Source organism: Dictyobacter halimunensis, from assembly GCF_036245075.1.
On sequence record NZ_BSRI01000001.1, the window covers coordinates 3,055,155 to 3,285,840 of the forward strand.

General features: G+C 52.4%; 190 protein-coding genes and 7 pseudogenes (2 of these 197 only partly in view). 110 read left to right on the top strand and 87 right to left on the bottom strand.

Translation table 11 applies throughout. The features are described from left to right. On the top strand, window positions 1–13 hold the end of the coding sequence (locus tag AABA21_RS12480; protein ID WP_338250352.1) for a chitinase. The gene continues 1,490 nt to the left of window position 1, outside the view; 13 of the gene's 1,503 nt are visible here — the last part of the coding sequence; its start codon lies off the left edge, out of view; it ends in the stop codon at window positions 11–13. Between the two features lie 34 nt (window positions 14–47). Here AABA21_RS12480 and AABA21_RS12485 read toward each other — a convergent pair whose 3' ends face one another. Both AABA21_RS12485 and AABA21_RS12490 read right to left on the bottom strand, forming a co-directional pair. Next, a complete protein-coding gene (locus AABA21_RS12485) occupies window positions 48–923 on the bottom strand; it encodes an SDR family NAD(P)-dependent oxidoreductase (protein WP_338250354.1) in 876 nt (291 codons plus the stop codon). Then, window positions 920–1,303: a MerR family transcriptional regulator gene (locus AABA21_RS12490; RefSeq protein ID WP_338250356.1), complete on the bottom strand. Its 384-nt coding sequence runs from the start codon at window positions 1,301–1,303 to the stop codon at window positions 920–922. Before AABA21_RS12490 ends, AABA21_RS12485 begins: the two co-directional genes overlap by 4 nt. Window positions 1,304–1,430: 127 nt before the next feature. Between AABA21_RS12490 and AABA21_RS12495 the strand changes: the two genes are divergently transcribed. Both AABA21_RS12495 and AABA21_RS12500 read left to right on the top strand, forming a co-directional pair. Then, on the top strand, window positions 1,431–2,888 hold the full coding sequence (locus AABA21_RS12495) for an MFS transporter (protein ID WP_338250358.1): 1,458 nt from the start codon (window positions 1,431–1,433) through the stop codon (window positions 2,886–2,888). A 262-nt stretch (window positions 2,889–3,150) separates the two neighbouring features. After that, window positions 3,151–3,726: a cysteine hydrolase family protein gene (locus tag AABA21_RS12500; RefSeq protein WP_338250360.1), complete on the top strand. Its 576-nt coding sequence runs from the start codon at window positions 3,151–3,153 to the stop codon at window positions 3,724–3,726. A gap of 91 nt (window positions 3,727–3,817) precedes the next feature. On the opposite strand, the gene AABA21_RS12505 is transcribed toward AABA21_RS12500, so the two are convergent. Continuing rightward, window positions 3,818–4,387 carry a DUF1326 domain-containing protein gene (locus AABA21_RS12505; protein ID WP_338250362.1) on the bottom strand — a complete coding sequence of 190 codons (570 nt, stop codon included), beginning with the start codon at window positions 4,385–4,387 and terminating at the stop codon, window positions 3,818–3,820. A gap of 460 nt (window positions 4,388–4,847) precedes the next feature. Between AABA21_RS12505 and AABA21_RS12510 the strand changes: the two genes are divergently transcribed. The 6 genes from AABA21_RS12510 to AABA21_RS12535 all read left to right on the top strand — a co-directional run bounded on the left by AABA21_RS12510 (window position 4,848) and on the right by AABA21_RS12535 (window position 9,235). Then, window positions 4,848–5,084 carry a heavy-metal-associated domain-containing protein gene (locus AABA21_RS12510; RefSeq protein WP_338250364.1) on the top strand — a complete coding sequence of 79 codons (237 nt, stop codon included), beginning with the start codon at window positions 4,848–4,850 and terminating at the stop codon, window positions 5,082–5,084. A 130-nt stretch (window positions 5,085–5,214) separates the two neighbouring features. After that, window positions 5,215–6,012, top strand: coding sequence for an aminoglycoside adenylyltransferase domain-containing protein (locus tag AABA21_RS12515; RefSeq protein WP_338250366.1), 798 nt, complete (start codon window positions 5,215–5,217; stop codon window positions 6,010–6,012). A gap of 239 nt (window positions 6,013–6,251) precedes the next feature. After that, window positions 6,252–6,665 (top strand): DoxX family protein, encoded by a 414-nt coding sequence (locus tag AABA21_RS12520; RefSeq protein WP_338250367.1) that lies wholly within the window; start codon window positions 6,252–6,254, stop codon window positions 6,663–6,665. A 12-nt stretch (window positions 6,666–6,677) separates the two neighbouring features. After that, the gene (tsaA, locus tag AABA21_RS12525; RefSeq protein WP_338250369.1) at window positions 6,678–7,094 is read left to right on the top strand and encodes a tRNA (N6-threonylcarbamoyladenosine(37)-N6)-methyltransferase TrmO; all 417 of its coding nucleotides are present in this window, start codon (window positions 6,678–6,680) and stop codon (window positions 7,092–7,094) included. A 373-nt stretch (window positions 7,095–7,467) separates the two neighbouring features. Next, on the top strand, window positions 7,468–8,424 hold the full coding sequence (locus AABA21_RS12530; RefSeq protein WP_338250371.1) for an ABC transporter ATP-binding protein: 957 nt from the start codon (window positions 7,468–7,470) through the stop codon (window positions 8,422–8,424). After that, window positions 8,390–9,235 (top strand): hypothetical protein, encoded by an 846-nt coding sequence (locus AABA21_RS12535; RefSeq protein WP_338250373.1) that lies wholly within the window; start codon window positions 8,390–8,392, stop codon window positions 9,233–9,235. The genes AABA21_RS12530 and AABA21_RS12535 overlap by 35 nt, the downstream gene beginning before the upstream one ends. A 363-nt stretch (window positions 9,236–9,598) precedes the next feature. On the opposite strand, the gene AABA21_RS12540 is transcribed toward AABA21_RS12535, so the two are convergent. The 4 genes from AABA21_RS12540 to AABA21_RS12555 form a co-directional block, all read right to left on the bottom strand. Beyond that, a complete protein-coding gene (locus AABA21_RS12540; RefSeq protein WP_338250375.1) occupies window positions 9,599–10,831 on the bottom strand; it encodes an MFS transporter in 1,233 nt (410 codons plus the stop codon). A 223-nt stretch (window positions 10,832–11,054) separates the two neighbouring features. Further along, the gene (locus tag AABA21_RS12545) at window positions 11,055–11,822 is read right to left on the bottom strand and encodes an MBL fold metallo-hydrolase (RefSeq protein ID WP_338250378.1); all 768 of its coding nucleotides are present in this window, start codon (window positions 11,820–11,822) and stop codon (window positions 11,055–11,057) included. Between the two features lie 51 nt (window positions 11,823–11,873). Beyond that, complete coding sequence (locus tag AABA21_RS12550; protein WP_338250380.1) at window positions 11,874–13,193, bottom strand: MFS transporter; 1,320 nt, start codon at window positions 13,191–13,193, stop codon at window positions 11,874–11,876. A 583-nt stretch (window positions 13,194–13,776) separates the two neighbouring features. After that, a complete protein-coding gene (locus tag AABA21_RS12555; protein ID WP_338250382.1) occupies window positions 13,777–14,853 on the bottom strand; it encodes an enolase C-terminal domain-like protein in 1,077 nt (358 codons plus the stop codon). Between the two features lie 256 nt (window positions 14,854–15,109). Here AABA21_RS12555 and AABA21_RS12560 point away from each other — a divergent pair, with 256 nt between their 5' ends. The 3 genes from AABA21_RS12560 to AABA21_RS12570 all read left to right on the top strand — a co-directional run bounded on the left by AABA21_RS12560 (window position 15,110) and on the right by AABA21_RS12570 (window position 18,247). Then, the gene (locus AABA21_RS12560; protein WP_338250383.1) at window positions 15,110–16,141 is read left to right on the top strand and encodes an alcohol dehydrogenase catalytic domain-containing protein; all 1,032 of its coding nucleotides are present in this window, start codon (window positions 15,110–15,112) and stop codon (window positions 16,139–16,141) included. Further along, window positions 16,134–17,126, top strand: coding sequence for a Gfo/Idh/MocA family protein (locus AABA21_RS12565; protein WP_338250385.1), 993 nt, complete (start codon window positions 16,134–16,136; stop codon window positions 17,124–17,126). Before AABA21_RS12560 ends, AABA21_RS12565 begins: the two co-directional genes overlap by 8 nt. An 80-nt stretch (window positions 17,127–17,206) precedes the next feature. Next, window positions 17,207–18,247, top strand: a complete 1,041-nt coding sequence (locus AABA21_RS12570) for a zinc-dependent alcohol dehydrogenase family protein (protein WP_338250388.1) — start codon at window positions 17,207–17,209, stop codon at window positions 18,245–18,247. A gap of 243 nt (window positions 18,248–18,490) precedes the next feature. Here the strand turns inward: AABA21_RS12570 and AABA21_RS12575 are convergent, their stop codons facing one another. From AABA21_RS12575 to AABA21_RS12590, 4 genes are all read right to left on the bottom strand, one after another. Beyond that, window positions 18,491–19,240, bottom strand: coding sequence for a sugar phosphate isomerase/epimerase family protein (locus tag AABA21_RS12575; RefSeq protein WP_338250392.1), 750 nt, complete (start codon window positions 19,238–19,240; stop codon window positions 18,491–18,493). Beyond that, window positions 19,237–20,244, bottom strand: a complete 1,008-nt coding sequence (locus AABA21_RS12580) for a Gfo/Idh/MocA family protein (RefSeq protein WP_338250394.1) — start codon at window positions 20,242–20,244, stop codon at window positions 19,237–19,239. The genes AABA21_RS12575 and AABA21_RS12580 overlap by 4 nt, the downstream gene beginning before the upstream one ends. A gap of 64 nt (window positions 20,245–20,308) precedes the next feature. Further along, window positions 20,309–20,689: a cupin domain-containing protein gene (locus AABA21_RS12585; RefSeq protein ID WP_338250396.1), complete on the bottom strand. Its 381-nt coding sequence runs from the start codon at window positions 20,687–20,689 to the stop codon at window positions 20,309–20,311. A gap of 118 nt (window positions 20,690–20,807) precedes the next feature. Beyond that, the gene (locus AABA21_RS12590) at window positions 20,808–21,503 is read right to left on the bottom strand and encodes a GntR family transcriptional regulator (RefSeq protein WP_338250399.1); all 696 of its coding nucleotides are present in this window, start codon (window positions 21,501–21,503) and stop codon (window positions 20,808–20,810) included. Window positions 21,504–21,626: 123 nt separating this feature from the next. On the opposite strand from AABA21_RS12590, the gene AABA21_RS12595 reads away from it, so the two are divergent. From AABA21_RS12595 to AABA21_RS12625, 7 genes are all read left to right on the top strand, one after another. Continuing rightward, window positions 21,627–22,607 carry an N-acetylglucosamine kinase gene (locus AABA21_RS12595; RefSeq protein ID WP_338250401.1) on the top strand — a complete coding sequence of 327 codons (981 nt, stop codon included), beginning with the start codon at window positions 21,627–21,629 and terminating at the stop codon, window positions 22,605–22,607. A 211-nt stretch (window positions 22,608–22,818) separates the two neighbouring features. Further along, window positions 22,819–23,055 carry a hypothetical protein gene (locus AABA21_RS12600; protein ID WP_338250403.1) on the top strand — a complete coding sequence of 79 codons (237 nt, stop codon included), beginning with the start codon at window positions 22,819–22,821 and terminating at the stop codon, window positions 23,053–23,055. Window positions 23,056–23,085: 30 nt separating this feature from the next. Next, the gene (locus AABA21_RS12605) at window positions 23,086–24,066 is read left to right on the top strand and encodes a trypsin-like serine peptidase (protein ID WP_338250405.1); all 981 of its coding nucleotides are present in this window, start codon (window positions 23,086–23,088) and stop codon (window positions 24,064–24,066) included. 118 nt (window positions 24,067–24,184) lie between these two features. After that, on the top strand, window positions 24,185–25,546 hold the full coding sequence (locus AABA21_RS12610; RefSeq protein ID WP_338250408.1) for an RNA-guided endonuclease InsQ/TnpB family protein: 1,362 nt from the start codon (window positions 24,185–24,187) through the stop codon (window positions 25,544–25,546). Between the two features lie 306 nt (window positions 25,547–25,852). After that, complete coding sequence (locus tag AABA21_RS12615) at window positions 25,853–26,596, top strand: (Fe-S)-binding protein (protein WP_338250410.1); 744 nt, start codon at window positions 25,853–25,855, stop codon at window positions 26,594–26,596. Continuing rightward, window positions 26,593–28,017 (top strand): LutB/LldF family L-lactate oxidation iron-sulfur protein, encoded by a 1,425-nt coding sequence (locus AABA21_RS12620; RefSeq protein WP_338250412.1) that lies wholly within the window; start codon window positions 26,593–26,595, stop codon window positions 28,015–28,017. The genes AABA21_RS12615 and AABA21_RS12620 overlap by 4 nt, the downstream gene beginning before the upstream one ends. Further along, the gene (locus tag AABA21_RS12625) at window positions 28,014–28,646 is read left to right on the top strand and encodes a LutC/YkgG family protein (RefSeq protein WP_338250414.1); all 633 of its coding nucleotides are present in this window, start codon (window positions 28,014–28,016) and stop codon (window positions 28,644–28,646) included. Before AABA21_RS12620 ends, AABA21_RS12625 begins: the two co-directional genes overlap by 4 nt. Window positions 28,647–28,710: 64 nt before the next feature. On the opposite strand, the gene AABA21_RS12630 is transcribed toward AABA21_RS12625, so the two are convergent. Beyond that, window positions 28,711–29,208: a GtrA family protein gene (locus AABA21_RS12630; protein ID WP_338250417.1), complete on the bottom strand. Its 498-nt coding sequence runs from the start codon at window positions 29,206–29,208 to the stop codon at window positions 28,711–28,713. Between the two features lie 133 nt (window positions 29,209–29,341). Here AABA21_RS12630 and AABA21_RS12635 point away from each other — a divergent pair, with 133 nt between their 5' ends. From AABA21_RS12635 to AABA21_RS12650, 4 genes are all read left to right on the top strand, one after another. Further along, the gene (locus AABA21_RS12635) at window positions 29,342–29,779 is read left to right on the top strand and encodes a class I SAM-dependent methyltransferase (RefSeq protein WP_338250419.1); all 438 of its coding nucleotides are present in this window, start codon (window positions 29,342–29,344) and stop codon (window positions 29,777–29,779) included. A gap of 138 nt (window positions 29,780–29,917) precedes the next feature. Then, window positions 29,918–30,811 carry a VOC family protein gene (locus AABA21_RS12640; protein ID WP_338250420.1) on the top strand — a complete coding sequence of 298 codons (894 nt, stop codon included), beginning with the start codon at window positions 29,918–29,920 and terminating at the stop codon, window positions 30,809–30,811. Between the two features lie 3 nt (window positions 30,812–30,814). Then, entirely contained in the window at window positions 30,815–31,762 is a 948-nt protein-coding gene (locus AABA21_RS12645) for an NAD(P)-dependent oxidoreductase (protein WP_338251027.1), read from the top strand. 485 nt (window positions 31,763–32,247) lie between these two features. Beyond that, complete coding sequence (locus tag AABA21_RS12650) at window positions 32,248–33,552, top strand: MFS transporter (protein WP_338250423.1); 1,305 nt, start codon at window positions 32,248–32,250, stop codon at window positions 33,550–33,552. Window positions 33,553–33,753: 201 nt separating this feature from the next. On the opposite strand, the gene pepF is transcribed toward AABA21_RS12650, so the two are convergent. The 4 genes from pepF to AABA21_RS12670 form a co-directional block, all read right to left on the bottom strand. Beyond that, on the bottom strand, window positions 33,754–35,559 hold the full coding sequence (gene pepF / locus AABA21_RS12655; protein ID WP_338250425.1) for an oligoendopeptidase F: 1,806 nt from the start codon (window positions 35,557–35,559) through the stop codon (window positions 33,754–33,756). Between the two features lie 118 nt (window positions 35,560–35,677). Further along, complete coding sequence (locus AABA21_RS12660) at window positions 35,678–36,568, bottom strand: hypothetical protein (protein ID WP_338250429.1); 891 nt, start codon at window positions 36,566–36,568, stop codon at window positions 35,678–35,680. 25 nt (window positions 36,569–36,593) lie between these two features. Further along, window positions 36,594–37,796, bottom strand: coding sequence for a radical SAM protein (locus AABA21_RS12665; protein WP_338250432.1), 1,203 nt, complete (start codon window positions 37,794–37,796; stop codon window positions 36,594–36,596). A 318-nt stretch (window positions 37,797–38,114) separates the two neighbouring features. Beyond that, window positions 38,115–38,348 (bottom strand): hypothetical protein, encoded by a 234-nt coding sequence (locus AABA21_RS12670; protein WP_338250434.1) that lies wholly within the window; start codon window positions 38,346–38,348, stop codon window positions 38,115–38,117. Between the two features lie 555 nt (window positions 38,349–38,903). On the opposite strand from AABA21_RS12670, the gene AABA21_RS12675 reads away from it, so the two are divergent. The 3 genes from AABA21_RS12675 (at window position 38,904) to AABA21_RS12685 (ending at window position 43,470) form a co-directional block, all read left to right on the top strand. Further along, window positions 38,904–40,790, top strand: coding sequence for a RiPP maturation radical SAM C-methyltransferase (locus AABA21_RS12675; protein WP_338250437.1), 1,887 nt, complete (start codon window positions 38,904–38,906; stop codon window positions 40,788–40,790). Between the two features lie 58 nt (window positions 40,791–40,848). After that, window positions 40,849–42,021 (top strand): aKG-HExxH-type peptide beta-hydroxylase, encoded by a 1,173-nt coding sequence (locus tag AABA21_RS12680; protein WP_338250438.1) that lies wholly within the window; start codon window positions 40,849–40,851, stop codon window positions 42,019–42,021. A 102-nt stretch (window positions 42,022–42,123) separates the two neighbouring features. Further along, on the top strand, window positions 42,124–43,470 hold the full coding sequence (locus AABA21_RS12685) for a hypothetical protein (protein ID WP_338250441.1): 1,347 nt from the start codon (window positions 42,124–42,126) through the stop codon (window positions 43,468–43,470). Between the two features lie 204 nt (window positions 43,471–43,674). Here AABA21_RS12685 and AABA21_RS12690 read toward each other — a convergent pair whose 3' ends face one another. Continuing rightward, complete coding sequence (locus tag AABA21_RS12690) at window positions 43,675–44,742, bottom strand: alpha/beta hydrolase (RefSeq protein WP_338250443.1); 1,068 nt, start codon at window positions 44,740–44,742, stop codon at window positions 43,675–43,677. An 842-nt stretch (window positions 44,743–45,584) separates the two neighbouring features. Between AABA21_RS12690 and AABA21_RS12695 the strand changes: the two genes are divergently transcribed. Beyond that, entirely contained in the window at window positions 45,585–46,736 is a 1,152-nt protein-coding gene (locus tag AABA21_RS12695; RefSeq protein WP_338250445.1) for a glycoside hydrolase family 3 protein, read from the top strand. Between the two features lie 28 nt (window positions 46,737–46,764). Here AABA21_RS12695 and AABA21_RS12700 read toward each other — a convergent pair whose 3' ends face one another. After that, window positions 46,765–48,087 (bottom strand): MFS transporter, encoded by a 1,323-nt coding sequence (locus tag AABA21_RS12700; protein ID WP_338250447.1) that lies wholly within the window; start codon window positions 48,085–48,087, stop codon window positions 46,765–46,767. A 481-nt stretch (window positions 48,088–48,568) separates the two neighbouring features. Between AABA21_RS12700 and AABA21_RS12705 the strand changes: the two genes are divergently transcribed. The 5 genes from AABA21_RS12705 to AABA21_RS12725 all read left to right on the top strand — a co-directional run bounded on the left by AABA21_RS12705 (window position 48,569) and on the right by AABA21_RS12725 (window position 54,823). Next, a complete protein-coding gene (locus AABA21_RS12705) occupies window positions 48,569–50,170 on the top strand; it encodes an alpha-amylase family glycosyl hydrolase (protein WP_338250450.1) in 1,602 nt (533 codons plus the stop codon). 255 nt (window positions 50,171–50,425) lie between these two features. Continuing rightward, window positions 50,426–51,469: a zinc-binding dehydrogenase gene (locus AABA21_RS12710; protein WP_338250452.1), complete on the top strand. Its 1,044-nt coding sequence runs from the start codon at window positions 50,426–50,428 to the stop codon at window positions 51,467–51,469. 394 nt (window positions 51,470–51,863) lie between these two features. Beyond that, the gene (locus tag AABA21_RS12715; RefSeq protein ID WP_338250454.1) at window positions 51,864–53,048 is read left to right on the top strand and encodes an RNA-guided endonuclease InsQ/TnpB family protein; all 1,185 of its coding nucleotides are present in this window, start codon (window positions 51,864–51,866) and stop codon (window positions 53,046–53,048) included. A gap of 164 nt (window positions 53,049–53,212) precedes the next feature. Further along, window positions 53,213–54,172: a GlxA family transcriptional regulator gene (locus AABA21_RS12720; RefSeq protein ID WP_338250456.1), complete on the top strand. Its 960-nt coding sequence runs from the start codon at window positions 53,213–53,215 to the stop codon at window positions 54,170–54,172. An 84-nt stretch (window positions 54,173–54,256) separates the two neighbouring features. Then, entirely contained in the window at window positions 54,257–54,823 is a 567-nt protein-coding gene (locus AABA21_RS12725) for a cysteine hydrolase family protein (protein WP_338250458.1), read from the top strand. Between the two features lie 66 nt (window positions 54,824–54,889). Here AABA21_RS12725 and AABA21_RS12730 read toward each other — a convergent pair whose 3' ends face one another. From AABA21_RS12730 to AABA21_RS12750, 5 genes are all read right to left on the bottom strand, one after another. Then, window positions 54,890–55,912 carry a hydroxyacid dehydrogenase gene (locus AABA21_RS12730; protein ID WP_338250460.1) on the bottom strand — a complete coding sequence of 341 codons (1,023 nt, stop codon included), beginning with the start codon at window positions 55,910–55,912 and terminating at the stop codon, window positions 54,890–54,892. A gap of 12 nt (window positions 55,913–55,924) precedes the next feature. Beyond that, on the bottom strand, window positions 55,925–56,659 hold the full coding sequence (locus tag AABA21_RS12735; RefSeq protein ID WP_338250462.1) for an SDR family oxidoreductase: 735 nt from the start codon (window positions 56,657–56,659) through the stop codon (window positions 55,925–55,927). A gap of 2 nt (window positions 56,660–56,661) precedes the next feature. Further along, window positions 56,662–57,423 carry an SDR family NAD(P)-dependent oxidoreductase gene (locus AABA21_RS12740; protein ID WP_338250464.1) on the bottom strand — a complete coding sequence of 254 codons (762 nt, stop codon included), beginning with the start codon at window positions 57,421–57,423 and terminating at the stop codon, window positions 56,662–56,664. Between the two features lie 125 nt (window positions 57,424–57,548). After that, window positions 57,549–58,538: a Gfo/Idh/MocA family protein gene (locus tag AABA21_RS12745; protein ID WP_338250466.1), complete on the bottom strand. Its 990-nt coding sequence runs from the start codon at window positions 58,536–58,538 to the stop codon at window positions 57,549–57,551. A gap of 84 nt (window positions 58,539–58,622) precedes the next feature. Beyond that, window positions 58,623–59,414: a sugar phosphate isomerase/epimerase family protein gene (locus AABA21_RS12750; RefSeq protein ID WP_338250467.1), complete on the bottom strand. Its 792-nt coding sequence runs from the start codon at window positions 59,412–59,414 to the stop codon at window positions 58,623–58,625. A gap of 252 nt (window positions 59,415–59,666) precedes the next feature. Here AABA21_RS12750 and AABA21_RS12755 point away from each other — a divergent pair, with 252 nt between their 5' ends. Both AABA21_RS12755 and AABA21_RS12760 read left to right on the top strand, forming a co-directional pair. Then, complete coding sequence (locus AABA21_RS12755; RefSeq protein ID WP_338250470.1) at window positions 59,667–60,743, top strand: LacI family DNA-binding transcriptional regulator; 1,077 nt, start codon at window positions 59,667–59,669, stop codon at window positions 60,741–60,743. Between the two features lie 83 nt (window positions 60,744–60,826). Further along, window positions 60,827–61,555, top strand: coding sequence for a hypothetical protein (locus AABA21_RS12760; protein WP_338250473.1), 729 nt, complete (start codon window positions 60,827–60,829; stop codon window positions 61,553–61,555). 37 nt (window positions 61,556–61,592) lie between these two features. Here AABA21_RS12760 and AABA21_RS12765 read toward each other — a convergent pair whose 3' ends face one another. From AABA21_RS12765 to AABA21_RS12785, 5 genes are all read right to left on the bottom strand, one after another. Beyond that, window positions 61,593–63,326 carry a hypothetical protein gene (locus AABA21_RS12765; RefSeq protein WP_338250476.1) on the bottom strand — a complete coding sequence of 578 codons (1,734 nt, stop codon included), beginning with the start codon at window positions 63,324–63,326 and terminating at the stop codon, window positions 61,593–61,595. A gap of 57 nt (window positions 63,327–63,383) precedes the next feature. Then, complete coding sequence (locus AABA21_RS12770; protein WP_338250479.1) at window positions 63,384–64,334, bottom strand: carbohydrate ABC transporter permease; 951 nt, start codon at window positions 64,332–64,334, stop codon at window positions 63,384–63,386. Between the two features lie 19 nt (window positions 64,335–64,353). After that, window positions 64,354–65,352, bottom strand: coding sequence for a carbohydrate ABC transporter permease (locus AABA21_RS12775; protein ID WP_338250481.1), 999 nt, complete (start codon window positions 65,350–65,352; stop codon window positions 64,354–64,356). A gap of 105 nt (window positions 65,353–65,457) precedes the next feature. Then, window positions 65,458–66,714 (bottom strand): ABC transporter substrate-binding protein, encoded by a 1,257-nt coding sequence (locus AABA21_RS12780; protein WP_338250483.1) that lies wholly within the window; start codon window positions 66,712–66,714, stop codon window positions 65,458–65,460. Between the two features lie 717 nt (window positions 66,715–67,431). After that, window positions 67,432–68,232: a cyclase family protein gene (locus tag AABA21_RS12785; protein WP_338250486.1), complete on the bottom strand. Its 801-nt coding sequence runs from the start codon at window positions 68,230–68,232 to the stop codon at window positions 67,432–67,434. Window positions 68,233–68,409: 177 nt separating this feature from the next. Here AABA21_RS12785 and AABA21_RS12790 point away from each other — a divergent pair, with 177 nt between their 5' ends. The 7 genes from AABA21_RS12790 (at window position 68,410) to AABA21_RS12820 (ending at window position 76,023) form a co-directional block, all read left to right on the top strand. Further along, a complete protein-coding gene (locus AABA21_RS12790) occupies window positions 68,410–70,023 on the top strand; it encodes an ISL3 family transposase (protein WP_338246816.1) in 1,614 nt (537 codons plus the stop codon). A gap of 334 nt (window positions 70,024–70,357) precedes the next feature. Continuing rightward, entirely contained in the window at window positions 70,358–71,677 is a 1,320-nt protein-coding gene (locus AABA21_RS12795; protein ID WP_420917150.1) for a sulfatase family protein, read from the top strand. A gap of 426 nt (window positions 71,678–72,103) precedes the next feature. Next, window positions 72,104–72,898 (top strand): 5-formyltetrahydrofolate cyclo-ligase, encoded by a 795-nt coding sequence (locus AABA21_RS12800; protein WP_338250491.1) that lies wholly within the window; start codon window positions 72,104–72,106, stop codon window positions 72,896–72,898. Then, window positions 72,898–74,334, top strand: a complete 1,437-nt coding sequence (locus AABA21_RS12805; protein ID WP_338250493.1) for a purine-cytosine permease family protein — start codon at window positions 72,898–72,900, stop codon at window positions 74,332–74,334. The genes AABA21_RS12800 and AABA21_RS12805 overlap by 1 nt, the downstream gene beginning before the upstream one ends. A 303-nt stretch (window positions 74,335–74,637) precedes the next feature. After that, complete coding sequence (locus tag AABA21_RS12810) at window positions 74,638–74,868, top strand: hypothetical protein (protein ID WP_338250496.1); 231 nt, start codon at window positions 74,638–74,640, stop codon at window positions 74,866–74,868. Between the two features lie 91 nt (window positions 74,869–74,959). Beyond that, window positions 74,960–75,397 (top strand): hypothetical protein, encoded by a 438-nt coding sequence (locus AABA21_RS12815; RefSeq protein ID WP_338250498.1) that lies wholly within the window; start codon window positions 74,960–74,962, stop codon window positions 75,395–75,397. A gap of 167 nt (window positions 75,398–75,564) precedes the next feature. Next, window positions 75,565–76,023 carry a hypothetical protein gene (locus AABA21_RS12820; protein ID WP_338250501.1) on the top strand — a complete coding sequence of 153 codons (459 nt, stop codon included), beginning with the start codon at window positions 75,565–75,567 and terminating at the stop codon, window positions 76,021–76,023. Window positions 76,024–77,085: 1,062 nt separating this feature from the next. Here AABA21_RS12820 and AABA21_RS12825 read toward each other — a convergent pair. The 5 genes from AABA21_RS12825 to AABA21_RS12850 all read right to left on the bottom strand — a co-directional run bounded on the left by AABA21_RS12825 (window position 77,086) and on the right by AABA21_RS12850 (window position 85,667). Next, window positions 77,086–78,273, bottom strand: a complete 1,188-nt coding sequence (locus AABA21_RS12825; RefSeq protein ID WP_338250504.1) for an IS256 family transposase — start codon at window positions 78,271–78,273, stop codon at window positions 77,086–77,088. Window positions 78,274–78,774: 501 nt separating this feature from the next. Beyond that, a complete protein-coding gene (locus AABA21_RS12830; RefSeq protein ID WP_338250506.1) occupies window positions 78,775–80,007 on the bottom strand; it encodes a tyrosinase family protein in 1,233 nt (410 codons plus the stop codon). 52 nt (window positions 80,008–80,059) lie between these two features. After that, entirely contained in the window at window positions 80,060–80,311 is a 252-nt protein-coding gene (locus tag AABA21_RS12835; RefSeq protein ID WP_338250508.1) for a tyrosinase family oxidase copper chaperone, read from the bottom strand. A 1,014-nt stretch (window positions 80,312–81,325) separates the two neighbouring features. Then, complete coding sequence (fxsT, locus tag AABA21_RS12845; protein ID WP_338250510.1) at window positions 81,326–84,274, bottom strand: FxSxx-COOH system tetratricopeptide repeat protein; 2,949 nt, start codon at window positions 84,272–84,274, stop codon at window positions 81,326–81,328. Between the two features lie 418 nt (window positions 84,275–84,692). Continuing rightward, window positions 84,693–85,667: an MmyB family transcriptional regulator gene (locus AABA21_RS12850; RefSeq protein ID WP_338250512.1), complete on the bottom strand. Its 975-nt coding sequence runs from the start codon at window positions 85,665–85,667 to the stop codon at window positions 84,693–84,695. A gap of 324 nt (window positions 85,668–85,991) precedes the next feature. Here AABA21_RS12850 and AABA21_RS12855 point away from each other — a divergent pair, with 324 nt between their 5' ends. The 10 genes and pseudogenes from AABA21_RS12855 (at window position 85,992) to AABA21_RS12905 (ending at window position 101,185) form a co-directional block, all read left to right on the top strand. After that, window positions 85,992–86,867: an alpha/beta hydrolase gene (locus AABA21_RS12855; protein ID WP_338250514.1), complete on the top strand. Its 876-nt coding sequence runs from the start codon at window positions 85,992–85,994 to the stop codon at window positions 86,865–86,867. 20 nt (window positions 86,868–86,887) lie between these two features. Further along, entirely contained in the window at window positions 86,888–87,622 is a 735-nt protein-coding gene (locus AABA21_RS12860; RefSeq protein ID WP_338250517.1) for an alpha/beta fold hydrolase, read from the top strand. A 992-nt stretch (window positions 87,623–88,614) separates the two neighbouring features. Next, the gene (locus tag AABA21_RS12865; RefSeq protein ID WP_338250519.1) at window positions 88,615–90,441 is read left to right on the top strand and encodes a PAS domain-containing sensor histidine kinase; all 1,827 of its coding nucleotides are present in this window, start codon (window positions 88,615–88,617) and stop codon (window positions 90,439–90,441) included. 411 nt (window positions 90,442–90,852) lie between these two features. Further along, window positions 90,853–91,317 (top strand): hypothetical protein, encoded by a 465-nt coding sequence (locus AABA21_RS12870; protein WP_338250521.1) that lies wholly within the window; start codon window positions 90,853–90,855, stop codon window positions 91,315–91,317. Between the two features lie 1,779 nt (window positions 91,318–93,096). Next, a pseudogene (gene ltrA / locus AABA21_RS12875) lies at window positions 93,097–94,883 on the top strand (group II intron reverse transcriptase/maturase). A gap of 134 nt (window positions 94,884–95,017) precedes the next feature. After that, the gene (gene iscB / locus AABA21_RS12885) at window positions 95,018–96,346 is read left to right on the top strand and encodes an RNA-guided endonuclease IscB (RefSeq protein WP_338250526.1); all 1,329 of its coding nucleotides are present in this window, start codon (window positions 95,018–95,020) and stop codon (window positions 96,344–96,346) included. A gap of 161 nt (window positions 96,347–96,507) precedes the next feature. Next, the gene (locus AABA21_RS12890) at window positions 96,508–97,002 is read left to right on the top strand and encodes an LLM class flavin-dependent oxidoreductase (protein ID WP_338250528.1); all 495 of its coding nucleotides are present in this window, start codon (window positions 96,508–96,510) and stop codon (window positions 97,000–97,002) included. Between the two features lie 11 nt (window positions 97,003–97,013). Further along, the gene (locus tag AABA21_RS12895; RefSeq protein ID WP_338250529.1) at window positions 97,014–97,523 is read left to right on the top strand and encodes an LLM class flavin-dependent oxidoreductase; all 510 of its coding nucleotides are present in this window, start codon (window positions 97,014–97,016) and stop codon (window positions 97,521–97,523) included. Window positions 97,524–97,599: 76 nt separating this feature from the next. Continuing rightward, the gene (locus AABA21_RS12900; protein ID WP_338250531.1) at window positions 97,600–98,628 is read left to right on the top strand and encodes a zinc-dependent alcohol dehydrogenase; all 1,029 of its coding nucleotides are present in this window, start codon (window positions 97,600–97,602) and stop codon (window positions 98,626–98,628) included. 769 nt (window positions 98,629–99,397) lie between these two features. Then, a complete protein-coding gene (locus AABA21_RS12905; RefSeq protein WP_338250534.1) occupies window positions 99,398–101,185 on the top strand; it encodes a Rieske (2Fe-2S) protein in 1,788 nt (595 codons plus the stop codon). Between the two features lie 214 nt (window positions 101,186–101,399). Here AABA21_RS12905 and AABA21_RS12910 read toward each other — a convergent pair whose 3' ends face one another. Further along, on the bottom strand, window positions 101,400–102,263 hold the full coding sequence (locus AABA21_RS12910; RefSeq protein ID WP_338250536.1) for an enoyl-CoA hydratase/isomerase family protein: 864 nt from the start codon (window positions 102,261–102,263) through the stop codon (window positions 101,400–101,402). 657 nt (window positions 102,264–102,920) lie between these two features. On the opposite strand from AABA21_RS12910, the gene AABA21_RS12915 reads away from it, so the two are divergent. Then, window positions 102,921–103,049: a hypothetical protein gene (locus AABA21_RS12915; protein WP_338250538.1), complete on the top strand. Its 129-nt coding sequence runs from the start codon at window positions 102,921–102,923 to the stop codon at window positions 103,047–103,049. Between the two features lie 68 nt (window positions 103,050–103,117). Here the strand turns inward: AABA21_RS12915 and AABA21_RS12920 are convergent, their stop codons facing one another. Together AABA21_RS12920 and AABA21_RS39350 are read right to left on the bottom strand one after the other, a co-directional pair. Next, the gene (locus AABA21_RS12920; protein ID WP_338250540.1) at window positions 103,118–103,978 is read right to left on the bottom strand and encodes a polysaccharide deacetylase family protein; all 861 of its coding nucleotides are present in this window, start codon (window positions 103,976–103,978) and stop codon (window positions 103,118–103,120) included. 498 nt (window positions 103,979–104,476) lie between these two features. Then, complete coding sequence (locus tag AABA21_RS39350; RefSeq protein ID WP_420917151.1) at window positions 104,477–104,731, bottom strand: transposase; 255 nt, start codon at window positions 104,729–104,731, stop codon at window positions 104,477–104,479. Here AABA21_RS39350 and AABA21_RS12925 point away from each other — a divergent pair. The 3 genes and pseudogenes from AABA21_RS12925 to AABA21_RS12935 all read left to right on the top strand — a co-directional run. After that, complete coding sequence (locus AABA21_RS12925) at window positions 104,723–105,739, top strand: ISL3 family transposase (protein ID WP_338250542.1); 1,017 nt, start codon at window positions 104,723–104,725, stop codon at window positions 105,737–105,739. The two genes, AABA21_RS39350 and AABA21_RS12925, sit on opposite strands and share 9 nt — an antisense overlap. A 57-nt stretch (window positions 105,740–105,796) precedes the next feature. Beyond that, window positions 105,797–106,504 carry a transposase gene (locus AABA21_RS12930; RefSeq protein WP_338250544.1) on the top strand — a complete coding sequence of 236 codons (708 nt, stop codon included), beginning with the start codon at window positions 105,797–105,799 and terminating at the stop codon, window positions 106,502–106,504. Between the two features lie 93 nt (window positions 106,505–106,597). Then, window positions 106,598–106,795 (top strand): annotated as a pseudogene (locus AABA21_RS12935) (ISL3 family transposase); the annotation flags it as partial. 54 nt (window positions 106,796–106,849) lie between these two features. Here AABA21_RS12935 and AABA21_RS12940 read toward each other — a convergent pair. After that, window positions 106,850–107,419, bottom strand: coding sequence for a GNAT family N-acetyltransferase (locus AABA21_RS12940; protein ID WP_338250548.1), 570 nt, complete (start codon window positions 107,417–107,419; stop codon window positions 106,850–106,852). Between the two features lie 854 nt (window positions 107,420–108,273). Between AABA21_RS12940 and AABA21_RS12945 the strand changes: the two genes are divergently transcribed. From AABA21_RS12945 to istB, 6 genes and pseudogenes are all read left to right on the top strand, one after another. Next, complete coding sequence (locus AABA21_RS12945) at window positions 108,274–109,104, top strand: alpha/beta fold hydrolase (RefSeq protein WP_338250550.1); 831 nt, start codon at window positions 108,274–108,276, stop codon at window positions 109,102–109,104. Between the two features lie 231 nt (window positions 109,105–109,335). Next, window positions 109,336–109,477 (top strand): annotated as a pseudogene (locus AABA21_RS39355) (RRXRR domain-containing protein); the annotation flags it as partial. Beyond that, window positions 109,458–109,955 carry a hypothetical protein gene (locus tag AABA21_RS12950; RefSeq protein WP_338250552.1) on the top strand — a complete coding sequence of 166 codons (498 nt, stop codon included), beginning with the start codon at window positions 109,458–109,460 and terminating at the stop codon, window positions 109,953–109,955. The pseudogene AABA21_RS39355 and the gene AABA21_RS12950, both read left to right, overlap by 20 nt. A gap of 63 nt (window positions 109,956–110,018) precedes the next feature. After that, a complete protein-coding gene (locus tag AABA21_RS12955) occupies window positions 110,019–111,257 on the top strand; it encodes an FAD-dependent oxidoreductase (RefSeq protein WP_338250554.1) in 1,239 nt (412 codons plus the stop codon). Between the two features lie 337 nt (window positions 111,258–111,594). After that, window positions 111,595–112,128 carry a Mu transposase domain-containing protein gene (locus AABA21_RS12960; RefSeq protein ID WP_338250556.1) on the top strand — a complete coding sequence of 178 codons (534 nt, stop codon included), beginning with the start codon at window positions 111,595–111,597 and terminating at the stop codon, window positions 112,126–112,128. After that, complete coding sequence (gene istB, locus AABA21_RS12965) at window positions 112,059–112,802, top strand: IS21-like element helper ATPase IstB (protein ID WP_338250559.1); 744 nt, start codon at window positions 112,059–112,061, stop codon at window positions 112,800–112,802. Before AABA21_RS12960 ends, istB begins: the two co-directional genes overlap by 70 nt. A 179-nt stretch (window positions 112,803–112,981) precedes the next feature. Here the strand turns inward: istB and AABA21_RS12970 are convergent, their stop codons facing one another. The 9 genes from AABA21_RS12970 to AABA21_RS13010 form a co-directional block, all read right to left on the bottom strand. Then, window positions 112,982–113,239, bottom strand: coding sequence for a hypothetical protein (locus AABA21_RS12970; RefSeq protein WP_338250562.1), 258 nt, complete (start codon window positions 113,237–113,239; stop codon window positions 112,982–112,984). Between the two features lie 76 nt (window positions 113,240–113,315). Next, window positions 113,316–113,600 (bottom strand): hypothetical protein, encoded by a 285-nt coding sequence (locus tag AABA21_RS12975; protein ID WP_338250565.1) that lies wholly within the window; start codon window positions 113,598–113,600, stop codon window positions 113,316–113,318. 167 nt (window positions 113,601–113,767) lie between these two features. Further along, on the bottom strand, window positions 113,768–115,066 hold the full coding sequence (locus tag AABA21_RS12980; RefSeq protein ID WP_338250567.1) for an RNA-guided endonuclease InsQ/TnpB family protein: 1,299 nt from the start codon (window positions 115,064–115,066) through the stop codon (window positions 113,768–113,770). Beyond that, the gene (locus AABA21_RS12985; RefSeq protein WP_338250569.1) at window positions 115,053–115,640 is read right to left on the bottom strand and encodes an IS607 family transposase; all 588 of its coding nucleotides are present in this window, start codon (window positions 115,638–115,640) and stop codon (window positions 115,053–115,055) included. Before AABA21_RS12985 ends, AABA21_RS12980 begins: the two co-directional genes overlap by 14 nt. Before the next feature lie 63 nt (window positions 115,641–115,703). Beyond that, a complete protein-coding gene (locus AABA21_RS12990) occupies window positions 115,704–116,009 on the bottom strand; it encodes a hypothetical protein (RefSeq protein ID WP_338250571.1) in 306 nt (101 codons plus the stop codon). A 254-nt stretch (window positions 116,010–116,263) separates the two neighbouring features. Next, window positions 116,264–116,632, bottom strand: a complete 369-nt coding sequence (locus AABA21_RS12995) for a tyrosine-type recombinase/integrase (RefSeq protein ID WP_338251029.1) — start codon at window positions 116,630–116,632, stop codon at window positions 116,264–116,266. 33 nt (window positions 116,633–116,665) lie between these two features. Next, window positions 116,666–116,836, bottom strand: coding sequence for a site-specific integrase (locus tag AABA21_RS13000; RefSeq protein WP_338250572.1), 171 nt, complete (start codon window positions 116,834–116,836; stop codon window positions 116,666–116,668). A 6-nt stretch (window positions 116,837–116,842) separates the two neighbouring features. Then, window positions 116,843–117,235 (bottom strand): phage integrase N-terminal SAM-like domain-containing protein, encoded by a 393-nt coding sequence (locus tag AABA21_RS13005; protein WP_338250574.1) that lies wholly within the window; start codon window positions 117,233–117,235, stop codon window positions 116,843–116,845. Between the two features lie 117 nt (window positions 117,236–117,352). Then, complete coding sequence (locus AABA21_RS13010; RefSeq protein WP_338250576.1) at window positions 117,353–118,168, bottom strand: IS5 family transposase; 816 nt, start codon at window positions 118,166–118,168, stop codon at window positions 117,353–117,355. Between the two features lie 137 nt (window positions 118,169–118,305). Here AABA21_RS13010 and AABA21_RS13015 point away from each other — a divergent pair, with 137 nt between their 5' ends. Then, on the top strand, window positions 118,306–118,431 hold the full coding sequence (locus tag AABA21_RS13015) for a DUF4158 domain-containing protein (protein ID WP_338250578.1): 126 nt from the start codon (window positions 118,306–118,308) through the stop codon (window positions 118,429–118,431). 33 nt (window positions 118,432–118,464) lie between these two features. Here AABA21_RS13015 and AABA21_RS13020 read toward each other — a convergent pair whose 3' ends face one another. Continuing rightward, window positions 118,465–118,956, bottom strand: coding sequence for a DinB family protein (locus AABA21_RS13020; RefSeq protein ID WP_338250580.1), 492 nt, complete (start codon window positions 118,954–118,956; stop codon window positions 118,465–118,467). Window positions 118,957–119,265: 309 nt separating this feature from the next. Between AABA21_RS13020 and AABA21_RS13025 the strand changes: the two genes are divergently transcribed. Continuing rightward, window positions 119,266–119,544 carry a hypothetical protein gene (locus AABA21_RS13025; protein ID WP_338250582.1) on the top strand — a complete coding sequence of 93 codons (279 nt, stop codon included), beginning with the start codon at window positions 119,266–119,268 and terminating at the stop codon, window positions 119,542–119,544. On the opposite strand, the gene AABA21_RS13030 is transcribed toward AABA21_RS13025, so the two are convergent. Then, window positions 119,541–119,840, bottom strand: coding sequence for a response regulator (locus AABA21_RS13030; protein ID WP_338250585.1), 300 nt, complete (start codon window positions 119,838–119,840; stop codon window positions 119,541–119,543). The genes AABA21_RS13025 and AABA21_RS13030 overlap by 4 nt on opposite strands. Between AABA21_RS13030 and AABA21_RS13035 the strand changes: the two genes are divergently transcribed. Then, window positions 119,817–120,059 carry a hypothetical protein gene (locus tag AABA21_RS13035; RefSeq protein WP_338250588.1) on the top strand — a complete coding sequence of 81 codons (243 nt, stop codon included), beginning with the start codon at window positions 119,817–119,819 and terminating at the stop codon, window positions 120,057–120,059. The genes AABA21_RS13030 and AABA21_RS13035 overlap by 24 nt on opposite strands. A 136-nt stretch (window positions 120,060–120,195) precedes the next feature. Here the strand turns inward: AABA21_RS13035 and AABA21_RS13040 are convergent, their stop codons facing one another. Both AABA21_RS13040 and AABA21_RS13045 read right to left on the bottom strand, forming a co-directional pair. After that, window positions 120,196–121,410, bottom strand: coding sequence for an ATP-binding response regulator (locus tag AABA21_RS13040; RefSeq protein WP_338250590.1), 1,215 nt, complete (start codon window positions 121,408–121,410; stop codon window positions 120,196–120,198). A gap of 291 nt (window positions 121,411–121,701) precedes the next feature. After that, on the bottom strand, window positions 121,702–122,304 hold the full coding sequence (locus tag AABA21_RS13045) for an FAD-dependent oxidoreductase (protein ID WP_338250592.1): 603 nt from the start codon (window positions 122,302–122,304) through the stop codon (window positions 121,702–121,704). A 387-nt stretch (window positions 122,305–122,691) separates the two neighbouring features. Here AABA21_RS13045 and AABA21_RS13050 point away from each other — a divergent pair, with 387 nt between their 5' ends. The 3 genes from AABA21_RS13050 to AABA21_RS13060 all read left to right on the top strand — a co-directional run bounded on the left by AABA21_RS13050 (window position 122,692) and on the right by AABA21_RS13060 (window position 127,460). Then, complete coding sequence (locus AABA21_RS13050; RefSeq protein ID WP_338250595.1) at window positions 122,692–123,822, top strand: hypothetical protein; 1,131 nt, start codon at window positions 122,692–122,694, stop codon at window positions 123,820–123,822. Window positions 123,823–123,890: 68 nt separating this feature from the next. Further along, entirely contained in the window at window positions 123,891–125,888 is a 1,998-nt protein-coding gene (locus AABA21_RS13055) for a glycoside hydrolase family 15 protein (protein ID WP_338250599.1), read from the top strand. 267 nt (window positions 125,889–126,155) lie between these two features. Beyond that, window positions 126,156–127,460 (top strand): vanadium-dependent haloperoxidase, encoded by a 1,305-nt coding sequence (locus AABA21_RS13060; RefSeq protein WP_338250601.1) that lies wholly within the window; start codon window positions 126,156–126,158, stop codon window positions 127,458–127,460. 701 nt (window positions 127,461–128,161) lie between these two features. On the opposite strand, the gene AABA21_RS13065 is transcribed toward AABA21_RS13060, so the two are convergent. From AABA21_RS13065 to AABA21_RS13090, 7 genes are all read right to left on the bottom strand, one after another. Then, complete coding sequence (locus tag AABA21_RS13065; RefSeq protein WP_338250604.1) at window positions 128,162–129,190, bottom strand: ABC transporter permease; 1,029 nt, start codon at window positions 129,188–129,190, stop codon at window positions 128,162–128,164. A gap of 17 nt (window positions 129,191–129,207) precedes the next feature. Then, window positions 129,208–130,731, bottom strand: coding sequence for a sugar ABC transporter ATP-binding protein (locus tag AABA21_RS13070; RefSeq protein ID WP_338250606.1), 1,524 nt, complete (start codon window positions 130,729–130,731; stop codon window positions 129,208–129,210). Window position 130,732: 1 nt separating this feature from the next. Continuing rightward, window positions 130,733–131,773, bottom strand: coding sequence for an ABC transporter substrate-binding protein (locus AABA21_RS13075; RefSeq protein ID WP_338250609.1), 1,041 nt, complete (start codon window positions 131,771–131,773; stop codon window positions 130,733–130,735). Between the two features lie 177 nt (window positions 131,774–131,950). Further along, on the bottom strand, window positions 131,951–132,301 hold the full coding sequence (locus tag AABA21_RS39360; RefSeq protein WP_420917111.1) for a PfkB family carbohydrate kinase: 351 nt from the start codon (window positions 132,299–132,301) through the stop codon (window positions 131,951–131,953). Continuing rightward, window positions 132,231–132,965, bottom strand: coding sequence for a carbohydrate kinase family protein (locus AABA21_RS13080; RefSeq protein WP_338250612.1), 735 nt, complete (start codon window positions 132,963–132,965; stop codon window positions 132,231–132,233). The genes AABA21_RS39360 and AABA21_RS13080 overlap by 71 nt, the downstream gene beginning before the upstream one ends. A gap of 240 nt (window positions 132,966–133,205) precedes the next feature. Next, window positions 133,206–134,576, bottom strand: a complete 1,371-nt coding sequence (locus AABA21_RS13085; RefSeq protein WP_338250614.1) for an ISKra4 family transposase — start codon at window positions 134,574–134,576, stop codon at window positions 133,206–133,208. After that, window positions 134,524–134,883, bottom strand: coding sequence for a hypothetical protein (locus tag AABA21_RS13090; RefSeq protein WP_338250616.1), 360 nt, complete (start codon window positions 134,881–134,883; stop codon window positions 134,524–134,526). Before AABA21_RS13090 ends, AABA21_RS13085 begins: the two co-directional genes overlap by 53 nt. Window positions 134,884–135,644: 761 nt before the next feature. Here AABA21_RS13090 and AABA21_RS13095 point away from each other — a divergent pair. Next, window positions 135,645–139,241 (top strand): LamG-like jellyroll fold domain-containing protein, encoded by a 3,597-nt coding sequence (locus AABA21_RS13095; RefSeq protein WP_338250618.1) that lies wholly within the window; start codon window positions 135,645–135,647, stop codon window positions 139,239–139,241. Window positions 139,242–139,496: 255 nt separating this feature from the next. After that, window positions 139,497–139,784 (top strand): hypothetical protein, encoded by a 288-nt coding sequence (locus tag AABA21_RS13100; protein ID WP_338250620.1) that lies wholly within the window; start codon window positions 139,497–139,499, stop codon window positions 139,782–139,784. Between the two features lie 478 nt (window positions 139,785–140,262). Here AABA21_RS13100 and AABA21_RS13105 read toward each other — a convergent pair whose 3' ends face one another. Then, window positions 140,263–140,436, bottom strand: coding sequence for a hypothetical protein (locus tag AABA21_RS13105; RefSeq protein ID WP_338250622.1), 174 nt, complete (start codon window positions 140,434–140,436; stop codon window positions 140,263–140,265). Here AABA21_RS13105 and AABA21_RS13110 point away from each other — a divergent pair. The 9 genes from AABA21_RS13110 to AABA21_RS13140 all read left to right on the top strand — a co-directional run bounded on the left by AABA21_RS13110 (window position 140,435) and on the right by AABA21_RS13140 (window position 146,498). After that, complete coding sequence (locus AABA21_RS13110; protein WP_338250624.1) at window positions 140,435–140,611, top strand: hypothetical protein; 177 nt, start codon at window positions 140,435–140,437, stop codon at window positions 140,609–140,611. The genes AABA21_RS13105 and AABA21_RS13110 overlap by 2 nt on opposite strands. Window positions 140,612–140,633: 22 nt before the next feature. Next, window positions 140,634–141,056, top strand: a complete 423-nt coding sequence (locus AABA21_RS13115) for a cupin domain-containing protein (RefSeq protein ID WP_338250626.1) — start codon at window positions 140,634–140,636, stop codon at window positions 141,054–141,056. A 15-nt stretch (window positions 141,057–141,071) separates the two neighbouring features. Continuing rightward, window positions 141,072–141,230: a hypothetical protein gene (locus AABA21_RS13120; protein WP_338250628.1), complete on the top strand. Its 159-nt coding sequence runs from the start codon at window positions 141,072–141,074 to the stop codon at window positions 141,228–141,230. Beyond that, window positions 141,214–141,390 carry a DoxX family protein gene (locus AABA21_RS39365; protein ID WP_420917112.1) on the top strand — a complete coding sequence of 59 codons (177 nt, stop codon included), beginning with the start codon at window positions 141,214–141,216 and terminating at the stop codon, window positions 141,388–141,390. Before AABA21_RS13120 ends, AABA21_RS39365 begins: the two co-directional genes overlap by 17 nt. Before the next feature lie 135 nt (window positions 141,391–141,525). Next, on the top strand, window positions 141,526–141,738 hold the full coding sequence (locus tag AABA21_RS13125) for a hypothetical protein (protein WP_338250630.1): 213 nt from the start codon (window positions 141,526–141,528) through the stop codon (window positions 141,736–141,738). A gap of 20 nt (window positions 141,739–141,758) precedes the next feature. Then, window positions 141,759–141,848, top strand: coding sequence for a hypothetical protein (locus AABA21_RS39370; protein WP_420917152.1), 90 nt, complete (start codon window positions 141,759–141,761; stop codon window positions 141,846–141,848). 239 nt (window positions 141,849–142,087) lie between these two features. Next, window positions 142,088–144,490, top strand: coding sequence for a DUF6788 family protein (locus AABA21_RS13130; protein ID WP_338250631.1), 2,403 nt, complete (start codon window positions 142,088–142,090; stop codon window positions 144,488–144,490). Continuing rightward, complete coding sequence (locus AABA21_RS13135; protein ID WP_338250634.1) at window positions 144,457–145,296, top strand: helix-turn-helix transcriptional regulator; 840 nt, start codon at window positions 144,457–144,459, stop codon at window positions 145,294–145,296. Before AABA21_RS13130 ends, AABA21_RS13135 begins: the two co-directional genes overlap by 34 nt. Window positions 145,297–145,457: 161 nt before the next feature. Next, on the top strand, window positions 145,458–146,498 hold the full coding sequence (locus tag AABA21_RS13140) for an alpha/beta fold hydrolase (protein ID WP_338250636.1): 1,041 nt from the start codon (window positions 145,458–145,460) through the stop codon (window positions 146,496–146,498). Between the two features lie 748 nt (window positions 146,499–147,246). Here the strand turns inward: AABA21_RS13140 and AABA21_RS13145 are convergent. Continuing rightward, the gene (locus AABA21_RS13145; RefSeq protein WP_338250638.1) at window positions 147,247–147,639 is read right to left on the bottom strand and encodes a hypothetical protein; all 393 of its coding nucleotides are present in this window, start codon (window positions 147,637–147,639) and stop codon (window positions 147,247–147,249) included. Window positions 147,640–147,943: 304 nt separating this feature from the next. Continuing rightward, the gene (locus AABA21_RS13150; RefSeq protein WP_338250640.1) at window positions 147,944–149,791 is read right to left on the bottom strand and encodes a PLL family lectin; all 1,848 of its coding nucleotides are present in this window, start codon (window positions 149,789–149,791) and stop codon (window positions 147,944–147,946) included. 1,595 nt (window positions 149,792–151,386) lie between these two features. Between AABA21_RS13150 and AABA21_RS13155 the strand changes: the two genes are divergently transcribed. The 5 genes from AABA21_RS13155 to AABA21_RS13175 all read left to right on the top strand — a co-directional run bounded on the left by AABA21_RS13155 (window position 151,387) and on the right by AABA21_RS13175 (window position 154,946). After that, on the top strand, window positions 151,387–151,788 hold the full coding sequence (locus AABA21_RS13155; protein WP_338250643.1) for a hypothetical protein: 402 nt from the start codon (window positions 151,387–151,389) through the stop codon (window positions 151,786–151,788). Between the two features lie 248 nt (window positions 151,789–152,036). Then, window positions 152,037–152,438 (top strand): hypothetical protein, encoded by a 402-nt coding sequence (locus AABA21_RS13160; protein ID WP_338250645.1) that lies wholly within the window; start codon window positions 152,037–152,039, stop codon window positions 152,436–152,438. 494 nt (window positions 152,439–152,932) lie between these two features. After that, the gene (locus tag AABA21_RS13165; protein ID WP_338250647.1) at window positions 152,933–153,658 is read left to right on the top strand and encodes a cytochrome P450; all 726 of its coding nucleotides are present in this window, start codon (window positions 152,933–152,935) and stop codon (window positions 153,656–153,658) included. Beyond that, window positions 153,621–154,139: a cytochrome P450 gene (locus AABA21_RS13170; RefSeq protein ID WP_338250649.1), complete on the top strand. Its 519-nt coding sequence runs from the start codon at window positions 153,621–153,623 to the stop codon at window positions 154,137–154,139. The genes AABA21_RS13165 and AABA21_RS13170 overlap by 38 nt, the downstream gene beginning before the upstream one ends. 18 nt (window positions 154,140–154,157) lie before the next feature. Further along, entirely contained in the window at window positions 154,158–154,946 is a 789-nt protein-coding gene (locus tag AABA21_RS13175) for an alpha/beta fold hydrolase (RefSeq protein WP_338250652.1), read from the top strand. 466 nt (window positions 154,947–155,412) lie between these two features. Here the strand turns inward: AABA21_RS13175 and AABA21_RS13180 are convergent, their stop codons facing one another. The 3 genes from AABA21_RS13180 to AABA21_RS13190 all read right to left on the bottom strand — a co-directional run bounded on the left by AABA21_RS13180 (window position 155,413) and on the right by AABA21_RS13190 (window position 158,243). Then, window positions 155,413–156,003 (bottom strand): dihydrofolate reductase family protein, encoded by a 591-nt coding sequence (locus AABA21_RS13180; RefSeq protein ID WP_338250654.1) that lies wholly within the window; start codon window positions 156,001–156,003, stop codon window positions 155,413–155,415. Between the two features lie 136 nt (window positions 156,004–156,139). Further along, the gene (locus tag AABA21_RS13185; protein WP_338250656.1) at window positions 156,140–156,820 is read right to left on the bottom strand and encodes a helix-turn-helix domain-containing protein; all 681 of its coding nucleotides are present in this window, start codon (window positions 156,818–156,820) and stop codon (window positions 156,140–156,142) included. Window positions 156,821–156,974: 154 nt separating this feature from the next. Next, complete coding sequence (locus AABA21_RS13190; RefSeq protein ID WP_338250658.1) at window positions 156,975–158,243, bottom strand: ATP-binding protein; 1,269 nt, start codon at window positions 158,241–158,243, stop codon at window positions 156,975–156,977. Between the two features lie 283 nt (window positions 158,244–158,526). Here AABA21_RS13190 and AABA21_RS13195 point away from each other — a divergent pair, with 283 nt between their 5' ends. Further along, window positions 158,527–159,018, top strand: a complete 492-nt coding sequence (locus tag AABA21_RS13195) for a DinB family protein (protein ID WP_338250661.1) — start codon at window positions 158,527–158,529, stop codon at window positions 159,016–159,018. A gap of 472 nt (window positions 159,019–159,490) precedes the next feature. Here AABA21_RS13195 and AABA21_RS13200 read toward each other — a convergent pair whose 3' ends face one another. Genes AABA21_RS13200 through AABA21_RS13210 form a run of 3 tightly spaced genes read right to left on the bottom strand, consistent with a single transcriptional unit; the run spans window position 159,491 to window position 162,024 of the window. Next, a complete protein-coding gene (locus AABA21_RS13200) occupies window positions 159,491–160,273 on the bottom strand; it encodes an ABC transporter permease (protein ID WP_338250664.1) in 783 nt (260 codons plus the stop codon). A 3-nt stretch (window positions 160,274–160,276) separates the two neighbouring features. Next, window positions 160,277–161,047, bottom strand: coding sequence for an ABC-2 family transporter protein (locus tag AABA21_RS13205; RefSeq protein ID WP_338250667.1), 771 nt, complete (start codon window positions 161,045–161,047; stop codon window positions 160,277–160,279). Continuing rightward, window positions 161,044–162,024: an ABC transporter ATP-binding protein gene (locus AABA21_RS13210; protein WP_338250669.1), complete on the bottom strand. Its 981-nt coding sequence runs from the start codon at window positions 162,022–162,024 to the stop codon at window positions 161,044–161,046. Before AABA21_RS13210 ends, AABA21_RS13205 begins: the two co-directional genes overlap by 4 nt. Window positions 162,025–162,583: 559 nt before the next feature. On the opposite strand from AABA21_RS13210, the gene AABA21_RS13215 reads away from it, so the two are divergent. Further along, window positions 162,584–163,933 carry an IS701 family transposase gene (locus tag AABA21_RS13215; RefSeq protein ID WP_420917153.1) on the top strand — a complete coding sequence of 450 codons (1,350 nt, stop codon included), beginning with the start codon at window positions 162,584–162,586 and terminating at the stop codon, window positions 163,931–163,933. A gap of 152 nt (window positions 163,934–164,085) precedes the next feature. Then, the gene (locus tag AABA21_RS13220; RefSeq protein WP_338250673.1) at window positions 164,086–164,967 is read left to right on the top strand and encodes a hypothetical protein; all 882 of its coding nucleotides are present in this window, start codon (window positions 164,086–164,088) and stop codon (window positions 164,965–164,967) included. Window positions 164,968–166,355: 1,388 nt separating this feature from the next. Here AABA21_RS13220 and AABA21_RS13225 read toward each other — a convergent pair. Next, a complete protein-coding gene (locus tag AABA21_RS13225; protein ID WP_338250676.1) occupies window positions 166,356–166,895 on the bottom strand; it encodes a hypothetical protein in 540 nt (179 codons plus the stop codon). Between the two features lie 66 nt (window positions 166,896–166,961). Next, a complete protein-coding gene (locus tag AABA21_RS13230) occupies window positions 166,962–167,567 on the bottom strand; it encodes a hypothetical protein (protein WP_338250678.1) in 606 nt (201 codons plus the stop codon). A gap of 647 nt (window positions 167,568–168,214) precedes the next feature. Between AABA21_RS13230 and AABA21_RS13235 the strand changes: the two genes are divergently transcribed. From AABA21_RS13235 to AABA21_RS13265, 8 genes are all read left to right on the top strand, one after another. After that, window positions 168,215–168,580 carry a hypothetical protein gene (locus tag AABA21_RS13235; RefSeq protein WP_338250680.1) on the top strand — a complete coding sequence of 122 codons (366 nt, stop codon included), beginning with the start codon at window positions 168,215–168,217 and terminating at the stop codon, window positions 168,578–168,580. Between the two features lie 407 nt (window positions 168,581–168,987). Beyond that, window positions 168,988–169,059: a DUF4113 domain-containing protein gene (locus tag AABA21_RS39375; RefSeq protein WP_420917154.1), complete on the top strand. Its 72-nt coding sequence runs from the start codon at window positions 168,988–168,990 to the stop codon at window positions 169,057–169,059. A 134-nt stretch (window positions 169,060–169,193) separates the two neighbouring features. Beyond that, a complete protein-coding gene (locus AABA21_RS13240) occupies window positions 169,194–170,726 on the top strand; it encodes an SEC-C metal-binding domain-containing protein (protein ID WP_338250682.1) in 1,533 nt (510 codons plus the stop codon). Window positions 170,727–170,908: 182 nt separating this feature from the next. Further along, window positions 170,909–172,255, top strand: coding sequence for a TRADD-N-associated membrane domain-containing protein (locus tag AABA21_RS13245; RefSeq protein ID WP_338250684.1), 1,347 nt, complete (start codon window positions 170,909–170,911; stop codon window positions 172,253–172,255). A 541-nt stretch (window positions 172,256–172,796) separates the two neighbouring features. After that, window positions 172,797–174,080 carry a pentapeptide repeat-containing protein gene (locus AABA21_RS13250; RefSeq protein WP_338250687.1) on the top strand — a complete coding sequence of 428 codons (1,284 nt, stop codon included), beginning with the start codon at window positions 172,797–172,799 and terminating at the stop codon, window positions 174,078–174,080. A 426-nt stretch (window positions 174,081–174,506) separates the two neighbouring features. Continuing rightward, window positions 174,507–175,478, top strand: a complete 972-nt coding sequence (locus tag AABA21_RS13255) for a P1 family peptidase (protein ID WP_338250689.1) — start codon at window positions 174,507–174,509, stop codon at window positions 175,476–175,478. A gap of 169 nt (window positions 175,479–175,647) precedes the next feature. Further along, entirely contained in the window at window positions 175,648–176,925 is a 1,278-nt protein-coding gene (locus AABA21_RS13260) for an MFS transporter (RefSeq protein ID WP_338250692.1), read from the top strand. 157 nt (window positions 176,926–177,082) lie between these two features. After that, entirely contained in the window at window positions 177,083–177,544 is a 462-nt protein-coding gene (locus tag AABA21_RS13265) for a GNAT family N-acetyltransferase (RefSeq protein ID WP_338250694.1), read from the top strand. A 196-nt stretch (window positions 177,545–177,740) separates the two neighbouring features. Here the strand turns inward: AABA21_RS13265 and AABA21_RS39380 are convergent. After that, window positions 177,741–177,860: pseudogene (locus tag AABA21_RS39380) on the bottom strand (transposase); the annotation flags it as partial. A 2-nt stretch (window positions 177,861–177,862) separates the two neighbouring features. Further along, window positions 177,863–178,258: a hypothetical protein gene (locus AABA21_RS13270; protein ID WP_338250697.1), complete on the bottom strand. Its 396-nt coding sequence runs from the start codon at window positions 178,256–178,258 to the stop codon at window positions 177,863–177,865. A gap of 291 nt (window positions 178,259–178,549) precedes the next feature. Here AABA21_RS13270 and AABA21_RS13275 point away from each other — a divergent pair. Further along, window positions 178,550–179,730, top strand: a pseudogene (locus tag AABA21_RS13275) (IS3 family transposase). On the opposite strand, the gene AABA21_RS13280 reads toward AABA21_RS13275, so the two are convergent. Next, window positions 179,708–181,597, bottom strand: coding sequence for a tyrosine-type recombinase/integrase (locus AABA21_RS13280; protein ID WP_338250699.1), 1,890 nt, complete (start codon window positions 181,595–181,597; stop codon window positions 179,708–179,710). The pseudogene AABA21_RS13275 and the gene AABA21_RS13280 sit on opposite strands and share 23 nt — an antisense overlap. A gap of 41 nt (window positions 181,598–181,638) precedes the next feature. Then, the gene (locus tag AABA21_RS13285) at window positions 181,639–182,709 is read right to left on the bottom strand and encodes a tyrosine-type recombinase/integrase (protein WP_338250701.1); all 1,071 of its coding nucleotides are present in this window, start codon (window positions 182,707–182,709) and stop codon (window positions 181,639–181,641) included. A gap of 163 nt (window positions 182,710–182,872) precedes the next feature. Between AABA21_RS13285 and AABA21_RS13290 the strand changes: the two genes are divergently transcribed. Further along, window positions 182,873–183,265: a hypothetical protein gene (locus AABA21_RS13290; RefSeq protein ID WP_338250703.1), complete on the top strand. Its 393-nt coding sequence runs from the start codon at window positions 182,873–182,875 to the stop codon at window positions 183,263–183,265. 337 nt (window positions 183,266–183,602) lie between these two features. After that, window positions 183,603–184,100, top strand: a complete 498-nt coding sequence (locus AABA21_RS13295; protein ID WP_338250704.1) for a hypothetical protein — start codon at window positions 183,603–183,605, stop codon at window positions 184,098–184,100. A 379-nt stretch (window positions 184,101–184,479) separates the two neighbouring features. Here AABA21_RS13295 and AABA21_RS13300 read toward each other — a convergent pair whose 3' ends face one another. The 7 genes from AABA21_RS13300 to AABA21_RS39385 form a co-directional block, all read right to left on the bottom strand. Next, window positions 184,480–185,148 (bottom strand): hypothetical protein, encoded by a 669-nt coding sequence (locus AABA21_RS13300; RefSeq protein ID WP_338250706.1) that lies wholly within the window; start codon window positions 185,146–185,148, stop codon window positions 184,480–184,482. Between the two features lie 141 nt (window positions 185,149–185,289). After that, window positions 185,290–185,949, bottom strand: coding sequence for a hypothetical protein (locus AABA21_RS13305; protein ID WP_338250708.1), 660 nt, complete (start codon window positions 185,947–185,949; stop codon window positions 185,290–185,292). 180 nt (window positions 185,950–186,129) lie between these two features. Continuing rightward, a complete protein-coding gene (locus AABA21_RS13310) occupies window positions 186,130–186,780 on the bottom strand; it encodes a hypothetical protein (protein WP_338250710.1) in 651 nt (216 codons plus the stop codon). 164 nt (window positions 186,781–186,944) lie between these two features. Further along, window positions 186,945–187,379 carry a hypothetical protein gene (locus tag AABA21_RS13315; RefSeq protein WP_338250712.1) on the bottom strand — a complete coding sequence of 145 codons (435 nt, stop codon included), beginning with the start codon at window positions 187,377–187,379 and terminating at the stop codon, window positions 186,945–186,947. Between the two features lie 438 nt (window positions 187,380–187,817). Next, complete coding sequence (locus AABA21_RS13320) at window positions 187,818–197,840, bottom strand: Tc toxin subunit A-related protein (protein WP_338250714.1); 10,023 nt, start codon at window positions 197,838–197,840, stop codon at window positions 187,818–187,820. Window positions 197,841–197,891: 51 nt separating this feature from the next. Continuing rightward, window positions 197,892–204,980, bottom strand: a complete 7,089-nt coding sequence (locus tag AABA21_RS13325) for a SpvB/TcaC N-terminal domain-containing protein (RefSeq protein WP_338250716.1) — start codon at window positions 204,978–204,980, stop codon at window positions 197,892–197,894. Continuing rightward, entirely contained in the window at window positions 204,907–205,449 is a 543-nt protein-coding gene (locus AABA21_RS39385) for a TIR domain-containing protein (RefSeq protein WP_420917155.1), read from the bottom strand. Before AABA21_RS39385 ends, AABA21_RS13325 begins: the two co-directional genes overlap by 74 nt. Window positions 205,450–207,225: 1,776 nt before the next feature. Between AABA21_RS39385 and AABA21_RS13330 the strand changes: the two genes are divergently transcribed. The 4 genes and pseudogenes from AABA21_RS13330 to AABA21_RS39390 all read left to right on the top strand — a co-directional run bounded on the left by AABA21_RS13330 (window position 207,226) and on the right by AABA21_RS39390 (window position 212,988). Beyond that, on the top strand, window positions 207,226–208,353 hold the full coding sequence (locus tag AABA21_RS13330) for a S53 family peptidase (RefSeq protein WP_420917156.1): 1,128 nt from the start codon (window positions 207,226–207,228) through the stop codon (window positions 208,351–208,353). Window positions 208,354–208,467: 114 nt separating this feature from the next. Beyond that, window positions 208,468–209,586 (top strand): glycoside hydrolase family 18 protein, encoded by a 1,119-nt coding sequence (locus AABA21_RS13335; RefSeq protein WP_338250720.1) that lies wholly within the window; start codon window positions 208,468–208,470, stop codon window positions 209,584–209,586. 183 nt (window positions 209,587–209,769) lie between these two features. Beyond that, window positions 209,770–211,713: a glycoside hydrolase family 3 protein gene (locus AABA21_RS13340; protein WP_338250722.1), complete on the top strand. Its 1,944-nt coding sequence runs from the start codon at window positions 209,770–209,772 to the stop codon at window positions 211,711–211,713. A 338-nt stretch (window positions 211,714–212,051) separates the two neighbouring features. Continuing rightward, a pseudogene (locus AABA21_RS39390) lies at window positions 212,052–212,988 on the top strand (AraC family transcriptional regulator). 93 nt (window positions 212,989–213,081) lie between these two features. Here AABA21_RS39390 and AABA21_RS13355 read toward each other — a convergent pair. After that, window positions 213,082–213,902 (bottom strand): annotated as a pseudogene (locus AABA21_RS13355) (IS6 family transposase). A 289-nt stretch (window positions 213,903–214,191) separates the two neighbouring features. Here AABA21_RS13355 and AABA21_RS13360 point away from each other — a divergent pair. The 6 genes from AABA21_RS13360 to AABA21_RS13385 all read left to right on the top strand — a co-directional run bounded on the left by AABA21_RS13360 (window position 214,192) and on the right by AABA21_RS13385 (window position 220,770). Continuing rightward, window positions 214,192–215,286 carry an ABC transporter substrate-binding protein gene (locus AABA21_RS13360; RefSeq protein WP_338250728.1) on the top strand — a complete coding sequence of 365 codons (1,095 nt, stop codon included), beginning with the start codon at window positions 214,192–214,194 and terminating at the stop codon, window positions 215,284–215,286. Window positions 215,287–215,516: 230 nt separating this feature from the next. Continuing rightward, window positions 215,517–216,227: an IS6 family transposase gene (locus tag AABA21_RS13365; protein ID WP_338250731.1), complete on the top strand. Its 711-nt coding sequence runs from the start codon at window positions 215,517–215,519 to the stop codon at window positions 216,225–216,227. A 232-nt stretch (window positions 216,228–216,459) separates the two neighbouring features. Then, window positions 216,460–217,116, top strand: a complete 657-nt coding sequence (locus tag AABA21_RS13370; protein ID WP_338250732.1) for an adenosylcobinamide amidohydrolase — start codon at window positions 216,460–216,462, stop codon at window positions 217,114–217,116. Next, on the top strand, window positions 217,113–218,117 hold the full coding sequence (gene cbiB, locus AABA21_RS13375) for an adenosylcobinamide-phosphate synthase CbiB (RefSeq protein WP_338250734.1): 1,005 nt from the start codon (window positions 217,113–217,115) through the stop codon (window positions 218,115–218,117). The genes AABA21_RS13370 and cbiB overlap by 4 nt, the downstream gene beginning before the upstream one ends. Then, entirely contained in the window at window positions 218,114–219,208 is a 1,095-nt protein-coding gene (locus tag AABA21_RS13380; RefSeq protein WP_338250736.1) for a pyridoxal phosphate-dependent aminotransferase, read from the top strand. Before cbiB ends, AABA21_RS13380 begins: the two co-directional genes overlap by 4 nt. After that, window positions 219,205–220,770 carry a cobyric acid synthase gene (locus AABA21_RS13385; RefSeq protein WP_338250738.1) on the top strand — a complete coding sequence of 522 codons (1,566 nt, stop codon included), beginning with the start codon at window positions 219,205–219,207 and terminating at the stop codon, window positions 220,768–220,770. The genes AABA21_RS13380 and AABA21_RS13385 overlap by 4 nt, the downstream gene beginning before the upstream one ends. A 287-nt stretch (window positions 220,771–221,057) precedes the next feature. Here AABA21_RS13385 and merB read toward each other — a convergent pair whose 3' ends face one another. Genes merB through AABA21_RS13395 form a run of 3 tightly spaced genes read right to left on the bottom strand, consistent with a single transcriptional unit; the run spans window position 221,058 to window position 222,544 of the window. Continuing rightward, entirely contained in the window at window positions 221,058–221,852 is a 795-nt protein-coding gene (gene merB / locus AABA21_RS13390; protein ID WP_338250740.1) for an organomercurial lyase, read from the bottom strand. Window positions 221,853–221,870: 18 nt separating this feature from the next. Next, window positions 221,871–222,128: a GDCCVxC domain-containing (seleno)protein gene (locus tag AABA21_RS39395; RefSeq protein WP_420917113.1), complete on the bottom strand. Its 258-nt coding sequence runs from the start codon at window positions 222,126–222,128 to the stop codon at window positions 221,871–221,873. After that, complete coding sequence (locus AABA21_RS13395) at window positions 222,125–222,544, bottom strand: MerR family transcriptional regulator (RefSeq protein ID WP_338250742.1); 420 nt, start codon at window positions 222,542–222,544, stop codon at window positions 222,125–222,127. Before AABA21_RS13395 ends, AABA21_RS39395 begins: the two co-directional genes overlap by 4 nt. 342 nt (window positions 222,545–222,886) lie before the next feature. On the opposite strand from AABA21_RS13395, the gene AABA21_RS13400 reads away from it, so the two are divergent. Then, window positions 222,887–223,072 (top strand): hypothetical protein, encoded by a 186-nt coding sequence (locus AABA21_RS13400; protein ID WP_338250744.1) that lies wholly within the window; start codon window positions 222,887–222,889, stop codon window positions 223,070–223,072. A gap of 734 nt (window positions 223,073–223,806) precedes the next feature. Next, a complete protein-coding gene (locus tag AABA21_RS13405) occupies window positions 223,807–224,028 on the top strand; it encodes a hypothetical protein (protein ID WP_338250745.1) in 222 nt (73 codons plus the stop codon). A 618-nt stretch (window positions 224,029–224,646) separates the two neighbouring features. On the opposite strand, the gene AABA21_RS13410 is transcribed toward AABA21_RS13405, so the two are convergent. From AABA21_RS13410 to AABA21_RS39400, 3 genes are all read right to left on the bottom strand, one after another. After that, on the bottom strand, window positions 224,647–226,341 hold the full coding sequence (locus tag AABA21_RS13410) for a sensor histidine kinase (RefSeq protein ID WP_338250747.1): 1,695 nt from the start codon (window positions 226,339–226,341) through the stop codon (window positions 224,647–224,649). 430 nt (window positions 226,342–226,771) lie between these two features. Beyond that, on the bottom strand, window positions 226,772–227,293 hold the full coding sequence (locus AABA21_RS13415; RefSeq protein WP_338250749.1) for an ATP-binding protein: 522 nt from the start codon (window positions 227,291–227,293) through the stop codon (window positions 226,772–226,774). 30 nt (window positions 227,294–227,323) lie between these two features. Continuing rightward, on the bottom strand, window positions 227,324–227,545 hold the full coding sequence (locus AABA21_RS39400) for an HNH endonuclease (protein WP_420917114.1): 222 nt from the start codon (window positions 227,543–227,545) through the stop codon (window positions 227,324–227,326). A 462-nt stretch (window positions 227,546–228,007) separates the two neighbouring features. Here AABA21_RS39400 and AABA21_RS13420 point away from each other — a divergent pair, with 462 nt between their 5' ends. Beyond that, on the top strand, window positions 228,008–228,283 hold the full coding sequence (locus tag AABA21_RS13420) for an HNH endonuclease (RefSeq protein WP_338251031.1): 276 nt from the start codon (window positions 228,008–228,010) through the stop codon (window positions 228,281–228,283). A gap of 186 nt (window positions 228,284–228,469) precedes the next feature. On the opposite strand, the gene AABA21_RS13425 is transcribed toward AABA21_RS13420, so the two are convergent. Beyond that, window positions 228,470–230,686: the 3' portion of a protease pro-enzyme activation domain-containing protein gene (locus AABA21_RS13425; RefSeq protein WP_338250751.1), read on the bottom strand. The gene runs 132 nt beyond the window's last position; the window shows 2,217 of its 2,349 coding nt (coding positions 133–2,349); its start codon lies off the right edge, out of view — the gene reads right to left on this strand; it ends in the stop codon at window positions 228,470–228,472.

Consider the following 230,686-nt stretch of genomic DNA (forward strand, 5'->3'; position numbering starts at 1 on the left):
GACCCTGCCGTAACCTTTCATCGAAGATGGTCCATAGGTGGCGACTGTTACAACATGCGATGGCCGCCTCCTACGTATAGGATCTGGCCGGTGAGCCAGCGGGCCTGCTGCGAGGCGAGGAAGACGATCACATCGGCCAAGTCCTCTGGTTGACCAACGCGCCGCAAGGGGGCCTGCTCAGACAGCGCCTGCTCCATGGCAGGAGTGATCCAGCCTGTCTGAGTGGGTCCTGGCGACACGATATTGACGGTAATGCCATATGGACCCAGTTCATGGGCGGCCGCTCGCGTATAGGATTCCATAGCGAACTTACTGGCCCCGTAGGATGTATTCTGCCCAAAGCCCGAGGCAGCATCGGTACTGAGATTGATGATGCGCCCATCACGCAGATCTCTGGTGATGCGTCGCCGGGCGAACTCCGCCATCATCAGCGCTATAGCCCGGCTATTGATCGCAAAGTGGCGATCATGGCTATCGGCGCTCAATGCAGACAGGGGATAGCCGCCTGGAGTAAGGTCAGCCGAACCCGGATAGCCTCCAGGGATGAACGTATCGGCCTGGCAATAATCCGCGTTATTAACCAACACATCAACGGGTCCAAACAAAGATTCGGCCTGCTCAAAAAGCCAGGGGATGGTGGCGGGATTAGACAGGTCTGCCTCTATCGCCTCCGCGCGTCCCCCTTGATCACGAATAGCCGTAATAACCTCGTCCGCGGTTTGCCTGCGCCGGCTATTGTAGAAGGCGAGTCCGGGTGATGATGCATCATCAGATGGCGTGGATGATCCCAATGAGGGCATACGGAGATAGTTGATCAGCACGGACGCACCCTCGCGGGCCAGTGCCGTGGCCGTGGCGGCGCCAATGCCGTGATTGCCACCGGTAATTAAGGCAACTTTGCCCTCTAATCCTGTATCAATCATGATTGATTGCCTGCTTTCTGCCGTTCCTTCTCTCGTGCCGACAAGAAGCGTGCATGCAACTGGTTAAGCTCAATTTGTATGGAGCGCAATTCTGTTTGCTTCCTATCGATCTCTTCCATTTTTCTACAAAGAAGCTCCAGTTTCCTGGGTTGATCTTGAGTCTCTCTTGCCTGGAGGAGTTCTCTAAGTTCGGCGAGCGTAAATCCTGCTGATTGAAGCCGCCTGATCATGAGGAGGTGCGCTATGACGCTCTCATCATAGAAGCGATAGTTATTGGCCTCTCGTCGAATGTGGCGTGCATCGATGAGTCCTTCCTTCTCATAAAAGCGAATGGTGGGAGCCGTCAATCCTGTTATCTGGGCGAGTTCGTGAATCTTCATAATTTCTCCCGGGAAAAGACTTGACCTTAAAGTATACTTTAGAGTTTATACTCTAAACGTCAGCTGGTCTCCTGTCAAGAGTGGCAAAGCCCAGGGCATAAACAAGGAATGAACGGAAATTATCAAAATGGCAAAGACACGTACACAATTTCTCCGACCCCTTCATCGAGAGCATAGTAAAAGCTCTGACGATTTTGACCGCAAACTTATCACGCCGATGATCGTCGGAGCTATTCTGAACCCGGTGAACTCATCGATCATTGCGGTCTCACTAGTGCCTATTGGGGCTGCCTTTAGAGTCTCACCATCAAGCACAGCCTGGCTGGTATCGGGATTGTACCTGGCGACCGCCCTTGGCCAACCGGTGGTTGGTAAACTGGTGGATGCTTATGGGCCAAAACGATTGTATGTGGCTGGTGCGATCTTCACCGGCATTGCGGGGATCCTAGGTGCCTTTGCACCGAGCTTATGGGTGCTGATTATTGCCAGGGTTATTCTGGGGTTTGGCACGTGTGTTGGGTATCCATCGGCGATGTACCTGATACGTAGCGAAGCCAGACGTACCGGCCATGAGAGTCCGGCTGGCGTGCTAACGGCGCTGGCCGTATCTGCCCAGACGATCGCTGTGATAGGTCCGGCGCTTGGCGGCCTGTTAATCACCATTGGTGGTTGGCGTTCCATGTTCGCTATAAACATACTGCTCGCCATTGTGTGCCTCTATTACGGTTTTCGCTATCTTCCCGCAATGTCTTCTTTGCAAGAAGCGTCGGAAAACAAAAGTGATAACCGCTTAGATTATCCTGGCATGTTTCTTTTCGCTGTCACGCTTATTGCGCTTCTCTTCTTCCTGATGAGCCCGCAGTTCTCGCATCTCTTTTTGATAGGGCTATCCGCTCTAGCGGCTATCGCCTTTGGGTGGAGAGAGCTACATTGCTCCGCACCGTTTCTTGATCTGCGTGTATTTGGGGGAAATAGGCCGCTGCTGATAACATTCGTACGGAATTTCCTGGCGATGACGGTCGGATATGCATTTCTGTACGGTTTTTCGCAATGGCTGCAAGACGGCCGAGGGTTGAATGTGACAACCGCTGGCTTGTTGTTGTTGCCACTATCGTTTGTTGCCATCGGGGTATCAAGTATTACCGGGAGAAGCAGAGAGATACGTATGAAACTCATTGCAGCCGCCGTTGCCCAGATAGTCTTCTGCCTGCTCCTGCTTGTGTTTAATTCCGCGAGTCCTCTCTGGTTGCTTATCCTGGTGATTGCTATCGCGGGCATTCCGCAAGGTCTGGCCAGTTTAGCTAACCAGAATGCCGTGTACTACCAGGCCGATCAGGAGCGCATAGGTGCTTCTGCTGGCTTGCTACGGACCTTTACCTATCTGGGTGCATTGCTCGCATCGGCAGCCAACGGGCTATTTTTGCAGAAGGCTGCTGATACGACCGGACTGCATCACCTGACAATTTTTATGCTCATCATTGCTGCCTTGTTTGCTCTCCTCACAATTGTTGATCGATCGCTGGGCAGGATTGGCGTTGTGACTTCCGCTCCAACAGAAGAGCAAGTAAAGACAGTTAAACAGTAATATAATGAAAGGAGTTTTTCTTACGCCATTGACCATCATCGGTAAGGATGGGTTTGACTTTCGTCATGTTGGGGTGCCTGTGCGGCCCCGTACTCGCGTCCGCTGCGCGGCCGCACTGTTATTTTGTGTTGGTGCATAGGGGGTGCGCATCCGCGCACCCCCTATGCACCAACACAAAACGGACTCGTGAGCCACGTATAAGAAAGCTATACATGTTGCATATAACTAATTTCAAGAGAAGCAGAAAGGAAACTATCAATCAATGTCTGATATGCAAGCAAACACAGCCCTGTTAGTCATGGATATGCAGGCGGGGATTGTCAATCGCTACGCACAATCAAGCGATATTCTTGAGCGTACAAATACAGCCATTGCGGCGGCCCGTGCCGCATCGATTCCCGTCATCTATGTAGTCGTGGGTTTTCGGCCGGGGTATCCCGAGGTCAGTCCTAGAAATAAAATGTTCTCTGGCCGCAGTCAAGCTTCCTCGTCAACGGCTGCCTTTTCGATTGAGCTTCCCCAGGCCATCGCTCCGCAGCCGATGGATGTAGTGATCACCAAGCGTCGTGTCAGCGCGTTTAGTGGAAGTGATTTAGAGATGGTGTTGAGGGCGCAGAACATCTCGCACCTGGTGCTATGCGGCATCGCAACCAGCGGGGTCGTCTTATCGACGCTCAGGGAAGCGGCGGATAAAGATTACCAGTTGACCGTCCTGGCCGACTGCTGCCTGGATAACGACGAAGAGGTTCATCGCGTCCTGCTATCCAAAGTCTTTCCACGCCAGGCGGAGGTCATACAGTCTGAAGACTGGGTGGCAACGCTGGCCGTTGAGAAATAAAGGAACTGGCGTACAGCCGTACTTCATTTATAGATTGATGCATGGGTGCGCATTGGCGCGCCCATGCATCAATCTATAAATGACTCTAGAGCTAGTCTTTCTGGTACGTGAATGTGTCGCGCAGGGCCATCAATCCTTGATAGTTCCAGGCCCTCGCCTGTTTGCTGGTCTGTTCATCGGGACCGCAGATCAGGGATTGTGCATCGGGGCTGAAGGTCGCGTCCAGTGTTAGTTTGTTGTCGGGGGACATGTGATAGGATAGGTGGGCGCGATACACCGCGCGAGCGGTTTGTGGAAGCGGCGCGACCTCGGCCGGAACGCTATCCAATTGATGTTCAAAAACGTTGAGCAGGGCAACAACTTGTAGCATCGAGGCGGTGCTATCCACCAGGATGACCTCCTGCCAACGATCATTTTCTCCTTCAACGACCGGTTGGGTCAGACTTAAAATGGTGAGATGCGATACATCGATGCCCTGGATAATACCGGCCTCGATGTGAAATCCGCTCACGCGCCAGAAGGGATAATTCGGCTGGTTGTCCCTGACACCATCACCACACCTACATGGGTTGCAATCGCAGGGATCACACGTACAGGAATCGCCGCGTGCCCCGAAGATAGCACCCTTCACGAGATAGCTTTTTTGCATCACTGGAGCCATGATAACTCTCCTTAAATAAGGTCTCGCCTATTGTGCTGGCAAGCAGGTTCATATCCAATGTACTGTCAGAATGGGCTGACGTTCCTCTGTCCGGGAGCTTGAGCGCCCCCGCACGAGCGTCCGCATGCGCGGCCGCACTGGTTTTGAGTTGGTGCGACAGGGACGCATTGGCGCCCCTGTCGCACCAACTCATCATTGCACTTAGTATAACATAAAAAGTTTGAAAAGAATTTAGATATTTAACGTTGAATATTGTATTAAATGATTTATGGTTTATCTTGTTTCAGGTTTTTACTCGGTCGAAATTGGCTGTCATGATTTTATAGGGATAAGTATGTATTTTTTTTCTTAAGGTTTTATCTTGTGCCTGGAACGTGTAAAGTATGTTTTGTGAAATATGTCTGTGATGCTCATGAAGAGCTAACAGTTGTTCGGGTTATGTCGTGTAAGGAGGTTTAGGATGAAACAGGATACTTGCTTAAAGATGGGGCGTATGAATTGTAGCGGGTGCGTGAGTAAGATCACGAAGGTTCTTCAATCTTTCCCTGGTCTGGAAGTAGTGCAGGTTGATCTTCCGGCTAAAACGGTTACGGTACGCTATGAGTCTGATCGGCTCAACTTTGAAGAGGTTGAACAGGCTCTGGCGCAGGCAAAATATCCTATCGCGGAGATTTTGCAGGAGCATGGTGCAAGGTAGCATTTGACAGAGGGTATGTGCCACGTGTTATAAACTGTATATTCAAGCATTAAATATGAGGGTGAAGATAACGGCGATGCGGGGCTTCTGTCCCGGCAGGCTGAATATGAAGCTGTCAGGGAGGTGATGTATGGCAGGCAGACACGATACACGTCTGCAAGCGCTGCCACTGGATGTACAGTCCTATGTTTCGCGGGTGGTACAGATGCTGCATGACTATTTGCGGGAGGACTTATTGGGTGTCTATCTGGTTGGGTCTGCCGCGTTAGGAGGATTTATTCCCGGCAGGAGTGATATCGATATTCAGGGGGTATGCGCGCGGCACCTGCGGCAGGAAGAGAAGGAACAACTCGCCACCCTGCTGGCGCATCCCGCGCTCCCGTGTCCGACGCGTGGATGCGAGCTTGTCATTTATCAGAAGGACGCGATCGCGGCCTCCGCTTCTACGGCTGGCTTTGAGCTTAATCTCAACTCTGGTCCGCAGATGTCTTTGCATATCACCTATGATGCGAAGGATGAATCGCCCCACTGGTTTTTCTTCGATCGGGCGATCGCGCGCGAGCATGGCATCACGCTTTTTGGTCCTCCGCCACAGGATCTGTTTGGGGTTATTCCCCGAACCTGGCTCATTGAAGCGGTCCTGACATCGCTGCGCTGGTATACAGATTATGAAGAAGCCAACTATGCGAGCGTCCTCAACGCCTGTCGGGGGTGGTGCTTTGTGGAGGAGAATCAGATACGATCAAAAAAGGATGCGGTAGCATGGGCTACAACACATGTGGACGGGGGCGATCTACTTCGGCAAGCTCTGGCCTTACACGCCGGGACCACCGATGAAAAGCTGGACCCAGCCAGGGCCAGGCGGTTTCTGGATATGGTCCAAAGGCGTGTAGAGCAGGTGTGGCAAGAGGAGATGCGGAAAAAATAAAGTAGCCGTGTAGTTTTCCAGGTGAATGCGCGGTGGGTAAACCCTGTAGGGAAAAGCGGAATAGAAGGCTATTTTATTTCCGCTTTTTTGTGCGCGAAACAGAATAGAAATACAGAGAGAGAGACAAACAATAGCTAAAAGTGTATCGCGAACGTTGCCCTGAACTTCTTGCTCCACGGTCATGGAGCTTTTAACCACCTGTTATCGCATCTCATCCAGATTCCTTGAAGGAGAAAAACATGCAAGTGGCTACCCGAACGACTTCGATTTCAAAGGCTCCCCTATGGATTGGTCGTGTTTTGACCGCGCTGGCGGCGCTGTTTTTGCTCTTTGATGGCATTATTCACGTGATGCAGATCTCCCCCGTCGTAGACTCGCTAAACCAGCTTGGATATCCGGTGAACCTCGCACTTGCCCTCGGCGTTATTGAGCTTGTATGCCTGGCCGCCTATGTATTTCCAGCTACCTCTGTTGTGGGAGCGGTTCTGTTGACGGGCTATCTGGGCGGAGCGATTTCAGCTCACCTGCGCCTTGGAGATCCCCTGTTTAGTACCACGCTTTTTCCTGTCTACATTGGTATATTGATCTGGTGTGGGCTTTACCTGCGCGACGAGCGTATACGCGCGCTTTTCACTGTGCGCCGAGAGCGATAAGAGAAGGAAATTATGGCAGAGATTGATTATATACTGCATCCCATTGGTTTCCTGCAGTCATCGCTGAAGCGGCGTGAAGACGCGCCCAAGCAGGGTCGGGAAGGAGCACCAGACGCCTGGCTGATCGTCAACGACGAGTTCGCTGAAGGACTGGATAGGGTCGCAGTGGGTGATGAATTAATTATCATCAGCTGGTTTCATCGATCCCAACGCGACACACTCAAGGTTCATCCGCGCGGTGATCCTGCGATACCCCTGACTGGCGTCTTTGCCACACGGTCGCCCGACAGGCCAAATCCGCTGGGTCTGCACCGGGTAACGGTGCGCGAGATAGCCGGCAGCAGGTTGAAGATCGGACCTATCGAGGCCATCGATGGCACACCGGTTGTAGATATCAAGCCGGTGCTGCCACACACAATAGACGCATAGCAACCGCGACCCTCCTGGGTCGCGGTTCTTTTTTTATCTGCTAGAGCGTTGAGCGCGAGGCGCGAACATATGGAGAACCTCTTCCGTAAAGGAGGAAGATAAGGCTTTGTATTTAGTGCGCCGGGTTACGTTTGCATTATAGAAGGCTATATTGCTTTGTGGGTCTGCTAACTATGGGCATGCAGCATAGAGGTATGGTAGATGAATTTTGTTGTGTAATATCTACTAATAATTAGTAGACCTAAAGTGCGCTCAATATGTAAATCAATGGATGTTAGAAACAAGATGCTTCGACGTTTATAAATATGCTGAGTAAATCTTATAAAAGCAGTGATAGAGCCAGAAGAGAGCTATTAATTATAAGGAGAAAAATTTGGGCAGCGATGTCGTCATAAACGTTTCACATGCGAAGAAGTATTATCGCACAGTGCATGCTGTCGAAGACATTTCCTTGCAGGTGAGAAGCGGTGAGATTTATGGTTTTCTGGGTCCCAATGGGTCAGGAAAAACGACCACTATCGGCATGATGCTGGGTCTGATCTATCCGACCGCCGGGAGCATTGAAATTTTTGGCGAGCAGATTACCCCGATGCACAACACTGGTCTGCGGCGTGTAGGAACCTTGATGGGCTCTCCGTCCATGATGATGGCATATTCGGCACGGCGCAATCTGCAGATGCTGCACCGGCTGTATCCAGAGGTTCCAGAGCAGCGCATTGACCAGGTACTGGCGATGGTGGGGCTTGGTGATATCAACAACCGCCCCGTCAAGCAATTCTCAACGGGCATGAAACAGCGGTTGGGGCTGGCCCTGGCGCTACTCGGGCAGCCTGATCTGCTGATCCTCGACGAGCCGACCAATGGCATGGATCCCGTTGGCATGCATGAGATACGCCTGCTGCTACAGAGCCTGGCCAGGCAAGGAGTAACTATCTTTATTAGCAGCCACCTGCTGCACGAGATGCAACTGATCTGCAACCGGGTCGCGATCGTGCGCAAGGGTCTGGTGGTGGCTGAAGGGAGGGTCGAAGATCTGCTGAAGACCGAGCAGATTACGCGTGTCAAAACCAGTGATTCAGAAAAAGCTGTGCGATTGCTAGGGGAGCTGGTCGATGGTCAGCGCTACCTGCATATAAATGGACCATATGTCGATGTGCAATCGGTGACGGCCGAAAAGATTATCGAGCACCTGGTTGCCCATAGCCTGACGCCATCAGAGGTATTCCCGATCCAGAACAACCTGGAAAATGTGTTTTTACAATTCGCGCAAGAGGCGGAAAAAGGAGCTGAGACGCATGCTGTGGAGAACGCTGCAGTTAGAGAAAGATAAGGTCTTCGGTCGACCGATCTTATGGATCGAGCTGGGAATTTTAACGCTGATTATCGCACTTATCGATTGTGGTCAATACATTATCGCGCAATTGTTGCCTCCCAATAGTGGGAGTAGCGTCGCGTTAACCCACTCCCTGAGCTGGCCAATGGGCCTGGTCCAATCGCCACAATTCGCCGCCTCTCATTCACTGGGTGGTATCTTATTGACGATTATCGTGGCCGTCATTACCGCCAGAGAATATTCCTGGCGCACCTTTCATCTCTGGTTAAGCCGTGGTGTATCGCGCCTGGTTCTGATCGAGGCGAAGTGCATCATCAACGTCCTGCTGGTACTCACGATGGTCATCACATCGATTCTGGTGTCTGGCATCCTCACCGCGATCCTGACGCTACTATTGCATGGCTCATTAGCGGTAGACGGGGAGAATTTGAAGACACTGGTACTTAACTTCCTGATTACCGATTATTCCCTGCTGCCATATGTTGCTCTGGCTTTTATGCTGACTATCATCAGCCGCTCATCGATCCTTGCGATTGGCGTTGGCCTGGCCTTCATACTCCTGGTTGAGTCGGTTCTCTATACAACGCTCACACTGGCAGGTGGCGTCTGGATGCATGTCGCGCAGTATCTGCCGATGGGATTGGAGGCATCTCTACAGGAGGCCACGGTGTCGAATGCGGCCCCCCCGTCCTCTTTGCAGATTCCCTACCTATCACCCGCGCTGGCCTGTGGAATGATCGCGCTCTATATCGTTGCCTTTGCGGGCATCGCCGTCTGGCGCTTTCTGCGGCAGAACTTCACGGACTAAAATGTGTCAGACACACTTTTACAGGAGATGTGCGTGAGTGCCCCCGCACGGGCGTCCGCATGCGCGGCCGCTCCTGTTTTTTGATGTTAGTGAGGCAGGGGCGCATGCGCGCCCCTGCCTCACTAACATGTAATGGACTGTTAAGTAACGCAGGTGTGCATGCGCGTCCCGAGCAGGCAGCTACATTGATTTTATGAGTTGGGGCAGCGGGGCGGATGCGTTCCTGTCTTATTAACATGTAATGGACTGTTGAGTAGCGCAGGTGCGCATGCGCGTCCCGAGCAGGTGGCTGCATTGATTTTATGAGTTGGTGGGATAGGGGCGGATGCGCCCCTGTCCCACCAACTCATTTTTTCTTTCAAATTACCTGGGCTTCACTGTGGGAGAGAGGTGGGCGCGGAGAATGGGGGTGCTGAACATGGCCACGGCCGCTAGCAGGATCTGGCCGGCCGCTGCTAGCAGCACAGTGGTGGCTGCTCCATAGTATTGGAGCAGCCACCCGGTGAGGGTGAGTCCCAGAGGAGCGAGGCCGTTGCTGATCAGGCGTGAGATGCTGTTGACGCGGCCGCGCATCTCATCTGGTGTTAGCGCGAAGCGATAGCTCATATTGACGATATTATAGATTGGGCTGACCAGGAAGATGGCGGCAAGAATGCAGCCGAGCCAGAATGGAGATGGCAGGGGAACCATGAGTAGCCACAGCAGGGCATCCAGCCAGAGCGTTCCCAGGATGATAAATGCAAAGCGCAGACGTCGCTGAATTTTATTGGCCAGCATAGATCCGAGAATGCCCCCGACTCCACCAATACTCAGAATCAGGCCGATGATGCCACTGGATGCATGGCTGTGTTGCGCGATGATAATAATGACGAGGGTCAGACCGGCGCCAAAGAAGACGTTGCCGGAGGTCACGAGCGCCATCGCGCGTAGAAGTGGCTGTTTCCATAGCCAGAACAAACCTTCAGCGATCTCTTTGAAGAGATTGTGGGCGATGGCCTCGCGCTGCTCCTGAAAGCGGGCGCGCATCAGAGACAGCGAAAAGATCGAGATCAGGTAGGAAAGCGCATCAATCAGGAAAGGCAGGAACATCTGCAGGGTAAAGAGTACGCCCCCAAGAGGGGCGCCGAGCAGATTCATAATGCCCATCGACGCCTGCGCACGCCCCATGGCGGCGGGCAGTTGTTCCTGAGAGACCACCTGGGGCAGGCACGTAACTTCCGCGATGCTAAAGAAGGTTCCCAACAGTACGTCCACAAAGCCTACGATATACAACAGTTCTATGCTGAGCCTGCCCAGCATACCCATCACAAACAGGCCGCCCATGGTTAGCAGGCGGCCCGCGTCACAGATCAGCATCACCCGCTTACGGTCCCAGCGATCAACCAGCGCGCCAGCGGGCAACACAAACACCAGATAGGTCAGTGAACGCATCGCGCTGATCAAACCAGCCTGCGCGGGCGAGTGCGTCACCGCCAGGATTAGCAATGGAAAGGCCAGTAATGATACTGCTGTACCAACATTTGATAACGTTTGTCCACTCCACAACAATATAAAGTCGCGATTACGCCAGAGGGAAGCGCCTGGTGATGCTCGCATAAGAGTGTATCTCCTCGGATAAGTAGACAGTGGTGCTAAAAACGCAGAACGTACCTGACGGTAAAGAGGAAGAGGCAAAAATAGGCGGCCCACAATGTATTTTAAATTATCGATGTGGGCCGCGCGATACCGGTGATACCGGAGGGAAAATCATCCCTTCTGAAGAACGATTTCGCCGATAGATGGTAACAGGATGAAGTATGGAGAAGGCTTCTGGCCTGGATTAGAATGAGAGTTGTGCTCCATCATCAGGGATCAATACTCGCCGCGTCAAATCCTCATCTGCCAGGCTTGCTTTCAGGGCGCTCCTGGTCAGGCGGCAATGATTGATGGTCTCCATGTGGACTGCGACTACGCGGGTGCCCGGTGCGTGGCGACAGACCTGGCGCACGTCTTCCTCATCCATCGTGATCGGTCCTCCTCCGGTGGTGTATGTGGCCGCGCCCGCGTTGAGGATGGTCACTGCAGGAGAAAAGTGGTTCAGGGCCTGTTCAACATCCGAGCACCAGACCGTATCGCCAGCGATGTAGAGAGAAGGGGATTGTTGTGATCGCAGGACAAATCCCGAGACTGGTCCCATCTTTTTGCCGAGCTCGCCCCGACCGTGTTGTCCACCGGTGCGAGAGATCTGGAGTCCGCGCCACTCCATCTGCTGCCGAACCGGGAGCACAGAGGTGAAGCCTGCCTGCTCAAAGACGGACTGATCTTCTGGCTGGCACAGGATGGGAATGTGTTTTGGCAAGAGTTCCTGGGCCGCCGCATCCCAATGATCGCGGTGCGTATGGGTGACCAGTACCCCATCAATGTGGTGCAGTAAAGCCTCTAGCTCTGCTTCAGAGAGTGGCAGTTCCACCATTGGGATGCGCCAATCGTTGCCTGCGTTGGCGATCGGCTCCATCGCCCGTGCTGGGCTGAGCATCGGATCAACAAGAAGCGTAAGGTTGTCGTACTGGACGGTAAGGGTCGCGTGGCGCAAAAAATGTATCTGCATAATATTATTTCCTTTTATAAGCGAGCCCGAAAGTCGGGGCAAGCCCGACACCTACGACGACGACGATGATGATATTGCGCGTTGTTTGAGCGTGATGGCGGCGAAAAGGGCGATAAAGAGGGCCAGGACGCCTCCGATGGCGAACGAGATCTGTGGCGTAATCACGTGGCTGACGGCCGCCTGGGTGAGCGGCGCAAGCAAGACTGCCAGAGATATTGCTGATCCACGGATACCCATCACCTGCGAACGATTTTGATCGGTCGTCGCGCTCAGGTAGGCTGTACCCAGCGCCGGAGCCAGCAGCGCGCTTCCCAATCCGGTAATGACGGCGGCGGCGATCAGGAGCGCATACTGGTGTAGAAAGAGCATGCCCAGGTTCAAAGCGGCCCCCAGGACGCATCCCAGCACGATGAGCGTCTTCTTTGGCAATAGTTCGCTGATGCGTCCCAGCAGCAGCGGGAAGATAGCTAGCGATAGACCATAGGCACTGACTATCACGCCATACTCAGCCGCATTATAGTGGAGAACCTTCTCGAAGAAGAAGGGATACTGAGGCAGGGTAAATGGATAAGTAAAGGTGATGCCGAAATCAATCAGCACAAAGGCGGCGAAGAGCCACAGTAACTTCAGCATACTCCGGGTACCTGCATCCAGGGCAGCCTTGCCCTGGCTCTGACCGTTCTTCTGTTGAGCAATGATGCTGGCGCGCACCTCCTGTGGCAGTGTCTCGGGCAGCATAAACAGGGCCAGGAGCACGGCAATCAGCGCCAGGCCAGACGTTAGCAAGAACGGGGTTGTAAAACCCCAGGACTGGTAGAGAAAGCCACCAATGCCGGGACCAAGGGCGATACCGGAGGCCTGAGCGGTCGTCATGATACCGATCCAGCGTCCCTGGCGCTCTACCGGCAGGATATCGCCGACCATAGCCATCGACGCGGGCATTAAGCCGGCGGCCAGCGCACCTTCTAAGAAGCGTACTACGATGAAGAGTGGTGGCAGATTGACAAAGGCCAGGAAGACATTGGTAAGCACAAAGCCGGCTAATGACAGCAAAACCACCGGCTTACGACCGATGCGCCCGGCCAAGGTTCCCATCGGTGTGCTGAACAAAAACATGCCCAGCCCGAATCCAGCCTCCATGAGCGCCAGTGTCTCCGCGCCCAATCCCAGCGCCTGCAAACGCTGAGGGTAGACCGGGATAATGATGCCGAAGCCGGTCATCAACAAAGCGATGCAACCCGAGAGAAAAGACAGCGTCGTCGTGACCTGTCTCTTCGGGCGCGCGGGCGGTATGAATGCTGGCGTGCTATCTAACTGTGACTCGCCGGGTGATAGATCGAGATTGCCTGTATTGATTGGGGTTCCTTGCATAAACTGCTAATCCTTTTATTACTCAACAGCGCTTTACATAATACATAGCTGTAGTGATAGCTGAAGAAGGGCACTAAAATTTAGATGGGCACAAGCATATCGTGTCATGATCATGCATGCAGACAGGACGGTGCTGAAGTGACCAGATGTACATCTATTGATGAGAGCCAGAGACATGTGTTGATGGTGGGCTCTGTGTAATTAAGAAGATATCAATTGGTAGTCCTATAACAGGAAGTGGGTTTTAAGCAAGCGTAAAAATGCTACCCGGCGATAGACACAAAGACACAGGCCACAAGCAATAGAAGAGCTACGTCATCACCACAAAGAAACGATATTCCTTGCGATCAGTACAATGGCGACGATTCTAGTGCCCGATGTTCCAGGTCATTGCCTTATTCTCCTTGATGCAAATATAACACTTGATTTCCTGTTCAGTATACCCATTTATTGGATGAGATGTCAACGGTGGCAACGCCTGTACGTGAAGGTATTCTAGCCCGCATGTTGTGATGCGGGATGGTTCGACAAAAAACCATCCCGCATCATAGGTGCATGCTCTATAGCAATAAAATTTTCATGGTTACACGCGGAGGGCGTCATCTTCCCAGGGACGTGTTCCCCAGAGGGCTTCGGAGCCGATGCCAGGCGCTGTTGGCGCGTGTACGAGGCCATGTTCATCCACATCTGGCTCGCGTACAACCGGGTTGGTCATGACGAGCGACTCATAGTAGGTGGTATTGGGGATAGCCATGCAGAGATGCTGATGGACAAGTCCACCGCCATGGACCTCCGCGCGCATCTGGAACGAGTCTGCCAGGTGGGCGATACGCATGGCCCCTGTTACACCACCCTTGAGCCCGGCGCTGGTACGCACAAAGGTGGAGCAGCCGGAGGCAATGAAATCAGCGGTATTCATGTGGGCGCCATCTGACGTTTCCGCGACGAGCAGGGGGATGCGTACTGCCACTGACAGTTGCTTATATGAGGTGATGCTGAACTCGCGCATCGGCTCCTCATACCAGAGATAGCCCGCCTCGGTCAGGGCGTGGCCAAGATAGATCGCGTCGGGCAGGTCGAAGCCGGCGGATCCATCGTACATGAGGGGAATGGCATCCCCGACATGCTTGCGCAGGGCAAGGCAGAGCTCCGCGTCTTTGCGGGCATCGCCCCAGGCATGCAGCTTGATCGCCGGATAGCCCAGCGCGAGGCATTGATCGGCCACATCGAGATATTCCTCAACCGAAGCAAAGGTGACAGTGCTGGCATAGGCCGGGATCGCGCTGCGATAGCCACCGAGAAGCTGATAGAGCGGCAGGCCCGCCACCTTGCCAGTCAGGTCCCAGAGCGCCACATCAACCACGCCCAGGAGATAGAGGGGGAGCTCCTCAATACGATCGATCTCCCAGATGCGATGCCACAACCATTCCTTCTGCAGCGGATCCTGGCCGATGAGCTCATCGCGCAAGCGACGCTCAACGATATCGTCGAGGATCTTCCCACGATTGCTTATGGCGATTCCTTCGATGCCCTCATCGGTGATCAGGCGCAGTATCCCACTGATGCCAGCTGGCTCCGATCCAGGCAGGCCAGCCCTCCAGCGAAAAGTGGGCGCGGCCGGCTGTTTGATAAGATGGACTTTCACGTCAACGATACGCATAAATACTCCTGAACTTTCTTACTATGAACTTTCTTACTATACTGACGTCGATGGTTCCTTGTATCTATAATTCCACTTGTAGCGATTTTTCTTCCATGAAAAATCGTGCTTATTGGGTGTGCTTGTTGTGGTCACAGGCGTTCATGATCTCGTCCGCTCATTGTCAGAGAAGGAGGTATAATCTGAGGTTGACGGCTGCAAATGTTGCAACCAGCAACCTCAGATTATACAATCGTACTTAAAAAGGACTTGGATCATGAATAATATTGAGGGAACAATGCGTGTTCCTTACTTCGAGGGACGAGGCATTATCAGTTTCAGGGAGAAAGCTGTGCCGGAGGTGGGACCGGGACAGCTATTGATCGCCGCTAAAGCCAATGCTATCTGTGGGTCAGAGCGTGGAGCTTTTTATGACGGTTCTACCTGTACTCCTGGACATGAGGCTGCGGGCATCGTAGTCGCCGCGGGTCCTGGTACCCATACCGAAGTAGGGACGCCCGGAGTGATCTTCCTCATGGACTACTGTAGTACCTGCCGCTCCTGTCGCCAGGGTTATACCAATCAATGTTTAATGAAACGTGGTGATATGGGGTTCAATCGCGATGGTGGCTACGGGACGTACGAGCTTGTTCATGAAGATATCTTCTTCCCCATTGATGCTGATATTCCCCTGGTAGAGGCGACGCTGCTGCTGGATATTATGGGGACGGGAGGGCATGCCATACAGCGCAGCAAGCTGGTCCACAAGGACATCGAGTCCATCGTGATTACCGGCGCGGGCCCCATTGGTCTGGCCCTGCTGGCGATGGCGAAAATTACCTTTGGCAATGAGATACCGGTGCTCATCTCCGATGTCAGCACGTATCGGCTGGCACTGGCTGAGCAATTGGGCGGGATGCCTGTGCAACTCAAAGAGAAGACGCTGCTGGAGGGGGCGAAGATGCACGGTCTGAGTTCGGTGGATGTCGCTTTTGATACCAGTGGTCGCAAGGCGGCGCGGCAAGAGGGATTGCGGTTGCTGGCGCAGCGTGGCGTACTGGTTTGCGTCGGTCATGGTGAAGATCTGCACTTACAGGTTTCATCTGACCTGATTGCCGCCGAGCGTGCCGTCATGGGGAGCGAATATTTTATCTACAAGGAATTTGCCGCCAATCTGGAGCTTTTACGCCAGCATCGTCTCTATCTGCGCCAGATTATTACGCATACCTATGATGTCGCTGAGATACAGAGTGCATTTGAACTTTTCTTTCAGGGCCAGACAGGAAAGGTTGTGGTGACGCATGAATAAGAGCGGAAAGGTCAAGGTCGCGTTGATTGGGACTGGAGGCTGGGGGAGACAGCATGCACGTATCCTTCAGGCGCATCCAGAGGTAGATTTCTGCGCGGTCGTGGGAAGAACGGCGGAAAAAGTGCAGGCGCGTGCGGCGCAGTTTGGGACTCGTGCCTATCTTGATATTCAAGAGATGTTAGATGCAGAGCAGCCGGACCTGGTGAATGTATGCTTGCCAAATCAGGAGCACTTCCAGCCGACGTTGCAGGTTATTGAGGCTGGTTATCCTCTCTTCGTTGAGAAGCCGCTGACATTCGATCTGCATGAGGCGGACACGTTGTTGGAGGAAGCGGCTAAACGCTCCCTCTTTTTCGCCATCAACTTCAACCATCGGTATGCCAGGCCGGTGCAGATGGCTGCTGAGGCAATTCGCAGCGGTCGTACTGGTGAGATAAATTTTGCCTCCTGGCGTTTTGGTGGTGAAGGGAGAAGCAATCATCCACACGCGAATTTGATCGAGACACAATGCCATGGCTTCGATATGCTCGAGTTTCTGTGTGGACCGATCGAGTCTATTATGGCCGAGATGACAGATAAGACGGGGGGCGGCTACCGTACGCTGGTGCTCGCATTGCGTTTCACCAATGGCGCGGTCGGTAGCCTGATCGGCTCCTATGATACTTCTTATGCATATCCCGATACCCATCGAGTAGAGATCAATGGAAGCCAGGGGCGTATCCTGATTGAGGATACGGTTCATCGCTATACCTATCATCGGACCGGCGACGAGCTCGGCGAGGTCTGGCAGGCGGGCTACTTCAATGATTATGAGCGTGAATTTCATCGCACCTTTGATACGCACTTTGACGCGGTAATAAAGGCTTTGAAGCAGAATGAAGCTCCTCCTGTGCACGCGGTCGCGGGACGTCGCGCGCTCCTGCTGGCTGAAGCCGCCATCACATCTTTTGAAGAAGGAAAGCGCGTGACCGTGCCATCGGTATAGAGACGAATCGTGTGGTTGAGAGCCACACTACGCATTCATGCGCCACTTGATTGTTGTAACTGAAGATAGAGAGGTTGAATATGCGAGCTGTAATCATCGACACACCTGGCAACGTTCGTGTTGGAGAGGTGCCAGATCCCATTCCATTGCCAGATGAACTGCTGATACGGGTAGGGGCCTGTGGTCTCTGTGGGACCGATCTGCATCTGATTGATGGCGATTCTCCCCTGGCTCGTTACCCGCTTGTGCCCGGTCACGAGTTCGCCGGTGAGGTCGTGGCGCTTGGAAGCAATGTGGCGCAGATGAACGAGAATGGGGAGACGCCGGGGGTGAAGGTCGGAAGCAGGGTAGCGATCGAGCCGAATCTCCCCTGTGGTCACTGCGAGCAGTGCCGTACAGGTCATGAAAATCTGTGCCTGCACTACCAGGCCTTAGGGGTCACGCGCAACGGGGCCCTGGCCGAATATGTGACTGTGCCGGTTTCGAAAGCATACCCATTACCCGATACGCTTTCGTTGCGCGAGGCGGCGCTGATCGAGCCAGTCTCCTGTGCCGTGCATGGAATGCATAGTCTTCAACCCAGGTCAGGCGATACATTTCTGATCGTGGGCGCGGGCACGATGGGATTACTGCTCTTGCAACTGGCACGGCGAGGAGGCGCCTCGCGGATCACGGTGGTGGATACCAATGAGAAGCGCCTGGCTCGGGCGGAGCAACTGGGGGCGACGCGCACGTATACCAGTATTCAGCAGGCCATAAAGGAGGAGCCAGGCGGATTCCACTGTGTCATTGACGCAACCGGGGTGGCGGCGGCGATCGAGCAGGCATTTATGGCGGTCAAGCGTGGCGGCAAATTTATGATGTTCGGGGTGGCGCCACACGAGGCCCGCGTCTCCCTTTCACCATTCCGCATCTATAACGAGGAGATCACCATCGTGGGTTCGATGGCGGTTCTGTTCTCGTTTCAAGCGGCGCTTGATCTCATCAACGCGGGTGTGATCGATACTCAGGCCATGTTGACGGCATCCCTGCAGCTAACTGACATTGAGCAGGCGCTCAGCCTGGTCCGGCGCGGTGAAGGCGTCAAAACGTTGATCCTGCCCAATGGTCAGGAGGGTTAGCGTTTTGCATCAGGAAAACCTTTCGACTCCTGCTTCCCATAGGAAGCAGGAGTCGAAAGGTTTTCTTTTCTGGCAGATGGGCTGTAAGGTTTAATACGCTCAACTCCAGGTGGACGCGTCTGTGGTGAGACGTGCGCGCCCGGGTACGGAGCCGCTTCGCGGCAAAGCCGGGGCAAGCCCAGCACCTACGATGTATATTACGATGTGTATGCGTTTATTCCGGGTGTGGCCCATGCCGGTGCTTTATCCGGCGTGGGAGGCAAGAAACGATGCGCAGGTGTCCATGGATGCGAGGAGGTCGTCCCCGCTTTCTTCATCGGCGCAGAGCCATCCCTGGTAGCCGATATCATGCAGCGCGGTGAAGACGGGGGCAAAGTCAATAGTCCCTTTTCCAAGCACTTTGAACTCATTGCTGGCAATATCCTTGATATGCATGTTATCGAGGACCGTGCGGTTCTCTCGAATGACGCCTGCGATATCATCGATACCGGACTTGACAAGGTGTGCGGTATCGATGGTTAGCCTGATTGCCTGGTCGCGTACGGCGTCGAAAAAGATGGCGAAGTCCTGGCGATACATCACCGGTTGATGGTAGTGATGGTGCAGCGATAAGATTAATCCATGCTGTTGCGCTTCTTTCCCCAGGTCTGAAAGCGTGCGCGCAAAGCCCTGAATATCGGCATGTGATAGCCCCTGCCTGGGTTGCGCATGGCAAAAGACGATTCGTTCTGATCCCACGGTCTGGGCGAAAGTGAAGAGCCTACGCAGTTCGGCGATGCCCGCTTCATCGAGCAAGCCCCCTGTAATCAAGCCAGAGGCAAGGGCGCTGGCTTTCTCTCCCCATTGATCGAGGAAGCGCTGCGGTTGGGCGATGTAGGCATGGTACTGTCCGGCTTTGAGCTGGAGACCAGCGTAGCCAACTGATTGGAAGCGCGTAAATAGTAACTGCTGCTCATCTGCATTGTTGGTAGGTTTTGAAAAAGCTTTCTTCATAGCGGTGTGCCCTCGCGGAACGTTACGGGATGCTGTGTCTCTGCTGAGCGGTAGGCGCCATCCAGGAGCGCCACCGTCTTCAGGTTATCGCGTCCGCTGTTGGCTGGTTCAGCATCCTGTTCTATCGCCGTCAACAACTGGTCCAGGCCGAGAAAGGAGGCTACTGGCTTGTTGGTGCCACGGTAGGGATTCTCCCATTGTTCACGCGGCGTCTTGCGATGGTCGCGGTCAAACAACTGCATCTGTTCATAGGTGAGGACCAGTTCACCGGTGTCTCCAATCAGAATTGTTTCCGTTCGATCCCTGGGAGAGGAAAAGCTTTCGACATAGGAGGTCAAGGTACCCCGTGAAAACTGGATCGTAATCGCTGCTTCGGTCTCTCCGGTGCATTGAATGGCCTTTGATGTATTGAGCGCGCAGGTCAACGTGGTCGCTTCATCACCCAGTATCCAGCGAAACCCATCGAACCAGTGGATGCCCATAATGGCCAGCGCGTGCCGTGGCTGCTGGATGCGCCATCCAGCGTCCTGACGCAACATCAGGTCCTGGTGTACGATAGCCGCGACATGGCCGATCTTGCCCTGCGCGACTTGCTGGCGGGCCATCTCAAAGGGATAGTGATAGCGGAAGTTCTGGTTGACCGCGAGCTTCACATGCGCCTGCTGACATGTGTCGACCATATGTTGAGCGTCCTGATAGCTATCGGCGAAGGGTTTTTCGACAAAGATATGTTTGCCGGCGGCAGCAAGCGTATCGACGACCTGCTTACGAACATGGGTCGGCGTACATACCACTGCTACATCCCATGCTGCGCCCTGGATCATCTCTTCGAGAGAAGAGAATCCCTGAGGCACGCCATACTGCTGCTGTATTTCCTGTACGTGTTCGGGAACCGTATCACAGACCGCGACGATTTGAATCCGGTCGGGATGGGGGACGTAGGCATCGAAATGCATCCGTGAAATATTTCCACAGCCAACAATGGCGATACGAAATTGCTTCATCCTTGATGTGCTCCTTTTCCCGTGTCGTTGAAACTCCTGTAACTCGCTGTCCTGGCCTCTGCTCTTACGCGATGTCATCCCCTTCGAGGCTCTGCGCCTGTCGATCAGGCGAGGAGAAGGAGACGACGGCGACGAGTGGTTCTGTGCTGGTGCATCTGGCCCAGTGGGGGATTCCACGCGGAATGCGAATGACTGAGCCGGGGGTCAGTTCGAATAGCTCATCTCCCAGCTTATGTTCACATGTGCCTGAGATAACGTAGAGTAGTTCCTCACAATTGGGGTGCAGATGCAAGGGATTGCGCTTGCCGGGCTGGATCGTGACAATGCCGAATGTCTGCTCTGCCCCCGGCATTTGCGACGCGCCGACCAGCCATGAGAGGCTTCCCCAGCCAAGCCGATCGGTGTTCTCATCCTGTACCTGTCGAATTACATCATGTTTGTCCAATGGTGACTCCTTTCGTACTGTGGATACCTGAACATAGAAATTTAATGGTAGCAGTAAAGGTTTTCTTTCCTGGCCGCAGGACATCTTATATGCTGCCATCAGGATAAAGGCAAATGGATCAAGATCGCTTCTCATCGGATGTCGCTGATGACTGGAGTAGCGCGATCATTGAGTCGCGTACGCCATCGATGTGCTCCTCCATCAGGCGAGCCGCCTGATCGGCATCGCGTGCTTCCAGCGCGGCCAGAATCTGTGGCCGTTCCAGCGCCGTACGCGCGACGACCTGGGGGTCCTGATTGGCGCCCAGACGCACAATCTGGATCTGACGTTTGAGGCGATCGAGTGACGCGATCAGCACCTCATTGTTTGACAACCGGGCGATTGTATCGTGGAAACGCGCATCGGCAGTGCTGTATGCCGCCAGATCTCCCTGGTCCCGTGCCTGCTGGGCTTCATCCAGGATCGCGCGAATCCTGTGCAGGTCCTCCTCCGTGAGTGAAAGGACGGCCAGGCGCGTAGCCAGTCCCTCCAGGACTTTGCGTACCATGTACAGGTCGTTTACCTGTTTGGCCGTGAACATACGCACAAAGTTGCCGCGATAGGGGCGACGTTCGACCAGTCCCTCTTCGACGAGCGTCGCGATCGCCTCGCGCAGGGGCGTCCGGCTGACTGCCAGGTCCTGTGCCAGTGAGCGTTCATCGAGTTGTGCCCCGGGTGGGATACGGCCCGATGCGATCAGGTCGCGCACTTTATAGTAGATGCGTCGGTTGAGGGTATGATGCTCCTGTTCGTTCACCATGGTGCCTTCATCCATCGTGTACCTCCCGTACGGAACCATGTGTCTGGTATATTGTATATTGTATATTATATATTCTAACATGAAGTTATGTGCATGACCACCTTCATTGGAACTGATCGCGATTTAGAAAGGTTTCGTATGTTTCCTCCACAGAACCAGATCTCTGGCAAAGAAATAGCGCACGATTTTTTCCTTGGCCTGGATAGCGGTGGCAGCAAAACGTATGCCACGATTGTTGATGCCGAAGGGAAGGAGGTCGGACATGGCCTGGCCGAAGGTTCCAATTTTACGCAGGTGGGACTGGAGGTGGCGACGCAGCGTATGCGCGAAGCGATCGAAGCGGCGGCGCGGGCGGCTGGCTGTTCGCTGCCGGTCGGAAAAGCCTGGTTAGGCGTGGCCGGTGTGGCGCGGCAGGAACATATTGATGCGCTGCTGCCCAAGCTGAGTTCGTGCGCTGAGGTGATACACATCACGAATGATGCGGAACTGGGTCTATGCGCACTGGAGCAGCGGGTTGGTGTGGCCGTCATTGCCGGAACCGGCTCGATCGTGCTGGGACGTAACGCGGAGGGGCGCAAGGCGCGGGCCGGTGGTTGGGGGTATCTATTGGGGAATGAGGGCAGTGGTTATACCATCGGGCAGAACGCGTTGGTTGCCGCGCTGCAATTCGCCGATGGCCGTGGTCAGCCGACAGCTCTGCTGGATCTTATTTTGCGCGAGTGGCACTTAAGCAGAGTTGGAGAGGTTATCAGCCAGGTGTACGCGCAGGCGGGAAGAGCTACCGTCGCGCGCCTCTCGCGTATCGTGTTTGAGGCGGCCCGAGCCGGGGACCAGATTGCGCAGGATATTATAGAGCGCAACGCTTATGAACTGGCGCGCACCTGCAACGCGGTCTGCTCGCGCCTGGACTTTTCTCGCTCGGGTGTGCCGCTGGCGCTTGTTGGCGGCCTGTTTGTTCACGAGATTCCTTATCGTGAACGCGTGCTGGATCACATCCGCGAACGCACTCCATTAGCCAGGATAGAGATTGTGTCCGCGCCATCTCTATGGGCGGCCCGTGCCGCGCGCGCTTTGCCGCTGGTTGAGCACCTTGCCGATGCACAGAGCCAGCCCTCTTGAGCAGATCTCTCTGATGGCCAGCGAGGCGCTTCCAGCCAGAGCATGATTTTTGGCTGGAGGGCTTCTGTAAATCAGCAAATGTTGGTATACTTATATGTAATGACTCATATTCCTATTCTCGAGCAAAACGCTTTTCCTGGAAGTCGTTGTCGGGATCGCCTGCATGCGCAGGCGATTCATAAGGACTTTCTTTTTGAAAGAAGGAAGCATCATGTCTCGGTTTATCCGGGTGTCCTTACTTGGCACCATTCTTCTTGGCGTGCTGGTCGCCTGGAGGCGCCTGACGAAATCAGGCAAAATGACGACACGGCATTCTATATCGACTTCTCCTGATAAGGTTTTGGACTATTGGAGTGCGGACAAAATGCGCCAGGCGCAACCTGCCACAATGCCGAAGGTCGATGCTCTCGACCAGGATAAACATCATCCAAAGACGCCTCGTTCGTAGCGGGCGTGATGAAAGAGAGAACAAGGTATCATGTCGCAACAGCCCAGGCGCATCCATCCATTGCTGGTTGAGCGGAGCTTTCTGAGCGTTCTTGCCTGTGCCTACGTGGTGTATCTGGTGGTATTTGGACCTAATCTCTATTCCTGGGTATTCCCTTCCTCCGACTCAATCGTTGACCACCACGTCGATACGACGTCCAGCGCGGCTGTCCAGCACTGGACCGTAGCGGCCATGCGCAACGCCACGGAAGATGATGTCCAAAACGGCACGGTTTTCAGTCAGATCCTGGAAAAAAGTTCGGTCACACGCCAGAGCAAAGCAACTCTCAAGCAAGGCCAACCTCCACGTGATGGGGGCCTTTCGTATCCTCTCTCAACTGTTGGCAAGGTCTTTTTTACGAACGATGCCGGCATGAACATGTCGTGCAGTGGTACCGCCGTCACAAGCCGCAACCGTAGCGTTGTCGACACGGCCGGTCACTGCCTCTATCAGTATGGCGAGTGGATGCAAAATGTCATCTTCTGCCCTCAGTATGATAACGGCGATACGCCGTATGGTTGCTGGGCCGCGCACGATCTGGAGGTCCCTTCTGAATGGATCGACGCGAAGCCAAATAATTTTCATCATGACTTTGGTATGGCCATCGTAGCCGCGAATAATCAAGGTCTGCTGACCGATGTTGTAGGTGGTGCTGGTTGGGCGTATAATCAGCCCGTCGACCAGGCCTTCTACGCGTATGGATATCCCGCCATGCTTCCATTCGATGGTCAGACCAGGCAATCATGCGAAGGCGCGTCTGGCACAAGCTGGAAGTTCGGTGAGGGCAATGTGGTCTCTATCCCTTGTAATATGAACGGCGGTTCCAGTGGAGGTCCCTGGTTCATCAAGATCGGCGACGCATGGTATCTCAACGGCCATAACGACTTCATCAGCAGCCGTATGCCGGGACACATGTTCTCGCCCTACTATGACGATACCTGGTACACCCTGTATAGCAAGGCGAGTGCATAGTTTCACGTCGTTTGTTTGTTCATGAACGGGCCGCCGGATACCCCTACGATTCATCTAGGGGTAAGGCGGCCCAACCAGGAATTTTACAAGAGTTAGAACATCTGTTATACTGACGTGTATGAAACAAATCATCACCGCAAAGCTCAAGCTCATCACGACGCCAGTGCAGTTTGCCGCTTTATGCCAAATGCAACTGGTGTATCGTGATGCGCTCAACGCGGTGAGTCTGTACGCCTTCGCACATGGCAAAACCAGCAATGTCACGAAGTTGCACAAAGGTATGTACGCAGAACTCCGTGCTCGCTTCGGTCTTCCCTCGCAACTGGCCTGTAGCGTCGAGCGGCAGGTCTCGGCAACCTACAAAGGACTCTGGACCAAACTCAAGAAGAATGGAGAACATCGCCGTGCGAAGATCACGAAAAAACGCTTCAAGGGTCTGGATCAGCCACCGCACTACAGTTCCCCAACCGTCCAGTACACCTATGAGCGTGATTACACCATGAAGACGGAGCGTCGGGTCAGCGTCGGAACACTCAACGGACGCATCAGCGTCCCTTATCAGGGCTACGAGAAACACCTTGCTCTTATTCGGCAGGGAGCCACCATCGGAGATGCGAAACTCTGGTATGATCGGCACAAGAAAACGTTCTATGTCCTCGTTTCCCTCTCCATCGACCTATCAGAGCCAACAGAAGAACACGTCACTGAAGTCGTCGGGGTCGATGTCGGCATTCGTTATCTGGCGGTGACGTCCACCTCGACAGGCACAGCCAGTTTTCACCCTGGAAAATGGATCAGACACAGAGCCAACCATGACGCACGCTTACGCAAACGCTTGCAGCAAAAAGGCACTCGTGGTTCCAAACGTCGCTTGAGACGCATCGAGCAACGAGAGAGACGGTTAAAAGCGCAAGCCAACCATTGCATCGCCAAACAGATCATCCGTGATCACCCACACGCGCTTATTGGGCTAGAGAACCTCACCGATATCAGGGAACGCACAAAGCGCAAGCGCCGCCGTCGCAAGAAGAATGGCAAGGGGCATGAGCCAGTCTCACCAAAGGCGCGTAAAGCCAATCGTGTGTACTCACAATGGTCCTTTGCTGAACTTCAGGCACTCATCAGTTACAAGGCGGCGCTTATGGGTTCCCTGGTGATCAAGGTGGATGCGGATTACACCTCAAAGGCATGTCCCATGTGTGGGCACACGGAGGATGCGAACCGCCCCCGCAAGGGATTGCTCTTTGCGTGCCAGAACAAGAGGTGCAGATATACGTTGCATGCTGATCTGATTGGCGCTCGCAATGTCACGATGAGAACGCTCCTGGTCCGGCAAGACTGGATCAGGACGGGATGTTTGTCAGCCATCCCTGATGCCTCGGACAAAGAAGCCAAAGCGGCACGTCTTCGAAGATATGTTGAGTTGCGGTGGAGTCCAGAGGTAACCACAAGCCTCCGGTCTCAGACCGGAGGTCGTTGACAATGTTTATGCGCAGGCAAAATCTGCGCACCTGATAGAACATTTGCCATCTAGCCATCTAAAAAATAAGGAATTGACTGCCATTTTTATCAGTCGATTCCTATTTTTCTGTCTTCACGCCTGTTTTCTCTGGCATGGCTACGGTATGATATAAGCGTACGAACTGCGCCGCCATTATTTATGGCTCGGCTGCGCCGGTGTCTCGCGGGAATGCTTAGCGGCTTCGCCCCAATGCCTTCAGGTTTTTTCCTGTGCTATTTATTTCATGTTCACGATGTTGTGATTTTACAAGAGGAAGGTTGATTCATGCGGATTGCCCTCTTTATTACCTGTTTCAATGATACGTTGTTTCCCCGGGTGGGTATCGCCACGACCCGTTTGCTGGAGCGTCTTGGATATGAGGTAGATTTTCCGGAGGCCCAGACTTGTTGTGGACAGATGCACTTCAATACTGGTTATCAACGCGAGGCGATACCGCTGGTTCGTCATTTCGTTGATGTGTTCCAACATGCCGATGTGGTGGTTGCCCCTTCAGCTTCATGCGTGGGGATGGTACGTGAGCTCTATCCAGCGGTGGCGAAACTTTCTGGCGACCAGGCACTGATCGCTGATGTTGAGCAACTGATCCCCCATGTGTATGAGCTCTCTGAATTTCTGGTACGACACGAGGGGCTGACTGATGTGGGTGCCTACTATCCACACCGGGTGACATATCATCCAACGTGCCATAGCTTGCGCGTCTTGCATGCCGGCGAGGCACCTCTGCAATTATTGCGGGCAGTAAAAGGGATCGACCTGGTGGAGCTACCCGATGCACGTGAGTGCTGTGGATTTGGGGGAACGTTTGCCGTCAAGAATGCCGATACCTCGCTGGCCATGCTGGGTGACAAGATACGGTGCGTGCTCGATACAAAGGCCGAGGTTGTCTGCTCCGCCGATACCTCCTGCCTGCTGCATATCGGGGGCGGGCTATCGCGGCAGAGAGCGGGTGTAGGAACGATCCACCTGGCGGAGATTTTGATGGAAACGGAAAGCGAGGCTATAAAATGAGTGCGCGTCCTCAACCATTACCCTTTTTTCCACGTATGGCCAGATCCGCACTGGCAAATCCCCAGCTGCGGCGCAATATGGGCAAGGCGACCAGTACGATTCGTCAGAAGAGAGCCGCGGTGGTCGGAGAGTTGCCTGACTGGGAAGCATTACGCAGCGCGGGATCGGCGATTAAAGCACAGGTGATGCACCACCTAGATGATTATCTGCTCCAGTTGGAGGAGGCGGTACAACGAGCGGGTGGACAGGTTCACTGGGCCAGGGACGCGCAGGAGGCCAACCGGATCGTCACCGAGATTGTACAGGGAGTTGGGGCGGATCGCGTGGTCAAAGTGAAATCGATGACCACCGATGAGATCCACCTGAACGATGCACTGGCGCAAGCGGGGATTCAGGCCGTAGAGACGGACCTGGCGGAGTTGATTATTCAACTGGCACAGGAAAAATCTTCCCATATTCTGGTCCCGGCCATTCATAAGAACCGCAGCGAGATTCGCGACCTCTTTCAGCGTACGATTGCGCAGGGGCAAGAGCTCTCGGACGAGCCCAATGAGATCGCGGCGGCCGCCCGGCGCTATCTGCGTACACAGTTCCTCACGACACCGGTGGCGATTAGCGGCGCCAATTTCGCGATCGCGGAGACGGGAACCATCGGGGTGGTTGAGAGCGAGGGGAATGGCCGCATGTGTCTGACATTGCCGCAGACGCTGATTACCGTGATGGGAATCGAGAAGCTTCTCCCCAGGTTCCAGGATCTCGAAGTCTTTTTGCAGCTGCTCCCACGTAGTTCAACAGGCGAGCGCATGAATCCCTATACCAGTTTGTGGACCGGGGTTACCGCCGGAGATGGTCCGCAATCGTTCCACCTGGTCTTGCTGGATAATGGACGGACACAGGTGCTGGCGGATGACATCGGCCGCCAGACGTTGCACTGCATTCGTTGCAGCGCCTGCCTGAATATCTGTCCCGTCTATTCGCGTACCGGTGGTCATGCCTATGGCTCCGTGTACCCAGGGCCGATCGGGGCCATCCTGACTCCCCAGCTTGTAGGCATCGAGCAGGCGAAGTCGCTTCCCTATGCCTCCAGCCTCTGTGGAGCGTGCTATGAAGTCTGCCCGGTCAGCATTAATATTCCCCAGGTACTCTTGCATCTGCGCGGAGAAGTGGTTCGCAAGACATCTCCCTTGAATCCGGAAGCGTTGGCGATGAGGCAGCTGGCACGTATTTTTGCCAGTCCCAAGAAATATGCCCGGGCACAACAACTGGCCCGGCGTGGGCAGGGTCTCTTTATGCATAACGGCGTGATCGATCACCTGCCAGGTCAGCTCTCTGGCTGGACAGTGGCGCGCGACCTGGTCCCGGTGCCAAAGCAGAGTTTTCGCGATTGGTGGCAAGAACATCAGAAAGGGGAGCAGGCATGAGCAATCCAGCCAAAGAGGAGATGTTGCTGCGTATCCGGAGGGCCCTGGCAAATGCCCCTGAGCCGGACCCTCATCAGCCCGCGTTTCGGGTGCATGATGACCGGGAGAGATCTGCTCTGCTGCAAGATTTTACCGAGCGACTGACCGATTACAAGGCTCAGGTGACGATGACCAGTATGGAAGCGTTGCCGCAAGCTTTAGTCGACGTCTGCCAGCAGCGTGGTATTCAGAGTCTTGCCGTTCCTGCTGATCTCCCTGAAGCATTGCATCCTGCTCACCTAATGGTAGTGCGTGATGAACCGCTGCTCACTTTATCGGAATTAGACGGGGTAGACGCGGTCATTACCGGTTGTGCCCTGGCGATCTCTCAGACCGGCACCATTATATTAGATGGCGGCAGGTGGCAGGGGCGGCGCGCCCTGTCATTGGTGCCTGATCGCCACCTCTGTATTGTGCGCGCCGAACAGGTAGTAGGGTTGGTACCGGAGGCCATCAAGCACTTACAAACGAGCGCCACGCAGCCGCTTACCTTTATTTCAGGCCCCTCGGCGACAAGCGATATAGAATTGAGCCGTGTCGAAGGCGTCCATGGACCACGTTATCTACACATTTTTCTTATCGATGCGTAGTACGGTCTCAGCAAAGATTATGCTTCGGTAGAAGCGTACCAGCGGTGCCCAGTTTGAGGCGGGATCACTCCATCTCGTTGACGGCAAGGATCGCGTCCTCAACTGGCTCTACCGATTTTTGTTCGATGGCGCGGAAGACCAACTTGTTTGAGATAAAGAAGTTGTAGAAGAACTGCGCGACCATGCCGATGAAACTGGCTATATACGGGTCGATGTGCAGGGTAAAGTATAGGACCCAGGAAACCGCGAGAGAGATGAGCATGGCTGAGATGCTGGCTAACTGGCCTTTAAAGGCGCGCCGCACCCATTCCCAGCCATGAATATCTTTAACCTGCTCGCTATAGGTGAAAAACTGGTTCAGAGTGAAATTCGTGAGGTTGCTGATCTCAAAGGCGCAGAACCAGGATATAGGGTAGAGGAAGACGCTCTTTGTAGAGAGCCCCAGAGCCAGCAGATGCATAAAGCAGAATAGCGCGCCTTCATTGATAAGGATGCCGACGCCACCGACCAGGGCATAGCGAACAATGCGGATTTTTAAAAGACGTTTTAGTAATGCGATCATATGAAATATATTCCTTGCGTGGTGAATACAGATACCTCTTTCATATCCTATACTGTCTCTTTCTTTCGTGCAAGCATCTGCCCCATTTGGGTCTATCTTCTTTTAAAACATGGAAAAGGGAGGGGTCACTGCCATGTCTATCACTTGGGAAGATCAATTGAATGCACAACTCTATGAAGAATACGCCCAACAGTTTTCAATGTACCGGCAACTTGGTCAAACACTAGTGGCCCTGGCAGAACCGCTCAGAGCGGGGATAACAGTGCTGGATCTCGCTTGCGGAACAGGCATCGTTACTACACAATTCGCGGAAAGATTGGGGACAGAGGGCGCCATAATAGGGATAGACTTTTCAGAAGCCATGCTTGCTCTGGCGCGGCGTAAGTTACCAGGCAGGCTATTCTACTATTCTCGTGATGAACACGTGGCTTCAGTGCTGCCAGAGGAATCAGTTGATATCGCTGTATGTAGCTCTGCATTCTGGCAAATGCAAGCGCGTCCTGTTCTTGCGACGGACTACTGGCGCTATTATGTGATGGAAAAGGACAATACGCAACTGGATCAAGCTTGACGAACGTGTTTTCTTTTCTTATACTTCCTGGTGTCTATTATTTTTTGTTTCGTTGGTGTAGCATTTTGCTTCTCCAAAAGAGGCAAACGGTGCTCCGTAAAATAGATGTATTGAGATGCAGTCAAAGGAGACGGTATTATGGTACACGTTGCAAAGATCGGTCATGCTGCGTTTCACACGACGAATCTTGACAGGCTGCTGGCGTACTATACAGACATTTTAGGACTGACACTCACGGCGCGAGGCAGTGACGGCACCGCCTACCTGAGCTGCGGTATTGATCACCACAGTGTTATCCTCACGCCCGCAACAGAAAACCGCCTGCACCACGTCGCGTTTCAACTCGATCAGAGTGTTTCATTGAGTGACGCCGCCAGGCAACTCCATGAGGCGGGAATTGAGAGTGAGCTCATGAGCGACGCACAGCCGGGCATCCCAGAGCTCCTACAGATCTCCGATCCCGATAGCAATCTCATACAACTCTATGCCAATACCGAACATGTGAGCAGTGGATTTGGGGGGACGGGGATTGTGCCGGTGAAACTGGGACATGTGGCCATGTACGTGAGCGATGTGAAGAAAGTCGTCGCTTTTTACCAGCAGGCGTTGGGATTCCGTGTCTCCGACTGGCTCGAAGATTTCTTTGTCTTCATGCGTTGCACTATCGATCACCATACCATGAACTTTTTGCAGTCCAAACGCAAGAACGAGATGTTCCACGTTGCCTTTGAATTACGTGACTGGGCGCAAGTGCAGAGCGCCTGTGACTGGCTGAACAAGCATCATCTCCCATTAGCCTGGGGACCTGGGCGCCATGGCATAGGCCACAACATCTTCACGTATCACTATGACCCCGACCATAACCTGGTAGAGCTCTTCACGGAAATCGATATCCTCAGCAACGAGGATGTTGGCTATTTTGAGCCACGTCCCTGGCATGAAGACTTTCCCCAAGAACCTAAAGTGTGGAAGGACAGTCCCGAGGCAGTCAACAAGTGGGGTGTGCTCCCTCCCGCCGGGCTGATGGGCTAAGTTATCCGCCCCCGAAGCTCTTTACAGAGACGCGTTGAGTTTTCTGAAGCAGGTAAGAAGAAGGGAAAAGGTATGAACGTTGGCATTATTGGGCTTGGCAGAATGGGGCTTCCGATCGCAAAAAATGTAATCGAAGCCGGATTGCCTGTGATGGGCTACCGCCGTGGAAACATGGACACCCTCACTGACTCAGGAGGCGTGGCCGCGGGCTCATGCCGAGAGGTAGCAGAGCGCTCCGATGTTGTCATCACCTGTTTACACGAAGAAGACTTCTCCGATGCCTTTTCAGGTCCAGCGGGACTCATTCATGGCGTGCATAAGAACCTGGTTGTCATCGATTTGAGCACAGCAACCATTGAAGTAAAGGAACAGAAGCGTCAGGAACTCCAATCCAGGCAAGCTCAAATGTTGGATTGCCCCATCAGCGGGAGTCCTATGATGGCCGGGGCCAAACAGGCTGTCATTTTTGCCAGCGGGGAAAAAGCGGTGTACGAACAATGTTTTCCTGTGCTTGAGGCCATTGCCAGCAATAGCTTCTATCTGGGTCCCTTTGGGGCGGGTATGAAGATGAAATACATCGCAAATTTACTCCTGGCGGTGCACAATGTGGCTGCGGCAGAAGCGATGGTCCTGGGTGCCAAAGCGAACCTTGATCCAGAACTGATGTTGAAGGTCATCAGTCCCAGCATTGCAGGTTCGACCGCCTTTACAACCAGGGCTCTCATGATGGCGCGAGGGAATTATCTACCTCCAGCCCCTGGACCGATTCAGACCATGCATGAAGTCATCGAACTGATCGGCGCTTTTGCCAGGAACAATAGCTGTCCAACGCCGCTCTTCTCCCTGGCAACCCGGTACTATGAGCAGGCTATGGAAGAAGGGAGGGGTGAGCAAGATATAGCAGCCATCTATGCCCTCCTGGGCAGAGAGGCTGGACTTGACATGCTCTGAGGTATGATTCTTATAGCCAAAAAGACGAGAGGTTGCTCTACCCATGAAGATGTATAATTGTGACGCATGAAAAAAGACATTTGTAGATACTCCACGTAACAATGTATTACTTCGTACACATAAGTATTGCATTTATTATAGGCACATTATCCATTGTGTTCGCTTTAGTATTATGCTTAAAATAAAAGGAGAAAACCTTTTCTTTATAAATTCACGTTTTGTATTTCTCATAGTATCTGATGGAACATGGGTTGAGAGGTTGGTTCTGGACAAGGCTGTTCAGTGACGCTTTTCATTTTCTAGTGAACTCTTATAGCAATGTCTGCTTTTTTATGTATATGGATCCTTCGCGCATTGTGAGCGCGCATCCTTCCCACCATCATACGCGCATGTGCTGCCTCCGGGTTGTTCTGTGCCTCCATTGAGTTATACAGAACACACTTTTTATTCTCTGCTTTTTACTATATGGGAAGGACCTCTTTACTGTGAATGCGCTGATGGTGAAACGCCACCTTCAAACACCCTCTTTTTTTCGTCTTCTTACTGATAAAACATTTGGTATCTTTCTCTTTGGCTCATTTCTCTCCAGCATGGGATTCTGGATTCAATCGGTGGGGCAGGGCTGGCAGGTATTGCAGATGACCAACTCTGCACTGTTGCTCGGCCTGGTTGTATTCGCCGCGACGGCCCCAAACATTCTCTTCTCATTATTTGGTGGAGTCATTGTCGATCGCATGAACCGCCGCTGGCTGATCACTGTGGTGCAAATTGTGTATATGGTAACGGCACTGTTACTGGGAGTGTTGACCACGCTGCACCTGATTACTGTCTGGCAGATCATTGCACTGGCGTTACTCAATGGCATCTTCAGCTGTATTGGTTTTCCAGCGTGGCAGGCTTTCATCGGCGATCTGGTGCCCGCGGAAGATTTGAAGCAGGGGATCGCCTTAAACTCGGTCCAGTTTAATCTATCACGGGTCATTGGTCCTGCTGTGGGGGGCATCTCAATCGGACTGGTTGGCATTGCCGGTGCGTACTATCTGAACGCATTGAGTTATGTGTTTGTTATTGTGCCCTTACTGGTCATGAAATTTGGGGTGCAGAGCAGCCGGACGAGTGGTAAACAACGCGTCTTGAAGGATCTGAGTGAAGGTTTAAGATATACGGTGCAGCATAAAGTGCTCAGAATGATCCTGTTGCTGCAACTGGTGATCGCTTTCCTGGTATATCCTTTCGCGGCACTGCTCCCGCTTTTCGCGCGCGACGTTTTTCACACAAATGCCATTGGTCTCGGTGAACTGAACTCAGCAGTTGGTATGGGAGCCCTGGTAGGTTCATTACTGGTCGTCATGTTAACCCGTCGCATGGCAAACGGCTCGCGCATGCTCGTCTGGACCTGTGCGATCGGTGGACTGGCCTGCGTCGCATTTTCGATGATGCACAATATACAGGTTGCATGTAGTGTATTGGTCCTGGTGGGCGTGTGTATGGTGATGTCTTCTACCATAGCCAATACGGCAGTGCAGACATTAGTGCCTGAAGAGATGAGGGGCCGCGTGCTGAGTATTCTGGCATTGATCATCTTTGGCCTTGCTCCATTTGGAAATCTGGCATCTGGCTGGGTCTCAGGAATCATTGGTGCCCAACGAACGCTAGCCATAGGTGGAGTATTGTGTTTCGTTTTAGCGCTCGTAATATTCGTGAGCCAGGTCAAATTTACACCCGGTGTACCTGGTGATGAAGACCCCTTAAGTCAGGTCGGTACCTCCAGCGTTGTTTCGATTAAATAGAGACGCCCTATTGCGAAGCGAGAGAAGGCGGAACCTCGTACACTTTATTGTACAGGTTCCGCCTTTTTGTATGAGCTCATCCCCACCGTTTGCCTACCATACAAATCCTGGCGATTGCTGTTCTTTATGGCCCACTTGAATAGGAATGTTCATCCACAAACTCTGTAAAGATGTTCACGACCTCTGCATCTCTTTTACCAGCTACGGAATGAGTTGTTCCAATTGTGACAAATGTGCCTCGCAGAGGGTTAACGCTCCGCGCATGGTCTCCTGTAACGTTATATCTACCCCCGCGTTCTTCAAGAGATCAATGCTGTAATCACTACTGCCTGAGCAGAGTAGCTCAATGTAGCGCGTAGCGGCTGGCTTTCCGTCTCGGAGGAGTTGTTGGGCCAGAGCAGAAGCTGCAGAGAAGCCCGTGGCATATTGGTAGACATAGAAGGTACGATAGAAATGAGGAATGCGTGCCCACTCAATATCGATCAATTCATCGACAATGACCTCTTCTCCATAGTACTTCTCGTTGAGTGTGTGGTACAAAGAACAGAGCATATCTGCTGTCAAGCGTTCACCCTGCTCTGCATGACTATGAATCTGTTGCTCAAACTCCGCGAACATGGTTTGCCTGAAAAGTATTCCTCGAAACCTTTCTAGTGAATGGTTCAGGACTGCCAGACGCCTGGTAGGATCAGAAGTTGTTTTGAGTAGATGCTCGGTTAGCAAGTATTCATTCAATGTCGATGCTACTTCCGCCAGGAAAGTGGTAGGCGCACTATAGACATAGGGCTGGTGGGCGCAACTATAAAAGGCATGTAGAGCATGTCCGAGTTCGTGTGCCAGGGTGTACATACTATCATAATCATTCTGGAAATTTAAGAAGACAAACGGATGAGACCTATATGCTCCGCTAGTATATGCTCCGCTGCTTTTGCCAGCCGTCTCATAGACATCGATCCAGCACCCCTTGATTGCTGACTTGAGATTGCTAATATAATGCTCTCCTAGCGGTGCTAATGCTACAAGGATCGTATCACAAGCCTGCTGGTAGCTGATCTCTTGCTGATGAAGAGGTGTAATAATAGGGACATATAAATCATACATGTGTAATGTATCGAGTGCCAACAGACGCTTCCGCAATTTCATATACCGATTAAGTAATGGAATATGTTTATTGACAGTATCGATCAGATTATCGTAGACGCAAAGAGGAATATTATAGCGCGCAAGAGCATGCTGACAGCAAGAATCATAACCCCGCTGTCTAGCATAAAAGATATTGCTCTTTACTTTAGATGCCAATACAGCGGCCATAGCATGCCGATGGTTGTAAAATGCGCTATGCATTTTCTCAAACGCCTGTCGCCGGATACGAGAGTCGGCACTTTGTCGGTAGATCTGGTAGTTTCCTTTCGTTAAGAGGATCTGTCTACCAGCCTCATCTGAAAGCGTGGGTAGGTGTAAATCGCTGGTACCCATGATAGTGAAAATGGTTTCCGAAGCATCGGTAGTTTTGCCGAATTCAGCGAGGATAGCCTCTACCTCAGATGAGCGTACATGGAGACGCCTTCGATCCAAATCGTGCAGTTGATGGGCATAGATTTGCAGACCCGGCGTCTCCATTATAAAATGATGAATTGTTGTTTGTGGTAACGCTAATATTTCTGGCTCAATAGAAGAAGCAATAGTAGTAATGCGAACGTATAGTTGCATAGAACGATCAACCATCTGGGGATACTGACGCCGTGTATTGTTCTCATCCCTGCGCATAGAAGCATAGACGAGGAGGCGTTCGACTTCAGCAATCAACTCATCACGTTCATGTAAAACCGCTAACAACATCTGTCCACTCTGAGTAAGCATCCCATTGAGGATCTCGAATTCGGGAATACGCTTCTCAAGTGCCTGAAAATCGCGCTCCCAATCATCATCACATGAAAAGATGCCTTCAAGATCCCATGTATATTCTCTGGAGACCTCACTTCGTTTTGGAACAGGGGTTGGAATCAAACTGCTTCTCCCTCTGATGTTACTACTTCGCTAACTCACCGTAAGCTTAAGCAGCTGCGGAAAACTTTTGAGCAATGCTGACTGCTTCGCCTCCCCATGGGTAATGTAGAAAGTCGAGCTAAGAACCTGTCACTGTAGTCGTCCCCGGAGTTGCTAACGGGAACGGGTTATCATTTTTTAGTTTGGCTGGAGTCCCTACAGGGAAGTAAGCTTGCAGAAGGTCCTTAAATTGCTGAAAAACATCATCCGATGCTGTTAAATTGGCCCGCGATTTTATCAGGTTCTGGTAGGTTTGTGTGAGTGTCGAGGCTCCCGCCTGAATGATCTCCTTCCAGGTGAATTCTAGTTGGTAGCGCAAATAATTCAGGAATAAGACTGAACACCCAATTGAGATTGGATGCCTATCTGTAGTATCGTTCACATTAACAAAATCTGGACGTGATGGTGTATTCAGCCATACATTAGCGGTGGCGAAGATACCCAGTTCTGCCGGATAAAGTTCGGTTGCCAGAACCCGCGAAAGCCCCTCACCAGCACTCGTTTCACAATCCCAGCCACTGGCATGTGCAGCCGAGAACACTTCGATGACTTCAGCAGCAAGCGCGAAGGGAGTAGCATCAATATCCAGACCAGGTTTGGTTATCGCCTGACAGTAAATATCTGTGGCTTTACAATCAGCATGCCATGCTCCTGTGATTTCCGAGGCAACGATAACGTTGCAAGGGAAACCTGGTGGAGTGAGGCTCCCAAAGTAGTCTGAGATAGTTTGATAATCCTTCTCGCATGTTGCCAGGACCCTATTGGCAAGTGTCTCACCAGCAGAATCCAGATTCGGATTGTAATACACCTGGAAGTTTGGGGTATTACCACACAATGTTGCAGGATAGCGGAATGGGCCAGCCAGTCCTGCCCCGTCGGGCTCTGGATCAATGAGTTCTCCCCAGGGGTCCAAAGGAACATCACCGAAGCGGTCATCTGTCTGATCGGAAGGCAGAGGCTCAATATCCATGTTCAGGTTATCCTTTCTTCGATGCTTAGATTAGATTCAGTGCCTTCTCACGTAGCACTTGACGACGCAATTGTGTTTCTTCGATTGAAACTCCCATGCGAGAGCGTATATGGGCAAATAGCCGCAGCAGATCAGCACACCAGATACTTGAATTATCGAAGCCTCGCTGTTTTGAATAACGGTGAGGAAGATACCCTCCACTACAAGTGTCCCGTTCTGGACAGGAAGAGCAAGCCTCAGGCAGAGGCATTCCCGTGAATATCGCACGTGTATGGAGCGCACTTACCTGCGCAATATCTCGAAAATCAGCGTACTGCACATTTAACGTTGTATTGGTCATACCCTCTGAACACACGCGCAAAACGTCAAGCCCCTCGATTTTACCGTCCGTCTCCACAAAAATGAAATGGAAGGGATTATTTCCCAGAGAGTCAGTTAAGCTATCGCCTCCCATAATGAGTCTGGCAACATTCCAAAAATCTCTTATTCGCACTTCTAGAGTTCCGTTGAACCACCAATCATCGAAAATAGGAATGAGAAAATCAGCACAAGGAGTCGGACCATAACGCTCGCGAATCGGCAAGATAGTATCATGCGTAAAATCAGGGAGAATATAGCTGATGCTCTTGCACCCCAATGATAGGAAATGATGATGAATGACAAGTGGGTCGGCTCCGAGTTGAATGACCGATAAGATGCCAAACGGCACATTCTCCTCTCGCAGCACATTCAAGCCTCGCACCACATTCTCGTAGGAACCTTGCCCTTTGTGATCTACTCGATAGGTGTTATGTAACTCTTCAGGACCGTCCATACTGACACCAACCCGCACCTGATGTTTCAATAACACCTTTGCCCATGCCCGGTTAAGCAGTGTCCCATTGGTCTGAATCATGAAGTGAACTTCTACTATCTCCTCCAATGATTGACGCGCTTTAGTACACCAGGCATCGAAACGTTTCACTCCAACCAGGGAAGGTTCCCCTCCATGAAACAGGAGTGTGATCGATTTTTGTCCAGAAAATAAGCAGTGCCGACGGATACGCTCCAACGAAGCCTCAAAAACAGATTCAGACATAATAGCAGGGCGCTGCTTCCAGGTTGCGTCCGCTTTGTTGTATACATAACAATAAGAGCAATTGAGGTTGCATCGTGACGCGACCTTCAGAACAACCACATTGAGGATACTTCCAGACGGATCCATTGTGTATGACCTCCCCGGTAGCATAGACGTATATGTTCAGCTCACCTATGAAGGAAATATCTTTAGCAGCAAAACGATTGGCCAACGCGAAGAAGAGTGCTAATGTACTACAGTGACATCGAGAGATCATGCCCGCGAACTTTTTCTTATTCTCTTTCTAGAGAATGTTTGCCTGCCGACTTATCGGCAGGCAAACATTCTCCGAGCAAAAATTACCGTATTAGAGAGAATTGAACTATATATACGGTAAGAAGATCAATTATGAGTTTATATTGCATCCCATAGCAGTGCATATATCACCGCTAGCTGGCGTGTCGATTGGCGTGAGAAAAAGTTATCATCTTACAATTCAGGTGCTGAAGTAAATGATACTTCTCCCTTGCCGAAGACGCTACTTAACCCGGCACCTTGAGGCTGCGCAGCAAGCTCCTTATCCAACGCGGACTTCAAAGCTTGCTGAACACGTTCTATGGCATCCTGATCAAGACCAATACCCTGGAGATTGACCTGGATCGCTGAAGCATCGTCTGGCCCTTGCGATGGAGTGTTCCCTTGCTGAGGATCTTGAGTAGACATACTGGTTCTCCCTTCCTTTTTTGGAGCAAAAAGACCCCTATATACAAAGTGAATGGAAATGCTGACAAGTATGGATCTAGTTAATCGATTACGACGCTTAAGAGAAATGGTTTAGTGCCACATGGAAAGAGTTTTATCCCTTCTATGCGTCTTATCTTGTATACGTCTGCTTACAAGTTTCCAATGCCAGGGAGCAACATATTGAACTCAATGCATATTTGATAACATAAAAATTATATTGTGTCAAGGTCCTGATATAGTCAAAACATCGCTTGACAAAACTGAATATGTATGTATAATTTTAAACTATGATATGATTCCAACCTTACTAGAAACCATTGAAGTGCTTCCGTTACAATAGTGAAGTTTTTCCTCTCTCCGTGGTATAGATATATTTTTATATAGTGAACCACTGCAAAGTTCAAAGATGAAGTACAAAATGGTTTTTTGCCTTTTTTGTGATATGGTAGCTTCTCTTGATCTCGTTCGCAGCGTGGTAGCATTAGCCTCAGTAATTTATGCTGTTCTACTTAGTACTGTTACAATGAGGGAACCATGCAAGTAGAAATATCGAACTTCCAGTCCTCCAATCCTATTCCTGGATTCCGTGTCGCCCTTGTCTGTATGCCATTTCTCACTTTTCAGCGACCCTCTATCCAGATTGGCCTGCTCACATCCATTGCAGAGCAAGCCGGGTTTTCCACCGATGCTCTTCATTTCAATCTGGACCTGGCCGTTCGGATAGATCCTGAAGTTTATGAGGGCCTTTGTGATCATCGCGGCTGCCTGACCAGTGAATGGCTCTTCTCGATTGCAGCCTTTGGGCAGGATGTATCTGCAGATGATGCTGCATACTTCAGGGCATTTCCGAAAGAAACCGAGTGGCTTAAGGGCGTTGGCAAGGATACTAGCTATCTCAGTACCCTGCGTCACGAAATCCTGCCGCGCTATATTGAGGACTGTCTGGCAAGTGTGGATTGGGGACGTTACCAGGTTGTAGGCTTCAGTTCTACCCATCAACAACATGTAGCTTGCCTGGCCCTTGCTCGTCGCATCAAAGAATGCTATCCGGAGGTACAGATCCTCTTTGGAGGCGCTAATATGGAGGGTGAGATGGGTCCGGAGTATGTGCGGGCGTTTCCATTTATTGACTATGCAGTAGTAGGTGAGGGCGACATTGCCTTTCCTGCTCTTCTGCGTTGTCTGGCAGCTCATGAACAGCCGAAGGATCTTCCCGGCCTCGTGAGAAGAGTAAACGAAGAAGTGCAGTTCAATGGTCAAGCGCCACCAGTGCGCAATATGGATATACTACCTGTGCCAAATTACGACGAGTATTTCGAGCGCACCAAACGTCTTGGCCTAAAACCTTATGGGATTATTCCATTTGAAACTTCTCGCGGCTGCTGGTGGGGACAAAAGCACCATTGTACTTTTTGTGGCCTCAATGGACTCGGCATAACCTATCGATCTAAAAGCCCCGAGCATGTCCTGACTGAACTCTCAGAACTCACCCGCAAGCACCATATCAGCCTTTTTGGGGCGACCGATAATATTCTCGACATGAAGTATGTGAAGAATTTTTTCACTGTAATTTCAGAAGCAAAGACCGATTACCAGTTTTTCTATGAGGTCAAAGCCAATCTTTCTCGCGAACAACTTCAGACGCTCTACCGTGGCGGCCTTCGATGGATTCAGCCTGGTATCGAGAGTATGAGCAGCCATGTACTCCAATTAATGCGAAAGGGGAGTACCATGCTTCAAAACGTTCGTTTGCTCAAGTGGTGTTGCTACTACCAGATTCGCGTCAGCTGGAATCTCATCTGGGGCTTCCCCGGTGAGACAGAGGAAGACTATCGGCGAGAACTAGAGGTACTGAAGCTGATTCCTCACTTGCAGCCTCCGGGAGGTACCAGCCGTGTCTGGCTAGAACGGTTCTCTCCATATTTCACTGAGCAGGGCGCGTTTCCAATTCATGACGTGCGACCGGAGGCAAGTTATAACTACGTCTACCCTGCATATGTGGAAATTGACAAGATAGCTTACTTTTTCGACTATCAGATGGATAATACCACCAATGACGATGTGCACTATGAAACGTGCGAATGGGTGAAAGAGTGGCGACGGCGATGGGAAGCAGGCTCATCTTATACCCTGACCTATAGGCGAACCAATGATGCCTTGTTTATCGATGATAATCGTGGGATAGACAAGATGATACCATTTGTTTTTGAAGGTCCACTGGCTCTCATGTATGAGTATTGTAGTGAGACCATGCGTACCGTTCCACAAGTAGTAGAATATTTAGAAGGCTTACCGCGTGGGCAACGTTTCCCGCAGGATGAGATACGAGGTGCCCTGGATGTATTTTGCCAGGCAGGTCTCATGTTGAGTGAAGATGGTAAGTATTTCAGCCTCGCCATACCTGCTAACCCTAATTGGTAGATAACCTGAGATGAAGTGATTTTCCGCCTGGAAGAAGTCGGCCAACAGGAGTGATCATATGAGTTGGGAGGATCGTCTGTACCAGGGCTTTTCGTGTCCCCAGGAAAACTTTTCCAACGACTTTTTAGAAATAATAACGGTCACTTACGCGCAAGAACTCTGTAGGCGCTTTCTTGCGCGGTTTGGAGCAGATCTGCAACGCAGAAGTAGCGGGCTACTTGCCTTTTTTGAAGCATGGCTTGAGCACGAAAAGGCCACGTTCGATACCGTTTGGAATCTTGCCTTCGGGGAGGTGAAGCAGGCACTTATATCCGGTAGCCAAAACGACTATGTGCGCACTGCAGCCGCACTTGCTTTGCAACTACAGTATTCTTCTAATAACCAATTAACGAATGAATGGAGCTTACAGCTTACTACGCCCACACGACTAAAGTGGGGGAGATGGCTCTTGCCAACTGCGGACTGGCTCACTGTCTCAAGTAAGAGCAGGCAGGTAACTATTCGATTACGTTATCAAGGTGAAGAAAAGCAAGTGACATTTCGGCGAGACAACGAAGGTTGGAATGGCGAAGACGCCGAACAGCTTCCACAGATTAACACCGGCCAGCGGCGTATAGACGTACTACATCTCAATGCACTCAACTATTCGACATTTGATGATATTATCTGCAACTTAGCACAAAATCCTACGCCAGATGAGGTGCCAGACAGGTGTCAGGCTGCTATTATGCTGCTCCGCGATCACGCCGACATCTATTTGCCCTGGGTAGAGTGTGTCGTCCGTTACATTATTCCACTGCAGAGTAAGAACGATTTCGTTTTTAGCGGTAGCTATGCAGATCGGCCAGGTGTAGTAACAATCTCTTTCCCCGCCCCGCTTGCAGCCCTGGCAGAAATGCTGGTACATGAGGCGACTCACCAGTATTTTCACTTGCTTTCTTGCGTTGGCGACGTTGACGATGGCTCGGACTCCACACTGTATTATTCCCCTATAAAACAGCGAGGGCGGCCCATTAGAGCTATCCTTCTTGCCTATCATGCCTTTGCAAACGTTCTGCTATTCTACCGTCTTTGTCAAGAAAAAGGTCTTTCTGATGATGGATATTGCTATCAACAAGAAAAGAACTTACTTCCTCAATTGAAGCAGCTGGAGGACTCATTGCATACAACGCGAGCGCTTACTCCGCTGGGACTTGCACTATGGAAACCATTGGCAGAACGAGTGCATTAAATAGCACTCCTGGGGGCTCAGCAGGATATAAAAAAAGTGAGTCCCCAGGAATGTATATGAAGACGATGTAGATTGCAGTTTGCAGGAAGCAGGAGGTTACAGGTGGCAGAGCAACAAGTTCCTATACCTCAACAACCCGGCGCTACATCTCAAAAGCCTGGAGAGGGTGGGGGAAGAACGAAAAAAAAGAACTTGTATCCCGCCGCGTTAGTACTCACTGGAAGCACCATTCCAGTCACTATCGCAGCGGCGATACTCACCGCAATCCTCTACTTCTCACCGATACCGCAACCGTTATACAGCTTGATACCCTGGGCACCTCATAGCTGGATAGCTATTCTCGCTGGCTTTGCAATCACTCTTCTTCTGTGGTTGTTATTCTCTATACCTTTCATGCGCATCACTACATTCGATAATGTAAATGCATTGAGTAGTCATCACATCAAGAGCCATGAGCGTGCCTTGCGAGCCAGTTACGCTGCATTAAAAGAGGCTCAAGGTAACCGCCCCTCTCAATGTAAGAGTAGTTTTATAAAGGTAAGTGATAGTCTTGATGCTATTCGTGAAGAACTGGATCACCATGATTTGCGCTGGGTAGTGGGAACGGGATATCTCAATGCATGGAATCTCATTCATCGTGCTGAGGAAGCCATGATTGATATCGCGCCGCGCCTTGAGGTGATCAGGGAAGCTTACCATGATGAGCTAAGTCTCGAGGGCTCCTCTATTGACTCACGAAACGCTACCCTCACGAAACTCAGACTGGCTGTCAAGAATCTGAGCCCATTGGCGATACAATATATGGATACCATTGCTCAAGATGATGGCGGTAGCAATGGTGGAGCTACAGAGCCTGTAAAAGTACATGATATGGAAATGGATCATGAGGCTCGGAATGCAATACATAATGTCAAACAGACTATCAATGAATTTCGTGATGGCCTATGGGAAGGGCTAGTTCGTATGCGCAATCAGCTCACAGGGATAACGCTCTATACCGGGCTACTTACATACGCGCTGCTCTGTGCTGCTATTGTCGCGGGGGCAGTACCGTCCTCGATCGAGGCGGCAACCATCTATTATCTGGTGGGGGCGATGGTTGGACTTTTTGGCCGGCTGTATACCGAAGCGCAAGCAGATCAAGCTATCAGCGACTATGGTCTTACCTTAGCGCGCATCGTCGTTACGCCTATCCTTTCCGGTATGGCTGCTGTTGGTGGGGTTTTGGTTGTTGCGATATTTTCTTTCACGCTTACCAAAGCATCAACGGTTCCAAGCTCCTTTATACTGAGTGAGATTTATAATCTCAATAGTAATTTACAGGGCATCATCGTAGCAGCGATTTTCGGCCTGACACCCAACTTGCTCATCAGTGTACTCCAGCAGAAAGCTGATGATTTCCAGACCCAACTCAAAAATAGCAGCGCTACAGATCAAGCAAAAAAATAAAAATACAATGCAGAAATTGCAGCAGTTCGATGCCCATGTGCATTCCGATTCCATCGCGGAAACAGCATTACACACGTTCGCGAGCACATCGGCGAAGTATGGGCTCCCGCAACAGATCACGCTGGATCGGGAGCCCAGCGACGAGGATAGTTGGAAGCGTGGAAGGATTACTCAGAACTTCCCAGGCTTTAGCCGGAAGAGTTTTCAAGAATGCTCATCCACGAACGCTGTAAAGATGTTTATGACCTCTGCTTGCTTTTCGATGTGCGGCGAGTGTCCGCAATCAGGCAAAGCAACTTCTCTATAGTGACCGCCATTGGCGCTGTAACGATCCAGAACGGTGCGCACCTGCGTCTTCATTGGTTGTGGTGGATATAGCTCAGCACCGGGCCAACCCGGGACCGCCCCAATCTGCCCAAGAAAGCCTATGTCGAAGAAGGAGGTATCGGAGACAATCTGGTCATCCGCACCGTGGAGCCAGAGCACCGCTGGCTTGACCTGACACTGAGCGAAGTTGTCCTGGTGGAGATATTTGGGTGAGAGGGCATTATTGACCCCCTGTGTGCCTGGTGCCATGTTGGGCCAGTGAGGAGATGGGGTGAAATCGCCCGGATAATTACCGGGGGTAACGCGGGTCGAATTGATGGAACTGACAAAGATCTCTTCACGTTCAGGAGCTACTCGAAATGGCGGTTTGAAATAAAAGGTATTCATCGTCGTGCGGGGTGAAACGTCATCACTGCCACGATCGGCCTGTTGCAGTCGCTGCACGAAACCTGGATTGGCGGTACCACCACCGCTGCCGGCGTAATCTGGCCATACAGGAATACCATCGGCCTCTTTCGTACCCCCAAAGCCAAAGGGAGAACCGGGCGCTTCCAGTGTCAATGAGCGCAGGGTTCCCGGATAATCGATGGCATATTGCATTGCGACATTCCCGCCCAGCGACCATCCCAGGAGATGAAATGGAGGCAGCTTCAATGCGCGCACAAACGCATCCAGGTCATCGGAAAAATCCTGAATACCGCGTGTCGCATCGAGTGGAAGAACCTCGCTATCGCCATACCCGCGCATGTCAGGAGCATAGATGGTATAGCGATTGGTTGCCGCCAGTTCGAGCATGAAATCCTGGAAGAAGAGAGAGGAAGAGCAGTTCCCGTGTACCAGCACGATCGGGTTGGGTCCTGTGCCAGTTTCAAGATAGGCGACGGTTAACCGGTCTGTTTTGACTGTGTGCTGCGCAATACCGGGAATGATGAGGTTGGTTGTCATGGCTCGTTTCTCCTGCTGTATATACTGGATGATATATGAGTCATGTGTCATGTTTAGATGATTTTATCTGATCCAATGGGCAATGTCAAGTGTGTGTGAATGAGAAAGTAGATACGCGGCAGTGACGAGGGGAAAGCGCTGTTCGGAGGAAGGTGGGGAGTTGCTCGGCAAGAAAGAGTGCTGTCAACAGTAGTGACACTGTACCTATGGTTATGATATTATGGTGGGAAACGCAGCCTGCTTGTAATGAGAAATGTCGTTAGCGGGCTCTTGATATACTATCGTCAACCTGGCTGTAATGCGGCTAGCGCTGCCAACATAGTTTCACTATGCGCACGGCTTTGCTGGCGGCAGTGCCCTGGACGATAGCAAGGCAGGGGATGCCAATATTTCCGACCCTGTAGGACCTCCATACTATGCCTGTCTCCTTACGCGAGACAGCGCGGCCATAAACATCACATTGATCGTGGCCCATTACCCCCTTACCAATCAACAGAGAGCACATGACACGCCCTCATATTTCCCACATTTCAAGAGAGATGTGAGATGGCTCACGACAGGTGAACCGATGAGATGCGTGCTTATTCCTGTATTTCGGGTAAAAGATGTCTGTGCCTTTATTGTAAAGCGGAATAAGTAGCAGAGATAGAGATAAAGACAGTGATTTCTGGAAATGAAAGGCATCCCTTATGATATTCCCTTACCAACAGCAGTCAAGGACTCCTGGCAGGAGCTTACGACGCTCCTTGTTCAGCGCCATGCTCGTGGTCCTTGCGCTATGCATTGCCTGTGTTTTTACGTTTGGGCAGATATGGCACAGCTCAAACACGTCCGAGCGGCCAATGTCTTCAGCCCTGGGGACTGTGCATGCTCATCAAGCAGCCTCCACACAATCATCGACATACGCTCCCCTTGCCAATCAGGTCAGCGGGCAGCAGAACCAGAGTCTCAATGCGTATATCAGCCACATGACTCAGACGCAAAAGATCGGTCAGTTGCTCATGCTGCCCGTCTACACCAACGGCTATAATTCCGCGTTGAATCAGCCGTTGCAACAATGGGATATCGCCAACGTCATCATCTTCACCCAGTACGGCGGGGCACTCATGCCGAGTACCCAGAGCGGATTGGCACAACTGGTACATGACATGCAGGCACATGCCAACCAGCGGCTGATCGTAGCAACAGATGATGAGGGAGGAACCGTCGATCGGCTGGCCCCGTATTACGGGTCCACTCTTTCGCCCGGCAGTCTGGCCGCGACAGGTGATACAAACAAGGTGTATGCCCAGGCGCGTCAAGCTGCTCAGCGCATGCTGGCTAATGGCATCAACACCGATTTTGCTCCGCTGGTTGATGTCTATCAAGGAGGGGCCATTGATCAGAGCCGGATGTTTGGTTCGACACCCGGTGATGTCACCAAATATGCAGGAGCGTTTCTGGATGGCTTACAGCAGAACGGCGTACAGGGAACGCTGAAGCACTGGCCCGGCCTCGGCTCCGCCTCGGCCAATCCCGACAATGGATTGGCAACCATCACGCACAGCCAGGCCCAGCTCAATTCCACCGATTTCGCACCGTTTCGTGCCCTGCTAGCGCGTCAACCTGGAATGATCATGACAACGCACGTCATGGTCCCCGCGTATGACGCAAACAAACCAGCTTCGCTCTCGCCAGTCCTGATAAATCAGGTTCTGCGCGGCCAGCTGGGCTATCAAGGCGTCGTCGTGACCGACCAGATGGAGGCCGGCGGATTGCTCCAGGCCATGCAAAAGCAGGGATATAGCGATCCCTCGCAGGCGATCGCCGAGGCCACTGTCCAGGCTATCCTCGCGGGCAACGATATCGTTGAATGTCCGATGGCACCTGATCGCCTGGCGGCAGTCGTCAATGCCGTGACCTCGGCCGTACAATCGGGACGCATCTCGCAGGATCGCCTGAATCAGTCGGTGCAGCGCATCCTTGCCCTCAAGGCAAAAATGGGCCTTAGGTAGCTACCGTAGAGCCTCAACATAGGGTTCATCAGTGGTGATTATCCTGGTTGTGATCCGCGCGCAGGGTGCGCAGGGTGCGCATATCGGGCCAGAGGCTCGCGACCAGGATCACAACCAGGATGGTTCCGATACCACCGCCGACTACTGAAACGATCGGACCAAACACCTGCGCGGTCAGTCCTGATTCAAAGCCACCAAGCTGATTTGACGTTCCCACAAAGAGTGAGCTGACCGCGCCCACACGGCCACGCATCTCATCGGGAGTTCGGACCAGGGCCAGCGTCGAGCGAATCACCACACTGATATTATCCAGACCGCCAAGCACAAAGAGCGCGAGCAGCGAGAGCCAGAACCAGTGCGAGAGGCCAAACACAATGGTCGCGGCCCCAAAGCCAGCCACGGCCAGCAAGAGGGTCCGACCGGCATGTTTGAAAGGTGGACGATAGGCAAGCAGCAGCGCCATACAGACCGCCCCCACAGAATCCGCTCCCTGTAACCAGCCCAGACCGAAGGGCCCAACATGCAAAATACTTTTGGCGAAGATAGGCAAGAGCGATGTTGCCCCGCCCAGCAGGACCGCAAACAGATCCAACGTAATGGCCGCCAACAAGACCTGTGTCTGTTTCAGGAAACGCAGCCCCTGCAGTAGCTCACCCGGTGCCGGGCGACCAGCCTTGCGCACCTGCTGATGCTTGAGACGCATGAATATCAGCAGTACGATAAAGATGAGTGAGAGAACCGTGCTGATCATATACACATCGGTAGATCCATTAAAGAGCCCGATCAAAAAGCCGCCTGTGGCCGGCCCCAGGACCGCTGATAATTGTGTGATGCTACTGCGCCACTTCGTCGCGTCTTCAAACGCATCCACATCGACCACCTGAGACAGCAAGACCTGGCTGACCGGCTGGCTGAAGCATTGAGCTGTGCCAAGCGCGAGCAAACAAAGGTAGACCAGCAGGAGTGGTCCGTGCGTGAAGGACAGCGTTGCCAGACCGAGCATCGACAGGATCTGAAGCGCGATACTGGCAATGAGGACCGCTTTGCGGTTATAGCGGTCGATAATATAGCCCGCGGGCAAGAAAAGCACAATGACGGGAATGATCTGTGCCAGTCCCACGCCGCCAAGAACGAGGGCGGAACCGGTACGATCATATAATTCCCAGCCAATGGCGACGGTCACCATCTGCTGGCCAAAAGAGGCCAGGAAGGAGCCAATAATCAAGAGGCGAAAATCGCGTGAACGAAGTACTTTATGAGAGTCGTGCGAAGAAACAAGGGCTTCTTCGGGAGTAGGTGGGAGAAGGGCGGCCTCCTCCATATTTTGAATATCCTCGCTGCTTTCCGGCATATGGTATCCTTGCTATTCCTCTCTGTTGAAATGTGATCCTTCACACAAGAGGAGCATGCGAGGCAATAAAAAAAGCCATGGGCGCAAATCTCCTGCGATGTGAAACATCAAACAGTCAAAATGCGGTGGCTAACGTTACGCGCTTACGGCTAAATTTTAGCGTTTCTCTTATGAATTATAGAATGTTCACTTGAGTATGTCAATGTTTATCTCAAAAGCATTTGCTTACGAATGTCAATGCTATGAATATCAGAGAGAAATTAAATGAAAGACTTTTTAGTATCATGGCTGGTACCAGGATACTGAAATTAATGTTGACAGAGCACTATGGATGACAATATTGTAAGATAAATAGAATCACATCAATGGAGAATGCGATGTGGGTGGTCCTATGGACCTATCACAGGTGTATCAACCTGGATAGAACCTGTTAATGGATACTTAATCCTTGTTCAAAGGTATTTACTAGGGGTAAATGTTTATGGCACAAATTCATAAATGGTGGCAGACTGGAGTTGTTTATCAGATATATCCTCGTAGCTTTATGGATAGTAACGGAGATGGTGTTGGAGATCTGGCAGGAATTACGCAACGGCTCGATTATTTAGAATGGCTGGGGATTGATGCAATATGGCTATCGCCAGTGTATCCATCGCCAATGGCAGATTTTGGGTATGATATAGCTAACTATATTGATATCGATCCACTGTTTGGCACCTTGAAGGATTTTGATGCCCTCCTGCATGAAGCCCATCGGCGCAACATAAAAATCATTGTAGATTTTGTCCCCAATCATACATCTGATGAGCATGACTGGTTTGTCGAATCCCGCTCAAGCCGGGAAAGCAGCAAACGCGACTGGTATATCTGGCGTGATCCAGCGGCTGATGGTGGTCCACCCAACAACTGGACGAGCTTTTTTGGTGGTTCCGCGTGGCAATTTGATGAGGGCAGTGGACAATACTATCTGCACATGTTTGATGTCAAGCAGCCGGACCTCAATTGGAGAAATCCAGAAGTGAGAGCAGCGATGTACGATGTGCTGCGTTTCTGGCTGGATCGGGGTGTCGATGGTTTTCGCGTGGACGTCATATGGATGATGATCAAAGACGCCCAGTTCCGGGATAATCCAAACCGACCGGGATGGAAGCCTGGTGATCCACCCTATGCAAGACAGGAAGGTCGCTACACCGAGAATCAGCCTGAAGTGCATGATGTTATCAAAGAGATGCGATCTCTCGTAGACCGTTATGACGAACGCGTGTTTATTGGCGAGATCTATCTGCCGGTGCCACAGTTGATGCATTACTATGGGCAGTCTTTAGACGAGGTTCATCTGCCATTTAATTTCCAATTCATCGAGCTCGCGGCCTGGAGCGCCAGTACTATTCGCGCCTGTGTAGATTTGTACGAAAAGGCACTGCCAGAAGGAGCGTGGCCGAACTGGGTGTTAGGGAATCATGACCGCTCCCGTATCGCCAGTCGTATTGGAAAAGAGCAGGCACGCATCGCGCACATGCTGCTGCTGACCCTGCGAGGAACGCCAACATGGTACTACGGGGACGAACTGGGCATGCAAGACGTCGTTGTACCGCCGGAAATGATGCATGATCCCCAGGGAAAGGATAATCCTCAGCATAGTCGAGATCCCCAGAGATCACCAATGCAATGGAATAGCCAACCTGGAGCAGGTTTTACCCAACCCGGCGTTACGAGCTGGCTGCCATTGTCCCAGGATTATCAGCATGTGAACGTACAGATGGAGCAACATGATGAGCGTTCCTACCTTGCCCTCGTAAAAAAGTTGTTGTCACTCCGACAATCCATCCCGGCACTCACCACGGGCAGCTACACATCCCTGGATGGAGTGCCTGATGACTGCTTTGTATATATCAGGGAGCAAGAAGGCAAGCGGTATCTTGTGGCATTAAACTGTTCCAGTCAGGAGCAGCAGCTCCATCTCGACCATGCCAGGCAGGGGAATGTTGTATTGTCAACCTTCCTGGATCGCAACGATCAGGTCGAGCTAACCAATTTTGTGTTACGAGCGAATGAAGGTTGTCTCATCGAGATCAACGACTAAGATCCGTTTTGTATAGCTATAAGTTCCTTCTGGTGTGAATGCTGCTGAGGGAACCTGGTATGAAGTTGGCAGATAGCGTTGAGAGGATATTATTGAGGTGTGCATGAATCATGGATGGTGACGTGTATATGTAAGCGTATTTCTCTCGGCGCCCTGTTTTGATGTTGTAGCCGCTCAAAGAGAAGGTGGGCGGCTTGTTTTCTGTGTCCGAGTACCGACTGATGTTACCCGCAGATTTTCAAAGAAGGAGAGAACATGTTTAAAGGCCTTTATGTTGATAAGCCGGAGAGTGTCGTGGTCCTGGAAGAGCAGGAAGCAGAGTTGCAGGCAAACCAGGTACGGATTCAAACAGAGTTCGCTGCGGTGAAGCATGGGACAGAGTTTCATCTCTTTAGTGGGCAATCGCCCCATGCCGAGAAGCGATTTGATGCCGGGCTTCGGCTTTTTGTCCCGACGAGTGAGCAGGAGCGTGCAAGGGAATCAGCGCGCCGCTCATCGGTGGGCAATACCGCAGTGGGGCGTGTTATCGAGGTCGGGTCAGCTGTCACGAAATTCAAAGCGGGCGACCGTGTCTATTGCTATGGGCCCGCCTGGGAGCTGGTGACAAAGGCGGAATCTGATGTAGAGCCTTTGTATGAACCGATGACGCCACAAGATGCCGTCTGTCTCGATCCCGCCCTGTATGCATTCGTTGCGGTACGCGATGCCAGAGCACGTCTTGGGGATGTGGCAGTCGTCTTTGGGCTGGGAGCGATTGGTCTTTTCGTGGTGCAGATGCTGAAATTGAGCGGATGTCTACATGTGATCGCCGTTGATCCAATTGAGAAACGCCGTCTGCTAGCTGAACGGTATGGTGCGGATTTGACGTTTGATCCGACGCAATGCGATGCAGGCATGGAGATACGCAAAGTGCTGGGTCAGGGAGCGGATATCGCGATTGAAGCCAGTGGTAATTACAAGGCACTGAGTGGAGCGATGCGGGCTGTGCGCAATTGCGCGCGCATTGTGACGCTGGGATATTACAAAGGACGGGATACCGAGCTGGAATTAGGAGCGGAATGGCATCATAATCGGCTGGAATTAATCGGGAGTATGCCCGTCTGGGACAATCCCTTGCGTGACTACCCGCTCTGGGATAACGAGCGTATTTCACGAACCCTCATTGAGCTATTTTGTCAGAAACGCCTCATTTCAGACGGCATTGTCGATCCTGTGGTTAATTTTGACGACGCGGCTGCGGCGTTTCTTGCCATCTATCGCGACCCAACCCATGCGATCAAACTGGGAATCCGATTTTAACTTCTGCCAGTCATTTGTCGAGCGTGATATCAATGCCTTACCCGATAGCTGAGAAAGAGGTATCGGGCCGCATTTACCTGGCATCTCTCGGCTGGACAGGCGCACCCAACATCACCTCGATGCGCCCTCGCGATGGCGGAACGATGTGGAGTCGTGCGTGTTCTTCTAAATCCTCCTTTCAGGCTTTGGCATCTCCTTAGCAGAGGCAAATGACGTGAGGACTCACCTCATGCAATAAAAAGCATGAGGTGAGTGAGCTTGACCCACTTTTTATCAAACCGCGCCGTAAAACTCCTGGCTTCAGCCGTGGTGATAGAAGGCGCGTTCCTTCTGGTGGCGCGATGGAGGTATGGCACTGTTGAATTCTTACACAGTATATGCTACAATGTAAAGCATGAGTACACAGAAACGTGCCTACAAGTTCAGATGCTACCCAACCGACGAGCAAAAACAGATCCTTGCTCGGACGTTTGGCTGTGTACGCTTTACCTACAATTGGGCTTTGCACCTCAAAACGGACGCCTTCTACAAAGAGCACACGCGCCTATACTATAAAGATCTTTCCTCCATGTTGACTGACCTGAAAAAACAGGATGACTATCGCTGGTTGAATGACGTGTCCAGCGTTCCCGTTCAACAGGCCTTGCGCCATCTCGATAAGGCATTTATCACCTTCTTTGAAGGTCGTGGGAAGTACCCCAGGTTCAAAAAGAAACGGAACAAACAATCTGCGACCTACACATCAAGCGCCTTCACCTTTCGCCATGGGGTTCTCACGCTGGCGAAGATGCAAGAACCACTGGCTATTGTGTGGTCGCGCCCCTTGCCAGAGGGAGTCGCCCCTTCCAGTGTCACCGTCAGCAAAGATGCCGTAGATCGCTATTTCGTCAGTCTTTTGATCGAAGAGGACATTGCTCATCTGATGCCCTGTGAAACCGCCATCGGTGCCGACTTGGGCCTGAAATCCTTTGTCGCCCTTTCCGATGGTGAGGTCGTTGGCAACCCTCGCTTCTTTCAGCAGGACGAGAAGAAACTGGCGAAGGCCCAACGCCGCCATGCGAAGAAGAAAAAGGGATCGAAGAATCGAGAGAAGGCGCAGCGCGAGGTAGCCAGAATACACGCCCGGATTGGTGACCGACGTTCTGACTTTCTGCACAAGCTCTCCACACGACTGATCCGTGAAAACCAAACGATCTGCGTGGAGAGCCTTTTGGTCAAGAACATGGTCAAGAACCCAAGCTTGAGTAAAGCCATCTCGGACGTGGGCTGGGGGCAATTTGTCACCCTGTTGGAATACAAAGCAGACTGGTATGGTCGAAATCTGGTCAAAATTGACAAATGGTACCCCTCCAGTAAACGCTGTTTCGACTGTGGATATATCTACGAAGCCCTCACACTCGATGTACGCCACTGGACGTGTCCAAAATGTGGCGTCCATCATGACAGAGATAGCAATGCAGCAAAGAATATAAGGTCCGTGGGGCTCACGGTCCTCAATGCCTGTGGAGAGTCCGTAAGACCGGGGGCGGTGAAAACCAAATCCGGCAAGACTCAGCGAAGCAGGAAACCCCGCAAGTGATTGCGGGAATCCCCTGGCTTGAGCCGTGGGGAGGATGTCAAACTATGGATCTGGCTCACATTCGGGGAAAAGATCAAATGGCTGGATTTGTCCGTATTCTGGCTTGATCGTCCCTGGTATGCGGCGATAGCGTGAGGCATACTTATGGCATGAAAGGAATATCCGTGGAAGTAAAACAGGGCAAGCAGCGTTCTGTGATCGTGCTCATCTTGCCAGGGGTCCAGTTGCTCGACCTTGCGGGGCCGGTGCAGGTCTTTGACACCGCCGTCCGGGTGTTGGGGTTGCCATATCGCCTGGCTTTTTGCGCGGCATCTGAAGAGATCCGTTCGGCCCAACAACTCTCCCTGGCACATCTGCAGCCGCTCCCAGCCGTTGATGGGAGCTCGCTTATCCTGGTGCCAGGCACAGGCGCAGCGCCCAGTCATAATCGTGCTTTGCTCGATGATGCGACCAGGCGCTGGCTCCAGGACAGCTATCGAGCCGGGGCACAGATCGCGTCTATCTGTTCAGGTACCGCTATTCTGGGCGAGGCGGGATTGCTGCACCGGCGGCGCTGTACCACCCACTGGGAGTTTACCGCAGACCTCCAGTCCTGCTACCCGACCTCCCATGTACTCGATGATGTGTTGTATGTGCATGATCATGGCATCATCACCAGCGCAGGGGTGACATCTGGCATCGACATGGCCCTCTGGTTGCTTGAACAGGACTGTGGACCGCGCATCGCGGCCGATATCGCCCGACAACTGGTAGTCTACTTCCGTCGCAGCGGCCAGGAGAGGCAGGTGAGCGTCTATCTGGAATATCGCTCCCATCTTGATCCCTGTATTCACAAAGTGCAGGACTGGTTAGCTGAACATGTCAGCGAGCCAGCCACACTGGCTGACCTGGCCAGTGTAGGCCAGACGAGCGAGCGCTCTCTAGCTCGTGCATTCAAAGCGGCGACAGGTATTACGCCCCACCAGTATCAGTTGCTCCTACGGCTAGAGGTAGCCTCGCACCTGGTACGTGATACCGCGCTCTCTTTAGAGACCATCGCAGCTAAAAGCGGCTTTGGAGATGTGCGGCAGTTCCGGCGTGTGTGGGGAAAACGCTATGGAGCGCCTCCATCGCTGAGCCGGTGACCCTCTCTGAGCAGCTTCAGTGTTTACTATGGTTACCTCCACGGGTTGTGTCTCATGTATCATTGGAAGGACAAGAGAGAGAACATGGTTACGATACCTCAAAACGCGGCACTGGTTTTGATTGATGTGCAAAACGTCTGGGATCATCCCAAATGGGGACGCCGGAATAATCCAGACGCGGAACAGAATATTGCCATACTCCTGCATGCCTGGAGGGAAACACAGCGGCCTGTTTTTTATTTTCAACATCTTGAGCAGCACCCGGACTCCCTTTTCAAAGCGGGTACCGCAGCTGCCGAGATTCGAGATATGGTGCGCCCGCTGGCAGGGGAGCCGGTCATTCCCAAAAGGATGCATAGTGGCTTTATGGGGACGGATTTTGAGCAGCGCCTGCGCAGCGCGGGGATTACGACCCTCTTTATAACCGGGTTTATGACCAATGGGTGTGTGGAGACGACCTCGCGCATGGCTGGGGATCTGGACTTCAAAACGTATGTGGTCGCCGATGGTACCGCGACCTTTGACCGGGTTGGATATGATGGGGTACTCCATGCCGCTGAAGAGGTGCATACCATGAGCTTGAATAATCTGCATGGTACCTTCGCGACGATCACTACCACGGCCGAGATCCTGCATGACCTTGCACGGTGACAGGAGAAAAGCGAACATTCCTCAGCGGCATCGTTCAACGTGAATATGAACCATGCCGCTGAGCTATTAAGCCAGCGTGGCGAATAGCGCAGGAGTGATCTCGTAGCGCAGGGTTTCTCCCAGGAGGAAGTGCCGCACCTCATCGACCATGGCCTGTCCCTGGCGTTCGTGGGTATCGATCGTATGGCCGGCGGTGTGCGGTGAGAGGATAACATTGGGCAACGTTCGCAGCGGGCTATCGGGTGGCAATGGTTCCGTGCTAAAAACGTCGAGTGCCGCGACAATACGGCCATTGCTTAATTCATGCCAGAGGGCCTCCTCATCGACCAGCGGCGCGCGTGCGTCATTGAGTAAAATTGCTCCATTACGGAGCAATGCCAGCTGTGTTTTGCCAATCATGCCGATCGTTTCAGGCAGCACAGGAGCATGCAGAGTGACGATCTCAGCCTGGCGCATCAGTTCATCAAGCGGCAGTGCTGTAACATTCATCCCGGTTGCCTGCTCTTTGGTGAGCAACGGATCATAGGCCAGCACCCGGCAGCCAAAGGCCAGCAGCAGATGGACGACAGCGCGTCCAACCCGGCCCGTGCCCACGACGCCGACCGTCCTGTTGCCGAGCAAGCGCCCCGGATAGGCATCACGTAGCTCCATCCATGTGCGTCCATCCTGCATGCCTTGATGGATTTGATGGAGCTGACGTAAACAGAGGAGAGCTTGCGCAATGACCAGTTCCGCCACTGCATCGGCGATGATGGCGGCTGCATGTGAGACGCGCAATCCCTGTTCCATGGCAGATTGCGAGACGAGATGGCGAATACTTCCAGCCGTATGGGCTACCAGACGCAGTTGTGGATGAGCACGCAGAAGAGGCTCATCGAGTGGAGGCGTTCCCCATCCTGTTATGCAAGCAACCGCTCCATCGAGCAATGTCGGCAGATCCGAGGGCCCCAGCGTTTCCTGCTGATGGGACGTTACTGTGGCAATGGATGCAAGCTGATCCTCGGCGTGTGCTGAAAGCATCTGCCTGCGCCGCTCGGGCGTGAGTAATACGGCTATCCTTGGAAGTGTCTGTGATGATGTATTTTGCATAAAGCGTGGTCCTTAGAGGCGGCTTGGATACAGCGTCAGTTCGGGTACATGAGCACGTGGAGGCAGGCTCATCACGAAAAGGCATGCGTCCGCAACATCCTCTGGCTGCAGCGCACGAGCCATCACCTCGGGGGGCGTTGGTGCTGGCCGCTTCAACACCATCGGCGTATCGGTCAGACCCGGAAAAATAACCGTCGTGCGTACGCCATGCTCGCGCTCCTCCTCCATAGTGCCATGCGCAAGTCCGACGATCCCGGCCTTGCCCGCCTGGTAGGAGATGCCTGAACGATCGGGCTTTTTCGCGGAGGATGAGGAGATGTAGATCAGTAGCCCTCCCTCCTGCTTCCGAAAAATGGGGACGATGGCCTGCGTCAGATGAAACGCAGTCGTTACATTGATTGCCATCATGTTCGCCCAGCTCTCAGCGGTCAGCTCATCAATGGTGCGGCGGGGAAGATTGGTGCCGACCGAGTAGACGACGGTGGTAATGCGACCGTAGGTCTGCAAGGCCGTCTCTAGCAGGTGATCTATCTCATCCCGCTTCAGCATATCTGTCGCGACCGCAAGGGCTGATCCCCCCTTTTGTTTGATGGAGGTCGCGATTTGCTCAAGCGCCGCAGCATCACGTGCGGCAAGCACTACGTGCGCGCCTGCTTCCGCTGCTGCCATGGCCGTGGCCTTCCCCATACCGCTACTTGCTCCTGCCACCAGCACTACCTGTTTATTGAGATCCTGTTGATGTTGCATACTTAAAAAACCCCCTGTCCGCCATTAACTTCTATGGTCTCGCCAGCAATAAATGTCGACCACGGTGATGCCAGAAACAGGGCTGCGCCAGCCACATCCTCCGGTAAGCCCTCTCGACCCAGCGGCGTGCGATTCACCGCGGCCTGCCGCCCCTCTGGCGTACTAAAGCGATCATGGAAACGCGTTGCGATCAGGCCCGGCGCAATGCCATTGACGCGGATCCCCTGTGGACCGACTTCTTTCGCCAGCGACCGGGTAAAGGTCAGGATACCGCCTTTTGTCGCCGCATAGTGCGCGGCTCCCGCTCCACCACCATCGTGAGCGGCAAGCGAGCTGATCGTGATGATGACGCCCTGTTTTGCACGCTCCATATGTGGCAGCACCGCCCGGCAGCATAAGAACGTACTTGTGAGATTCACGGCGATCGCTTGATTCCACAACTCCAGCGAACAGTCTTTGACTTTGGCACGTTGCAGGATGCCCCCACTATTGGCGATGAGAACATCGATCTTGCCAAAACGCTCTATCGTTGCCGCTACGACACGTTCTACTTCGGCTTCCTGTGTCAGGTCAGCATGGAGAGCGAGGGCTTTGCCGCCTCCTTGCTCAATGGTCGCTGTGACCTCTGCGGCGTCTGTGTCACTGGTAAAATAGGTCAGCGCCACAGAGGCTCCATAGTGTCCGAATGCTTCTGCTATGCCACGGCCAATGCCTGATGCACCGCCGGTAACTAAAACGACCTGATCTTTAAATGTAACATCCATGTGTCTTTTCTTTCTTTTTGGCAGAATTAAGGGCCAGAGCAGACCCCTTCGATTTCTCAACGTCGAGGTACGGTATTTACGTGGACGATTTCTACAAAGCGTAGGCCACGACAAATATGCGGTCTTTATTCTCCTGCCTGCAAGGCACGCGCCAGAATTTTTTCGGCGACCTCCATAGTCTTAAGGCAGTCACGAAATGGCGAAGTCGTCACCTCCTTTCCATATTTCAGCGAGTCTATAAACTCGCGGCTTTTTGCGCGGAAGCCACCGTAGATAAACAATTGATCTCCCCCGGCTACTTCCCGGGCGCTATATTCTTTCCCATCGATATCCCCATGTTGATAGAGCTGCGCTTTTCCCTCCAGATCAGCATCTACAAAGACGCCGGGCGTGTGCATCTGCACCCTGAACACGCGTTTGCCACTGCTCCAGCTATTGATGACAAAGCCTGTTGACCCATTATCGAAGTGGAGTTGGGCGCCGATCCAGTTAATATCGGGAACCCCTATACGTTTACAATGGCTTTCGATGCCAACGACTTCTCCTCCGCACATAGAGCGGACGGTATCGATAGCATGCGTGCAATCATCGAGCATATGGTCCCGTGCATTGAAAAAGGGCTCCTGTGCATACTTATAAAACTCGCACACCGCATGGGTAATCGGCCCCTGCTTCAGGCACTCCTCGCGCATCTTGACCAGCAATGGACTGCTCCGGCGCTGGTGGCTGACCTGCGTCATGACGCCCTTGTGCTCGGCCAGATAACTCAATAACTGTGCCTGATGCCAGGTGATGCCCATCGGCTTTTCAATGTAGAGATTCTGGCCTTGCTGTAAACACCAGAGCCAGATGTCAAACATGATATGTGGTTGGCCGATCGCATAGACTCCATCGGGCGTGCAGGATTCAATCATGCTCTGATAGTTGGTATAGCGATTCTGAATGTGGTAGGTGTCAGCCGTCGCATGGAGCCGCTGCTCATCCAGATCGCAGATGCCAACGATCTCAACGTCGTCAAATGATGCCAGAGAGGGATAATGGACCTGATTGGCTAGCTTTCCCGCCCCAATGACGGCGATGCGTACCTTTTCTTTCCCGGTAAACTGCTCGGACATATATACTTCCTTCTTGCTTTTTACAGAGGGTCAGAGGAAATAGGAACAGGGGATCTCTTTTTGTGCCCCTACGTAGATGTAGAGTTATGCAAACAGAGATTTCGCATAGGCAATATCTTCCGCGATCAAACGATCCACCGCCGCTTCGTCGCTATATTCGGCGGTCAGGCAGATAGGACCGCTATAGTTCCGTCGTTTGAGCTCTGTTGTGACACATTCCCAGGAAGCTAGACCTTGTCGCCCACTCGTCCAGTATTGCGTGTAGGCCGCGGCCGGTGCTTCAGGTCCGTTTGTTCGTTGCCAGAGCACGTTCTTCAGGTTCACCATACAAAGATGTGACCAGACGATATCCAGCGCCAGTTCGGGGATCTCTCCATTCAGGGCGCAATGAGCAGGATCGAGCACGGCTGCAATATGTTTCCTCTCATATTTCTCGATAAGATGACGAATGCTCATGGCATTGGCAACATAGCGTCCATTGTGATTCTGGATGCCCAGTGTCACCCCATATCTATCAAGCAGCGGTACCAGCGCATCAAATTCACGCTGCAGATGTTCCTCGTAGGCAAGATAATTTGTCTCTTTTGGGATATCCAGGCAGATACGGATAACGGGGATTTTCAACTCCGCGCAAAGCGCGATCATGGCTTCATCTGTCGGACCAGCGATACTGTTGATGGTGAGATTACAATCAGCTAAAATATGGGCAGCTTCTGGAAGACTCGTATGTCTGTTTTCCGGTGTTACCTGGTAGCCTGGCCTGACTGGTAGCTCAACCCCATTGAACCCCAGTTGCTGGAGGAACGTTCCCAACTGTGGAAGCGGCGTTTTCCAGGGTTTCGTGAACACAGTAAAGGTGATCTGTGAAGTGCTCATTGCTTCTCCTCTGTATGTGTCGGTAGATATTATCATTGATGCTTATTGAAGAATGTATTTCTCTCCCATTACACCGATATTCGGTCCTGATTCTCCTGCAAAGGGAATAGTTGACAATCAATCTAATCTGTACTAGTCTTAGTGCAAGGTTACACTAAATCGATACACTTTTCAAGGCTAAAAGCGCCTGGATTCCACATTATAACCTGGTTGTATGGAGTTAGTATATCGATTTAGCAAAAGGATAATTGCATGGTAAAAGAGAGAAAGAGGTCCTCCCGTGAGGTGACAATTCAGGATGTTGCTCGCCTGGCAGGAGTCTCACCTTCAAGCGTCTCCAATGTTCTCAATGGGCGGCTTGAACGTATGGGAAAGGAGACGGTTGAACGTATTCAACGTGCCATTAAGCAACTGGGATATACGCCCAGCCTGGTGGCTCGTCAGTTAAAGACCGGGTATGTACCTATTATCGGTCTCATTGTCCCGTCCGTAGCCAATCCCTTCTGGGGGGCCTTTGCCAGTGCAGCCGAAGAGACGGCATTGCGGCATGGGTTCCGTGTGTTGTTATGTAACAGTGAGCGTAATCTAACGCGTGAGCAATCCTACGCAGAGGATATGTGGGCTCAGGGTATCCGGGCGATTATTTTTGGCTCATCATCACTTTCATTGACACACCTGTTCAGCCTGGTAGAGCGTGGCTTACATACCATTACCTTCGATCGCCATACTCTGCAGGATGATTCCTTCGATGTTGATAGTGTCAGCATCGATAATGTGCTGGCGGGACGCCTGGCAACAGAGCACCTTATCGCGCTGGGTCACCGACGTATCAGTCTCCTCTCCGGTTCCATCCGTACAGTGAGCCGCATTGATCGTCTGAAAGGGTATCGCGAGGCGCTGGAAAACGCCGGCATTCCATTTGATCCGCATCTGATCTGGGAAGCAGCATCCGATACCTCCTTTGGTGATATTGAAGGGGCAGCGTTAGGCCGCATGGGCGCACGCGAGATGCTCAGTCGGGAAAATCCTCCCACAGCTATCATTGGCATGAACGACCTCTACGCATTAGGTGCCTACGCGGGAGCGCATGATGTCGGGCTCTCTATCCCATCCGCCTGCTCCATCATTGGTTTTGACGACATCGTGTTTGCCGAGATCGCTCAACCGCCATTGACCACGATTCGCCAACCTTTGCAAGAGATGCTACGCGTCGCGGTCGAGTGCTTGATCGAGCGTCTCGAAAAGGCAGATGATGCCGGCAGTGTCGCTCATCATTCGTTTACTCCCGAGCTGATCATCCGGGGCTCAACGGGTCCCGTGTCCACTTAGAGCGTATTTCCTTAGGAGAAAGAAGCAGGCAGAATAAAGCAAGAGGGGAATGCTATCCTCAGAAGTAGAAAGGCAGAATTGCTATGGTCGATTTTAAACCAATTGATGGCAGCTACGCACTGATTCTTACTGACATTTGGGATCAGCATTGGTGCAAAGGGGCAACAAAAAGAGTTGGGGAGTTAGCTCCAGCTGTCAATGAAGTCATCACATATGCCCGCGCAAAAGGCGCGCTTATCATTCATGCACCTAGCGATACGATGGAATACTATAAGGATTCTGGCGCTCGCCATAATGCAGAGAGGGCGCCTTTCCAACCTCTTGATGGCCTGCAGGTTCATGGTGTGGATTTGCCGATAGATGATTCGGATGGGGGGTGTGATGATACCCCTTATTGTGTTCAAGGGACCCCCTGGACACGCGAACATGCCGCCATCATTGTTGATGAGGAGAAGGATGCGGTGAGTGATACTATCCAAGAAATCTATAACCTGTTCAAGTTGAAAAACATTGAGAACGTGATCGTCATGGGTGTCCATGCCAACATGTGCATCCTTCATACCCGCTCCTTTTCTATCAATACCCTCGTTGCCATGAAAAACGCTGGGAAGCTGAAGCAAGTCTACTTATTACGCGATTTAACTGATACGATGTATGACCATCGTGCAAACCCAAAGGTCGATCATTTCACCGGGACGGACCTGGTGGTGAAATACATCGAGGAGAAGTGGTGCCCTACCATGCTTAGCTCACAGATCATTGGTGGCCTCCCTTTCCGTTTTACCGATGATCACCGTGACGATGCAGGCTGACGTCATCCTTCTATGTGCCCGCCGCTGAGGCAAGGGTTTATTCGTCTGCTGGATGGATCGTGGCGATGTCGATGCCCGGTGGTACGATCCCGATGACCTTGCCCTCACGGATGATCTGACCCAGCCTGGCGGCGGATGCGGTCCTGCTGCGCAGGAACCGTGGACTTCCCGTGAGGTCGACGGTCAGATGGCCATTGCATGCTCTCCCGACGAGGGTGTTCATCAGGTCATAGACCTCGATCTCTTCGTGCTCAACGTCCATCTCAAGCGTGCCTGTTTGAGCAACACTCCAGACGGCTCCCACGACGCGGTCGTCGCCTGCATAGATGTACGCGCGCAGAGCGGCCCCCATTGGCTCTTCCCCTGCCGGCTGCAAGCCACGGAACTGATCAGTAAGCGTGGCGTAGGCCGTGTAAGAGAGCCGCGGCTCGCCGTTGTCGGTCATGAGGCCCCAACCTTCGCCAGCATATTGGAGTGTAAAAATGAAGCTTCTCGCCACACCGGCCGCCACCGAGGCAATCTGTGCCCGGACAATGAAGTTGGCCTGATCCCAGGCGCTAACACCCTGTAGAAGGTCCCAGCCTGTTTCGGTGAGCCATATCTCTACGTGCTGGCCGCCGTTCTCATTGAGGAACGAGCGCATGGACTGGATGATCTTCACGTAGTTAGTTGCCTCGGGCGTTGTATCTCGCGAGGCGTAAATGTGGATAGCTATCGCGTCGTAGGATGTGATCCCCGCCACCTGGATTGCCTGCTGATCAAAATCAGTGCCCCCATTGGAGCCAATCAGGAACGCATCGGGGTCGGCTCGTTTGATTCCATCTTTCGCCGCCTTGAGAAGCAAACCATAATGTGTGCCGTCCGATCGCCAGTATTGGGAGGTGGTTGGCTCGTTCCAGATTTCCCAGTAGTGAATACCATAGCCATCGGTCCAGCCCATTTGCCGGGCGAGCACGCCTCCTGGTTTATAGCGGTTGACGACCTGGTAGCAGAAATGAGTGAAGTTTGCTAGCGCTGTCTGCCAATCGATGGTGTCTGTCCGGCTATTCCAGCCCTCTGGGATAGACCATGATGCCCAGTAATCGAGCAGGCCCATCATAAGTACGTGGTGTTCGCGGGCTTGAAGCATGGATGCATCGAAGGCCGCCCAGTTCCACGTGCCCTGGCTCGGCTCAAGATTATTCCAGAACAATTCTTCGCGACTCCATGCGATGCCCGCTTTGTACATGCGTTGAAAGCTCCTGGCGGCCCCGTTTTCATCGAAGCGGATACCGAGCCAGGCCCCGCCTCCGCCGATGCCCCAGGGAGACGCTGGCTCCGGTCTGTTGACCGGTGGAGGCAGAAGCGCCAGCGAACTGCTTGCGGTGGCTACTACGGTGCTCGCTGACTGGAGCATGGCTGTCGCGTTGTACCAGCCCAGTTTTTGGGTGTCGATCATGACCTGACGAGCAAAGGTGCCATTGGGTGTCAGTACCACGTGGTCGGTGTATCGGGCAACGGTTGTGCCATAGGCGTCCTGAACCGTGAGGCTGAGCGTGTACGTTCCACCCTGCCCACTTGTGTCCTGAACGGACTGCATCAGGGCCATCTGTTGTCCTGACTCAAAAAGGTTTCCGGGGGCTATTGCGTTGAGCGTGAGTGTGGCTGTGGCTACTGTATCTGCTGGTGTGTTATTGATAGGCGAGGTAAGGCACAACCCTTGCGCCGCGTCGCCAATGAACCTGGGGAAGCGGAGTCTGGCGAGCATCCTGAAAAAGCGAGAGATGTCCATGGAAGACGTCCTCCTGTTGATGACAGAGGTTTCCCACATGCTACAAAGTCAGTAGACTTAGCCTTTCATGCCTGCGAACGCGGCATTGCTTTTGATAATTTGATTCTGGAAGATGGCAACGAGAATGAATGGCACGAGAGAGGCCAGGGAGGCGGCGGCAATCTGATCAACCAATGTCGTATCGCTGAGTTGGTACTGATAGAGTGCCAGGCCGATCGGTTCCCATCCTGATCGACTGAGGGTAAGTAATGGCCAGAGAAACCCATTCCAATCAGCGATAAATGAGAAGATCAACCCGACGACTAGAGCAGGCTTGATCAGTGGCAGGCAGATGCGCCAGAAAATCGTCCAGTGCCTGGCCCCATCCAGGCGAGCGGCCTCAACTAAATCTGTCGGAATAGTATCCATAAACAATTTGTAAATAAAAATACTCATGGCGTTGAACGCCCCTGGAAACCAGAGCGCGAAAGGTGTGCCAATGAGATTCCAATGGAAGATTGGGACATCGAGGATAGTGGCGTATTGCGTAATGAACAGAGCAATGCTGGGAACCATCAACGTACACATAAATAGGAATAAGAGCAGATTGCCAAACCTCGGCCGCAGCCGCGAAAAAGAGTAGGCAGCCGTCGTGGAGACCAGCGTGCCCAGCACCCAGCTGCCAACCGACAGGAATACCGTATTGAAAAAGGCCCGCGGCCAGTCTATTTGTGTCAGGGCATCCTGTATTCCCTGCCATGTTGGATGGAGAGGCCAGAAGGTCGGGGGTATCTGCGCCATTTCGAGCGGCTGTTTCAACGATCCGGTAAAAAGCCAGTAGAGTGGGAATGCGGTACTCAAGAGCACGCAAAGCATGAACGCGAACAGTATGTAGTAGACGATACGTACTTTCGGATTGCGCATCTCTATCGGCGAGATCAACGTACGCACCTGTGATTCCCGGGTGCGTCCTGGTGAACCACCACGCCGACGTCCTGGCGTACCAATCAAATCGGGAAGAGCAGCCATGTAGTTCAGCAACCTTTCTTTACTCCCGGGGCACATATCTATGGGTGGGGCGACCTTTGACCAATCCCAGGCTGGCGCGCATCAAGTAGAGATAATACATGGAGAGCATAGCCAGCACCACAAACAAAATCAGGGAAAGCGCACTGGCCGCGCCAAAGTCCCCTTCCCGGAAGGCGTAATTGTAGATCTGCAACACCACTGTCGTCGTAGCGTAAGCGGGTCCACCGCTGGTAAACAGGAACGGCTCATTGAAGACCTGCATCGTGCCCAGGATTTGCGCAATGAGCATAATGAGCATCAGGAAACGGATCTGTGGGAATGTCACATGCCAGATGCGCTGGAGAATACCAGCACCGTCAATCTCGGCCGCGTCATACAGTTCCACTGAGACACCCCGTAAGGCCGCGGTATAGAGCAGGAGCGAGCCTCCAAATCCTGCCCAGGTACTGTAGATGACCAGAGAGGGTAACGCCATCGTTGTGGAGTTCAGGAAAGGTTGCGGCACAATGTGGAGAGCTTCGAGGATGGTGTTCGCGAGACCTCCATCGGGCAGGTAGATCCACTTCCAGAGAATCGCCGCCGCGACTGGCGGCACAAAGGCTGGTAAGTAAAAAAAGAGGCGGAAGACGCTGGAACCCCTGCGTAGTTCGTTAACAATAATGGCGAGAATAATTGGTACGCAATAGCCAAAGATCAGCGCGTAGAGCATGTAAAAGGCACTATTTTTCCAGGCCGTCCAGAACTGTGGATCAGCCAGCACATACGTGAAGTTGCTCCAGCCGACCCAGCGGGATGGATTGATCAGGTCATTGTATTGAAACGCAAAGGTAAAGGCTTTGACGATTGGAACCATGGTAAACAGTGAGAAAAAGAGGACTGCTGGAAGCAGCCAGACCCAGCCAAACATATTTTCTATGAGCGTGCGCTTCTGGTAATTGCGACTCGCCTGAAGACGGCCCTGAGATTTTGCTGAGTTCACCGCGTATATAGTGCCTGGTGTATCATGGTATCTGGTCACAGTGCCCTCCAAATGAACTGTAATCTGCCTCGATGCAGAAAGCTCCGTGGAGAGAATGTCTCTGCCATGAGGAGCAAATTCGCCTTTCACGGAAGTTGCTGCTGACTACGATGCTGTCGTCAGATAACGGGACTGGAACGAACTGGCCGTATTCTTCAGAAGATTTTCGGGATCAGCGTTGGGATCGGTGAATATGGCTTGCATAACAGCATCCAGTTCACTGTAAAGATCTTGAGCGTGCAGGCGTGGTTCAGGCACCAGGGGAACAGAAGATTGGGCATACGCCGCATAATTTTGCAGTGGCAGATTCGCATATTTTCTCGTAATCGCATCATACTGCCTGGCGTAGCTGCCCGTGAACAGGTTGGCACCGGGGATACCAACCGGTTTGTTCTGCGCGACCTGTGCTTTGAGCTGATCCTCGTAGCTGTGCAGATCGAAGGATCGGTACGAGGTATAGAGCACAGCTCCCCTGATCGCATTGGCTGTTGACTTGCTATTGATCACCCAGAGGCCGCCACCGCCCAGAGCGCCGTGCTGACCGTTGTTTTGTGGCATCGGGCCCAGACCCAGGAAATCGAGGGAGCCTTTTCCACTATAGAGACTCCCCCATGAATCCCCTGCCCCGATGCACATGCCAGCCTTGCCGGTCGCAACGGCATTGGTGATATCACCCTGCTGGAAGGTAGCCGTTTGCATCTGCATTGATTTGTCGGTGAAGCGCATCTGCTGCAGCATGCGCAGGACTGCCACCCCTTGTGCACTATGAAAGGCCGCCGTTGCCTGTGTCCCTGCATAGAGTTCCACGACTCCGCCGGTGCTATAGAGCCAGTTGATAAAGTGCCAACCACCCTGGTTGCCGGCGGCGTTTTCCACAAAGCCAGAGACGCCTGTTTTCTCGGCAATGCGTCTGGCATAGGCGCGGAAATCATCCCAGTTCGTGGGTGGCTTGCTCGGGTCCAGACCCGCCTTCGTAAAGAGCGCACGGTTGTAGATCAACCCGAGCACATAGGCGTTCGCCGGCAAGCCGTACATGTGCCCGTTGGGGCCAGAAACCACCTGGCGAACGTCGGGGGAAAAAATATCTTTGAACGGGGTGGTATCGAAATCAGCCTGGATATCAGCGGCGATGTGATGCTCAATCATATACTGAGACTCGGTAAAGTAGGTATTGATCGCATCATCCGCCTGTCCGGCCGCAAACATTGGATAGAAGGTCGTCGGATCGAACTGGTAGCTATCACCAACGATGTTGTACTGTGGATGTGCCTTCTCAAACCGGGTCACAACTTCCAGCCAGCTTTGATAGCTTGCTGACCTGGGATTGACTTTGGGAGCACCGCTTACCTTCACCGACATCATATTCGAAGAAGGGCTTCTTCCTCCACAAGCGGCTAGCATGCCCCCAGCTGTAACGAGCCCAAGCGTGGCGCTGCACATGCTTTGTAGCATATGACGCCGAGACAAAGACATTGTTTCAGATGCATTGTTCTTCATAAGAGGTACCTTCTCAATAAGTAGAAAAACAAGCTCACAAAGCAATGAGGTGGCATGGAAAGAGCCTTCGTTTAGACATCATATAACATAAAATATTTTTTTATATTATATATTATTATATAAGTAAAATATTGTTATGTCAATAAAAAATATTTTGCATCTATTTTGATGCATTTATAGATAGGGCAAGAAACGGATTAATATCACATATTAAATATCCACATGAATAAAAAACGACTTGAAAAGCAAGTATCCATCGCCTGGCTGTCTAGATCGCAAGTTGTCACCCTGCCTCTGTAATTTCTGCCATATTTGCGGATGGAGCAATCTTTCGCACACTCTGGAGAGGAAAAGAACAAGGTGGAAGAAGTTTTCCTGCTAGCTTTGCGCTATGGTGTAGCTACTTGCAACGCGCTGATCCCACGACAAGCGATGTACGGATGATGGTGATGCATGCAATTGCAACAAACGCCCTGTGGCAGCTCGTACAAGAGCTGCCACAGGGCAGGAGTACACCTGATTTCCGTTATCGGATGCCATTTGCTCGTGGCAGATGGCATGTCCAACGTCCCGGCCTTCGTGCTATGATGCGATCGCGATCGGGCGAATGGGTGAACCTGTTCCTCCTTGAATTTTGAGGGGCAGACACACAAAAAGAAATTCATGTCGCTGATCTCGTGCCAGATCCTCCAGAAAGACATTTTCTAGAATATGGATACCATGACGCACAAGCAAAATAATATGGCCCGGCAGCGTCACATGAAGTTCGGGATCAACTTCGTTTAAGACATCCCATGCAACATTATCCGCGCCAACCGCTCTGACTTTCTGATCGGCCAGCCACTGAGAGGCATCACCACGAATGCCCGCACTCGCCAGATAGACCTCTGGATCTTTCCAGCGTGCACCATTGCCAGTACGAACCAGCACAACATCGCCTTCGCGAATCGTGACCTTCTGCTGACTGGCTGTCGCTTCAAGATCAGCGCGCGTCACATGCTGATCAGGCGCGATGACATCAACGCCCTGGTACTTCGCCACATCAAGTAACACGCCCCGGCACACGATTGGTGCGATCGTATCGACCCCCATTTCGGTAAATCCGGTCGAGGTTTGCACATGGGCGTTGACCTCACGTCCACCGTAGAGCCTCAGATTCTCGGCCTGATGGGTGAGGGCATCAATATGGGTCCCGGCGTGTTCAGCCATGTAAATATGGCCCGAGGCTCCTGTACGCGCCTCACCCAGCCCCGGCTCATGACGGCGATGCAACGTATAGACAAAGCCAGGTGCATGTGAAGGGAGAATCGGAGCTCCAAAATACCGTGGTTGCTCAAGATCATAAACCTGCGCATTCAATGCGCTTTGGAGTAAAGAATCCATAAAGATACATCCTTTCACACGAATATTACTTCATTCTAGAAGATATCTCCAGTGATGCTGCATAGTGTGTTAGCGCCGGGTGTATACTGGCTCATGAAACTTTTTGGTGAATGCCTGGCAATGTGATGGAAATCTGCTACACTTCTTTCATAAAGTGTGAGGAGACGTCGCAAAGGAATGCCAACAACTCCATTGCTCCCATTACCTGATGGATTGGAAATCATTTCCATCCGCGAGGAAGAAAACGACCTGGCGATACACATCATCTCAAAGCGCATCTGGTGCCTCTGCCCAGGCTGTGCTCAGTCTTCCCGGGCGATCCATAGCTATTACCGGAGACATCCGATGGAATTGCCTTGCACTGGGCGTGTGGTGAAGATCATTTTATCCGTGAAAAAATTCTTTTGCCGCAATCCTTCCTGTCAACGCAAAGTATTTACCGAACGCATTCCTGAATTGATTGAGCCCTCGTCTCGGTTGACGACTCGGTTACGTACACTTGTCCAGGCGATAGGGATCGCCTTCAACGCGAATGGTGGTGCTCGTTTAGGGGCACAAATGGGAGTTCAGGTATCCAGAATGACTGTCCTCTTTTCTCTACACCTCCTCCCCTTCCCATCTGTCGGCAAGATCACACGGGTCGGAATTGATGATTTCGCCTGGAAGCGTGGTGTCCGGTATGGTACCGTCCTGATCGATTTAGATTCACACGAGATCATCGATATTCTTCCTGACCGGGAAGCAGAAAGTGTGAAAACATGGTTGGCGTCGCATCCCGAAATCGAAGTGGTCAGCCGGGATCGCGGTGGAGCATATGCCGATGGAGCCGCTCAGGGAGCTCCTCAAGCGATCCAGTGTGCGGATCGATGGCATGTATGCAAAAATCTTGGAGATGCCGTTGAAAGCTACCTCAAACGGCAATCATTGTCCATTCCAGCACCTTCTGCGCCAGTGCTGACCTCAGCGAGCAAGGAAAAACCGACCTATGAACAACGGAGGCAAGAACGTCGTTCTCAAGCGACATTCGAGAGAAAACAAGAGATTGTCGAAAAGGTACGAGAAATGCACAAACAGGGAAGAAGTGGGCATGAGATTGCCGTTGATCTCGGGCTGGCTCGTGGAACGGTTCGGAAGTATCTTCAAATAGAGGGCCCTGTCCGTATTGCTCCACGCACACGAAAACCCAGCTTGCTTGATCCTTATTATGAGTATCTCTGTCAACGCTGGAATGAAGAGACCCCCACAGCACAGCAGCTTTTCGAAGAATTACAGGAAAAAGGATATCAAGGGGGGATCTCTATCGTCAAAGATGTGGTGACGCGCTTGCGTCGGGGGCTTTCCGGCATGAAATACCCTCCTCAATCCATTCAAACAAAAAAAATGCCTTCAATGCTTTCGGCAAGAGAGTTACGCTGGCTCCTTGCTAAAAAAGAGGACGATCTCACCGCTGAAGAAAAACAAGGCCTGACGAAGCTTTTCGAGAGTTCTCAAGAAGTTGGTCAACTCTATCGTTTCCTTCAATCATTTCTTCGTATGGTACGTGGGCTGAAGCCTGATCTGTTGAACGGATGGATGAAAGAAGTCCGTGAAAGTAAGATTCAAGAACTCGTCAGTTTTGTCAATGGGATTGACCGAGATTATGATGCAGTACGAGCAGGATTGACCTATGAATGGAGTCAAGGTCCAGTAGAAGGCGCTGTGAACAAAATCAAAACGCACAAAAGGCTCATGTATGGACGAGCGAGCTTCTCTCTGCTCCGAAAAAAAATGCTTCACCAAAAAGTTTCATGAGCCGCGACTACATCGGCATTGACAAGTGGACCTGTCAAGGGCTAAAAAAGCTGTTTGGGGGGGAAGGAAGGTCAAAGATAGCTCAACGCCTCCAGGAGCCGATCGAGTGGAACGTCAAACTGACGAAACCGTTCATTGGTGCGAGGATACCTGGAGCGATCGAGAGCAAATGTGTGGAGCGCGTGTTCTCGTCGTAAGGGAGCACGCGCTTTTGTGTGTGGAACATGTGGCGGCGTTACTTTGTGCGTGGTATTGTACTTTCAGGCATGAAGTAGCCAGCTGTCTCTATTTTGCACGATGTCATCAAACGTCGTTTTCTATGGAAGGGAAAAATATGGTTCGTCGGACACGTAAGATAGATCGTCCCAATGTGATTGTTTTTTTTACCGATCAGCAGCGCTGGGATACCTCAAGTATCTATGGCAATCCGCTGCACCTCACGTCGAATTTTGACCGGATGGCTCAACGGGGAACGCATTTCTATCATGCGTTTACTCCTCAACCAGTTTGTGGGCCAGCTCGTTCGGTGCTTCAGACCGGACGGTATGCAACAACGACCGGGTGTTATCGCAATGATATTCCTTTACCACGAGATGCGAAAACCATTGCCCATTATTTCCAGCAGGCGGGCTACGACACTGGCTATATTGGAAAATGGCATCTTGGGACGAAGGATCCGGTCGTTGAAGAGGAAAGGGGAGGCTATGACTATTGGCTTGCGTCTAATATTCTGGAGTTTACCTCAGGACCGTATGATACCACCGTGTATAACAATGACAATGCTCCGGTAAAGCTGCCGGGTTATCGCCCTGATGCTCTCACTGATGCAGCGATACGCTATGTCGATGCACACCAGCATCAGCCCTTTTATCTCTTCCTCTCTCATCTGGAGCCGCATCAGCAAAACCAACAGGATTATTTCCCGGCCCCAGATGGCTATCAAGAACGGTATGTGGGAGCATGGGTGCCACCTGACCTTGCGGCATTAGGAGGTTCGACCCAGCAGCACATTGCTGGCTATTATGGGCAGGTCAAGCGTGTCGATGAGGCATTTGGCCGACTACTGGACACGCTGAAGAGCTTAGCATTAGAAGAGAAGACGATCGTTCTCTACGCTTCTGATCATGGGTGCCATTTTAAAACACGTAATAGTGAATACAAGCGTTCCTGCCATGAAAGCTCGATTCATGTTCCCATGGCATTTCAAGGCCCTGGATTTGATGGTGGGAGATGTGTGAAGGAACTGGTGAGTCTCGTTGATATTGCGCCCACGCTTCTGGATGCGGCAGGCCTCGATATCCCTCAGGATATGCAAGGACATTCATTGCTTCCTCTAGCAAGAAATGAAGAGGATGATCGACCAGAGGATATGTTCATCCAGATAAGTGAGTCGCAAGTGGGGCGCGCTCTTCGCACACAGCGTTGGAAATACAGCGTTGTTGCTCCCGAGAAACATGGATGGAAAGATTCCCATGCGGATCGCTATGTTGAGCAATTTTTGTATGATCTTGAAGCGGATCCGTATGAACTGAATAATCTGGCTGGAAGAAAATCCCATGAAGAGGTGGCACACGGATTACGGGAACAGTTGAAAAAGAGAATGCAACTGGTAGGGGAGCAGGTACCTGATATTGTCTCTGCAGCTGAGGCTTGATGGTTCGTATTCGTGACACTTTTTGCAGATGAAGATAAGCACCAGACATGTTTGTGTGCAAACCTTCGGTGAAGCCCTGACTATCTGGTCGGGGCATTGCCCTGGCTTGTGCATTTTTGGCGAGGGGATAGTTAACTCAAGGAAAATTGTAGATGCCAATGCCGAAGTGGTGAAAGCTCATATTGAGTGCGTGTTGAGTGCTTGCCTATTATTCTTGCGTAATGTAATCTACAATATGAGTATATTTTGATCAGGAAAAAGACGCCCACACTTTTCTCGTGAGAGTCTATCCGGAAGGCTCAGGATATTTTTCACATCTGATCAAAGGTAGCGAAGAAGCTTTACCAACAGATATTCGTTGGTAAGGCTTTTTGTGTTTTCTAGCTGATCGGTTGGGAGCCAGATCGTTTGGAGGTATTGAGAACTATGACAATGCATGGGGATGGTGAAGAGCAAGCGCAAGAACAGCTATCCGGCACATTGACGCGCGACGAGATGCGGCAACATATCTGGCGTCAGCTGCGTCAGGTGGCGCGACCGGACTCGCGTTTCCACTGGGACTTCGCCGAGTTCATCGCCGACTACGAAGGGTCCGAGGAGGGTGCTCGACGTATCCAGGAGCTACCTGCCTGGCAGAATAGTCACCTGATGTTTATCACGCCGGACAACAATCTGGAGGTGCTGCGGCGCAAAGCAATAGAGGATGGCAAACACTTCGTGATGTCCACCTATGGTATTGCGCGCGGTTTTCTCTACGTCGACCCGGAGCGCATACCGGCCGCCCATCATGGTTGGGCAGCGACCCTGGATGGCATGGACCGCTTCGCACAACCCGTCGGATTGGCCGAGGTCGCGAAACTGGGCAAGTTTGACCTTCTGGTTACAGGAGCTTCGGCCATCAGTATATACGGCTTACGCTTTGGCAAGGGGCATGGCTACTTTGATCTTGAATGGGCCATGTTCTCTGAAGTACAGGCACTGACGGAGAATCCGACGGTGATTAGCGCGGGCCATGATTGCCAGATTATCGATGTGGAACTGGTCGGTTCGGAGTTCGATACACGTTCGGATCTCATTGTCACACCAACACGCACAATTATCGTCCCGGCATTCCATGGACATCGGCCCGGTCGCGTCTTCTGGGACCGCCTGGAGCCAGGGATGCTAGAACGTATTCCTCCTTTACAGGAATTACGGCAATTACAGGAGCAACAGCACTAATGAATACCCCACAAGAGACTCAGGCCGGTGCGCTTGAACAACGTGGCATTGAACTGGTACCTGCGAACGAGCGGCATGGACGTCCTCGTGACCTCTTTTTTCTCTGGTTGGGCACGAATGCCAATGTATTTTATGTCATTAACGGGGCAATCTTAATCTCCCTGGGATTATCTTTCTACCAGAGCCTGGGTGTTATTCTTCTGGGCAATCTGGCTTTCTTCTTACTTGGCCTGACCAGCGTACAGGGACCGAGAACGGGTACGGCGACTTTTGCGATTAACCGTGCCCCATTTGGTCCCAACGGAGGACGCTTGCTAGCATTTTTTAACTGGTGTACGCTGGTTGGTTTTGAGGGTTCGGGTCTGGCGCTGGCGGTGATCGCGATTCTGACACTGTTCCACGCGCTCGGTCTTCCGTTTAGTGATGCGGTCTGGTTTAAGGTTGTGGCAATTCTGGTGATTGCGGCGATTCAGGTCTATGTGCCGACACTGGGTCATGCGACGATTATGGCGATTCAGAAGGTGCTGGCCTGGGTATTTCTGGCTTTCTTTGCCGTTGTGGCGATCATGATTGCGGGGAAGGTTCAGGTGTCAGGCGGCCATGCCGGCTCGTTTGCAGACCTCACCATTGGTTTTGCACTGATGGTGTCCGCTGGAGGGATCTCCTGGGCAAATACCGGAAGTGATTATTCACGTTATCTGCCACAGAAAGTACGCTCTTCGTCAGTCATCTGGTCCTCGACGCTCGGCGGAATGATCCCGGCGGTGCTGCTGGAGATTCTGGGTGCAGCGGTAGCGACCAAATTACCTGGCGCGTCTGACCCTATCTCTGGTCTCCCATCGGCACTGGCTGCATGGTTCCTGGTGCCTTATCTGCTGTTGCTCTTCATCAACTTGCTCGCAGTAAACGCGATAGACCTGTATTCGTCTGGTCTGACATTGCAGACCATCGGTATACCGGTCAAGCGCTGGCAGGCGACGGCTATCGATATGGTGATCTGTATGATTCTGGCGGCCATCGCCATCTTCTCTTCGAGCTTTAATACGCTCTATGGTGAGTTTCTGGCTCTGCTGATTGTCTTTCTGGCTCCCTGGTGTGCGATCTACCTGGTGGATGCCTGGATGCGCCGTAATAGATACGACGCCGCTGGCCTGTTCACTCGTTTGAGCGGTCCGTACTGGTATAAGGGCGGTGTCAATCCTGCGGGTCTGATCGCTCAGATTGGGGGGATGATTGCCTCGGTGCTCTGGTTGAATTCATCGTTAGTGCAGGGACCCATGTCACATGTGTTCAACAACTCCGACATGAGCGTGTTTACGGGTTTAATCGTGGCTGGCGTGCTTTACTGGCTGCTTTCCCGTGCGAGGGTGGCACGTCAGAACAAGGCAGTGCAGCAAGAAGTAGCCGTTGAAGCCGATAGCGCAGGCGTTCGTTAGCCGGCCCTCTCACTATCCATAGAAGAAGACCGCCGCTTGCCTGCATTTCCAGTGGGCGGCTGGTCTTTTGCTATTGTTTTCATATCCGCAAACGCTTCGGGATCCAAGAGTTGCCCGATACGGCGTATGCTGTGACTAGACGCTGTTAGGAACGCAGGGTTCCATGCTCTTTCTCTGCATCCCAATGTATATGCGCACGCATTGCCCGCCCTCTTGCCCTTCAGAGCGCCTGGTGCACTGCAGACCACCGAATCGCTGGTGAGCTCTTCCCCTTTGAGGCGCACATCAGTTATACTGGCAGATATGGGAACTGCGTATGCTGGCCTTGGCGATGGTCAGAAGGCCTCTGAGGCTGCCTGTCAGCCATTGACTATTATTCGCCACGTGCGCTCGTTGAGTTTCCTGCAACGTGTCTATGCCTTGCGCTCGGCTCTTCAGCCCAGGGAAATGGCTACCTGGGTGCATGAGCCGGATCACCGTATCCATGAGGTATACAAAGAAATCACCACAGAGCCGGTTGCTTCACTACTCTAAAGGAGTGCTATGGTCGTTTCTCGCAAGCCAGTTCTATACATGATCGTGTCTGATACCTTTGACTTTGCGTATTTTTCTTTGAGGAGCATCTATGGGATCATCTATGAGTGTATGTATTGCCCGAGAGGATGTTACGCCTGAGGAGGTGAGAGCATTTGTTTTGGGGATGGGTGGCTATGGAGATGAGAATCCGAATGTGAGCAGCCTGATGTCTTCGGCACAGGGTTACATCATGATTTTTCCTGAAGCAGAGGTTATTCCTGTCTTAAGGGAAGACCATCCGAAAGATTTTCACTATGTGTGTACCGCACTCCCTGGCGAGCCACAATCGGCAATTACGATCGATATTGGTAGCCATGGCGACAGCCATGTGTTTGCTTTTTCCTTCGCGTATGCCTGTATGGAAAAGTGGCGTTCGAGTGTGCTCTATTTTGATGAGAGCGATCCCGTTGTTTTAACGCGGCAGATGATCGCGGATATCATCCGCAATAAAGGCGCTTACAAGAGTCAACCCTTTTCCTTCGAATAATGTTGCCATGGACCATAGTGTACTGAAAGGTATGTCGATTCATGCGATTGCGATATACCAGGGATTAGCAAGAAGGCGGTTTTGTAAGATTTGCCTCATATGGTAGTCATTCTTGTGGCGTGATTGCAGATAGAAATGGTATTGAGAAAGGTACGTACAGAGAAGAGATGGAAAAAACCTCAGAGCATAGGACCGTTCAACAGCAGCTGGCACGCGTGGTTTCCGAGATTTCGAACCCCTTGTTTGTTGCGCTCCCAACATTTTTAGTGATTGCACTGGTGACAGCGCCTGATGTGGTGCATGCTTTCCTTTGGTGGATCATTCCTATTCTGGGTATCTCGGTGGCACCATTTCTTTTTATCTGGCAGGGTGTACGCAAAGGGAAGTTGATGGATCACCATGTCAGCCAACGTGAACAGCGTTTTGTGCCGCTCTTCTTTGGCCTGACGTGTATGCTGCTCAGCTTTGCGGGCCTCTACGCTTTGCACGCGTCTCCCATACTCATTGCTACCGTGGTTGCGGTGATCGTCGCCTGCGGTATTTCGCTTATCGTAACGCGCTATTGGAAGATTAGCCTGCACCTGGTTGGTATAGCGGGTGCTGTGACGGTCTTTGTGCTCCTCTGAAACATCTTCTTCTAAGGAACCGATACAAGATTCGATCTCCTCGTTATCCTCTGTATACGGTGGATTATAACGATAATAGGTATAGCTACTTTGCCCGGTAGGATGATCAGGGGCATTGAATGTAAACTGGTAGGATGCTAACACGCCATACAAGATCGACCACCAATAGCTCGGCGTTTGCCCGATTTGGAAGGTAAAGCTGATATCGAGTGTATCTGCCATATTTCAAGGATCATTCCTGATAAAAAATATCATATGATATAGTGGTCCCAGTTGAATACATGCCTGCCTATTCTATCCTCTGTGAGTTTCCTCATCTATTATTTTTGAGTTTTTCTAGTTCTTTTGCTTTGTATTCTGCAGGCTCTATGATATGTCCTTGGAATGAGGCGATCAATGTTCCTTTGTTACATCTGAATGTTGTTCTCTCCATTTGTTCCATTCTTGAACACTCTGTTTGATAAGAGAAATGAGTTCTGTTTTTGCCATATCTCTTTTCCACTTCCTGTGCTGAGTATTTTATCTTTTTCTCTTATACCGTAGATTGTCCAACACTTTCACTGACACAATTGTAAGAGGTATCCATACAAAAAGATGTATAGCAATTCAAGGAGTCCTGGCTGTACCAGAAGATACTGTTTCTCTTTGAGCATATGCGACGCTGCGACTTGTTGCCCCAGTTCCTGTTCGTGTCTCTTGCGATTAGCTGATGTCTGTAAAAGAATTTAGGAGTCGTACAGCACAGACAGAAAACACATGGGAGAGCGTTCTCAACGCAACGGGATCAATAGTACAACAAGCAGGCATGAGGCGAAAGAGGACACCATGCCGATTGTTGTGTAGAGGCAAAGTGCAAGTAAGCAAGCAAAGAGGTGAAACCAACGGTATCCTCCTGACAAATTCCGGCGGAACAGGAACATGCAACACAGGCATGCAAAACGCACGAGACAAAAAGTTCTTTGAGGTGTTTCTGTTACACAGGATGGTCGACAAACACCATCTCCCACTGACCCACCCACTCCGGCTGGTTGCTCACAAGCCTTCGTAATCACCATTTCGTCTTTAGTTGACGGGAATCTTCGGCAAATGGATCGCTTGCATGACTGCCCACACGATGGTCACACAACTCGTTTCCGTGGTGAAGGAGTCGATCTGGTCGGTTCGCTGCCGCACATTGCTGAAAAAACTTTCAATGGCATTGGTCGTGCGAATGTAGCGATGCATCACCTGCGGAAAGGCATAAAATGTCAGGAGATGTGCTTCATCTTCCATCAAGCTTCGCACGGCTTCGGGATAGCGCTTCTGGTATTTCCCTTGAAAAGCTGCCAATTGGGTCAGCGCTTCCTCTTTCGTCAACGACTTCCAGATCCCAGTCAACTCGGTGGTGATCGCACCTCGTTCCCGTTTGGGAATGGCATTCATCACATTACGCTGTTTATGGATTACGCAGCGTTGGCGCAAGGTCGTGGGAAAAAGGGTGGAAACGGCTGCGAGCAACCCATCGTGTCCGTCCGTCACGATGAGATCTACCTGGGTGGCTCCCCGTGTCCGCAGGTCTTGAAGCAGGTCCATCCATCCGTCCTTGCTTTCTTCGGCGCACACCCGTAAAGCGAGTACCTCTTTCGCTCCTTCCAGATCTACTCCCAGGGCCGTTAAAATGATGGTTGAATCCGTTTGGTCTCCATGACGTACCGTGAAATGAACCCCATCGAGGTACACAATACGCCAATGGGTGTGCAAAGAGCGCTCACGCCACGCTTCAAATTGTTCCGTCAGTGTATGATTGAGCCGGCTCACGGCGCTGGCACTCGGGGCAACCCCCATCAGGGTTTGGGCCACTTCTCCTACTTTCTGGGTACTGACCCCAGCCACAAACATCTGCGTTAACCCTTCAGCCACCCGGGGTTCATAGCGATTGTAGCGATCAAAGACGTGGGTATGAAAGTGTCCTTCGCGATCTCTGGGAACTTCAAGATCTTCAATTGGGCCAGATGAGGTCGCCAGATCACGCGTGTAGGTTCCATTGCGATAGCCTTTACGTTCAGGCGTACTCTCTCCCCAGTCCGCTCCGAGAAACTGCTTCAGCTCTTCGCGCATGACTTCTTCGATCACCACACGCACCGCACTTCGCGTCAATGCGCGTAAATGCTCATGGAACGTTTGCTGTTCTGGTAATGATGGAGATGCTTGCTCCGACGATGGTAAGAGGTTGTTGTTCGATGTGATACCCTTTTTCTTAGGCACAGGCATAGTTGTTCCCTCCGGTTTGAAATGGAAGTTTTTACTAAAAGAGACAATCTATGCCTGTATTATCTCTTCTATTGACCTGCTTTGGGAGGAAACTCTTTACACAACAACCGGGATGGTGTCCGAAAGAGCATGGGCATGTTCCTCTTTTCATAAAAAGTTCTCTCGATAAGAGAGATGCATAAGAGGAGTGATGTGTGAAATACGTGTGGCTGGAGTGGAGAGTGTTGGCGAGGTTCTTGGGTGATACGGTGCCTGTGCCTAGCGCAAGGAGAAAGAGGATCGCGGTCTGATTTGTCTGGTTGTGGTTGTGAGGGAAGAAGGAGAGCATTTTTTGTGTTGTGTAATAAAATAAATCTTGATCTATTTTATTGCACCTCCTCATGATTTTTTGCAACACAGCCAAGCAGATTTCCCATGGCTCAAGCCATGGGAAATCTCAACGTTACACAGTATTTGTCGCTTAGACCGCCCTGTCGTCGTACCCGTATATCACTACCGTGCCTACGGTGTGGACCAGATCACCTTGCCGTCGAGCCCGTATATCACTACCTTGCCAGGTAGGACCACCAGGCGACCGCCAGTATGACCGCTGGTGCCAGATGACCAGATTATTTGGTTGTTCGGACCGTAGATGACCAGGTTGCCATCGCCCTCCATCCTGCATACGCCAACCGGCTGTCCGGCGGTATGCGAGTTCCACAGCTGTTGCCACGTGGGGACCCAGTAGAGCACCAGGTTGCTATCACTCTGATAAGTAAGGCAGTGAGTGTTGCCCCGGGAGTATATCCGCTGTCCGGGCATGAGCTCATCGAATGGCTGCATGTCGGTGTCCGTGTCGTAGCTGTAACCCATCTGGCCGTGGTTATAAAGCACGTCTGCCGGCGTGACGGTATCGTTTGGCTGATCCCATGGAGGCATGGCGTCTTCGAGGTTGTGGCCAGGGTTAGCACCGGAGAATGGAAGGTAGAGGTTATAGTCTCCGCCTCCTAGCTCCAGCTGCCGAACCTGCCAATCGGACCACTGCTTATCAACGAAACAGTGGTGCAAGAAGAAGACGGGGTCGTTTGGGGAGGTCATTGGCAGCATGGATCCACCGACCCACACGTGAACGCGGTTGTGCATCTGGGGTTCGGGTCCTGGAATCCAACCTTCTGCCTTGTTGCGGAACCCCGATCCAGAGCTGATGTTCCACGGAGCTACGTCGTAAGGTCCAGTTTTAAGTGTATCCTCAACGTCTGCCTGCGTTGGCAATGAGGGGATGTTAACTCCGAACTGACGCCTGAGGTAGGGTGGTTCTCCGTTAGTACGAACGTTCAGTGTCCAATTGCCTGTATTAAAGGCAAACGGACCATCCATAACCTGGCCGTCCGAGGTACGACCGTTTCCACCCATAAAACCTGGTCCCCAGATCGACGAGTTTGAAGAATTATCGAACGACCAATTCCAATATGGCAAACCAAGGTTCGGGTTTCGCGCTGCCTTCTGCAAGTCCCGCTCGAAGCGTCTCAAAAACTCCCGGTGCCAGGAGAAAAAAGCAGGACCACGGTGGCCAGCAAGCGCATAGTCTATGTGCTCTCTGACGTACCGATCGTATGTGCCGTTAGCTTTGAGGGTGAGAACCGCCTGAACAATTTGCGTCTTTTCTGGCTCGGAAAGTGTAACTTGGTTTTTCCGCTGGACAATTTGTGCCGTTTCTTGTTCGGAAAGTGTACCTGATTTTTTCCGGACGACCATTTTACGCCCCCTGATCTTAGAAGAGGAAGCTATCCTCTCAGGATACAAGCAACTACCTACGAGCAACCGAAGCTTGTTCTTTGGGCGGAAGACTGTCGATACCGGCCCGTGCGAGTTCTAAGAGTGACGCGTATTTGGTGTAGAAGAGAACCTCGGAAGAGTACGTTCCATCTGAATTGTGAATCACTCTTACCGGCTGCCCATCGATATTGAGTCGGGGCTCTTGAATCTCTTCTGTCGGTTTCTGTTCCGGTTCTTGAATGACGATATTCCGCCCTTTGTACGATTCCTGAATACGTGCCATTGTCCACCTCCTCGTTTAATAGATGAAAACCTTGGCTGTATAGCGTTTCGGCGCATTCTACTTTTGCTCTTTCAAGGTATAACCTAACCGAAATATAAAATCAATATGGCGATGAATTTCTATAAATAGACAATCCCTGGCTCGTAGATGAAAGAATTGAGCTTCCTTAATAATTCTATTAAACCTATATGCCATTGTTATATCAATATCCCATTTTTTGAATTATAATTAAAAATACTATGTTTAAGTAGTTCTTTTTCCGAGAACCATTCATATGATATGTGTCGATTTGCTGGTGATCACCAGCAACGGCAGTGCGGACCGGGGTGGGACATCCACCCCGGCCCGTTGTGCGAGCGCGCAGCCGCCGGGTTAGCGAGACTCGCCGAGAATGTGCGCAAGGGCGCGCTTGGGGATCCGGTAGCGGCTGTTGGGGGCCCTTGGCAGGGAGGCGAATGGCTTCGAGCACGCCGTGCTCAATCCACCGGCGAACCGCCGTCTCATCAACCCGGAGGGCTTTTGCGACTTCAGTAACGGTGAGGCAACGCAGAACCAAAGGGGATTAGGCCCTGTTTCTGCGTGAGGTGATCGAGCGGTACTATCCAACGGCGGAGAAAGTGATCCTGGTCATGGATAATCTCAATACCCATTCTCCCAGTTCCTTCTAGGAGGTGTTTGCCCCTGAGGAGGCGTGGAGATTGGCCCAATGGTTAGAGATCTATTATACGCCGATCCATGGCAGCTGGCTCAATATGGCGGAGATTGAACTATCGGCACTCTCTCGGTAAGCCTTGCGTGGGCGCATTGCGACGTTCCAGGAGGTGCAACGGCGCGTCGCTGAGTGGCAAGGAGGACCGTGATCATCAGCGGACGCGCATTGATTGGCATTTTACGACGGACGATGGCCGTATCAAGCTCAAGCATCTTTATCCGCAAATTCAAGGCTGACAAAGCACTATTATGTCGCGAGAGGCGCGAAAACAACGAGGGAGTTGTAGATGTAGACACTACCCTTTATTCACTCAGCTCTGACAGAACCGCCTGTAAGCACTGACGAACATCGATGGTTTTCGCATGGGCACATCCGAGCGCTTGTTCACAGATCGTGAGTGCACGTTGGTACAGCACAACTGCTTCCCCGTACTTGCCACAAGTATGTTGAAAGCCCGCGAATTCGTGCAAGAGAGCAGCTGTTTCAAGATGTTCTGATCCCAACAGGCGTTCGCGGATGTGCAGCCCGCTCGTGTAGAGCGCTTCAGCTTCTGTATTTTTCCCTTGCTCTCTGTAAAGCCTGGCAAGCCCGCTCAGTGGGTAAGCAACCTCGGGATATTCCGGTCCCACCTGCTGTTCCCAGATGCTCAATGTTCGCGTATGAAGTGGCCTGACATCCGTACAGTTCCCTTGTCCGTTGCAGCAGTTTGCAGCAACCCCATCGAGAGGATAGGCCACTTTTGGATAGTCTAACTCCAATGTGCACAGGTGAATTGCTCGCTGGAAGAGCGGCTCAGCTTGTGTGTATTTCCCTTGCCGAATGTAGACATGTGCTAACCCATTCAAGAACGTAGCGAGATCAGGATGTTCCACGCCCACCTGCTGTTCGCGAATGGCCAGCGCCTTCTCACAGAGCGGCTCAGCTTCAGCGTATTTTCCCTGGCAGGAGTAGAAAATAGCTAGATTGTACAAAGAAGTGGCTATCAGAGGATGTTCCGACCCTATTTGCTGCTCCCAAATATGGAATGCTTGCCGATAGAAATGCTCAGCTTCAGCATAATTTTCCTGGCGATGGAAAAGGATAGCCAGATTGTTCAAAGACGCCGCCACCAGAGGATGTTCCGACCCTATTTGCTGCTCCCAAATATGGAATGCTTGCCGATAGAAATGCTCAGCTTCAGTATAATTTTTCTGGCGATGGAAAAGGATAGCCAGATTGTTCAAGGACACTGCCACCAGAGGATGTTCCGCACCAAGACTCTGCTCACGGATATATAGGGCCCGCCGATTAAGTCGTTCTGCGTCCGCAAACTTTCCTTGATTTTCATAGAGGATAGCCAGATTGTTCAGGGTATTGGCCACTTGAGGATGCTCTGTGCCCAACTGCCGCTCGCGAATGCACAATGCTCTCTCATAAAGCTGTTCTGCGTCCGCAAACTTCCCCTGCCCTCTAGAGAGATCGGCCAGATCATGCACAGAATCGGCCACCAGTGGGTGTTCAACCCCTACTTGCTGCTCACGAATGCGCAATGCTCTCTCATAGAGAGGCCCGGCTTGCGCATACCTGTCTTGCAAGCGATATACTTTTGCCAGACCGTGCAAAGAAGCGGCAACGTCGAGGTGCTCAGCCCCTCCTTGTTTCTCCCTGATCTGGATGGCCTGCTGATACAATGGTTCGGCCAGGGGGTAGAATGCGCGTTCACGCAGGTAGGTTGCTATCCGGTGAAGGACCTCGGCGGCTTCAGGGAGCAGAATATGATGCCGTTGGATTAACTGGCTACAGGCATAAGCCTGTTCCAGATAGCGCAGGCATTGAGGCCAGGAGCTCACATCATGCTCTGGATCATGAGGAAAGATCGCGTATATAGCAAGAACCGCACATGTTGCCCATTGACGTTGTTCTTGCGGCGTCATCTGTTCCATCTGAATAACCTGTACCAGGCGATGGATACCCAGAAAATGGCCCTCCGAGCACCGCGTCACGAGAGAAAAGGCCAGTAAGGTCTGCAGGAGCTGGTTGAAGGCGAAACGATCTGCCGTAGCCTGTCGTAAAGCAGGAGGCCAGTAGGAAGCTCCTTCTGTGAAGAGCTCTTCTGGTATATGATCGGGTGCGAGACAGGCGCAGAGACGCAACAGATCTGCGGCAGCAGGATTGGCTTGTTTTATCTGGGTGAATGACAATGACCAGGTCGTTGCAACTGACTCTGGATACGATGTGATCTGCATGCCACGGCGGGAGAGCAGGGCATAATGGCGTTCCTGATAGATCTGTAGATAGTCACGAAAACTACATTTTGTCTCATCGATGTAGGCACCAGCCTGATCGAGGGCGAGCGGGAACCGTGCGAGCGTCTCGACAATCGTGCGAGCCTCCTCGATCTCCTGAGGTGAACCATCTACACAACGTTGCGCCCGGCGACGCAAGAAATATATGGCCTCGTGCTGTTCCATAAGTTCCACTTCAAGAGAGGGAGCCAGCGAACCTGTTGCTTGCGCTCTCGTAGTAAGGAGAATACATCCATTGCCATGTCGAGGAAGATAGGGCTGCACAATAGGAAGGGCATCAGCGTTATCAAAAATGAGCAACCATGGTTGCTCACACTGCTCGAGCCAGAGCAGTGCGGCAGCAACGAGCTTGCGCTGATCCGTCATGCCTTGCGTGACCATCTCAGGCAGAAGCGCGGTGAGTTCGACAAAGCTTTTCTGGATGGTTTCTTCGCTGGAGGCAACGACCCAAAGGGTATGAATATAACGCCCCTGTTCGAGACAGCGATATGCAAATTCAATAGCAATCTGTGTCTTGCCAATGCCTCCCAGTCCCTTGATGGCCTGTATTTGTGTTAAGATCGCCCGGCGTAGAAACGCTGGCTGGTTTGCGGATGGCGGAGCGAATTGGTGGAAAAGCTGATCCAGCAGATATTCCCGCCCGGTAAAATAAGGATTGCGCGTATAAGGTACTGTCCAGAGAGCCCGTTCTTTCGGTGACTTATTATCTACATCATCTGCATCTGCTTCCTTGCTTGTGACAAGAATGGGGGAGAGCAAAGTATCTTCCACATTCACTTCTTGCATGCTGTTTCCAAAGAGCGCACTCAGTTTTACACGAAAGTAGGCGCTGGGCAAATGCCTCCCGCGCTCCCAGTGTTGAACTGTAGTAATTGCCACACCCAACTGTTCCGCCAGATCACTTTGTCGCCAGTTACGGCTGATGCGTTCATGCCGCAATCGCTGATGCCAGGGTTCTTTTTGCATAACCTTTCACCTTTATTTGCAATAGCCAGATGACAATGAGGGCAGGTACCAATGTTGGTTGTGTTGCAGATTGCTTCTGCAACACAACCAACATTCCTTCCCCAGTTTGACGAACCGTCCGATATGCACAATGTTTCTGTTCAACGAGATTGTTGAGATACTGGTGTTGGTGTAGTTCACAAAGGAGCAGCCAGTACTTCCGCTGCCGCCAAATTGTAAAAAGCTGCGGAATACATCGTATTTTTATCAAACGTGATCGCACCAGGAGTCACCGTGTGGAAAGTGTCAGGAGCTTGTGCAAAAATTTGGATGGGGATTGTGTTCCTATACCATTGCCTCATCCTTAATTCTACGCTCATCAGGTGAGATTATTGCTTGCAACACTCCCAGAAAACCACATTCCTATTGTAAAGGAAACTCAAGGGACAACTTGTCCGCCAGATGTTGGTGTAAGGTATGGCAGTCCGATCTCCTCGAAAATTGCCTGGTCCTCCAGAGAGATGGGGAGAAAGCCAATAATCTGGGGAAATGTGTAATGGAAATAGCCTGTGGAAATGAGAAGCGGACGCAAGGAAAGCGAGCGAGAGGGATCTCCCAGGCGCGGGACCGATGTTTCCAGAGTAATGCCTGTTGGTGATATTGAGGCTTCTTCTACGCTTTTTCTGGGGAAAATCTGCTGCCAATGCGAGGCAAATTCAGGGAGGAGCAGAAGTCGGTTGAGCACTTCCTGATACCAGGGTTCATATATGCTCAGGAGGTTTGCCGCTTTAAAACCGTAGATGGTCTGGGAGGCCATTTGCTCCCAGGATTCACGATTAGTCATCAGGTTGGGATACAGGGGGAGCGTGGGATCGAACAGCAATTGGAGCAAGTTTACAGAGGAAGCAGGAAGCTGCGCAATTTGTTCAGGAGAGAGATCATAGAGGTGCAGGAGCGATGTATTGAAATAATGAATGCGCCAGTCCCGATTGATAATCATCGCGGGCATCGGCAACGCCTGTGCCGTTTCAATTGCCACGCCCAGCACGCGTTCCAGGTCTGGCCCGGTGAGATAGAGTTCGACCGGGAAAGTATGGGCCGCGAGAAGTAAACGATTGCGTTCCGGCAGGCTACATTGGAAGTAGTCTGCGATTTCCATCACCACTGCTCGTCGGGGTGGACGGGTAATATGGCCTTGCCGCATGCGTTTATAGCTGCTGTACACCATATCTTCGAGTTCTGTCCGATGCCATTTGCGTGGTCCCCAACTGTCTTCCCGCGTTGCAAAGGGCACGCTCTCGCGGCTCTGGCCGGCTTCATGCAACCTGAGAAGAAGCAATTCTTCAACGACTCTAACAAACTCCACACAATCGGGATGAACCGTTGTGGGAAGCGAAGGCTGTAATTCCATCATATATCCCGAACCATTGTCTCGACGATGCTTCTACTTTACCAGATACGATTCTCTTTTGCAACACAACAGAATAAAGCACATGTGGCCAGCCTGCTATTCCTTCACATACGCAGAAAACAGGCAAGCTGCTGGCACTCCTCCCAAAGTTGAAGGGCCATATTGCAGTCTGATGCAGTTTGAGAGCAAGTGCTTTTTCGCTACAATTCCGAGTGGGGAATCGTTCGTTGCGAGCACCCTTTCTTATTGAGTTATGCAATATGGACATACGCTGTCATGGAGTTACGTTTCATCCACAACAGCCTGTACTTAACGGAGGATCATTCGTTGAAAAGTATTTTCGCGACCACGCGTCGCACATTTATCAAACGCACGGGAATCATAGCAGGGACGACGGCCCTCTCGGGAGCAGGAGTCGCGGCTTTCCTGAGCCGCACCGCATCTTCTGCGGCTGCGGCAAACGCATCGAACACGACGGATAAACATATATCCTCAGCAGGAGCGGGGATCAATGTTCTGCTCGTCCATGGTGCCTTTGTTGATGCTTCCAGTTGGCACAAAGTGATCTCCTTGCTCCAGGGTCAGGGGTTCAATGTGCTGACGGTTCAGCTTCCCATGACCTCGATAGCTGATGATGTTGCCGTTACGAACGAAGCCCTGGCCTACCTTGCGACCACCTCCAACCCGACGATCCTGGTTGGTCATTCTTATGGTGGGGTTGTGATTAGCAACGTCGGACTTACTGGTTCAAACGTGCGCGGCCTGGTCTATATCGCGGCCTTTGCTCCCGATAGCGGGGAGAGCGTCCAGAGCCTCATTGGCCAGTTCCCAGCCACACCCGTTGGCAATGTACTCGCGCCTTCGTTTGTACCTAACACCCTTTGGATCACGCCATCGGCCTTTCCCTCTGTCTTTATGCAGGATGTAAATACAATTGAAGCCAAAGCGGACGCGCTGGCACAGAAGCCCTGGGCGCTCTCCTGTATTGGAACTCCATCAGGAACGCCCACCTGGAAATCGGTGCCATCCTGGTATCTCGTTTCCCAGAATGACCGGGTAATCAATCCTGATGCCGAGCGCTTTTTTGCGAAGAGAATGGGTGCCACCACTCGTGAGATCGCTTCAAGCCATGCCTCGCCGGTTTCCCATCCCCTGGAGGTCTCCGAGTTTATTCTGGCGGCATCTCAAGCAATTCACGCCTAATTGGAAAGGAAAACATACTCATGAGCCTATTCGCTCATCAACACGCTCACCAGGGAGTGAATATTGTATTGGTTCACGGCGCCTGGGCAGACGGCTCCAGTTGGAGCAGTGTCATTGAGCGGCTCCAGAAAGAAGGCAACACCATAACTGCCGTCCAGATGGCCCTGACCAGTTTTGCTGACGACGTGGCGCAAGTGCGACGGGTGCTAAGCGCTCAAAGCGGCCCTACCATCCTGGTTGCTCACTCTTATGGAGGCGCAGTCATCACCGCGCTTGGGAAGGATGCACCCAATGTCGTCGGGTTGGTGTACGTGGCGGCGTTCGTCCCTGATCAAGGGGAGTCGCTGAAAGGTTTGATTACTGGAGGGCCACAACCAGCAGGGGGAGCCGCATTTCGCCCTGACGAGTGGGGCCTTATCTGGCTCGACAGAGAGGGATTCTCGCAGTACTTCGCCCCCGATGTGAACCAGGCACAGGCGCGGGTACTGGCAGCGGTGCAGAAACCTATCGCTGCCAGTACTCTTCTCACGGAAGACACATTTGGGGAACCAGTATGGAAAACGCTGCCTGCATGGTATCTGGTCACCGAACAGGATCAGATGATCCCACCTGATGCCCAGCGCTTCATGGCCCAACGCGCAGGAGCGACCGTTGCCTCGATTGCCTCAAGCCATGTCCCTATGATTTCCCATTCAAACACGGTTGCCGATCTTATCCTGAACGTAGCAAAAGCGATAGAGCCTGCTGCTAAGTAGGTGGAGTAGCTCTTCTCTTCTCAATACAATCACACAACATTTGGGGGTTGAAAACGCTCGTTCGAAGGAATGGAGTGGACACATCAGCAGCGTATCCCGCATTTGTTCTGTGATTGTATTGAGTAGGGGCCAATGTGCAAATGACGCATGAAGAAAATGGACAAAAATTTGATATTGTATGCCCTGAGCTTGAACCACTTTTCTGTATTCTCAGCTCTGACAGAACCCGTACGCAGATTTCTCTGCCGTAGTCAGGAAAATCATACTGATGGAAACGTTCTGGAAGAAACGCCCTGAACCATAGGTTGAGTTTGACACCGCTCGTATCATCCATTACACTATAGATGTAAGAAGGAAATCTCTGTTCCTAGCGATCAAAGGCGTCGCTTCATTCGCTCGTGTTTCCAACGCACCCATGTCACGAGTCCTCTCATATCGCATCAGCCAGAGATGGCTAAAAAAGCACATCAGTACGTACGCCAGGCGATGAAAGCACTGCACTATCGACACCGCTGTATCGTGGCGCCACGGAGGCAGAATCTATTCAAGAGAAGGGAACCGATTGTTTGGGATGTTCAGTCCCCGTCCTCTTCGCTGTGATATGCCTGTAAAAGACAGGGCCATAATCAATGGCCACCCGTTTTTTCTCTGTCATGCCAAAGAACACGTCGAGCGTGCAAAAATCTTCAGTGATTGTTTGCAGGCAGCAACGATTCTTGCCTGATATTCAGCGCGGCTGAAGTTCCTTCCTTTCGTTCCCGTGTGTATACCTTGGGAATAGCCATGATTCAACGTTGCCAGATGGTGTATTCTCCCATCAGAAGCAGTCGAGCGTGGCTATCCATCAGATAACCAACCGAAAAGAGAGCCCTCCTGGATAAACAGGTTGCGATTAGAAGACCTGGCGTGTGAATGACACTCTTGCAGCAAGAAAACACGGAGGCCTCTTTATCCCAAGGGAGTGGGTCATGTGAAAGGAGACAGACACAACTATGTTCATGGAAAAGTCTGCCGCGAGCGAAGAAGAAATCCGTGTGTTGCTTGATACTATGCCCCAGTTCGTCTGGATCTGTCGCCCAGATGGGTCAGTCGCCTATTATAGTCAAAGCGGGTGCGACTATACTGGGATGACCACCGACCAGATACAGGGAGAGGGATGGCTCCAGTGTCTGCATCCTGATGATCGACAACGCACGCGGGATGCATGGCAGGCTGCTCTACACATAGGGGGCCCTTATGAGATAGAACAGCGCATTCGGCAAGGAACGACTGGAGTCTATCACTGGTTTCTCACCAGAGGCAGGCCGCTCAAAGATGCCCAAGGCATGATTGTGCAGTGGGTTGGCACAAGTACCGACATTGATGCGCAGAAACAGGCCGAACTGCGAAGCAAAGCCAGCGAGGAGAATTTGCGCGTGCTGGCCGAAGCGGTGCCGCAACTCGTCTGGGTGACACAACCAGATGGGTCTGTGAGTTATGCGAATCCTCGCTATTATGACTATACCTGTGCCACTTGTGAGCAATTACAGCATTTTCACTGGTTGCAGTTCGTACACCCTGAGGATGCTGCGCGTGTGCTTGCTCTTCGGCAGCATTCGCTCGAAACAGGGGGACGCTATGAGATCGAATATCGTCTCAGGAATGGGATCACAGGAGCGTATCGCTGGTTTTTGACGCGCGCTCTGCCGGTGCGCGATGCAGCAGGCCAGATCATCAAATGGTTTGGCACCAGCACTGATGTCGATGACCAGAAACGGACGGAGGAAGCTTTACGCCAGAGCCAGGCCCGCGTCCACGCCCTCATCAACTCCAACATTATCGGGATCTTTGTCTCCGAAGAGGAGCAGATTGTCGACGCGAACGACACCTTTCTGCGTATGACCGGCTATACACCCGAAGATCTGCGTGAAGGGCGCATCAACTGGATGCGCATGACGCCTCCAGACTATCTGGCTCGTACTCAGCAGGCTCGTCAGGAACTTGTCACACAGCCGTCGATAACGCCCTATGAGAAAGAGTACGTGGGTAAAGATGGCAGTCGCCTTCCGGTGCTTGTGGGATGTATCAAATTGCGAGCTGATTCGTCCCAGGAGATCGCCTTTGTATTGGACAATTCGGCCCGCAAGGAACTGGAGCAGCGCAAGGATAACTTTATCAGCACGGCCAGTCATGAACTCCGGGCGCCACTTACCACCGTAAAACTCCAGGCCGCGCTGCTCAAAAAGCGCCTTGGCAGGCAGAGCATGCAGCAGTCATCGGCGGACCTGGCCCAGATAGAGACACAGATCAACACGGGCGTGCGGCTCATGGAAACGTTGCTCGATGTCTCCAGAATTCAGACCGGCGTCCTGACATATGCCCAGGAGTCCGTGGATCATGACGCCTTGCTTGAAGAGATCGTCGAAACACTGCAGCAGACGTGTTCAACACATACCATCATCCTGCGTGGTGTTACACAGACGCTGTTCCTGGGAGACAGAGACCGCCTTGGACAAGTTTTTACCAACCTGATCAGTAATGCCATCAAATATTCACCCCAGGCAACAACGGTCGAGATTGACCTTAACGCTTCTCCAGAGGCGGTCACGATCAGCGTGCGTGATCATGGGCTCGGCATTCCGCGAGAGCAGCGCGAGAAAATCTTTGAACGCTTTTATCGAGCCTCTGGAGCAAGACAGCATACCATTCCGGGTCTGGGGATTGGCTTGTACCTGGTCGCCGAGATTGTCACGCACTATGGGGGCACCATCACCGTGGAGAGCCAGGTGGGACACGGCTCGACATTTCATGTCACCCTCCCGCTCAAACAGGAGGCCTGAGGTGGCGTGAGTATAGTGCAGGATGGGATTGCTGTCCAGATGTATCGATCTTGCTCTCAGGGTTTCTCAAACGTCTTGTTCTTGGCCGCCTTTCACCTGGCGTATCGCCGCCGTTGATCCAACAATTGGCTGCCTGGTGACGACTCGTGACGCCTGCTCCAACGACGTGTTCTCACAAGTGTGGGTGAGTGGTTTTCGCTTTTTCTGGCATACCAGGTACCATATGAGCCGGATTTGCCCTCAAACATGGATTTGTCCCACATTTGGTGATGAATGAGCTAACTGATTGGAAAAAAATCAGATTCCTGTTGAGATTGACCTCTCAATGACCACCTGAAGCGTTCTGAAAAAGAAGAGTAAGAAAAGGAATGCATCCTTCTCGTTCAAAAGAAAGGCAAATCGGAGAAAAATATGGAAGAACAAATCGGATGCAAAGCATTACGACCCAACCCCGCGCTTGAACCCTTGAAGGTGTTCGTGGGGCAATGGCAAACCACCGGGTCTCATCCCTATTTTCCCGGGATAATCTTGCATGGCCGTACAACTTTTGATTGGCTTGCTGGTGGCGCGTTCTTGATCATGCACACAGAGATTGATCACCCTCGTTTTCCTGACGGGGTTGCGATTTTTGGCAGCGATGATGTGGCGAAAACCTATTTTCAGCTTACCTTTGATGAACGTGGCATCTCCAGAAAATACGACATGTTCATGACAGGAAATCAGCTCAAGTGGTGGCGTGATGAGCCCAGTTTTTCTCAGCGATGTACCATGACCATAGAAGACAACAGCAACGAGATGGAAAGCCAGGGTGAAATGTCACGAGAGGGAGCGACCTGGGAGAAGGACCTTGCACTGACGTACGTACGAGTAAGATGACACATTCGCACCTCTCTCCCTTCCCAATGGGTAATGCATCTGTTCGCATACAGAGAGCAGTGGAGCGAAAAAACATCCAGTCATGCTTTATTGGCTTGTCCGTAAATATGACTGGATATTCTTTATTGAGGACGACATATGTATATCAGAAGGCTGATATTACTATGCTGACCTTACTTTTTCTTCTTTTCTTGCTGTACCTTACGTACCGCATCGTGGAACTCTTTTTCGGCCTGCTCGCGGCTGACTGGCTCCCTCCCCTCAGCGGCATGCTTAGTCGCTTCACGGATCTCCTGTCGCTCTCTCCTCAGGGTTTTCTCGTCGGCAGGCTTTTCTGGCTTGTAAAGTTTGTATTGCTCTTTATCTTCGCTTATATACGATTAACCCTTTCACTTCTCGCATGATTCGCCAGAACCACGCTTACTCAACATAGATCAGCAATTGTTCTGTTTGGCAAGTCGCTGCCTGTATCTCGACATAATTGCAGGTTCTGCCCACGAGATACGCAACGAGAGTGTAGTAAATGGGCAATGAAACAATGGAAGAGATTGTTAAAAACAGACAGGGGCTCTCAGCCCTCATGAGGAGCTCATAAGGGCAATAGCAACGCACGAACATCGTCTGATTGTAAGCCATGTCCTCCTGTATTACTTGATAGCGAGAAAGATAGGGATGCCTGCCACGGAAACACGCCATTGCGGTGGCCCCCACCAAGCATTCCGTGAGAGCCGATCAGACCAACTCCAACGGTAATGCGAACGCACTTCACGAGCGGGACGTGGTGGGGAAACCTTCTCCCAAGTCTTTAGCCACAGAAGAGTCTCCTTCCAATTGTGAAGGGACTCTTCGTGAATTAGATAGAAGAAGTTGAGTGAAGTTTATTGTTTCACGAAAGAATGTAAACAGCAGGTTGTACACCTCTTCAAAACCAGCGGAAAAGCCAAAACAGGTAGTACCCCACTCATTGGTGAAAAAGAGGAAAAGGCTTGAAAAAAACGAAGCACCTCAGTATGATGTGGTAGAAACCACATGAACTGGTCATGGACCCCGGTTTGAAAATCGGGGTTTGCAGCAATCCGAGCGATTGACGCACGCCTCGCCATTTTCCGACCGCAACATGAGCAGACTTGGCCCGAAAGGGCTCCGTTGGGGGCGAATACAACCATAAGTACCGGTGGGTGCGAGGCCAGCCCACCGCGTGCGACCCGTTCACGTGAAACCGTGGCAACATGGGGGATACGTGGCAAAGTTTGTACTTTGACAACTTGATGTTCGATGTTGGGTGAGACAACCGCCAATCCCCAACCCTTTGTGAATGAGGAAATGCTCCTTCCCCAGGGTAGCGACTGACCCTCAATCCCTGAAGCGGGAAGGATGTAAAGGAAACCTGAATCCAACAGGACTCCTCTACATGCAGGTCGTCATGGAAAGCGAAAGCGAAGTACGTTGATTCATCGTCACTGGCACCAAGCCTACGTGGATTATTGGCTTGCCCAAAATGGGAAAGGATAGGGGCCTGGCTCAGCGGTAAAGACCAGGATTCACCCCCATTAAACCCGGTGAAAAGTACTCTCCTAAAACGACGCAAAACGAACATCAGGAACGGGATAACCAGCATTGAAGCTCTCCCAGATGGTCGATACTGGGAGTAGGGAGTCACCCGCAAGCGCAATGCTGGCAGGATTGTCTCAGAAGCAAAGGCTCAGAGTAATGTCTGAGATATGCTGACAGAGACACGATAGTTTGGACGATAGAGGCTCAAGTAGGAGTCAAGAAGCTATGAGCATGACAATGTATAGATGGGAAGACTTGCCGTGGGAAACCATTGAACGGCAGGTATTCAAGCTCCAAAAGCGCATTTATCAAGCCTCACAGCGTGGCGATGTCAAGACAGTCCACAGTTTGCAAAAACTTTTGATGAAATCCTGGTCAGCCAAATGCCTTGCGGTACGTCGGGTAACGCAGGACAATCAGGGCAAGAAAACCGCCGGAGTAGATGGAGTGAAATCCCTCACGCCACCACAACGATTGGCACTTGTCAGAGGATTGGAACTGGTCCCGAAAACGCGCCCTGTACGAAGGGTATGGATACCAAAACCTGGAACACAGGAAAAACGCGGTTTAGGGATACCCACCATGTACGAAAGGGCATTACAAGGACTAGTCAAGCTCGCACTGGAACCCGAATGGGAAGCCAAGTTCGAGCCAAATTCCTACGGCTTTCGACCAGGACGCTCATGCCACGATGCGATGACGGCCATTTGGATCGGTATCAACAAACTGGATAAATATGTCCTGGATGCGGATATCGCCAAATGCTTTGATCTCATCAACCATCAAGCCCTCTTGGACAAACTCTCGACTACGCCGAAAGTCAGACGAATCATTAAAGCCTGGCTCAAAGCGGGAGTCATGGAAGGGGAAACCCTCTTTCCAACAGAAGAAGGCACACCTCAAGGTGGCGTGGTGTCACCTTTGCTTGCCAATATCGCCTTACATGGACTGGAAACCGCAGTAAGAGACGCCTTTTCCGACACGAAAACGGTGAAGGGAAAGAAGATCTACAACTGGAAACCATTGGTCATCCGGTATGCCGACGATTTCCTGATTGTGCATAGGGATAAAGCGGTCATAGAGGAGGCTAAACAAGTAGCGGCAAGATGGCTTGCAGGCATGGGTCTCGAACTGAAACCGAGTAAAACGAGAATTACCCACACCCTTCATACTCATGAAGGAAATGTCGGGTTTGATTTCTTGGGATGGCACATCCGCCAATATCCTGTAGGCAAAACGCATACCGGAGAAACAGGCGGACCAGCCTCTCGACCACTTGGTTTCAAAACAATCATCAAACCGAGCAAAGAAGCGGTACACAGGCATCTCCTGAAGATTAAGGAAGAGATCCAGAAGCACCAGTCTCACAAACAGGAGCATCTCATTGGAGGTTTAAACCGAATTATCAGGGGGTGGTGTAATTATCATTGTAGAGTAAGCGCAGGCGAAACGTTCGCAAAGGTAACACACCTGACCTGCCTAAAGCTTCTGCGTTGGGGCAAACGCCGTCACAACCATAAATCTGCCCAATGGCGACACAGGAAATACTGGTCGGCAGGGACAGAATGGCGATTTGGGATACCTGGTGGAGAACAATTGCTGAAGCACTCAGATTTCCACCAGGTAGACCACATCAAAGTAGCAGGGAACAGAAGCCCCTTTGACGGCGATTGGAGTTATTGGGCGACCAGAATGGGACACCACCCTGATCTGCCTGCCAATAAAGCCAAACTGCTTAAGCAACAGCAAGGCAAATGTGCAAAGTGTGGGCTGTACTTTAAAGATGGAGATTTGCTGGAAATCGATCATATCATCCCAAATCGCAAGGTGGCAAGGATGAATACAAGAATATGCAATTGCTCCACCGACACTGCCATGACCAAAAGACAGCAGAAGATAGTTCGGCTGCCAGAGGTACTCATGACAAGAACCAAATTATTGAGGAGCTGGATGAGTCGAAAGGCTCCCGTCCAGTTTTGAAGACGAGCGAGAAAGGCGACGAACTCGCTTAGTTTAACTCTACGGCCAGTGGTTAAACAGATCGAGGGTACGGTCAGTGCCGCTGGCACACAAACCGCTTCCAACATTGTCGAGGCCACCATTACCCGCGCAAGCGGAGGCTCCGCAAGGGGCGCCAGGAGTTGCTATGTCGCACGTGTTTGTCGTGGATACCAACAAAGAGCCACGTGCCCCGGTCCATCCTGGGCATGCTCGCCTGCTCTTAAAGCAGGGTCGCGCCGCTGTGTGGCGACGCTATCCCTTCACCATCGTGTTGAAAGGTGGTGCCCCTGCCCAGGAGGCGCAGCCGTTGCGCCTCAAGATCGATCCAGGCAGCAAGACCACTGGCCTTGCGCTGGTCAACGACGAGAGCGGAGTGGTGGTCTTTGCCGCAGAGTTGGTCCACCGGGGGCAGCAGATCACGAAGGACCTCACCACCCGCAGAGGTGTCCGGCGGGGCCGCCGCCAACGCCAGACCCGCTACCGCCCTCCCCGCTACCGCAATCGCAGGCGAGAGCAGGGCTGGTTGCCCCCCTCGCTTTTGAGCCGCATCCATAACGTGGTCACCTGGGTCAAGCGCTTGCGCCGCCTGGCTTCCATCCAGGCGATCAGCATGGAACTGGTCCGCTTCGACATGCAAGCCATGGAGCATCCGGACATCAGCGGCACGCAGTATCAGCAAGGCACCCTCGCTGGCTACGAGACCCGCGAATACCTGCTGGAAAAGTGGCAGAGGAAATGCGCCTATTGCGGGAAAGAAGGGGTCCCTCTGCAGGTGGAACATATCGTGCCACGCGCCAGGGGAGGCAGCAACCGCGTGAGCAACTTGACGCTCGCATGCGAAGCCTGCAACAGGAAGAAAGGCACGCTGGATCTCTCGGTGTTCCTCAAGAAGAAGCCCGAGGTGTTGAAACGCATCCAGGCACAGGCCAAAGCTCCGTTGAAGGATGCAGCCGCCGTCAATGCCACACGCCTGGTGTTGCTCGAACGGTTGAAAGCGGTGGGTCTGCCGATCGAGTGTGGCAGCGGGGGACGCACGAAATACAACCGCGTCATGCGCAACCTGCCGAAGACGCACTGGCTCGATGCGGCATGCGTAGGGGCCAGTACGCCCGACGTCTTGCAGGTCGCAGGAGTGCATCCCTTACGCATCGAGGCGTGTGGGCATGGGTGCCGGCGCATGCGCAACGTCAATAAGATCGGTCTGCCGTGTTCAGCGCCCAAAGGGCCGAAAAAAGTCCAGGGCTTCCAGACGGGCGATATCGCCAGGGCCATCGTCACGAGGGGCAAAAAGCAGGGGGTCTATGTGGGCAGGGTCCTGGTGCGCGCGACGGGTTCGTTTGATATCACCACCCGGCGTGGGCGTATTGCCGGCCTGGATGTGCGCTTTTTCAGTCATCTGCACCGTTCGGATGGCTATAGCTACGCGAAAGGAGAAGGCTATGCCAATCCCCCCACCCAATCCCCCCCGAAATAAGGAACGGCAATCCTCCCCTGCTTAAAAGACAGGGGAGGATTGGCCCGGCTTGGTGAAATAGGATGGGGCTTGAAAAAATCGGAAGCCATTGGCATGGAGTTGATCAATTCTGTACTATGCTTATTTTGTAGCTCATCCAGCCTGGTGGATGGAGGTTGCATTTGCGTTTCTCGCTGTTCTATAACTTTGATATCCTGCCCGGTCAATCCGTTTCTGCGGTGTACCGAGAGGTCGAGGCTCAGGCAATTGCTGCTGACCGCCTGAGTTTTGATGCGATCTGGTTGGCCGAGCATCATTTCGAACTCTACGGTCGTATGCCTGACCCACTGCTCTATCTGGCACGCATCAGTAGCCTGACCAGCCGCATTGGCCTTGGCACAGCCATCGTTGAGGCTCCCCACTACCATCCCTTACGCCTGGCAGAGGATGCCGCACTACTGGATGTGTTATCGGGTGGGCGTGTGAGGCTGGGTGTAGGATCGGGAGGGGGCAATAAACCTGCTGAGTTTGTAAGGTTTGGCATCCCTATCGAGGAGAAAACGGCCCGCACGATAGAGGTTGTGGAGATTCTACGCCAGGCTTTCAACCAGAAGCAGGTCAACTTTGCGGGCAAATACTATCAGGCAAATACTATCAGTATGAAGGTATTGAGGTGAACCCTCATCCCATGCAGCCTGCACAGCAGATAATCTGGTTAGCTGCAGGCAACTCAACCCCTGAGGTGGCCGGTCGTTATGGCTATGGCTTGTTGATTCCTCGCGTTGGCCCTGCCACGCGCCATCAAGAAATGATCACACGGTATCGCGAGGCGCTAGAGGGTAAGCCCGGCCTGGTCTCATTGTTACGTTTTGTCTATGTGGCCGAGAGCGAGCAAGAGGCCAGGGAACAGACACGAGAGACTGTTGCACGCTATGCCAGACACGATTGTCGCATCGATTGGGATGGGCGTACAGACAATAAGGAGTACTTCGAACTGATACATCGCTTGAATGCGGTGATCGGAACACCTGATCAGATTGTTGAACAACTTACAGCATGGCAGCAAGAGTATGGCTTTGAGGAGATTATGTGCCAGTTGTACGCCGCTGGTATGCAACACGAAGACTCACTCCGTTCCCTCGAATTATTAGGCCATGAGGTTTTGCCCCGTTTGTTGCAAGACCAGCCCAGGATGTGAAGGAGCCGGGTGTATGAGTGTGGTCCCAGAAATCGAGAGCCGACTTCCAGACGAAAAGAAATGAAAGTGAGAAAGCATGAAAGCACTGAGGAAACTGGCTTCTGGAGCAGGACACCTGGAACTGGTAGATGTTCCAGATCCCAGAGCTGTGCCAGGGCATGTTGTCCTGGCGGTGAAGGCCGCTGGTGTGTGTGGCACCGATATTCATATCTTGCACGACGAGTTTCCCACCATCCCACCAGTGACGCTGGGGCACGAGGTGGCAGGGGAGGTCGTCGAGGTGGGATCTGGCATATCCGATTGGTCGGTGGGGGATCGTGTAGTCACAGAGACCTATTACGGGGTGTGTTTGCAATGTGAGTACTGTCGCGCTGGTTATTCCAATCTCTGTGCCCAGCGTCGTTCTATCGGCTCCAAGGTTGATGGAGGTTTTGCCGAATATCTTGAGGTTCCAGGGCGTCTTCTCCACCGTATCCCAGATTCTCTGAGTTGGGAAACAGCAGCGCTGACAGAGCCGCTTGCCTGCACCGTCCATGCTCTCAACCAGGTGCGTATTCATCCTGGTGATTGGGTGGTTGTTTCTGGTCCAGGACCCATGGGGCTGCTTGCTCTCCAGGTTGCCAGAGCCGCGGGCGGAAGAGTGATCGCGCTTGGTCTCACTCAGGATACCAAGAGGTTGGAGGTAGCGACACAGTTAGGTGCCCACAAGACATTCAATGTTGAAGTTCTCGGCAGTCAGCAGGCAATAGCCGAGGTCACAGCCCTGACCAATGGCGGTGCCCATGTGGTCTTAGAATGTGCTGGTGCCGGCCCTTCTGCCGACCTTCTCCTCCAGGTTGTTCGCAAGCGTGGCGCTTACGGTCAAATTGGTCTCTATGGAAAACCTGTGCCCATCGACGTTGATACAATCTGCTACAAAGAACTGTCGGTGAGCGGCACCAATGCCTCTATTCCTGAAGCATGGCCCCGTGCTCTGGAACTTCTGCAACTGGGACTGGTAAAGAGCGAGGCCATCATCTCAGGTACCTGGTCCCTGCAACAGTGGCAAGATGCCTTTGCGAAGGTGCAGGAGAAAGGGGCATTGAAAGTACTGATGGCACCATAACAGCAGTGGAGAAGAGGCTCAATGCAGCAAGAATCTACGGACACCTTAGCAAAGACCCTTTGGGCGTATCAGAACCTTCATCACCCACTGGAAAAATCAGACGGTTTCATCGTCTCGGCAGCCATGATCAACAAGTGGCTGATGCAAAAAATAAGTAAGCCCATTTCAGGAGAAGTGTGCCGGGCTGCCAAAGATCCAGGGCCGCCAAGAACGTGGTTGCATGGGTGTTCTCCTTCCAGGAATCGGGATGTATTTCAGGCATCTCTTTAGATAAATGCATATCAGCCTGGATTTTTTAGCTGGGGAGAGAGATGAGCGTTGTTGGTATTGTCAGGTGACGGGATGGTGCTCTGGCAGAGGCCAGAGGATGTGTGAGAGTGACGTGGTGAGCCTGTCAGGTGAGCCTGTATGTTTCCTTTTCTGTGATGTGAAGGAGGAAGGATCAGCCCCACCCATCCCGCCTGTATTCTCCAGCAGGCACGGGTTGTGCGATTTGTTAGAGTGGTTGGGGCGATGATCCCTCCACGGTGCCTATGCGTCTCTGCTGTCTGTAGAAAGTATACATACGCTCACAACACGGGTTTATGGAGTGACGCCTGGTGGCGTGAAAGAGACCGAACCTCCCCTGAAACGAGCGCATGGGCATCAGGCACCTCCTGCCCAAAGGGGCACGGGCAGAAAACCTCGCCTTTCGGACAGGGTGCATGCTGGGAAGACATGGTAAAATAGGGGTAATTGATGGTGTTTCCCACTTCCAGGAGGTTCTGCTATGACCATGCTCTCCCAGCCTTCAACTGGTACCAATTGGCAGCGAGTGGCAACCGTCCACGACCTGGACGCACGGGGGTGCAAGACAGTGCATGTCACTGGGCGTACCCTCGTCCTCTGGCACTCTGCTGGGCACGTGTACGCGCTGGATAACCGCTGCCCCCACATGGGCTTTCCCCTGGATCGCGGCACCTGCCGCGATGGCATTCTTACCTGCCACTGGCATGCGGCACGCTTTGATCTCCGCACAGGCGGGACGTTTGACCCGTTTGCAGATGATGTTCAGGTCTTCCCAGTGCAGGTGCGTGGCGAGGAGATTTGGGTGGATGTCGGTGGAGAGCGCGACCTGCGTGCCCATGCTCGCGCGCGGCTGCGTGATGGGTTAGAACAGAATATTCGTCTGGTCCTAGCCAAGAGCGCGATTGCGCTGCTGGAGCAGGATGGAGATGACCGCGAGCCACTGCGTATCGGGTTGGAATTTGGCGTCCATCACCGCCGCCTGGGCTGGGGTCAGGGCCTGACTATGCTCACCTGTTTTGGTAACCTCCTTCCTCATCTGGACGCCAAAGAGCGCCCCCGCGCGGTGTATCAGGGGCTGGACGCTGTCTCACGGGAAACCGCCGGGGCGGCGCAGCGTTTTATCCTCAAGCCGCTGCCAGGACCGACGCCTCCTGCATCCACGCTCAAACGCTGGTTCCGACAATTCCTGGCGGTGCGCGATGAGGAAGGGGCTGAGCGTGTGCTGGTGAGCGCTGTGCGTGCGGGCCTCAGTCCGGCAGAACTGGCTGAGTTGCTCTTTGCTGCCACCACCGATTATCGCTATCTCCAAATTGGGCACGCGCTAGATTTTGTGAATAAGGCGCTGGAGGCGCTCGATCTGGTGGGCTGGGAGCCCGACGTGACCGAGGCGGTCTTAAGTAGTCTGGTGCCGGGCATCGCGGCGGGCAGTCGGCAGGAAGAGAGCAATGCCTGGCGCCATCCGCTCGATCTGGTGGCGCTCCTGGAGCAAGCGTTTCCGCAACTTCCAGCGGCGCTGACTGAAGGACGTCAAGCGCAGGGAGCCTGGGTCGGGCGTGTGGCGTTGGCTGAGCAGGTGCTCGCAGATGACCCGCAGGCGACGATGGAAGCCCTGCTCCAAGCCTTGCGTGAGGGCGCGACGCCAGAACAGGTGGCGGGTGCGGTGAGCTATGCAGCCGCGTTACGTATCGCCCGCTTCCATCTGAGTAACGAGTTTGGCGATTGGGATACCACCCTGCATACCTTCACCTTTGCGCATGCAGTACACATGGGCCTGCGGCGCATTGTAACAGTGCCAGAAGCGGAGGCAGCTCAGGCGGAACTGCTGCGTGGAGTGGGTGATGCCGCTATGAGCATCTATCTGGACCGCTTCCTCAACATCCCTCCAACGCGGATCCCAGAGCCGCAGCCCAGGGGGGACCAGCCTGAGCGAATGCTGGAGCAGTTGTTAGCGCAGTTAGATACCCAACAGCAGGTGAACGAGGTAGCCGAGTTGGTGGCAAGGTATCTCTGCGAAGGAGGAGATGAACGACACTTGTTGGCGCAGCTGGGCCATGCGCTGTTACGGGAGGATCGAGATTTCCACAGCATCCAGGCAGTTGAGGCAGCGTTTCGCGAATATGAGTTGTTGCGTGGCACGCCGGAGGCAACACATGTGTTGATTGCCGCAGCCCGCTACCTGGCGGCGCATGCGCCCACGCCGCGCGCCCAGGGGCAGACCTATCAGATTGCGCTGCGCCTACATCGTGGAGAGCATCTGTTCGAGGGGTAACGATTTACTCTCTCCAAGACAGGTCCTTCTGGAATGTCTCAGCCATATCTGTTCATGTGCTCGTTCAGGGGAGGTTCGGTCTCTTTCACGCCACCAGGCAACCGGGGAATTCCGCGCAAGTTGCACCATTCTTCCTCTGAAACGAGCACATGAACATCAGGTGAGCTGGCTTGCCGAGGGGAACCGCTGTTCCTCCAACCATTTGAAGTCGCTTTCAATCTCCGGATTTTGTATCATGCCGTCCCACGAAATCTCCCAAGCGATCTTCTGCATCGCCAGGTTTGCTGAAACCTTGCTCTATCAGTGCTTTGATTCTCTGTTGCGTGGCCGGTCGCGCCATCGAAGCCACACAAGCATCCCACCCGGATTGGACTTCGATATCAGGCGGCAAACTAGCGACGTCGACAAGGCGCTTAACATCCATGATTGTTTGTTTATCGAAGAAAGCGATTCGGGTGGCAAGCGTATCGACAAATCCGTCAAGGTCAACATCCGGTAACGACCGATTTACATAGCCGTAGCGTTCGGCCAGGTCGCCTGGGATGTCGTCCGCGCTTAAAATTACTTCAAGTGCGCGTCCTCTTCCCATGAGGCGCGACAGTCGCGCCATAGGGCCGCCACCAGGCACCAGACCTGTGCCGACTTCAAACTGCGACAAGATGGCTTTCTCGCGACTTGCAAACCGCATGTCGCAGGCAAGTGCAAGCTCACTTCCCATGCCAGTTGCCCGTCCGCGAATCAACGCTATTGATACGACTGGTGCACGGCTCAGCCGCGCCAACATCTCGGGCCATGGATGCAAGCCTGTTGGGCCAGGAGAGAGGTGTGCAAAATCATCGAGGTTTGCAAGAAAATCCAAATGAATCAAAAAGAAACCTTCGACAGCACTGTCAAAAACCACCACCTTAACCTGCTCGTCGGTTCCGATTGCCGTGATAATCTCACCCACTTGCGGGAGCATCTCTGGAACAAAGATGTTGATCGGTGGGTGGTCAACCGTGACCCGCCAATATTCGGGTAAGCGCTTGACCAAGCGTATCTCAGCTGCCTTTGCCGCTGCGTACTTCTGACCTTTCACGTTTGTTGCCTCCTCCTTGGTGTTGATTGGAACGGTGACGTTTTTTTTGCGCCATCAAGTGTGTGTTGCGAGCCATAGGGACCTTCTGATAGGTGGCAAGAGGGATGAAATGGAATCATCTTCCCTCTGTGTATGGGACGTGGGTTTCTGTTGTTTTCCACGTTTGGTCTGGTAGCCAGAGTGACAGGAAGGAACGTGGTGAGCGTGCGAAGGGAGAAGAATAGACATTGTTGCAGAGATCGCGCGAAGCAACTCAGCTTGGGAACGAATCTGAATCGAAGAAACTGCATTAAGTGGGGCAAAGTATCCTCGAGCATCCAGCGTCACGCCAAAGACACTGAGCAGTCGTTGTAACACGTCCACACCTCCATCTTCCTGTTCTTCTTTGAGCAGGACTTTCCCCTGATGGCAGACGAAGCCGCGATACTCACACACGCTGCCAAAGCATGAGGGGGTAGCGGGCCAGCACGGTCGCATCAGGAGAGCACGATGAGCAGGTGGTCGGTGAAGGTGCTGTGGTGTGCCGGGGAGGTGACGTTTGTATGTGAGGGAAATGTGACGGTGCGGCGACCTATGTGTATGTCGTCTGGACGAATAGGGTGAGCGAGCAGGCCTAGCATGTTCACCGGGCCTGCTCGTGGTTGTGTGAGAGGATGTGTGCCGCTAAAGCTCCAATGGGGAGCGCAGGAGGGCGGCCAGCCGGGTGGTGTGGATGGGTGCCATCTGGGGAAGAAGGGTGAAAATTTCGACTTTCTCCTCTATCATATCCTGACCACCCCTGAGTGAGTTGAGCGCCTTTCCTCTTTTTGAAACGTTTGCCACTTTTTCGTCCCTCTTTACAAGAAAAGGTATGGTCATTTCAAGCTGAGGTTGGGAAGCAGGGAGATTTTCCGGCAATCGTTCGGAGCATCGGCATAGTGGTCCAATAATTGTTGCATGGGAACGATAGAATAGCCGCGCTGTTCGAGTAATCGAATGATGAGTGGAAGTGCGGCCACCGTTTGTGAGCGATCTCCACCGCCGTCGTGCATTAAAATAATCGAGCCATTTCTGGTTTCTTGCAGGGTGGTCTGGACAATAGTATGTACCCCCAGGTGCTTCCAATCCTCGCTATCAACATTCCACAGGACCGGTAAGAGTCCCGTGTTCTCAATCTGTATGTGCGACATTCTATTGATAGCGCCATATGGGGGCCGCATTAAGGTTGGTTTGATACCAATGGTTTGCTGGATAACTTGATTTGTATATTCCATTTGCCACAGGACCTGCATTGGTTTCAGGGCTGTCAGGAGTGGATGACTCCAGCTATGGTTACCGATGGTATGTCCCGCCGCGTATACCGCTTTGGTAATGTGGGGGTAGGCGAGAATGTGCTGCCCAATAGCGAAGAAGGTGGCATGCAGGTTGAATTGACGCAAGATTGCCAGGATCTGTGGTGTATACGTGATGTTCGGTCCATCATCAAAGGTGAAGGCAACTTCTTTACGACTCTTTGTGCCATGATGGAAGAGTGCATGTACCAATCCTGGCGGCACTTTGGTGACAGGCGCCGGTGTGACATGTACCTTGGGGGGAGTTGGCGTTACCTTCAAGATGTTGGATGTAGCAGAAGGAAACTGCCTGGCCTGTACACGTGTTGAAGGTGCATCTGTGCATGCCACAGGAATCAACAGTAACGCACAGAGCATACATGTGAGCAAAAACTGACGTGGCATGTGTTTTTCCTCTTTCGAGAAAGAATAACGTTTGCAGCTTCAAAAAAATATGTATATTAGAGATGTCGATCCACTCTGAATAGAGTGACGCCTATAGATACATGCAGCAATACGGCTAAATATTTCTATTTAACTGCGAATAGTACTAAGGTGAAGGAAATACTGTTATGGCACTCATATCAGGTATCCATGCTGTCTCTCCTTTGTTCTGCCATGGCTCTTCCCTTTGTTTTGACATGTGGGTTTCTGTTCTTTTCCACGTTTGGTCTGAGAACCAGAGTGACAGGGTGAATGACAAGGGGGAGGGCGTGTGCTCGCTGCATTGGAGATCGCCAGGGCGGATGCACCTGGAACTGTTTTGGGGTACAACAGAAGGGAGCAGCGTCGGAGCAAGGGAAGAGGGCGTGTGTTGTGTTGTGCAATAAAATAGAGCAAGGTGCACTTTATTGCTTCTTTTTATCTCTGGGGAGCGAGAGAGGAGTGATACCAAGTTACGATCTAACTCCCCATTCTGAAATGAGGAAAAAACATCATAGAATGGAGCCGTTCCTTGTCCACCGTCAATTCGCAGAGTGCCTGACAGAGCACGCCGATTAAGTTCTCCAGTGACGAAAAAACTCTATTGTGCAGGTATTTCTCGCGCAGTTCCTCCCAGAGATGTTCGACGGGATTGACTTCTGGACTGTAAGCAGGCTGGAAAATCAGGCGAATATTCTCTGGAATGTGCGCAAGGAGTGCAGTTCGATGAGTAATCCAGACACAATCTCTTCTCCATTTCTTCCTCTCCCCGACGGGATCAGCATCTTGGGAGTTGAAGCCTCAGACACTGGCTTGGTGGTGAGCATTACCTGCCATCTTCCTTTCGCCCTCTGCCCAGGATGCCAGCAGCGTTCAGAACGAATACATAGTTCGTATCGAAGATTGGTCGCCGATGTTCCAAGCGGCGGTCGTCAGGTGACCCTGGCACTGACTGTGAGGAAATGTATCTGCGGAATCCCAGCGTGCTCCCACAACATTTTTACTGAGCGCATGCCAGAGTTCGTGCTCTCGTATGCTCGCCTGACCAACCGTTTGCGCCAAGCTCTCCAGGACGTAGGTTTTGCTACCTGTGCAGAGGCAGGAGAGCGTTTGGCTTCGAAGTTAGGAATGTCTGTCACCGCAACCACACTGCTTCGTCGTACGCGTGAGCGGTCTGTCCCTGCCCCCGATGTCGTTCGGATTCTTGGAGTGGACGATTGGGCCTGGCGAAAAGGTATGACATACGGAAGTATTCTTGTCGATCTCGAGCGGCGATGCCCCATCGAGATTCTCCCCGACCGCCAAGCTGAAACGGTGGAAGCCTGGTTACGGCTTCATCCAGAAATTGAGATCGTCAGTCGAGATTGCGCAGGTGCCTACGCTGAGGCGGCACGAAAAGGAGCCCCACACGCACACGAAGTTGCGGATCGATTTAATATTTTAAAAAACCTCCGCGAACATCTCCGCGATTTTCTGCTTCGCAAACAAGCCTTACTTCCAGAAATCGAGCACGTTGCTTCGGAGGCCATTCTACAAAAAGTGCGAGAAAGACTACAGAAATCCTCCGTTGTTTTTCCCCCTGCCAATCAAGAGAAGCCTCATTTTCGCAAGATGTCGGCCAGTTTGCGGGTGTATGAAGATCGAGCCACCCCTCAAACGCAGTTGACAGTGACGCAAGAACGCAAACAAGCGAGTCGAGCACGACGGTATGAGCGCTATGAAGCGGTTCGAGAGCTGCACTAACAAGGCTTTTCTGGGCGCCAAATTGCCCATCGTTTGAAACTTTCGCGCCACAAGGTGATGCAATTCATTCAGGCTGAGGGCTTCCCTGAACGGGTCCCCTCTGTGCCCAAGCCGAGCATTCTTGATCCCTACAAGCCCCTGATTTTGGAACGCTGGGCACAAGGATGCCATAACGGAACCCAGATCTGCCACGAGGTCACACTGGCCGGATATACTGGCTCGGAGCCTTTACTCCGGCTCTTTATCACGCAGCTTCGCAAACAACAGGTCTGCGTCCCCACATCTCCGGCTTTGGCTGCTTGTTCTCCTCCTGTCTCGTCGGTCCAATCCGCCCCAAAACGGCGTCTCACTCCAACGCGGGCTTCCTGGCTCTGTGTACGTCCGCCAGAAAAACTAGATGAGCAAGATCGCAGATATGTTTCACAGCTTCGAGAGGCTCACCCCGATCTGGAGAAAGTGTATCAACTCGCCCAGAAATTTGTTTCGATGCTCTCTGAGCAGAGAGGTGAGGATTTGGACGAATGGCTTGCGACTGCTGAACAGAGTGATATTGCCGAGCTCAAGCGTTTTGTTTCCGGGGTTCGCCGCGATTATGTAGCAGTACATGCAGCCTTCTTTTCAAAGTGGAGTAATGGTCAGGTCGAGGGGCAGGTAGCCCGGCTTAAACTGCAAAAACGCATGGTCTATGGACGTGCGAAATTCGACTTATTGCGTCTGCGCGTGCTTTCTCGAGCGTCGTTTCTGATAGCGTTCGTCCTCTCCTGAGAGTACCAAATAGCACCAACTCACGCTTCACCGAGGCCTTTTTCTCTCTTCAAGCAATCAAGCTCACTTTTTGTGGTGGAGAGCCGATTTGCCGAGAGTGGACTGCCAGAACTCCAATCCTTTGCGGCAGGGGTAGAAAAGGATAAAGACGCGGTACAAGCTGGTTTAACCTGGACAATCAACAACGATATGGTCGCGGGACAGGTGACGAGGCTCAAGCTCATAAAACGGCAAATGTATGGCAAGGCAGGGTTCGCCCTGCTTCGCCAACGCGTCTTACACCGTATCTGATTGTTCACACTTTCTACCGGAGAGCAGATATCATGGAAGAAGGAAAAAGGGCATTTAATCTGCATGGGCGGAAACTCCTGATGAGAAGGCAGAAGAGGCTATCTTGATCCCCATGACGGGGAGGCGCTGCCCCTCTAGTTTGGAGTCGATCTCTCTAATGTGATAAGCACCCATATGGTGATAGAAACCAACAGCATGAGGATCAGCTTCCCATTGCATCTCGCTGGCTCCCAGGGCGCGAGCCATCTCCAATGCATGCAAAAACAAAAGACGTCCTATACCTGTCCCTATCCGTTGTGGGATCACCCAAAGTTCAAGCCGTTCGCATAGGCCCTTCTCATGGAGTTTTATCCCGTGAAAACCGAGAACGCTCTGCGGATTTTCTCTTGCTATATAGATGTCATTCTCACGTATATAGGCTGGTGAAATGGTAAGGTGATTCCCCCAGGCGGCTATCCAGTTCTCGGAATACCCCCAATGAGCCTTTGATGCCAACATGATCTGCTTGATAAGCGCCGCATCTTGAGGCACAGCTTTAGAAATCTCCACGTGACGCTCCTCGTCTTTTCTTCCCTTGGCATGGAAGAGTCGTAATATGCGTAAATTTTTTTCTAGTATATGCATTTTACCTCTTTTTTTACAAAAATACCTCTTCACTGCTTCAGGAAGAGATCGCAGTGCCTTCTTTCTCTCTAAAATTGTGCGAAGCAAGCGAGCAGAAAATCCCAAGAATGAATGGACAAGAGCTATAAATTTGCCAGAACGTTCTTTGGGGCAAAAGCGTTGAAACGGCCACTTAAGGGGAATGATGATTCTTTCTGCTAGGAAAGAACGAATTGATGGTAGCAGAGAGGAAGACGAGAATGAGCAGGGTTTGTGAATGTTTGGTAGAGAGAAACATTCACACTGAGAGTGAAAAAAGGAAGGACTCAGTGCCGTTCGTTCCTGTAAGGCACGTCGTCTCCGCCGTTTGCGACCAGGTGTCTACAACCCGGTGAGTGGCCCACCCATTGTGGTTAGGGGCCTGAAGGGGAGGGGGGTCTTGCTCCCAGGGATCAAAACCCTGCCCACCGTGGGGAATATGCAATGGTGGAGTCGTCGAGGGAAAGAGGCAATCAGCCAATATGAGGTAGAAGCCCGTTTGTTAGAACGATTGGTGGGAGCATGGGCAGAACAAGTGCTTCATTTCTTTGATCGTGGCTATGCAGCTCGAAGGTGGTTAGCGGCCTGGCAAGAAGCCGGAGCCCGTTTTCTTATTTGCTAGAAAAAAGGGCATTTTGTGTGTGACGTCCAAGGGCAGGAGCGCAAAGTTTGGTGTCGAAGGAGAGGCACAGTACAGACAATGCATGAATCATTCCCAATGTTTGTTTCTCACAAGTACACGATATGCATGAACATCGTGCTACAGATTACATATACACAGGAGAGCGGCACAGTATGATATGATGAGAGCATCAAATTCCGAGGGGAGAAGATCCATGTCAATCTGGTCCGAAGGCGATCTGCAACTCGATGATGTTCGTATTCATTATTACCGCACAGGCGTGGGAGAGAAGCCGCCACTGATGTTGTTGCATGGTTTCAGCGATAATGGGCTGTGCTGGAGCGAGGTGGTGTTTGAATGGGCGAGTGACTTTGATATCATTCTGCCTGATGCTCGCGGGCATGGGCTCTCCAGTGGCTCGGCGAGCGGAGATTATCGCAAGCAGGCAATGGTGGAGGATGTGGTGGCGCTCATTCGGTCGTTGAAGCTGGGCCCAGTGTGGCTGGGAGGGCATTCGATGGGGGCCGGTGTGGCCGCGGTCGTGGCCAGTGAGTGGCCGGATCTGGTGCGGGCGGTCATGCTGGAGGATGGAGCGCTGTTTGTGCCACGTGAACAGCCGACAAGCTCACAGGAGGAGCCGCGGCGCCATAGCTGGCTATTTGAGGTGCGGGCGCAGAGCCTGGAGGAGCGCAAGGCTGTCTGTCAGAAGAATACCGGCTGGTCAGAGGTCACGGTGGAGCAGTGGGCCATCTCGAAAGATCAGCTCAATGCGGCCATCCTGTCCGTCGGTCCTGCACCCGTCATTGGCGAACGTCCGCCCATGGAGATTCTGGCCACCATCCGCAGCCCCCTATTGCTGGTGACAGGCGACCCTACACGTGGTGCCATGATCACGCCGAAGCAGGCCGCACAGATCCTGGCCGCCCAGCCCCGCGCCCGCGAACTGCATATACCCAATACAGGGCACTGTATCCGCTATGATCAGCCACGGACGTATGCGGAGAGCGTGGGGGAATGGCTACGGAGTCAGGGACCTCACGCCTGAAGGCGGGGGCTTGCCAAAGCAAGCCTGATCCTGACCAGTCTCAGTCTTGAAAGACAGGTTCCGTTCGGGAGGAAATAGGTACGGCGGGGTGCATGCCAGCCCCGCCCTCTACGGTTCCTCGTTAAACAGGCGTACGAGGTGAAGCCAGTGCGATGAACGTCAAACCCTCTCGAACCTGGACGAGGCACACATCACCCGCGCAAGCGGAGGCTCTGAAAGGAGCAACGATCCATGTCCTTTGTCTTCGTGCTGGATACGACCAGGAAAACCACTCAACCCGGTGCATCCGGGGGAGGCGCGGCGCCTCCTCGCACAGGGGAAAGCGGCGGTCCTCAGACGGTATCCGTTCACCATTGTGCTCAAAACCGCAGTTCCTCCATGACCCGGTTCCCAATCTTCCCAGTCTGTTCAGGAGCCGCTGGAAGTATGCGGTGGAGAACAACTTCTTCGTCGAGGGGTTCGTCGCCAGGGTAGGTACCACACGCTACATGACGAAGGAGGACCTCGACCCGTACCGTGCACCGTTCCCTACCCCTGATGATCGCATGGGAATGGCACGTATGCCCAATATCTGGGGAGGCGGCCATCCTGGGTACGAGACGTATGTGAGTGCGGTTGTCACCGAAGCCACGCTGCCCATACTGCATGAGAAACCTGCGCTTATCTGCTGGGCATGCAAGGACCGCACCTTCCGCAGGCGGCACCTCGCTCGGTGGCAGTATGTCTTTGCCCACGTCGACGGCCCATATCTGCTCCCCAAGGCGAGACACTTTCTCCAGGAAGATGCAGCACCAGAGATCCTGGACCACATCGAACGTTGGCGCAACGAACTGGTTCTCGTGTATAAGTAAGCCCAGGACGGCCTCTAGCCGCTCTGGTGAGCGAGCAGAAAACAAGAAGGAGGAAATGTGAATATGCCTCAAAAGGACCTCCGGGTGCTCGTGGTTGGGGGAGGCCTCGGTGGCCTGTGTCTTGCCCAAGGCTTGCGCAAAGCAGGCATCAGCGTCGCCGTCTACGAACGCGACCGCTCTCCAGAAGCCCGCACTCAAGGCTATCGCTTCCATATGGATATCCGTGGTGAAGAGGCGTTGCGTGCATGCCTCCCGACCAACTTGTACGAACTAGCCCTGGCTATCCGAGCTCAACCGAGCAAAGGCGCGACGGTGTTCAGGATGGTTGACGGCGAACTTCGTGAGGCAGCCACCATGCGCTTCCCTGAAAGCGGCAGCAGTGAGTTTGTCACCGTCGGGTCTTCCATCGATCGTTTGACGCTGCGCCACGTCCTTCTTGCTGGACTCGACGATATAGTCTACTTCGGCAAGGAATTCACCCGCTATGAGCAGCAACCTGATGGAACCGTCCGCGCGTGCTTCGCTGATGGGACAGATTCTGTCGGGGATGTGCTTGTCGCCGCCGACGGTGTCGGCTCGCGGATTCGTGAGCAGTTCCTTCCGTATGCCGAGCTGATTGACACGGGCGTGCGGTGGCTTGGTGGCAAAACCCTGCTCACCGACGAGCTCAGGACCTTTCTCTTACCCCAACTCGCCGAAACATTCGGGATGGTTCACATAGGAGCGCAGAGCATGCTGTTCGGCCTCGTCACCTTCCATCAGGATCCTAATCAGGCGGCGGCACACCTGTGGCCGGGGCTGAGGTTCCACACCACGAGCGACTATGTCTTCTGGGGCGTTCTCGTCCAGCAGCACCAGCTTGCCATGTCAGATGACGAGTTGAACGCCATGCCTGGTTCAAAGCTCCAGCATCTGCTGCTGGCCCTGGTTGCGGATTGGCCTCCGACATTACGCATGCTCATTGAACAGTGCCAGCCAGATCAGACTTTCGTCCTCAGAATGCGCCATGCCAGGCCGATTGAGCAGTGGCAGACCACCAATGTGACCCTGCTCGGCGACGCCATTCATGCTATGCCCCCTCGAGGTTCGGGGGCCAACACTGCACTTCGCGATGCACGTCAGCTTGCTGACAGCTTGATTGCTGTGGCACGTCTGGGCACCCCGTTCCATCAGGCGCTTCATGACTACGAAACCGAGATGGTCCGCTACGGCTTCGCCGCACTCCGGGCATCGTTGCAGAGACCAACAGACGAGCTTCGCTCAGGATGGTTCGCCGAGGGGGGCTTTAATAGAAACCGGTAGGAGCAGCAGCATGCACGAACGGCAAAGAGCAAGGATATGCAGCCAGCGATATGGCAGCCCCCAATCGGATTGAGCAAGCAAGCTGCTTGGTTTCGCGACCGGTTCTCTAGTATACGGCATTCCCGTGTGTCTCAACCTGTAAAGCATGCTTTGCAGGTCATTTTACAGGTTTCTTTCCCACTTGGTTTCAGGTCTGGCGCACCTATTCTTTGCTATACTTTGCGCAGAGATTTGAGAAATCAGCGTGCTCGGTGTGATCGCGGAGACGCGATCGGCAGACTGAATTATTTTTAGTATCATCCATGTTTTCTGACTGGACCAGATCGGGTCAACCTCAGTGGAGCGACTGGTCGAAGAGCGGTTGCTGCCGCTGCCTGCCGATTTTGCCTGGGAGCGCTTCGCGACCGAGGAGCGAAAAGTAAGTTGGGATGGGTATGTGTCCTACGATGATGTGCTCTACGGCATCCCAGGCCCGCTCCGTCTGGCCGGCAGATCGGTTCTGGTTCGGGAGCGCAAAGGGGTGCTGACGATGTGGTCGGACGGGAAACGGATTTTTGAGATCGAGAAGCGGCCACGATCTCAGGAGAGTGTGCCGCATCCTGATCAGTGGAAGAGCGTACCCTCTGTCTCGGCTCAGAGGCGGACGCCAGCCCCTTTGGGACATCTACAGCCAGCGCCCGATGTCGTGACCCGTCCCTTGCAGGAATATGATCAGTATGGCCGGGTCGAGAGCGTGCAGGAGGTGTTGGCACGAAACACAGCATCTACCAGCAGCTGCACCTGCCCTACCTGGAGGTTGCCTTGCCTCAACTGCTCCAAGAGGCGAGCACACAACAGCGGACGTATGAAACGTTGCTGCAACGGGCGCTGACCACCGAAGTAGAGGGACGCGAACAGAAGGCGATCGCGAGGCGACTCAAGGCAGCCCGTCTTCCCGGCACCAAGATGCTCGAGGGCTTTGACTTTTCGTTTCAGCCCTCGCTCTCCGAACGCCGGCTCTGGGAACTGGCTGATCTGTCGTTCGTACGCACGTGTACCAATATTGTGTTTCTTGGCCCTCCGGGAACGGGCAAAACCCATTTGAGCGTGGCCCTGGCCAATCGAGCGCTGACCGCAGGCCATTCTGTGCTGTTCACCACCCTCTCAGAGTTGTCGAATGCCCTCTCCACGGCGTCGCATCCTGGTCTGGTGCGAAGCCGGTTGCGTCGCTACATTACGCCACGCGTGTTGGTGATTGATGAGGTGGGCTACACGACCTTGTCGCAGGAACAAGCGCGCTACTTCTTTGAATTGGTGACGGCTCGCTACGAGCACGGCTCGATCATTTTGACGTCCACCACCAGTTTTGCGGGCTGGGGAACGTTGCTAGGCGATGAAGTACTGGCCACGGCGCTCCTCGACCGACTGTTGCATCACGCCGAGGTGATTGCCATCAATGGGCGCAGCTACCGCATGAAAGAGCGGCAGATGGACCGAGCGAGTGTTTCGGCGCCATCGGAGGCGGCGCTCAGTGCCACCAGCGTCGTACCCACCGGCGTTCGGTAATCGGAGTGTCTCTGTCGGCGCTCTGAACATCTCAGCCTGGTGCCGTATTTGGCCGGCGTCTGTTCGCCGGCGTTCAGGAATCGTATTCTCTGGAGTTTGTTTCTCAAGTCAGACAATTCCAAATCGGCTCGCGTGTACATCAGCGTTGACAGGTTGTCCTGGCAAGTGCTTTGCCCAGTTCACTGATATTGGTTTGTTTGAGGTTCCTGTGATGATGGAGCGCGGGATGCACTCAAGCGAGCTTCAGCCGCTTGAGCACGAAGCCACCAAGTTAATGCCTCGTCCTGTTGGGTGAGCCACCGTTGTTCTTGCTCGGCATAGGCAACCTCTACCGCCAGAAGTCGATCCACTAGTTCAGCCTTACCCATACGTAAATAGCTCTGGCGTACCTGTTTCTGGTCGCGATCTACTTTCGTTGAGATCCGTGGTGTCTCCACCTTTTTTGGCTGAAAGTTCGACTAAAGGGGTCTCAACTCAGGATTTGCGGTCGAAGTTGCAGCCAATCTACCAGCATTATGCATGGATCGTGCGCATACGCGTCAGGCAATCATCGTAGACGGCTAATTTTTTGCGCTGCTCAATACGTTCTTCGATATCGGCAATCTCCTGAATCTCGCGCAATTTCTCGCGGTGCAGACGCCGTACCTGTGATTTGATCTCTCCAATATCGTCGACCTCTTCCAGCAGCAGCAATACCTCATTGACGGCATCATAGAAGGCGCCTTGCTTGTGTTCTCCGCGCTTACCTTTGGCCTCAAAATACGTAATTAATTCCTGCTTCGTTTTCATCTGTGCCATATAGCCACAACTCCTCAAACAATACCTTTGCAATAATTATGGGATCGCCCTGGACCTTGCCAGGTCTATCAAGAGTATAGCATCCGGCGCGCGCTCTGCCAAAACTGGTGGCTGATTATCTTCTTCCTGTCAATCTTCATCATAGATAGTGAATAGTTCTGTCACGACTAGCGAATCCTGACAGATGTCAGGATTTTCACGTGAGCAGCTTCGTGAGGGAACGACATCCTCACGGGATGGACTACCGGCAGATGGACCCTGCACTCCCCATCCTCTACTCCCTCCCCCTCAAAGGCATCAGGAGCTGCTTTTCGAATGATATTGTACGACCCGTTGCAATCGGCGTTGATGAGTCGGCCATCTTTGGCCCGATAGAGACCTCGTGCGATGCGTTTTCCGCTGAACACGAGCGGTTTCTCTTGGCCAGCCTGATAGGTGGGCAGGGGATCACGATCCAGGAAACTGGCCTTGCTGGTGTAGGCCTCTTCCGTGAGCAGCACCCGGATGCCTTTGTGCTCCGCTTTGTAGCTGAGCATGTGGATCAAGCGCGCATGGGGAAGCTGAACAAAGTGCTGATTGTTGCGTTTCCCCAGGTTGATCTCCTGCTTCCAGCCTGCGTTGCGACCGATCACCAGGGTGCCAATACCTTCGGCGGCCAGCAGATCTACGACAAAGCGAGAGATGGTATGCAGATCATGCTCGATGCGTCGATTGCGCCAGATCGTCAGGCGCTGCATGCGTCGGGTCACGCCAGGGTGGCCAAGGGCCTGTTGCAGATCGGCCATCGTCTTGTTATAAAACTGGTTCGTGCTTTTGAGACCACGTCCGTTAACGACGACCGGGACAAAGCCGGGCTTGTTTGCAGTTAACGCGATCACATTGTCGACACCAGCATCGATGCCCGCGATGAGCGCAGGGTTGACAGCAGATCCGTCTAGCTCCTGTTCATACACGATCTCCACAACGACATAGCCGTGCTTGGGAACCACCCGGACCTGCACAATCGCCCTGGGATCTTGCCGCGTTTTGACCTGAATGCCCAATCCCGAAGGCACAATGAGGCGCCGACTAAGCGTCCGTTTGCTGCGGCTGACGGCTTGCATCGTATAGATCAGCACATTGCGGCCGGTCGCTTTGTGCTTGTACTTAGGGAGTTGGGGACGACCACGGAACTTGGAGGGATCGGCCTTGTAGGCCTTGAGGGCTTCAAAGAACGAGGTCCAATTGCGTTCGAGCAGCAGCAGGACCTGTTGGGCCACTTTCGCAGGAAGTGCCTTGTAGGCTTCATGCGACTGCATGCGCTGATCCATCTGCTGGTAGGTGAGAGAGATCCCCTCAAAGATGAAGGCCTGACGCCATTCGTAGAGCGCCGCGTTGTAGAGGTTCTTGGAAGCAAAGCAGGCGGCATCGAGCACCCCATAGCGGGGGTCACTTCGACCGATCACATGCTTTTCAACGAGGTGCATCCTGCGCCTCCAATTCCTGCACAATGCGTTCAGTCTTGCGTTTCGCTCGACGCTGGCCGTAGAGTCTGGCGCAAAAGCTGTAAATGATGCTGGTCAAATCAGAGAGCAGGTCTTCGGTGCTGTTCTCGGCTTGATTGACCACTTCGATTTCCCGCCCATAGGTGGCTAGTAACGTTTCAATGTAACGAAATCCGAAACGAGTGCCCCGGTCTTTGTGCTCAATGACGATGCGCCCCACGCTCGGATCGGCCAGCAGGGCCAAGAATTTGGGGCGGTTGTCATTGACGCCAGAGCCAATTTCCTTCACCACCTTGCCCACGTGATAGCCACGGGCCGCACAGTAGGCGACCATCCGCTCAGCCTGACTATCCAGATTGGCCTTGTTCTCCGCGGAAGACACCCGCGTGTAGACCACAGTGTGCGTCGTCGATGAAGAGGCTTGTACCCTGGTTGGCTCGTTGATCAAGATGGTATGCGCGCCCACGCGCCTACCCTGGATTTTCCCGTCACGAAACCAACGCCAGGCTGTCTCATAGCGCACCCCTTGTTGTTTGGCGTAATCACTGAGTTTCATAGCAACATGATAGCATAAAACACATTGATTATCAAGGATTCGCTATACTTTCAATGATCGTTTTCAATACCTATGGGCAGGACTGCCCGCAGAAAGCGAAATCATTGGGAGGCGGATCCCAAAAGTGAAAGCCCATGCCCCCAGGCTGTCCGTTACCTCTTCAACGGTGACGGGCGTTGAGAAGACCAGCGTATCTTCATCGGTGGACGGTTCCTCCGGAGGAGCTGGGGGGTGCGAGGGCGCTCCGGCACCGATGGTGGGGCTGGCCGCTCGATGAGAGCGCTTAGAAAATTCTGTGATGTTGGAACCCAGCAGAGCAAACCAGTCGTCAACAGACCAGGCCCAGAACGCTGTTTGACGTTGGTACATCTCGATGCACAAAATACGTATGACCCCAGTGTAAGAGTCTCTAGGAGCGCATGTCAAGCACAAGACATCCTCTAGTGGATCCACAAGACGCTTCAGCAGACGCTTTGTGGGAGAGCTGATTCGACCGTGCGATCGCTCAAAGAGACGAGCTAATTCATCGCGTTCCTCTTGATAGAGTTCCGGCGATCGATCATATCGCTCAGTAAATAGAGGCCAGGAGAAAAGAGCAACAGGGTTTTCAGACGAGGAGAGTTTCATGGCCTTGTCTCCAAGAGCATCATCTCGATCCACTGTTCAAAACCGGCAAGGCTGCGATTGACCGCTTCAGTCAACTCAACGCCGCTCAAATGAATGTAGAGCATAGTTGTCTGTACAGACGTATGGCCCGTATCCAGGGCGATCTGGTGCAAATCCATGTGGGCACGAGCCATATGGGTTAAGCGAAGATGGCGTGGGGTATGGGTGGTAAATTGTGGTAGACCCGCACCAAGAGCAAGCTTCTGGACAATCTTTGACCAGGAGACCAGAGCGAGAGGATGAGAGGCATTGCGATGCGACTCTGACAAAAAGAGAGGTCCATGCCTGGAAGAGAGGGTTTTTCTGTGTCGCAAGTAGGCTTGCAGAAAGCGATTGGTCGTTTTTCCATAGCCAACTACTCACTCTCGTCCATTCTTCGCATGTTCAGCACGCACCCTGATCTGGCGATAGGCAAAGTCAAAATCACGAGGTTCCAACGTGACCAACTCTTCGCGCCGCAGCGCTCCATCATAGGCTAAAAGCAGCATGACTTGATTGCGCAGGAACTGCCCTTCCAAACTCCGTAGCAAGGTCTGCTACTCCTCATCACTTGGCAACCAGGGCAGTTTGTGATAGTGCGGAAGCAATTTTCGATCTCGAACGCCTCCGAATGCTTTTCTAGGCACATAGTGGCCGCGACCTACCGGATTATTCTGACGGAGTTGTTGCTCTACCAGGGAATCGCAAAACAGGCGTAAGACAGTAAGACGCTGTTGCATGGTCGAGTTTGACAACCCTTGCCCGTGCTTAATAGAGGGGACATTGGCTCTCTTTGGATTGGGACGATGGGCCAGATCGTGAACGTAGAGCGTGACCTGCTCGCGCGTGATGGCTTCGGGGATGACTTTTGAGCGTTGACAAAAATCCAGAAAGTCATTGAGGCAACGCCCATACGCATCAATCGTTTTCGGAGCAAGCTGAAGATGCATTTGAAGCTGGAGCCAGGGATGCGCAAGTTCTGATGTAGCAACCAGGGGATACAACTCCTATCGGATTTCATTCATGAGTTTCCTCCATACAATGTTAGATGATGTTCAAGTAAGAGCTTATCCGAAAACCGCAACCTTCTCGAAGAGAAGCTGAGCACAAGCCAGGTGAAGAAAGGCGAGATAGTTTTCGGCCTTTTTCTCCCAACGCACCAGAATCCGACGTGAACGGTTGAGCCACGCATGCGTACGTTCCACGACCCAACGGCGCGCTCGATAGCCTGGGATGATTTCTCTTTCCATGCGCTCTTCACCACGACTGCGCACATGAGGCCAATAGTGACGAGCAACAAGTTCTTTATAGACAGGAGTCGAGTCATAAGCGGCATCCAAACACAGCTGCTCCCTCTGCTCCAACGGGAAGATGGGTCGCTCAATAACCACTCCATCCAAGGTCGCGCTGAGCAGTTTGACATCGTGGCGTTGAGCTCCATCAATGACCAGTGCCAATGGAATTCCTGCCCCATCCGTCAACAGACTGCGTTTGGTTCCCTGTTTGCCGCGATCAGTGGGATTGGGACCGGTCGCGGCGCCGCCGAAAGGGGCCTTGCTCATTGTCCCATCAGCAGCTTGCCACTCCCATTGAATGCCTGCGAGCTCATCGTAAGCAGCAAGTCCAGCCTGCCACAACGCCTTGAACAAGCCTGCTTGCTCCCATTGCTGAAATCGGTCATGAATGGTTGAGCTGGCTCCCAGTTCTCGAGGCAAGGCGTTCCACTGGATCCCTGTTCGTAGGACGTAGACAATCGCCTCAAACGCTTGGCGATCGGGCAGCCGAGGGCGGCCTCCCTTAGCATGTGATGGAGCTGGCGGAATCAGAGGTGCTACGTGCTCCCATAGTGCATCACTGACCTTCCAAGGGCGCGTTCTTGCCATCAGTCTCTCCTTGAATTGTTTTGTTTACCAGCGTATCACACGGTTTTCGGATAAGCTCTTAATATTCACACCCGCCTCAATTGAGGCATACAAGCGCGAGTGCGAGAAGAAGATAGAGAATGATGGGAGGATAAGCGATGCCCACACGTGAGATGTTATCTCCGTCACAACGCGCCAACATGCTGTGCCTTCCCGACGATCTCAGCGATCAGCTTCTGCCCCGCTATTGCACACTTTCCAATGAGGAACTTGCGCTCATCTAATAATGTGAAGATCGGTTTTTCTTTTAGATCTCTTTATTCATGAAGCCGTTGCGTAATCTGTTCAATATGATCGATATCGTGCATGATCACTTGCAAAACCGCTTCCTTGAGTGTGATAGGAAATTGCTTCCCATGAATACCTTTCCTCATCCATTGCTCTTCCTGTAAATCGTTCAGGGTTTGAAGAAATGCGTGACGCGTGGTGAATAACGAATCTAAAACGGTTGTGATATCCTGCTGCTTGTACTTCCCCTTGCGAGCAAGCTCTTCATTGCTCTCTGGTATGGGGATGAGAGGACACTCTTCCGTTAGGATCAGTACGGCACGACGGAAAAAGATCTCCTCATAATCACGCAAATGGCAAAGGACTTCAATAATACTCCATTCGTGTGCATCCTGAGGAGCTTGCTGTGCCTGAGATGATGTGACCTCACGAAGCAATGTCTGAAGAATGCGTGGCGTTTTCCGTAATGAGCGAAGTAATCGCCAAGGGGTCATCAGTTCCAGAGAACTTGTAACTGTCATATGTATGAGTTCCTTCTGCAAATAGAGCAATCAACGCGAGAACAAGATTGTATCCTACTTTGTCTGCTTTATATTTGCAATATGGAGCCAGTACAACCAACGAGCCAATGGAAGAACCAGGTTATCTGATTGAAAATTGTTCTGATTCAGACGAAACGATCCCAATAATTGCTTAGCTTATTATGCTTGCCTACTCTCCTCGTTTCATGCATTCATGCAACGAAATTGTATCTGAGAAACCACAGCTACGTCACGTTCCGAAATTTTCTCCTCTCTGGGGAACGAAGCCTGGCAGGGCAGGAAGCGACAGTGACTATTTTCCAGGATCTGCTCACTCTTGAACACAAGGAAGAAACGCGCTCGCGGTACTCGGCCGAATGGCAGCCTGACGATCATCACCTCTTGCGGGTGGGCAATCCGCGCCTGCATCAACACTCCTATCATTCGCTCCAACTGGAACTTTGGCTGCTTGGAGAGGTGGAATGGTTTGTGATTATCCGCGCCGATGCGCATGCGTGTCGTCACCAACGCAAAGGCTGCCTTCTCGTTCTTCAGCCTTCACTTCCGTTTGATGGGACTGCCGGCTAAGGACCTCTCTCATCGCCAAGGGCCTGCTTGACCAAATGAATGACGCTTTCTAACTCAAAGGGTTTTTCAAGAAGAAACACGTCTTTGTGCCTTCTCGCTTGATCAGAAAGATTTGCACTCATGAATATAATGGGGACCTGTTCCATCCCTTTCGTCGCCCGGAACACATCCAGGCACTCCAGCCCATCCATCCCTGGCAGCTGGTAATCCAGAAAGATGAGGTGAGGTATCACGCTACGAACGGTTTTGAGCGAGGCAAAACCATCTTGGACATGAAGCACCTGGTAGGGGGTCATATCTTTGAGCGTCAGAACCAGGAGATCTCCAATGGCGACATCATCTTCAACAATGAGGACGATCTGGAGAGATTCAGGCTCTTCGACTTCTTCCGTCTGAAATGTCTCTTGTATGTGATCTTCCTGCCTTTTTTGGTCGTCATCGAAATTGAGTTATTTCTTCCACGCCTGATCCAAACTGAACGTTTCATCCTGGGACGTTTGGCAGATTTGCTTTGAGGGACCTCACTACCAATGCGCTCAGATGGCAATGGATTTCTGCGGGCTGATCCTGGTTCTGCAACCGGGCAGAGACGATAATACACCCTCTCATCGGTTGCATGGCGTGGTACTCTCCTGGTAGAGAGGAGGGGTTTCACACGAGCAGCAGAGGGAGCACGATAGAGAACACACTTCCCTGTCCCTGCTGGCTCTGTACTTCCAGTCGCCCCCCGTGCTGCTCAACGATCATGCGGACCAGATAGAGCCCCAATCCCAAGCCTGTCTGCGACCCTGTTTGGACCTGGATCTCAGGAACACGATAAAACGGTTCTGTCAGGCGAGCAAGGTGTTCGGCTGCAATCCCTACACCGTGGTCCTGGACGGCGATGACGGCCTGCTCTCCTTCCTGCCACACTCGAACCACCACGGGAGCTCCCTGTGGTGAGTATTTGTAGGCATTGGAAAGCACATTAAGGAGGACCTGGCTTATGCGTTGCCTGTCGACATCTCCTTCGAGCGGTTCATCAACGATCTCTGCGAGGGGAGCGGTTTCCACACCCTCGCGAAATTCGGCGAGCACCTGCTGACACACCTCGACCAGGTCACACCGACTGCGCTGCAAATCAAAGTGTTGCGCCTGCAAGTGATGCGTATCTTGTAAGTCCTGCACCAGCCGTTCAAAGCGAGCAAGGGAGCGATTGATGCCGCCAACGATGTGACGTCCTTTTTCCAGGCCGTCTGGCTGTTGAAGGTACAGATCCAGCAACTGGACCCGGCCTTTTAAGCTCGTGAGAGGTGACGCGAGCTCATGGGCGACCAGGCGCAGGAGCGCATCTTTGGCCGCATGTGCTGCGACCAGCTCTTGCGTGCGCTGCTCAACCTGCTGCTCCAAGGAGCGCTGGTGCTCCTGGATGTGCCGTTGCAGCTGTCGTGCCTGCAGAGCACGCTGCAAGGCCACCAGAAAATCATCGCGATCAATGGGTTTGAGGATGTAGTCGTACGCTCCACTGCGGAGAGCGCGCATCGCCAGATCGTGGTGTCCATGGCCGGTAATCAAGAGCACAGGCGTTTCGGGGGTGCGTTGCCGTATCCTCTCTAAGAGTTCGAGCCCATCCATGCCAGGCATCAAAATATCACTGATAATGGCATCATACTCCTGCTCTTGCAGCAATTCAAGTGCCTTGGATGGCTGAGATGCCGTCTGGACTGCAAGTTCACGCATGCGTATGGAGAGCATCGCTGACAGAGCCTGTAGTTGCGCAGGATCATCGTCAACTAGTAAGATGTGTGCTGTCTGCATTCGAGCCATCTCCTCCTCATTGGTGGTGGTCTGGTTCATTGCCTCTGGTTCGGCAACAGGCGAACGCATTTCTCTGTGCTTCCTGGCATCTTTATGTATGGCTGATGGGCAAATCAGGAACCCGATCGTATCTCTCATTGCCGTCTCTGGCCGTATTCATCTCCTGTTTTTCCTTAGTATATCCTATCAAGCTCCTGATCTGATGTAGGTGAGATCGTTGAGCACTGCAGTGAACAGTTACAACACCTGGTAGGGAAGGATTTCTCCGCTGTGTTGGGGCTTGCACACCAGTACAGTGCTACGGTTTACTTATTTTCATCGACGCTAATAATGGTAATGTGTGTATTTTCTTTAGGTAGCTCAAGGACTTCCAGTAGAATGTAGCGCATGGGCTTTCCCCCATAATAGATGGATGATCTTACGATTGTTGACAGCTTCTGGACCGATAAGAAATGCCTCAAATGTCAAGTAGCCCGTTGCTTGCAATCCCTCTAACTGTGGCACTGCGGGATGTGATCCAGTGGCGATGAGTATCCTCCGGCTGGTAATTTCCTCATTATTGAGGAGGAGCGTTGTCGATGATGTAAATGATGCGTGTCCAAATGTAACGGTCACGCCTTCAGTGTACGTCTTTTCCGTATCGCCCACACGTTGAACTACACCCTGAATAGAAGCACTGACCTTTGCCATATCAACACACTGGTACGTCGCGCTCGATCCAAATTGCGCCGCTTGCCTGGCCTGTTGTACAACATGTGCCACATGGATCAGGCTCTTGCTTGGCACACAACCGTAATGTAAACAATCTCCCCCCAACTGTTTCTTGTCGATCAGTAAAACCTTGGCACCGAGAGACTGCGCGAGATGGGCGGCGGTGAGGCCAGCTGAGCCGCCGCCGATAATAGTTACGTCGTAGTGTGTTTGTAGTATACACTCCTCCCGATATTCTTTCTGATGGATCACATCAATAAAAAGGATCGTTTCTCTGCTATCACAAGAGACTGATTTTTCCGTGGTTTTATTTCCCCTCTCCAGGCGGAGAAGATTCCAGGCCGTTTCATTTCCATCTGATCTGGTGCTCTTGTGCAGATGAGCCAGTAGCGCTCCACATTCTTCCTACTATACTTTATTTGCACTATAAGGGTATATTGTTTTGTTTTTATAGTGTAGTGCTTTTGTGCTTTGCAATTATAGTGGGAATATTTTTTTCAAAAAACAGTCTGGGTAGGGGAAGGAAAAACACACAGGGAGATGTGTCTGGGCAATGAGATCATGGAACCATTGAGTTTCAAAGCATGACCTAACCATATTATGGACACGAGCTGTCCAATCAGGCGAAGGAGAATTTTGATGAATAAGGCACTCTCAATTGAGGCGACTGAACAGACGTCTGTGACTCCCCCGGTGAATAGCCTTGTAAAAGGGTATAGTCTTGTAAGCGCGTGTGCATTCACCCTTATCGGCATCGTCATGCTGGCCCTGGCCTTGTTTACTCCGACGAGTATCCCCTTCCAGGGGACCACTGTCGTCGGCCTGAGCGTGTTCTTCAAGGTGGCTGAGATTGTTTTCAGCCTGGGTATGCTCCATGCTGCTATGATGCTGTGGCGTGTGATTTTGCGTAAAAAGGATAGGTATCATAACATAGGGATACTTCCCGGTGATGGTGCTCTTGCCAACGCGTTTTTCTACTTTGGTTTTGCCATGACCGCTTTTCACCTGGGGTACGCTTCTTCGGCGATTGCTCTTGCTCAGTTCATTACTGTCCTGGTGGCCCTGTTCTTTGGTGCTGGTGGGTTGGCTTTATCGGGAGCCTCCAGGCCTGCTCGCCCCCTCGGGTATGTCACGTTTCCTCTCATGCTTCGCGATGGTGTCATCCTGATTGTTGGAACCATTCTGATGGCGATTGCGTTTGGCCAACTGGCGGGAGCGGCACTTAAAGTTCCGCAATGGAATTGGATCAGCTTTTTAGGGATTACGGTCCCTGGCATGTTTCTTCTCATGGGTCGTGAAGGCGTCAAAGCACGGTTAGAGACCTGGCAGGGCGTGGCCAGATTCCCGCGTCTGCTGCTCACAGAGACGCTTCTCGTCCTTGGTTTAGCGATCATGTTGTACGGGAGCTACTCCAATTTGACGCTGGGCGTCAACGGCTATCAGGTGGGGCCAAAGGGGAACGCAGCTGGGTTTACCCTCTGGATCGTGGCTGTCCTCTTGCTCCTGGTGATACGTGGAGCCTTCAAGATGGCTGTTTCGCAACGATACAACCACGTCGGCTATCGGATGATCAGTAAACTCCTCTACGTGATGGCGATAGCGATCTTCATCTACGCAGAGCGTTCCTTCCTCTCAGGTATGGCCCCTGTGTTCGCTATTGGGGGGGCCGCTCCGGCCGTTGCACTGATTCTGCTCGCAGCATTCTTGGTACTTGTTGTAGGAAGAGTTGCTGCTCAAAAGGTGAGTTTGCCATATTCCAGTTCTCGATGAAGAGATGCCTGGGGGCAAGGCTTGCCCCCACCCGGGCAAGCCATCGTTCCAGAAAGAAGTGGTGCATCATGGCCAGAGCGAACGAACTTCATCAAAATTATCCGCTGATCAATTCGTATGGTGTCATCGGTGATTGTCATTCGGTGGCCCTGGTATCACCGGAAGGGTCTGTCGACTGGGGGTGTTTCCCGGACTTCGATAGCCCGGCCATCTTTTGTCGCTTGCTCGATGCAGTGCGTGGTGGCTTCTTCCAGATTGCGCCGACAGAGAGTTCGCTTGTTGGATCACAGCACTATCTGCACGGGAGTAATGTGCTGCAAACCCGCTTCGCCAGCATTGCTGGCGAAGTGGTGCTCACCGATTTTATGCCGGTAGAAACAGTGAACGCCTGGCCGTATAGAGGAATGGATAATAATACCTGTGCGCAGGAAGATGGCTCCTGTCATAGCCTGGTACGTATGGTTGAATGCACGCATGGTGAAATATCGGTCACGATGAAGCTCAAGGTGAGCCCACAGTATGCCGCTGTACCCAGCGAGATATCCCTTGCGCCCAATCATCTCGGGGCGCTCATTTCCGGTGGACAGCAACATGTGGCCCTGGCTCTTGTTGGTGCGCATCTGCTGCCATCATTTGCGATGGAGGTCGTACAAGAGCCAGAAGAGTGGCACCCAACCATTCAGGCACAGTTTCTCTTGCGTGAGGGCGAGCGCTTGTGCTTTGTCATTGGAATAGGGCGTACCGCCCAGGCTGCTCGTTGGCTGCTGGAGAATGAACTGCCCCGACGCAACTTTGCTGCGGAGCTAGCACATACCCTGCACTGCTGGCGCACGTGGCTTGCCAGTTGCGTCCAATGCACCTACATGGGACCATATGCGTACTGGGTAGAGCGCAGTGTTCTCGCTCTCAAGTTGATGACCTATGCCCCTACGGGAGCGATTGTGGCGGCACCGACGACGTCCCTACCGGAGGGTGTGGGCGGTGTGCGCAACTGGGACTATCGGTTTATCTGGTTACGTGATGCCACCTTTACGCTCTATGCATTCAACATCCTGGGTTTTACAGAAGAGGCTCACGCCTTTATCCACTGGTTGTGTCGTCTCTCATGTGCCGATGGCGAGGATTTGCAGATCATGTACGGTATCCGTGGCGAACGTGAGCTGACCGAGCAGCAACTGCCTCATCTGAGCGGCTATGCTGGTTCCAGCCCGGTGCGTATTGGGAATGGCGCGGCGAAGCAGCAACAACTGGATGTGTTTGGTGAGGTGCTGGACTGTATCCATCTCTATCGTCGTCAGGGTGGCTTTGAGCGCGAGGGTGAAACGTTGGAAGGTCCACTGTGGGCGATGATGCGCTTGCTTGTTGACCACGTCTGTACCCACTGGCAGGAGCCAGATAATGGCATCTGGGAGGTGCGCGGTGGTCCACGGCATTTTGTCTATTCGAAAGTGATGTGCTGGGTTGCTCTGGATCGCGGGATTCGCGCTGCCGAACAGCTCAACCTGGAGGCTGATATTCCCCGGTGGATGGCTATGCGAGACCAGATTCGGGCTGATATTCTGGCGCGGGGTTACAATACAAGCGTCGGTGCTTTCACGCAGTCATACGGTAGCACGACGCTCGATGCGGCAAATCTCTTGTTACCATTAGTTGGCTTTATTGCACCTGACGATCCACGCATGCTCTCAACCGTTGATCGCATCATGGAGAAGTTGACAGACAAGCATGGCTTTGTCTATCGGTACCTTTCCGAGGACGGCCTGTCAGGCGGAGAGGGAACATTTACCACCTGTACCTTCTGGCTGGTCGACAACCTGGCGATGCAGGGCTGTGTTGACGAAGCTCGTTCGCTCTTCGAGCGTCTCCTCACGTATGCCAGTCGCCTGGGTCTCTTCTCAGAGGAGATCGATGCTCAGAACGGCATGGCCCTGGGGAATTATCCGCAAGCCTTTACGCACATTGCCCTGATCAATAGTGCTGACAATCTCCGAAAAGCTGAAATTCGTCGCTCTGAGTACCATACCAATCCGGTTATGGCCGCCTTTCACCGCTGCACGCGGCAATAAATGTCGGCATTGGCATATCCGGGAGATGGTCACTTTCCTTCCGAGGAAGTTTTATACCTACGCTGAATGGCAGGGTTGCCAAAAAGGGCAATGGGGCGTAATCACTCATAAGCTCAGAATAAGCCGGTCTGTTATAGGTAGCGACAGAGCCCTTCTGTCATTTCAATGTGATGCTACGCAGTTGGCTCTTCAGGATTGTTTTCGGCAGACCACTCGTCGCAGAACATGCTTTCCGTGACGAGTTGGATAGTCAAGGAGAACTGAAATATGAAGAAGTTGATCCTCCTCCTGGCAACCTTCATCGGCATTTTCGCGGCGATCGGTTCACCAGGTGTCGCGTTGGCCGCTTCATCCGCCATGGTGACCGCTACAAACGGAGGTAATATCAGTACATCTGGTGCCATCGTCATCGCCTGGAACCAGGAGCTGTTACACATCGTCCAAAAGCCTGGTGCTCAACCAGCCACCGTTCACCCGACACGCAGTTTCGCCATGCTGCACGCGGCTATCTACGACTCCGTCGTCTCCATCACCCGGGACGCCCCTACATATGGCTTCTTGCTCAATGCTCCCTCTGGCGCGCGGCCAGACGCCGCAGCAGCCACAGCTGGTCATGACACCCTGGCGGCGCTCTACCCCACGATGAAGGGAGCGCTCGATCACCTGCTCGCTGACGAGCTCTCCATGATCCCAGGTGGAGTTGGCAAGCAGGGGGGAATGCAGGTCGGGCACGCCATCGCCGAGCACCTGGTGGCCAGCCGCGCTCATGACGGTTCTGCCGCCATACCCCCACCCTTCGTGCCAGGCAACCAGGTGGGAAACTACCGACCCACACCGCCAAACTTCGCAGCACCTGTTTTCACCCAGTGGGCAAACGTGACTCCCTTTGTGCTGAACACGGCAGCACAGTTTCGCCCGGGACCACCTCCGGCACTGATCAGCCAGCCTTACGCACAGGCGCTGAACGAGGTGAAGAGCCTGGGTCAAAACAGCAGCAAGACACGGACAGTCGACCAGACTGTGGCCGCAAAATTCTGGGCGGGGCCAATCTGGAACACGTGGAATGAGGTGGCTGAGAACGCCGCGCTCGTTCACCAGACGAACCTGGAGAGCACCGCGCGCCTGTTCGCTGTGCTCAACCTATCCTTAGCCGACAGCACAACCGCCTTGTATGACGCGAAATACCACTACCAGCTGTGGAGGCCCATCACAGCAGTTCGCGAGGCCAACACGGTTGGGAATGCGCTCACAAGCGGCGACCCGACGTGGACGCCGCTCGCCATCACCGCACCTGATCCCTCGTATCCGGGTGCTCACAGCACGATAAGCGCGGTTGCGGCGACCGTGCTGTCTGACTTCTTCGGGAACCAGGATCACGTCAGAGTAACCTCTGACGTCCTATCAGGCACCGTTCGAACCTTTGCCAGCTACACGGATGTTGCGACGGAGGCAGGCCTGAGCCGGATCTTCGCGGGACAGCACACTCGGCTCGATCACGAGTCAGGCATAAAGCTCGGGCACAACATTGCACAATTGGTGCTCTCCCACTTCTCGCTAGGCGTGCCTAAATGAGGGAGTTTTAAACAGCAAGGGGCCTGATCGGTCTCTCTGTGGATTGGCCGGTAATCTCTCCTTCTCAAAAGAAGGTACACCAATGTGGCTATGTCAGGATGACGGCAACTAGGTCAGAATGAAAGAGTTGGGTTTGACCCGCTTTCGTAGAGTGCCCAAAGGGGTCGTGTTGCAAATGCAAAAATTTTTAAGCTCATCAGGAGAAAAGAGAGGACAGCACACCAGAAGCATTTTTCATGGAAAGAGGCACATCCTTTGTGCATTTTGCTCTGCTATGAATTTCAAGCATGCATTGTTTTGATGAGCTTAAAATTTTTTGCAATGCGACCGGATATTGAAGATCGGTGACGGATGGTTATTCATCTCAATGCACGAAACTTGATCAAGACATGGTTTGCACATACCGCTAGTAATGCTTGCGATGTAACGTACCTGGTAAAATGGTTCTTCCGCATAAATGGTGCTCAGCAATACAGTAAAATAGAAGCGGGTGAGCCTGAGAAACAGATTGAAGCATAGTTCTGTCTCGGGGGCCACATACAAAACAAACGTCTGTCCACGGGCGTCCTATGAACGTTTTGAGCCAATCGTTGCAATTGCTGAGCACCATTTATGCGGAAGAATCCTTTTATTGGGTACTTTACACCCCCTAAGGAGGTGGCCTAATTTCGGCGCCCAGGGGATTTTCGTAGGAACGTCAATTATGCTGGCCGACGAGCAAAACTAATGGCACGCCCCTGCAGATGATCAAAGTACACTGCCAGAATGATGAGTAAGCCGATAGCAATTTGTAGGTAGAATGGATCGATACTAAGCAGGTTACCTCCATTTGCTAGCATACCCATAATAAGGGCACCTATTACAGCCCCACTAACCCGGCCTTTCGCACCTGAGAGGCTCGCCCCACCTATGACAGCACCGGCAATAGCCTGCAATTCATATCCAGATCCGGCAGTCGGAATACCCGCTCCTAGACGTGAGCTCATAAGGACACCAGCCAGTCCAGCCAGTAAACCGCTAATACAATACACCACAATAAGCACAGTATTTACTGGCACACCGGAAAGGCGTGCAGACTCAGCATTAGAGCCAACAGCATAAACATAGCGCCCGAAAACCGTTCGTTCAAGTACGAATGCGGATACGAGGGCAACCAGGAGGAGAATCCAGAATAGACTGGGTAAACCAAGGAAAAAGCCATTGGCAATAGCATTGAAGCTGTCAGGAAGGGGAGCAACGGTTTTGGCTCCAGTTAAGAGGAGCACCAGTCCTCGTGCAACGCCAAGCATACCCAGGGTAGCGATAAATGGAGGAAGTTTCAGACGCGCTACGAGCAAACCATTGATCAAGCCCGCAACCAATCCGACAGCTAATCCTGCCAGAATAGCCAGCGGAATGGGTACTCTAGCAACGAGAAGGAGTGCTGTCACACCTCCGCTTAAGCCAAGGATAGAACCCACTGACAGATCAATACCACCGGTCAGGATAACAAATAGCTGACCGATTGAAAGGATCGCGAATACTGTCACTTGTCGAACAAGGTTATCGAGATTGGTAACGGTGAGAAACGTACCCGTTGTCAGAATAAGCGCCGCAATGAAGATCAGTAGGACCAGGATACCACCACTTTCCCTCCCCAAACTGATGGGGGTTCGCTGTTCTACCGCCTGTGGCTGTTGTTTTGTCGTTATAGCTTGTTGCGAGGTGGGAGGAATGTCAGAAGATGCCATAAATTGTCTCCTCTCTGCTATGCATTTGTAGAAGTGGGAGCGCTACTTGCCAGATGTAATACTGCTTCCTCTGTTGCTTCTTCCGCTGTTATTTCTCCAGTTACTCCAAGATCATGCAGGACTATAACTCTATCGCAGATTCCGAGCAATTCGGGCAAATACGACGAGACGACAACAACTCCCAGGCCTTGTGAGACCAGGTCACCAATAATTTGATAGATGTCTGCCTTGGCTCCAACATCAACGCCCTTCGTTGGCTCGTCCAGTAGCAGGACCTTCACCCTGGTTGCCAGCCAGCGACTGAACAATATCTTCTGTTGATTTCCACCAGAGAGCGATGAGATGGTCTGCTCACTTGAGTGGTATCGTAAACGTAAGCGAGGCACCAGTTGTTGAAACAAGGAATGCTCTTTTTTGCTCGAGATGACGCCAAGCTTAGAAACAGCCCCCAGATTCGCGATGGTCACATTTTCTCTGAGTGAGAGGTCCGCCAGGATGCCTAACACTTTACGATCTTCCGTAAGCAAACCAAGTCCGGCGTTCACTGCTTGAGCAGGAGACCCCGGGCGAAGGAGAGCTCCATCAACATACACCTTTCCAGCGTCAATGGGATCAGCACCAAAAATCGCGCATACTGTTTCAGTGCGACCCGCACCGACTAGACCTCCCAGGCCAACAATCTCTCCGGCATGAACATCAAAGCTAATAGGATAAGGGCTACCCTGTAAACGGAGACCCTGAACCGATAATAACGTTTTCCCAAATTGCTTACGCTCTCTGTGTGGGTAAAGCGCCTCGATCTGGCGTCCCACCATTGAGCTAATCAATGTATCATGCGTAAATTGGCTTGTGGAGCCTGACGTAATGAATTGTCCATCACGCAATACAGTGATACGATCACCAATTTCAAAGATCTCTTCAAGCCGATGCGTCACATAGAGAATGGCAACCCCTTCCTCTGTCTTAATGCGTTGAATGAGTCGCAAAAGGTGCTGTGCATCCTCATCGGAAAGAGATGTTGTTGGCTCGTCAAAGATGACGATACGGGCATTGGCACCCAGCACTTTGGCAATCTCTACCATCTGACGCGTAGCAAGGGGAAGATCGGAGACGTAAGCAGCGGGATCAACCCTGTTTAAGCCAACACGCTCAAGCATACGGATCGCACGTGCGCGCAGCTCCTTTCTGTTAACAATCCCTTTGAAAGTCGGTAGGTGCCCCATAAGCAGATTTTCCTCAACGGAAACTTCGGGCAGTAAACTCAATTCTTGATAGACAACACCAACTCCAAGTTCCCTGGCCTGGGCAGGTGTTGGCGAACCAATATTCTGCCCATCAATGAGGTATTCACCACCATCACGCGAGATAGCCCCCGTCATGATTTTAATCAGTGTTGATTTGCCCGCCCCGTTTTCTCCTGCCAGACAAAGGACCTCTCCTCGATGCATGTCAAGCGAAACATCTTTGAGCACTTGAACGGGTCCAAAGGACTTAGAAACATGTTTTAGTTGAACAAGCGGTGATGACGTTGCTATGGCCATATCACGATTTCCCCTTCGTGGCAGGAGGCTTCAACAACTTTTGAACCTCAGGAGTATTCATATTGCTCGAATCTACCAGGACCGCTCCCGGATCCAAACTGGGCGGAGCATACCTTCCTTGAGCACTCATAGCAGCGGTGACAACCCCATGATACCCAAAGTAATAAGGATTTTGAACCACAATAGCCTTCAATGTGCCATCCTTTATGGCAGCTATCTCTTGAGGATCAGAATCAAAGCCAACCGCTACGATACGATCTTTGGCTTTATTCTCCTGGAGGGACTGCGCGACGCCATTAGCAGAAACGTTGTTATCAGCAAAGATTCCAACGAGGCGAGAATTGACGGAAACCACATCGTTTGTCTGGGAGAGCGCTGTCGCTGTATCATTGTTATTGTAACGATGAGCAGTAACTTTCAGATCTGGGAAACGCGCTTTCAATTGATTCTGGAACCCTTTATCGCGATCAGTAAGCGATTGAACACCTGCAACTGACGACTCGATAAGTATGTCACCAGAGTTTACACCCTTCTGCTGGAGAAGTTCACCAAGTTTGTCTGCAGCCTGAGCACCCGCTTTCACATTATCTGTGCCAACAAAACCATCGCTAGGCACAGTTGCTCGTGTATCAACTGTAATAACTTTAACATTCTTGCTGCGCGCCCGCGAAATTGCTCCGTTAAGCGCATATGAAGATGACGGAGCAAGCACGATGGCATCAACATTACGCGAAATCGAGTTTTCAATCAGGCGTGCCTGATCAGAGACATCGGCTTCAGAAGTAGCCCCGAAGAGGCCAACCTGAAGCCCCCAGTCCTTTCCTGCTGCCTGAGAACCTGCTAGCATGGCCTGCCAGAATTGGGAGTCGGTTGCCTTAACAATAACGTCTATATGCTTGCTAGAAGCGGGAGCATTCGCAGCACTTGCCTGTAATGCAGTCGAAACGAACAGACGAGAGATCAAAACACCGATGATGAAGGCCACCAGAGAAATCGCGGCCACAGTAGAAAGCGTAAAGGGGGTCTTAAAAAACCTGGACATACACTGCTCCTTTGCTGTAGAAAGTCCGTCTGTATTCACTCTGTGTTTGCCAAATCACAGCTATATACAAGGAGAAGCGTTATGAAGAAGAATTCCTACGAAAGAGCAGTGCACGCAACAAGTAGTACAGATAAACGGGCAATCATCCCCGCTGCCACGCTGATCACATGATGCACATTACCCCTGGTTGTCCAATTGCATTGAAGCCATCACACTGAGAACTTCATGCATGTAAGGGAATGATGAGATGCCGCCATACCGCGTACAGCTAAGTCCCGCTACGTGATTTGCAAGTGTGCCTAGATTATGGATATCACGCTCTGAAAGTGTGGGCAGTTCAACCGGTGTGCTCATACCTTGCTGAACAAGCTGGTACAAAATCGCACCCATAAATGCATCACCTGCTCCTGTGGTATCTACTGGCCGAACCAGCATCGCAGGTACCTCTACCTGGTGGTTATGGGTAAACAACGAAGCACCGCGAGGTCCACATGTGATGATGACCAGGCCCTTTCTCCAGGAGCGCATCTCCTAATCTACTCAGTTCGTTGAGCTCTAATGTATCTGCCGCAAAATGTCCTTTCTCCTCTATGAGAAATCCAGCCTCTTCTGTACTCAATTTGAGGATATCGCTCTGCTCAACAACTTTTGTCATAATGTTGCGTATCGTTGAGGGGGAACCCCAAAGTGCTGGACGAATGTTGGCATCAAATGAGACAATAGAACCAGCCTGATGTGTATGCTCAATTGCAGCAAGAGTTGCTGATCGTCCTGGCTCGGTAGAAAGTAAGACACCACCTACATGACAAACTGCGGCGTCATTCCAGGCATTCCAATTTAGATCCTCCACGCGTAACTGACTATCGGCAGTCTGCTCACGAAAGAAGGTAAAATATCTTTGCCCATCAGGATGTAAAGTCACCAGTGCTACAGTCGTGAGCATGGTTCTGGCTAAATGAGTATAGCGAACATCAACATTATTATCGACGAGCGCCTGCATCAATAGTTGGCCGAACTGATCTTCAGAAACCGCCCCGATAAATCTCACAGATCCACCCAGACGTGCAATAGCGACCGCGACATTAGCTGTTGCGCCCCCGGCATGAGGAGCATAACAAGCCTCACCCAGTCGTACTTGTTTTACTGGGATGAAATCGATGAGAAGTTCACCCAAACTAATAATATGTTTCATAGCTGCACCTCATCAATTGAGAGCGCTATATCAAGGGTATATTCTACGTGAATTAGTCTAGCCAGTAATCACACGTTCTTGCTTGCCAGGAAGCTTCAAATTTGCTAGCCTGAGCCGTTTCCTCGTTTAGACGTGGGTTCGGGTCTTGCGCCCGATTTTTACCTCCCCGTTCGATTATGTACCAAGAAAGGCAATAACGTAGGTTTGGGTCTTGCGCCCGATTTTTACCTCCTCATTCGATTATACACCAAAAACACGATTATTTTGGGGGTAACATGCGCGGAGGGAAAATCGGGCGCAAGACCCAAACCTACGATGTACGTTTCTCGTTGTCTTTCTCTGTGCAAAAATTTGACGCTCACCCTTGTTGGAAGGGTGTCCTTCATTTTTTGCAGAGCCATCTTGAAGCATGCGATGCGAAAAGGTTTGCCTTCCCCAGCGTTTTTGCCCCTCGGTTCGTCCTTTGCGAGAAGAAGGTTGTGGAGCAAACGTTGAGGAAGGCAACCGCAGACAGATGTGCAGAATGAGCGCTCGCTGCTCTTGCGCGCAGCGAGCGCGTCGCTGGAGGCTCCGCTGCTGTCGTTGGGCATGTCGATGATCGTTGCGCCAGCGTTGCTGATACTGCCAACTTTCTTCCCAGCGCTCGTTACACATGTCTCCCCGTAAGGCGAGCATGGGATTGACAGTGCCCGGCTCCCAATGCATGCCTGCTCCCTTGAGACGTGCTTGCATCACCACTTTGTTGGCTCTTTCGACCATCCCTGAGCCAATGGGCCATCCTTGGGCTTGAAACTGCGGATAGTTCATCTGCGCCAGACGCTTGCCGAAGTAGCGGAGCGCATCGGTGACCGCTGGCAAAGGCCGAGCACGTTTCCACCATTGCAGATGTTCCATGATGCGCTCTGGACCCGCATGTTTGAGCTCATGAAGAACCACATTGAGCCATCGCTCAGGGACATGATAGCCCTGCTGTGGTCCTTGTTCAGCGACCTGACCGAGATAGTGGGCTGCATGAGCAAAATCTAAGATGCGAACCGCATCATGGCGATGTCCATCCACAAAGCCTTGCAACCACTCGGCTCCGTCCTGGATGGCACACACCTGTCTGGCCTGTGCGATCCCTCGTCGCGTTACTTCCGCCGAAGCCAGATCCGCAAAGATCGTCGCATCCGTCAACCGCGCGAAGGAGCTGTGCTGCTCGGTTTTCGCTGTTGAGCGGTTCACCTGAGCAAATACGGCCATTTTCACTTCGCCCCAGACCCCACCGCGCAAGGGCACCATCCCGCCATCGCTGCCCATCGCCATCTGCTCAACGACTAGGGCGGCAGGAAGAGGGAAACGAGGTCGGGCTGCTGAGGGATGGGCTTGTTCGCTTTGGATCTCCTCGGCGATGTGTCCTGCCTCGATGGTGCAGCGCCGGACGCTGGCCTCGCTGATGCGAATGCCAAGCAACGCCTGCACTTCTTTGGTGGCTTGCGCAAAAGGCAGATGCGTTCCTAAGCGAACCAGACTGTGATGGGCGTGAGGTAACAACGTGGTGGGAGGCAGTTGCAGTTGCTCATCGAGGGGGAAAAAAGCTGTATCCGCAGGCGGGGCAGCTCTGGTAATCACGGCTCACGCTCACTTCTTGCTGTCCTCGCGTTTGAAAGGTTCGCTCATGCGTCCCTCGTTGATGCATGCGTGTGCCGCATTGCGGACACGATCGTGGCCCGTGTTGGGTGGTTTCCCTCTCCGCTTGAGCAATCTCTTCAATGATGCGCGCCCGTACCTGATCGAGTTGGGCATCAATGGCGGCTTCAATTTCGGCCAGGGTGGCTTTGGGATGCTCTTTCTGCCATTGGGCAAGTGTGTGAAAGGCTTCTTGACTTTGTTGCTGCCAGCGCTGCTCCAGGTCTTCCGACTTCATGATCGTGTCCACCTTTCTCTTCCTTGGGGTTCGAACCTGTTTCTATCGTACCATTTTGGCTCTGCAAAAAAATGAAGGACACCCGAGTGACAGAGTGACAGGGGAGAACTGGCCCGCTGCGTACCATGTCGTCAAGCATGAGGGGGCAGCGGGCCAGCACTGTTGTTGTAAGTATAGCATAGGGAGCAAGCAGCCTGTGAAAGCATTGGAGTGTGCCAGGAAGGTGATGTTTTTTTGTGTAGCAAATGCGACGGTGCAGCTTTTGCCTGATCGTCTGGAGCGGCCTTTGCATCAGAAACAGCCTGAAATGATCTGCATTAATCCCTTCCCATTGCCGGTTTTCTGGCGCTGTTACAGCATGCTCAAATTTCGTGTAAGATTCTTACAGGTTTATGGCCGTGTTTGCCTCACAAAAGCCTTTCATCTCTCTTTTATAGGCATAAAATCAATAGTCACATGCCATGACTGCTATTCTCGTCAAGATGTTTTAGCATGCTATATACAAAAAAGGCAAAGCGCCATCGTCTAAATGAGTGTATAGCAGAAGCTGTGTTTTTTTCATTGTGCTACTGTCTGGTGTTACTACCTGAATTTGTAAGGGAGGTATGACGAGGTTTGTAGTCGAAGATCTGATGACGAGGAGACGTTGTAAACGTAGAGAAGCATCGACTGATCTCTGCCCCTTCTTGCCCGGAGAAGTCCGGGGCAAAGCCAGGAGTTTAACGCTCAACTCAGAGATCAGTGGAACTCACGGAACGAGAGAGAAACAAACGATGGCTATATCTCTAATATTTGGGATGATGAATGGACGGTGGCAGAACCTCAACGCCGGGACCCTTGGCCTCACCGATGCCGGCGATTGGAATCGACCTCAATACTACAGCACCTTGCGCTTAGCCGACATCAACGGGGATGGGCAAGCCGAATTGCTTGTGCGCGGCGCAGATAGTTTGCACACCTTCGCCTTCAATCGTGCAATTAACCAGTGGCAGGACATCAACGCCCCCATTCTGGGCATGGATGACGCCAACGGCTGGGGCCAGTCACAATATTACGAAACGCTACGGACGGCGGACATCAACGGTGATGGACAGGCCGAACTCATCTTCCGTGGCCCCTACGGCCTCTTCACTTACGCCTTCGACCGCGCGCATAAACAATGGTACGACCTCAACGCCGGGGCTCTCGGCCTCACCGATACCGGAGGTTGGAACCAGTCCCAATACTATAGCACCCTGCACCTGGCCGATATCGATGGCGATAGACAGGCCGAACTTATCGTACGTGGCGCCGCGGGTCTGTCCACCTATGCGTTCAACCCAACCAGTGGGCGCTGGTATGACCTCAACGCCGGGACCCTTGGCCTCACCGATGCCGGTGGCTGGAATCGACCTCAATACTACAGCACCTTGCGCTTAGCCGACATCAACGGGGATGGGCAAGCCGAATTGCTTGTGCGCGGCGCAGATGGTCTGCATACCTTCGCCTTCAATCGTGCAATTAATCAGTGGCAGGACATCAACGCCCCCATTCTGGGCATGGATGATGCCAACGGCTGGGGCCAGTCACAATATTACGAGACGTTGCGGGTGGCGGACATCAACGGTGATGGACAGGCCGAACTCATCTTCCGTGGCCCCTATGGCCTCTTCACCTACGCCTTCAACCGCGCGCATAAACAATGGTACGACCTCAACGCCGGGGCTCTCGGCCTCACCGATACCGGAGGTTGGAACCAGCCCCAATACTATAGCACCCTGCGGCTGGCTGATATCGATGGCGATGGACAGGCTGAACTGCTGGTACGCGGTGGAGATGGCCTGCATACCTTCGCCTTTGACACAGGCAGTCAGAAATGGACCAACCTGGACGCGGGACCTCTCGGGCTAGCTGATACGCACCACTGGGACATCGCCCCCTATTATTCCACCATCCAGGCCGCCGATATCGATGGCGATGGACAATCTGAGTTGCTCGCTCGCAGCGACTCTGGCCTCGTCAGTTGGCACTACAACCCGGCGTCAGTAAACCTCCCCGTGCTGTTCCAGGCCTCCAACAACAAAACCTCAGACGGCTATGAAGTCTCCTATCGTTTTGACCCGGACCCGGCGCTTCCCAAGGGAGTCTTCTCAGTGCAACAGATCGTGCAGATGCCCGCAGGCGATTCCACTCTATTTACTTGCAGGCTCGTCAACAGCCAGGGTTACCAGGTAGGGAATCCTCTGCAGACCAGTGCTGCCAATGCCGGAGTTCCCGCCCCCTTACCGCTATCAGCACTACCCGGACGCTTCGCCATCGCGTACCTCAATCGCCAGAACAGCGGCCTCCCTGATCTGGTCATCCCCATCCTCCTACCAGACGAACTGGCGACGCGGGCGAACCAGAATCGCCTCACGTTTATCTGGTCGCCGGTTCCTCATAATTGGCCAGTTATCACCACGGTCCTAAACAACGAGGTAGCCCTCGCATGCAACGGGAGCAGCGTGTACGCCGACATCGGCAACCCGGACAATTTGCAAATCACCAACCAGATTGCGTTGCAAGCCTGGATTAAGCCCACTGCCTATGATGGCTTGCGCAACATCATCGTCCATGGTTATAGCGCTGCTCCTGAAGGTGAAGTGTATCTGCGGATCACCAACGGGCAGTATCAGGTTGGCTCCTGGAATGGCGCGGATCATGTGGCAGCGTCTCCCATGCCCCTTTCCGATCTTGGACGCTGGGTACACCTGTGTGGCGTCTATGACGGGACGCAATGGGTGCTGTATCGCAACGGCCAACTTGTAGCGACCAGGCAGGATGCAACTGGAGCCGTTCAAGTACAGGCTTCGTGGGCGATAGGTGCTCGCGGAGGGGGAGGTGAACGGTTCTTCAGTGGTTCCCTCCGCCGTATCGCGCTTTGGAAGACAGCTCGCACAGCCCAACAAGTCATGAACGACATGCTCTCCTCTCCATCCCAAGGCGATCCGGACCTGGCGGTCTACTGGCCATTGGACGATGGACGTTCACCGCTGCCCCCGGACCCGGCAAAACCATCTGATACTGCCGGTTCCATTGGACGAGATCTTAAGATCGCTACTGTGATGGGAGCTACTACGTCACCGTGGTCTGAACCACAAAGCCTGGCTCCACTGATGATGCTTCCACAAACCCCTCTCATGGTTTTCACAACCCCGGCACAGCAATTAGCGTATACGATCATTGGCTCGCAGATCTCTGACAACGGCCCTGTTCCCGGTAACGACATCCGCCGCACCTATGTCAATCTAAATAATTTTGGGGACTTTTCCACGTGGAGTGGTCGGCTGCTCCAAGTGGACAATCCTCTGATAGGGGTAACCCTGGAAGACTGGAAATCAGAGGATTGGACGGTTGTGCGCAATACCTTAGCCGCAGAACTAGACAACGTGCATAAGGTCTGGCAACTGTATAATCATACGAATGCTCTCCTCAATCAGTTGTTGATGATCCAGGGAGATATGCTGAAAAAAGTAGCTGACAAGCTAAACGCTGCCCTCACCGCTGCACCGGCGGCGAGTGATTCATCTGGCGCCTGGCTCAGCATCATCCTGGGTGATGCGCTGGCCATACTAAGTGTCGTACCAGAGGCAAAGGTGGGGCAGATGGCTTTGCTTGCCGGGTCGGACATCGTTGGATTATTGCCATCAGTGACTAACAATCAGTCCACGATCTCGTCGTTAGATCCTTCCCTTCCTCAACAGATCAAAGACCAGCTAAACGCTGCCTATCAAACGCTGCTCACACTGAACGGTCAACGAACCAACCGGATACTTATGGATGGACTACTGCTCCCGATTGTAGGGCGCCTGGCTCAGACGATTTGGAGTTGGCAAGCCACCGATTTTGGCCAACTCCCGGATTTAGTCAAGGATAAATACAGGCTCAGCTTTTACCAGAAGTTGCTCCCTACCCAATATGTGGTGAGTGAATGGATGAATCATGTGACAGACAAACCGATCATTTATCCACTAGACGCCCACCCTTTTTCTGGTACACCTCCACAGGCCTACTGGGTCACGCCGTCCTCGCAGAAAAGCTGGGTCGCGCCGGATGTGCAGAAACAATATGGTTTTGGCAGTTACAATCTCTACATCATCCATACGCCCGGTGATCCCTACGGGGGTACCGACTGGCATGGTTACCCTGGCATAACAAGGCGATCGTCCACCCCTATCAATCCAGCGAATTATCCTTCTGAGGATATAACACAGGAGCTGTTTGAGACGTTGGGGGCCTCTCAGGCAGACTTTTTCACCTGCACCAACGGATGGGAAGGTATTTCCTTCACGGCCCAAGAGATACACGTTAATTTTACGGATCCAGTTACCATCGGTGAGTCCCCAATCTAAATGTGAATCTCAAAATTCGGTGAGGAAAATTCTGGTTAAGACCTGCTTGTACAGTGGCTTGATTCCCATGACCATGGGAATGGTGGTGCGCCCTAACTGTTTTTCTCTGTTGTTGTAAAGAATGCGCACAGCGCATTCTTTACAACAACAGACCATGAGACATCCCGAATTTTAAGGTCGGGTTTGTAAAAAGACACCTCCTGAGAGAGACTGAAGAAAGATTGGAACATACAGTCAATCCAGGAGGCGTTGTTTTTGTCTTCTCAATATCTCACACAGCTTGAAGAGCCACAAACTCCACCATATTTCCCGGCTGAGATGGCTGAGGGATTGTATGCTGATCTGGCTCGGTTTCTGACCCCGTTGCTCATAGAAATTGATACCCGTATCGACAAACGACTGGTGCGCACAATGTTGCAAACCGTGATGGTGATCTTGACCTTCCGTGATCGGGTTAATGGCTTGCTGCTCTCGGAAATGGGCGGCTATCTGGAAACGCCCGACAGAGCTCCAGCAGGCACCAAGCGCCTTTCCCGGCTGTAGCATTGTTCCAAATGGTCCGCTGAGCTGATCCGCTCGTATCTGTGGCATCGAGCCAACCAGCGCCTCATGAGCTGGAAACAGCGGGGAAAGGATGTGCTGGTGCTGTGGGATGAAAGCGCCTGGGAGAAGCCAGAAATTATCGCTTCGGATGATCTTGCCCTGGTGCGCTCAAGTATGTAAATGCGAAAAATACATGAGCACTTTTTTTCGTGGTGGACTGGGGAGAAAGAGGGAAAGGCGAAAAGGGAGGGAAAACGCGTGGGGAGAGGACAGGGGCCGATGGAGGGAGGAGAAGGAGCGCTCAAACAGCGAAGAAAAAAGCAGCCCAAATACATATGGAATTGACTGTGCCAGCCTCCTTGTGTCATGCTTTGAACAATACGTGAGGTGAAAATGTGAACAATACGTGAGAGTGGAACAAGGTGAGCAGGCCCGGCACGGTGCCGGGCCTGCTCACCTTGTTCGTTGTTAGAGGCCGTTATGGCTCCAATGGTTCCACCGGGGCGCATAGGAGTGCGGCCAGCTGGGCGGTGTGGATGGTGGCACCAGGGAACGAAGTGAGCACGTAGGTGACGATGCGTTGGAGATCGGCGTCGACGCGCTGGGGGCGAGGCAAAGGCATGGCCTGCAGGCATGTCCAGAGGGTTATCATGCGAGGGATAGTGCAGGCCGCGCAGGGCGCGTTGCTGTGTGATCGAGAGACCGGAGTGCTGACGGTGGAGACGAAGGGTGTGGCCAAGAAAGCCAGGGGCGCTGGCGGCGAAGGCATACCAGACGGTGAGGAGAGTGGTGTCGTCGATCATCATGGTGTCTTTTCGATTTTATAAAGCCTCCAGAAGCGGCGCATACATGTGGTTTCACTTGAACCATACAGTCGCTGCGCTCAGTATCATGCGCACGACGATGGGAGCAGATCTGGAGGGAGCCAGGCCGCACACGTATCACCAGTCAGCTGAACTCTTCTACCTGCTTGATGGTCAGCTCCAATTGCTCGCAAGAGATCAGGTGATCATTGCCAGCAAAGGATATCGGGTGGTGATCCCACCCGATATGGCCCACGCGTTTGCGACTCCTCCTGGTCACGCTGCCGATTTTCCGATCGCCCAGGCCCCAGGGCTTCCTCGCTTCGAATACTTCCGGCTCGTCGAACGCCTGAAACAGGGAGAGGCAACGCTTTCGGAACTGCTGGCCTCTCAGGAGCTCTACGACAACCACTTCCTGAAGAGCCGCACCTGGCACGTTGTCCGAAAGCAGGCTCACCACCATGAGTAAAAGATGCAGGTGTTCATGAATCTGGCACTGTGGATCGTGCAGGGATTCCTGACTGTGCTCTGTCTCGTTTCTGGGGTGCTGAAAGCTTTTCAGCCTCTGGCAACCGTTCACCGGCTCTTTTCTCTGGGCCAGTCACTCCCCTGGCGCTCTGGTGCGCGTGATTGGCGCCAGTGAACTGTTGGCTGGGATTGGACTGGTTCTGCCTTCGGTACTCTTGATCCTCCCGTGGTTGATGGTTGTTGCCGCAGCCGGACTCGTGCTATTCATGCTCTGTGCCGGCATCGTTGTTGTCCGGAATAGCTCAGTTCCCTCGGTAACATTTTCATTTGAGTGAACCGCGTCTCGTTGTGCTCTCTCAGTAACATTTTCATCTGAGTTGACACGGAGAGCGGTTTCTCTTTTTCTCTTTTTCTCGCCGTCTTGTGGTAGGTGTTGAGAGGGAAGAGAGCGTGCTGTGGTGTCGTGAGCGATGCAAAGGAGCCTGGCTCATGGTATCGTCGCCCGAAGAGGGCATCCCGCGGCAGTGAGGGATGCAGGGATACTAGGACGGGAAGCGGCCGAAGACGAGGGGAGGCGGGCCTGGTTGCCGGGCGTGCATCCAGTGGGTGAGTTCGTGCTGCGCGAAGTCGACCATGAGGGTGCGGGCCTGCTCGGGTGTCATCAGCTGGGCGCTCGATGCTAGCAGCTCAAACGCTCCAGCCAATGGGCTACACCCATGTGGTAAGTATGGCTGGTGGCTTCAATGAATGGAGCAAGCAAGGCTTCCCAATCGAAGGGGCACAGGAAAGATAAAGGTGATTACGCACGCATGTTGGGTGATATCAAAGACGTTCTGTTTTAGCAGGCACTGGCAGAAAGTGAGGTAGTTCCCATAGAATACGCCTGGTTGTTACTGACGGCAATGAAATGGTTTGATAAGCTTTGCCGGCTCCATCCTGTCTGTGCTATACTCATCGCTGTTGGGTAATCGACGTGTTGAGGATTGGAGAAGACTCGCCATCCCTCAAGAGAAGAGCAGGAGCAACGGATCGATGCCAAAATCATCGGAGCACGCCCTCATCTGGTCTGAAGAACACCAGAGATATAGCCTTCACAGGCATGGGCAACTCCAACAGTCGTTTTGTCAACAGGATGAGTCCGTGTGGCTTGCCTGGGTGCATAAGCACACAACCGTTGCTTTTCAAGGGCAAGGGGGCCACCTCAATCTCATGAAAGAGGCGCGCCCTCGCGGATCGAGCTATTGGTACGCCTATCGTCGACAGGCGGGGCGTACCCATAAGCGCTACCTGGGACCCTCAGCCAAACTGACATTTGCCCACCTGGAGCAGACCGCCAGGGAACTCACTCATTTGTCATCGCCTCCCCCTCTTGTTCTGGAATCAAGAGGGGTGCAGTCCTGGGAGTTGCGTTCCCCTCTGCTCCGGGCCAAGCTCTCCCCTCCCCGTCTACCAAGCTGGCTGGTCGAGCGCTCGCGCTTGCTCAGGGAACTGGATGCTGTACGTGCATATCCATTGACGCTTGTCAGTGCTTCTGCAGGCAGTGGAAAGACCACGCTGATCTCGGCCTGGGTAGCAGCCACGCAGAGCAGAGAGACTCGTGGGGGAAAGGCCCAGGACACGCAGTCACCCCAGCGGGCTTTTGCCTGGCTCTCGCTGGACGCACAGGATCGGGAACCGACCCGTTTCTGGACCTCGGTCATTGCGGCTCTGCGAACGAGCTTGCCCACGGTTGGGCAGACCGCTTTCGCCCTCTTACACGCACCAGAGCCACCTCCGCTCGCAACTATCCTGACGAACCTGCTGAGTGAACTTGAGCAGAGCAACCAGGATATCATTCTCATCCTTGACGACTATCATGTGATCTCTGAGTCCAGCATCTCTGAGGCTATGCTCTTCTTCCTTGAGCGCCTCCCCGCCACTGTGCACTTGGTGCTCACCACCCGTAGCGATCCTGCTCTTCCTCTCTCCCGGTGGCGTATGCGTGGACAACTGTTCGAGTTGCGCGACCAGGACCTGCGCTTTAGCCAGGCTGAAGTCGCCAGCTTTTTGTTGCAAGGCATGGATCTCCCGCTCTCTGAAGAAGAGGTGGAGATCCTGGAGACGCGCACAGAGGGCTGGATTGCCGGCCTACAACTGGCGGCCCTCTCTTTGCGCAAGCACGAGGATCGCTCGGCGTTTGTTCAGGACTTTGCGGGCTCCCATCGCTATCTGCTCGACTACGTGCAACAGGACATTCTGGTGGACTTGCCTGCCCCCTTGCAGGAGTTTTTGCAACAGACAGCCATCTTATTGCGCATGAACGCCGCCCTCTGCCAGGCGGTGACAGCGGGATCTTCGCTCCAGGCAAGCCAGCAGATGTTGGAAAAGCTCGAACGTGCCAATCTCTTTGTGGTCCCGTTAGATGACGAGCGACAGTGGTATCGCTATCACGATCTTTTTCGTGAGGTGCTCCTCGTCCGTTTGCACGCCAATCACCCAGAGCTGATCCCTCAATTACACCAACGCGCCGCCCGCTTTTATGAGGCACAGGGTGAACTGAGAGAGGCTATCACCCACGCTCTGGCCGCGACTGACTATCTTTTCGCGGTGCGCTTGATGGAGCAAGCCGCGCCCACCTTCTTGCTCAACGGTGAAGCACACGCGATGTATAGCTGGATCGTCGCGCTTCCTGATAGCATCCTGTGGCACTCTGCTCAACTTGCGCTCATCGTGACGCTGCGCCTGCTCGAATCGCTCCATAGCGTGACGGATGCGGTCTATAACGAAACGCGAACGCAGGTCGAGCAAACGCTTGCGCGCCTGGAAGAGATGCTGGGTTGTCAGGACGCACGTGTAGGCAGTTCTGAGGGCGAAGAGACGGACACGCTCATTGAATTGACCACGATAAGGCGGCGCCTGCGTCTCCTACGGGCCTGGATCGAGACGAGAGCGATTCTCAAAGGTGGTGAGAAAGAGCGTTTGTCCGCACTGGCTCGGGAGGTTGAGGAATGTGGCCAGGATGAGGAGATCTGCTGGAGCATGATTGCCTACTCCATCAAGTTCTGGCGGGTCGAGGTATTTCAGCGCGAAGGGGCGCTCTTGCTTCCCTGGTTGTTAGAAGTCAAGCAGCAAGCGCTGAAAGCAGGAGACTGGCTGGCGCGTGTCAGAGTGGGAGAATGGTTAGCCTTTGCGTATCTGAGAGCCGGGCAGTGGCAGCATGTGGAACGGGAGTGCCTGGCGGGCCTGGCCTTCGTAGAGCAGGGGGATGGGCGCACCGCCTGGGCTGGATACTTGCATTACTTTCTGTCTTGCGCTTACTACGCCTGGAACCGGTTGGATAAGGCCGCTGACGCGGTACGGCACATGTTGCGCATCGCTCATGATTGGCAGCAGGTCGATCTGCTGATAATAGGCTATAGCTTTTGGCGCAGATCGGAATGGCCTGTGGCAATCTAACCGCCGCAGATCAGGCGCTGCAGCAGGCAGAGGCGCTGACCCGGCAAGAAACCCTCGCAGGCCAGGCCCTCCTGGTGGCTGGAATGCGCGCGTGGTATTGGCTGGTAGGAGGGAATCCTGATGCGGCAAGTCGTTGGGCCGAGCAGGTCGTGTTTTCTCCACACACCTGGACGCCCAGTGACAATGACGTGTTTTTGATGCAGATTCGTGTCTATCTCGCACAGCAGCACTCTGAACGAACACTTGATCTGCTGGAGCAGTTTCGCGAACAACTCGATCGGCCTGGCAATATCGCTCTCGCTATGGAGTATCTGGCAGCCTACGCTGTCGCTCTGCACCAGGCGGGGAGGCGCGAACACGTCCAGGCCGTGATGTCCCGTTTGCTTGCAATGACGGAGCCAGAGGGTTCCCTGCGTGTGTACCTGGATGAGGGCCAGCCCATGAAAAGGGTCCTTCAGACTCTGCTCACGGTCCCACGCGGTACGCAAACCACAGATCTCTCTCCAGCCCTTTCTCGATCCTACGTGAGACGCTTGCTGACCGCCTTTGAACACCATGCGTCCAGGCCAGCGCAGCACACAAGCAGAACTGATGCCTCACCTCTTGGAGCGCGGGAACCGCTCTCGCCCCAGGAGCTCAACGTGTTGCGGCTGCTGGCTGCTGGGAGCACCTATGTCGAGATCGCCCAGGAATTGATTGTCTCCCCCAACACGATTAAAACCCAGGTTGGCAGTATCTATCGCAAGCTCGGCGTGAACCGGCGGACTCAAGCTATTGAGGCTGCCCGTCAGTTGCGCTGGCTCTAACACTCTCTGGCTGCGCCCCTCACTTGCCATCCTGATTACCCATCCGATTACCCAACAGACGTGTAATCACCTCTACAATCACGAAGATGCGTGATGGCAAGACCCCCTCTTCTCAGGTAGAGTGTGTTCGAGGGGACACATTCAGACAAGGGAGGACAGTGATGCACGTTTCGATCCATCTCAAAGGGCATCTGGACCCATCGTGGCAGCCCTGGCTGGAAGGTTTACAGATTCGGCATGAGCCCGATGGCACTACAGTGTTGACCGGCACACTCCAGGATCAACCTGCCCTCTATGGCGTCCTCAATAAGATCAACCATTTGAACCTGTCACTGCTCTTCCTGGAATGCAGCGACAAAGCACACAAGAAGGAGATTTTCATGACAACCAGGCAGAACCAGAGGGGCAGCTACGCCTCGATAAATGGGTTGGACCTCTACTACGAAATTTCTGGGAGCGGACAACCGCTGGTCATTCTTCCCGGTGCCTACGGCACGATTGAGGCGCTGGGGGAGCTTGTACCCCAGCTGGCCGCAACTCGGCGCGTCATTGCTGTTGAGTTACAGGGGCATGGGCATACCGCTGATATTGATCGGCCTCTGCGCTTTGAGTTGCTGGCCGACGATATTGCTGCCTTGATCAAGGACCTCGACCTTGGACAGGCCGACCTCTTCGGCTATTCTCTAGGAGGAGGCGTCGGGCTACAAACGGCGATTCAGCACCCTGAGGTGGTGCGGAAACTGGTGCTGACCTCAACTCCCTTCAAAACAGAGGGCTGGTATCCCGAAGACCTGGCCGTTATGGCCGCGATGAATGCTGAAGCCTTGGATGTCACGCCAATCCACGATGCCTATCTCAAGACCTCGCCCAAACCCGAAGCCTGGCCAACGGTTGTGGACAAGATCAGGCAGTTGGTGACATCCGATTACAACTGGGAACAGGAGGTCGCGGCACTCAAGACTCCTACCCTCATTATGGTGGGAGATGCAGATGGCATGAGCCTGGCGCACGCGATAGAGTTCTTTGGCCTGCTTGGTGGTGGTAAAGGCGATGGTGACATGGCCGGTCTACCAGGGTCCTCGCTCGCGGTGCTTCCGGCCACGACGCACGTAGGCTGGGCGCCTCCGTACCACGGGATTATAACACGCATCCAACTGCTCCTGCCGATCCTCACTGAATTCCTCGACTCACCAATGCCTTAGGCTGGTCATATCACGCTTGCGCGTGCAGAGGAATCACCGCAGCAGTCGCCCGGTAGCCAATACCACTCGCTTATTCCATTGAGTTGAGCCAGCTTAAGGAGGAGAACATTCTGATCATACACGAGCAGAAGCAGAATGCTCTCTTCCTCTTAACTCACCATCAACACAGGAAAATAAAGTATCTTGTAATCCACTTCGCGAAAATTTGGCTCATTTTCACAGAAATTAACGAACTACTGGTCGTATATATGGGTCAAAACGGACAGAATATGGCTCAAACCTCGTTTTACACGTGCGAACAAAGGCTGCTGATCAGGTGATTGGCAGCCTTTGTTTTGTATTCAGTGTATGTTCAATGCGCGTTCACGTCCTCTGATGCGTCGGAGAGGAGAGCGGAGAGCGCGGCCTGGTCGACGTGGAAGCGGTGCGCGATCTGGGCCAGTTCCTGGTCGGTGACCGGGAGACGATAGAGGCGCAGATGCGTCAGGGTGTCGAGTGAGCACCGCAGGAGCGCGGCGAGCTGGTCATCGGTGAGGCCATGACGTTGTTGATGACGTACGAGGGCAGCAGCGAAGCCACAGGGCGTCGGCGGGGATGTGGCGTCTTTTTTTTGTAGGGAATATGGCGATGCGTCGCCACATATGCAGAAGAGTGAGCGCGAGAGGAGAGAAGCATCGTGAGCCTGATGTTTCGTTCTTCAAGAATGCCCCTTCAAAGAGCTTCTCTCTCTCTCGTTGTTTCTCTTCCGTTAGTACAATTTTATGTCGACATCGTAGATACTGGTTCCTGTGATTTCGAGACTGCGGTCACCATTGACGGTGCTATTGCCGGGGACGAGGGTGCCATTGTTATGAAAGCTGCCATCACGCGAATACCGGACATAGTCACCTTGTTGCCAGATGGTCAGAGTGGGAGCATTGGCATCGTTGGTAAAGGGGACGATGATGATGCGGTGATTGTTATAGAAATCGCTTTGCGACGTACACCAGGGAATCCACATGTTACATGGGATGTGTTGTCCCGGTGCAACTTTCATCGGACCATCTGGACCGGCGGTATCGCTGGGATGCTCTAAGTTTTTGATGTAGTACGCGCCAGTGGTATTGTTGTTTTGGATGGATTTGATTGCGGTAACACCCATGGGAAGAAGTCCTTTCTGCTGAACATTGTCAAAGCATCGACATGTAGAGCTGTAAACGGCGAATAGTATTGGAAACAGTCATCTATGAATATGGAGCATACGGCTATCTTCTGCTCCGGTCGCGATAGCGCTGCAGAGCGTAATGCAGCTGCAACATAGCGGGCAGCATCGGCGACGAGCAAGGTCGCCCTCCTTTTCCTCCTTCATGCTGGGTTTTCACATGGCGTGATGACTCATTGGTGAAGACGTGCCGGGATTGGCTGTGTGTCTGCGTGGAGGGGCGCCTGTGCCCTCCACGTTGTTTCTACCAGAGACTGGCCTGGGCGCAGGCGACAGCGGTGGCAGGGGTCGCGTCAGGCACCTGTCCCTCTACCCACCCAAAGGGGTCCCAGGCGCCATTAGGATGTCGGATCGCATGCCAGAGGCTCCCATCCTGTCCGACAATGCAGACCTGTAACTCACCGGCCAGGCTCGTCCGGGTACAGCCAACAGCGATGGCAGGACTGGGGAAACCAGATCGGGTATTAAAAAGGTCCCAGGCCCCATTAGGGTGCCTGATTGTATGCCAGAAGCGGCCATCACTCGTGATAACGCAGATATGCACCTCCCCTGGATTCGGGCTCGCGCAGGCCACGGCATGGATGGGTCCAGGATTGCCCGTTTGCCCCTTTACATATCCAAAGGCATCCCAGGCCCCATTAGGATGCCTGATCGTATGCCAGAGATTCCCGTCACTGGTCACGGCACACACATGTAATTCGTTGTCGGCAGGGCTGGCACAGGAGATCGCTGATACAGAGCCGGGATTGCCAGCCGAAGACTTCACGTCGATCGGCCCGCTCCAGGTGGCGATATCATCGTAGCGATCGGGTTCCCAGCGCGTCATCAGCATGGCACCGCCGGACGAGTCGCTGAGCGCTACCACGAGATTGCCCGGGGTATCACTGGTGCAGGACAACGAGGTTAAAGCGTGAGGGAAACTGATCGGGGCGTCGGCGATAATACTATCGCTGGGAAGCACGACCTGGTGCAGCAGGGTAGTATTGCTGATGCCGCAGTGGTGGAACTCGGTGAGCCTGGAAAGGCGATGGGTGACCGCGGTGCACCCAATGGCGCTAAAATGGGCTCCTGGCTTTGTCAGCAACGGCGTGGCTGACCAGTTCCCGTCATAGTGGCGGAGCAAAAACATCGGGCTCCCATCCTGGTGAAGATACATCAAGCGCATGCCCAGAAGGGGAAACGGGTTATCGACCTTCAGCTGCGAGGGTTGTCCAACAGGGAAACGGGTCTGCATCACAGTGAAAAAGCGGCTCGCCCCATCTGTGCGCCCGGTCAGATTGGTATAGGTCTGTGCCAGGCTCGTCGCGCCTGCCTGGACGATGCTTCGCCAGCTATATCCCAACTCATAGGCCAGCCAGTTTAAAAAGAGCACGCCGCACCCATTGGAGATGTCATCCGCATCGGCGCCGCTGCCTGCCTTGTTGGCGGTAATATAATCCGGTCGCGTACTATCAAGCCAGGTAGCACTGGTCACATAGCCAAAGGCCATGTAAGGGTATTGCCGCATGGCGAGAACGCGGGAGAGCGCTTCACCATTGGTCGAAGCGCAATTCCATCCTTTGGCTTGCAGCGCACTAAACACTTCTATCAGCTCTGCCAGGGTTGCCAGGAGAGGCAAATCAACCGCCTCCGTATCGCCATAGTAAGGGCGATAATCACAGAAAATTTGATTGTCGCTGCATCCATAATGATAGGCGCTCCCCGGGCCACCATCTAGAAGCATCGTCACTGAACAGGTCGTATCCAGAGGCGCAAACACGGTTTGTATCGCGTTATATCCTGCTTCACCATTGCTCAATAGGCGTTGGGCTGCCCCCAACGAATCAGGGTTGCTCGGGTCATAATACACGGTAAAATGTGCTGTTGATCCAACAAATGCGGCACTTGATGCGGCCAAACGTGCATGAGGCTTTGTGGGGGAATGGGAATCAAATTTTGATGGGGCAAGCACACGAATCCCCGTACATGATGCACATGCAGTGGGGGAGGGCCGGGCATGAACTGGTAACGGCATGTTCATGCCCATCGCGGCCGCACTGACGCCCCCTATGACGCGAAGAAAGCGACGGCGTGTATAGTCATTCAAATCCATTTGTCTGTATTCTCCTCCTTGAAGAGAGTAGGTAGATGCCCTATCAGGATTGCGTTCGAGTTACTGTGCTGCTACTTTGTCGTGACGATATGGCTCTTACCTGGTTTTCCTTTAGTGTAGCTGCTTTTTGATGAGAAGAAGATAGCAATGGCGTATCATTGACGTATCAGCTTCGTATAGAGGTATTTCCTTTGAGGGCTGCGTGGCATGATAGCTATGTGCTATTTTCCTAAAGGACTTTGTTGCGTGTGTCTCGTCTTTGTGGTGTTTCTGAGGCGGCAGCTGGCGACGCCGGTGATTGAGCGGTGGTTGTCGAGCCCGGATTTTGTATTCCATACCCAGGTGGGACGTTGGACGTATGAGCATTGTTTGAGAGAGTATTTGCATGCGTCAGAGGAGGAGCTGGACGTGTTCAAGCAGCTCTGCAATTGCAGTCGTTGGAAATACCGCCGCCAGGATAGCATGGGAGTGTGGTGGCCAGGCTGGGAGTGCTGAGTGTAGTGGCATGATAGGGAGGAAGGATCGCGTGTGCTCGTTGCAGGAGCGCACGCGTTTTTTTGTGGGAAATAGGACGACGTGACGACACATGTACCTGCCAGGTGAGGAGAGCGTGGGGAAGAATCTCCTCATCGTGCTGTCCATTCTGGGGTGCCTTATCCAGGAACAATCTTTGAGCAACGTGATGTGTTTTGAGGGGTGAAGGGTTTCCGCTTTTGGTGGTCCAGCAGGTAGAGAGAGTGAGCAGGTGAAGAAGGTGCTTGCTCCTTCCGCCAGAACCCCCACCTGCTCTGGTCTTCCAACGCTTCCCGATGCCTCGTCACGACGAGTTCGCGACTACTCACGACTCGTGGCGGCGAGCGATGCTTCGTGGTGATGGGGATGGTGAGAGATAAGCTCGAAGATGCAGTTCTATGCAATGTGTCTCAGGAGATGCAGGAACGCGCCTTGCCACAACTCCTCACGGCTCGTGGCGATTGGCAAAAGTGATGACGCGACGACCTATGTGCTGTGGCATAGGCGTGGTGCGGGAGCAAAGGAGGAGGTGTTCGCCGCTGGATTGAGAACGAGGGGAGTGCGAGAGGACTGCGACGCTGATGGCGGCTAGAGAATCTGGAACTGCGTCGTGGTTGGTGGATCGGATGGTTCTGGTGTCCTTGGTGGTAAGACCGCGCATGTGCCTTGTAATGCAGGCTAGTAGTTTTGGTGTATGTATGTTGATACATGAATGATACGAATTTGCTATCTTCTTGCAACAAAAAAGGATCTACACTAGAGGAAAGCGACGTGAACGCACTGGTGGTACGGAAGGTGCCTCTTTGTGCTCAGTCAGAAGGAATCGTATGGGTTCACGGTGAACACATCAACCTCGTGAATTTGGATCGTCGGCTGACTATGCAGCCGTAAATTCATGGACAGGGAATCATGGATCGTTTCGCAGAAAAGCAATCCGTGAGTATGCATCTCAGGTGCATGGAACAGGTCAGGAACCGGTGTTCCTGCCCGGCAGAGCCACACACGAGCGATCTCGTGCGGTGTGCTGAGTATTCGCAGCAAGCGAGTAGGGTTACACATAAAAAAGAAAGGTAGATCATCCTATGGCTATTACGAACATTGTGGGGGTAAAAAACCATTGTGCGTTTCCCATTTATGTCTATAATGCGGAGAATCCAGGAGATACGCAGAACCGTCCGATGCCTGGTGTGGAAATTCATCCTGGTGATACATATGGACACAATATGTGGATTCCCTGGTGTACCAATGCGGCCGACTTCGCCAAGCACCGCATTCAGATTGCCACGGCCTTCAACCCGAATTTTTGCATTTGGCAGGAAAACAGCAGTGACGGGGATCATGTTCGATACTGCACCGATAATACATTTCATTGCACGGGCAACCTTATTCCAGGCAACAGCAATGTTGGTGGGAACCGAATACTGTATATCGAGGGAACATTAGCATCGGGGGCGGACCTGAGAATCCATCTTGAAAGCCTTTGAGGCACGATCAAGACCCATTGTTGATTGGCAATGAGTCATCCTGAAAAATGGAACAGCTGAACATTGGGAGGGAAGGAGAGCCAAAGAAAGCTCAACGCCTCCAGGAGCCGATAGAGCTGTTAATGCATGTATCAGTATCCCCCAAAGCTCATGTTGTGCCGGCCTGTATGGCAGGCAAGCATCCTAGCTTGTGTTATCTGTACCCGTATGTATGGTATTCCCGTTTGTTGCAAGGAGGAGAGAGTCCTATGGCTATTACGAACATTAAAAGGGTAAAAAATAATTGTGCGTTTTCCATATATGTCTATAATGCGGAGAATCCAGGGGATACGCAGAACCGTCCGATGCCTGGTGTGGAAATTACCCCTGGTGATACATATGTCCATGATATGTGGATTCCCTGGTGTACCAGTGCGGCTGACTTCTACAATCACCGCATTCAGATTGCTATGGCCTTCAACCCGAACTTTTGCATTTGGCAGGAAAACAACATTGACGGGGATCATGTTCGATACTGCACCGATAATAAATTTCATTTCACGGGCAATCTTATTCCAGGCAACAGCAATGTTGGTGGGGACCGAATCCTGTATATCGAGGGAACATTAGCATCGGGGGCGGACCTGAGAATCCATCTTGAAAGCCTTTGAGGCACGATCAAGATCCATTGTTGTTTGACAATGAGTCATTCTAAAAAATGGAAAAGCTGGACGTTGGCAGGGAAGAAGAGCCAAGGAAAGCTCAATGCCTCCAGGAGCCGCTCGAGCGGAACGTCAAACTGGCGAAACCGTTCGCCGGTGCGAGGATAGCTGGAGCGATCGAGCGCAAATGTGTGGAGTGCGTGTTCTCGTCGTAAGGGAGCACGCGCTTTTTGGGTGTGGAACATGTGGTGGCGCGTCGGCATAGGTGTGCGAAGTGCAGGTGAGGGAGTGGGGAAGGGAAGACTATCGTGTGTCGAGCATCTATGGTGAGTGTACATCATCTGTAGCATACAATGAGAGTCTGACTGGATTGCTCCTATACTTCTCTCACCGAAAATGAACTCGCCCTGAGTGAATACTCTTCCTTTTGCTACACCTTATACACGCATGATATACTGATGAGATCCCAGATGAACTCATGATAGGTAGATGAGGCAATAGAAATGTTTGACCGTGCTTTCATTGCGAACCCCTACCCGCAGTATTATGAATGGATGAAACGTGGGCGTGTGGTCTGGTTGCCGGATTTCTTTGGTGGGGCATGGGTGCTGCCTCATTACAAAGATAATACTGAACTCCTGCGCGATAGTGAGCGATTGACCACGGAGAAGGCCGGTGGTCTGGTTGCGCAGTTTCCGCCTGAGTATCATGCTGAACTACGTAGCCTGGATGAATACCTGGCCCGTTGGTTAGCCTTCATTGATCCCCCGAAGCACTTGCGTATTCGCCGCCTCTTGCAAAAGGGCTTCACTTCCGAAGTGCTCAATAGTTTTCGGCCCCGTGTACAGGAAATTGTCGATAATCTACTCGCTCAGGGTATGGTTGAGGGACGGCTCGACATGATGAGCGATTTCGCCTATTTACTGCCAGTGCGGGTTGTCTGTGCCATGTTGGGTATACCAGACAAAGATCACACGCTGTTTGTGCGTTGGATGGACGAACTTGCCATGTTTTTGGGCAACGCTTCATCGACAGTGGAGGCGGCGCGGCATGCCAAAGATGCTCTTGAGAAACTGACCAATTATTTTCGTGAGCTACTGCCAGAGAGACGTAGACACGCGGGCCGGGATTTGATGTCTCTTCTGGTGGCGGCTGAGGAAGAGGGTGATGTGCTAAGCGAGGATGAGTTGTATGCCCAGTGCGTCTTTTTTTCTGTTCGCGGGATATGAAACAACCAGTAATTTGATTGGCAATGGCATGCTCTGTTTATTCCGTCATCCCGATCAACTGGCACTTTTGCGTGGCCAACCCTCGCTGATGGTGGGTTTTATTGAAGAAACGCTGCGCTATGAGAGCCCTATGCAGTATACCTTCCGTATGGCCCGACGCGATTTTGATCTGTTCGATCAATCTGTCAAGAAGGGACAGGTGCTCGTGTTTCTATCTGGCGCAGCTAATCGTGATCCTGATGTTTTTGAAGCGTCGAATATGTTTGATATTACGCGCAAGAAAAATGCACATCTAACCTTCGGTTACGGCTTACATCATTGTATTGGTGCCGCAACCGCACGCTTGGAGGCCGATATTGCATTCTCTACGCTGCTTCGGCGCACGCACAATATGCAATTACTGATCGATGAGCCACAATGGCGTGACGTTTTCCGATTTCGCGGCGTACGGTCCTTACCTGTACAATTTGAAGTGAAATGAGAAGAAAGGTTGGCAACGATGGCATACATAACCACCAATGACAGTATACAGCTACATTATACCCGCAAGGGCTCGGGAACGAAAACGCTCGTACTGGTTCACGGTTGGCAGGTGAGTAGTGCTGTTTGGAATTTAGTGGCTGATGAGCTAAGCAGGAAATATCAGCTCATTATCGTTGATTTACGTGGTGCTGGTGCATCGAATGCTGCTCCTGGCCCCTATACGGTTGAACAGCATAGCGAAGACCTTTTTAACCTGGTGCAAAGCCTTGAGTTAAAGAATTTTGTGCTGGTAGGTCACTCGATGGGGGGAGCAATCGCCCAACGCTTTGCCGCAGACCACTGCGAATTGCTGGTGGGATTGATTGTGATTGCGTCCGTTCCCGCCAGTGGACTGGAACTCCCTGCCGATTTTCAAGCTTTTTTCCGCAGTGCGGCAGGCAATCGTAGTCAGACCGAGGCTCTATGGAAGGTCTTTATTGCGAATCCTCTGGCAGCAGAAACGTTTACGATGTTGCTTGACTCAAGCATGACCGTCAAACCGGAAGCGTGCCTGGAAAGTTTCGACTCCTGGCGACAACTGAATTTCGCGGATGAAGTAAAGCGTATTATGACACCAACATTGGTGATCGCGCCTGAGGCTGATAATCCTATGACACCGGACTTCTTACGCGAGAAGATCGTGGCGCTGATTCCCAATAGTCGCTTAAGGGTTATTGAGAAGACTTCTCATTATGCTCAGTTAGAGCAACCACAAGAGCTTGGGAAGTTGATTACGCACTTTGTGGATGAGCTTTGTAGTTTGTAAACTAAAAGTGGCTCATCCTTTTCCTGCTGGAGATCGACGCTGTGAAGGGAGATAATTGGTAAATGCCCTACGAAGTGGACGGATTTGGCCCGCAAACGTGCAACATTGCCCTCAATCCTGGACACTGGGACACACGTTCCTGGACAAAACCGCTCTTCGTCAGACTTTCCTCACTGAAATTTTGTCAATTGGAGGGGAAAAGAAAGGCTTGCGTTCGTTCTCGCAGAAGGATTTGCCGGATCAGGGTGAGGAAGGCGTCCATCTCAAACGGATGAGGAAGCGAAGACCAAACCGGAGCGAGCCTGGATATGCCTGCGCTTCCTGGAATTACTTGAGAGCACGGAAGCGCAGGGGGGATCGCATCCTTTGTGCGCGATCAAATCCGCTCGTGCGCGAGCTGAATATGCTCCGCCCGCTCCTCATGCGCGTCTTCACCACTACATAGGAGTGTGTCGGAGCGCGGCGATTACGTGCGCCGCTTCACCACCTCGAACCGGAAGTGGGTGGCGCCCGGTGTCTCGATTGAACTCGCCTTCCTTAGTTCGATCCCAAGAGGGTCGAGACCCTCAAAGAGCCGGATGCCGTCGCCCAGGAGTATGGGGATGAGCTGGATTCGCAGCTCATCCAGCAACCCGGCCTTCAGATACTGCCTGATGATGTTCGCGCCACCCCAGATGCCGACGTTCTTAGAGCCTGCGGCAGAACGCGCCAGCGAAAGCGCACCCTCGATCCCATCCGTCACGAAGGTGTAGGTTGTACCGCCCTGCATGGGCAGGGGATCTCGCTCTTCGTGAGTCACTACGAACACCGGCATCCTGAACGGCGGGGGGTCGCCCCAGGGCTCGAATCCGACATCAAACATCCGTTTCCCCATAACGACCGCCCCAGTCGTGGCAGACTTTTCATCCACGATCTTCGCGTCAGTCTCCGTCTTCGCGTCGAACATCCAGTCGTGAAGCCGATCCCCACCATCCCCCATCCCATTGCCGACGCGCACGTTCGGTCCGGTGATGAACCCATCCAATGACATCGATAGTTCGGCGTAAACCTTGCTCATAGAACCCCCTCAGTTCGTCATATATAGAAGTGAAAGGAGGGAAGACCAGCCAGCCGCCAGTTCCGGCTCAGCGCCTTCCTGCCACTGGCACCTATGATACTTCGAGAAAAAGGCACCGTCTTGGAAAAAAACGCAATTACTCCAGATGTTGGGCACGCGAAATCTGCGCGGGAGTTTGCCCAATGTAGCGCCTGAGCGAGTTCGTGAGGTGGGATTGGTCGAAATAGCCGAGATGGGAGGCCGTATCGAGGATAGGGCAGCCTTGCTCTAACAGCGTGGCTGCCTGCCGGGCGCGCTGAATTTGCTGCACGGTTTTGTGCGTCAGCCCGGTCGCCCGCCGGAAACGGTACTGCAAGGCGCGGGCGGAGAGGTCGAGTGGATCATCCCGCATCACCTCATCGACCAGCGGGTCGTGCACCAGCAACCCGGCGCGCACCAGGCGATTGACGAAGGTGTCGGCATTTTCGTAGGTTGGCACTTCCCAGGTCGAGCCGGAGAGCCAGAAGGATTTCCCGGTTGCGAGAGCCTGGTTCACATCGTGTCTATCCAGGAGACGGATGGGGAGCAAATCCGGCATGAAGGTCCCCAGTTGAAACGTGATGCCCAACCACTCGGCATCCGCCGGGACGGATGCACGGGTGGCTTTCGTTTCCGGCCCCTGCACGGCGAAGGTCGTCTTCCCCCTGTATCTCATCACGAGCATGTCCCAATGGATTGCAGCAGGAGAAATGAACGATCCAGTGCCCTCGCTTTGAGTGCGCCAGATCGCCTGGACAAAAGACGAGTCGGACGATCTTACCTCAGAGGTAAAAAGCATGTTGTAGTTTCTCCTTTGGGGAACGATTTTCTCCATGGGTGATGTTCGGACTTGGTATGAGAACAAACGGCGATGCATATAGAGCGTCAGGCATCACGGTACCTCTCTTTCTCTTCTGTTCATCTGATAGCATGCACATCGTTCACGACAACTCTCACCCCTCGTGATTTGAGATGCGGATCTCCCCGCCGACAACATCCCAGTCTGTTTTTCCTGTGGCCGACCAACGTTTCTCTGTCAGAGGGGTCTGCTGCTTGCGTCGAGTGTGCGATTTGAACCGGAGGACGCCTTTGACCGGGGAGAGCGAACGCATTCTTCCACAGTCAGGACATTCCACCAGGCTGATGCCACTGTTGGTAAATCGTTTGAGATCAATGGGAACCCGTTCTCCAGAAAACGTGCAGTTGGCTGTTTTGGGCGACGTCTCCTGTTCTTGCGCCGTTCCCACCGTTTCCACTGTGCTCGTTGCGTTCGGCACGGCGTTTTCCGAGACAGCTTGCTGTTCAGGCTCTTTCCCATTCACACGTGCTGGTTCTGCCTGGTTCTGATCTTGGGGGAGAGCCTCTGGGCCTGCTCCATCAATGAGCTTGAGCGTATCATGGCGCAGAACCAGCAGTGCTGCGGCGGACTTGAACCGCTCGGCTCTGACTTCCGTGTCCCCCGCTAGATACGACCGTTCCAGAGCCGTCGTCACCAACTTCATGAGATTGTCCATCGTGACACGGCCTGAACGTGTCGGGTCGAGGACTGGATTGGTGAGCCAGCCATAGATGCTGCTCGTCCATTGGCGCATGTTGAGCTGTGGAAAGAGCTGCCGGTACTCCTGCTCCAAGGTAGAGAGGATATCACGGACTTCTTCGGAGGTGTGGCTAGCGATACGGCAAAAAGGGGCGAGTTTATCGAAACGGCGACGGAATTGCAGCCACGTTGGATCGGGCAAATCAAATGTTTCCTTCAAGGGAATCGTGTCTCCGCGCCCTGCGGCCACCAAACACAATCCCAGCGGATGATCGTACTGCAACCGTCCCTGGTCTGTCACTTCCTTGAGCAGCATCAGGTGTTCGAGCGAGAGATCATGGGCATCATCAACAATCAAAAATTCCGTGCCGTATTGGTGCAAGTGCCCCATGAGTTTGGGCTTACGCGTGCTCCAATGCCCTCGGATCGGGAGACCTAAAGCTGCCAAAAACTGGTCACCTAACGCCTGTTCATCGTCATTGTTTTTGGGGGCCACCACCGCGAGAACGGATCGTCCGCCAGCCCGTTTTTGCAGGTCGCGGATGCTCATCGTTTTGCCAGCCCCCGGATCAGCCACGAGCAGGTGCCAGGAACGATTGTCCCAGGCATCTTGCAGCATCTTCTGGAACCTTCGAGCGAAGGCGGTCTCGACAAAGATCTCTTTTCTGAAAAGAGGATGAGTCATGAACGTTCCTCCTCGCGCATGGTACGGACGGGTAAAATACGGATGGGACGGGCATCGTCAGCATCAGGGACCGGGTCCGCAAGCGTCACTACAGTTACACTTAATAAGCTAAGCAATTACTGGGATCGTTTCACCTAAAACATAACGATTTTCAACCAGATAACCTGGTTCTTCCATTGGCCCATTATTGGTACTGGCACAATATTGCAAATATGAAGCTGACAAGGTAGTATAAAATCTTGTTCTAGCGTTATTGCTCTATTTGCAGAAGGAACCAATATATATGACAGCTACAAGCTCTCTGGAACTGATGACACCCTGGCGATTACTTCGCTCATTACAGAAAACACCGCGCATTCTTCAGACATTGCTTCGTGATGTCACATCATCACAGGCACGGCAAACTTCTCATGATGCACACGAATGGAGTATTATTGAGATCCTTTGTCATTTGCGTGATTATGAGGAGATCTTCTTCCGTCGCGCCTTCCTGATCCTTACGGAAGAGTGCCCTCTCATACCCATACCAGAGAGCAATGAAGAGCTTGCTCGCGAAGGGAAGTATAAGCAGCAGGATATCATAACCGTTTTAGATTCGTTATTTACCACGCGTCAAGCATTTCTTCAAACCCTGAACGATTTACAGGAAGAGCAATGGATGAGGAAAGGTATTCATGGGAAGCAATTTCCTATCACACTCAAGGAAGCGGTTTTGCAAGTGATCATGCACGATATCGATCATATTGAACAGATTACGCAACTGCTTCATGAATAAAGAGATCTAAAAGAAAAACCGATCCTTGCGTTATTAGATGAGCGCAAGTTCCTCATTGGAAAGTGTGCAATAGCGGGGCAGAAGCTGATCGCTGAGATCGTCGGGAAGGCACAGCATGTTGGCGCGTTGTGACGGAGATAACAACTCACGTGTGGGTATCCTTATCCTCCCATCATTCTCTATCTTCTTCTCGCACTCGCGCTTGTATACCTCAATTGAGACGGGTGTGAATATCATTGATCACACCCTCATGCCGGTTGCTTCAAGGCATGCCGCTTCAACCATTTTTTTGTGGTCCTGGTCGTGGCTGCTCTCTGCTTCAGAGCGAAAACAGGCGCGAATCGCAATTCTCACCTGTTTCGCAAGGACGTGACTTCTTCGAGAAACACTAGCAGCAATTTTCCAAGAGGAGAGAACGATGCTTTCACAACTTGATCGATCAGGGTAACTCCTGTTGTGTGCGGCATTTTATCTAGCTTGTCGCGCTGGTATAACGGCGCAGGCCGGCATGCCAAACCAGGTGTGCCAACGTCAAAGCGAAAGCACTGATCACCAGACCCAGGATGGGTAGCCGTGGGTCGGTGCGATCGAGTAGAGCGCTGGTGGGAAAGGTAGCGATAAAGGCGAACGGCAAGACATAGGTGAGCAGGAAACGCAACGGCTGCGGGTAGATCGTGACCGGGTAGCGCCCGAACTGCCAAAGGGCATCGTAGAAGACACCCAGCTCGACAGAGGGCGCCCAGAAGGCCAAGCTACTAAAGAGCGCGCGTGTGGCCCAGGCAACAATAACACCCATCGCCGCCAGTATAAGCCAGCTCAGCAATCCCCAAAGCGTGGGCAGTATACCCAACTCGCGAAGTCCCAAAAGCACAACCAGTAGCCCTGTTGCCACTTGTGTGAGTACGAGCGGGGCGCATTTGCCCAGGCTGGCCATATAGAGGCTCGATATCGGCTGCATGAGAATGCTGTCGAGTGTGCCATCCTTGACCTTGCCTGCAAACCAGTTCAGATTCGGAGTGATAAAGGTCTGGAAAATGCCGCCAATGACTTGAAAAGTGCCAAGCAGGACTACAGACTCACCCAGATTCCAGCCAGCCAGCGTCTGGGTCTGCGCATAAACAGCTCCCAGGACGGCCAGTCCAGAGACGATGCTCATAATCGTCATCAGCACCTGAAAAAACAGGTTCGTGCGAAACGCCATCTCCTGGCGTAATGAGAGCGAGAAACTCGCGCCAAGCAGCTTCAAATAGCGCATGGTTTACCCTCCAATCGCGATATAATGGCGCAGGCCGGAGCGCTCGACGAACACCACAACGAGCAGAAACATCAACGTCCAGAGCACCTGCCAGCTGTAGGCGGTAAGGATCTGCGCGCTGTTCAGGCTGGAACTAATCATCTCTGCCGGGAAACCGAGCATGGCTCGGAACGGCAAAGCCTCGGCCAACGGACGCAGAGCTGACGGAAAAAGGATAATTGGAGCCGCTGAACCGCCTAGCAGGAAGAGGAGCGTCTCTCCAAAACCAACAATGTTATCCGCTTTCTGGCTCCAGAAGGCCGAGAGCGCGAGCAGATAGGTGAAGAGAAAGCGCAGCGTTGCCGCTAGAAGCAGTGCGGGAAATGCAAGCAGAACCATGCGCAGGTCAACGACTGTTTTGGAGATAATCCCCACAAAGATGATGATGGGCAAGCCGAATAGCAGATGCCAGATGCGGAGTGCGAGATTGGTGCCAAGCGGCCCTAGCACCACTGGTTGCGGTTTGAGCAACTCCTGACTGAGCGTACCTCTATAGATGCCAGCAGAAAAGGTGTGATACTCATAAGAAACCGTCATTAATTGGACTATCAGTAATGCCACATAATACGTAGTGATCTGGCCGATCCCTGGAAGCGCCACCGACCAGACGATGAGGCCGAGGAGTGGAGTCACTGCCTGGTTCACTATCATGGTAAGGAGGAAGGAGCGCCAGGCCAGCCATTGCAGGATCTCGCGCTTGGTCGAGATCAAGAGTAAGTGGAGGATGCGTTTCATGCGATGCCCTCCCGGTAGACCTGATCGATCACGCTCTCCAGCGGCGGATCTTCGACCGATAGATCAGCAACCGTCAATTCTGCGAGCAGGCGGGAAGTGGTCGCGGCAATCTGCCCGCGATGGACGCGCAGGGAGACCTTGCCATTCTCTTTTTCCAGCACGTCGCCGTAGTCTTCCCAGGCCGGGGGTGTCTCGCAGGAGACCGCGACCTTGAGGAGTTTGTAGGGAGAGAGTCTGGTGGAAAGATCCTCTAGATTGCCATCGTATTTAAGCTGACCCTGGTCAATCAGGAGAATGCGCCCACAGAGCGCCTCCACATCGGCCATATAGTGGCTGGTAAGCAGGATGGTTGCACCTGTCTGATGGCTATAGGTGGAGATGAAGCGCCGCATCATGCCCACAGCCGTTACATCCAGTCCAAGGGTCGGCTCATCGAGAAAAAGGACGCGCGGTCGATACAGGAGCGAGAGCGCCAGTCCGCAGCGCATGCGTTCGCCCAGGCTAAGCGCGCGTATCTGGCGGGTGAGCAGCGGCTCCAGATGAAGCATCTCCACCAGCTCATTCAGGTTCTTCTTAAAAGCCTCGTCAGGCACTTCATAGATCAACTGCTGGTAGCGGAGCGAGTCGAGGACTGTGAGCTCGACAGGTCCGCCAATAGGTTGGCTCCCGCGAATCAGCGCAAGGTTGCGCAAGAAGGCAGGCTCGCGGTTCCAGGGGGTATAGCCAAGCACGCTGACCTCGCCTTCGGTTGGATGGAGAATACCGCTCAGGGTTTTCAATGTCGTGGTTTTTCCGGCCCCATTGGGGCCGATAAAACCGACAACCGAACCCGCTGTAACTTCAAATGAGATACCCTGCACCGCGCGAATCTCACGATAGCTGCGCTTGAACAACGAGGTGAAAGCAGCCTGTAAGCCCTCTTTCCGCACGGGGGCTTTATAAATCATCGTCAGACCTTGAACATTGATGACGGACATGTAAGATGCTCCTTCTCTCTGAGAAACAGATCCACTGTTCAGGTGCATGCATGCTCTGTGATCCAAGCTGGCCAAGCTTTTTTTCTGGATCACGAGTCTACTTTATAACACAGATGCAAAGGTGGAGGGTTGGCGAGAAAAAAAGATGGTGGATGTATGGGCGCAAGAAAGCAGATTCAGGCTCAGAATCTTCGCCTCTGTGAGAGAAAAGAGGTTGTAGATTGAGAGAAGTCTCTATTTGTACTTGGAAGTTTTACATGGCTCTTTGCAGCTAGTTGCGCACCATCGATCTGGCCCAGGCGATAGGATGCAGCACCCAGCAAGCGCGCAACTATGATGTTTTCCCTGCAGTAATGGAGTAATCCCTTTACGACCTAAAATCATATCGGCCATTTGAGCGTCAAAGGAGAAGGTGGCTTTTTCATTTTTTCCTTCTCTTGAACAAACAAAGATAAGCACACATACATGATGCATCATAAACTCCCCCCTCATGTGAGACACTAGAGATGAAATACAACCTCTATGGAAGGAGAAGTTCATGATGCAAGACCCGTATACCATGCTGTCTGGAAGCAAAACGACCTCCACTGATATCTGCCGATGGGCACAAGCTCTTTTTCTATTGCATGAACGCATCGCGACACGTTTTGCCCGTTTGGAACCACGCCGTCGTGTCCTCTCGTACCTGCAAGGAATCTTGAGTGAGACGGCGCGTAAAAACGGATGGCAATTGGCTGAATTTGCTGGAGAGGAGCACCCACATGGTATGCAACGCTTGCTCTCACAGGCAGTCTGGGATACCCATGGTGTACGCGACGATGTACGTTCCTATGTGATTGAACATCTTGGTCATGAGCATGCTGTTCTGGCTATCGACGAGACAAGTTTTCCCAAGCGTGGGCGCAAATCAGCTGGTGTCGGCTGGCAATATTGTGGGACCACTGGTCAGATTGAGAACTGTCAAATTGGGGTATTCCTCTCGTACATCACAACAAAGGGCCATGCACTCATTGATCGGGAGTTATACCTGCCCTTAGATTGGTGTGAGAATGCGGATCGTAGACGCTCAGCCCATATTCCTGCCGAGGTTCGTTTCCAGACCAAACCAGAATTGGCAGCCCAGATGATCGAGCGTATTCAACACGCGGGCATTCCCATCGATTGGGTTGTGGCCGATACGGTCTATGGGAGCAACGTTGATTTACGAAACTGGCTTGAACATCATCACTATCACTACGTCATGGCCGTTGCCTGTACCGAGCCAGTGGCTTTCCAGACCCATGAGGGGAGAGCTCGTATCGAGGCGTGTCTCATTGAGACACGTATCCCGGACCAGATACAGTGGCAGAGAATCTCAATGTGTGAAGGCACCAAAGGCCCAAGGCTTTTCGATTGGGCTGTCGTTCCTCTTCTCCACCGATGGGAGGATGATGGCTGCCACTTTTTACTTATTCGTCGCAGTATTGCCGATCCGCTAGAGAAATGCTATTACGTTGTCTTTGCCTCCCCTTTCACCCCCCTCTCTACGATGGTTGCCGCTATCGGTTGCCGATGGCGCATTGAAGAAGATTTTGAAAATGGAAAAGATATGGGCCTGGACCACTATGAAGTTCGCTGTTTCCTTGGATGGTACCGGCATATTACGCTTGTGATGCTCGCGGCAGCCTACTTGGCTGGCATTGTGGCAACGGAAAAAACGCAGATGCTCTCTGCTGTCCTCCCACCAGCATCATCGCATGCCTTCCCCTTAATTCCCGTCACAATTCCTGAAGTGCGTCATCTTCTTGGGCGACTGATATGGCCCATACCTCGCAACATGAAACGGGTCCTGCACTGGTCTCGATGGCGCCGATGCCACCAAAGTCGAGCCAGGTACTTCCATGCCAAATACCATCGGGATGTAGGATAACGTTCCCACTGACGTTGCTGCGCGCGATCGTGTCTTCTCTCTCCAAGAGGTTTGGCAGATATTCCACACATTTCCCGGACGTCTGGGATTATTCCCAGACACTAAAAATTCTTCTGTTCGCTATCTTGTGCTCCCACACCAGGAGGTTGATTATGTCCATGCTTCCTTTAGCAGACTGTGCCCGTCTGCTTGGGATTCATCCCAAAACATTGCGCCAGTGGCTCAAGCAAGATCCCCTGGAACTTGTCACCCATCCGAGAGATGCTCGCATCAAGTGTTTAACGCTTCAACACGTTGAGCACCTGGCTGCTGCGCATGGTCGCGCACTCCCCGCTCAGCAGGATGATTTTCTCGCGTACCAAGACACATCGGTTGGGATACCACCGAAAGAAGAGGCCACACCCGCTCCTTCCATACCGCAGGAAGAAGGGCCTCTTGCCCAGAAATTGTCCCTCTTGGAAACCAGAATTGCTCAGTTATCTGAGCAAGTAGCACACCTCACGCTGGCGCTGCTTCAGGAGCGTGAACGCACAATCGAGAGTAGGCTCTCAAACCTGGAAACCTGTGTCCAGCAACTGGCGGGGACGTCTCATCTCTCCCCAGCGTCTCTGGTTAGCCTGGAGCAACAGATTGAAAGTGAGCCAATGGGTGTTCCTCCACCACGATCGCTCACACGTCCACTCATTGAAGCAGAGCAACGTGCCCGGTCTTGTATGCCCCCACTGATCGAATACAGTGCACAAAATACCTACGTAATTGTGAGTTCCCTGGAAGGAGAGTTAAACCTGGACCCCGCGTCAAGAGCATGGTTCGATTGGTTAGCAACGCTTACCTCGTTCCGCTTCGTCGGGCAATCCGGCCGCTTTACCGCGTACCGCGATACCAAACGCGGAAAACGGACGCGCTGCTGGGTTGCGCAACGCAGTTTCCATGGACGCCACTACAAGCACTGGTTGGGCGTGACTGATCGTTTGACAATCGACTATCTGGAACAGATGGCCAGCCACATCCAAGCTCACCTGACCACGCTCTAATTTGTTGTGCTAAACGGGAGGGCTATCTCACTCTCGCTCCCAATAAGTGTAACTGTAGTGACAGAGCCGCTCTCTGATCTCCAGATGACCCCCAAAAGATCTCCAGATGGCTGCCGAATGATTGCCGAAGAGGTACCTATGATCTGCCGTGTGGCCGCCGTTGATCTGCCTTGTGGCCGTCTGGTGACGCCTGCTCCGGCGACGTGTTCTCACAAGAGTGGGTGAGTGGTTTCCGCTTTTGATGATCTCCCCGGTAGAGAGAGGATGAGTAGGTGAACACAGTGTTTACTACTTCCACCGGTGTCACCTGCTTTTGTCTTTTTGGCATCCCGACGCCTCGCCACGACTCTTTACGACTTGTGGCGCATTGCTGTGTTGTGTGGTGAAGAAGAGGGGAAGAAATGAGCTCAAGATGCCGTTTCGTGCCGTTTCGTGCCGTGAGATGCAGGAACGCGCCAGATGCTGCCTCCTAGTTCCTCACGCCTCGGAAATATGATGGGTGCGGCGACCTCTGTGTGATGTCAGAGTGTTGAGCATGATGCAGTTGACAGCATGCGTGTGGTGACCGTGCGATCGAAGAGCGGGATGTGGAGAAGGATATTGACAGGATTCTATGCTGATGGGATCATACGGGAAAGAGCAGAGGTGTGTGAGAAGGAGAGGAATGGTGGGCAGTAGGATGAGCCAGGGGAAAGGGAAGGGAAATGCAGGTCGTCGGTACCAGAGGCGCGTCCTCACCGATGTGCGGGTGGTGCATGGGCCGTGTGGGTTGGTGGTGGAACGACGGTTGGCCTGTGGCCATCTGCTTTGCGCCACTGCCTGCCCGCAGGATGTCGAGTGGGAGGTATGGGTAGAGCGTCTGCGGAGCCACATAGGGACGCGGTATTGTTGTGCTGTGTGTGGTGGTGAGCGTGACGAGAGGAAGCAGCACACTGAAGCCCTCATGTATCCATCTGAGCCTCTGTATCCTTAGAGCACCCAAGAGCGAAAACATGAGTGAAACGAGCGACCGCGCGTTGTTGTATTCAGGGCTGGCCCCACTACCAGAACCAGTTGAGGAGAACCATTGCTCGATGCTCAGCGATGCCGATGATGGTGTGTGGGAATGAGAAGCGCATAGCGTCATTTTGTGCAGGAAATGTGACGACGCGACGACATATTTGCGGTGCTGTAGGTGTGGAGTGGGAGCAGAGGAGGAGGTGTGTGCTGCTGGAGTGAGCGTGGGAGCAGAGGAGGAGTGCTGTTGGAGCGAGAGAGGAGTGAAGGAGGCACAAAAAAAGAGTGGCCGTTCTGCGCCACTCAAAAAAGCGTACCTCTCAAGTAGAGCTGATCGTGGTCCAAAAATCAAGGGTGCAGGGGGCGTTCCGCGAGAGGCCCCCCTGCACAGACTACTGGGTGATGGCGTCCTCGATTTTGCCGGAGCCGGTATTGACCTCCTGGTCGCCGACGATCACCGCGTACTTGTAGTGGGTGACCCCGTACTCCCCGGCGACGGATGGCGGGCCGGTGTGGATGTCGAAGTACACCGAGGTTCCCCGGTTGGTGGGCATGGCACTCTGCGTATCGAAGGTTTCCTGGCCCAGGGCGCTCTGCTGCTTATTATTATACAGTTCGATGCGCACGCTGCCGTTGAAGTCTTTGGCATCGTGGTTGCGCACGTCGAAGAAATATCGATACTTTCCCTCGACGTTTTTGATCACCTGGCTGCTCACCACCACGTTGAGCTTCTGGACGGGTTTGGGCGTCGCGGTGGTGGTGGGTGTGGCCCCATTCTGGGTCCTGGCGGGCCCGGAGGGGCCCGTGGACTTGGAGGCCGCGCCGCAGGCGCAGATGGCCAGGATGACCAGCAGGCCCAGAAGGCCTACGGTCAGCTTCTTGATGGCTCGCTCTCTCGGCGAAAGGTCGGTCGCGTTGTGGTGCTGGTACATGGGATTCCTTTTCGTGTTCGTTGAAGGGCTGGTCCCGGGGGAACGGTCTCCCCCGGGACGGGTTGGCTAGGGTTCGAGCAGGGTGGCTTCCACCCCGCCGTTGCGCGAGCAGGCGCCCGAGCGGCCCCCGCTGTGCGAGTACTCCCCGTCGTTACACTCCACCACGTAGCCGTTGGTGGAGGTCCAGAAAGACTTGATGCAGTTGAAGTACGAGCAGAAGTCGGGGTTAGGATCGTAGATATCGCGGCCCGAGTTGAAGTTGTACCCCCAGGGGTTGCCGTTGACCCCAGTCTGCATCGGGGGTGGAGCGGGCGCCTGGGTCGGCGCGGGTGGCACCGGAGTGGGCGTCGGCGGGATGGGTGTGGGCCTCGGCTTCGGTGTCGGTGTGGGCGTCGGCGTTGGTGCCGGCGTCGGGGTGGCCGTTGGCTTGACGGGCGCGTGCGTCGGCTGGGCCTTCGCCTGGGTCGTGGGCGCGGTGCTGGCGCTCTGCTGTGACGCGCTCGGATTGGCCATAGCGATGGAACAAGTACACATCGATAGGATGACGATCAGTCCGACACACCCAATGCCCAGTTTGCCGAACAGGTTGCGGCGTCGGTACCAGGCTAGCAGGCGTTGGTGCGGCATAGGTCTGGGCGTGTAGGGCGGCGGGACGTTTGGTGGCTGTTGCATGGTGTTTCATACTCCCCTTTTGCTCTCAGGACAAGAACGGGGCTGCGGGCGTGGTATCAGAGACCGACCGCGCAGACCCCTCTCTGTTAAACGCACGTACTTCCGGTTTTTCCAACAAAAAAGGTTGTTTTTACGATGATTTTCTGCTATGCCCCCAGAGGGATATGCATTCAATACCCGAATAACCGCGAAGCACGCTCTATCACCCACAGGTGGGCGTGCTTTTTTTGTGTGGTGTGGCAGAGGGGGGTGGCGCCGGAAGGCTATTGCAAGATGCGTGTTCAGAAGTGGATACATATAGGTTCTTGTCTGCTGATGAGCTGAAATTGTGTGGGTATCTTTATCCTGAGGCGTTTTATGTACCAGCCAGGCCAAGTATATACAATTTTCCTTCTAACCCAATTTTGCTGCCATGCCTATTTTTAGGTAGATTGCTCGTTTATAATATATAATGTATATGCTTCTTTACACGTTATGATCTCTATTATCTGCATAAGTGAGTAGAAGTCCATGCTGGACCCGTTTATGCTGACTCAAAACATTACACGAGCGGTGTTGGAATCACTATCTATTGCCTCTGCTTCTGAGCTAAAAGCGCTGAAATTGCCGAAAATGATGCTCATGCTATAGATGAATTTTTAGGCACGTTGGGTTTTGATGAGAAAGTTCGACGGGATCTCGAAGCTTTTGCCAAAGATTGTGGCTATGATGGTTCTCCATTTCAATGGGATGAAGCGCGCCGTTTTTTGCTTCGATGTGAGCTTGATGCTGCCTACTTCTATTTTTATGGCATCCAGCGAGATGATGTGGGTTACATCATGGATACTTTCCGGATATGGAAGGAGAAAGAGGAGAAACAATGCAACGAATATCGCACCAGGCGGGTAATTCTGGAGATCTATGATGAAATGCAGCAGGCTATTGAATCAGGCGTGCTCTATCAGACGCGACTCGATCCTCCACCAGCTGATCCTGCGGTGGCACATCCACCGCGTTCCGGTGTCAAAATATAGTATTGATTTTGACCAGTGTGTGGGAAAAGATGGGGTGAAAGCGGTATGGGGAGAGTAGAATGTCAGTGATTGGTCCGCTGTGGTTTATCATATTGTCAAAGCATTAGGCGCATTAACAGGACAGCTACACGCTCGGAATGGGTGCTGTCTGCTCGTATTGCGCAGCAGGATGAGTATAGCAGATGGAAAGGGTTGCATGTAAGAGATGGATATTGTGTGCGAGTTCACGAGAGTGATGGGTTCCAGAGCAGCGTTACGGAAGGTGAAGAAGGATGGTTTTGATCGTGCCTGTGCGTGTTTGTAGGCCAGTACAAAAGAGCAGGCATCTGGCTCACGGATTTGAGTTCTCATCAAAACATTCAATAGGATTTCTTTTTTGCGTGCAAGGAATCCAGTGCGAATAGTTTATGAAACAGGCTTGGCGGTCCCAGCGGTGCACTACACTGTGGGATGATCTATTGCGTGTAGGTGAGGAGTGATATACCCGAGGAACAGGGCTTAGAATACAATTTTTTTCCAAATTATGCTCCCCATGCTTGATTTATAGCAAATGTTCTGTTACGATCAGCGCCAGGTTGATGAGTGGTAAAGCCGTAAGAAAGGTACAAAGGATTTGGACACAACGAACATCCAGGCTCCCATCCTGCGACGTGAGGGCGTTAATGCTTCTGAGAGCTTCCTAAAACGGCTCTGTGATCGCTCATTTTTATCACTCTGGAGCTACTCTGGCGTCTACCGTGATCAACTGGATTGTCCAACAGCAAAAATTGGCAAGGAGGTTTGTGATCTCCTTGTGATATTCCAAGACCATATTATTATCTTTTCTGATAAGGACTGTGATTATCCTGGCGGAGATGATGAGCAGGTCAACTGGCAACGATGGTTCAAGCGTGCTGTCCGTAAATCAGCAGAACAGATATGGGGTGGTGAACGATGGATCAAAGCTCACCCGCAACGGCTCTTTCTAGATCCAGCTTGTACCCAGCGTTTTCCTTTCCCGCTTCCCGATCCTACAACTGCTACCTTCCACCGTATCGTTGTTGCTCATGGTGCTTCTAATGCGTGTAAAAGATTCTTTGGCGGAGGAAGCGGCAGCCTCATGATGGATACGACCGTCGTAGGGTCTGCTCACGTGGCAAAAGATGGCAAACCGTTTACTATTGGGCAGATCGACCCAGCAAAGGGATATATCCATGTCTTTGATGATACCTCTTTGGAAATTATCATGAGCACACTCGATACAGTCACTGATTTTGTGAGTTACTTAACGAAAAAAGAGCGTTTCATGACAAGTGGCAAGGCGATCTTCGTGACCGGAGAGGAGGAGCTTCTTGCATTTTACCGCAAAGATATCAATAGTGGCGGTGAGCATGACTTTATTGTACCTGCTGATATGGATGGACTCTGTATTCAGGAGGGAATGTGGGAAGAATATCTTTCAAGCCCGCAGCGTAGGTCGCAGGTACGGGCCGATAGCGTAAGCTATCTCTGGGATGGACTTATTGAGCAATTTAACACACATATACTGTCTGGTACTCAGTATTATACATCCCATCCCGGCATTGAGTTTTCCGAACAAACTATGCGCTTTCTTGTTCGCGAACCACGTACTCGGCGACGGATGCTGGCACAGGTCCTTTTGACTATGCTGGAAACCACCTCATCTACCCAAAGACGAACAGTGGTTGTGCAACCCTCGTGCCTAGGAGATCCTCACTATGTGTTCCTCCTGCTCCCTCATCTGTCTGGAGTATCTTACGAGGATTACCGTGAAGGGCGGCGATACGTTCTGGAAGATTGTTGCCTAATCACGAAATTGATGTATCCAGAAGCGCTTGATATTGTTGGCATTGCAACAGAAGCAACACCCATACGCACAGAGCATCGTTCTGAGGATGCGATGTATTTCGATGCACGTAATTGGACAGAGGAAATGCAAAAAGAAGCTAGGGATATCCAGCAGGATACGGGCTTGCTGACCAATCTGACGAAGCATGCTAGTACTGTACGGGAATATCCTTATCAGCCGAAGGGAGCACAGCATACTTCGCATGTTCCATCTACACCACAGATGAAAGGAAGAGATAGGAATAAGCTCTGCTTCTGTGGAAGTGGAAAAAAATTCAAGCGATGTTGTGGAAAATAGTTTTGATGAGTATATCATAGATGATGATTTATCCCTGAAGTGTAGCCTTAAGACAGATATGTTGATATGGGTTTACATTGCCTGACTCTAATTACAGGGCACGAGTATCACCTCCTCGACAACCTGCGAACAAGCAGGGAAATAGCACAAAAACACAAACTACAAAGAAAGTTGGTGCGACCATGGACTGGAAGGACTTACTCCCAGCACTACTGGAAGAAAAAAATCTTGATGTTCGCTTCATTTGCATCAAGCACAAGGGAGAGTGGTTCTTAAAGCGCCTGCGAGCTACTATTTTCCGCGCTGAACCAGGGGTGCCAGAGCAGGTACTCTATCCCTCCTATCTCTTTTTTCGAGAGAAAATGGGCGCGGCGGATTTTATACAGTTCCTCAATGATGTAACAACTCGGCGCATTTCCCCAGAGGGGCAAGCCTCCCATACTGAAGAAGAAAAGCTCAAAAAACTAAGCTTGCACAATTGGGAGATCTCTTACGAGGTCGTCAATGTGAGCTTTAGCGACCATATGCGGGGACACTCAATGCAGGGATTAGCCGACCATCTCTTGCCCTGCTGGAACTTCGGTGGTAATCTCTGGCCGGAGATCCAAGAGACTCAGGAGTCACTTATCGCGTCCGGTACCAGTGCCCCCTATTTTCCCAGGCCTATTGACGGCCAGGCATGGTATCTCTACGAAAAAGCTTTACAGGTTTCAAATAATTACCTTCCTCTTGTCGATATCTCCTTGGAAGATGACCGCGCCTTTTTCCGCAATATCGAGATCAATGAAGAGGCCGGTACCGCTCGCTGTCAGTGTGAAGGGACACTTCTATCACAGGCAACTATTTCCTTATATACAGCCACTCCGCAGATGGAGACCAAACGAGCAGCGAGTGAAATAATCTTTCAATTACAGGAGCATCCAGCGGTGATCTCGCTGGCTTTGACTTATGCGGACTCTTGGCTTGATAAAAGAGACGTGAACTTGGAATATCATCCTCTTGGTGTGCCCAAAGGTGTCACTGTTGTTGGAGGAAATTTCCGTGAAAGCCGTGGGTGGGCGTTGGGAGGTGGGGTAATTGCTGATCCTACCTCTGCAATTGAAAAGATCGCTCAAGCTGATCCCTCAAACTTGGCGACGATTGTCTCGCCCAATTTGGAAATGGGAAATAGCTACTACCTCAATACGCTTAACCAATCACGTCAGAGCTTCTCCTGGGCGCTCGTAGGTGAAGGCGTTGTAATTGCCTTTTTTATTGCGGCTGTCATTCTCTTTACGCTCCGGCTGCCAGGGAATGCGTCGTACCTTGCCCCACTGATTACTGCGCTTGCGGGAGGTGTGGTACAGATAGCTACGGGTGTTCTCTTCAAATTCTATAGCAGCGCCTCGGATCAAACAGCGGCGTGCCATAACCGCCTTGATCGAATACAACGGTTCTTCATTGCGAATAGCGCGTGTGAACATTTAAACGAAGTGAATAAGAGTACGACGCAGGTAGCGCTTATCAAAAAACTCAATGATTTACAATAATTTATTGTGGTATTGATTGGAGAAACTGGTGGGTGTATCTCCTTTGTGCAGAGTTAGCTGTATTGACGAATCACACGGTGTTTGTCGACTTTATTGCTTGACCAAAGTTCTAAAGTCGTGATGAGTGCATCGGTTCTTTTGGAGTTATAATGTGCCTTTCTTGAGCGGTTGTGGGGAGACGGCACAATTGCCGACGTGTCAAGATATTGTGTGTGCAGCCCAAGAGGGCGGTTACTGCTGGCTGTTGAGTGAATATGATGTTGTTGATAGCTCACCAGCCTGGCGGTGAGGAAAAAGTAATATTAGCTGGCTCGTTGTCTAGCGAAGTACAGGTGTGACATGGCGTTGTTTGAGGATGCCAACGCCGATATAGTAAAAAGATTGTAACGTGCTTCTTTCAGAGGATTGGACTCTTCAACACATGCACGATATCGGTTCTATCGACCAATCAACCAGACACTGACACTCCATACAACCATTGACAAACTACCTGAGGTGTTCACATTGGTAGAAAGTTACAACTTGAGAAGGAGCTTAACCATTGAATGAGCGTTGGAGACAGGCTGAGAGTGGTCTCTGGCTTCCTATGGGAATCAATAGAGGGCAGGAAGCATTGCCAACTTTGCCACCACAGCTTATAGAAAAGATGGAGCAATCTCGATGGGTTATATCCCAAGAGAAGAAAGGGCAATCTTTGGGGGAGGAGGTAGAAATTGATCAGGATCGCCAGCAATTTTTGTTACAACGGCTAAAAATTCGACCTGATAAGGAACATGGGATATTTCCATTCAAAGAAATTAGATTATATAGTTTAGATGTCAAGTGGATAGTGAATTATCAAATACAAAAGACAGGAAATAATTTAAGACGAATAAATCGGTATCAATTACATTTTGAAGGAGCTTTGTTGCAGGGGACGCGATTTTTTTCCTTGCCTTTATATGGAGCTGATTTTGAGGGAGCGCGACTCGAGAAGGCTAATTTTGAAGGGGCACAGTTAGAAAGAGCCAACTTTAAAAATGCAAAACTGGAAAGAGCAAAGTTTATACATGCTCAGCTGAGAGGTGCCAACTTTGAAGGGGCTCATTTGGAAAGTGCTCATTTTCGTGATGCATTTTTGGAAGATACAGAGTTTAAAAATGCATTTCTGGAAGACGCAAGTTTTATACAGGCACAGTTGAAAAAAACGAGTTTCCAATATACAAGTTTTGAACAAGGTAAATTTTACGATACGCATCTAGAAGGTGTCAAATTTTGCTACGCCCAATTAAAAAGAGCAAATTTTGCAGGGGCACACTTGGAGGGGGTTAATTTTGAGAGAGCTCACCTGGAAGATGCTTCATTCCGAAATGCTCACTTGGAAGATATTAATTTTATACGGGCGCAATTAGAAAAAGTAAATTTTTGGGGTGCACAGTTAGAAAAAGCTAATTTTTGGAGGGCACAACTGGAAGGTGCTAAATTTAGGCAAGCGCAATTGGGAGGGTCAGCCTTTGAGGGAGCTCAGATGAAAGGATCTACTTTTGAAGATGCAAGGTTGGAAGGTGCTTATTTTAGAGACACACAATTTGCTGATAGTAAAGGTGTTGGCCCATCATTTGCTAATGCTATTGGTTGGAATGATATATTTCTAGCCCATATCGATTGGTCTCACATAAAGCTGTTTACAGAAGAAGTTGAAGCAAATAGAAAAGAAAAATATAGAATACGAGAAACACAGTTTCGGATCAATAGGTATCGTACTGCTACACGAACCTATCGACAACTGGCGACGGCATTAGAGGCTCAAGGACTTAAAGAAGAAGCCGAGCGCTTTGCCTATTAGGTAGGATTAGCTGCTATTTTCGAAGGTGTTGTCAGAAAGATCATAAACCCGCCAGTTCATCCACGCTCTAATAGATTAAAAATGTCGTTCACCAGCTCTTGCTGGTAGTAAAAGTGAAGAGTGATCAAACGGGGGAAGAGTGATTAGCATACCTCTACACCATCGAAGAAATCGCTCTACATCTAAGGAAACGTTAGGAAATGCTGTTCATCGTATATTCGGAAAGGGATTGGAAACCTGCTCAACCCGTTGTGAACATATACTATTCTCATTTTTTAGACCAAAATGAGAAGCCAGTGAAGGATAAAGAAGAGCCATATCAGGTCCATCGTATCGCTTTTCTTGCAAGAATGGACTATTATCTCTTTTGATGGGTGAATACCCAAAAATAAGCATCATTGACGCATAGACAAGGAGATATAGCACATGCTGATGAATAGCTCCCTTTCACTTTTTCCCCAAACCTCATTTGAGGGACCAACCTTACCGTTTGATTTCCCTGCTTTGCACATTGGAATAGCTGAATATGCCGAGGGACCAACGGGATGTACGGTTTTCTACTTCCCGGATGGAGTCGCAACAGCTATCGATGCGCGTGGAGGATTGGCTGTCAAGTCGGGTGATTATGAACGTAATCATGCTATTTGTTTCGCTGGCGGTTCTGTCTATGGACTTGAGGCGGCAAGTGGAGTGACCGCAGCGCTCTTTGAGCAGCGCGCCTCTGCACTCCAAACAAAGGCTTCGATTTCTAGCAAACATGTGGCTTTGGTCTCTGGGGCTATCCTCAATGATTACAGTGTACGTGACAATGTCATTTATCCTGATCACAAGCTAGGAAAAGCTGCTCTTCTTGCCGCACGTCCGGGTCTGTTTCCTCTGGGGGCGCGAGGAGCTGGACGATCAGCAACCTGCGGGAACATCTTCAGTCTCGCCCACAAGGAATCCTCTGGGCAAGGTGGGGCTTTTCGCCAGATCGGCTCAACAAAAATTGCTGTTTTTACCGTTGTCAACGCCGTTGGCGTCATTGTTGATCGACAAGGACAGGTTGTGCGGGGCAATTATAATCCCGAGACGGGTCTCCGCCTCTCTCCCGTCGAGGAGCTTGAACAGCGACTTGCTCGTGGAGAAAGGGTAAAGACAGCCTTTGGGAATACCACACTGACAGTAGTTGCTACCAATCAATGCTTGCGTCCGGAAGAACTGCGCCAATTGGGAAGACACGTCCATAGCTCAATGGCCCGTGCTATTCAGCCATTCCAGACCATCAATGATGGCGATGTTTTATATGCAGTGACCACCAACGAAGTGGATGACGCTCCCATCAGTGGAGCAATGTTAGGAATACTGGCATCAGAACTGGCATGGGATGCGGTTCTGGCGAGTGGACCAGAGCAATAAGAAACCAAGGTCACTCGCCGAACGCATCATTGGCCCATAGTAGAGGTTAGATCAAGACTGATACATCTGATACACCTGATTTGATGTGCATTCTTTCCTAAAGCCATCACACTGACAGACTTGAGGTCTTCATATCTTTGGTAAAAGATACAAAAAGGATGAGCATTGTATGAAGTATTCTCGTAGAAAAAGCCTTTGGTTGCAGCGCAATTTTCTCAATCTCTGGATAGCTCGAACTATCTCCCTTTTTGGCTCTGCAATTACGACGCTCGCACTTCCTCTGACCGCGATTAGCATATTGCATGCGACACCGTTTCAAATGGGATTGCTTTTCGCACTGGGGCAAATACCTCAGCTCCTCTTTGGATTTGTGGTGGGAGTATGGGTTGATCGTGTACGGCGACGTCCTCTGTTGCTGCTCGCAGATCTGGGACGGACTATGCTCCTGGCACTTATTCCCCTCTTGAGCCTTCTGCATGCGCTAAAAATTGAATCACTCTATGTATTGAATTTTTTCCTTGGTGTGCTGAGCGTCATTTTTACGATTGCTTCCACGTCGTTTCTCCCTTCACTGGTTGAGCGTGAGGATCTGGTTGAGGCCAATACCGCGCTTCAAGTAAGTCAATCGGGTGCGCAGATTGCTGGTCCGAGCCTTGCGGGCATTTGTATTCAATTGGTGACAGCGCCCGTGGCGATTATCGGTGATAGCCTCTCCTTTTTTCTTTCTGCCCTCTTTATCTGGCGTATTGGTAGGAAAAGAGGGGACGACATTCCCCTGGCTTCTCGACAAAATCTCTGGGAACAGGTTCGCGTTGGACTTGATGCTGTGGTCAAAAACCCATTTTTGCGTGCGCTTGCCATGGCGAATGGGGTGGCGAATATCTTTTGGGGAGCGCAACTCTCGCTGTTACTGGTCTACATGACGGACGTCCTCAAAATCAACTCGTTGTGGATCGGGATTATTTATGCGTGTGGCAATGGAGGTTTTCTAGTAGGAACCCTGCTGGCCAAACGCGCGCTGCAATGGTGGGGTCTGGGGTGGTCTCTGTGCGCAGTCCCTCTTTTGAGTATTGGTGGAGCATTTCTGGTCCCTGTGGCCCATGGTTCCCTCCTCGAAGTCGCTCTGATCCTAGCATGTGCCCAATTTTTGACCGTGTGCCCACTCATCATCTATCACATTCACGAGGTAAGTCTTCGCCAATCGATTACTCCAGATACGCTGCAAGGGAGAGTGAATGCCACAATGCAAGTAGTAAGTTGGGCAACAACTCCTCTTGGAGCGCTCTTGGGAGGATGGCTTGGAGGGCAAATAGGCATACGCTCAACCTTATTTCTCATTGTTGGTGGTCTTCTTTTTGCCCAACTCTGGCTCTGGTTTTCTCCAGTCCGTACGCTACGTACGCTTCCACAGGAGGAAATGCAGAAGACTGACGCTGGGGTAGTATGAGAAGAACCATCTCATGTTCAATGAACCCTTCAATGTGGTTTTTCATCATTCCATTCCTACCCAGAATGAATTTAACTGACGTATCCTTGCAATTCACTTTTGTGAATACTCGCCATCACCCAGATTTGTGGACCTTGAGAGAAAGAGAAAATGACACATGAGAGAAGACCAGACTTCTATCCGCGAGGCCAATCTCATCGATACTCTAAAAATTGAGACTCTATTGAGACAAACGCAACTCTCAGCTGATGACATCCTTGCAGATGGCACACGTTACTGGTTAGCGGAGAAGGCAGATGGCTCCCCTATTGGAGTAGTTGGTCTAGAGTTAGGGCATGGGGCAACCTTGCTGCGTAGTGTTGCTGTCAGTCCATCATTCCAAGGCCAAGGATGGGGTATGCATCTGGTCCAATGGGCCTTAGATGCAGCCACTCGCGCAGGCTATCAGTATGCCTACCTCTTCAGTACGCAAGCAGGAACCTACTGGCAACGACTCAAATTTCAGAAAGTTCCAGTGTCTGAACTAGTAGCGGCTTTACCTGAAGCACCGCAGGTTAAACGCTATGAGCTTCTGGGCTGGTTGCCAACTGAGGTAGCATGGAGACGCGATTTGAAATGAAGAGCGAGCTTGCAGAAGATCATCTTCGATCACGGCTCCCCTTTGAGCAAGAAAACAATCTAGTAGCAAGTGAAATGCCCACGAGTTGAGCATGAGACTCTGGTCAATCTATTTATCAGATAAGGCAGTGCCTCTTGGGAACACACTATTAACAATATTGGCTCTCCGCCCTTAAGGGAGCTGATGAGTTTTTCCATCAGGATCCACTGAGAAGAATGCGAAGACGCAAATTGAGAAAATTGCGATAGCCATACGCCTGGCGCATCATGGCTTTGATTCGATTGTTCTTGCCCTCCACAAACCCATTGGAAATACGTTCTACTGGTCTGGATGGACCTTGGCCAGCCCAGTCACCTGATCGAGTGTTGCCATTTGCTTCGTAATCTCGCTCACTCTTTTCTTGAGCGAGCGAACACTGGCATTCCGACCATCTGTCCTCTTCGAGACCTCGACGAGAGCACGATTGAGTTCCGCAAGCTCGCGCCCGAGGGCTACCAGTTCTGTTGGCGTTTCATCTGGCAAAAGCGCATTTGGGTGACAAGGTAACTGCGTGTTGAATTGAAAGTCTTCATGTGGCAATTCCGGCGGGGGAATATCAGCGTCTGCGTGGATGAGTTCGCTCAGCGTTTCGATATCACCTTCAACTGCAGCCTTCTCTTGCGGAATCATTTCGACATGTGTCTGAAATTTAAGAATTTCATCTCGTGCTTCCATTCGTTCAGTAAGCCTCGCGGCTTTGCTCGCACCAACATACATGGGGCATTTGAGACATGCTAGCCGATGGGCACATTTCTCCCAGGCAGGGTTGCCACAGAAACGTGGTTGACCATCGCTCCCTCGGCCAAGAAAGAAAAAAACATTTGGTTTCCCATCCCTCGCCGCACGTGTGTCGATGATACCTTCGACAATTCTCATTAAGTCATTGCTTCTGTTCATTTGACGGCCAAATCGGAATTGGTCTTGTCCCAGAGAAATGGAGGATGTAAACTCGAAGACAGAGCCTCCATCGAAAGGGAAAAGAGCATGGACAAAACAACCAGAACATATACCAAAGAATTTAAGTTGGAAGCCGTGCATCTTGTGCAGACCAGCAACAAGCCCATGATCCAAATTGCCCGAGATTTGGGCATTGCCGATAGCACGCTGCATCACTGGTGCAAGCAACTTACCGAACACGGTGCCCAGGCGTTTCCAGGCAGCGGACACCAGACACCGCAAGAAGAGGAGCTACGCCAACTCAAGCGAGAAAACGACCTGTTGCGGCAGGAGCGCGACATTTTAAAAAAAGCTATCGGCATCTTTTCGCACGGCCCGCTGTGAAGTTTCAGTTCATCGCAGAGCACAGCCACGAATATTGCGTGACGCTGCTCTGCCAAGCTCTGGACGTTTCTGAGAGCGGCTATTACGCCTGGAAACGCCGTCCGATGAGTCAGCATTGTCGAGAAGATGCCCAGCTAGCAGCCGAAATTCAACAGATCTTTCTGGATCACCGCCAGGTATATGGCAGTCCTCGTATTCACGCGCTCCTGCGTGCACGAGGAATGACCTGCTCACGCAAGCGAGTAGCTCGCTTAATGCAGCAGCTCGGCTTGTCCGCGCAGGTGAAACGTTCACGCAAACCAACGACAACAAGTGATCCACAGGCTCACGGAGCTCCCAATCGCCTCAGCCGTGATTTTACGGCTGAGCAGCCCAACACCAAGTGGGTGGCGGATACCAAGGCCGTCGAGACTGCTGAGGGCTGGCTCTTTCTGGCGGTCATTCTCGACCTTTTCTCACGCATGGTAATCGGGTGGGCGATGGGAGCCACGGAAGATGCAGCATTGGTCGAACTGGCGTTGCGCATGGCGGTGGCGCGACGACATCCAGCCGTTGGGCTCTTACACCACTCGGATCGGGGTTCTGAGTTCACCTCGCATCGCTATCAGCACGCGCTCAGGCAGTATGATATTGAGGTGAGTATGAGTCGAACCGGAAATTGCTGGGATAACGCAGTCATGGAAGCCTTTTTTGCCACCCTCGCCAAAGAGTGTACGGGGCGAACACGGTTCCACAACCGACAGCAAGCCCGTTCAGCCATCTTCGAATACCTCGAATGTTTCTATAATCCAGTTCGCTTACATTCCACGTTACAGTATGTCAGTCCGTGTACGTTTGAACAGGTTACTCTCTCAGTGATGACCTAACTTTCACCTTTGACGTTTCCATTTTTCTGGGGCAATTCCAGAATGGATCTGTTCGCGCATACGCCCGTACCATCTCAGGTTTTGCATGCCCAAGAAACTCTGAGATATCATCGAGAGATAGCCCATTTCTCCGAAGCATGGTCGCGATCGTAGACCGCCCTCGATGACTTGTAATAGCGCCTCTCGCATCGCGTTCTGGTATCCCTGCACGCTTGCAGAGAGCTGGAATGAGCGATTTATTGAGAAAGTCGCGACCCAATATTGAACCTCTAAAACAAAACAGAAAGTCAACCAAGCTATTATCTTTGGGATCGATGAGCATGTGTTGATTCTTAGGCCGCTCTTGCTCCCATACTTCGATAGCATCCGCCACGTATTGAGGAATGGGAATCCAGTAAGGTCCCTTGGTCTTGTTAGGTGGTACATGAAGATAGCAGAGCTGAGCATTTTGCACGGGGAATGGAACTCCATGTTCATTGAGCATTTCCGGGTCCCAGTCTCGACGGATACAGCCTATCCGTAACCGCCGGATCTCATTGGCACGCCGAGCAGAGCTTACCCAGAGAAGGGCAAGAGCTCGATGGTAACTCACAGGATAGCTCCGAAAAGATGCACAATCTTCTTCTGTGAATGTTGCTGCAGCGTAGGTAAGCTTGCACCAGGTAAGTTCATCCAGGTCTCGAGGATCTGGTTGAATGAGCCGTTTTATTGAAGGCGGCGTCGCGAATATTTCATGGGGAAGAAAGCGGCGTGTAATTTTGCGCGTAGCTTCTTCACCGACCGCATAAGGTCTATCTTGCAGGTCTCGGAAGAGGCGGCTCATCGCCGATAACTTGTTGTGAATAGACCGCGGAGCAAGCGGTTTGCCCACGATCCCTTTTGTTACCAGTGATTTGATTCCCGCTGGGGATGCATGTTCACCTGCAGTTGAGGTACAGACAAAATTGACGTAGTCAAGAGCAATGTGTTCATCCCACTGTTCAGGTGAAACAATTCCATGATGATTTGCCATGAGCCAACGTCCAGCCGAAAAAAAGATTTCAAGGTAGCGACGACGACGAGCGAGAGGGAGCGTTGGTGTCTGTTTGAGCCATGCCACACACCACTGCACCCATTCTTGTGGGACCTCACTCGTATCTGGATACCGTTCCTGGAAGGAGGGAAGCGCTTGCTCCTGCGAAGGCTCAAAGAGATTGAGTTCATGCAAAACAGATCGAAGGAGCGCGAAAAGGGAAAGTTCTAAGGTGGATGTAGATGCAATTGCTTGTTGAAAAACAACTTCAGAGAGGTCTTCTAGGTATGGGCTACGATTGAGAAGAAAGAGTAGGCAGAGAGTTCGTTTACACTTCCTTAGATAGGGACCGTCTCGGTATCCTCGCCCTTGTGACCCAACAAGAACATCCGTGATTCTCCGAAATGCTTGCTCAATTACTTCTGAACCAAAAATACGTTGAGCTGTATTCATACACATTTGCATAATATTAACTGGGCACAAGTTACTCATTCCACCAAGGAGATAAGCCATGTCAATGAGCGAGGGACGAATCCCGTTGAGACGATGTCGTGAGAGAAAGTCCTTGTGTGTTGGACAAATAATGTTGATCCACTCTGCTTGTGACCATTCCCAAAATGAACGGCCACGGCGGAACATTTCTTCATACACAAACTTGCGAATCTCACGATGATGCTGCGCATCGTGTTGTGTGCGTAGAGCGACTACATCAAAGATGGGTTGTTGTAAACGCAGCAAGTTCTTTCTTGCTTGTCGTTTCATTGGAAAAGACTGTGCCTGTACGAGAGAAGCTAACGCTGCTTGCTCCTCTGGATTTAAAGGACTTCTATCATAGTCTTCGGGGACAATAGGCATGTTCCACATGTGTTGCTTATGAGAAGCGTATGTAGGACTCTTCATAGCGCTGCCACGCTTCGAATTAATTGCTCCATATGCGCATCAAATAGAGCTGTTGCTTCACGAATGTGCTTGTTTAATTCTGATGGAGCTAAGTGGATGTAGAGTTGTGTAGTGGCAATACTTTGATGACCAGCGTAAAGAGCAATATCTTCAAGATCTATCCCACACCTTTTGAGGACAGTACACCGTAAATGACGAAATGTATGAGGAGTCAAGTAGGGCAACCCAATAGCTGATCTTAAGCGCTCAATCACATCATTGAAGGTTCCAAGAGTGACTGGATGGCCAGCATTGCGGTTTGACTCAGAAAGGAAAAGGGGGCCATTTTTGTCACCACCAAAGGCGGCGAGAATATTTGCTCGTTCGCTCCATAAGTAGTGTTTAAGTACTTCTGCCGTGACTTGACAGTAAGTGACAATGCGTTGATAGCCAGATTTTGAGGTTTCTGGCCTGACCGTCACAAATTTAGCTGACCAATCAAAATCATCGACTCGCAGGGATACCAACTCCTCTCGACGTAAGGCTCCATCATATGCAAGTAAGATCATGAGCTGATTGCGAGTTGATTCATGCGTAACAAGATACTTCATGAGATACTCCCACTCCTGATCAGATGGAATCCAGGGTAATTGCTGCTTGCGTGAAACTACTCCTCGTTTCAGTGACGCCTTTCCATATCTCCCACTTCCTCGTGAAAGGGGATTTACTTTATTCTGTCTGTAGCCATGGTAGATACAAAAATCATAGAAGAGACGAGCTGTGACAATGCGCTGCTGAATGGTATTGGGCGAAAGTTTTTCACATGGCTTGGAAGTGACCTTATTTCTGATCCTGGCCGGTGCTCGATGATACAAGTTATCGATATATCTTTCCAGAAGGTCTGGACCGGCTTCGACCAAACTGACGTCCCCAAAGAGGGCGAATGCCCGAATCAAGTCTTCTAAATTACGTGCGTAGGCATCAATGGTTTTTGGGCGCTTTTGTCGCTTGACTTGAGACTCAATGAAAGCGCGGGTAATGGGATTTTCAGTCACGTTGGGGTAATAATGCCATGGAATTTCTTGCATAGAGCTTCTTTTCCTCCCTACTATCCCTCTCTACTTATATATGCCACAGAAAAGTGCTCTACACAAAATATGAGAAAGAAAGAGGCTTAAATGGGAGAAAAAGGTACTATTCTCTATCCAAGAAACCCATTTAATCCTAGCTAATACCTACCGCGCGCAGGTGATGCAGCGTCGAGTGTATTGGTGGCAGATCTGGCAGAGGAAGCTGGGGATCTGGTCGCGGGTGAGTGCGGCCAGGGCGTATCTGTTTTCGTTGCTGCTGTGGATGTTGAGTGGCTATGGCTATCGCTTTGGGCGCAGCTTGCTGACGTATGCACTGGTGCTGGTGGGATTTGCGGCGTGGTACTGGTGGCTCTCGCAAGGATTGCCACATCCATTGGGAAGGGTAGATGCATTGATCTTAAGCGTAAGTGATATGGTGGGCCGCGGCTTCTTTCGCCAAGACTATTCGCTCAGTGATCCGTATGCAGGTTGGTCGGTGCTGGAGGGCCTTTGTGGACTGTTTATGGATGTGCTGCTCATCTCTACGCTCACGCAGCGCCTTTTCAAGAAATAGCTTCCTGGGGAGGGAAAGAGGAGAGGGTGCCGGTGGAAGTGTAGAGAGGTGCATCGATCTCCTCTATAAAAGAAGATATCTCCTCTATAAAAGAAGATACGGAAGAAGAGGGAGCAAAGTGGAAACAAGACGTAGGTATGGGAGAAGCCGAGGAAGTGAGAAGATGCAAGACATGCGGCAGGATGCTAGGTTGTGCACTATACTGTTGAGACACGTACCTGAACCTTATTCATTGTAGATATGTGATTTTGTATTTTTATTGCAGATACGTTTTAAACATAGATGAAAGAATGAATGAGTAATTTACTCAATCAGTACATATAGGAGTTAGAGACTAATGTTAGACCAGACCATAGCTAGTCTACTTTCAACGGTCCTTGGTGGATTTCTTACCATTGTAGGTGGATTTATAGCAATTTATTTCACACAGCATATGACAAATAAAGCAGAAAAAAAAAGATTGGCACTCGTGAAGATAGAAGAAGCATATATTCTGACATATGAGGTTACAGCGGGGCTGAGAAGTTATGTAGCAAGAATTGGAAGAGAGATTATATCAAGTGAGAATTTGCAAGTAGATTGGCAATTTAATGAAGATTTTCTTAACACAAATTATTTAATAGTTCAGAAGCTGGGCATGGTTATACAGCTGTATTTTCCGGAAATACAGGGAGATTTTAAGGAATTTTCTATTAGCATGAGAGAGTGTCTAAATTCATCTAGTCAGATTGGTGTAACCAGAGATAGAGATGAATTTAAAAATATTATCGCAAAAGTTGAAGAGGCACATAGTAATATGAACCTTGCTATAGCAAAACTCATCGAGAAGGTGTAAATCAACTACAAGCCTGGCAGAGATACTGGGCTTTTTTTGTGATGGCCATTGCTTGCTGACGGTGCGTTCGCCGTTGGGGATGCGCTCTTTGCCGCACGCTGTGTGTTCACGTTGGGAGTATGCTGAGTCCGCAATTGAATTAACTGTTGGGCGACGGGGCCAGCCCCGTTGGAGGCGGCCGGAGAAGGGGACGACGCGCTGGATGATGGAAGGTTCGCGTTCCTTGCCATACTGTTCCTCTCACACACGCGATTTCATGCTCCTCAGAAGAGGTGATGACTGCGCCAGCGAAATCACGATACACTCACAGAAAGTATACTCTCTATTCTTCTGCATTTATAGATATAAACGCAGCAAGTCTATCCTATTCAAGCATGTCTCATCTAAAGCGATCACTATTTGTATCTGCTGAATCGCTATGGCCTGGGATGTTTGGTGTGGATGGGAGTTCAATGTTGGATGCATGGAGGGAGCAGGGTATGGTCGGGAGGTCATGCGAAGTTGGGGGCGTCATGAATGATGCGAGCAGAGGAGTGAGGGCAGGGCCATGGGTGAGACAATGTGAGGAGGGAGTCAGGAGATGATAGCAATGGGAGGGAGGGGTGGCGGTGATGGAAAGCACGACAATATAACCGGAGAGTTCCGCAAGTTCGACAAGGGGATGATCGCTGGTGGAGAGGCGTGCGCTGCTGATTGGGGCGGTGTGGTGAGGAGGGAGGGATGGCTGTGTGTCGAGGAGCAGATAATGGCCCCACTGGCGGGCGAGCTCTTCAGCGATATCTTCCTGATTAATGGAGAAGTTGCAGTGTTCCTGCGCACTCCAGGGGCGCAGGAGGTCAATGATGATGGGGGAGGTGGTTGTGATGATGAAGATTCTGTCATGGCTGAGTAAGGCGCGTGCGAGTTCGCGCCTGGAGGGATCAGTGAGAATGAAGGATTGTTTGAGATTCTCTGTTTGAATATCGGAGATAAAGGGAATATTGTGTTCACGCAAGTAGTGTTCGAAGCGTTGCTTGCGCGCTTGAAAACGGTCAATTGCTGATCCCATGGTGTGATTCCTCCATTCTATGGTGTTGTTCTATCTTGACACGCTTTGCTCACTGTGTGTATGTTCCCGTTTTTTCTGCCGTGTTCATTGGCCTGGCAGGAGGCACCCTTGCTGTGGTGTGCTGCCCTGTGAGAGAGGGTATCAGCTGGAGGTGGTGGCCTCTTCAAAAAGGATGGATGAGGGAACAGGTTGTGCGAGGATATGTTCGATCTCCTCTTCGTGCAGGGACAGGGAAGGTGAGCGGTGCTTAAGATGCTGAAGCACTTCCTGACGCGGCCAGAAGAGTTGCTGAAGAAAGGTGTGAAACTGTTTGCCCTGTTGGTGCGCGGCCTGGATGCGTTCTTTTTCGAGTTTCTCCTGCTGTTTTGGATCGGGGTAGCGTTTTTCGATGACCAGAGACAGGTCAATATCACCAAGCGTTGGTTGTTCACTCAGGTAGCTTCCAAAGAGGATCACTTTGGTAATACGGTAGGCATAGGGTCCGGCGTTGATCTCGCCAACGCGTGCGAGGAACTCTGCAATAAGGCGATCGGCCGTTGTTCTGGTAATGGGTTTTCTGGCGGTCGCATTGACCAGAGCATTGCCCTTGATGCTATTGTGCCAATGGTCTTGATCCCTGTCTGGTTCGATATATTCTTCGTGAAGAAGGGCCAGCATGATCTGGTTGGCCGTTGCCATATCGGTGTGAAAGTGTTCCGCAATGGTTTCGGCAGTTCCGATGTATCCTTGCATGCCTTTGAGAAATGTGCGCATTGCAAAGGCGGGCTGGCCTGCAATGACATCGCTGGATTTGATACGCATACGTCATACTCCTTTGTGAAACTATTAGATGGTGCAATACCGTTTTCATAGTACTGTCATTTCATATTCTCGGTGACGATACTAGAGCACCTGGCCTTTTTTCGTCCAGACTTTCAAAAAGCCAGGATAAATCGCGCAGGCGTGCCAGAGGCACGCTTCCTTTGTCGCCATGAAATGTGCCTATGAGATGGGAACTGTTTTGTTCTCAGAGAGTGGGGAAGACGGGTTATCCTCCGGATCATGTTGCGGTTGGTTGCCACTGGGCAGATAGGGCTGGAGGCGCTGGAGGGTAAGAGGAGCGTGTGTGCGTAAGAAGTGTTTCATGGTAGGGGAGAGGGGAGGCTCAATAAGAAAGGTGCCGTAGGCACGGAGAAAGCCGGGCCAGTAGGAAGAGAGCAAACCTTTTCCTCGCAGGTAGGGATGAATCCAGAGCCAGGCGAGATAGCGTTCTTGCAACTGCATGGCGGGAGTATGCCAGCGAAAGACAATGACGCCCACGGCGGCCTCGCCAATGCCGATCTGATGTTGGGTCAGCAGAAAGACGCGATCGTTGGGATGGGGTTGTTCATCAGCGGTATAACCAGCAAAGTCATAGTAAAATTCGCGTTTGAAATAGTGGGCGAGGATTTCGGTGGCACGGCGCACCGGTCGAGGGGAGGCAGGAGTGATGAGCACGAGTCTGGTGGGAGGGGTGTGGGAGGTGGTGTGCCGGTTGGTGAGAATGAGACGAATATCTGGAGGGACCGGACCTTCCGGGTCGGGAAGGTGGATAGAGGGAAGAATGGGTGTTTGGATATCGAGCCGGTTCGAGGGGATAGTGTTCCGTTTCATGTGCTGCTGCCTTTCTTTTGTTACAGAGATACGTAGATTTCGATGAAAGTATACTCGAGTGGTGCCTGATGAGACCTGAAAATTTTACGGATGAGCCTGTTCTCTTTCGGTAGTGTTCCCATCCGTCCTCAACGCGTTCTCAATTTGACGTGTCGCTGCCTTCTTCAGGAATAAATGATGTCAGTGGGAGGAGGCGTCAGGGGCAGGGGGAGGGGATGGAGGGGGAGGAGGGTGATGGTGAGGTTCAGGCAGAACTGCTGGGTATCGTGGGTGAGCCGTTTGTGGATGGAGGTGACGCGGCATTGTTGATAGACGAGGGCGGGCCGGGGGCGGGTATGGTGCTGCGTGGTGTCATATTGTTTGCTGAGAGTGAGGATGTCACCTTCGGCAATGGGCCAGATGAGGGAGCGGATCGGGTTAGGTAGCATAAGCATTGAAACGTCGGCTTCGTCGGGATGCGCGTCGACATAGGTATCATCGAAGGTAAAGATGAGCAGGGTGGTTGGTTCTGCACACAGGCAGGTGGTAGGATCGAAGCCGCGATGGTACGTAGAGAGTCCGGCGGCGATGTCAGCGGGCGTGTGGTGGTTGGTTGTCATGGATGCTCCTTTCAGACTGATATAGATATCTCACAGGAGGAGTATAGCAGAGAGGTGGCTGTGCAGAGCTGAAAATTCCGGGATGGGTCTGTTTTTTTCAGGTGCAGACCTGAACGTTTCAGGTGCCGACCTGAAAAAAATGGACCTAAAAAAAAGGGGGACCTGAAAAAAAAGGATGACCTGCAACGTTTATGGATGGGCCTGATCTGTGGTGTCTTTGCGGCTCTGCAACTGCACGGAGGGGAGAAGGTGGGGTTTCCATAGTAACTGGACAAAAACCAACGTGAAGCCTTGAGGATTGAAGACTGATGTAGAGGACCAAGGGTCCCTGCAACCTGACATAAATCACCATTAGTGATGAGCTGATGAGTCACAGAAACATATCAGCCTGGTAACCGTGAAAAAGCGGGGCCAGGCTGATATTTCGCTAAACGGCGGCTACATGGTCCAGTCTATCTCTCCTTGATAGCAGAGAATACATTCGATATTCTGGAAGAGAGCTGGATCTAACACGCCATTTTTGAGTAATGCTTGCGGCACTTTTGTGAGATCGACATTGATTATCCAATCACCTACAAACTGGTCAAGTGGAGGATTGAAGGATACCGTAGCAATGCTGCTATTCAGGGAAACCGGCGTCGCGCTGCCATTGCCTATTTGGAGGCTCAAGAACGCTGCGGCAGACGGGATAGTGCTATCGGGAACAGTGAGCTTGAAGTAGACGTTTTCCAGCTTGACACTCGTCAGATGCGGCGGGATAATCTGGTTGGAGATGCCAACCTTCAATTGCTGACTGTTCTGCCCATTCTGTGTGGACACAAAGCTATGCCAGGCTCCCGGATAACTCTGGTTGAGATTCAGGTAGTAAGCACCCTCGAACGTTGTTAATAGCTCCTGAACTTTCTGCGTAAACAGGCTATCTCCGGCATCCAGGGCCGTATAACTCAGATGAATGATTATGTCTGAGAGGTTATCGAAGTCAATACGATTGGTTGCTTTGGGCAGGCGCAACTCCCATGTCGAAACCGCACCGGTACCTTCAAAGGGCAAGTAGCGCTCATCCCTGAAATTCAACTCGAACAGGCCGCTATCATTGACACCCCGCGAGAGCGCGATCTTCTGGTTCCGTCGCCAGTTGCTCCTCAGTATCGATGTGTCGGGCTGGTTTCCCTGGCCTGTCAACAAGTAGGCAACAGCATTCTGATCCGCTTGCACCACTACACGGTTCGAGAGCTGCGTTAAGGTCGCGTTGATGTTCTGATAGGGGCCGATGATGGCCGGGATGGAGATGTCTATCGTCTTGATCTGACGACAATAGTGTCCGGGGAAATCATAGTCGAAGAGCTTTTCGCTCAACTGAAACTGACATTTCCCGCTGTTCTTTAGATCAAGGAATGCTTTCGGATCTAGCCGGAGCAGAGAAACCGTTTTTTCAACCTCCAGGCGTCGGCTATTATGCTCAAGGTAGGCTTTCTCTAGCTGGCTTAACCCGAAGAGCAAGCCCTCACCGGCGAGCAGTCCCTGCTTCAGGCTATCCCAATAGTCGAAGCTAATAAATGTGTCGTCACGATTCAACTCGTACTGGTACGCTGTCTGGACCGTTAATGCAACCTCCAGCGCCAGCTTAAACATTTGGAAGTACAGCACTGAGAGGCGATTGAGCATCCACTGGTACAGATCCTGATTGGAGAACTTTCGCTGCAAGAACTCCTGGATTTCGTTGGCCTGCTCGCTGCTCTTCTGCTGGGTAGCTAGTTCCGACGAGGCGATATCTGCGCTGAGTTGTGCCGCGACGATCTGCTTATTGATCAGATCAATATCGTCTTGCGCCATTTGCAATTGGAATTGCCACTCCTGCATCCTGCGCGCATACTGAGCCATTGTTACGGCCAGCGAGGAGCCCAGGTTGAGCGTATTCGCTATCCGTCCCGAGGCATCAGCAAGGGCCGCAATCACTCCGCCGGGCGAAACTCCACCATCGGCAAGACCGAAAATGGTAGGTATAGCATAAGCAGGCGAGGCAATCGTATTTAGAACTGTGGCGAGCGTTTCAAATGTGACGGCGCTGATGAGCAGGTTCTGGCTGTCTTGCTCGCCTGAGGTAAGCCCTCTCGTAACCAGGTCCTGATAGTAGCCCATACGATGCTGAGCCGCTGTCAAGCTCTGGTTGAGAGAAGCCAGCGTGGCGTTCGCTTCGTCAAGTTGCTTCTGGCGCGTCGTATTGAGCAACTGCTGAATAACGGTCTCCTGGGTCGCGCGTAAAAGCGAGAGCTGTTCAACATCTTTCTTCTCCAGCACGCTTAACAGCGTCGATCCCAGCTGGATCAGCGTCGAGGTGATGTTCTTTGCCCGTTCCAGCAGCGCGTCGAAGCGATAATGCGGCACCTGCGCTGAGAGTCCGGCGACCGCGCTCAGCGGAATATTACTCGCGGCCGCGCGTACAAGATCGGCAGGATTGAGCGGCGGCTCGAAGAGGGCCAGTTGCCGGAACGTGCCCGCGATGTTTTGACAATGCCGAATCTTATAGAGCCGGTCATCAACGCGGTCCCAGTAGGCCGTAAACTGATTGTTCTCGCCAACACAGAAGTACGCGTCTATCATATTAAAGGCCGGGCTGGTGACCGTGGCCGTATTGCTACTGACCATCGGTTCAAGCTCCAGCAGAAACTGGGGGATATTCCCGCTGCTATACTGAGCCTTGATATCCGCAAACGTTTTGGGCGCGGGCGGCGAGCATTGCCCCACGCTCTCGGGACGCGGGCCCAACAGATCGTAGGCCAGCAGATAGAGCAGCGTGGCCTGGGTGATCGACTCCCAGGAATCCTGTGTAAAGAGAGAATCGCCCCAGTCCAGCAGATTATCGATATACTTCATCACCACGGCCTTTTGATAGGCTCCCAGGCGCAATTGGGCAATCGCATCGGGATCGAAGGGATCATCATTATAGGCCATCAGCGCCTGGCTGTCCTGCAGCAGCGCCTCTAACTTCTGCTGCGAATTATCGCGGAAGGGGAGATAGCGCCAGAAGCGATCTGCTGATTGATCACCGGCATTGAGCAGCGCCTCCTCTGGGCTGAGCGCGTAGTTCCAGATGCGCAGCTCGGCAATTTTGCCATCATAGAGCGCGTTATCCGGGATATCCTGCCCCACGACCACTTTGGAAACGGGGATGAGCGGCCGGGTTTTGCCCGTCTCCGCGTGCCAGAGCTGGCCATTGAGATAGATCTTCATCTCTCCCAGCGCGGTATTTTTGGTAAAGGTCCAGTGTGTCCAGGTTCCTTTATAGTCCTGGGGGCTGGCTTTGTAAGCGATCCGGTCGTATCCACCGCTCATATCGCAGCCACAATCGAAGTAGATGTTCTCATCCGACCACGGCAGATGGATATTGAGCGCTCGCGATGTGCCATCACTGCCAACGGCATAGATGACCGATCCCATTTTTGGCAGCGACGCACCACCATAGGCCCAGAAACTGACCGTAATTTCTGATCCGCTGGGGACGCTCGCGGGTGGCAGCGAGGCACAGCTACCCTGGACCCCTAACTGCAAAACGGCGCGAGAAGGGGTGCCGGGGAAGTCGCTGACCGTTTGCCAGCTCGCGGTTCCCTGGATGGTACCATTATGGCTTCCCACCGTATCCACCAGAGCGGTCCCGCTCCCTTCGTTAAACGACCAGTAGCCGAGCAGATTTTGCGCATTAACCGCTTTAAATGTCTGTGTAGGATTAAAGATGTAATGGTACCACTTCTGCGCTTCGGCAAAACGCTGATTCGTGTTCAGGGCATTTGCCACGAGCAGAGGAATATGGAAAAAGATTTCCTGGAAGTAGAGCCCATAGGGGCCACGGAAGTCCAGGGCATTCGTTGTGGGAGCGATGACCGCGCTGGATGGCTGGAATCTTGTGAAGTCCAGCTCAAAGATTGCCTGTGCCTCTGGCGTCAAAAGCTGATCCACGCCACCAACCAGGACCCTTTGACTCAACTGGCGCATCACCGTAGTTGTCAGACGGGTGAAGGAGAATTTGAGGCCGCTTAGCGTAGAGGCATCACGCGCGCCAGGATAGCCCAGGGCAAGAGCGCCGCGCTTGATTCCGGGAATATTTATCTCCTGCACGCCCAGACCATCGCTAAGCGGTTTGAGCACGTTGGCCTGGGGAACTATAAGGAATGCTTCGTCGCCATTATCAAACGTCATCCAATCAGCCTGATTCTTAACCGTCAGCGCTACAGCATTCTGTCCCGAGACATCTTTCAGCAGGGGACTGTCGCTGGCTGCCAGAACGAGAATCTGCTCGGCACTGAGTACGGTATCCCAGATGTGGAGCTCCGCGAGTTTCCCATCATAACCGTTGCCCACCATAATCTGGGTGACAGGTACCAGCGGTCGAGTTTTGTTACTCTCGGCATACCAGAGCAGGCCGTTGAGATAAATCTTCATCTCCCCGAGGCTGACATTCTTGGTAAAGGTCCAGTGTGACCACTTTCCTTTATAGTCCAGCGAATTCGCTTTTTTTGCGATCCTATCAAATGTCCCAGATGTATCTACGCCGCAGTCAAAGTAGACCATCTCATCACTCCAGGGGAGATGAACGTTGACAACGCGCGTGCTGGTTCCGGCTGAGTTTGAGGCCGTCGCAAAGAAGACCGAGACCGCCTGTGGCAGCGAGGGGCCACCATAGGCCCAGAAGCTAAGTGTGATCTCTAAGCCAACGGGGATACTTGTTGGCGGCAGGGAAAGATAGTCTCCCTGCGTTCCAAATTGGAGCGCGGAGCGGGTCTGCGTTCCGGGGAAATCAGTCACCGTTTGCCAGCTGGCCGGGCCCGTAGTTGAACCGTCATGGCTACTTGCCCTGTCATACAGAACGGTCCCGGCACCCTCGTCCAGCGGCCAGTAACCAATCAGGTGATTCAGCAAAGCTCGATCAGTATCCGCCATATAGCTCGCGTGCAATGGCGGAGAGACGGTTCTGGCTGTAAGAGTGGTACCATCCACAATCCCAACAACCGCTGATGATGCTACCGATGAAAAAATGTCCACCGTGTTTCTATAGATGCCACTTATCCCCCCCGCGAAAAAGGCCTGGCCGCCTGCTGAAGTTGCCGCCAGCCCGCTGCGTGCCAGCGAGAGCCGGGCAATGCTCCATTGCCCACTCACGACATTGTAGATATCTACCACGTCGCTCAATCCACTGGCGCTCAACCCTCCCGCGAAAAGCACCACGCTGCCGATAGCCGTGGCCGCGAGCTGGTAGCGAGGTTGGGAAAGCCGGGTCATGCTCCACTGCCCGGTGCTGGCATTGTAGATGTCCACCACGTCGCTTGGCCCACTGGCAGACGAGCCCCCGGCAAAAAATGCCTGATTGTTTGCTGCCGTAGCGGCGGCCTGGTAACGGGGCTGGGAGAGCCGGGCTGTGCTCCATTGTCCATTGCTGGCATTGTAGATGTCCACCACGTCGCTGAAGGTATTACTGGCAGCCATTCCCCCGGCGAAAAGGGCCAGATTGTTTGCGGAAGTGGCAGCCAGACCACTACGCGGCTGAGAGAGCTTCGCCGTGCTCCATTGCGCGGTGCTGGTAGAAAAAATGTCCACGACGTCGCTCAGGTTGCCGCTAGCATTGTTATTCAAACCGCCCGCGAAGAAGGCCTGATTGTTGGTTGCGGTAGCCGCGAGCTGTAAACGCGGCTGAGAGAGGGTCGCGCTACTCCATTGCCTGGTGTTGATATTGTAGATGTCTATGGTATTGCTGGGCTGATAGTCCGCGCCCTGTCCTCCGACGAAAAAGGCCAGATTGCCGAGCGCGGTAGCGGCCAGCCAGGTGCGCGGTTTAGAGAGCTGCGCGCTGCTCCACTGCCCTGTTGTGCTATTGTAGATATCTACAGCGGCGCTGAAGCCGACGCCGCTATTATATCCCCCAACGAAAATCGCCAGATTGCCAACCGTGGTAGCGGCGAGATCGCTGCGACCCTGGGAAAGCCCGCTCGACGAGGTTACTGCCTGCACTCGGGCCTGTGGCAGGAGCAGATATCTGTTCTCGGTCGCGGCATCGCTGCTCAGTGTAATCGCTGGCAGCAGCGAGCCATAGCCCTGAATGCCATTTTGCGTGGCAAGATAGCCTTGCTGTAGCCCTTCATAGGTCTGCCGATCAAATTGGGTAATACCGGGGTCCTGGCTGGGAGCTGCCGGGATGGGCGGAGACGCGGTTGGCAGGTCCGGGATGTCTCCGAACATGACCAGGAGCTGTTCCGGTTGCGTCCCCGTCTCGCTCAGCGTCAGCGGATAGACCTTTTTCCAGAACAATCTTTCGGTATCGATATGAAAGTCAGGTATACTTGCATCCGTCGAGGTCACATCAATAATAATGTCTTTGGCAAGCGTCTGGGGCTGTCTCCATTGCTTGCTCTCCGTCTGAAGGATGTACTTAATGGTGGCCTTCTGGACAGTTGTGCGCTGCGCCTGGTTGTTGGTGACCGTTGATTGCTGCGCCTGGGAGCTTTCCACCCAGAACACAAAGAGGCGATTAAAGGCAAAGGCCGGCGCGATATACTCGGCGTTGATGTTGACGTCGATCTTAGACCACGGGGTCCAGGTGGGCACGGGCGCGGTGGGATAGCGACATTCGCGGTAATAATAGGTAGCAGGCTCGCTGGCGGTTCGGGCAAAGAGGAAAAGGGTGTCGATGGCATCCTGGTCGTTTGTCTGCTCCAGCTGGCAGCGATAGCTGGCAACGATATTGAGCTTCGCCAGTTCGGCGAATTTGTCAAAGTAGTGGATATAGGCCGTCTCAACCAGTTCTTGCGTGATATCGGCCTGTAAAAGTTCGGATTCGAGCTGCTGGAAGAGATCGGATTTGTTCTTCCTGAGACCCGGATCAAGGTAGTTTTCTGGATAGAGGAAGACTTTGCGATTGGCCTGCCAGATGCTGTAATTCATCATCCATTCCCACCATACGCTGGGGATACCGATGCTTGTCACGCCCGGCTCCAGGTTCAGGCGGCAGCGTTGCAGGTACATTTGCAAGGAGAGAATCCCCTGCTTGATGAGCGAGATGGAGGCGCAGCCGCTCATTTCTACGTCGATCAGCAGGTATTCGGTGAGCGCACGGAGATTCTTCAGACCCAGTTTCCATATGAGAAAGCCGGCCAGGGCGCTGCGTTTTCTCTCACTGATAGCCCCTAGAACCTGGCTATTCACCACCGCCCAGTCATCATCGTTATACCTGGCCTTGATTGTATCGACGATTCCGCTGGCGGCGCTGGTATAGCTGGCCCAATTGTTCTGCACAGGCAGCGTGGCGAGCGGCAGGATCTGATCATGGAAGGCAATGTTCACGCCCAGCGAGGTGCTCAGATCGAAGACTTTCTTCAGCAGGACCAGGCCATCCACGGTTGTCAGTACCTGGGGCAGATTCTGAAAATGGCCGCTGACTACTTCCTGGATCTGCGCTTCGAGCCAGCCCGTAATCGTTGCCAGCGTCGTTGTCGAGGCCGATGCGCTGGCCAGATACGCCAGTAGCTGATCCTGTGTATCCTGAAACGCGGCGGCCAGTTGCTTGAAGGCGGCAAGGCTTTTCAGGTTGTCAACGCTCATGGACAGGAAATCTGTCGCGATACCATAGCTCGCAGGCGCGGTGCGCAGACTGGCGATCTCACTGCTTTTAAGCTGCAATTTTTCAGCCAGCACCAGCCCCCGTGAGAGTGCATCCAGAACTTGCCCAACATATTTCAGCGTATCGGCACTCGGCACGGGCGCTAAAAAGACTTCGATATAACTATGCATCCCTGTTGGAAGCGACGAGCTCAGGAGGCGATTGATGATCTCCAGCAAGGCAGTTACCCGATCCACTGGACTACTCACAAAGGTCGCCAGTTGCTGGAGAAGTTTCTCTTTCCACTCATCTTCGAGCTGTTTGAAGGTGATCTGCACAATTTCTTGCGGATAGGCTGCTTGCAGGAGGAGACGGTTGAGTTTCTGGATCTCGTTCTGTGACAATACTGTATCGGCCTGCAAGAGAGCTTTGACCGGGTCCGGGATGCTCAGCCCGGAAAAAGTGGCAGCTTGATAGAAATCCGGTCGTTGCAAAATGCCATTGAAGGCCGTGAGCAGATCGGACTTCACCTGGTCCGTCAGCTTTGTCGCATCGGCGGCAACCTGCGTGATCACCTGCTGAATGCTGGTAGGCAGCAGGCTCCAGACGCGTTGTCCGGGACCGGCCTGTGCCGGATTATTGAGCTTCTGCGTCAAGCTCGCCCAGTCCAGGATATCCTCCAGCGTCAACACGGGCTGCGGATCAATGCCAAGGGCCAGTAGCACCTGCAAAAACGTCGGGATGCTGCTGGCCTGGTACTTACCGGCAACATATTTGCTGGGCGTGCCACGTAGGATATAGGCCAGCTCATAGACGCTGATTCCTATACTGCGCAGCCAATCCACGGTATCGAGCAGCGAGAGAAGATCATCGGGTGCGAAGACGGGCTGAAGCTTCCCGGTCAGGTTCAAGAGCAGCAGATACGCGTCAAGTGGCAACTGGAGCAGTGCCGCGAGCCGGGAATGGCGGTACAGCAAAGAGAGATTCTGGACCGTGAAATCCAGCTGTCCCCCTTTCCCAAAGGTTGCGATCAGCAACGTCAGATCATCCAGACCCACGCGTAAGCCGGAGGCGATTCTGCTGCTGCCGCCGTTGGCCGTGGTGAGAACTGCATCGGTATAAAGCGGATTAAGAGCATTTCCTTGCGTATCCACATACTGCGGATGGTAAGGCGCTTGCCGCCCCAGCAACTGTGGGTTAGTGAAGACAATATCAAACGGAGCCTGAGAAGCACCAGACATACCCACACCGGTCGTTTTGAGATCAGACCAGAAGCTAGAGAGTATATTGAGAGGCAGCTTGAGGCGCGCCTGCAACTGTTGGATCTTCGCGATCTTCTGGATAAGATCCGGGGTAATCTCAGAAGCCTGGAACGATTGGATGGTCCAATCGAGATCAGCAAACGACCAGTTGAGTTTTCGGCTCAGACGGATAAAGCGCTGGAGCCGATCGAGCGTCGGTAGATCGAGGTTCGCGATGGTATCGGAGCCATCGGTCGCGAACTGCAGCGTTTTCCCGGCGCTCAATTCTTCATTGATATAGAACGCGTGCGCGATCGTACTATGATCCAACTCAGCCTTCGATAGATTCTGGTTGAGTAGATCCTGCAGATCTTGCCGGGACAGCCCGGTCTGCGCCAGAAATGTCTCCTGATTGGCAAGGATGCTCGGATCATTCGCTGAAACCGTAATCCCATAGGCAGTGCTCAGGTCAGCCGCAGTAGGTTTCGGCGTCGTGATCAGCGCGTACTCTTCAAGTGAGAGCCGCAGCGCTTCTCTGGCGACGGCTTCCTGCGAGAGATTGAAGGTGCGATAGACGGTTGCCAGGTCGGTATTCAACTGTCCCAGATAAGCCCGGATCTGCTCCAGCGGGAGATTAAAGGGCAGATTAAACGGATAGCTCGCGCTCGCCAGGGCCTGATAGGTTGCATTGCTGGCCTGGACAGGATCTGTCTGCGCGCTTGTGCTCAAGGAGAGCGTATTGGCGATTTTGAGCGCCAGAATATCATTCACAACATCGAGGAAGAGCACAAGATTATTGGTATTTTCACAGGTAAGCGCGATCTGCGCCAGGTCGGGACGGCGCGTGCTGAGCTTGAGGCTCGGGGGAATACTGGCGGCATTGGGGGTCGTAATATACTGATCAACGATGCGCATCAGATCTACAAAATAGGCGGCAGGGCCAAAGATGGAGGCGCACTCGTCACAGGTGCAGAAGTTCAGACTGCCAAAAAGTTCCTGGTAATCGGGAAATTGCTCGAATTGATAGATGTCACTGCTGATATTGTTAACCTGGAAGCTGCGGAAATAGGGTGAGGCGACGACGTTTTGTACATTGGCCCACAGCAGCGCCGTTTTTGTGGCGACCGTCGTGGCATCCTGGTGAAGCTGCTGAGCGGCCTCAACGCCTCCCACTGCCGGGGCAAATTGCTGCACAAACTGCTGCGCCGGGATGGCCGCGATCGCGTGCGCCGAGTCCAATGCTGGCGCTTGAGCTGTACTGGTGGCAGGTGTCGGGGCGGCAGGTGCGGCCTGAGCGGGCAAGGCACTGACAGGAGCCGGAGGCGCGGGCTGAGCCGCTAGAGACAGCGTTGCCTGCACCTGCTCGGTGGCCGGCAACGGTGCAGCTTGGGCAGATACAGCGCTCTGCACCGGCGCGACTCCCAGCAATGCCATCGCAACGTTTGGGTCAGGGTTGAGGCGAAGCAAGCGCTGATATTTTTTCAACAGATCAACGATGCTTGCCTGATCCAAACCGTGCCAGTTCAATCTGGACAATGCGGTCTGGTCGCTCAGGTTAATGTGCAAAATGTCGAAATCCGCGTTTTGCTTGTAAAAGGTTGTCAGACGGTTATCTGTAATGGTGATGGGTTGCATATGTGCTCTCTCCTATCTGGTTTGAAATGAAATTCAAGCCCTGTTATTTTTCTAAAAATACTCTTTTTCTTTACTTAAATCGAAAAAATCTCTAATTGAATCATTTTCTTCTTGAATGTCATTATCACCCGATAGATTAAAACCCACTGCTTCAGTCAAATCTCTAATACCTCTCAAATGGTCCGATCCAGATATAGCAATGTATGCACCTTTTAACTCTCTTAATATTTTCGAAGAAAAAATATCGTAATAGAATATACGATTAGTAGAGTCATCTCTACTTTCGCTATATAGGTAATGTTGATCTGTGGCAAAAGTGGAGATTTCTGTATCTATTTGTTTTTTAACATCTTCTGGTACTTCTTTATCAATAGTATCACCACTTATTTGCAATTTGGTATAATCAAGAAGTACAATTCTAATTCCATTTTTTATCGCTTTTTCAAATAATTTACTTATGCTACCTCTTACTTCTGAAGGATTATCTGAAGCATTATAATGTTCGAAAAGGAGCGCATTCTCAGTGAGTGTAAGGTTTTCAAAGAATTTTTGTTGTACATTGGTGAGCATCTCGCGTTGCTGCCTATCGGTAAGCTCTTCGATTTTCTGCTGGCGTGTAAATGCCTTGTCTAAAGCATCTTGAAAAGTCGAACTGGCATGGAGCGTTTTATCAAGTGATCTTCCTATCTCTACTCCAGGAGGAAGTTCATAAGCAAGAAAATCGTAATGTAACTTTTGGAAATTTTGTATATTTTCCTTTATAAAATTTCTTGCTATTGGGTTAGTGTGTTTTTCTCCAATAATAATATTAGGAGGTGTTTGAGGTAAAGATGGTTGTATTTGGGATTCTCCTTTTTCTTCTACTTTATCTGTTATCATCCTGCCATCCCCGTCCCGTGATGTAATCGGGTTGTTTCCAACAAACACATACAGATTCGGCCCATCCACAGTACCTAACGGATCGGGACTCATCCACCTTCCCAACCAGGGCGCATAATAGCGAGCACCATAGTAATAAAACCCTGTCATGCTATCACGCTCTTTCCCTGAATAGCGGTACTGCTTCAACTCCACCTCGCTCGCATTCTGTCCGGCGACCAGGGCTGTGCCACCATAGGGGAAGTACTCTTCGTAGCTGATAATCTGGCCATTCGCGTCTACTTCCAGTGTTGCCGAGCCCAGGTGATTGTCTAGCTGATAGCGCAATTGTGGATTTGCGGCTCCGGCTGGCGGTGTGCCCTGCGTCCACGTGATACGCGTTGTGACTGCCCGTTCGCCGTCCAGAACGCGCAGGGAGTGCCGCTCTTCTGTCACGCTGCTACCTTGCGTGATGCGCCTGATTTCCAGCGAACCCAGGTAGAGCGTTTCCTCGATATGCGCAACCGTTCCTCCATTGCCGTATTGTTCGCTCACCTTACGAACGCGATTGCCTGTACCATCGTAGACATAGTATTCTCCATCGGAGGGCGCATTCTGGCGTGCAATGACTGTCACACTGGCAATATTGTTGCGGTAATTCCAGGCCATAGCCAGCAATCCGGGCATCTGGATCTGATTGCCGTTGCCATCGAAAGAGGCATTCACGATTACAGACTGGTTGGTTAGCTGGCTATCAACCGCTCGATTGCTGCTGTCTGAAACCGTCAGCGTGTACGTCCAGTTGTTTGCCCCCTGGTGCTGGACGGAGTACAGGTTGCCAGCGTCATCGTAGGTGAATTGCTGGCTGTAGTTTTGTAGTGCCTGCCCATTGTTGAGCGGCTGGAGGGGCAAGATCAGGTTGGCGTTAAAGCCGCCTTGCTGCTCATCCTGCTGTGAGATGGCCGGATGCTCTCGCCCCGTGGCGGCAATCAGACGATACAGGGCGTCATAGGTGTAATCGGATGCGGGGTTGACCTGCTGATTGGCGTTGAAAACCGGTTCCTGCGCGGCGTCGACGATGTGTGTGATGTTGCCTACCGGGTCATAGGTATAGCTCAGGTCTTGCAGCTTCTTGCTATCGCTTAGACGCGTCGTTAGAATATGCGTCAGCCGGAAGGTCGTCGGCTCGTACGCGTAGCTCGTTGTGACGCCATTGCCATAGCTGATGCTTTGTCGCTGATTTCTGGCGCTATAATCGATGCTCTGCACATAGATTTCCGGTGCAGCTCCGGCCTGAGGGCGTACCTGGATCTGATTCAGCCTGCCTGAAAGATGATAGGTCGGTTCTGAGATATTGCCGTCTGAATTCGTTGCTGCCGTAACGCGGCCCAGTGAATCATACTGATAGATTTCCTGGTAGCTCGTCGGTTGTAGCAAGGTCTTGAGAGTTGCAGATGAAACGTCGTTCCAGTTGGCCTCCTGCTTATAATCCTGTCTCAGTTGCCTGCTGACTTGCAGGGGTTGCCCCGTGATGCTATAGGCACTGTTTTGCAAAACTCCCGCCTGATCGTAGCGCTGATACAATTGGCCGCGCAGATTCATCTTTTCTGGATTGGCCACGACGGGTTGCCCCATGCCATCCAGACTCTCTCCATAGACCATTCTTTCCACGATCTGATTGATAGGTGTGCTCCCATCACCACCCTGCACGCTTATGGTCGTGGGGCGGTTGAGGGCATCATAGAGTACGCGTAGCTCGAAGTCGCGTGCATCTCTGCTATAAATGGGATTGCCTATGACGTTAGAGAGCTGCCAGCGCGTGCCCACGTCGGCGCTGACGGTTTTCAGTGCCACACCTGTCATTGTATAGCTCATGCGGAAATTTTCTTTGCCAGCGGCATACAGGCGCGGATCAGCGCTGGCGAGCTGGTTGCCCTGGATATCCCATTCGTAATGCGTTTTAAGTTGTGTTCCTGCCTGCTGAATCTCCAGCACGACGCGCCCCAGGTTGTCGAATACTCTTGTAGTGGGCGTATTGTAAAACATGGCCGCCTTCTGCAAGGCCTGGCGCTCATCCTGAAAGTCTGGTGCTTGATTGTTGATATTGCTCTTGTAATAGGTGGAATCTTCGATGGTATCGTCCTCGTCGTAGAACGTTTCTATCCAGGGAGTAAATTCGGTTTTGCGCAGAAAACCTTTCGCCGTCTCGACGCGTATGAGACGCCCCAGTGGATTGTAGAACAGCGTCGGAGAGACGCCGAACATATTCAGGTGTGGATTGTCGACATACTGGTACGAGGCAATATAATACGGCTCATACTGTTTGACTGGGTTGCCTTTATTGTTGTATACAGTGCGCCCGGAGGTCAGCCAGCGTACATTGGCCGTGGCCTCAGTGATTGTCCCGTCCGGGTTGATGACATGTGCCAGTCCTGCCTCGACCTGCATGGTGCTTTGCTGTGCACGCCCTAATCCATCGCTATAGCTGATAGAGATCTGGATCGGCGCTGAAGTTCTGACAGATGGATAGTTTGTGGCAAGCAGGTTGACGGCATGTGCTGGAGCCTGGCTCTCGTCCCAGGCAAAGAGATCATAATAGAAATAGCTGCTCGCTCCTTGCAGATACTTTTGCGGATTGGCAATGACATCGTTCATCCCTGGCGCTACTTGCAGCTGATAGTCTTTTAGTTGCATAAAACCTACTGCCTGACCGTTCTCCATCCCATAAAAAGAACTGACTACGACCATGCCCAGCGGATCGCATAGCACCTCGGAGATATTGCCGTTGCTGTCGCGCAACTGCTGCGGAGTTAAGGCCTGATAATCAACTACCTGCACGGTCATCTGATTATTCAGCGCATCTGTAACTTTGACGGGCAGCAAGTTGTAGCTGTCATAGGTGTAGCTTGTGGCATGACCGTAGGGATCGGTGGTAGCGCTGGGCAAGAAGAACTGGGATGCGTCCAGATATGATTCGCTCAGCCCCGGATTCCACCAGTACATTTGTGTTGGATCAAGCTGATAGCCTCCTTCTTGCGCAAGTAGAGCATCCAGAGCATCGTTCGTGAGCGCACCGGCAAAGGCCTGTTCAGCCTGGGCCGACGAGAACACGGCCTCTTCAGTGTGTGCCAGCAAGGCCTGCGAACTCACCTGACCCAGAGGATAGGGCAGCTTCTGCTCTGGAGACCAGTAGTAATGGCGCTGCCAGCTCAGCAGCCGGGCGGCTGCCGTGCCTGCAACTTGATTCAGATATGCCCCGATCTGTTCAATGGTAACGTATGTCTGCCCCGACATGAGTGCGAGGCCAGTGATTTCGTATGTCTTATTCTCCTGAGGAACACCAAGCAGACGTATGTCGTCTCCCGTCTGATTGATAAAACTGTTCTCGCCCGCGACTACCTTCAAACTTAGCTGTTCAGGGAGTTCTGTCCCTGTGGTTTGCCGTCTGCCATAGGTCACAGCACAGGTGTTCAGGATATTGCCATAGTCGTCCACTTTCAGAATGAAGGAGTGATTGACACGTGGATTGTGTGGATTGCGCTCATACGCGTACGTCAGGCTCTCCTGTGCATGGACAAAATATACTCCATACCTGTTTTGTCCTCTGGCCTGGAGGTGCGTGACAGCGTAATTGTTATCAGTGACGCTATAGGGTGCATCCTGTTGCTGTTCTGGCGACATGATGGGTGCTGTCGGTGAGGAAATCTCCTGCCGCAGGACCTGACCTTTGAGGGCACGATAGGCCTCACGCCGCGCGTCAGCGTCGTCCGCAAGCAGCGTAAAGGTGTTTGCTGGCAGGTGGTATGCCTGAGTATCATGCTGAGAATATTCATGCTGATACTGTTGCGAGAGCATACTATCCTGCTCCCATGCCCCTGTATGATACCAGGTTCTGGTCAAAACAGGGGGAACATCGGTCGCTTGAGCATCTGATGACAATGTTTCGGCATCCCACCTTTCTACCAGACCGAAGCCGCGAAACTCGCGCTCGATGCCGTCATAATACCCATGATGATAGGCATAAGTGCTGACCAACCTGGTCTGAGAGATCAGATCAATCGTTTCCGTCTTCGCCACGACCTGTACCGGAAATGGTAGATTGACAATCCAGGGCAGGTTATTCTGCTTATCTTCCAGGTAATAGCGTGTTGAGCTGCAATAGCTAATCGTGGATTGTGCTCCAAGATGGTTGTTGATTCCCTGTAACAGATAAGGTTTTTGTCCCTGGCTAAAATCGTAGCACCAGTGGCGCGGCTGAGGATGATTTTCGCTCAGCAGGAGACTCATTGTTCCGCTGCCAAAAACATCAACCAGTTCGATATCGTTGATGCGGTCCCAGGCGCCAGGCAGAGGGATAGACAGGGGAGAGCTGAAGGAATTGCCGCTTTGATTGAAAAAGACCTCGACATGATCGGGATAGGCATAGATGATATCCGCCGTGCCAGAGCCATCCAGATCCGCCAGAAAGAGCCGGGAAGCATCCAGACCTGCTCCAAAGTGCGGCGCGTTATCCATGAGTACCACGTTCCCGAATTGACCGTAGCCCAGGTTGGGCCAGCACTCGACTTTGCCGTTCGTAATACGCACCAGGTGCGACATGCCGCTGCCAAACAGATCGGCAAACTGTAGTACTTCATTCTTCGCACCCAGTCTGGGCAGCGCAATATCACTTCTCCGACTACGGGTCAACGGCGTTCCAAAGCCACCTGTCCCCAGAGAAGGATAGATAAGCAGTTGCTCGTCACCCAGAAATAGCAGATCCGCCAGGCCATCGCCAGTCATATCCACCAGGTAGTTGTAAGGGTTAGAGAAATCGCTCGGAAAGGAGGGCAACAGCCGAAACTTCTCCCAGGTATGGTCTGACTTTGCTTCGTAATAGCCAGCGCTGACCGAGGTATTTATCAGCAGATCGAGCTGTCCGCTGCCTGTCAGATCGAGCAAACGCAGATTGGTTGGCTGGCTCATACTCTCAATGGGAAGCTCGAAGGGAGCTTGAGTGGGCGCATAGCGCACAGTCTGCACCATTCCCTGATTGTCTTTGCTGTCTTCTGGCTCCCAATACCGTGTGGTGTTGCCATCGCTGTAGAGAACACCAGGAATGCCCTCGCCATAGAGGTCAACCAGCTGATATTCAGGCAAGCGGTTAAGGCCAGGCAAGAACTGCCCATTGCTATCTTGCAACAGCTCGAAGCTGTGCCCGTCCGGCTGAAAGGACGTGTAGGTGAACTCCAGCAGAGGAAAGCTTCTGGTCTGGTAGTGACCGTTTTCATAGCGATAGCCAATGGATTCCACTGCCTGGAGCAGCGATACCGTCGCTGCTTCTTGATAGTGTAAGCGCGTCGCGTGCACAAGGAGAGGATCAGCCCCCAACTCTGCAAAACGATGAAACATGAGGATCTGGCGACAGAGCCGATGGGTACGGATTTCAAAGCCCGCCTGATAGGTCGAAAACGCATCGAGTCGTCTGGTCCAGGGTTGCACCGGTGTATAGGGCGTGGCGTTGGCTGGATCGATATTGTACTCTCCATAGTCAAAAACCACCTCGAAGTGCCATGTCTCTTGTGTGGTTTGCCCTTCCTGAAACGGCTCCATATTGCCATAAGAGATCCGCTTGATATATTTTTTTGCTGTGTGCGTGCGCTTCATTTCAGAGAGAGTATCTGGTACATTATCGTTATTTTCGGCTGTATATTCATAGATACTGTGATTGCCCCTGGCATCAAACATTTCTGCCAGCAGCCATTGAAAGACATGATCAGGATTCTCTGGATCCACGACCTTGCTGTTCTCAGTCGTTCCAAAGAGGCTGGTGGTATTGTCGTTGCTAACCACCCGCCAGTAAGAAGTGCTCCTCTGTTGATCAGTCCAATATTCAATGGTAGCAAATAGTCCTTCCAGGCGGGGGCGATAGGCTGTGATCTTGTACGCAATATTATTGCGGGTCTCTTCGCGCTGGCTGTCAGGAACAGGCACTAAATCTTCAGCAGAAGAGAGCAGAAAAGTATCTGTACCATCGTATCGAGGCAGCCCCTTAGACGTTTTGCGCGAAATGGTGGCAATGGCAAGCCCGAATCCCATGCCGAAAGGCCCATTTCCCGATCCTGAATCATAATCAATGCTCAGGCGTGGCTCAAAGTCACGGCAAGGAGATGTCGGCACAGGTATGGAGAGCGAAGCTGTGCCAGTGAAAGCATCGGCTTGAAAAGTTTCACCTATTCCTTGTATCGCTCCTCCCCCTTTGGGCAGAGAGAGCGGTGTGACTGCAATACGCGTGTTGTTCATCTTTGATTCCTTTTCCCTGGTGTTCTCTCGTCTCTTTGGTTTCTGTGGCCACCAAATACTGAGGAGAGGACAGCCTTTTCCATTTTCTTCTCAAGAGAAGAGTCTCTGGAACAACGATTTTCAACTGTTTAATTAATGGCTGTAAATTTTCTTGCTCCCCTTCATTTAGCTTCCCTTCATCTAGATGATAGGATGTGGCTCTGTGGGGTTTGAAGTCGAAAGGCAAATCTTGATGGGTGCCATAAGCGGTATTAAACAATAATATAATCCGTTCCCGACCTAATTCCGAGACTGCGTATCCAAGCTCGAATACGACATTCGGATTGGGTACTTTTCTACCGTGTTTTGAAGTAGCGTTAATGATACTGACATCGCAAATAAAAATATCTGCCTTCGTTATTTTCTTGAGAATAGTTTGAAGTATATTTGGGCTTCCCGCTTCATCTCTAGTTGCTTCATCTATTTCTATGGTTAACTTTGCCTTAGCAACTCTTTTTTTGCCTTATCAAGAGATTTGCGGATAGCATTTTTATTGGTCTGAGGTAGAAGGTCGTCTTGCCAAGAATAGAAAGCTATACATTTTTTGTCCATGTATTTTGCCCTTTACCATTTGTGTATCATGAACAACATTTACATATATCCATATTAGGCATCAATGGTTATAGAAGTCTCAGTGGATAATATGGAGTTTGGGATAAGAGGAAATGATAAGTGTATTATAGCATGTTATAAATTATTTTACTGTACACGAGAAAATTATATGACTACTTTTTTATGGTGACCTGGGAAAAAACGGTCGGGGAGAAACGGGATAGAAAGCGCGTGGAGAGAGGAAGGAGGCAAGGTGAGGCAGAAGAAGGAGTGCTCAAAAAGCAAAGAAAAAAGCAAACCACATATACATGGAATTGACTGTGCCATGTGTGCGTGAGTGAGTGATACTTGCTACGAGTATTGCAAATGGTGGGAAGAGGCGTGTATTCGTGTGCAGGCACACATACGCTTTTGTATGTGTGAAAAAGTGGTGATGTGCCGTTATGGTTCTCCGTGAGGAGCCACGTGTGTATACGTAAATATGTCGTCGCGTCGCCACATATAGGGCGTATGTGCGTTAGAATGTATTGAGTACCGCTACGAAAGAGTAGATGAGGTTATAGGCAGCGCTACCACTATCGCTAATTAGCCTTTTCTATGCCCTCCCCATGCCCTCCCTATATCGTAGGGAGAGAGGCGCCTGGTTGTGCAGAAACGCAGGGTACTGCATTCGGGAGCGAAGCGTTTTCGTGGATTAGAGTGGTAAACTATCGCCGAAAGTGGTTTCCGGTTTTTCTGGTCCAGCGGGTATGTATAGAGTGAGCAGGTGAAGACGGTGTTTGTTCCTTGCACTTGAACCCTTACCTGCTCCGTTTTCTACTGCTTCCCGATGCCTGGCGACGACTCCTGATTTTGTGCGGGAAATATGACGGTGCAGCGACATATGTGCGTGAATGGAGAGCGGACGAGAGGGGGAGGAATGTAAACGCGAAAATGACATGATCACTTTTTTTCGTGGTGGCCTGGGGAGAAAGAGGGAGAGGGAGAAAAGGGGGAGAATGCGCGTGAAGAGAGAGATGAGGTAGATTGATGCAGGAGAAGGAGTGCTCAAAAAGCGAACGTAATCAGTTCAGCCGCTTTTGGGATCTGGCTCACTCTTGATACTGCTGCCGAGCGGTTGTATCCACAGATCTCCTCGCTGATCTTTGAACAAACGCGCGCTGCCCTCCCACGCCGATGCAGCACCATCCTCTCCGAGAGCAGCACCCTGGTGAGCACGCGCTGACGGAGTAAGGAAGATCCAATCCCAAAATTCTGACGCAGACTTCTACCGCAAATGAAATTATTTATGTCTGTAACGAAATACAACAAAAGTATTGACCTTTGCCGTTTTATAGTGAATAATTATGAAAAGGGTGTTGGGTGCCACAACAACGTACAACCAAATTGTATCACTATCTACTTCTAGCACTCTTTCGTACGCATACGAGGGTATGGCGTACGCAATGTTTACCGCCTTTATTTTTTTTCGCACTGATACAATGATATACCCGTATGAAAATAACGTGTCCTATGAGCAAGGTGTATCCACACGGTACGCTCAAAAGGAAGAGCTATAGTCGGGATGTATCGGTGTCAGTGTGCCCACGGAAAGGAAGCCGTTTTGCGGAAACTTCTGCTCTCTTTCTATGCTTTGGCTGCCATACTCCTCGTTATGGCAGGCGCTTCCACCAGTGCATTTGCACAGGCTACCAGCGTACATTCATTCACCTCTCACCACGTTTGTAGTGCTACCCCTGCTGGCACAGCATACTGTAGTGCTATCCAGGTTGATAGCGATAGCCGAGGTCGTACTCCAAACGCAAGCAGCCCCTCTGGATACAACCCATCTGATCTGCAGTCCGCGTACAAGCTGCCTTCAAGCACGGCTGGAGGTGGGCAGACCATTGCGATTGTGGATGCTTACAATGACCCCAATGCTGAATCCGACCTGGGCGTGTATCGCTCACAATTTGGCCTGTCCGCCTGCACAACAGCAAATGGTTGTTTCAAGAAAGTCGATCAGAATGGTGGCACCAGCTATCCACGCGGCAACAGTGGCTGGGCCGAAGAAATCTCCCTCGACCTTGATATGGCAAGTGCCATCTGCCCCAACTGCCACATTCTGCTTGTTGAGGCCTCTTCAAATTCGTTCACCAATCTAGGGACAGCGGTCAACACCGCCGTCAATCTGGGTGCTAACACCATCAGCAATAGCTATGGCGGTAGCGAGTCCAGTGGCGAGACATCCAATGCCTCGTATTACAATCATCCTGGACACATTATCACAGCAAGCTCTGGTGATAACGGCTATGGTGTGGAGGTACCAGCAGCGTACAACACCGTTGTCGCCGTCGGTGGCACCTCGCTCAGTCGGAGCGGCAACACTCGTGGTTGGTCTGAAACCGCTTGGAACGGTGCCGGCAGCGGGTGCAGTGCTTACATCAGCAAGCCAAGTTGGCAAACCGACGCTGGCTGTTCGAAACGTACTGTTGCCGATACATCGGCAGTAGCTGATCCAAACACTGGAGTTTCTGTCTACGACACCTATGGTCAGGGCAGTGGCTGGATGGTCTTTGGTGGCACCAGTGTTGCTTCTCCCATTATCGCCAGTGTCTATGCTTTGGCGGGCAATGCCAGCAGCGTCAACGCCGCGCAGTCGCTCTATAGCCACACCAGTAGCCTGTTTGACGTCACCAGCGGCAGCAACGGCTCCTGTGGCGGCAGCTATCTCTGTACTGCCGGATCGGGCTATGATGGCCCGACTGGTCTGGGAACACCAAATGGGACTGGTGCTTTCTAACGGGAGGCATCCTGCTCGAAACAGAGGCCTTGCACGTGAGGCAGCAAGGCCTCTGCTCAACTTGAGGCCACCGCTATGCAGTTTAGAACGTGCGAACCTCATGAGGAGGAAGCTATGACAAACAAGAGGGGGGCCCTCCGTCTATTCGGCATCTTTACAGCACTGTTGCTTCTCTTTGTTCATGTCCCGCTGAGCAACGCTGCATCTCATCTGGCAACCACTACATCACCCTCCATCTCGGTCTATGGCGCCTGGCATTGTAGCAACGATGCCTGTCTCTGGGGGACCGTACGCAGTGTGACCGAATTTGACAGTAAGAACCATTGGCTCATTGATCGAGGTGATGGTACCCCCTCTGTGAACCTGGTCGTTTTGAGTTTTGTCCAACCACTCAAACTCCTCAACAAGACAACGGATGCCCAGACCGTTCAGGGGATTCCCATGGGGATGACATCAGATATCGTGAACTATTTCAAGAGCCACAATATCCGCGTCATGCTCTCTATCGGCGGAATTACCTACGTCAGTGCCTGGAATCAGGCACTTGCCACCAATCCCACCCAACTGGGGCTCAATGCAGCAGCAGTCGCACAGCAATTGGGGGTGGGCATTGAGATCGACTACGAAGAGTCAAGCTCTCCGAACCTGACAGGACTGCAAGCGTTCATTGATGCCTACCGCTCTGTGGAACCCTACGATGCAACAGGCAATAACCCCGCCGCGCGCCTGACCATTGACCTGGCCGCTGGAGATCGATGGCTCATAGGATTAGCGACCAAGGCGACCACGTCCTGGCTGACGACCTCTACCCCCGTCCTCGATTATGCCAACGCCATGGTGCCGAGCAGGCAACCAAACAGTGCGAGCAGTGCCGAGAGCAATTGGCAAGAACATATCGATGGCAAGCCCCAGTATAGCCCCCCGATCCCCTCTCTCGCTCCGGCCAAGTTCACAGGAAGCCTCTACATTACCAGTGCCAGCGGGTCCGTTCAGCCGGAATGCTACCACTTCAGTGGGTCGCTCATCGACACCACCGGGAGCTATGTGCAGTCCGTGGCGCCCAATGGGGTGGGGACCACGAATGGAATGTTGGGCTATATGTTTTGGGCTGCCGAGTGCCCTTCATCGCGTGGCAGCTGTACAACCCCTCCGAATACATGCGAAGGGGGAGTTGGCGTGGGTGGTCAGACCTATGCCATTCCGATTCCCATGCCTTCGCTTCGACAGGGGTGAGTGAACCCGGTTGGGAAAACGTGGCGATGGAGGAGCACAACTCTACGTTGTGCTCCTCCATCCTCTTCCCAGAGATTTATGCTTGTGGAACTATGGAAGAAAAATCGTACGCGTCACATCACAATTTCTCAACGGTACATCGTTGTCCGCGTTGATCAGGTGATCAAGGGAAAGGATAGGTTTATGCTTACGCGTACACCCTTCGCGCTGAAGTTGCTCGGGAGTTACCGCCTGAGACACGTTGCCACGGCAACGCTCTCTGTGATGGTGATACTGCTGATCTGGCAATTGATAGTGCCCGCCTACGCTGTAAACGCTCGAACCCTCTCGCGTCTTACCCCTTTTGCTTCCGGGTGCATTTCGCCCAGTGACTGTCTCTCGAAGATGACCTTGCCTGAAAAAGAGGGGCAGATGACCCAGGTAGAGAAAAACGCTTTCACCATGGCTGGCAACTCGATCACGGATATTACGACCTATTTTATCGGGTCGGTATTGAGTGGCGGCGGTGGTGGCCCGAATGGCGCGGGTGGCACCGCCACACAGTGGGCGGATATGGTGGACAATTTCCAGAGCTACGCGCTGCAGACCCGTTTAGGCATTCCGATCATCTACGGCGCCGACGCAGTCCATGGGCACAACAACGTGTATGGCGCAACGCTCTTTCCACATAATATCGGATTGGGAGCAATGCATGATCCTACCCTGATCACCCAGGTAGAGCAGGTGACCCGTGACGAGGTCCTGGGGACAGGCGTACGGTGGACATTTGCTCCATGTGTGTGTACACCGCAGGACATTCGCTGGGGACGCACCTACGAGGGCTATAGCGAGGTTCCATCTGATAATGCGACCGACGGCTCGGCTGCCATCGTGGGGTTCCAGGGGTCGAATGGCGCATTGGGACCAACCAACATCCTGGCGACGGCCAAACACTTTATCGGCGATGGCCACACCACCTGGGGCACTGGATCGCCTTACCTCAACGAGGGTGATGATCAAATTTCTGAGCAGCAGTTGGATGCTATTGATCTTCCGCCCTATCAGTCAGCAGTTTCGAACAAAGTCGGTTCGGTGATGATCTCGTACAGTAGCTGGAATGGACTCAAAGATCATGCTAATCAGTATCTGATCACGACCAAACTGAAAGGCACGGGAACAGACAGCTACGGCACACCCAATTTAGGGTTCCAGGGCTTTGTCGTCTCGGACTGGCAAGCCATCGACCAGATCTCTTCGGACTACAACTATGACGTCCGTACCGCGATAAACGCTGGTATCGATATGGTGATGGTCCCGGACAAGTACAAAACCTTCATCAGCACCCTCGATACCGAGATCAAGGCGGGGAACATTCCGATGTCCCGCATCGATGATGCGGTCACGCGCATCTTGACCGCGAAGTTCGCGGCAGGCCTGTTTACGCAACCTTACACGGATCGCAGCTATACTCCCAATGTGGGATCGGCAGCGCATCGCGCAGTCGCGCGGCAGGCAGAACGGGAGTCGCTGGTATTGTTGAAGAACAACAGTGTGTTGCCCCTATCGAAGACCGGGAGCTATACCCTGGTTGTGGGAGGCGATCACGCGGATAATCTGGGCTATCAGTTGGGCGGTTGGTCGATCTCCTGGCAGGGAGGAAGTGGAACCACCACCGTTGGAACAACGCTCTGGCAGGCTATTCAGCAAGCGGGACTGTCATCCTCAGTGAAACTCAACTTCGTCGGTACCCGCACGAAGGGAAATTATAGAGGGGACGTCGGGATCGTTGCTGTTGGGGAAACGCCGTATGCCGAAGGCAATGGTGATACCAGTACTCTGGCACTCAGCAGCACTGACACGGCTGAAGTCTCGGACGTTTGCAGCCGGGTAACGAAGTGTATCGTTTTCTTATTCTCCGGGCGTCCGATGATCATTAACACCCAGTTGAATCAATCTTCCGCATTCGTTGCCGGGTGGATCGGTTCAACGGAAGGAGAAGGGATCACCGATGTGCTGTTTGGCGATTATGGTTTTCAGGGCAAATTGACCTACACCTGGCCAAACACGGTAATGCAGGAACCCTGCAATCAGAATAATGGTTGCACAGGTGCCTTATTCCCGTATGGGTATGGCATCACTCCCTTCTAATCGAAGTTCCCATGAATGTGTAATTGTTTGATCAATACGTGAGATGAAGCTGTGAACAATAAGTGAGTGGGAGGCAAGGCGAGCAGGCCGTACATGGTGATGGGGCCTGCTCGCTGCTGTGTTGTGCCGCTATGCGTCCGAGCCAATACAACGGGTAATAGGCATAGCTGCGCGGATGCCCTTTCCGCGCGCTTGGGCTAATTGGCTTGCCATAATAAGCATAGCCGCAACATCCGCAGACAAGCAATTCCTGCAACACGTAGCGAGCCCCGCGCTCTCCAATACGAGCACGTTGTCGATTTTCTTGCAGGTGCTCCTGAACGCTTTCAAAGAGTGTCATGATCCATAAGCCAGCAGAACGCGAAGCGAAGAGGCTTGCAGCCAATCGCGAAGAACTGAGCGAGCGAATTGGGCAGGCTATCAGTTTCGATGGGACTAGAAGCTGCTCCAAGGGGTGCATCTGTCCCGCTCCTCAGCCCCTTTCAAGTCGCATCACAGTGTCCTTGAGCCATCCTTGTGTGTCACTGCTCAGGGAAACAAAGAAGTGCTTTTTGGTGAGAGCCGCTACCAGTACAACCCCATGCATTACCTGCTTCTCACCGTCGAGATGCCCAATGTCTCTCAGGTTCTGGAAGCCTCGAAGGAGCGGCCTTACCTCGGTCTTCGCCTGAAACTGAACCCCGCCCTTGTCAGTGCAGTGATGCTTGAGGCGAGTTACACCTTGCCTCCCGGCACGGCCCATACGAGGGCCATTGACGTCAACCCATTGGATGTCCATCTGCTGGATGCCATCGTTCGGCTTGTCAGGCTCCTGGATACTCCTGACGAAGCGCCAGTTCTTCAGCCACTGATCACACGGGAAATCTGTATCGGCTTCTCAAGGAAGAACAGGGGAGCAGGCTCCGGCACCTGGCGATCCAGGAGGGCCATACCACCCATATTAGCAGAGCAGTTGCGCTGCTCCGTCAAAACTTCGACCAGCCACTGCGTATTGAGACGCTCGCGCACGAACTGGGTATGAGCGTCTCAGCGTTCCACCACCACTTCAAAGCCGTCACAACGTTGAGCCCTCTGCAATTCCAGAAGCAGTTGCGACTTCAGGAAGCACGACGTCTGATGCTGAGTGAAGACCTCGACGCGGCCAGCGCAGCCTATCGTGTGGGCTACCAGGACGCCTCCCACTTCAATCGTGAGTACAAAAACCTCTTCGGTGCCCCCCCGATGCGCGACGTTCAACGGCTGCGGGAAGAGGCTATCGCTTTACCCAGCCAATAAGCCTGAACGCCCATCCGATAGAGGGTTCTGTCAGAATTGAGAACGTGGAGACTCACAGAAAGCGGTTAAAGCTCCTCAACCATAATTTGCTAGCTATGAGGCCGATCTCATGAGCAGCTGCAGGACCGCAAGTCTTTCACAAAATACCTGTCTTTGTTGTATGAGTGACATTGCCTTCCCGACGGTGTAACGAGGGCGCAGATAGTTGCGTAATTCATCGAGGGCAGAGCAGAAGCGAGCTGCGGAGGCGAAGTTTCCCAAACCGTGCATCGGATAATAGCGTTGCTTGACCCCTCGATGATCTTGTTCCAAGCGATTATTGAGATATTTGTTGGTCCGATGGAGCATGTGGTTACCCAGCGTTTCACGCACTGCTCGGGGGTGGGAGGCGTGGCCGTCCGTCGTCACCTGTTCCGGCGTATGGCCAACAACGGCGAGAGCCTGCTTGAAAAACTGTTGGGCCGCTTCCATATCCCGTTTCTCGCTCAGGTGCGAATCAACCAGATTGCCATCGGTATAAATGGTCCGATAGAGGTAGCACCATGTTCCTTTGACTTTCACGTACGTTTCATCCACGTACCACAACCGTCCTGCTTGCCCACGTCGTTTGGTTCGCAACTGCTCTGCAAGAAGTGGAGCAAATCGCGTTCCCCACCCTCGAACCGTTTCATGCGTAAACACGAAGCCACGCGCCAAAAACAGTTCAGCCCCATCACGCAAGCTCAACTTGTAGCGTAATCGCCACAGAACATGAGCCAAACGACATCAGGAAGCACTTCAAGGGAGTTACAAGGGATACCGGTTCGCTCATGAAACGTTGATCGGCACTGAGGACAGAAAAAAATCGCCTATCGAAGCTTGGTTTGCTCCGAACGCTTCCTCGTGGTGGCAGCGGCACAAGAGGGACAGCGCATTCGCCGATGTTCCTCATCCCATATTCTTGACAGGGTGAGCATACCAGCAAAGGAGCTTCTCAGCCAAGATGAGGTTTGAGTTCTGACAGCACCCATGGATAGCAAAATAGTCACGTTCAATATGGCATTATCATAGTATTGATATATTATAATATTAGCAGTGAAATTCATCTGTTAGTTCATTATAAGATTATGTATTTTATATAAAGCAAAAGAAACAACTGACAATGAATAGGCACGAATATTTTTATGTGTCACTTATTTTTTAGGTAAGCAAAAGAAGAAAAGGATGGTCTACAGCAGAATGAGACGTTTCAGTTTTATTGCTCTAGCCTTCACGCTTGCATTCATTGCAGGAGGAATAGTGGGATTTGGGCCGCTTCCTAACGCCCATGCCGCTACCAATACCCAATCCCCGGCCTGTATCCAATATGGAGCATTTGGGAAAAGTGTTTCATATATTGAGGCTGTAAACCGAGGGTATTTTGTCCAAGAAGGCGTTAGTGTCTGCTATAATCAGGTTACGAGCTCCTCACAACAAATCAGTAGTCTGCTCTCTGGTCAATACAACATGATATCTTCGACAGCAGACAACGCTGTTGACCAGGACGTAAACAACGGCCAATCAATTCAAATTATTGGTGGAATCGATCAAGGAGCAAGTCTCGACTTGGTCGTAAATACCAGCCTGGGCATCAATACCATTCATGATCTAGAAGGCAAAGCCATCCTTGTCGATGCGCCAGATAGTGGTTTTGTTATTGCGCTTGAAAAGATCATGGCTGAAAATGGAATGTATGTAAATCAGGATTATACCCTCAATGCCGTGGGGGGGTCCAAGATACGTTACCAGGATATGGTAGCCGGACAGACCGCTACAGGCGCACCTGCTTACGCAACCATGCTGGCCGCTCCCTATATCGAGCAAGCTCAGGCTAATCCCAATCTCAGCGATATTGCCAAGCTTTCATGGTACACTGCACCTTATCAAGGCACATCCATAGCGCTCACTCGGAGTTACGCCCAGCAAAATGGAACCACCGTCATCAAATTTCTTACAGCAATGATCATGGGTAGTATGTACGCAGCGAATCCAAATAATCAAAGCGTTGTTATTGCCGATATCGCCAATTCAGATGCCGTCTCAACGCAAATTGCGGCGAATATTTATCGAGACACAGAGGTAAATACAGCTACAGGCGAAAATGTCAATGAGCAAGTCAACCAGCAAGGTTTTGTCAATACGATTACCCTGCGCCAAGAATTCGGTGGTTTTAACACGACCGTCAATAGCACCCAACTGGCCCAACCGGGACCCAATGCAATTTACAATAATCAGTATTGGCAAGCAGCATACTACAATGCTCAGAAGCAAATGCAGTAAGCATCTGGCATAAGCTGATTGTAGCTTCCAAAACAGGACGAGCGTCGAGACAAATACTCGACGCTCGTATTGCTTTAGCAACACCATCCTGATAGGGAAAAGACCTCTGCTCCCTACCTCTATGAGCCCTTTCAGGGCTTCTCAAAAGTCATCCGAAAGTCAAAGAGTTGTGTTGCAAGGAAGAAGCTGATCTCCTAAAGTGGAGCGAAAAGAGCCAAAGAGGATCAGACATGACCGAGCAACACCCGTTCAAATGGCGTCACTTTCAAGCGGACATGATTCTCTTGCGCATGATGTGGTATTTGCGCTATTCGCTCAGCTACCGAGACCTCGAAGAAATCATGGTGGAGCGTGGGCTTTCTGTCGATCATACGACGATTGACCGTTGGGTCCAGCAGTATGCTCCTGAACTGGAGAAACGATGCCATCCCCATTTGAAGGCAACAACGGATTCGTGGCGGGTGGATGAGACGTATGTCAAGGTCAAAAAAGAATGGATGTACCTGTATCGAGCTATTGATTCGGAGGGAAAAATGCTCGACTTTTGGCTGAGTCCGACCAGAGATGCAGAGGCGGCCAAAGGGTTCTTTCTCAACGCCCTTGCCGCTTCTCAAACGAGCTCACCACGGGTGATCAATGTGGACAAACATGCAGCCTATCCCAAAGCGTTCAAGGAACTCAATGCAGCAGGATGTATTTCCGAAAGCTGTAAACTCCGACAAGTCAAGTATCTCAACAATCTGGTTGAGCAAGATCACCGTTTTATCAAATGGCGGACACAACCTGGTATGGGTTTCTTCTCATTTGAGACGGCCTGGCGAACCGTACAAGGATTCGAGATCATGAACATCATACGGAAAGGGCAACTGCAAGGAGTGGACAAAAGGGATGTGAGAGGCCAAGTGGCCTTGGTGGCCAAGCTCTTTGGGGTGGCAGTGTAAGAACGTTGGTGAGGAACCATCACACCCAGTTTTCTCCTTTGCCATTTCTTGCAACACAACCTTTTATGCATGGCGCATGGATCTTGCCTGCCAACTCCAACAAGAAGGTGTCCAACTCACATCAGAGACTCGAGCAGCTTTTGACGTCGATGGCGGTGAGCTTTTTCGTGCTTTTTTGCGGGAGGGACATGCTACAATAGAGCTAAATGTATTGGAGAGAGGTAGCTTATCCATGCTTGACTTTCCCGGAGGAGAGATGCACATCACGGAAGAGGCTGTATGCATCTCGTGTCGGACGATCCTCTCGATCGCCTCTTCCGCCCTTGTCGGCGGCGGTTTGTTTCAGGCGGAGACCATTATCAATTATCATGTTCCTCCTCACTACGCCAATGCGCATCCAGCCAAGGATCTGCGAGCCTTCGCGCGGAGCAAGAATATTATGGGTTCATTTGTTGGTGTGATGACCGCTGTGCCTCTGCATTACACGAAAACGATCACACTGCGCCATGAGCATCTGACGGTGGCCTGTATCATCACGGCAGGCCTACGGGTTGCCGAGGCGGCGGGGCTGAGTACGCCGATCTCATCTTTAGCAACGCCTGGTACCATCAACATTATTCTGCTCGTTGATGCTCACCTTGAAGCATCGGCGCTCATCAATGCGATCATTACTGTCACAGAAGCCAAAACAGCAGTGCTGATGGAGCATGATGTCCGTACTGAAGAGGGTCATCGGGCAACGGGGACCGTCACGGATGCTGTTGTCATTGCTTGCACGGGACGGGGAGCCGCGCTCCCTTACGCTGGCCCTGGGACACACATTGGCTTCTTGCTGGCTGCGTGTGTGCGGCAATGCCTGACGCAGGCACTGGCATGGTGGAAGCCATGATGAAGACTCAACATCCAGGTGAGCATGTTCGCATCCTTGCGCTGCGGGAGACGGCCCCTCTCCTTATCGCTTTTGGCGTCGATATGCTGGGGGAACCCTCACCCGCCATCCATCCCGTTGTCTGGTATGGCAAGCTTATTCGGGCCCTTGAGTCCAGAGCCCCGCGGACACCTCGCGCGCAACTCCTCTATGGACTATGTATGCCGCTGCTGGCTGCTCCTGCGGCTTTGCTGCCAGCATACCTCATTGAGATGGGTGGTCGGGAACTGCGAACGCTGGTGCGGCGGCGAGGATACCCTTTGGCTGGGGAGGTTCTCTCTGCACTGCTCAAAGGCGGGAGCCTCAAACCCTTTTTCGCCTTGCGCATGCTCGTTCTGGCTGGACGGTCTATTCGGCACGCGCTTGAGCGGCACGATCTTCCTGCGGCGCGCCTTGCTCTCCTGCACCTGGTCAGCCGGGATCGTTCGGACCTTTCCGAGGAGCTGGTGGCGGCGGCGGCTATCGAGTCGTTAGCGGAAAACGTCAGTGACTCTGTGGTGGCGCCGGTTTTCTATTATCTCTTGTGGGGCTTGCCAGGGGCGGCGGCCTATCGCCTCTTCAATACGTTCGATTCGATGATTGGCTATCATGGTCACTACGAATATCTGGGCAAGGCGGCTGCGCGACTTGATGATATCCTCAACCTACTTCCCTCGCGTCTCACTGCCCTCCTGATTATCGCTCTTGCTCCGCTCTTTGGCGGCAATCGACGGAGCGCCTATCGCATATGGCGTCGTGATGCCGGCAAGACAGAGAGTCCCAATGCTGGTCATCCAATGGCTGCGGCCGCCGGTGCATTCGAGATTCAGTTGGAGAAGGTCAATTTCTATCGGTTAGGTGATGCTTCCACCCGGATTACGCCCGCTCATATTCGACAGGCGGAACGGATGGTGCAGTGGGTTGGTGGGAGTATGTTTCTCCTGGCGGCCCTGGTGAAGATCTGTTTGAGGTTTCGGCGATGACAGCGAAGAGGGAACAGCCCGTTCATGGGGCGCTTGACTATGAGGAGCTCGAACGGTTGGGAATACGGCCCGATGCCGTCTACGATCTGAGCGTGAATAGCAATCCGTATGGTCCTTCGCCCTCCGTCCGGCCAGCGCTGGCACAGGTGCCCATCGAGCTCTATCCTGATCGTGTCTGCCTTGAGCTGCGACGCACCATTCAGACCTATGAACTGGCCCACACGGCTCTTCCAGTCGATGCTCTCCTGTGTGGCAATGGGACGACTGAACTGATCTGGGCGATCGCTCGTGCCTTTCTTGCTGCGGGGAAGAAAGCTGCTCTCCTTGGACCAACGTTCGGAGAGTACAGCGCTGCCTCCTATGCGGCCGGTGCAACGCTGTGTGAATACCGCACACACGCATCGGAGCTGTTTGAGCTTGATATGGGAGCGGCGACCAGCTGGCTGATACAGGAACGGCCCGCACTCCTCTGGCTCTGCAACCCGAATAATCCGACGGGAACATGGCTCAATCGACAATCGCTCTCGTCTCTGGTCGAGGTCTGTCAGAGCATCGGCACGTGCCTGGTCGTTGACGAGGCCTACTGGCGTTTTCTCGTGCCGCAAGAGGCGTTCTCGGCGCTTGAATTCGTCGATGCCTCGTCGCCGTTTCCGCTCCTGGTGCTGCGGTCACTGACCAAAGATTGCGCTCTGGCTGGTGTGCGTCTGGGCTACGTCGTTGGGCCAGCAGAAGTGCTTGAGCGGGTGCGTGCACATCTGCCATCATGGAGTGTGAATGCGTACGCGCAGGCTGCTGGTATCGCGGCACTTGCTGACCGTGTCCATTTGACCACGACGCTCCATGCCCTGTCCCGGGAGCGCGACGCCTTCTTCCAGGCTTTGATAGAGCAGGGCCTGCGGATCATACCATCGCGAACCCATTTTTGTCTGATTGCCGTTGGAGATGCGCGTGCCGTTCGGCAACGGCTCTTGTCCAGAGGTATCCTTGTGCGGGACTGCTCCTCATTTGGACTACCTCAGTATATCCGTGTTGCCACACCTCAACGCGATGTGTGGCAATACACGCTCCATGTGTTGGGAGAGGTGCTATGAATCTCGCACGTACCCTGATGATCCAGGGAACCGCTTCATCCGTTGGCAAAAGTACGCTCGTGATCGGTCTCTGTCGCCTCTTTGCGCAGGAGGGATATCGGGTTGCCCCCTTCAAGGCGCAAAATATGTCCCTCAATGCAGCCGTGACAAGCAGTGGTGGTGAAATTGGACGTGCGCAAGCGACGCAGGCAGAGGCCGCAGGGATCGAACCAACAGTTGAGATGAATCCTATTTTGCTCAAGCCGGAGAGCTATGCACGCAGCCAGGTCATTGTGATGGGGCGACCATTGGGAACCATGGAGGCACGAGCCTACTATCAGCAGCGTACAGGCTTTGACGAGATCGTCCAATCCGCGCTGATCACGCTTCGGCAGAGCGTTGATCTCGTCATTATCGAAGGGGCTGGAAGTCCAGTTGAGATCAACCTGGCTCAGTACGATTTAGTCAATATGCGCGTGGCGGCGCTCGCCGATGCTCCTGTGCTGCTTGTTGGCGATATCGATCAAGGTGGTATTTTCGCCACCTTATTGGGCACGTTGATGCTCCTTCAGCCCGAAGAACGCGCGCGAGTCAAGGGGTTGATCGTGAACAAATTTCGCGGTGATTTCTCCCTCTGGCGCGAGGGTGAGCGCATGCTGGCTGCTCGAAGCGGCATTCCTGTCCTGGGAACGCTCCCATTTCTCGAACGCCTGCATATCGCCGAAGAAGACTCGGTTTCACTGCAGACAGGAACAGCGGCACTGCTGCGACAGCAGCAGCAGTCGAATAGCGCGGCAGTGGACATTGTGCTGGTGCGCTTCCCCTATTTGAGCAACTATGACGAATTCGATGCCCTGGCCGCTGATCCGCGTGTCCATCTGCATGTCGTTGCCCATCCGCATGAATTTCCTCCGCATCCCGACCTCATTCTTTTACCGGGCACAAAAAATACGTTCTCTGATCTCGCCTGGCTTTGGCGACAAGGACTCGCGCAGCATATCCGTCAGTGTAGCCAACAAGGCATTGCGCTGCTTGGTATTTGCGGCGGCTACCAGATGCTTGGAGAGCGGGTAAGCGATCCCTCCGGTGTGGAGGCGGAAGCCGGCAGCGTGGAAGCTGGATTAGGGCTTCTCCCACTCGAAACGGTTTTCGGATCACTTGACGAGAAAGTGACGCAACGCAGTCAGGCATCTGTTGACCCGCAGGCAAAATACGGACTTTTCGCCAACGTCGAGGAGACCCAGCTTCAGGGCTACCAGATTCATGTCGGACAGACCCGCGCCCCTGTACAAAATGGAGCGCCAGGCCATGCAGCCTTTCGCGTCGATGCCAGACAGGAGGACGGGTGGATAGATGAGGAGGGATGGTGTGCAGGCTGTTCGCTTCATGGACTCTTCGAGAACGACCAGTTCAGGCAGGCTGTTCTCTCCGTATTGGTTCAGCGTCGCTCCTCCCAGCGTGGGCCGCTCGCACCCATCACGTTCAGTCGCGAACACGAATACGATCGACTGGCCGAGATGCTTCGCCGCTCTCTTGACCTCCATGCCCTTACCATGCTATGCCAGCTAACAAAGAACCTTTGAGAGCATAGATAAAAAGATCAAGCAACTCCGCCGCTCCCAGCAGCGGGTGCGCTTCATTTTATTGCAACAAGAAAAGCGGGCATGTCCGCTTTTCTTGTCATGGTCCCTTTTGGTGATACAATAAATGACACCCGGCATCCAGCAACTTCTTTTATCAAACCCACAAAATGAGCTGACAGATCCCCTTCAAAAAAACGCTTCTCTCGCCACCTACTTCGAAAATCGACGCCCTAATCAGGCACGATTCGGGAGAGGATACTGTAAGATATTATTTAGATCCCCTCCCCCTACCAAACTAATACAGTAGCAGAGGCAACGATCCGGCAGAGGATACTGTAAGCGTTATCCCAGATAAGGAGCGAGGCTGTTTTTCCTTCCACTCCAAAATGTGTTGATGCGAGGTCATTCTTTCTCCCACATCGAGACGTGGTAACGGTTTGGCCCACCGCCGCATGAAGCCGCAGATTCGTGTGGTCACAGGTTGGCGACCATGTATCCAAGACGTGCCGCTTCCTCAACCGAGAGAAGTACCGCGTCGGGGTGCAGTGCCATCCAAGGCGAGGCAGCCTCCTCCGACTGGAAAAACAGGGATTGCTCACAGAAGTGCTGCGCACGCACTCACATCGCTCAGTGGGAAGGATCAGTGACAACACGCTCGTGACTGGAAGAAGATCCGCAATGCCTTCTGGTGTAGCGACAAACGTAATAGGCTGGCTGGTCGCCGAACATTCCGACTGAACATGCGCTTCGACTTGAAGTAGAGGAGGAAACAGAACCGTATCGAAGGCGCACCAGGTAAAGAGGAGGAGTTCCGAAAGCACAAACTGATGCTGGGTAGGCAGGAGCGTGATCCCCCATCCGACGATGTCGCCCTGCTCGTCAAACTCAGCATCTGAGACACGTGCCAGGTGCGCTGCCAGTTTCTCCTGGCTCATCTGCGAGCGCTCGGCCAGATGCATGAGCGAGAGAGGCTGGCCAGTTTCGACCATGGCTCGCATGATGTGCTGGCAGGCAGCGTCCTGCGTACAATCGAGGTGAGTAGCTAACTGTAAAGCCAGCAGATCGAGGGAAGATTGATTCATGAGCTTCCATTCCTTTTCTCATCCTTGCAGAGCAGTGGTCTCTTGATCGGAAAGACCTGGAGAACGGCATGTTTCCCCTTCTTGCATAGAGGGGCAGGGCGTATCCGCATAGGAGCAGAACACGCAGCAGTCTCCGTTTTTGTGAGCATGTGTCATGGAACACACCTCACAGGTGTAGGTTAATTGGCAAAAGGTTGTCGGCATCAGAGCCTGTTGCTGATGCTGACAGGTCGGATTGGGGCAGGTCAAGGTTGCCAGGAGGGCATTGTTGTTCATGGTTCATCCGTTTCTGTATCATGTTCAAGCGCGTCAAGCATGGGGCAGCGACCTTTTGGGCCTTCTCCAGCGCAGAGAGACGCAACGTGAAGGAGAGCCTGTCGTATCCGTTGGAGTTCGACTATTTTCTGCTCGACTTCTGCAAGCTTCGCTGCGGCGTGCTCTTTCACCTGCTCACAGGACGTTTGCCCATCCACGCGCAACGTGAGTAGTTCGGCAATCTCTTTGAGAGAGAACCCAAGTTGCTGTGCCCGTTTAATAAAGCGAATCCGGGTCACGGCATCCTGCGGGTATTGTCGATAGCCAGAGGTGCGGCGCGCAGGCTCCTCCAGCAATCCCTCACGCTCGTAGAAGCGAATGGTTTCCACACCAACGCCAGCACGGCGAGCAACTTGTCCAATTGAGAAGATTTCCATCGTTGCAACTCCTTCAGAGAAACTATACACTCTGTAGTATGGTACGGAGTCAAGAGGGAAACAGACAAGTTCTGAATTGTCGAGGAGTAATGGAACTTGATCTATTGTGCCTCGTTTTTACGCTCGTTTTGTGCTTAGCTTCCTGCTTTGCTATACCACATCTGGGGCAAGCAGTTCTGACACTTTCGTATTTTGTACAAAGAGAGAAATATGGAAGATGCGACAGCAATGGGAACCAGACGCTTAGCCCTGTTACTACAACGGAAGTAGTTCCCTGGGCACCTCCTGGTGGCAGCACGGTGGAAGGTCAACGTTTGCTATTGTGGGGGATGCGAATGCAAGATGGCCCGTTCCTGCTTGCTATCTGCCTACTATGGAGCAGGTAGACGAGATGTGCTGGAGATCGGCGTCGACGTGTTGAGAGCGAGGCAGGGGCATGGCCTGCTTGGATGTTCCAAGCAGGCCATAGTTGCGAGCACCCACCGGCTTAAAGAGATCCTGGTGAAGAACTCCAGGGTTTCTTTGTAACCACCCTCACCATACCATACATGCCGAAAGAAAGACGATGGTTCTCGTGCAAGGTCTACACTATACAATCGGCATATGTCGCATACCGAAGAAGGCGCGCCTCGTCAGTATGCCTGTACGTCCATATCCCCCCGCAAGGAGCATAGTCACATCAATTGCAGGCATGGGCTGAAATGAACGAATACATAGGCTATTCTGCTCATACCCATAACCAAGGGACATCCCATGACATCTCTATCTCTCGTGCCAGGCATGGCTACGAAGAGGAGCGATTGCGTGGAAGCGTTCCAAGCCACTATGCTTTACACACGCCTCCGACGAGCGGCACCGAGACGTATGTGATGCGATGAACAATCAAAAGGGTCAAGCTCTCTTTTTTACCTCTCGCCATCGAAGGGGGGTAGCGAGGAGGGAAGAACTGGTTGGCTGCGTGCCATGTTGTCAAAACATGAAGAGGCAGCGGGCCAGCGGTTTCTCAGCGGGAAGCGTGGCGAGGAAGGGGAGCGACTTTTATCACAGCAGGAATGATGGACGGAGGAGTATCCTTTGGAAAGGAACAGGTAGGAGAAAGAGGGCACCATCTCTGGAAAAGAAAAGCTCTGTTCTGCTTATGACAACGCGAGAGAAGTGCCGAGGTTCCGTTGCTCGCGATCCTCTTCGTCCCGCTGTGTCGTATTGTGCTGGTACAACCGGTAGGTATTAGGCATTTCCCTGAGAGGGAGAGGCAGGTCTGTATGAAATGTGATGAATGTCAACAAGAACTGTGGAAAGCTGGCGAGATCGCTCCAATGGGGGCCTATGCGCGGGTGGATGATCAATCGTATCACCTCGTCATCTTGGAACAAGAGGGACCGCTACCAGCGACATTTGATGGACATACCGCGTGGTATTGTGCCTCTGCATGCCGGTGTGCCACGCGTGCCAGGCTGATCCAGGAAGCAAAAGCCGCGCGATGATGCAGGAAACCTTCTGGCTTGAGCCACTGCCGCCTTTGCGCCTGGATTTGATCGTATGAGCACGCTGAAGGAGAGCGAACAATCGGATCGATCGGTGCGATGGAACGAGGTACACGCGGGTGTGAGTGCTCGACGAGCAACGGTTCTGTTCCCTCCGCGCAACTGCGTGCGAGGATGAGCCGTATCTTGCAGTTGATGCTGGGGTGAAGCGCGTACGCTTGTTGTACGGGCGTGCGCGCGTCTTTGTGTGTAGCACATGTGGCGGCACATTGCCACATGTACGGAAGAGCGTGTGTGCGAGGACCCGAATGTTCCCTTGAGCCACCGTGTCCACGACCCCAACACGCCCCCGATCCGTCCCCAATACGCCCTCTCCGACGTTTAACTACCATGATCCGACGGTTGGCCTGTTATGCTGACGCCTTGTGACGTCTGGCGACGACGAGTTATAGTTGCCTTTTGAGGAGGCGTGGTTCTGTCAGTGATGTATTTGCTGATGAGAGGGAGATATGTTTCCGCTTTTCCTGGTATGGAGAGCAAATTTTGATCTTCTGCGGTTGCGCGTCTTGCATCATCAAAAGGGTGCATGAACCGGCAACATGGGTTCACTCCATTGTTTTACCCCGCCTGTTCTACGAGTGGCAGGGAGAACCAGAAGGTAGTGCCATGGCCGAGCGTACTGTCTACGCCCACGGTACCCTGATGCGCCTCAATCAGTGTGCGGCAGAGATAAAAACGTATGCCCATGCTGAGATCAAGTTCATGCTGGGGAGCCGTTCCCTGGGAGCGATACAGACGCTCCCAGATGTGCTCTTGCTCTTCTGGCGCTATACCTGGTCCTGTATCATGAACACTGATACAGGCTTGCGATGTGTCAACGCGTAGTGCTACTTCAATGGGTTGGTTGGCCGGCGATTGGCGGTGGGCGTTTGACAGATAGGTGTGCATGACCTGGTTGATGCGCCTGGGATCAATGCTAACCCATACTTCCTGTGGTGGCAGCGTGAGCTGGAACTGCCGGTCACGAGAATGTTTCTGTTGCTGTGCCACCGCTTTCTTGATCAGTTTTGTCAATTCTTCGCGCCGCCTATGGAGCTGCAGCGTCTTCTTCTGAATCTGGGCGTCATCGATCATGTTTTCAATCATTTGTTGCTGGGTACGCGCACTCTCATTGGCCGCTTCCAGAGGATCTTGTACCCGTTCGATGTCTTTGCTGATGACCTCTTCTTGCCTGTTGATCTGGTCTTTCAGCTTCTCCAGGCGCCGCAGCGCGAGCTGGATATTGCCCATGGTTGTAGTGAGTGGCGTCTTGAGCTCATGGCTGGTCAGATCTAAAAAAGCATCGATAATCTGACTGGTGGCTTGCAGGACCATCTCGTTGCTCTTCTCATGATCCAGTGGGGCGAAAGAGCGTGCGTATTCGATCATCAACGTCGTCAGGGTCGCGACGGCGCGCACCAGCTCGCTCTCTTCGGTATTGCAGGGATAGTCGCGGCCCAGTACAAATGCCCCTACCAACTCCTGTTTGAGAAACAGAGGGGTCCAGAAGAGGTATGAAGACGGCAAGTCGACCGGTTTTGCAAATGGGATATGCATATGCTGGCGGTCAATGGTAACCTGCTTCTGCGCACGCAGGTCTTCAATCGCGCCTGGGTCCAGGAAATCAGCCAGTCTATAGCGCCCACTATTCTTCCAGCGTAGTTCAGTCTGTTCTGCCGTCAGGCCGCTGAACGCTATGTAGTAGAGCCGTTGGTCGAGCGATCCCAGCGAGAAAAGAAAGACGGCCTGGCCCTCCAACAGATCTCGAATCAGATCAGCCAGGTGTTGCCCGATGATATGGATAGAGGAGGGAATTGAGAGCTCCTCTTCCGGCGGTGAGACTGCCAGGAGATCGTGAAGATGGAAGATCGCATGGATTAAGGAGAGCTGTGCTGCATTGTTCTGGGAGATCTGTATCTGCTGCAGATAAAAATCTGTCAGATTGTGCAACTGACAAAGGATCTTTGTTGGCTGTTCCTCTTCTTGTAAGAGTGTATACACGATATCGACACAGAGCGTGTGACCAGAGGGTAAAAAACAGAGGATCGTCTGCTTGTTTGGCCCTGCACTGGCCAGCTCCATGAGATGCTCATAATTGAGACCTGGTGAGAGAGGATGATAGTTGAGATCAGAGGCCCGCAGGGATTGAAACAGGTCCAGAAAGGATGTGCCCGATGGAATATCTTTGCATGATAATTCCAGGAGCATCAGCGCAGCCTCATTCAACCATTGAACTCTGCCCTGGGTGTCGAGAATAATGATACCCTCAGCCATTTTTAGCAGGGCTGTTTCAATTTGACTGGGCGGTACTGGAGGGGAAGATGCCCATGAACACGCTCCCCCTTCATGTATGCGAGAAGCAGATGGTTCAGAGCGATGAGTGACGCCTGAGGCCTTGAGCTTTCCTGCATTGGATTTGGTCGTGTCTATTGTCTGAGTGTTGTGCTCTTCCACGTAATGTGCCCTTTTCATCCACATAGAAAATGGATCACTCATCTGTTATGCTGCTTGCTTGTTAGAGTATACCATACGCTGGTATGTCCCGCTCATTTCATGCTTTCATTTCCCTGGAAGGACCCTGTTGGGTGCATGCTAGAGCTCGTGCGCTCCATGGAGTGTTTACGCGAATGTGCAAACTACCGTTTTGTTAGGCTTGATCCTACCCAGGAACACAAAAAAAACCTCCAAGTGTTACTCTTCCAACCTACCCACTGTTAATCACTCTACCCACTTGGAGGAAGGGGCTAAAGATAGAAAAGAGGGGGGCCCATGCCTCTGCTTGCTGCAACCGATGGAGATAGCGATACGACTCCCCAACAAATTCCACGATCCGTCCTTTGTGAATCAGCCGATCAAGAAAGGCTATCGTGAGTGTTGGATCACCAAAAATAGAATTCCAATCACCAAAGCGCAAATTGCTAGTAATAACGAGAGAAATCTGCTCGTACAGGTCGCCGACAAGCTGAAAGAGGAACTGGCCTCCAGCTTTGTCAACGGCGATAAAGCCCAGCTCGTCCAAGATGAGTAAATCAAGTCGGGTAAAGCGAGCCATGAAGTTGGAAAGGATTAATGTCTTCTGAGCAACTTGCAAGTCATTGACCAGAGCAGCAGTTTTGTAGAATCGTACTCGTTTGCCGTGTCGGCAAGCAGCTAGAGCCAACCCAATGGTTAAATGCGTATAGGGTAGGCGTCGTGCGCCTTGATACATTGCTGCATTAGGTTTCACTACGCCCCCTCCGAACCAGACTTGAGCCTTTCAGCTCATCCGGCTCTCCAGAACATCACAGGTACGTTGTGAGAGAACAAGCTTTCCCGAGTGAATTGCTCGGTGACATGGCATACAGACGACCAGCGTCTTTCGACGCAAGGTAATCATCCGTTTGACCCATTCTGGTTTCTCTCGTCGACCTGTCCACCGCGTCTTCAGATCAACGAGTTTGTGCACGTGATGAACCTGACAGTTCTCTGAGAACCGCATAGTTCGCACGTGTCTGCCAGAAGCCGAGTGATAAAATCAGAGCGGCTTTTCCAAAACATCACCGGCTTGGTGCCAGCAATCGGGACGTTTCCTGGTTTCATGGCTTGGAGGGGTTCAAATCCTGACTTATCTGCACCTGTATAGAGCTCGGCGGTAAGTCCCATGGCTTCGATTGCCCGACGAAGAGGAGCAACAATGTCATCGACATAGTCAGCATAGATAACTGTTCCTTTGCGCAGATACGAGCGTACGGCCTCCAATTTTGCCAGAAGCAATACCTGCTCCATAGGAAGTGGGTTATGGGAGGCCGTTAGAAAGGGCTGGAGTAAGTCATTTCTCGCCGTGGCCACACCCTTTCAATGCATTTCCTGCTCATAACGCGGCCGATAGCGAAACCTATACAACATCAGGGCACGGTGCATCATGAGGGCATTATTGACGGTAGAGGCGGTTCGTTCCTAAATCTGTAAACGCTCTTCTGTTACCACTTCGAGCAGTTTTTTCGCTTTCCGCAAACTTGCAGGTTTAGAGAAACCAGGGAGGAAAGAAAGACCAGTCTGGGTCAAACAGATGGCAGCAAGACGGCGCAAAACATGGGTGGTGTGCCGGGAGTGTCATGAAGAGATCCATACCGGAAAAACCACCGCGTCCTTTCGAAAACAGGGACTGGAGAGCCGGATGACACAGGAATGGCTATCTTGCGTATGTCGGGAAGAGGGTAACGGAAAAGAGCCATGAGATACTCTTATGGGACCTCGCCGATACCCCACTGCATTCGGGGGGAGGTCACAGGAACCTGATCTGGCCACAGGAAAAGGCGCTGGGTCCCCACCTAACGACTTATAGTCAGATCCCTCCGATGATGAATCGATGGTGTTTTTCTTGCTTCTCTTCTCACGCATCGGAGTGGGATCTGCTTATCCATCACGCACGTTGGGTATTCACGCTGCCAAGCATTGACACATCATCTACCAGGAAGTCGCTCGGGTTGCTGCGCGTGGTTGTGCTGCCAAAGTAGAGGATAACCTGCTGACCGCTATGGCCTGACAGCGCTGAGGTCACGTCAAATGTATACTTTACCCATCCGTGGGAGTTTGCATTACAATGGGTGGCTTCAACATTGATCGGGCTACCATTGGCGGCCAGTAACGCAACTGTAAGCCTATCGGCGCAGACGTTGGTGTTGCTCTTGGTGGTCAGGCTATACAGCCAGTAGCTTAAGACGATCTTGTTGCTGTTGCTGGGGATGGTCAGGACCTGGTAAAGGTAGTCATTACAGTTGCTGTAGCCGCAGAGAGATGCGCTATATTTCCCGCTATGGGATAGTGTGTTGGTGATCATCTCAAAGCCGCCACTGGAATATTCTACCCACGGGCTCCTCCCGTTCTCGAAGCCGCCATTTGGTACCAGTTGCGTTCCTGGCGTAGGTGTGGGTGTCGTTGTCGGTATGGGCGTAGGGGTAGATGTGGGCGTCCTGGTTGGCGTTGGCGTAGGTGTGGGTGTCGTTGTCGGTATGGGCGTAGGGGTAGATGTGGGCGTCCTGGTTGGCGTTGGCGTAGGTGTGGGTGTGGTTCCACCGGCGATGGTGCTCGCCAGTTGTGCGGCGTTGGGAGTACCGATACCGCTGGCCATGTCATAGTTGGGTCCCGCCTGATAATACAGATTGTTGCCCGTGGTGACGTCATGGAAGGAGTTATAGGGCGTGCCGTTATTGTAGACGCTGTAAAATGGCTGATGGGCGTTTCCCAGCGTCGGCTTGCCCACTGATGCCAGGTATTGGTTGATGTCAATAGCTACACTGGCCCATAGGGGAGCGGCCGCGCTGGTTCCGCCAATCGATAGCCAGCCTGAGCAGTACGAGCCAGAGCTTGTACAGTAGACGGAATAGCCGCTCTGGGGATCGGCGTCGGCTGAGACATCAGGCACCATGCGATTGGTCTGGGTCAGATTCGTGCCCGTCTGGTAGCTGGGACGTGTGAAGTATGAACTGATGCCGCCGCCACCGCCGCCACCGCCAGTGCTCCCCCAGGCGGACTCGCTGCCATAGGTGTTTCCGCTGCCGAGCTGCAGATTGGTGCCACCAACGCCGACCACATTAGGATCACTGGCGGGCGAATCAACCCCTAGCGCTGAGCCACTGCCGCCGCCGCCATTACAATCATAAGCCCCTGAGTCGCCTGAGGCGGCAAAGAAGGCCTGTCCTTGAGTGGCTCCTTGCGTGAAGATACTATCTAAGGCGGCCAACTCAGCGGTGCCTGAAGAAGCTTCGCATAGTCCCCAGCTGGTTGTCGTGACCTTCACCAGGTTGTCGGTGACGATGCGGTTGTAGGTGTCATTGAGACCAGTTGTGGAGTTGGGGCCGATATAGACCCTCTGGGCAGCGCCGGGGGCGATCGCGGAGATGACTTCCATATCCAGGGTGACCTCAATTGCGCCGCTTCCTGGGTTGCTGGTGGCCCCATCGACCAGCACATTGGTGTAGTGACCGGTGCCCAGACCATACTTGCTGCGGTAATAGTCTATGTCAGAGGCTTGATAGCCGTCTAATTCAAACACGCCGATGGTCTGTCCCGTGCCATCATTGCCGGCACTAATCAAAGGATTGACGTTGTATGCACCGCGCAATTCGGGTGGTGTATAGCCACCACCAGGCCCGAGCAGCGGTTTGGTGACAAACTTCGTGGCTGCGTACGGCTGTCCAGGGTGTTGCGTGCCGCGAGCTGTATGTTGTACGTGCGCATAATGATTGTGTGGGATGTTGTTCAATCCGGCAATATTCTGGATATCACCTGCCAGATAGTTCGGCACAACAGGATCTGTATTTGGTGCATAGATATAGATCGGAGGAGAGAGGCGATAAGCATAGTTATAAAGGACAACATGAAAGGCGCTTTCTGCGGCTCCTACCGTGCCAACGGCGTTGATGATTAACCGGTTTGGCGACACGCCGGTAACGGTCAAATGCTGGCTACGCAAATAGCTGGCGACGTTATCGACGGTGCTCTGCGTAGGTCCAAATTGAGCTGTAAACTGTTGAGGCGTCAGATAGTGATGATAGTAAGGCGAAGACGGATTTTCCTGAGCTGCTCGCAAAGCAGCCAGCTCAGCCTGATTGCGCAGCTGTAAGCTGATCCCCAGGTG

Coding starts and splice junctions, on each gene's coding strand:
- AABA21_RS12560 (WP_338250383.1), top strand. CDS start 15,110: ATGAATAATATTGAGGGAACAATGCGTGTTCCTTACTTCGAGGGACGA.
- AABA21_RS12505 (WP_338250362.1), bottom strand. CDS start 4,387: ATGGCTCCAGTGATGCAAAAAAGCTATCTCGTGAAGGGTGCTATCTTC.
- AABA21_RS13040 (WP_338250590.1), bottom strand. CDS start 121,410: ATGCGTTCGCCTGTTGCCGAACCAGAGGCAATGAACCAGACCACCACC.
- AABA21_RS13055 (WP_338250599.1), top strand. CDS start 123,891: ATGGCCAGAGCGAACGAACTTCATCAAAATTATCCGCTGATCAATTCG.
- AABA21_RS12750 (WP_338250467.1), bottom strand. CDS start 59,414: ATGAGCACTTCACAGATCACCTTTACTGTGTTCACGAAACCCTGGAAA.
- AABA21_RS12985 (WP_338250569.1), bottom strand. CDS start 115,640: ATGAAACTCAGTGATTACGCCAAACAACAAGGGGTGCGCTATGAGACA.
- AABA21_RS13320 (WP_338250714.1), bottom strand. CDS start 197,840: ATGCAACCCATCACCATTACAGATAACCGTCTGACAACCTTTTACAAG.
- AABA21_RS13015 (WP_338250578.1), top strand. CDS start 118,306: ATGCCCACACGTGAGATGTTATCTCCGTCACAACGCGCCAACATGCTG.
- AABA21_RS13365 (WP_338250731.1), top strand. CDS start 215,517: ATGACCGAGCAACACCCGTTCAAATGGCGTCACTTTCAAGCGGACATG.
- AABA21_RS13225 (WP_338250676.1), bottom strand. CDS start 166,895: ATGTACCAGCACCACAACGCGACCGACCTTTCGCCGAGAGAGCGAGCC.
- AABA21_RS12805 (WP_338250493.1), top strand. CDS start 72,898: ATGAATACCCCACAAGAGACTCAGGCCGGTGCGCTTGAACAACGTGGC.
- AABA21_RS12705 (WP_338250450.1), top strand. CDS start 48,569: ATGGCACAAATTCATAAATGGTGGCAGACTGGAGTTGTTTATCAGATA.
- AABA21_RS13410 (WP_338250747.1), bottom strand. CDS start 226,341: ATGGCTGAGGGTATCATTATTCTCGACACCCAGGGCAGAGTTCAATGG.
- AABA21_RS13300 (WP_338250706.1), bottom strand. CDS start 185,148: ATGGGATCAGCAATTGACCGTTTTCAAGCGCGCAAGCAACGCTTCGAA.
- AABA21_RS13080 (WP_338250612.1), bottom strand. CDS start 132,965: ATGAAACATATTATTAGTTTGGGTGAACTTCTCATCGATTTCATCCCA.
- AABA21_RS13370 (WP_338250732.1), top strand. CDS start 216,460: ATGCTTGACTTTCCCGGAGGAGAGATGCACATCACGGAAGAGGCTGTA.
- AABA21_RS12610 (WP_338250408.1), top strand. CDS start 24,185: ATGAAACAAATCATCACCGCAAAGCTCAAGCTCATCACGACGCCAGTG.
- AABA21_RS13280 (WP_338250699.1), bottom strand. CDS start 181,597: ATGCCTATTGTCCCCGAAGACTATGATAGAAGTCCTTTAAATCCAGAG.
- AABA21_RS13290 (WP_338250703.1), top strand. CDS start 182,873: ATGCAGCGTCGAGTGTATTGGTGGCAGATCTGGCAGAGGAAGCTGGGG.
- AABA21_RS13035 (WP_338250588.1), top strand. CDS start 119,817: ATGAAGCACCTGGTAGGGGGTCATATCTTTGAGCGTCAGAACCAGGAG.
- AABA21_RS12730 (WP_338250460.1), bottom strand. CDS start 55,912: ATGCAAAATACATCATCACAGACACTTCCAAGGATAGCCGTATTACTC.
- AABA21_RS13160 (WP_338250645.1), top strand. CDS start 152,037: ATGGCTATTACGAACATTAAAAGGGTAAAAAATAATTGTGCGTTTTCC.
- AABA21_RS12900 (WP_338250531.1), top strand. CDS start 97,600: ATGAAAGCACTGAGGAAACTGGCTTCTGGAGCAGGACACCTGGAACTG.
- AABA21_RS12810 (WP_338250496.1), top strand. CDS start 74,638: ATGGGAACTGCGTATGCTGGCCTTGGCGATGGTCAGAAGGCCTCTGAG.
- AABA21_RS13020 (WP_338250580.1), bottom strand. CDS start 118,956: ATGACAGTTACAAGTTCTCTGGAACTGATGACCCCTTGGCGATTACTT.
- AABA21_RS13265 (WP_338250694.1), top strand. CDS start 177,083: ATGAGAGAAGACCAGACTTCTATCCGCGAGGCCAATCTCATCGATACT.
- AABA21_RS12545 (WP_338250378.1), bottom strand. CDS start 11,822: ATGCAGATACATTTTTTGCGCCACGCGACCCTTACCGTCCAGTACGAC.
- AABA21_RS13285 (WP_338250701.1), bottom strand. CDS start 182,709: ATGCAAGAAATTCCATGGCATTATTACCCCAACGTGACTGAAAATCCC.
- AABA21_RS13185 (WP_338250656.1), bottom strand. CDS start 156,820: ATGCTTTTTACCTCTGAGGTAAGATCGTCCGACTCGTCTTTTGTCCAG.
- AABA21_RS12575 (WP_338250392.1), bottom strand. CDS start 19,240: ATGAAGAAAGCTTTTTCAAAACCTACCAACAATGCAGATGAGCAGCAG.
- AABA21_RS12835 (WP_338250508.1), bottom strand. CDS start 80,311: ATGGCACGTATTCAGGAATCGTACAAAGGGCGGAATATCGTCATTCAA.
- AABA21_RS13200 (WP_338250664.1), bottom strand. CDS start 160,273: ATGCGCTATTTGAAGCTGCTTGGCGCGAGTTTCTCGCTCTCATTACGC.
- AABA21_RS12695 (WP_338250445.1), top strand. CDS start 45,585: ATGTCTTCAGCCCTGGGGACTGTGCATGCTCATCAAGCAGCCTCCACA.
- AABA21_RS13340 (WP_338250722.1), top strand. CDS start 209,770: ATGCTTACGCGTACACCCTTCGCGCTGAAGTTGCTCGGGAGTTACCGC.
- AABA21_RS13325 (WP_338250716.1), bottom strand. CDS start 204,980: ATGAACAACACGCGTATTGCAGTCACACCGCTCTCTCTGCCCAAAGGG.
- AABA21_RS12570 (WP_338250388.1), top strand. CDS start 17,207: ATGCGAGCTGTAATCATCGACACACCTGGCAACGTTCGTGTTGGAGAG.
- AABA21_RS13165 (WP_338250647.1), top strand. CDS start 152,933: ATGTTTGACCGTGCTTTCATTGCGAACCCCTACCCGCAGTATTATGAA.
- AABA21_RS12580 (WP_338250394.1), bottom strand. CDS start 20,244: ATGAAGCAATTTCGTATCGCCATTGTTGGCTGTGGAAATATTTCACGG.
- AABA21_RS12975 (WP_338250565.1), bottom strand. CDS start 113,600: ATGGCACAGATGAAAACGAAGCAGGAATTAATTACGTATTTTGAGGCC.
- AABA21_RS12790 (WP_338246816.1), top strand. CDS start 68,410: ATGCCAACAACTCCATTGCTCCCATTACCTGATGGATTGGAAATCATT.
- AABA21_RS13075 (WP_338250609.1), bottom strand. CDS start 131,773: ATGTCCAGGTTTTTTAAGACCCCCTTTACGCTTTCTACTGTGGCCGCG.
- AABA21_RS13065 (WP_338250604.1), bottom strand. CDS start 129,190: ATGGCATCTTCTGACATTCCTCCCACCTCGCAACAAGCTATAACGACA.
- AABA21_RS12500 (WP_338250360.1), top strand. CDS start 3,151: ATGTCTGATATGCAAGCAAACACAGCCCTGTTAGTCATGGATATGCAG.
- AABA21_RS12980 (WP_338250567.1), bottom strand. CDS start 115,066: ATGCACCTCGTTGAAAAGCATGTGATCGGTCGAAGTGACCCCCGCTAT.
- AABA21_RS12660 (WP_338250429.1), bottom strand. CDS start 36,568: ATGGATATTGAGCCTCTGCCTTCCGATCAGACAGATGACCGCTTCGGT.
- AABA21_RS13175 (WP_338250652.1), top strand. CDS start 154,158: ATGGCATACATAACCACCAATGACAGTATACAGCTACATTATACCCGC.
- AABA21_RS12745 (WP_338250466.1), bottom strand. CDS start 58,538: ATGTCCGAGCAGTTTACCGGGAAAGAAAAGGTACGCATCGCCGTCATT.
- AABA21_RS12520 (WP_338250367.1), top strand. CDS start 6,252: ATGCAAGTGGCTACCCGAACGACTTCGATTTCAAAGGCTCCCCTATGG.
- merB (WP_338250740.1), bottom strand. CDS start 221,852: ATGAATCAATCTTCCCTCGATCTGCTGGCTTTACAGTTAGCTACTCAC.
- AABA21_RS12895 (WP_338250529.1), top strand. CDS start 97,014: ATGCAGCCTGCACAGCAGATAATCTGGTTAGCTGCAGGCAACTCAACC.
- AABA21_RS13380 (WP_338250736.1), top strand. CDS start 218,114: ATGACAGCGAAGAGGGAACAGCCCGTTCATGGGGCGCTTGACTATGAG.
- AABA21_RS12620 (WP_338250412.1), top strand. CDS start 26,593: ATGAGTGCGCGTCCTCAACCATTACCCTTTTTTCCACGTATGGCCAGA.
- AABA21_RS12595 (WP_338250401.1), top strand. CDS start 21,627: ATGTTTCCTCCACAGAACCAGATCTCTGGCAAAGAAATAGCGCACGAT.
- AABA21_RS13405 (WP_338250745.1), top strand. CDS start 223,807: ATGAAATGTGATGAATGTCAACAAGAACTGTGGAAAGCTGGCGAGATC.
- AABA21_RS12615 (WP_338250410.1), top strand. CDS start 25,853: ATGCGGATTGCCCTCTTTATTACCTGTTTCAATGATACGTTGTTTCCC.
- AABA21_RS13330 (WP_420917156.1), top strand. CDS start 207,226: ATGGCAGGCGCTTCCACCAGTGCATTTGCACAGGCTACCAGCGTACAT.
- AABA21_RS12780 (WP_338250483.1), bottom strand. CDS start 66,714: ATGATGTCGGTGAAGGTAAGCGGTGCTCCCAAAGTCAATCCCAGGTCA.
- AABA21_RS12755 (WP_338250470.1), top strand. CDS start 59,667: ATGGTAAAAGAGAGAAAGAGGTCCTCCCGTGAGGTGACAATTCAGGAT.
- AABA21_RS12555 (WP_338250382.1), bottom strand. CDS start 14,853: ATGCGTATCGTTGACGTGAAAGTCCATCTTATCAAACAGCCGGCCGCG.
- AABA21_RS13230 (WP_338250678.1), bottom strand. CDS start 167,567: ATGCAACAGCCACCAAACGTCCCGCCGCCCTACACGCCCAGACCTATG.
- AABA21_RS12490 (WP_338250356.1), bottom strand. CDS start 1,303: ATGAAGATTCACGAACTCGCCCAGATAACAGGATTGACGGCTCCCACC.
- AABA21_RS12765 (WP_338250476.1), bottom strand. CDS start 63,326: ATGGACATCTCTCGCTTTTTCAGGATGCTCGCCAGACTCCGCTTCCCC.
- AABA21_RS13205 (WP_338250667.1), bottom strand. CDS start 161,047: ATGAAACGCATCCTCCACTTACTCTTGATCTCGACCAAGCGCGAGATC.
- AABA21_RS12680 (WP_338250438.1), top strand. CDS start 40,849: ATGAGTTGGGAGGATCGTCTGTACCAGGGCTTTTCGTGTCCCCAGGAA.
- AABA21_RS13220 (WP_338250673.1), top strand. CDS start 164,086: ATGTCCATGCTTCCTTTAGCAGACTGTGCCCGTCTGCTTGGGATTCAT.
- AABA21_RS12815 (WP_338250498.1), top strand. CDS start 74,960: ATGGGATCATCTATGAGTGTATGTATTGCCCGAGAGGATGTTACGCCT.
- AABA21_RS39360 (WP_420917111.1), bottom strand. CDS start 132,301: ATGCGCTCCTGGAGAAAGGGCCTGGTCATCATCACATGTGGACCTCGC.
- AABA21_RS13195 (WP_338250661.1), top strand. CDS start 158,527: ATGACAGCTACAAGCTCTCTGGAACTGATGACACCCTGGCGATTACTT.
- AABA21_RS13180 (WP_338250654.1), bottom strand. CDS start 156,003: ATGAGCAAGGTTTACGCCGAACTATCGATGTCATTGGATGGGTTCATC.
- AABA21_RS12700 (WP_338250447.1), bottom strand. CDS start 48,087: ATGCCGGAAAGCAGCGAGGATATTCAAAATATGGAGGAGGCCGCCCTT.
- AABA21_RS13010 (WP_338250576.1), bottom strand. CDS start 118,168: ATGGCAAGAACGCGCCCTTGGAAGGTCAGTGATGCACTATGGGAGCAC.
- AABA21_RS13145 (WP_338250638.1), bottom strand. CDS start 147,639: ATGGGTGTTACCGCAATCAAATCCATCCAAAACAACAATACCACTGGC.
- AABA21_RS13050 (WP_338250595.1), top strand. CDS start 122,692: ATGAATAAGGCACTCTCAATTGAGGCGACTGAACAGACGTCTGTGACT.
- AABA21_RS13255 (WP_338250689.1), top strand. CDS start 174,507: ATGCTGATGAATAGCTCCCTTTCACTTTTTCCCCAAACCTCATTTGAG.
- AABA21_RS13155 (WP_338250643.1), top strand. CDS start 151,387: ATGGCTATTACGAACATTGTGGGGGTAAAAAACCATTGTGCGTTTCCC.
- AABA21_RS12600 (WP_338250403.1), top strand. CDS start 22,819: ATGTCTCGGTTTATCCGGGTGTCCTTACTTGGCACCATTCTTCTTGGC.
- AABA21_RS12865 (WP_338250519.1), top strand. CDS start 88,615: ATGTTCATGGAAAAGTCTGCCGCGAGCGAAGAAGAAATCCGTGTGTTG.
- AABA21_RS13400 (WP_338250744.1), top strand. CDS start 222,887: ATGGCCCGTTCCTGCTTGCTATCTGCCTACTATGGAGCAGGTAGACGA.
- AABA21_RS12860 (WP_338250517.1), top strand. CDS start 86,888: ATGAGCCTATTCGCTCATCAACACGCTCACCAGGGAGTGAATATTGTA.
- AABA21_RS12675 (WP_338250437.1), top strand. CDS start 38,904: ATGCAAGTAGAAATATCGAACTTCCAGTCCTCCAATCCTATTCCTGGA.
- AABA21_RS12565 (WP_338250385.1), top strand. CDS start 16,134: ATGAATAAGAGCGGAAAGGTCAAGGTCGCGTTGATTGGGACTGGAGGC.
- AABA21_RS12945 (WP_338250550.1), top strand. CDS start 108,274: ATGTCAATCTGGTCCGAAGGCGATCTGCAACTCGATGATGTTCGTATT.
- iscB (WP_338250526.1), top strand. CDS start 95,018: ATGTCGCACGTGTTTGTCGTGGATACCAACAAAGAGCCACGTGCCCCG.
- AABA21_RS13105 (WP_338250622.1), bottom strand. CDS start 140,436: ATGATAACCCTCTGGACATGCCTGCAGGCCATGCCTTTGCCTCGCCCC.
- AABA21_RS12605 (WP_338250405.1), top strand. CDS start 23,086: ATGTCGCAACAGCCCAGGCGCATCCATCCATTGCTGGTTGAGCGGAGC.
- AABA21_RS12955 (WP_338250554.1), top strand. CDS start 110,019: ATGCCTCAAAAGGACCTCCGGGTGCTCGTGGTTGGGGGAGGCCTCGGT.
- AABA21_RS12825 (WP_338250504.1), bottom strand. CDS start 78,273: ATGCCTGTGCCTAAGAAAAAGGGTATCACATCGAACAACAACCTCTTA.
- AABA21_RS12590 (WP_338250399.1), bottom strand. CDS start 21,503: ATGGATGAAGGCACCATGGTGAACGAACAGGAGCATCATACCCTCAAC.
- AABA21_RS12905 (WP_338250534.1), top strand. CDS start 99,398: ATGACCATGCTCTCCCAGCCTTCAACTGGTACCAATTGGCAGCGAGTG.
- AABA21_RS13005 (WP_338250574.1), bottom strand. CDS start 117,235: ATGCATCTTCAGCTTGCTCCGAAAACGATTGATGCGTATGGGCGTTGC.
- AABA21_RS12795 (WP_420917150.1), top strand. CDS start 70,358: ATGGTTCGTCGGACACGTAAGATAGATCGTCCCAATGTGATTGTTTTT.
- AABA21_RS13315 (WP_338250712.1), bottom strand. CDS start 187,379: ATGACAACCAACCACCACACGCCCGCTGACATCGCCGCCGGACTCTCT.
- AABA21_RS12635 (WP_338250419.1), top strand. CDS start 29,342: ATGTCTATCACTTGGGAAGATCAATTGAATGCACAACTCTATGAAGAA.
- AABA21_RS12540 (WP_338250375.1), bottom strand. CDS start 10,831: ATGCGAGCATCACCAGGCGCTTCCCTCTGGCGTAATCGCGACTTTATA.
- AABA21_RS13060 (WP_338250601.1), top strand. CDS start 126,156: ATGAAGAAGTTGATCCTCCTCCTGGCAACCTTCATCGGCATTTTCGCG.
- AABA21_RS13215 (WP_420917153.1), top strand. CDS start 162,584: ATGCTGTCTGGAAGCAAAACGACCTCCACTGATATCTGCCGATGGGCA.
- AABA21_RS39370 (WP_420917152.1), top strand. CDS start 141,759: ATGGGCTACACCCATGTGGTAAGTATGGCTGGTGGCTTCAATGAATGG.
- AABA21_RS12820 (WP_338250501.1), top strand. CDS start 75,565: ATGGAAAAAACCTCAGAGCATAGGACCGTTCAACAGCAGCTGGCACGC.
- AABA21_RS13130 (WP_338250631.1), top strand. CDS start 142,088: ATGCCAAAATCATCGGAGCACGCCCTCATCTGGTCTGAAGAACACCAG.
- AABA21_RS12785 (WP_338250486.1), bottom strand. CDS start 68,232: ATGGATTCTTTACTCCAAAGCGCATTGAATGCGCAGGTTTATGATCTT.
- AABA21_RS12665 (WP_338250432.1), bottom strand. CDS start 37,796: ATGCTACCGGGGAGGTCATACACAATGGATCCGTCTGGAAGTATCCTC.
- AABA21_RS12535 (WP_338250373.1), top strand. CDS start 8,390: ATGCTGTGGAGAACGCTGCAGTTAGAGAAAGATAAGGTCTTCGGTCGA.
- AABA21_RS13260 (WP_338250692.1), top strand. CDS start 175,648: ATGAAGTATTCTCGTAGAAAAAGCCTTTGGTTGCAGCGCAATTTTCTC.
- AABA21_RS13385 (WP_338250738.1), top strand. CDS start 219,205: ATGAATCTCGCACGTACCCTGATGATCCAGGGAACCGCTTCATCCGTT.
- AABA21_RS12930 (WP_338250544.1), top strand. CDS start 105,797: ATGCAATTCATTCAGGCTGAGGGCTTCCCTGAACGGGTCCCCTCTGTG.
- AABA21_RS12630 (WP_338250417.1), bottom strand. CDS start 29,208: ATGATCGCATTACTAAAACGTCTTTTAAAAATCCGCATTGTTCGCTAT.
- AABA21_RS13070 (WP_338250606.1), bottom strand. CDS start 130,731: ATGGCCATAGCAACGTCATCACCGCTTGTTCAACTAAAACATGTTTCT.
- AABA21_RS12550 (WP_338250380.1), bottom strand. CDS start 13,193: ATGCAAGGAACCCCAATCAATACAGGCAATCTCGATCTATCACCCGGC.
- AABA21_RS13335 (WP_338250720.1), top strand. CDS start 208,468: ATGACAAACAAGAGGGGGGCCCTCCGTCTATTCGGCATCTTTACAGCA.
- AABA21_RS12495 (WP_338250358.1), top strand. CDS start 1,431: ATGGCAAAGACACGTACACAATTTCTCCGACCCCTTCATCGAGAGCAT.
- fxsT (WP_338250510.1), bottom strand. CDS start 84,274: ATGCAAAAAGAACCCTGGCATCAGCGATTGCGGCATGAACGCATCAGC.
- AABA21_RS12940 (WP_338250548.1), bottom strand. CDS start 107,419: ATGCATATACTAGAAAAAAATTTACGCATATTACGACTCTTCCATGCC.
- AABA21_RS13395 (WP_338250742.1), bottom strand. CDS start 222,544: ATGGAAATCTTCTCAATTGGACAAGTTGCTCGCCGTGCTGGCGTTGGT.
- AABA21_RS13170 (WP_338250649.1), top strand. CDS start 153,621: ATGCCCAGTGCGTCTTTTTTTCTGTTCGCGGGATATGAAACAACCAGT.
- AABA21_RS12710 (WP_338250452.1), top strand. CDS start 50,426: ATGTTTAAAGGCCTTTATGTTGATAAGCCGGAGAGTGTCGTGGTCCTG.
- AABA21_RS12725 (WP_338250458.1), top strand. CDS start 54,257: ATGGTTACGATACCTCAAAACGCGGCACTGGTTTTGATTGATGTGCAA.
- AABA21_RS12625 (WP_338250414.1), top strand. CDS start 28,014: ATGAGCAATCCAGCCAAAGAGGAGATGTTGCTGCGTATCCGGAGGGCC.
- AABA21_RS12760 (WP_338250473.1), top strand. CDS start 60,827: ATGGTCGATTTTAAACCAATTGATGGCAGCTACGCACTGATTCTTACT.
- AABA21_RS12920 (WP_338250540.1), bottom strand. CDS start 103,978: ATGCCACGTCAGTTTTTGCTCACATGTATGCTCTGTGCGTTACTGTTG.
- AABA21_RS12485 (WP_338250354.1), bottom strand. CDS start 923: ATGATTGATACAGGATTAGAGGGCAAAGTTGCCTTAATTACCGGTGGC.
- cbiB (WP_338250734.1), top strand. CDS start 217,113: ATGATGAAGACTCAACATCCAGGTGAGCATGTTCGCATCCTTGCGCTG.
- tsaA (WP_338250369.1), top strand. CDS start 6,678: ATGGCAGAGATTGATTATATACTGCATCCCATTGGTTTCCTGCAGTCA.
- AABA21_RS13270 (WP_338250697.1), bottom strand. CDS start 178,258: ATGGAAGCACGAGATGAAATTCTTAAATTTCAGACACATGTCGAAATG.
- AABA21_RS13360 (WP_338250728.1), top strand. CDS start 214,192: ATGGTCTACAGCAGAATGAGACGTTTCAGTTTTATTGCTCTAGCCTTC.
- AABA21_RS13110 (WP_338250624.1), top strand. CDS start 140,435: ATGCGAGGGATAGTGCAGGCCGCGCAGGGCGCGTTGCTGTGTGATCGA.
- AABA21_RS13295 (WP_338250704.1), top strand. CDS start 183,603: ATGTTAGACCAGACCATAGCTAGTCTACTTTCAACGGTCCTTGGTGGA.
- AABA21_RS12870 (WP_338250521.1), top strand. CDS start 90,853: ATGGAAGAACAAATCGGATGCAAAGCATTACGACCCAACCCCGCGCTT.
- AABA21_RS12715 (WP_338250454.1), top strand. CDS start 51,864: ATGAGTACACAGAAACGTGCCTACAAGTTCAGATGCTACCCAACCGAC.
- AABA21_RS12640 (WP_338250420.1), top strand. CDS start 29,918: ATGGTACACGTTGCAAAGATCGGTCATGCTGCGTTTCACACGACGAAT.
- AABA21_RS12800 (WP_338250491.1), top strand. CDS start 72,104: ATGACAATGCATGGGGATGGTGAAGAGCAAGCGCAAGAACAGCTATCC.
- AABA21_RS12735 (WP_338250462.1), bottom strand. CDS start 56,659: ATGCAACATCAACAGGATCTCAATAAACAGGTAGTGCTGGTGGCAGGA.
- AABA21_RS13140 (WP_338250636.1), top strand. CDS start 145,458: ATGCACGTTTCGATCCATCTCAAAGGGCATCTGGACCCATCGTGGCAG.
- AABA21_RS13115 (WP_338250626.1), top strand. CDS start 140,634: ATGTGGTTTCACTTGAACCATACAGTCGCTGCGCTCAGTATCATGCGC.
- AABA21_RS13125 (WP_338250630.1), top strand. CDS start 141,526: ATGCAAAGGAGCCTGGCTCATGGTATCGTCGCCCGAAGAGGGCATCCC.
- AABA21_RS12515 (WP_338250366.1), top strand. CDS start 5,215: ATGGCAGGCAGACACGATACACGTCTGCAAGCGCTGCCACTGGATGTA.
- AABA21_RS13030 (WP_338250585.1), bottom strand. CDS start 119,840: ATGACCCCCTACCAGGTGCTTCATGTCCAAGATGGTTTTGCCTCGCTC.
- AABA21_RS39400 (WP_420917114.1), bottom strand. CDS start 227,545: ATGCGGTTCTCAGAGAACTGTCAGGTTCATCACGTGCACAAACTCGTT.
- AABA21_RS12850 (WP_338250512.1), bottom strand. CDS start 85,667: ATGATGGAATTACAGCCTTCGCTTCCCACAACGGTTCATCCCGATTGT.
- AABA21_RS13210 (WP_338250669.1), bottom strand. CDS start 162,024: ATGTCCGTCATCAATGTTCAAGGTCTGACGATGATTTATAAAGCCCCC.
- AABA21_RS12925 (WP_338250542.1), top strand. CDS start 104,723: ATGAGTAATCCAGACACAATCTCTTCTCCATTTCTTCCTCTCCCCGAC.
- AABA21_RS13120 (WP_338250628.1), top strand. CDS start 141,072: ATGAATCTGGCACTGTGGATCGTGCAGGGATTCCTGACTGTGCTCTGT.
- AABA21_RS12510 (WP_338250364.1), top strand. CDS start 4,848: ATGAAACAGGATACTTGCTTAAAGATGGGGCGTATGAATTGTAGCGGG.
- AABA21_RS13095 (WP_338250618.1), top strand. CDS start 135,645: ATGGCTATATCTCTAATATTTGGGATGATGAATGGACGGTGGCAGAAC.
- AABA21_RS13305 (WP_338250708.1), bottom strand. CDS start 185,949: ATGCGTATCAAATCCAGCGATGTCATTGCAGGCCAGCCCGCCTTTGCA.
- AABA21_RS12690 (WP_338250443.1), bottom strand. CDS start 44,742: ATGACAACCAACCTCATCATTCCCGGTATTGCGCAGCACACAGTCAAA.
- AABA21_RS12990 (WP_338250571.1), bottom strand. CDS start 116,009: ATGTACCAACGTCAAACAGCGTTCTGGGCCTGGTCTGTTGACGACTGG.
- AABA21_RS13150 (WP_338250640.1), bottom strand. CDS start 149,791: ATGGATTTGAATGACTATACACGCCGTCGCTTTCTTCGCGTCATAGGG.
- AABA21_RS39395 (WP_420917113.1), bottom strand. CDS start 222,128: ATGAACAACAATGCCCTCCTGGCAACCTTGACCTGCCCCAATCCGACC.
- AABA21_RS12830 (WP_338250506.1), bottom strand. CDS start 80,007: ATGGTCGTCCGGAAAAAATCAGGTACACTTTCCGAACAAGAAACGGCA.
- AABA21_RS13310 (WP_338250710.1), bottom strand. CDS start 186,780: ATGAAACGGAACACTATCCCCTCGAACCGGCTCGATATCCAAACACCC.
- AABA21_RS12770 (WP_338250479.1), bottom strand. CDS start 64,334: ATGGCTGCTCTTCCCGATTTGATTGGTACGCCAGGACGTCGGCGTGGT.
- AABA21_RS13190 (WP_338250658.1), bottom strand. CDS start 158,243: ATGACTCATCCTCTTTTCAGAAAAGAGATCTTTGTCGAGACCGCCTTC.
- AABA21_RS12670 (WP_338250434.1), bottom strand. CDS start 38,348: ATGTCTACTCAAGATCCTCAGCAAGGGAACACTCCATCGCAAGGGCCA.
- AABA21_RS13245 (WP_338250684.1), top strand. CDS start 170,909: ATGGACTGGAAGGACTTACTCCCAGCACTACTGGAAGAAAAAAATCTT.
- AABA21_RS12740 (WP_338250464.1), bottom strand. CDS start 57,423: ATGGATGTTACATTTAAAGATCAGGTCGTTTTAGTTACCGGCGGTGCA.